Source organism: Alteromonas ponticola (genome assembly GCF_012911815.1).
Taxonomy (GTDB): domain Bacteria; phylum Pseudomonadota; class Gammaproteobacteria; order Enterobacterales; family Alteromonadaceae; genus Alteromonas; species Alteromonas ponticola.
Genome location: NZ_JAATNW010000004.1, coordinates 115,344 through 346,029 on the forward strand (window position 1 = coordinate 115,344; position 230,686 = coordinate 346,029).

Here is a 230,686-nt window from a genome sequence, read left to right on the forward strand (position 1 = left end):
CGGGCCATAGCGCCGAATCCCGATGGCCTGCTGATGCCTGGCATGTTTGTCAAAGCGGATGTGCAAATGTCTTCGGACAGCGCGCTGTTACTTCCGCAGCGGGCTACGACACGTAACCCTGACGGCTCGCTGGTGGTGTTTATCGTCAATGAAGAAAATAAAGTGGAAGCGCGACCTGTTTCAATCTCAGGTAACTATCGTGATCAATATATAGTGAATCAGGGTGTAACCGAGGGTGAAACAATTATTATAACGGGCTATCAGAAAGTGCAGCCCGGCATGGCGGTAACGCCGCAACCGTGGAATTCAGAATCTGCAAGCGCAACCGGGGAGTAAGGATACTGTATGGCTAACTTTTTTATCGAACGGCCGGTATTCGCGTGGGTTCTGGCAATAATTACCATGATGGCCGGGGTATTGGCTATTCGGGCACTGCCCATTGAACAGTACCCCAAAGTCGCGCCGCCCTCTGTGAGTGTCAGCGCATTTTATCCAGGTGCGTCAGCAGAAACTGTTGAAAACTCGGTCACCCAAATAATCGAACAAAACCTTTCTGGTATCGACAATCTGCGTTACTTCTCTGCTACCAGCGCAAATAATTCGATGAATATATCGTTAACCTTCGCACCGGGTACTGACCCTGATATTGCTCAGGTACAAACACAAAACAAAGTACAGGGAGCCATTCCGCTTCTGCCACAACAAGTGCAACAACAGGGCGTAACCGTAACCAAAGCGAATAACTCGTTTGCGTTAGTGGTCGGCGTTTATTCTGATGATGAAACTTTCTCACAGTATGACTTAAGTGACATGCTGGTCACGGTATTCCGTGATCCGATTTCCCGGGTGAACGGGGTGGGTAACGTGCAGGTTTTTGGTGCACAGCGTTCGATGCGCATCTGGCTGGACCCGGCCAAGCTTTACAGTTTCAACATGACGCCTGTTGACGTGCAAAATGCAGTGCGCACCCAAAACACCGATATTTCTGCGGGCCAGCTAGGTGGTATGCCGGCATTGAAAGGTCAGCAAATTACCGCGACCATTCAGGCGCAATCACTACTTCACAGCGTCAATGATTTCGAAAATATTGTGCTGCGGGTTAACACCGATGGCTCCCAGGTGCGTTTGCGTGATGTGGCAAGGGTAGAGCTGGGCGCCCAGTCCTATGATGCGATCGTGCGCTATAAGCGGCATCCTGCATCAGGTATGGCGGTGAGTCTGGCGTCAGGGGCCAACGCACTTGATACCATCGAACGGGTTAAGCAACGGGTTGATCAGCTGCAGGCAACCTTACCTGAAGGCGTAACAGTGGTATATCCGCTGGATTCTTCGCCGTTTATCGAGCTTTCTATTAAATCGGTTGTGCAGACATTGATTGAAGCGGTAGTACTGGTATTTCTGGTAATGTTGTTGTTCTTACAGAACTGGCGTGCCACGTTGATCCCAACAATCGCAGTGCCGGTGGTGCTGTTGGGAACCTTTGCGGTACTTTACTCATTCGGTTTCAGCATTAATGTGTTAACCATGTTTGCCATGGTACTGGCAATCGGTCTGCTGGTGGACGATGCCATTGTGGTGGTCGAAAACGTCGAACGTATCATGGAAGAAGAGGGGCTGGAGCCCAAAGAAGCGACCAAAAAGTCCATGGGACAAATCAGTAGCGCACTGGTAGGGATTGCTGCCGTGCTTTCGACCGTATTTATCCCCATGGCGTTCTTCAGTGGCTCTGCAGGTGTTATTTATCGTCAGTTTTCGATAACCCTGGTGTCAGCGATGATTTTCTCCGTGTTAGTGGCGATTATTTTATCACCCTCACTGTGTGCAACGTTTTTAAAGAAACACCCTCCGCATGATGAAAAAAGCAAAGGGTTATTGGGTGCGTTCAATCGTATGTTCAATGGCGGTCGCCACAAATATCAGCGCTCTGCCTCTTTCATGGCGGGGCGCTTCAAACGCTTCTTCGTGGTTTACGGTTTACTCGTTGCGGGCATGATCGTGATTTTCATGCGCTTACCCGGTTCATTTTTACCCAACGAAGATCAGGGCAGCGTGTTGATGATACTTACTACACCGCCAGGCTCTACTGCCGAACGCACACTTGAATCAGTTAAAAAAGCCGAAGATTTTTTCCTCAATCAGCACGAAGATGTGGTGAAAGATATGTTTTCGGTGGTGGGATTTAGCTTTGCCGGCAGTGCACAAAACGCGGCCATGGGCTTTGTGCATCTGGTCGACTGGGATGAGCGCGACGAATCACAAAGTGCGTTTGCCATTACCAATCAGGCTTATGGCGCGTTTTCTCAATTTCAGGATGCGATGGCATTTCCAATCATGATGCCCCCAATTATGGAGTTGGGCAGCGCGACCGGTTTCAGTATGCAATTGGTTGACCGCGGCGGTTTAGGACATAAAGCGCTGATGGATGCGCGCAATCAGCTGTTAGGCATGGCGTCGCAAAATCCGAAGCTAATGGGGGTGCGACCCAACGGACTTAGCGATGTACCTCAGTTCAAGATCAACATTGATAACGAGAAAGCTTCCGCATTGGGTATCCCTCTAAACGAAATAAACGCGACATTACAGATTGCCTGGGGCTCAAGTTACGTTAATGATTTCATTGACCAAGGGCGCATCAAGCGGGTCTATCTGCAAGCCGATGCACCCTATCGGATGAATCCAGATGATTTGGATAAATGGTATGTGCGTAACGCGCAAGGCGAGATGGTGGCGTTCAGTGCGTTTGCCACTTACGAGTGGACCTATGGTTCGCCCCGTCTGGAACGTTTCAACGGCATCGGTTCGCTGAATATACAGGGCGGCCCAGCACCGGGTGTTTCTACTGGCGAAGCCATGCAGGAAATGCAAAAGATTGTCGATCAGTTACCCCAGGGATTCGGTATTGAATGGACAGGCTTGTCGTATGAGGAGCAGGAGGCAGGTGCTCAGGCCCCCATGCTTTATGTGATCTCAGTGCTGGTGGTATTTTTATGTCTGGCAGCTCTGTACGAAAGCTGGGCGGTACCGGTGGCGGTTATTCTGGTGGTACCCCTGGGCATTTTAGGCGCGGTAACGGCCGCTTTCCTGTTTGGTTTACCCAATGATATTTACCTGCAGGTGGCATTTTTAACCACCGTAGGCTTGGCGGCGAAGAACGCCATATTGATTGTTGAATTTGCGCGCGAGCAAGTGTCGCACGGTGAGGACTTAATGGTTGCAGTGGCCAACGCCGCCAAACAACGTTTTCGCCCGATTATTATGACCTCGATGGCATTTATTCTGGGCGTATCACCGCTGGCATTAGCCAGCGGAGCGGGCGCAGCGGCGCAAAATGCCATTGGTCTGGCCGTTATTGGAGGTATGCTGGCTGCAACCTTCCTGGCCATTTTCTTCGTACCAATGTTTTATGTGGCGGTAGAAAGGGTATTGAGAAGACGCTAGCGTAGCGTGGGTTAAGTTACCTAGCTTTCCAGTGGCTGGGTAACCCTGTTATAGCAGTGTGACTAGCCCACAACCATTATATCAGTTTACTGAGCATCCACAGGCCTGCACCTAACATAAACAGGTTTTCTGATAAGCTGATAAAGCCCAGTGGTACATCGCTATCGCCCCCTACACAGGCGCATTTAAGCTCGCGTTTATCGATGTAGACCGCCTTGATTACTGACGCCGCACCGATCCCACCAATAAAAATGGACACTGGAGCCACCGCTAATACAGGTAGCTGCGCCAGCATACCTATGCCAGCGTAGGCTTCTGCAAATGGATAAAAATAAGCGTAACGTAAATGCTTCATTGCCAGCAGATCATATGTTATGAACATGGTGGCAAAAGAACGCACATCCTGCAGCTTCTGCAACGCAAGTAACACCATGGCAAAGGCGACAAAATGCAAAATGACGGGCTCGGGGGCGAGTGGTAGTCGTGATGAAAAGAGCAAGGCAATCACGAAGAGTGCCGCAATAGCAAAAATGGCTATAACAGGGGTATAGCGTGAGCCCTTTTGGCTTTCCTCAGCTTTGCCGAAAAATTCTCGCAAGTCGTCATAACCGCCAACGCGCTTGCCATCGATAAATGTCTGCGGCGTTGTCTCTACACCATGTTTTTCTTTAAATGCGTCGGTTTCCTCGCGGGATGTAAGCTTGTGATCTTCCACCGCAAAACCTTTGCGTTCAAGCAAATCTTTTGATTTCAACCCATACGGACAAATATGCTGATCGGTGACCATACGGTATAACGTGGCTTCTCTACTCATAAGATACCCCCTATACAGTTTGCTGGTTATTAGGTAGGTAGGACGTCTAAGTAGATTAAGATCACCTGACGCGGGAACTCAGCTAACGAGCTGCAAATAAGCTAACGAGCTGAAAATAAGCCTCTGTTTTAAGTTGGTTCATCAACAGTGTCTATAACCAGCGTTTCCACAACATTGCAATTAACATAACAATGGCTAAGCCGCCCATGCCAGCCATTAACAGGGTAAACGCTTCAGGGGTTTCGGTGCCGGGCAAACCCGCTACATTCATACCAAAAACGCCGGTTAGAAATGAAAGAGGTAAAAATATGGCAGTAACCAAAGATAGCACGTACATGCGCATCCCCTGACGATCGGCAATTGAATTGCGTAATTCGTCTTGTAACACGATGGCGCGTTCCCGGGCTAAATCGAGATCTTCAATGTATCGGGTGACACGTTCCGTTTGCTCTCTTAGCGCAAACATTTGTTCATTGGAGAGATGCGGCAATCTGAACATGGCATCTAAGGCGTCCCGTTGGGGGGCCAGATAGCGTCTAATCGACGCTGCGCGCCGACGTAGATCGCTGAGCGCCAAACGGGCTTTTTTATCCAGCTGCTCGCTTAATTCAAAATCCACTAACGTATCGTCGAACTGATCCACGGTTTCGTGAATTTTGTCAGCTACATTTTCGATGATATGAATAAGCATATGCGTAGAGGAGGCAGGAGCCTGGTCGTTGGTTACCTGGTCTCGACTTTCATTAATCGACATTAAACCGCGATCTGCTCTCCTGGCGGTGACAATTAATTTCTCTTCTAACCACACTCGTAGTGAAACCATGTCATCAGGGGCAGCGCCGGGGTTTTTGTTAATTCCGCGCAGATAAATCAAGGTACCTTTGTCGACTGTCATGGTTCGGGGGCGCGTGACCAGTGTAGAGAGTTTATCAGCAACCGTTTCCGACAGCCCGATTGCTTTCATTACGCTGTCGACCTCGTCCACGTCAGAGCAAAGGTGGATCCACAAATACTCATCGTGAGCGCAGGAATAGGGAAAATCATCTAAATTTAGAGAACGGCTGCTGCCATTCGCGTTAATTACATAAGCCCATAAAAAGGCTTCAGTAGTCGCAGCTTTATTCATGCATCAACTTCTTTTTTGGGACGCACCAGACTCAGCGAGCCATCTATGTGAACATCACGCTGCGGGAAAGCAATTACAATGTTGGCGTCGTTAAATAACTCATCTATGGCAAACCTGACGGCACTGCGTATCTTACGTAAGTCTCGTTCAACTGTAGCGTTAACCCAGAAATACACTTCAAAGACCAGCGCGTTATCGCCAAAGTCTTCAAAAATCACTACTGGTTTGGGTTCGGTTAAGATATCTTCCTGCATCGTCACCGCTTGCTCTATAAGCTCTGCGACTTTTTTACATGGAGAACCATAGGCAACACCTACTTTAACCGTGGTGCGGGTAAGGCGATCAATCAATGTCCAGTTGATCACAGTATTTTCTAACAGTTTACTATTGGGAATAAGCATATGTACGCCATCTATCCGCCGAATGCGGGTAGAGCGGGTATTGATGGCTTCTACAGAGCCGCGAGCGTTATCGACTTCCAGAAAATCGCCAATTCGAATGGGCCTTTCCCACATTAAAATCCAACCGCTGATAAAGTTATTAATAATATTTTGCGCACCAAAACCGACACCTATGGCGATTGCTCCGGAAAGAAAGGCAAAGGCGGTCAACGGTACACTAAGCATCTCCAGCGTGGTGACAATGAGAATGGCAAAAGCAATAATATAAAAAATGCGTTTAAACAGATGAACGGTGTCAGCGCTTGCACCAGTTTTGCGTAGTCGATAGGTCGAAAGGTGAGCCAGTTTGCGAATGACCCACGAACCAATCAGGAAAACAATAGGGATAAACAGCAACTCACCAAGAGTGAACGTATGCTTGAACAGGGTAAACAATTCGAAGGATAAATATTGTCTGATTTCGGCTAACAATTCTTGCACACTAAATTCTCTTGGTCGCGAAATATGTTGATTTGTCATCTATTTTGGCATGATAGACTGTCAACGAACTGCTTGCCAAGTTAAACGCTATTGATTTGAACCGACAACCAGCAAAGCAAAGTAACTATTAGGGCGCTAACTAAAGGACACCGATAAATGATTAAAATCCTACAGAATTCAATTTGCCGCGTTGTAAAACTTGCTGCGCTTTTAGGGCTTTGCCTTTTCACTGTTTCTTCCTACGCGTTGACGTTCAAGCTCTCAGAAAAAGACGTAGATATGATGGCTAAAGCGTCGTTCCCGCAAACGCAGTTGCATGAGGGAATGATTTTAACCTTTTCCGATCCAGAGGTTGATTTAGGCGTGGCTAATAATGATGTCAGCATGGTCGTAACGATGAAAGCGGAAAAAACCGAAGGGGTGATTATCGCGCGCGGGAAAATCAGCGGACAACTGGCCTGGCGCAGAGCAAAAAAAGAATTACAGATTGAAAAGCCAGTGCTGTCAGATTTAAAAATTCTGGAAAATAAGATGTCGGATGCCACTGGCATGATAGAAGGTGTGAAAGCCATTCAGGGCAAAGTGTTGCCCGTGATTCTATTGCTCGATATGAATGAAATGGAATTGGGTATTTTCGCCAACCAGTTGCCAAGAAGTATGGCAGTTCGCGATGAACAGTTAATAATTGAGATGTAAATGAAGAAACTGGCATTCTTGTCAACAGACAATCTGGAAGATTTTTTTGTTTATGATGATCTGCTGGTAGTGCCGTTTGCACAAGCCGGTTGGCATGTGGATACGATTTCCTGGCATCGCAGTGATGTGAACTGGGATGACTATGAAGCTGTTATCGTGCGAAGCACATGGGATTATCAACAACATGCCAACGCATTTTTAAATGCGTTAACGATTATCGAGCAATCTACGGCGCGGCTGGAAAATCCATTTCAGCTGCAACGCTGGAACATGCATAAAACGTATTTGAATGATCTGCAAAAGCAGGGGATAACCACGGTGCCTACTTTATGGTTACCAGGGTTTGACAAGCACCTGATAGCGGCTCAGTTCGATTTATGGGACACCAGGCATCTGATAATTAAACCTACCTTAAGTGCGAATGCGGATGATACCTTTAAACTCACCCCTGCTGAGCTTGAGGAAAAGTCTGAGCAGTTAAGCTCGCTATTTACTCGCCGGGAGATGATGGTCCAGCCTTTTTTGGATACCATCGTTGAAGAAGGCGAGTATTCGCTGTTTTATTTTGGTGGCGAATACAGTCATGCGATTTTAAAACGTCCGGCAGCGGGTGATTTTCGTGTACAGGAAGAGCATGGCGGGCAGCTTTCTCCACATCATGCAGATGCTACAATGCGTCAGGTCGCAGAACAAGCTCTCGCCGCTATGCCTGATTCTGCTCTATATGCAAGGGTGGATTTAATTCGCTGCAACAATGAATGGGCAGTAATGGAACTGGAACTGATAGAGCCCTCATTGTACTTCACGCTCGACGCTAAATCGCCTCAACGTTTTGTGGATGCGTTTATTGCCAGATTGGATAGATGATCGCGAAAAGTGGCGTGGGTAATGTTATCCCCCCGCTTCCGTGCGGGGATGATAACGCGGTGGTAAATCGTTTATCTATCGCGGTCCAGATCTCGACTGCGATGCACATCCCGAGGTTGCCTGGTGGGTACTGTCTGCTGACGTGACATATCGCGAACTGGGGCCATGTCCCGTGAGATAGCGCCTCTGGAGATTTCTCGCGAAACATCCTGTTGTCTGCGCTCTATCACCTCGCGCTGAATTTCTCGACGCTCAACCTGAGGGCGAGGGGTAACCTGCCGTTCACGCTGCATATACTCTTTTTTGTCGATGACCGGGCGTTCCGGTTGCGCCAGTTCACCCCTGCGAATAGGCGTGACATCGCGTTTTTCCCGATTAAGTTCGCGTGATTGCGTCTTCACCACATCACGCTGTTGGATGACTTTTTCCCGGGGCATACTGCGTACGTGACGCAACTGGTCGTTAAGCTCGCGATGTTCAATTTTGCGTTGCTGGTAGCTGGCTTTGCTTTGAATATGCTTACCTTCACGCAGTGATTGGACCCGGTTAATGACTCTTGGGGAATAACGGGTGCGACGATGGTCAGCGTTATGATCCCAGCGCTGATAGCCTTTGCTGTACACATGCCGGGTATACCGAGGATGGTGGTAATAACGCACCGGTGCATGGCTAACCACCACATAGCGATCGTGCCAGTGAATACCACCAAAGTAAAAATGGGTACTTAAGCGGAAACTGGGGCTCCAGTAAAAACTCGCGTGAGAAACTGCATGCACAGGGTGATGCCAATATACCGGGGCAATTGGATGCCACCAGCTGCCATAAACGACGCGTGTATCGTAATAAGGAATATACACGATTTCACGTCGACGGGGCTCTATCACTATGACCTCTTCCTCTTTTTCGTAGGTTAAATAGTCAGAGTTTTTAAGGTTCCCAGTATTTAATGCATGTTGACGTAACACTTGCACCCGGGCCAGCACGCGACCCTGGTCAATTAATACGTTATCACCTAAATCCTGTAACCAATCCAAATCGTCACTCATGGTTTCCAGTACTTGCGTCAAGGGCGCAAGCGCACGCACACTGGGATCCCAGTCAAACACTTCCACTTCTTCCGCCACTTCTTCAGCAGTTAAATGCGAATTGTCTTTACGCCACCGATAGGCGTTTAACACCTCTAATGGATAGGTAGAGGCAATCAGTATGTGGGTGAGCACGGTGTCGGGGTATAACGCGATGGGCGCTAAAATGCTGTCCAGCTCCGCATCACTGAATTCATCCTGCTTCATCTGTGGCTCAGGTGGCGGAGTGGCGCTCACGGGAGTGCTCAGCACCACGCCGGCAAGCGGCAGTGTGGCTAATACGGCAATCAAAATTTTTTTCATCATCACTCCTTATTCGCAGGCATATATCCGATGAGGATTTATACGTGTTAATTGGAGTTATAGAGGGTTGAGGATTAACGGAAGCTGAATCAAACTTAAACTAGTTAAATCGAGATGCATAAAACTACACTTTAATACAGTCGCGTTTACATCGACTCTCCCATAGAGTTCACATTGTTCGAAGACGAACATTCATGTTTAGCAAATTCACCAAAAATTTTTAAAGGAATAAAATGAAAGAATTACATAACGATGAGTTAGAAGCTGTTTCTGGCGGATTGTACAATTTTTTTCCTGGCTATGGTGCAAGTAAGCTTCTTGATGGTTACTGGGATTGGGTAGCAGGTGGAGCAGTTGGTTAAAAAGTAGAAAATAATGGTCGTGGTTATGACGCTCCGCTACTTTAAATTTGTCTTGAAAAGCCGCATCTTTAGCGACTTTCCAGTTTGGGAGGGCTAAGCAGTGAAAAAGTTTTCCATAATATTTCTAAGTCTCATCATAATCTTCAGCGCTGATTATTTAACAGATGAACCCCTTATACATTCATGGAATGAGCTTACGCGATTCACTATTTTATACGAGGTGCTATATTTTGCTTGCGCCTACGTGCTGGCATCGATGATTGTTCATTTTACTGCGCAGACTTTAACTAAGTTCAACACCCAAAATTAAAGCTAATCTTTAAACAAATGCGGGTCAAAGGCATGACCAAGTTTTTCGGTTTTGGTTTTAATATAGTGCTTATTGTCTTTGGTGATACCATGGTCGATAGGTTTACGCGCGACAATTTCAACGCCTAGTTTTTCCAATGCCGCCACTTTACGCGGATTGTTAGTCATCAGTTCGACTTTATTCACATTCAGTTTTTCAAGCATGAGCTTACAGATGTCATAGCTGCGTAAATCGGCATCAAACCCTAAATGTTCGTTTGCCTCTACTGTATCCATGCCCGCATCTTGTAAGTTATAGGCACGAATTTTATTCAATAAGCCGATGCCACGGCCTTCCTGACGCAGGTACAGTAACACCCCAAATCCTTTTTCCACCATGTTTGCCATCGCTTTTTCGAGCTGAAAGCCGCAATCGCAACGGGTACTAAATAGGGCGTCACCGGTTAGACATTCTGAATGAATGCGAATGGGCACTACATCACTTTCTTTCCATTCACCGTAGGAAAGTGCGACGTGCTCCTGACCACTGGCTTCAACAAATCCGTGAATACGAAAATTACCTAAGCGGGTAGGTAGTTTTGCAGAGCTTACATATTCATATTTAGGTTGCTGGCTGGTCATAACACATCTTTATCGCTGTTGGAGAACCGTTAATGTTAGGGCAGTTTGGTGAAATACAATAATGCTGCAACGAATTATACCAGTGTTAGCTGGTGTTCGCATCGCTATCCAGTGAGACATACTCCTTAAGGCTGCGCGGTTTGGCAATACCGTACCCCTGTGCGTAATTGACACCCATTTTACCCAGCGCCACCATGGTTGCTTCATCTTCAACACATTCTCCCACGGTTTCCATTCCCATGGCTTTAGCGACATCTTTGATGGAAGAGACCATGGCGTGGTCCACCGGGTCGTTCAGCATATCTTTAATAAAACTGCCGTCAATTTTTACACTGTTTACCGGTAAATGCTTGAGGTAGGTGTAGGACGAGAAACCGCTACCAAAGTCGTCTAACGCAAACTGACAGCCCAGTTGTTGAAATGTCTTCATGAACTGTAAGGTATCTTCCATTTTTACGATAGCGACAGTTTCTGTAATCTCAAAACAGACTTTTTCATACGGCACACCCGATCGTTCAAACGCATTCAGAATGAGCAATTTCAAATCTTTATCCGCCAAAGACGGGCCGCTTAGGTTAATGCAGCAACGCTTTACGCGGTTCAATACGACAGGGTTCTGAGCAAACCACTTAAAGGTATTTTCAACCACCCAGCGGTCAATTCTGGCGCTAAGATCGTAGCGTTCTGCTGAAGGGAAGAAAGCAGAGGGAGGAATAAGCTCCCCTGTTTCAGAAATCATACGCACTAAAATTTCAAAATAATCACCTTGCTGCTGGGCATTTAACACGCGGTAATGCTGGTAATAAAGTTCGAAATTGTTCTGTTCGAGCGCCTGGTTGATATCAGCAAGCCAGGCCAGCTCCTGTTCGTAGCGTTGAAGACTCTCATCATCGTCACTGTAACGATGAATCTGGTTGCGCCCCTGCTCCTTGGCAATATAGCAGGCAGCATCAGCCATGCTTAATAGTTGTTCAGGATTGGCCGGGTATTCGGTGCAATTGAGTAAGCCAATGCTGACGCCGAGGGTGAATACGCGATTTTCCCAGATAAAGCGATACGCTTGTATTGCGTTTAAAATCTTTACCGCCTGCAAGTACGCAACGTCTTCACTATGTCGTTCAAACAGCACAGCAAATTCATCGCCACCGAGTCGGGCAACAATACCTTTGCCCGCCAGAGTGCTCTGGATTAAACGGGCAATTTCTTTAATCAGTGTATCACCGGCTTTATGTCCGCAGGTGTCATTAACGGTTTTGAATCTGTCTAAATCCAAATAGAGTAAAACCACATCGGCTTTGGATTGCTCCACCAGATTAGCCGCGCTATGTAAGCGCAGCTCAAATTCGCGACGATTAAACACGCCGGTGAGACTGTCATGACTGGCCAGGTACTCCAGGCTGATATCTGATTGCTTTCTCTCGGTGATATCGAAAATTGAGCCATACAAAAAGCGATCTTCATCTTCGTTTTGTAACTGGCAGGAGATACAGAACCAGAACTCGTTGCCGTCTGCTTTGCGCCCCTTGATCTCTTTGCCCATTACCGAGCCTTTCTCCAATAACTCACCGACCAGCAGCTTGCGGTCTTCCGGGTTTGCGTAAAACTGTTTGGTATTTTTTATTGCTTTAAGCATGCTGTCTTCATCTTCGTAACCAAACACCGCACACATGGCAGGGTTTACACTCTTGAGTGCGCCATCTACCGTTGAGGTGTATAAGCCTTCGGCAGAGTTACGAAACAAATTATAAAAGTAGTTTAAGCTGCTAATAGTTTGTTCTTTTGCACTAATTTCCTGTTGAGTAAAGCTGCGCTCTTTTAATTCAACGCAGACACCATAACTTAAACAGGCCAATGACAGCATCAGCACACTCAACGCAGTATGATAAGAAGTCAGGCTGTAACTATTGGCAAGAATATCAATTTGCAACGCAAATAACGCGACCAGAAATAACCAGCTTATTAAATAAATTCGAGATAAAGACTTATTGCGACGGTCGCGAAAAATCAGCGCGGAGAAAACCTGGACCAGGCTGGCTATCGGCAGCGTCAGCAAAATAGTGATTGATAAGTAGTAAGTATTTTGCGTTGCCACTGCCACTAACAGATATAAAGGGCCAATGTAATTTAAAAAATGAAAGCCAACGGGCAAGCGCACAAACAAATTATGGGTAACATTCGCCAACGAAAACAAGATAAATGCCAATAAGACGGCTAGGATTGGCTCAGCGTACTCTGAAACCGGAAAAACCGTGTCCAGTAAACCCTGCATCGCGATGACAAGCGTCAGGAAAAACAGGTTGGTCATCGCCAACCAGAATCGCGCCGGTGTGCGCTGATAAAGATAAGACAAGAAGAAATAGATAAAAAGAATCGCTAACTTACCGACTAATATGCCCAAAAATAATAGATGTACTTTGCTATGCGCGGTCAGTGCGTTGTGCTGCCATAAAAAAATTGGCAGACTGGTTAAGCCGTTATCCTCAATACTCAGCAGAACCGTGACCGTCTGATTTTTGGGTAATTTAAAATCGTAGGTTATCGCTGGAAGCGTTTGCTCGAACCAGGAAGTGGGATTTTCAGCAGTAGTTTTATGCGAGTGAATAATTCGTTGGCGTTCATCAACGATCCAGATGGTAACTTCATCTAATCCAAGCCGTTCTACCGTCAGCGCCATTTTCAAGGGTTTATTTGCAATATTTTGCACGTGACTCATCATCCACACCCGGGTGTCGTCATCCAGGGGGTGTAAGAAATGCGGATTGAGTTTGCCCGTGGTCGAGTTAATTACTTCTGAGAATGAAACGTGTTTTTCAGCGAGTCGACTTAAACTATGGTGCTGCAAGTTAGCTTTGCTGAATTCTTCATCTATCAGCAGCGTTTCTGCTACAGCATGATGAACCTGGAAGACGAAAAGGACACAGGTTAACAACACCGTAATAATGCTGCTAAACGCAACACGTCTGTTTTTTACCCTGTACTGTTTACTCTGTAGCACTCAATCCGTCCATCGGAAAATTCCGTTTCTATTTTATCTAACAACTGCAGAACTGGCGAATATGTTAATACGGTGTTAGGTATGGATGCACGAACTAAAGCTTCGGCAATGTTGTATTTCGACCGGCATTTTTTGCCTTGTACAAGTAGCCATCAGCCTCACTGATTGCCTGATCAACCTGATTTTTCCCGGATGCATCAGCGATACCAAAACTGACTGTGACCGAAAGTGTTTGCTCGTTGTAGGTAAACTCGGCATTCTCGATTTGCGTACGGATCTTTTCTGCCACGATAAACGCTTGTTGCGTATTAGTTTCCGGCAACAAAATCAGGAATTCTTCGCCGCCCCAGCGCGCCAGAATATCCTGCTTACGAAGTTGCTCAGACATCAGCGTGGCTACCTCTTTTAAAATAAAATCGCCACCATCATGACCAAGGGTATCGTTGACCTTTTTATAGTGATCGATGTCGCAAACTAACACGGTCATATTCAGTCGATAACGCTGGGAACGCTCATATTCGTAGGTCAGATGCTCCCACATACCTCTGCGATTAGGCAATCCTGTCAAAGGATCGTGGCGGGCCTGTTTTTCAAATTTCTGACTTAATTCAGAGATCGTTTTGAACGAGATTTCGCGAGTGTATTCGTAATACGCGGATAAGAATGTGACGGTTAAGAAAGAATAGAGCAACCGCGTTTTAAATTCGTAACCGTAATCAATCAGCAACCACTGGCCGCCGTTAAAAAACAACAGCGCGCTGATGACACAAAAGTAAACAGCCAGGATGGTTAGTCCACGCCGTAATCCGGCCATGAACAGCGTGACTGAAGGCACAAGGTAGCTCCATAAAGGGCCAGTGCCACGTGCCCCGCCTGAATGCACCAGGTACGCGGTCAGTGCCATCAAACAGATAAGCAGGATCGTGGAAGAATATTTATGGGTATCGGCCGAACGGCGCCAGCGCATTAGCAGATGCGAACTGAAAAAAATCAGGCTTGCGGTGTATAACGACAGAGCGAGTGGTAAATCATCTGTCAACAGAGCGCGGGTGGCGAGAACAAAAGTTAGCGATGTTCCGACTGCCGAAAATAAATTAATTACCGCAATCAGCCGACTCTTCTCAGAGTCATAGTCTGGACGATCACCAGTATGAATGTACGCTAAAGCCAGATTTTTCAATACAACACCTGAAAACAGTAAACGTGGTTCGTATATTAGTAGTGTGTCCGAGTTTACTATCAATGTGGATGAAAATTCTACTGCGTCAGCAAATCGAGTAACTGCGCAATATTTTCATTCCCTTGCTGACACTCTAACCACATTGCCTCACAGTTCCACTCTATGTGCAGATAAAAGCGGTGTGAGACGTGCTCGAATTCTGCCTGAAAACGATCCGCTCCCCAGTTGCTATTGATGACGTGTGAACGGGTGGCTTGGGCTAACTGGTCGATAAATTGATTTGTTTCACGCTCATCAACCGGCAGGTCCAAAGTAATAAGGATTATATTGCCCGCGAGCCGGAGGTTGTCAGCTAAACGTGGTCGGGTTAACGGTTGCATCAGTTCCTTCTTACTTTGGTGAGCTGCCAATAAATTTGATGAAAATTAAATCAGAGAATAGTCATGGTGTAGAAGAGATGGTAATGGAGCGAAAATGAAAGTTAAACACCCAACAGACAGTTTTCCCCTTATCAGCTTTAGTTATTGATCAGGCTGTGAAGCTGCTGCGTGGTTTAAGTTTAATTTGCATTTTAGCATGAAGCAGTGTGTGATCGATTGATAACACACTGATAATCAGCGTGTTGGAAAAACCACACCATCTTCACAGACTCACTGACCGCAGTGTCTATCTGTTATTTACCAAATTGAGGGACCTATGCTTACACTGCACCACCTAAACGATTCTCGCTCACAACGCATTCTGTGGTTACTGGAGGAGCTCGGCGCAGAATATCAACTTGAGGTTTACCAGCGGGATCAAAAAACTGGCCTTGCGCCCACCGAATTAAAAGCAATACATCAGTTGGGCAGGGCACCTGTTTTAACTACGGAAAATGGCACGCTGGCTGAATCTGGTGCCATCATAGAGTACTTGGTAAAACACTACGCGGACGCAACATTTGCGGCGCCATCTGACGAAAAAAACTATCAATCATATTTATTTTGGATGCACTTTGCAGAGGGGTCATTAATGCCACCGCTGGTTGCGATGAAAGTGCTTTTTAAAGCGCGTGAGAAAACGCCCCTGTTGTTTAAGCCCGTGGTAAACAAAATGGTGGAGGGGATAATCCGTGCTTATTACGGTCCGAATCTTGAGCAAAGCCTGAAATATATTGAATCCTGGCTATCATCTCATGAATGGTTTGCAGGTAATCAGCCAACCGGCGCTGACGTGCAAATGAGCTTTCCACTGGAGTCGTTGGTAGCAACCGGTAGAGCAAAATCTTACCCAGCTATTACCGAGTTTGTGCAACGTATTCACGCCCGTCCAGCTTATCAGGCAGCCCTTAAAAAGGGAGGGGAGTACTCTTACGCTTAATGTTCGTCGTTTCTGTGTTGGTAGTCGTGAATCAGTTGTAAAAACGCACTGCCATAGCGTTCAAGCTTAGTCTGACCAACCCCACTAACAGCTAAAAATTCAGTCGCATTAGTGGGGAGCTTATTGGCCATGTCGACCAGGGTTGCGTCACTGAAAATAACAAATGGCGGAACTTCATGTTCGTCTGCAAGGGTCTTTCGAAGATGTTTAAAGCGTTTGAATAGCGCTTTGTCATAATCTCCCAACACCACCTTTCTGTCTTTTTCGGGTTTAAATTCAAGCCTTGGCGCCGCCAGTTTCAATTCGCTTTGCCCTCTCAATACTGGCCTGGCAGCTTCGGTAAGTCTTAGCGCGGCGTGAGCAGTTATATCTACCCGAATCAAACCTTTGTGAATAAGCTGATTGATTATATTGTGCCAGTAGCTGTCAGATTGTTCTTTGCCAATGCCGTAGGTGCTGAGCTGGTCATGACCCGCTTCCTGAATTCGTCTAAGCGCTTTGCCCCTGAGAATATCGATAACGTACTGACTCGACGCCTGTTGTTCCAGGCGCAAAACGCATGAGAGTACTTTTTGCGCCAGCACCATACCCTCGATCATCTTTGGCGGGTCCAGGCAAATATCACAGTTACCACATGCGGTATCACTGTATTGCGAGAAATAATTTAACAGAATTTGCCGACGACAGGTTTGTGCTTCGGAAAACGATTCCATCGCGCTAAACTTCTGCACTTCTATCAGTGTCTGATTAGGGTTCTCACCCTGCTCAATCCATTGGCGCACCCTGGCTGCATCGTTTTCGTTAAATAACAACATGGCCTCGGCGGGCAGACCGTCGCGACCAGCACGCCCGGTTTCCTGATAGTAGCTTTCAATACTGCGTGGTACATCATGATGGACCACATAGCGCACGTTCGACTTGTTGATGCCCATGCCAAAGGCCACAGTGGCAACAACAATATCGATTTTTTCGCGTAGAAACTGCTGAAGCACCAATTCCCGTTCATCTGCATCCATACCTGCATGATAAGCGGCGCACTTAAACCCTTGCCGGTAAAGGCGGGCATATAAATCATCCACCTTTGCACGACTGTTGCAGTAGATGATACCGCTGCCTTCCGCATTTTTGACGTACTTTGAAACCTGCTCAAAGGCTTTGTATTTAGACATGACCCGATAGCGAATATTGGGTCGGTCAAAGCTGCCCTTAAAGATAAAAGGTGAAGCAAGGTCTAACTGTGAGACGATATCGGCTTGCGTGGCGGTGTCCGCCGTAGCAGTAAGCGCGATAATCGGGGTAGCGGGGAATTGTCGTTTTAGCGCACTCAGTCCGCGGTAGTCCTGTCTGAAATCATGCCCCCAGTGGGAAACACAGTGGGCTTCGTCAATGGCAAACAGGGCTAACGGTAACTGTTTGATCAGTTGCAAAAAAGAAAACTGTAATAACCTCTCAGGCGACACGTAGAGCAGGTCGAGATTACCCGCTCTTAACGACTCAATGATTTTATGTTGTTGGTCAGTAGAAAGACTGGAATTTAAGAATGCGGCGCGTACACCAGACTCTTTCAATTGCTGAACCTGATCCTGCATTAACGATATTAAGGGTGAGACAACGATTGCGGTGCCTTCTCTCACTAATGCGGGAACCTGATAGCAAAGCGATTTTCCGCCGCCCGTTGGCAATAATACCAGCACATCCTGCCCCTCAATCAGGTTATCGATAACCTCTTGTTGCCCCGGACGGAAGCTGGCATAACCAAACACCTGCTCCAAAATGGTAGCAGCGTTTCTCTGTTCTTGTACGGTGGAGGTGGCGATGGCGCAGGAATCGTTCATGGGGCTTAGTTTACGCGTTTTTTAATGTGGCTTCATCAGTAAAGCCACGCATTTTTTAAAAACCGTTCATTTGTACAGCAAGTATGCAGCTAAGGCCTGCGTAATAGCCTACAATGCAGAGCGTACAACATTTTAAAAAGAATGGGAGATAGTTTGTCGGAGTCTACACTTACACAATCTGAGGTGATTAACCGCGTGGTCAACCTGTTTGAAGAAAATATGCCATTTAATCAACTTCTTGGGGTACGCTTTGTGACAGAAGATGATAGTATCCGGCTCGAAGTTCCGTGGGATGATAAGCTGACAGGAAATCCTTTACAGAAAATTCTGCACGGCGGGGTAACCGCCTCGTTGTTAGATACTATTGGCGGCTTGACCGCTATTTTAAGTGCAGTTAAACAGACGCAGGACAGACATCTTGCTGCGTTAGTTGAAAGACTCCCCACCATGGGCACTGTCGACATGCGGGTGGACTATTTACGTCCTGGTCGAGGCAAGCGTTTTATCGCCACCGCACAAGTTATTCGTAAAGGCAGCAGGGTGGCCGTGTGTCGGATGGAGCTACACAATGAACGAGGCGACCATATCGCCTTTGGTACCGGCACCTATATGTTGGGCTAGCTAAAAACGTTCGGGAGAGCTAAATGGCAGAACCATTACCAGAATTAATTGAAGAGTTTGTCTCGAACCCTCAAGCCGATGATCCAGCCGCGATTTTGACTACCCTCGCCGGGCAGGACGACATCTATATCGCAACCTTGCTGGAGTCGTTACCGGTAGAGCCCCGGGTCAGTGTTTGGGAGGGGATCCCGCGTGATCGCAAACTCGATATTCTGGTAGAGATGCGAAGTGACCCGCGGGAAATTCTGATTGATGCCACCCCTGACGGCGAATGGACCGCTATTTTTGCCGATATTGAAGCAGAAGATTTACTCGAACTGCTCGATTCACTGCCGAATAAATTGATAGAGCTGGCATTTACCGCATTAGACGAACAGCAACAAAAACATTTTAAAGCAGCATCTCAATTCAAAGATGACGAGATTGGTCACTGGATCAATTACGGCATGTTGGTACTGCCGCTGAACGCCAAAGTACGTGATGGGCTACGCCTGATTCGCCGCAATGTTCCATCACATTGTGACACCATCTTTTTAATTAACCGTTCAGGGCAGTTCTCAGCCGCGGTGCGCCTGACTCGAATCTTTGGCTCGCCGGAACATGTGCCATTGGTTGAGCTGACCGAGGAGACAATTCCTGCTTTAAAAGGCAAAGATGACAGCACAACCGCTTCACTGCAATTACAGCGATCAGGCTTTGCATCTTTGCCGGTTATTGATGACAACAATCAATTGCTCGGGCGTCTTGACATTACCGCAGCCAGTGAGCTGGTCAACGAGTTTTATGAACGCCAGGTGATGGCCTCGGCGGGTATGGATGAAGACGAGGATTTATTTGCCCCGGTGGCTAAAAGCGCCAGAAATCGCGCCTTGTGGTTAGGTATCAACCTGTTAACCGCTTTTTTAGCGTCCTGGTTTATCGGTTTGTTTGAAGCCACGCTACAGGAAGTGGTGGCCCTGGCGGTATTAATGCCAGTAGTGGCCAGCATGGGCGGTATCGCAGGCAGTCAAACCCTGACCCTGATCGTGCGCGGCCTGGCTTTGGGGCAGGTAACCAATTCCAACATCAAAGCGTTGATGATAAAGGAGCTTAAAGTCGGCGGAGTGAACGGCATCATCTGGGCGATCATTATCGGTATCGTGGCATACTTCTGGTTTACCAACGCAGCACTTGGGTTGGTCATTTGTTTTGCGATTCTATTCAATATTGTGGCAGCCGCCATCGCAGGGGTGTTCGTGCCCGTGATTCTGGATAAGCTAAAAATAGACCCGGCTTTATCCGGTTCGGTGATTCTCACCACAGTAACTGATGTAGTGGGCTTCGTCGCATTCCTCGGGCTGGGCACGCTTATATTATTGTAATTGGCGTTATATCAATAAATAACGCGCATTCGTCTGCTAGTGCTTGTATGGCGCTGTTATTTTTCAGACAATGCGCGTTCATTTTCGCCTTTAACGATTAAGTCTTTTAATCTCTGGAATTTCGTTTGACCCAGTCTACTATTTCGAACGACGCTGAAAAGCGTTCTCGTGCAGGGGTACTGTTCGCTATTGCGGCATACAGCATGTGGGGCCTGGCGCCCATGTACTTCAAGTTACTTCAGTCTATGCCGGCTATAGAAATACTGATGCACCGGGTCGTTTGGTCGGCCGTCATCCTGGCGGGCCTCATTGTAGGCTTTAAGCAAAAAGCGAAAGTAATTAAAGCTCTGCGTTCGCGTAAAGTGATGACTATTTTATTGATTGCCGGTCTGTTACTAGGCGCGAATTGGTTACTGTTTATCTGGGCTATCAACAGTAATCAATTATTGGATGCCAGCCTGGGCTATTACATTAATCCACTTATCAATATTCTGCTTGGCCGCCTCTTCTTAGGCGAAAAGCTCAGGCCCTTACAGCAGGTTGCGGTCGTACTGGCGATCCTGGGTGTATCTGTACTGGTATTTTCTTATGGTGAACTGCCCTGGATTGCGCTTGTGCTTGCAGGCACGTTTGGCGTATACGGATTGCTGCGCAAGCAGGTTGACGTTGATTCGCTACCGGGGCTATTTATTGAAACCATGATGATGCTGCCGTTTGCGGTGATCTTCTGGGTATGGTTCGCATCGCCGCAAAGTAACATGGCGGAAAACTCGCTTGAGTTTAATGCTATCTTAATTGCGGCGGGGGTTGTGACCACCGCGCCTTTGTTGTGCTTCACCGCAGCGGCAAGACGCATCATGTATTCGACACTGGGTTTTTTCCAATACATCGGACCTACCATGATGTTTATTCTGGCGGTATTTTTATACGGTGAGCCACTGGAAGAAGCCAGATTAATCACCTTTGCCTTTGTATGGACGGGGCTCTTGTTGTTCAGTTTCGATTCGCTCAGGTTCTACCATCGGCAGAAAAAGTTGCGTTTGAATAACGCAACTTCAACACGTTAACATCACGTAGTAAGGGCTCCGCATACCATTGCGGGGCAACTTGCCCGGTCCTCACACGCGTCAGCATGTTTAAATTACATTACGCTACGCACTAAAGTATTATGTCAGAAAACCGTTCCATGGCCTATTTTGTTAACACTTGATTAACAAAAGTGGGCTTTATGAAATTACTTTTTCTTGTAATGGGTTTGCTAACACTTGTCACAGGCCAGGCGTTGGCGCAATGTAGAGATAATGTCGTGCTGGTGCATGGCAATACCGCCACCCCTTCGAGCTGGTCCAATACGCTGGCTGAACTCAAATCACGCGGTTACGCGGATGCCAATATTTTCAATCCTGACTGGGGTTCAAAAAGTTGCGCAGCCTGTAACAACCATAGCGGAGCCGAAGAAACACCGGTCAGAAATGCCATCGTCTCAGCTATCAATAGTTCCTGTACAGGCAAGATTGATGTAATTGGTCACTCTATGGGCGTTACTCTAGCTGCGCAGCAAATTGATAAGCTTGCAGCATCGTCCTACGTTGACACCTTTGTCGGTGTGGCAGGCGCTTTACGCGGACTGCACAGTTGTGGCGTCTATCCCTACAACGTCTGGAACAGTACCTGTGGGTATTATGGTTTATCCATTAGCAGCCCTTTCCTGGATGGACTCTACGGCGCTCCATTGGGTGACAAAGTGTATTCGCTGAAAAGCTACATGGATCAGATAGTGTGTTCAACGGGCACCTGTTATGTCTACGGGGTACACAGCAGCCGCATCTGGTATGAAGATGCCACGTACACCTACTCACTTGGCCACTTTGGTTTGCAGACAGATACGGCAGCTGATCAGGTGGATTTAATCAACTGACGCGAGGGGACGGATTATTGCGTTATGCATGTCTGGTTACGGCCATTAGCCTTCGCTTCGTAGAGCAATTTATCTGCATCTGAAAGCAAAGCTTCAATATTATGTGATGGGCGTGTGCTCAAGCCGATGCTGGTGGTGACGGAAATTTCTGTGTTGTCATATACAATAACAGACCCCTCCACCAGGGTTCGAAATTGCTCCAGCCGTGCAAACGCGTTTTCAGGCGAAAACAACGGTAGATAAATGCAAAACTCTTCGCCACCGAAACGCGCAACATAGACGTCGTCAAATGCCTGCGCGATCAGTTTTGCCACATGTTTTAGTACATGATCGCCAGCATCATGACCGAACGTATCGTTAATTACTTTAAAGTAGTCTAAGTCTAACAACGCCAGCGCCTGATTGGATGGCAGGTTTTTGAAGCTGTGGTTAACCGAATAGAAAAAATGACGACGATTGGGCAAGCCAGTAAGAAAGTCTTTGTTCGCCGCTTCGCGAATCGTGTTTACGTTATCAATCAATTCCAGATTTTGCATAATGCGACATAAAAACTCTTCGTAACAGAAGGGTTTGCGTAACACATCATTAGCGCCACTTTTGATGTAATGGGCAGACAGCAAAGCGCTTTCAATATTTGAAACGCCGATGATGGCTAGTTCCTCTTTAGAAAACTCTTTGCGCAGCGTGGCAATGAAGTCAGTTGAGGAACTTTCGTCGATTCGATCACTGAGAATTACAAGTTGAATATGGGAGTGAAAGTCCAGCGCGTCGATTGCTTCGCTGACACTGCCGGCTTCATAAATAATGAAATGATGACGCTTAAGCAAGGAAACCATCGTCTGGCGACTATGTCGTGACGCATCGACGACTAACACACCGACATGTTTATTCTTTTCCAGTCTCGCCAGCAAGCGACTTAAATAATCATAAAGTTGGCCGTTTTCTTTAGGAATGTAATCGACAACCTGTCTGGCAAGAACGGCAGTACGGGTACTGGCATCATTATTGTTGGTTACTGCGATCGTAGGAAGAAACGCATCAATCGTAAAATCCAGCGCTTCTCCGTGCGGTGCGTCGGGTAAATGATAGTCGACGATGGCACACAAAAACTCTTCTGGGAGCGCTTGGCCGAATTTGAATTTGGCTTCTGACAGGGAATGTGCGCCCACCGGCTGCAGACCCGCTTTTCTGACCAGTTTGGACATCAATGACAAACTGTATGTGCTTTGCTCAACTACCAGCACTTTTTTTTGCATGAACCATTTATCCTGCGTGATATGGTCTATTGCTTTTTCCAATTGTAAGGTGCACTTAAACGCACTTAGTGCATCAGGTGAAATGTCCCTGTCGCCCAATCTTTAACCAATTATGCCTCTTCCAGCTTGGCATATGCAAGCACCAACCATTTACTGCCAAATTCGGCAAAATTGACTTGTACCCGAGCATGTTCACCGGAGCCCTCATAATTGAGTACGACACCTTCGCCAAATTTTCGATGCCTGACACGCTGCCCCAGTGAGAAACCACTATTTTCAAATGCTTCGTGAGAAGTGGCACGGCTGAAGCGGTTGTGCACCGGCCGTGAAATGGTCGATCGTAACCTCACTTCTTCCACGTATTCGGAAGGGATTTCCTGAATAAAACGCGAGATGGTATGGAATTTATCTTGTCCATATAAGCGCCGGCTTTCAGCATAAGTCATAAACAACTTTTGCATCGCACGTGTCATACCTACGTAGGCAAGGCGTCTCTCCTCTTCCATGCGACCTGGCTCGTCATTGGTCATCTGACTTGGGAACATGCCTTCTTCAACCCCGGCTAAAAAGACCAGTGGAAACTCCAGCCCTTTAGCAGTATGAATGGTCATCAGCTGCACCGCATCCTGATCGCTGTCTGCCTGTGCTTCTCCGGCTTCCAACGAAGCATGTGCTAAAAAGGCTGCCAACGGGGTCATTTCTTCGGCTTCTTCGGGCACAACAAACTGCTTACAAGCAGTGACCAGCTCTTCCAGGTTTTCCAGACGAGCCTGTGCTTTTTCCCCTTTTTCCGCCTGATACATGGCATATAAACCCGACCGTTGAATCGCCTTATCTGCCTGCTCCTCAAGGGGAAGTTGGTTAAGCTCCTGTTCCAGATCAGTAATCAGCCCTATGAACGTTTGCAGCGCATTGGCCGCCCGGCCTTTCATACCGCCTTCATGGATCAGTAAATGACTGGCCTGCCACATTGAGCAGTTTTGGCTACGCGCGGTTTGTCTGATTTGTCCCAGCGTCTTCTCGCCCATGCCACGACTGGGGGTGTTCACTACCCGTTCAAAGGCGGCATCGTCATGCGGATGACTGACCAAACGCAGATAACCCAGCGCATCTTTAATTTCCTGGCGTTCGAAAAAGCGCAGGCCGCCGTAGATCCGATAGGCTAAGTTCTCATGCAAGAGTGCTTCTTCCAGTACCCGCGACTGCGCATTGTTGCGATACAAGATGGCACATTCTTGTAAAGAGTTACCCTTGTCAAACCAGCTTTTAATCTGCGAAACGATAAACCGGGCTTCATCCAGCTCGTTAAAGCCCGCATACACGGACACCGGCTCACCTTCGCTACCCTGGGTCCACAACTCTTTACCTAACCGCCCCTCATTATTGGCGATGACCGCATTGGCCGCGTTAAGGATGGTGGCGGTAGAACGGTAATTCTGTTCGAGTCTGATAGTCGAAGGCGAGTGAAAATCTTTTAGAAAATGTTGAATATTATCGATGTTGGCACCACGCCAGCCGTAAATTGACTGATCATCATCGCCTACGATCATTATGGTATTGTTATCGCCACATAGCATGCGTAGCCAGGCATACTGAATATTGTTGGTGTCCTGAAATTCGTCGACCAGCACAGCCTGGAAGCGATTTTGGTAGTGCGCTAGCACGTCAGGATTATTGGCCCACAATTCATGGGCGCGCAGCAACAGTTCGGCAAAATCAACCAGACCTGCGCGGTCACAGGCATCCTGGTAGGCCGCATAAATCTCCTGCATTTTTTTCTGCGTATGGTCATGGTGGGTGTCGATATGATGCGGGCGTAAACCTTCATCTTTATTGCCGTTGATATACCATTGGATCTGACGTGGTGCCCAATGCTTCTCGTCCAGATTCATGGCTTTCAACACGCGGCGAATAAGGCGATATTGATCATCAGAATCGATAATTTGAAAGTTTTCCGGTAGCTTAGCTTCAGCATAATGACTGCGAAGTAAGCGGTGTGCTAAGCCATGGAAGGTGCCAATCCACATGGTATGCATACTGCGATGCATTAGTTTTTCCACGCGTCCGCGCATCTCACGGGCCGCTTTATTGGTAAAGGTTACCGCCAGGATAGAAAAGGGTGCAATGTTCTCTACTTCCATCAGCCAGGCCATTCGGTGCACCAGGACGCGGGTTTTCCCGCTACCTGCACCGGCAAGAACCAGCATATTGGAAAGGGGAGCGGCTACCGCTTCGCGTTGTTTGTCATTTAAATCATCTAGTAGCCGTGACACATCCATAACTTTACCTGTCTTAACGTATTTGAGGTGCATTATGCCAGTAAGCTGGTAATTTATACAGTGAGAATTGCATTTGCGGTTGTGCTGGGTAATGCCCGAGTTCGTAGATCAGTTAGCCCTAGATTATTCTGTTCTTAGATAATCCAAAATGCCATTAAGCAGACGTAGGCCATTATTTTCAGCTTGCGTATGATGCACTACAATCTAGTGTCCTGAGACAATTTGACGGAGTATGACGATGCAGGCAGTCAACAATACCATTGATTTTTGGCGCAAGCTGAAAAATGAAGCGGCCGCTGTAGCGGAAAACGAACCGTTGTTGGCCAGTTACGTTCATGCCTGTGTTTTAACGCACCACAACTTTGAAACCTCATTGAGCTTTATCCTGTCTAATAAAATGGCCGATGACGTAATGCCTGCACTGGCCATACGCGAGGTAATCGACCAGGCCTACCTGTTGCAACCGGCCATTGCAGAAGCGGCCATTGCTGATATCACCGCAGTGTACAAACGGGATGCCGCAACCTCGGACTACCTTACACCCCTGCTGTATTACAAAGGTTTTCAGGCCGTCCAGGTGCATCGTCTAGCGCATTATTTGTGGCAACAGGGCCGCAAGCAACTGGCGTTATTTCTGCAAAGTCGCAATTCACAAACGTTTGGGGTAGACATTCATCCCGCAGCAAGCGTGGGGCAGGGCGTCATGTTTGACCATGCCACGGGCATTGTGGTGGGCGAAACCGCTGTCATTGAGGACAACGTATCAATTCTGCAAAATGTTACGCTAGGCGGAACAGGCCATGAGTCGGGAGATCGTCATCCGAAAATCCGACAGGGTGTGTTGATCGGCGCAGGAGCAAAGATTCTCGGCAATATCGAAATTGGTGAGGGTTCAAAAGTGGGCGCGGGCAGCGTCGTGTTGTCTGATGTCCCTGAACACGTAACTGTGGTAGGTGTACCCGCAAAAGTGGTTGGCCGTCCCTGCTGTCAGCGCCCTTGTGAATCGATGAACCAGAATGTGCTGGAAGATAATTACTCCAACCAACAGTAACGTCAGGCCCGATTTCACTCGCAATGTTTTAACAAGAGCATGGGCTGCTCCCAGTGCCCCTCACTTTGCGAGTGACCGATGGTTTACCTGATTAACTACAGATAAAGCATCTCTTTTCGGGTCGGTGCCAGTTTCGCCAGCAGCTGATTCTGTAATCGATGCGGTACGTCTGCCTTATTCATTGCATTAATCAGCAGGTCAACGGTTCGATTAAAATGCGCTTCGGTGATATTCATGCCGGTGTGTACCTGCGCCATTGAGTCGCCTGTATATTCACACGGGCCCCCTGACAAAGAACATATTTGTTCGCTGAGTTTCTCTTTAAACCGATCAATATTGCTACCTTCAAAATAAGGCAAAATTTGCGTATCGTATTCAATTTCATAAACAAAATTATCAACAATCTCAGCCACTTTTTGCTTGCCACCGAGTTGCTGATAAAGTGAGGAGTGAGTCGCAGTGCACGCACTCACAGTGAGCAGCAGTAACAGTACCAATAATTTCATGTTAATCACCAAAGTTGTCCATTTAACGAAAGATAGAGGCCTGATTGACTTTGTGCGCCGGCAATCGTACCCAGTTCAGCCCATGCGAGGGTCAGGCTAAAATTTTTACTGGGTATATAGGTGACAAAATAGTCTACCCAGTCATCTTCCTGCAAACCGAGATTGTCCGGCTTCTGACGATATTCCATCCCTACCGCCAGGTGGCGAGACAGCAGGATCCCTGCACTGGCTTCGAGCATAATCTCATAATCGTCATTGTTGATACCGCCAAAACCCAGTAAACCCATTTCGTTGGCTTTGGTCGCGCGTGCAGTGACATTCCAAATCGCGTTAAAGCCGCCAATTGCACCTAAGTGTACTTTGGTGGCCGCGATATAAAAGTCGTTGCCGCTGGAGGCTGACTTTGCGCCTAATGCATTGGCGATGGCTTTATCCTCAAGTTGTTTGTGCTGCATACCCACACTGATCTGTGGCCAGTCTGAAAACACCACATCGCCGTACAACCGATACTTTGCGCCAAAAATGTTTTGCTTAATATCTCCACCCAGGCTTTTTAAATCAAAGCGCTGATGAGCCACACTTAATTCCAGCCGGTCGTATACAGAGACACTGGCACTTAACATGGTCAGTCGGTAGTCATCCACGTCGACCTGAGTCGCCGACGAGGTAGCCGAGATTTGCTCGCGGCTGTCGTAACCTGCCAGCGTGGCCCAGGGCACAATACCGCCGCCGCCACTGCCTTCTACCTGTACCAGCCCTGCCGTGCCAATTAACTTGCCTTCTGCGGCAAATACGTTGTGCGTGCTTATGCTAACAAGTGCCACACATGCTAATCGAAAAAATGTGTTCATAATTTTTACTTCTCACGTCGTCCAGTCTGTCGCTAAATTATCGGTGTACCAGCTTATCAGTTGTGATAGTGGTGCTGGTTTGCAGATATAGTAACCTTGGCCCCATTTGCATCCCCATTCACGCAGGAGTGTCAATGATGCTTTGTCTTCCACACCTTCGGCCACCACGTCCAGATTAAAACTCTTAGCCAGATGCAAAATAGTCTGCACAATTTGCTGGTCGCTACGTTGTGTATTCAGTTTAAGTACAAAGCTTTTATCAATTTTCAGCTCTGTCACTGGTAAGCTTTTCAAATACGTCAATGACGAATAACCCGTACCAAAGTCATCTATGGCAAGTGAAAATCCGGCATCCCTGAAACGTTGCAGCTCCGCCACCGCTTTTTTGGGGTCAGACACAATATCACTTTCAGTGATCTCAAATGACAAACAATCATGAGGAAGGTCAAACTCTTTTAATTTGTCAGTGACATTTGAGAGCAAGTGAGGATCTACAATGTCTTTGGCCGATAGATTAATTGCAATACTAAGCCGTACATCATGCTCGCGCAGTGTCACCACATCATCGATGACGGCATTAATAACCCATTGGGTTACCTGATTTATTAAACCGGCTTGTTCTGCAATTGCGATAAACTCATCGGGCGGTACAAAGCCTAGCTGTGAACTGTTCCAGCGGATCAAAGCTTCTGCATGGTCCACCTTATTAGTATTCAGATTAAGTTTCGGTTGATAACAGAGGCTAAGTTCAGATTGCTGAGTGACCAACGCCTTTTTAAGTTCAGAGATAATGGCCAGCCGTCTGACGTAATTACGTTCAAATTCTTCTGCGTACGAGACGATTAGCCCCTGGGTAACACGCGCTTCATCCAAACAAATATTGACCCGCTTAAACACACTCTCACTATCACTGCAATCCTGCGGGCATTGCAGAACACCCAATGCAATCTTTATATTCATGACTACGTCATCAACAATAATCGGCATTTCTATTTTACGTTGAACAATGCTGAGCACTTCGTCGTTGATTTCACGATCGGGAAGCCACAAAAATTCGCCCCCACTCAATCGTGCACATTCGCCATCTAACTGCTCGAATCGGGCAGCGATAGCTTGTAAACAGCGGTCACCACTTTGATAACCGAAAATATCATTGACCCCCCTGAAACCATGAATATTGGCGCCTACCACGACAAACTGGCGGTCCTGTTTAAATCTGGCATCAAGGATTTTGGCGATTTTATAGCGATTATAAATACCGGTGAGCAAATCATGGGTGGCCTGGAACTCAATTTCCGACTGGCGCTCTTTAATATTGGCCTGCATGGCAACAAAAGCGGTGGAAAGCGCATCGATTTCGGTAGTCTTTGAGTCAACCTCAATTACCTGTTCATAATCCCCACCAGAAATCCTGCGTGCATACCGGGACAATCCATACAGGGGTGTAGAAAGTTTTTTTGCAAACATGGCGCCGAACATCAAGGTTAATATCAGTAAAATTGCGGCTATAGCCGTTATTTTTAACTGTAACCGATTAAATTCGCCGTATAGGCGCGTCACATTTTCTGACAGCGTCACCCAGATCTGGTTGTCACCGTTATCAACGTATAAAAAACGTTTTGAGATATACAGTGCATCACTGAATAACAATACGTCTAACCACGACAAATCAGCCGTGGTCAATTGCAATGCCTGCTCCTGGATAGCTGCTTGCAGCGTACTCACTGAGTAAGTGACATTACCTTGCTGTTCAACGCTGATAGTGACATCCAGTTGCGTGATACTCTTTAGCCTTTCCAGCAGGGTGTTATCCACGTCGAAACCAATTAAGGTTATGCCGTGAGGACGCGGGGTTTCTACCACCAGTAAAATAGCCTGGTACAACTGGTCATTCAGCATCATGATAGTGTTGGCACCACCACGTTGATTGGTTTGTTCGATCAAGGTCTGATAAGGAAACTGGCCACCCACCTCCAGGCTGGGATTGGTAGTACTGATGACGGTGCCTTGCAGCGATAATTGGGCCATCAAATCAGCTTCAACCCGCTGACCATGGTTGAGTAATGCGCTTTCTATAGTGGCTTCATCGTCACTGGCGACCGCAGCTTTAAACCCGAAATCCGAAGTGAGGATGTCGACTGAATTGTAAAGTTGCTCTTCTCGATTACTGAAAGTTTGTTTAAAAACAGACTCGGCAATTTGAAGATTGCCTCGCAGTTGCTTTTCGGCATGCTCAACGGTTGAAAACCAGACATTCACCAAAATGGCAATGGCCGATAAAAGTACCAGTCCACCAGTGAGTCTGAATATTTGCTGATTGAGTGATTTTGCCGCCAACTTCAGTCCTTATTGACCAAACTTTCTGGATTTAAAGGTGTTTTTCTTATCCTGTTCTGTGACTTTATTCAATTTCACCTGTCCTACCATGGCCCCGCCGACCTGACTTAATTGCAGCCGTTGCTTCTGCGCGGAGCCGACACCCAAATCAGGATGCCAGATCATAACTTCCGTTATATCGGGTGCACTCAATTGTACGCTACCACCACTGTCAGTTACCTGAGCAAGTTCTTGGTCAGCCACGTAGATATAGCCCACCATGTTGTCGTGAATGTTACAACCCAGTACGGCCAGACCGGGTTTATCGAATAATACCGGCGCCTCATTGGAGCCTTTGTATAGTCGAATCTCAAACGGTTTAATGGCAGAAAAGCTGTACACGTGATGGCGGATGTTATCACTATTGGGAAAGCTCACCTTCTGTCCCTTATTAACCACCAGAACGTTTGGAGAGAATTGTTTATCGATCTGATCCATTATCGCGATGTCATTTGGGTCTGCTGTTACCGATTCGGCTGGCACAGAAACCACTGCATTAATTACCGGCTGATTGTCCTGATCAACAATAGTGATACGTGTGTCCTGGCCAGCATATCCGTTGAAGCTGATAAGCAAACTGCTTATCAGCAAAACCGCTATTTTCATTTATCTCTCTGTAACGATGTAAAAAGTAAGCCTAAGTGCTTACGTTAACAGATTATTTCACTAATAAATAATCCCGTGTAGTTAATCTTGCGATGAGGGGATGAAAACGAAGGTTGAGCTTAAAGCTTTGATGTCGTGAGGTTACCTTTTTTAGGCTGGAATATTCAGTATTGATTCTTTGGTGTGGGTACTTACTACCAATGTTAAACGAGCAGGAGCAGTTCATCTAATGAGTGGAGTTCGATACTTGGTAACACAGTGGCCTTTTCCTGTCGCATGATCATACCACGGTCGTGTGCGTACCACGCAGTTTGCATTCCTGCGTTGATAGCCCCCTGCACATCTTTTATTAAATTGTCACCAATATGAAGAATATGCTCCGGTGAACAGGTTAATTTTTCCATGGCCGCTTCAAATAAAGCCGGCGCTGGCTTCATGGGTAAGTCCACGCTGGCGTGAAAAAAATGTGTAAAATAGTCTGCGATTCCAACTTTGTCTGGATCCACATTGCCATTGGTAATCGCAATTAGTGGTATTTTTTGCGCTAATTCAGCCAGCAGTGCATGAATGTTCTGTTCAATTTCAAAATCGCTGCGCTTATCATAAAAATAGTCAAAGCAAGCTTTTGCTGCAGTCTCCAGATCATGCTCGGCAAGTTCGTCAGACAACGCGGTGAGTAAACTTTGCATGCGCAGTTGTCCCATATCTGACGCCAGCGCCGGGTTTGCTTTAATGAGATCGGCTTTTATTTTTTTCCAGTCGGCCGGAGCGAGATTTGCGGCAGCCGGATGATGTTTTTTCAGGTGCACATTTAGTGCTGCTTCTGCCGCCCGAATAATAGGGCCGTTATCATACAAGGTGTCATCTAAATCGAAGGTCATTGCTTTGATAGGCTTAAGCGGGCGATAAATTTTCATTATTTTTTCTGCGAACGTCGTTTGGCTCGAGGGTGGGCACTATCGTAAACCTTGGCCAGATGTTGGAAGTCTAAATGGGTGTAAACCTGCGTGGTAGACAGATTTGCGTGTCCCAACAATTCCTGTACTGCTCTGAGATCTCCGCTTGATTCCAATACGTGAGTGGCAAAAGAATGGCGCAATTTATGTGGATTAACCCGCTGGTTAATTCCCTGTGAGTTGGCCAATTCGTTAAGTCGGTTGCCTACCTGGCGATTAGAGATGCGCGTACCACGTTTGCTGACAAAAAGGGCACTTTCATACATGGAGGCGTAATTTCCGCGAACTTTCAGCCAGGCATGAATGGCTTTCGCGGCTGCTCGACCCAAAGGTAATACACGCTGCTTATTACCTTTACCGGTTACCCAGACAGTACCATCGGATTTGATATCAGCCAGATTGAGCGAGGTCAGTTCGTTTAGCCGTAAACCGCACCCGTACATAACCTCAAACATTGCCATATCACGACAGGCGATATCGGCGTCCTGGTCATTGGCAAGCAATTGCTGCATTTCATCACCGTTAAGTTGTTTGGGCAGGGGGCGGCCGGTTTTTGGCGCCCGAATACCTTCAACCGGGTTCGTATCCAGATAGCCCTGCTCAATCAGATACTGACAGAAAGAGCGAAGTGCCGAAAGGCGCAACGCAATGCTTCTTGGTTGCTGATTGGCCCGCTTAGATGCCGCGAGCACCCGCTTTATATCCACCTGCGTCAGTGAGCGCCAATCGGTAATGGCCAGTATGTCAGCAATAACAATTAACTGGCGACGGTAGTTGCTGATTGTGTGCTTGGAGAGGCCACGAACGACCTGCATGTGAATGAGGAACTTTTCCAGCCAGACCCGGCAGTCATCCGTTAATGCTTCAATGGATGGAGTGGCCATCAATAACCGAGCAGATCCGGAACCACTATATTCAATACTTGCTGTAATTGCTTAAGCAACAAGGTATCCATGTCCGGCGTAAAGTGGGTGGCGTCCGCACTACCTACGCCCACTAAACCCATATCGTTTTTTTCACCCAGTGAAATCAGCGCCACTGAATCTGCGGCCTGGTCACCGAACAATAGCTGTTTTTCGTGCTGGCTTAAACGGCCGAAGAAAAATGAGCTCTGCTTAAAGCGCTTTTCGGTAATAAGTTTTCGTTGTAATTCAGGCAGCGCAAGCGGGCCTTTGAACATTCTTATCACCACGGCAGACAGAGAAAGCTGTTCCTGCAATACTTCTTCAAGCTTAAGCTGAATTTCTGCTACAGATTTGCAGGTGAGTAACTGCACGTTCAAATCAGTATAAACGCGGTAAATTTTCTCGTTTTGTTTGGCCACGCCAATTAACTGATTCAGCTTGTAATTCAATTGACGCAGTTTTTTACGATACTGTTCGCTTTGCAGCTCAACCAACGACACGCTGCCTTTTTGCTGATGCGGAATGTGCATACGTTCTAAAAGGTCGGGATGATGATTAAAGAATTCAGGGTGCTTCAGCAAATAACTGCGCACATCTTCTGCTTTAACCGTATCAGCTTCTTCATACCGGGGCTCTAACGGTACAGTTGCCTTTGGCTGTCCTGAAAAATCATTCATACAGTAAAATGTCCATCATAGATATGCTCAGCGGGACCCGTCATTTTTAGCATACTGTCTCCGCCCTGCCAGCGAATTCTTAGTGTTCCACCTGGCAAGTCAACTTGCACATCTTTATCCAATTTCCCCTGAATCTGGCCAATCGCAACGGCTGCACACGCGCCGCTCCCACATGCCAGAGTTTCGCCACTTCCGCGCTCAAACACACGCAGACGAATATGTCTGGAAGATAATACCTGCATAAAGCCAACATTAACAGCCTCGGGAAAGCGCTCACTGCTTTCCAGTAGCGGACCGATAGTGGCGACATCAGCAGTGTCAATATCTTCGACTTCCATCACACAATGGGGATTGCCCATGGACACTGCGCCACAAAAGAATGTTTGCTCGTTTTCACGAATAACGTAGGTTTTTTCCTGCTTGTTCGCCTTCAGCGGTATGTTGGCCGGTTCGAAGTCTGGTTTACCCATATTCACCGTGACCTGGCCATCTTTTTCAAGATACAGCACCATTTTGCCATTGGTGGTACTGACCACGATACGATTACGATTGATCAGGCCTTTGTGTTTGACAAACCGGGCAAAGCAGCGCGCACCATTACCGCACTGAGCCACCTCACTGCCATCTGCATTAAAAATGCGATAATGAAAATCCTGCTCCGGATCGTAGGGCGGCTCGACCATCAGCAACTGGTCGAAGCCAATTCCAAAATGACGGTCGGCCAGTTGTACAATACGATCTTTTGAAAAGAAAACGTTCTGAGTGACATTATCCACAACAACAAAATCGTTGCCGAGTCCGTGCATTTTAGAAAAATTCACCTGCATATAGAACGGTTCTTATTCTTATAAAAATTAATATCAGTTGCCTCTAGTTTACGTAAGTTTGTACTCACCTTTCCAGAGTTCTTTTTGTTTTTCTCGTTCACGCACCAGATGAACGTTTGCGCCATCCACCATCACTTCAGCAGGACGACAACGACTATTATAATTTGAGGCCATCACAAAGCCATAGGCACCGGCGCTTCGCACCGCCAGATAGTCGCCTTCCGCAACGGCCAGCTCGCGGTCCTTGCCAAGGAAATCTCCGGTTTCGCATACCGGACCGACCACGTCGTACAACCGCTTAACTGCGGTGATTTGCTGGTCTACACGAATAATTTCCTGCCACGCAGCATATAGAGAAGGGCGGATCAGGTCGTTCATGGCTGCATCAACAATGGCGAAATGCTTTTCATCGCCTTCTTTAACAAACTCCACCTGAGTAACCAAAATACCGGCATTTGCTGCAATGGCTCTGCCCGGTTCCAGAATAAGTTTCAGTTCCTCGCGCCCCGCCATTCTCTCAGCCATAGCCGCAGCATATTCTTTGGGATGGGGAGGGGTTTCGTGCATATATCTGACACCTAAACCGCCACCTACATCTAGATGACATATTTTGATGCCCAACTCCGCAAGCTCATCGACAAGTAACAGTAATCTGTCCAGGGCATCAACAAAAGGCTTAACCTGAGTCAACTGTGAACCGATGTGACAGTCCATGCCGACCACCTCAAGATGAGGTAATGAGTGGGCAAGCTTATACGCGGCAACAGCGCGTTCACGCGGAATGCCAAACTTATTTGCCTTCAGGCCTGTTGAAATATAGGGATGGGTACCGGCATCTACATCAGGGTTTATGCGCAGAGAGATAGGCGCGGTTTTTCCCATGCTTTCTGCTACTTTATTGATTCGCTGTAGCTCGGGCTCAGATTCCACATTAAAGCACATAATACCCTGCTCTAATGCGTAACGAATTTCATCCGGTTTTTTGGCAACGCCAGAAAACACCACTTTAGCGGGATCGCCGCCAGCTTCTATAACGCGGGCTAATTCGCCGCCAGAGACAATATCAAATCCGGAGCCTAATTTAGCTAACACGCTCAGTACACCTAAATTAGAATTGGCCTTTACCGCGTAGCAAATTAAATGTGGGTGCTGACCAACCGCATCGTCGAATGCATGCCAGTGGCGTTCCAGGGTCGCTCGTGAGTAAATATACAGCGGCGTCCCATACTCTTTCGCAATACTGGCAACCGACACCTCTTCGGCAAACAATTGATCGTGTTTAAATTGAAAATGGTCCATCTATTGAACCTCTTGCTGGCTGGGTTCAACTTGCTGTGGCTGCTGGTTGTTATCTTCCTGCTCTGGAAGATAAAGGGCACCACGATAACCACAGGCGCTAATGAACAAAAGACTGATAAGAACACTGACAAAGGAAAGCTTTTTAAACACGGTAATGTCGTAATTGAAAATGCGATAGTCGTATCATCTCATCGCATCGTTAAAATGCAAGCGAAGATAGCTTCTCCCGGGTTCGGTATCCGTATTTTACTTCCTCCCAGAGCGACTTACACAGGGGCAGAGTTTCTTTCCAATCTCCTTTCACCAGCCAGTCGAGCAAAATATGGGGATTATCGGGAAAACGGATGGCTTCGTTTGCTGGCGCGAGTAACCACTCTTCAACCGTATCGGTGTTTAACTGGAACAGCGTCTGACAAAGACCCAGCTTATGCAGGGTCAATACGTTCGACAATTGTTCAAACTGTCCCTGTAGCGGTTTTACCAGCAGCTTTTTACCTAATTGCAGGGCCTCACTGGATAACTCAAAACCGCCATTGGCGATGACGCCATCGGCATACTGCAGGGCATACTGAAAGCCATTTTTGGAAGGAGGATACCAGCGCACATGGCCACAATTCATTTCAGCGGAAATAGCCGGGTGATAGCATTTGAAGCGGCATTCTGCCAATGGCTCCAGCATTTGCTGAATTTCATTAATATCTTCAAATGGCAGATAAACCAGAATATGGGAGCGGCAATCATAGTGAACTGGCTTCTCCAGCACAAACGGCGGAATAATAGGCTGATTAAAATGATACCAATGCACGCCAATTTGAATATCAGCGGGGGCAAAATAGTTGAGTACCAGTTTATCGACCAGACCTGCACCAGATTGAGGTACCGGGTAGGTAAACGCAGCCTGGTGGCTAATCGAAATCGACGGTAAGCTCTGTTGTCTGGCCGCCCATGCAGTCACGGGTTCGAAGTCATTGATAAGCAGGTCGTATGCGGACACATCCAGTGCACGAACATCGTCTAAAAATCGTAAAAGTCGGCTTTGATGCAGGGTTTGTAAACGGCTTACCCGACCTTTTTTGCAGCTAAAAGTTAGCCCTGTGAAAGTACGGTAGTGAGCAAACACGTCCATATCGAAATAGCCATTAGCAGGGCGTCCGCTGAACACAAAGTCCACGTCAATATCTTTTCGTTTCTGCATCGCTACAGCAAGTATGCGCGCACGCGCGATGTGTCCGTTGCCAGTGCCCTGAACACCGTAAAGAATCTTCATTGTTATCCCAGTGCCGTTAAACTGACTGACGCAATGAATAGTCCTAACAGGGCGCCTGCAACAACGTCAGTAGGGAAGTGAACACCCAGTAAAATGCGCGATAAACCAATGAGTGCGGCCCATGAGTAGGCGAGCAGGGCAAATGGCGGATAGTAGTAGCTCACTATACTTGCCATTAACCATGCGGCAGCGGTATGACCGGAAGGTAAACTAAACTTATCTGAAGGCACAATGTGAGAGTGAAAATGAGTCAATAGATCACACGGCCGCTGACGTTTAATCAGCTTTTTCAACACGACATAAACAGGCAGTTCAAGCGCGTATGCCATTAACGCGGTATACAAAAACAACTCTCCGTGTTGAGGTTCAAACGCCCACAACAGCATTGCCAGAACAAAATACAGATAGCCGTCGCCGGTTTTTGACAGCCAGATTATGCTGCGGCAATTACCCTGAGAGGTGATGCTGAATAGCCGATGAAATAGATCAGTATCGTATTCGGTCAAAGATTTCAGCTTCATTGGCTTCGCCTCATTCGCTTTACTGCTGGTAAGGCTAGACATGGTTTATGAACAGTGGGTGACAGTCGTGCGAAACCTTTGTGACAATAATAAATAACCAAAATGTTTGATTTGACTTAAATGATGCTATGCTAGGACAAGCAGTTATTGAGCGCCCGAAAGGAAAAACCGATGGATTACAATACTTCCGAATTATGCGATTTGTTTGCTGACAGTGTTGATGTCGTAGACCCAATCTTTGTCAGTTACGGTGGACGGTATTCGTTCGGCGGGGAGATCACCACAGTTAAATGTTATGAAGACCGTGGGTTAGTCGACCGTGTACTTGCGCAAAACGGCGCCGGTAAGGTGTTGCTGATTGACGGCGGCGGTTCAACCCGACGCGCGCTGATCGATGCTACTTCAGCACAGGTTGCCATCGACAATGAATGGGAAGGAATCGTTTGTTACGGCAGTGTGCGAGAAGTCGATAGCCTGGCCGATTTGGACATCGGCGTGCTCGCAGTCGCCTCAATACCGGTTAACGCAGAAGGCGAAAGCATCGGCGATGTGGACGTGCCGGTGAATTTCGGTGGCGTGACTTTCTTGCCTGAAGACCATCTCTACGCGGACTCCACTGGTGTCATCCTGTCGCCAGAGCCGCTTGATATAGATTAAAATTGACACACACTGCCCGGTAACCCCAATATCAGTTCCGGGCAACAAAAAATAGTTACTTTAGAGTAATCCAATGTAGCTATATTTGACTATAGCTACTATTAAGTCGTCTTAATTCCGTGCTCTCCTAAAATGTCAGCTCAGCGCTGAGACAGTTACACTAAAGTGGACTTCGTCAGAATTTACTCAACCATGATAAGTTAATGCGAAAATGAATGGTGAAAGCAATACGAATCAACATGCAGCCCTGCATTCAGAGGTAAAAAATCGATTTGGTGTGGTGCCTAACTTTTTCAAACTGGCTTCAGAGTCACCTGATATCACCGAAAATCTCTGGGGTTTCGCAAAATTTGCCTATTTAAATAACCCGTTCCCTTCGTTATTTAAAGAGCGGATGTTTGTCTATACCTCACGCTTTTGCGAAGTGCGATATTGTATCGCCAGGCATGTTGGCTTTCTGGCCGGCCTTGGCCACCCTTCCGGAGACGCCGAGAGTAAAACATCGCCTGTGGAATTAATCATTCCGCTGTTAGCAAATCCATTACCCAGAGATGAAGCGCTGGGACCTTACCTGGAACTGGTCAAATCGTTACAATTATCAAAAAGTTCTGCACCAGAACAAGGTTCGCAGGAAGAATACGCCATATTTGTGTGTGTAGCGCATCTTTTACTTTTTACCGATCGCACTCATGATTGCCTGGACGCCTTGAAAGAGGCTTATTCTTCGGAAGATTTAGAGTACCTGTTAGTATTTTTAACCTTTATTCGCACCGCGCACTATTGGACAAAGATTCATCCTGATCTGGAGATGGAGGATGATTTACGCCAACTATTCGACGTACAGGAAAAGCTGGCAGAAAAAATTTTCAACGATCCGGAAGCTGGCTCGTGTGAGCTATCAACGCAGTTACAAACTGAACTTTATACTCTTCGCCGCGAAACGCAGTTGATGGCGCAGGTCAAAGCCACAAACACTGCGCTGGAGGAAGCCAGTATAAGGAAAGATGAATTTTTAGCTACGCTTGCTCATGAGCTGCGTAATCCACTCGCCCCTATTACCAGTGGCCTGGAAGCAATGAAGATTGCTATAAAAAATAAGGACTTGAAGGCGCTGGAAGCATTACGCACCACAATGGAAAGGCAAAGTCAGCAGTTAACACATCTGGTCAACGATTTGATGGATGTCTCACGAATTAGCCGGGGTAAAATGTCGCTGAAGCTTGGCCCGGTTGAACTGACTGATATTATCGCAAGTGCAATAGATTCCGTGGCTACGAAACTGGAACAAGCCGGGCATAAATTTGTCAACGATTCTGCTAAGTACAAGTCCATCGTGGTGAAGGGAGACCCGGTTCGCTTGATTCAGATTTTCTCCAATCTGCTAGACAATGCCATCAAATACACCCCGTACGGGGGAGAAATTTCGTTGTCCGTTACAATGGATGCTACAAACGTCGTAGTTTCAGTGAAGGATAACGGGATCGGTATTCCAGCCCATCATCATGAAAAAATATTCGAGCTTTTTTCACAGTCTGCAGACGAGTTGGAAGCGGGGGAGCAAGGTCTGGGTGTGGGCTTGTCTCTGGTCAAAAAACTGGTGCAGATGCACGATGGCAATATTGAAGTCGTTTCAGATAGTCCCGGGGACGGCAGCCAATTTGTTGTTCGTTTACCGACAGTAGAATTTGAGGAGCAAGCTCTTACTTCCAAATCGGAAGTTGAGGTTAATAATGGAAATTCCTGTCGGGTACTCCTGGTTGATGACAATAAGTCAGCTGCTGATATTCTGGGGATGCTCGTGCTGATGCTAGGGTATTCAGTGGATACTGTGTATAACGGCAGGGCTGCTTTGGAAATGGCACCTGAAATTTGCCCAGACATTATTTTCATGGATATCGGCATGCCCGAACTGAATGGTTATGAAACGGCGCAACTGATGAATCAGGAGGCATGGCGACGCAATACTGTGTTGGTCGCGTTAACTGGTTGGGGGCGTGAAGAGGATATTCAGCGCACGAAAGAAGCGGGGTTTGACCATCACCTGGTTAAGCCGATAGACGCTGAGCAATTGAAGAATATTCTCCATTACATCAGTAATAAAGACCATGCCGGACTTGAGCGGTATTTGTCCTAGTTGTCAGTTGGGGCGAGCACTTTCTTTTCATTAAGTAAGCTTGCAACATTTTCGGGAAAGTCGAGCAGGGGCAACTCAACCCTGCTGACAATTCTCAATTGTGTTCGGTTCTCTCACAGAGTGAGCAGACTAAAACAGGCAGTAAATATTTCTTCGCGATGCTTAATCTGCATGAAACCTAATTACCCCAGATATCGTTAACGAATTCAGGGTAATCCACAAACGGGTTGCGGTTATTCTGAAATTGGAAGGCCGCTTCATTGCGATCAATTTCTTTCTGGCTTACCGGATCCTGCAGGTGCCACGCAATCAACATATCAACCAGCCAGGTCTCGAAGACCTGATTGCTGGTGCCGTTTAATGCCGCATTTGCATAGGTGCTATTGCCGTCCCACGCAGCTATTACGTTTTCATAGCGGGTTGCCATATAGAAATAGGCTCTGGCGATATCACCTTTGAATTCATCGATAGGTTCAAACACCGTACCGCTATAGCCTAATCCGTTTTGCGCTGCGCCTAATGTTGAGCCGTTTGCGGACGTATAACTGGCGCTGCCAACATCTCCGTACGGGTAACTGCTGCGTTTTGAATTAACATAGCCATCGGTGGCAAAAATGTGGTGGACGTCAGTATTCATCGGTGCGATGGCGCCGCCAAACCAGCTGCGTGGGAATGCGTGTTCGCGGTTATAACAATCACTTTCGCCACGGTAAGTCCCACATTGGTCTGTGCCGGCAGCAAATACATAGCTGTCTCCTGCTGCCGGATTTTCAGAGTAAATATCTAAAATGGTGCCGTCATTTTCATAGTAGGTATCGCGTTCGTGCGACAGATAAAATGTCCATAAATCGCCATAACTTTGGGTAGAGTGATTTTTGATAATGTTATGAAGTTCTGTCTTAAGCGAGTAGCCGGTGAGTCCAGATGCGCTTTGATAATAGGCCGATAAATCGGGGTTGCCGCCACCGCCGGAACCGCTACCCAGCGTAAAGTTGGTGTTTTCCTGCAAGCCGAATGAACCGCCACTGGCAATGGTAGTGTTTTCTACGGCTAACTTATAGCTGCCGTTTCCGTGACTACAGCAGATACCATCACCATAGGAATCCAATACGGTTAACGTATAATCACCATCAGCCAGGCAAACCGCTTCATCATAGCTGGCGTTGCTGGCATAACTGTCACCTGAAAAGATCACCTGACTAGTTGCGTCGGTGATTTGCCAGGAAGTTTCTGCGCCATAGTTGTCTGTGGTCAGTGAAAATTGTCCGCTGTTTTCATTGCAGCCTGAACCCAAGCCACCGCCAGACGATGGCGTGAAGTTGTCTATGTAAACCACCTCAGAACCATCAAAACCTGACTGATCGTAAAAACGCAAACCGATTTCTATCGTGCCCGTCGCTGCTGCGGTGTATAGATAAGAAAGTTGTTGCCACTGACCTGTTAAAGCGGGGTTGGAATAGTTGTGATAGCCGTCCGCATACATGCGTGCCGCGACACTGCCTTCAGTATGATATACCCATACACTGAAGTTATAACTCTGACCACTTTCAACACTGATACTTTGCCTGAAATCGGTGGAGCTCTGGGTGCCGGTACTCACAGTCACTGCCGCAGCAGCGTTACCGGTATAAGTGGGACTAGCGGATTCAGCTAGGCTTATACCACTGTCGATAGTTGTCCAGTTATCCGGCGATGAGCCGGACCAGTTTTCAAAATCTCCATTAACTACCTGGGCTTGGGCGATGGCAGTGCTTAACAGCAGAATTGACGCCAGCAAACCGGTTTTGCTTATTCTCATAGTTTTTTCCTGTTTCTTAGGTGCTTATTCTAGATAGCAGGATCTAAGGTACAGGATCTGTTTGTGAATTAAATTACCGATTTATTACATATTTTTTATATAGAACAAAATTATACCATTGATGATTTAATATGTTCTAAATGTGCTTTGCGCTGACAGAAAGGGAAGAGGAAAACGAATGGGATACGTTTTCCATAGTTGAGGTAAATAGAGCCAACTTTTTCAGTTGGATTTGGACAGCTCACTGTGCAATTTCAACACACGATCACCATCATCCTGTTCAATCAAATAAGCCGGATCATCATCTGATCCTTTGCGGGTGGTTTCACTACCTTGCAGCGTTCGCGTAACCTCTTCCCGTAAGACTCCCAAATATTAACCTGTTATAATGAACGTTCGCTAAACACGGGACTGTATTGTTTCAATATTCCGAATACGAAATTAAGTGACATAAACTCTCATAGAGTGAATGAGTCTACGTAGTAAGATTTTGTCGAAGCAAACTGATCTCTATAAATCGCGAAAAAATAAACGAAAATCTGAATTTGTAGATCCGGATAAATGAGCATCTAAGTCAGAAATAGTTGAATTGCATCTATAGTGATGGTTAGATCCAAATAAAGATACTAATTTTTTATCTGTTTTTTTAATGACGACATTTCTTATTTCGTTATGCATCCTTACAATTTCGATTGACTCAATTTCGCTCTTTTTAAACTTGAAATTTTTGGAAGTGAATGTGTCGATATCTTGAATAATTGTTACTTCGTCATTTTTTAAAAAAAGTATATCTGCGTAATAAATAATTGAGTATGCAAGAAGAAGAATAGTAAAAATAATACCGCCATAATGCTTTAGGTACACCGAACTATTAATATCAGGTATGAACCATAGTAAAAATGCTAACACTAATAATTCGATAGAAAAAGCGATTGTGGCAGTTGTGTAAATTTCGATTTTTCTTTTTTTAAAAATAAACTTTTTATTATGACTTTCTTGATTATATTTCAATCAGTTCACCAATAAATTTATAATACTTATAAAGTATCAATTGAATTTGGTTTTTAGCGCAACGCCAAATCCAGTTCCCACTTTGGGTGTATCTTCACCTATTAATTTATTTGTAAAAGTAAAGCTAAAAGTGTCTTGAATTTTATTCCCAAAAATCAATTTGTCACTATTATTTTTTGTTCCATTTAAATTTATCGACAAATCGATGGTTTTTACGTTAATAATCTCACCTTTGTCTACCCTTCCATTACTGTCCTTATCGTCCCATAAACGTAATTTGGCGTACACTGGGTCAAGAATGTCTATGACTTTATCGCCATTATAATCAAAACTTTTTAATCCATCAAAATCTGTTGCTTTTTTATAAACTGAGAACAATGATAGTACAAACTCGTGTTCGCTTGTAATTGAGCCAGAAAAGTCTGCATCAATAAAAAGAACAGGGTTTCCTGGAGTAGACCAACTGAAGTATTCTGGAGCACCGTTACCTGAAATGTCGAACTTAAAGCTACTGTCTTTAAGTTTGGTGAATTGAATGCCGTCTCCATCCAGGTCAAGGAAAATAGGAAGAGTTTCGCAGCCTAATTGTATTTGCTTATAGGGTGGTAAATCTTCGCAAAAAGATGGTGGAGCCGGCTGAGTTGAATTGAAAAAGTCAATTGCCCAACGGTCCATTAGCCTTTCAAGCAACCCGCTTTCAATCTCAGCTTGCATTCTAAGCTCAGTCCAATCAACATTATCAAGATAATCCTCTGTTACTGATGCGACCCCTATACCTGCAGCAGTAACTAGGCCTACAGTGACAACACTCGGCAACGCTAACACTGTACCGCTAACGAATGCGACAAGCTCACCCGCCGCAAGAGAAGCAATAAACCCCGCCAATTCACTTCCAGCTAATCCTCGCTCATCGTTTAAATAGTGATTAGTAATTTGACTACCTGATTGAAGAGCGTCAATTAAGAGTAGTCTTTGATCTAGTACTTTATTAAGCTTAGTTACAGCCTCCTGAGTCAGATTGAAATTATCTGAGTTTTTAAGAAAGTTAACAATTAATCTTACCTTGGCTAGAAGGTTGACGACATCGCTTTTCTGTTCTGCTGTCCAAGGAGTTTTATCTAAATTTGACTCTTCAGCAATTTCTAAATCCTTCCAAGTAGTTTCCTCGCCAGGGGGATTACCACGAAAGTTATATGCGTTTGCGCGATATGAGCTGTAATAAAAGGCATTGAAACTATATGAAGATCTGAAGCCTCCACCGTCGTTTGAGTATGTAGTTGAGCAATGGTAGTAGCCATTGTTATGGTTGCAATTTGTAATTTGCTGCATTGCATTGGACGTACTCGGTATGAAGCAAAGTGATGCTAATGCATTGATAAATATTATCTTTTTCATTTTTAAAGTCCTTTTTTTGTAGAGCTTTCCTTATTTGCGTTAAACCTATCATCGAAATAGCATAATTACAAGTTATGGATTTTTATTTTTTTATGGGGATAAGGAATGAGGCCTTTTTAAAGCGCTTTCCGATAATGTATAGGTATGTTGCGACTTGCTAATATAAGCCGTGCATTTCTTTCATGTGTGAATTTTATTAGTTGAATTTTAGCCTAAAAGTTTTGGAGTGAATTCTTTAAGTAGCTTTACACACAATTTCTTAAAGAGTTCTGAGTTGAAGTTTCCCTAGTTATTTATATAAGAGTTTGATTGAAATATGAATTCTAAAAATAAAAAAATTGATTTTTTATTTTGACTTAAAAAACTTTATTACCCTTTTTTAAACAGCTCGCTATGCAATTTCAACACACGATCACCATCATCCTGTTCAATCAAATAGGCTGGATCATCGTCAGAGCCTTTGCGGGTGGTTTCACTTCCTTGCAGCGTTCGCGTAACTTTTTCCCGGAAAACTTCTCTGACGTACCCGGTGCCTTTGCCATTACCCCATTCCCATTCTACTTTTGTATTGGTCTGATACGATTTGCTCATACACTGTCTCTGCCGATTGAATTAGGATAGATACCCCGCGAGGCTAAAGATAGTGCAGTTAAATTTTCGTAATCAACGTGATAGGGAAGGAGTCTCAGTGGACTCCTATAATGGGCTTATTGCTGGTAAATTTCATTCAGGTAGTCGGCGATTCTGACGCCCGCCTGTTGCAGACGTTTTTTCACCGTGGGCATATGTTGATAGAGATAGTCATAATTCATATTATTAGCGTCTTCAGGATAAACGCCTTTTCTCAGCGCGACACTTTCGGCTATCCAGGTTTGTGGATTGGTATCATGCCACTGTTTGCGCTCATCGGCAGAGATTTTTGCTGATAGCCATTGTGTCCATTCGCTGTAGGACAATTCACGTTGCTGAATTAATTGTGAATCCCAGACGCGATGTAAATTGGAATCTTCCCAGAAAAAACGCACTTTGACATCATTACCACCGCGATCGGTGCCATCCCCTGCGTGAAGGGGCTGATGAAGATCGCCAATAATATGCACGATAAAGCGCAAGGCTCTTTGTTTTTCGGCTCGGCTGCTATCGGGGCTTTGCAATATTGTTTTGAAGTTGTTAAGTGCCGTATAGGCATCCCCCTGTTTTGGCGCGCCAGCTTGAGGGTAATTTTTGTCGCCAGGTACAGTGACATAGTGCCAGGGCGAAGCGGTTTTCTGCCAGAATTCATCTGGATTAGAGCGCATTTCATCCGCCCAGGTAGAGGCTTCAGCTAACGATTCATTGGGTAATAGCGCGGTGATCGCTGCTTTGGCTTCAGCGGACAGATAGTGCTCTGCGATGGCACCTGTCACCCGGTGTCCGGTTTGCCCCCATGCGGCTGCCAGGGTCGAAGTAAACAAGCAAACAGAAGTGAATGAGGCGATTAAAACGCCCTGTACTAATTTCGTCATTCGTATTCCTTTCATCGTTGATAGCCCCAGCGAGGCATGAGTGTTTGGTCAAGTCCGATATGGTCTAATATTCTGGCCACCACAAAATCCACCAGATCGCGGATTGACTGAGGCTGATGATAAAATCCCGGTGCCGCAGGCATGATGGTGGCGCCCAATTGCGAGAGTTTAAGCATATTTTCTAAATGGATCGAGGAAAGTGGCATTTCCCGTGGAACCAGTATTAACTGGCCGCGTTCTTTTATTACCACGTCGGCAGCGCGTTCTATTAAGTTGTCACTGGCCCCCGTCGCTATTGAAGACAGCGTGCCTGTTGAACAGGGACACACAATCATAGTTTTGGGGGCGGCGGAGCCCGACGCCACGGGTGAAAACCATTCTTCCTTACCGTAGACGTGGAGTTGGTCCTCATTGCAGCCAAAGGTTTCAACGAAAAACGCTTTGATCTGGTCAGGTCGTCCAGGCAGTTGCATGTCCTCTTCAGTAGCGAATACTACTTTGGCTGCAGAAGAGATAAGCAAGTGCACCGTACAGTTGGCGGCGAGTAACGACTCAAGCAGACGTAATGCGTAGGGTGCTCCTGATGCGCCTGTGATGGCTAAGGTGATGGCTTGATTAGTCATCATTGTGTGCTGCCTTTTCAGTTAATGCGTCAAGTAGGCGCTGATGGATGTTATCGAATCCGCCATTACTCATTATCAGAATCTTGTCACCACTTGCGGCGTGTTGCTTTAAATAATTAACTATCTGGCTGACATCATCAAAACACGTGGCTGGGCTTGCGCTGGTAGCCGCGAGTTTTGACAGCGACCAGCTGAGACCTTTTGGCTCAAGTAATAAAGTGTGATCGGCCTGTTGCCATGAGGCCACCAACTCTTGCTGGTGGTGGCCCATTTTCATGGTGTTAGAGCGCGGTTCGAGTACAGCGAAAATACGTTGTTTGCCCACCTTTTCCCGTAACCCTTGCAAGGTTAAGGTGATGGCGGTTGGATGATGGGCAAAATCGTCATACACGGTAATATCATTGACGCTGCCACGCACCTCTAATCTGCGCTTCACGTTTTTAAACTGTGCCAGACCGCTTATCGCATCATTAATGGTAACGCCAGCGTGATGCGCTGCGGCAATGGCCATCAAGCCATTTTCGACATTGTGCAAGCCGAGTAAATCCCAGTTCACTTCACCGACAACCTGGTTGTTATGCAGCACCTTAAATGCGCTGCCATCCGATTTAATCAGCTCAAATTGCCAATTGCGGCCGGAAAACTGCTGCTCACTCCAGCAACCCTTCGCCAGAGTGTCATTAATCGCCTGATTGGAGTACGGTGACAAGATTAAACCCGTGCCCGGTACAGTGCGCACCAGATGATGAAATTGGGTTTGAATTGCCGCTAAATCAGCGAAGATGTCTGCATGGTCGAATTCTAAGTTGTTGATGACCAAAGTGCGGGGGTGGTAGTGCACAAATTTGGAGCGTTTATCAAAAAACGCGCTGTCGTACTCATCAGCTTCAATTACAAAAAATGGGCTTTCACCTAAACGCGCGGACATGCCAAAATTTTGCGGAACACCGCCAATCAGAAATCCAGGCTGCAGCCCGGCGTATTCCAGTAGCCAGGCCACCATGCTGCTGGTGGTCGTTTTGCCATGTGTACCCGAAATGCCGATGACCCAGCGGTCCTGCAGGACATTTTCCAGTAACCATTGTGGACCACTAATATAAGGTATATTGCGGTTTAACACGTATTCGACGGCTGCGTTACCCCGTGACATGGCATTACCGATTATCACAACGTCGGGTACAGGATCAAATTGGGCCTCGTCAAAACCTTCGGTCAGGATAATGCCTATACTTTCCAACTGCGTGCTCATCGGCGGGTAAACGTTCTGATCAGAACCGGTCACAGTGTGCCCCTGAGACTTTGCAATGGCGGCAATGCCCCCCATGAAACTTCCACAAATGCCTAAAATATGTACATGCATAGGATAATCAGTCAACTATTTGGTTAATATACTCTATCAGATGCGAATCAATGTGTTGATATGCAACTCAGATTTCCTTTCGAACTTTTTCGAGGGTACAATTAGTGTGCAATTAATCAGCGCCCCTTCAAGCAATTTAGCTTGCTTAGAATGACAGATTAATCGAAATTCAGTGTAAATACGTTATCTAACAAAAATTATATTACGCAACGTAATCGCTGATTGACCCTACGAAAACTGATAAAGGCTGTAGCACACTATGAAACGACTTAATTCACAGTTACAAAAAGACGGTGCCCCACTTGAACTTATTCTTCTTATACGTACGCTTTTAGCAGGTTGTAAAGAGATTTCCTTCCGCGTAAGTCAGGGTGCCCTGGCGGGTGTTCTGGGTTCAACTTTGAGTGAGAACGTGCAAGGGGAAACCCAGAAAAAGCTGGATGTTATCTCCAATCAGATTTTAAAAGATACATTGCGCGAGTCAGGTTACGTTAAAGCCATTTCTTCTGAAGAAGAAGATGATGTTGTACCGTGTAATCCGGAAGGAAAATATCTGGTCAGTTTTGATCCGCTCGATGGCTCATCTAACACTGAGATTAACAGCCTGATCGGTACCATTTTTTCAATTACTCACGCGCCACAGTGGATGGATGCGGATGATCCTTCTGCCTTTTTGCAGCCAGGCACACAAATGGTGGCAGCCGGTTACGTACTTTACGGTCCCTCGACCATGTTGGCAATGACTACCGGTCGAGGGACACACATTTACACGTTAGACAAAACCCATGGCGGTTTTTTGCTAACTCACCCCAATATTCAGGTGCCCGAACAAACCAAAGAATTTGCCATCAATGCTTCAAACCAGCGTCATTGGGAAGCGCCGATTCAGGATTACATTGGCGACCTGCTGGCGGGCACTGAGGGCCCTCGCGGCAAAGACTACAATATGCGCTGGGTTGCAGCGATGGTGGGCGATATTCATCGCGTATTATGTCGTGGTGGTATTTTTATGTATCCATTTGATAAGCGTAACCCTTCAATTCCTGGCAAGCTGCGCTTACTGTATGAAGCCAACCCGATGGCGTTTTTGATGGAACAGGCTGGCGGCTTAGCCAATACAGGTCATGGTCGTATTATGGAAGTTATGCCCAGTGAAATTCATCAGCGCGTACCGACCTTGTTAGGCTCGAAAGAGGAAGTGGAAGCTTGCCTGAGTTATTACGCCAGACACGAGTCTTAACGGGGCACGCCGTGTGAACGCGGCTTTGTAATTTGTGCTAATGGCCTTATACTGTGCGGTTAGTTATTTTGTCAATTGTAAAGGAAACTTGTAAATGAGCTTAAGCAACGTTCCAGCAGGTAAAAAACTACCTGATGAAGTGAATGTTATCATCGAAATTCCAGCTCAGGCTGACCCGGTAAAATATGAAGTCGATAAAGACACTGGCGCGATGTACGTTGACCGTTTTATGGCCACCTGCATGCACTATCCTACCAATTATGGTTATGTGCCAAATACGTTGTCTGAAGACGGCGACCCGGTTGATGTGCTGGTTGTTACACCGTTCCCTCTGATTTCTGGTTCGGTGATTAAGTGTCGCCCGGTCGGTGTACTGAACATGACAGATGAGTCAGGTAAAGATGCGAAGGTAATTGCAGTACCGATTGACAAGTTGTCAACTATCTACCGCAATGTGCATGATGTGAACGATTTACCAGAATTACTGCTGAAGCAGATTGAGCACTTCTTCTCTCATTACAAGGATTTGGAGCCTGGTAAGTGGGTTAAGATCGACGGCTGGGATGGCGCTGAAGCGGCGAAAGCGGAGATTACCTCGAGTGTTGAGCGCGAGCAACAAAACGGCTAAATGCCTGCTCGCACTTTTCACGTTTTAGTGTGCTAAATTTTAAAGGGTTCGTTTGATACGAACCCTTTTTGTTTTTGGAGAAAATATGAAAGCATTTGTCTACTCATGTTTGCTAACGGTTTTGTTGTTCAGCAGTAACGTCGTCTTAGCCGCTGAGCCGGTGGAAGTGTATTGGGAAGACCTGGTGCCTGAGGGGTTTAATCCGCTGCAAGCGCCATCGGTCAATCATGACGGCAGTATGACTCAACTGCAACCTAACGCGCCTGTGGTATCTCGCTATGACGGGCAGGTGGTCAAAATCCCCGGCTTTGTAGTGCCGCTTGAGGGTACCGCTGAACTTACCACCGAATTTTTACTTGTGCCTTACTTCGGTGCCTGTATTCATGTTCCACCGCCGCCATCCAACCAGATTGTTTATGTTAAGTTTGAGCAAGGTGTGCCGATAGAAAACTTATCGGATGCAATTTGGGTAACGGGTGTGCTTACTACGGACGGCTGGTCTGGAGAAATAGCCTCGGTAGGATATCGACTTCAGGGACAAACGGTTGCCCCGTTTTAAATCAACTTTTTTGCGAATATGCAGATTTGCTGTAAATTTAAACATTAAGGTTTTCAGAAATTTAACCTCAAAGGTAGCCAATGAATTTTCTTAATCGCCTATCTATAGCGCAAAAACTCTATCTTGTTCCCATCATCAGCACGATAGCGTTCGTTTTATATTTGGCGATGACCTCCTATACTGCATTGGATAATGTTCGATTACTGGAGAATGCCCGTGGGGTGCAGTTTCCTGCGTTAAATTTTTCCCGAGAAGCATTGTTCAATATGAAGAACGTGCGGGACACTCTCAGCAGCGCTGTGACTACCGGTGATGAAGAAGCCCTGGAGCGAGCTAATCAGCTGGCTGTCACAACCCGTGATCAACTGCAGAAAATAGTACAGGTTAATCCAGCGTTAAGTTCTGAAGCCAACAGCATTCTTAGCAACTTCAACGAGTATTTCGCGCTGGCTTATTCTGTCAGCGAATCGATGGTCAATGGCACGGCTGACTTTAGTCGTCTGGCAGAACAAAGTGCCAGCATGAATCAATTGTTCGACTCAACGACAGCCCGCTTAGATGCATTCAGTCAGGCAAGAAAGACCACCTTTGAAGAGGCCATCGACTTATCTAACAACGCTGCCCGTGCCTTGATCACCGTGGGTATTGTGATGGGCGTTATCACCACCATTATTTTATTTGCGACCGCCATACCCATTGTGTTGAATCTACGCGGCGGTGTCACGGATGTAGTCAAGTCATTGCGCGACATTGCGCAGGAAGATGGTGATCTGACCGTGCGCATTCAAACGAAAAGTAAAGACGAAATTGGTGAGCTGGTGCACTGGTTTAATCAGTTTGTGGCCAAACTGCAAAACGTGGTTAAAGATATTGGTCAGTCAGCCAAACCACTTTCTGATTTGGCGCACAACCTGAATCAGGTGTCGGATCATACCCGCAACACAATTAATGCCCAGCAACAATCGGCTGAAGAAGCGAGGCATGCGGTTGAGCATCTTACCAGTAGTGTCAATGAGGTTGCTGGTAGTGCAGCTGATGCAGCCGATGCTGCTGCAGCTGCCTCGTCGGCGTCTACTGATGGTCAGCGGGTGGTTAATGCTACAGTCAGTAGTATTCAGAATCTGGCCAATTCGGTACAGGAAACCGCTGAGGTTATTCGCAAACTCGAAGCTGACTCTAACCAGGTCGGGGTAGTGCTTGACGTGATTAAGGGCATTGCTGAACAAACTAACTTGTTAGCGCTAAATGCCGCGATTGAAGCCGCCCGTGCTGGCGAGCAGGGGCGGGGATTCGCAGTGGTCGCCGATGAAGTCAGAACTCTGGCCTCGCGGACTCAAAAATCAACCGAAGAAATTCAACATACAATCGAACAGCTTCAGAACGCGGCGAGGTCCGCCGTTAAAGTGATGGGGCGTGGTACAGAGTTAGCGGGTTCCAGCGTTGAAGAAGCGAATAAAGCGGGTAGTAGCCTGACTTTGATAAACGATACGATTTCCCGCATTACCAAAATGAACGAACAAATTGCCAGCGCAACAGGTGATCAGAAACATGTTGCGCAAAGCATATCGGCTAATGTCGATGATATGAATCGTCGTGCCGATGACACGGCGGAAAGCGCTGAAAAACTTGCCAGTGTCAGCATGTCGCTGGAAAAACTGGCGAAAGATTTCGCCCGCATCATGCAGCAGTTTAAGTATTAACAGGGCATCTTACCTAATTGCCCGACACACTGGTTATTGCTGCGGCGTATAAATGGCCTCAGCCCGGTTAAACAGCATCCATGAGGTCAGAATATATTTATCCCTATCTTTGGGGATCTGGCCGCGATGCGTGTGCGTGAACCCGGCCGGTGCAATAACCATTCTGCCCGCTTTCGGCTTAACCGAGCGTTGCTGATAATAAAAGTCCGTTTCGCCCCCGTCTTCCACATCATTTAAATAAAACATGAATAGCAAGGTGCGATGCAAAGCATCGTTGTGCGGAAGTTGCGGATAGACCTCAGAGTGCCAGTAGGGATAGCCCCCTTCATTCGCACGGTAACGCTGCGCATTAATTTCGCCAACGCGAAACAAATAATTTAGCAGGTTAGGCAGATTCGGTTTACCGACTTCTGCAAAGTTTTCGCCGGTCAATTTAACCGCCTCGCCGGTGGTGGGGTGACGCACGGTCAGTCCGATAGGGCCCACCAGCGCAAAATAGTACTTCTCCATGTAGCGCAGTAGTTGCTCACCGGTTTTTTGCATCACCTGGGGAAAAAACGCTTTAAATTCGGGCTTCTCACTAAAAGAAACGTCTGAACTTTTCTTTTTGTCGGTATCGACCCCGCCGCCAGTGCGACCAGCGGTGAGATTAGGGCTGTCTTCAAATGCTGAAATAATATCCCTACACAACTCGGGTGAAAGTACATCATCGATAACTTCAATAAAATCGCACGGCTTATCACTCATCCGTTTTTCTCCCGCAAATGTACATCCATCGCGCTGCGTACTTCTTCCGGAATGGCGCAGGCTTGTTGATTTTTATAATCAAAGTGCACCATTGTGGTGGTACCCGATGCGCACTTGCTTTCGTTTTGCCACAGCTCCTGGAATACATCGAATGAGCTGTTGCCAATGCGGCTTATATAGGTTTTAACGGTAACTGGCTGACCATAAAAAATTTGCGCATGAAAATCCACGTGGTAACTGGCAAGAATAAGCGGCCAGTTTTTCAGATCAAGACTGGGTGTAAACATTCTAAATACGGGTTCACGGGCGGCTTCGAACCAGCCCACAATAACAGTATTGCTCACATGTGCCAGAGCATCGGTTTCATAAAAGCGAACATCAAATGATGTTTCCATAGGGTGATTGGTCATACTAATACTCTTTTATTATCGCGTTAACAGCGGTTTTAAGAAGTGGCCCGTATGTGAAACGTCAGACTCTGCCACTTCCTCTGGCGTACCACTTGCAATGATATTACCACCGCCTGAACCGCCCTCGGGGCCCAGGTCAACAATCCAGTCTGCGGTTTTAATTACATCGAGGTTATGTTCGATCACCACCACGGTATTACCATGGTCACGTAAACGGTGCAGTACTGCAAGTAGCTGCTTGATATCATGGAAATGTAAGCCGGTGGTGGGCTCATCCAAAATATACAGCGTTTGACCGGTATCTCGCTTGGACAATTCCCTCGCTAGTTTAACCCGCTGCGCTTCACCGCCTGACAAGGTGGTCGCCGCCTGACCCAGTTTAATATAGGACAAACCGACATCCATCAGGGTCTGCAATTTACGCGCTATAGAAGGGATGGCGTCGAAGAAGGTTCTGGCATCTTCTACTGTCATTTCCAGCACTTCGTGAATGTTTTTGCTTTTATATTGAATCTCAAGCGTTTCACGGTTGTAGCGTTTACCTTTACACACATCGCACGGCACATAAACGTCAGGTAAAAAATGCATTTCAACCTTGATCACACCGTCGCCCTGACAGGCCTCGCAGCGTCCGCCCTTTACGTTAAAGCTGAAGCGCCCCACTTTGTAGCCACGCGAGCGCGCTTCCTGGGTACCGGCAAACAGCTCACGAATAGGGGTAAAAATACCCGCGTAAGTAGCAGGGTTAGAGCGCGGGGTGCGACCGATCGGACTCTGGTCAATATCAACCACTTTGTCCAGTTGCTCAAGGCCATCAATGGCTTTATGTGGCGCAGGCTCTGACGTGGTCGCTTTATTCAGTTCACGATGTGCTATCTTGTAAAAAGTATCGTTTATCAGGGTCGATTTTCCTGAGCCTGATACCCCGGTCACACATGTCATCAGCCCCACCGGAATAGTCAGCTCGACATCATTCAGGTTATTACCGGTGGCGCCGGTTAAGGTAATCACTTTCTTCTTATCGTATTTAGTCCGTTTTGCCGGAATATCAATCTTTTCTCTTCCTGAAAGGTACTTTCCGGTAAGTGAATGTTCACTATTTAGGATGTCTTCAAGCTGGCCCTGGGCGATAATTTCGCCGCCGTGAACCCCGGCTCCCGGACCAATATCGACAATATAATCGGCTTCGCGTATGGCGTCTTCGTCATGTTCAACCACCAGCACCGTATTGCCCAGATCTCTAAGGTGAGTTAGCGTCTTCAGCAAACGCTCGTTATCTCGCTGGTGCAATCCAATCGACGGCTCATCCAGCACATACATGACCCCCACCAGACCTGCGCCAATCTGGCTGGCAAGTCTGATGCGCTGCGCTTCGCCACCTGAAAGGGTATCGGCACTGCGGGACATCGACAGATAGTTTAAACCGACGTTTATCAAAAAGCGTAAACGGTCTTGAATTTCCTTCAGAATTTTCTCGGCTATTTGTGCTTTTTGCCCGCTCAAACTGAGCTGCTCAAAAAAATCGTACGCCCCGGCTATCGACATATCGGCAATTTTAGGCAAATTGGTCTCATTCAAAAAGACGTTACGGGCTTCCAGACGCAGACGTGATCCATCACAGGCATTACACGGTTGCTGACTTAAATATTTAGCCAGCTCCTCGCGCACAGCGTTTGATTCGGTTTCGCGGTAGCGACGTTCCATATTGGGGATCACGCCTTCAAACGGGTGCTTACGCTCCATGACATCGCCACGGTCATTAATGTATTTAAACTTCAGCGACTTGCCCTTGGAACCATACAGCACGACATCGCGTGCTTTTTCTGGCAGCGACTGAAATGGCTTGGTCAGATCAAAGCCGTACTGTTCTGCCACCGCCTGTAGCATTTGATAATAATAATAGCTGCGCTTATCCCAGCCACGAATTGCGCCGCCTGTTAAACTTAGCTCATCGTTAGTGATCACGCGGGCCGGGTCAAAAAACTGCCGTGTGCCCAAACCATCACAGGTAGGGCAAGCGCCCGCTGGGTTATTAAACGAAAATAGGCGAGGCTCTAACTCACTAATACTGTACCCACAGTGTGGACAGGCAAAATTGGCTGAAAATACGATTTCTTCCGCGTCCGGGTCATCCATATTGGCGATTTTGGCATTGCCGTGGGCGAGCTCCAGCGCTGTCTCAAATGATTCCGCTAAGCGCAGTTGTAAATCGTCACGCACTTTGAAGCGATCGACCACCACCTCAATAGTGTGTTTTTTATGTAAATCCAGGGTTGGAGGGTCGGATAAGTCACATACCTCACCATCTATTCGTGCGCGAATGTAACCTTGTGCGGCCAGATTTTGTAACACTTTAACATGTTCACCCTTGCGGTCCTGAATAACCGGCGCCAGCAGCATGAGTTTACTACCTTCTGGCATCGCCAGCACTTTGTCTACCATCTGGCTGACCGTTTGGGCGTCCAGCGGCGTGTCGTGGTCAGGGCATCGGGGCGTGCCGACTCTGGCAAACATCAAGCGCAGATAATCGTAAATTTCGGTAATGGTGCCGACAGTTGAGCGTGGATTATGCGAGGTGGATTTCTGCTCAATAGAAATCGCTGGCGATAAGCCTTCTATATGATCTACATCCGGCTTCTCCATCATAGATAAGAACTGTCTGGCATAAGCCGACAGCGATTCAACATACCGGCGCTGACCTTCCGCATACAAGGTATCGAATGCCAGTGAAGATTTGCCAGAACCCGACAAGCCGGTGATGACCACCAACTTATCTCTTGGTAGGGTTAAATCGATATTTTTAAGATTGTGGGTACGAGCCCCGCGAACGTCGATTTTATCCATAGATGCGCTAATTTTGCCAAAAAGATCAGTATGCCATAGCCGGGCATGAAAGATATACCGGCTGCTCAGAATAGATTCAGAATTGAATCAGAAATGTTTACGGAGCAGGCAAGGGGCAGATCAGATCACACTACCTGGGTTTTAAATGTACACCGCTTACACCACCTGAATATTCGTCATTGCCGCTCGGCATTTATTTTGTGATAAACTGCGCCGCATTAGCGAATAGTAAGCATAAAACAGGTGAAGTTTGAACGCACTTGAAGTGCGTGCGGCGATTGCGTTAGCGCTGGTCTACGTATTGCGCATGCTCGGACTCTTTATGGTCATGCCGGTACTGGCAGTGGCTGCCATGGATTATCCGGATTACTCCCCGATGATGGTGGGTCTGGCTATCGGTGGGTATGGCTTGACGCAAGCTGCGCTGCAGATCCCTATGGGCATGATGTCAGACCGCTGGGGGCGGAAACCGGTTATCTTGCTGGGGTTGGCCGTATTTGCGCTAGGGAGTTTTATCGCCGCCAGCGCTGATACCATGGTCTGGATGATTGTGGGGCGGATATTGCAGGGAGCCGGTGCAATCGCCGGCGCCATCATGGCACTGGCTGCTGATGTCAGTAGAGAATCACAACGGGCAAAGGTGATGGCCATTATTGGTATTGCCATTGGCATGTCCTTTTATCTAGCGGTACTGGTTGGTCCCGTGCTGGCTGAAAAATTCGGTCTTGCGGGTATCTTTTGGATCACCGGCATTCTAGCTATCGCGTGCCTGCCCCTGATCCAGTGGGGTATTCCTAAGGTCACTCTGCTTGCCAGCGGGGATACGCTACCGCAGGCCGGCCAGCTCAAGCGGCTTTGCTTTTCTTCGCAGTTGTGGCGACTCAATGTGAGCGTGATGTTCTTGCATATGTTAATTACCTTGCTGTTTGTACAACTGCCCGTCACCCTGTTGCATTTTGACATGTCGCTGGAAAGTCACTGGATGCTATATGCACCGGTTTTGCTGGCATCCATAGTGGGCTTGATTGTAATGATGGGCGTTGCAAGGGGACGTATGCCCAAACGTTTATTGCAGACGGCGCTGATTTTGATGGGAGCAGGCTTCAGCTTGTTGGCATTGCACGATCACAATCAATGGGTGGTTCTGGTTGCGGTAGTGTTTTTCTTTACGGGCTTTAATTATCTTGAAGCCAACTTTCCGGCACTGGTATCCAGTATTGCACCAGCTGGTGAGAAAGGTACTGCAATGGGGATCTACGCGAGCTTTCAGTTCTTTGGCGCATTTTTAGGAGGCGTCATTTCGGGCTGGACAGTCAATCACTGGCAGGCAGAAACAGCTTATACTGTAGGCACGGTAGCGGTCGTTATCTGGTTTGTTCTGCTATTGGGGCTACGGGAGGTATCGCGGGTAAAACGGATTCAATTAAAAGGTCTTACGTCGAAGGATGCAGCCGCTCAATTACAGGCATTGCCTGGTGTAGTAGAAGTCACCCAAAACGTGAAAGCCAACGCAATTTACTTAAAAGTAACCGGCGATTTTGACTTACAACAAGCACAAATAATTGTCGCAAAAGAATAATCGACAGCTTGTTCTTCAGTGCATCATCCGCTTTAATAGAATTAGGTTTATCAAGGAAGTATCGATGCACGTGTTAAAACTCTTTTCTTCATTGTGCTTGTTGGCACTGGTCACCGGTTGTGCCATTGATGTGAGCCCAAAAGCGTTTATCCATCAAGACAAACAACCCCTCCAGCTTGACACGTCCTCATTGCAAAAAGCCATTCAGAGAGATGAAGCGCAGGTGTCGATTACCACAGTTCAATTGACTAATGCACAAGGGCTGGAGTTAGTCGGTGTGGCTGTGTCATATCCGCAGGCGAAAGCGAATATTGTGTTTTTTGGCGGTGATGGCCAAACCATCAATAAAGGCTCCGGATTGATCCACCGTTTGGGCCAGATTCCGGCTAACATTCTTTGGGTTGATTATCAGGGGATGGGCGCGAGTAGCAAAGCTGACAAACTTAAAGTGGCAAATTTAAAGTCTGATGCTCTGCAGGTTTATGACTATGCCAAGCAGGTTTTTCCTCAACGATTGCCGACTCTGGTGCACGGTTTGTCGATGGGAAGTCTGATGGCCACATTTATCGCTTCTGAACGCCCGGTGGACGCTATTGTGCTTGATGGTGCACTAAATGACTTACCCAGCGTTGTCACCAATATGATGCCAAGCTGGTCGCGCCTGTTTACCACATTGGATATCCATCCTGACTTGGCCAATATGAGTAACGTTGAAGCGATTAAAGATTACAAGGGGCCCGTGTTGTTTCTGGTTGGCGAGAACGACAGAATTACACCCGTTGCGTTTGTGGAGCAGGTGTATCGCGCGACACCCAGTGACAATAAAGCACTGTACGTGATCCCGGGTCAAACGCATTTTCATGATATGAAACAGGAAGCAACGATTCAACGTTATCGTGAATTTGTTGAGACGCTAAAATAGAACAAGGGGCAACACAGGCCCCTTATTTTTGTTACATCTCGGCAGTTACTTGCGGAAATCTACGCCGCTGTTAGCCGCGTACCAGGCAAACGTCGTATAAATTGCCGTATTGATTTTAAGTGCTTCCTGATTGACCTTGTCCAGGGTGTCGTTTTCTGTGTGATGGTAATCAAAGTAATCTGAACCGTCAGGGTAGAAATTGACTGCTGGTTGACCTGCTTCACCCAGTAAACTCATATCAGACTGACCTTTGGCATTATTAGTAGAGGCCATTTCCACTCCCATCGGGGCCAGATACTCGGCAAATTTTCGGATTTCCACCAGTGCGTTTTCGCCCATGCCAGGCGCAAGCTTGTAAATGGTGCCGTTGCCAAAGTCCCACTCAGCGCCGATGATGTGGTTGTCCATGTTGTTTTTGTGCCTGGCGACATAATCCTTTGCGCCCAACAAACCAATTTCTTCAGCTGCGAATAAGATGACACGGATGGTACGTTTGGGTCGTTGTGCCATTGTCGAAATATGATTAACTGCGGCCAATGTAATACCTACGCCGATACCGTCATCAATGGCTCCAGTGCCCACATCCCAACTATCAAGGTGCGCTCCTAAGGTGACCACTTGGTCAGGCTGCTCGCTACCAGTAAACTCGCCGATAACATTGGCAATGGTCACGGTTTCCTTTAGTGTGCCACTGGCAGTGGACGTGATTCCCATCGTTACCGGCTGGTTACGTTTGAGTGCATTTTCAAGTAAATCTGCATCGGGATTGGACAGTGCCAGAGCCGGTATTTGCTTACTATCATCTTTGTACCGCATCACGCCGGTATGGGCAAAGCGGTGAGAGTCAGTGCCTACCGAGCGCATCACAAAAGCAACGGCGCCTTTTTCAGCCGCGACCGCGGCACCACTGACACGCGCACCTACGGCCTCACCGTAACCACTACCGTCCTTTCTGCGCTCCATGGCAAAAGCAACATAGGCAATCTTTCCTTTCAGTGTCTGTGCGTCGGCCGCTTTGAGTGCGTCCAGGTCACGAAAGTGTGCAATTTGCGCTTCGATGGGCGCAGTGTCAGTGCCGACGCTGTTGCCCAGCGATAGCGCGACCAGGTTATGATTAAACGGAGCTAGCAAGCTCACTTTAAGCTCGCCACGTTGCCAATCAGGAGCCTGACTTTCCTCGGTCCACACCTTATCAAAGCCTAACGACTTCATTTTGGCCACGGCCCACTCGACTGACTTTTTCTCAGCGGGTGTGCCCACCATACGCGGTCCCACTTCGGTGGTCAGTGATTCGATAATGTCGTACGACAAATTCGAATGAATAGCAGCACTTTTTAATTCGTCCAACTGGGCATGCATTTTTTCATCTAAAGCAGAAACGCTGGTGGCAAAAACCAAACACGATATGATGCCGGTAGAAAAAATTGCATTGGTAAATCGTTTCATTAAATATCCTTGGTTAAGAGTCAGTTATCGAAGGTAGAGCGTGGTTCAAACGAACATCTGTGATGATGCCAGTAAACGGTCGATAAAAGGAATGAAAACCGCTGCTATTGTTCAGTGGTGATCACCTGAATTTAACGGTATGCTCTTTGGCCTGAATAAATACATCAACTGGCCGGTGAATTAAGGTATACTACGCGTAATTCATCCGCTTGAAAACTCCCTATCCCTTTATTATTCATACGGATAGGTGCGGTAAGTTAAATATAAGTTGCAGGAGATAACGATGGCAAACAGAGGTGTTAACAAAGTCATCCTGGTGGGACATTTAGGTAATGATCCCGAAGTTCGCTATATGCCTAACGGTAATGCGGTGGCAAATCTGAGTCTGGCTACCAGTGAAAGTTGGAAAGATCAGCAAGGGCAGGTACAGGAAAGAACTGAATGGCACCGTTTGACCATGTATCGTCGCCTGGCCGAAATCGCCGGTGAATACCTTAAAAAAGGGGCGCAAATCTACGTTGAAGGCAAACTGCAAACGCGTAAATGGCAAGATCAGCAAGGACAAGACAGATATACTACTGAAATTATTGTCGACCAGATGCAGATGCTAGGCGGTCGCCAGGAAGGTGGCAATGCCGGTAATGCCGGTGGTGGCTATCAGCAACGTCCACAGGGTGGTAGTAATCAGGGTTATAATCAGCAGGGTGGTTACCCTCAGCAGGGCAATCAGGGCGGCGGTCGTCCACCCCAGTCAGGTAATCAGGGCAATGCAAAACCAGCCATGCCTGAACCAGATTTTGACTTTGACGATGATATTCCGTTCTAAGGAATACCGCAGACCAGCGAACGTTTTCGCACGCGAGAAAACCCTGCAAGAGCAGGGTTTTTTTACAAGTGAAGGCGTACATTTCTGAATAGCTTATAGGACCAAGAATAATGAGCGAAGATTCGGGTAAGCGACTAAATAAATTTATCAGTGATACGGGCCTGTGCTCACGCCGCGAGGCTGATAAATTGATTGAGCAGAATCGCGTGTTGGTCAACGGCAAAGCCCCCGAGCTTGGCACTAAGATTTTTGCGCATGATAAGGTGTCGGTGGACGGCAAAAGAATCGGCGCGGTTGCAAAAGATAAGTCAGACCGAACCTACCTCGTTTATAACAAGCCGATTGGCATTACCTGTACCACTGAGCGGCATGTCAAAGGCAACATCATTGACGCTATTGGCCACAAAGAACGAATTTTCCCGATTGGTCGCTTAGACAAGCCTTCGGAAGGGTTGATCCTGCTGACCAGCGATGGCGATATAGTGAACAAGATTCTGCGCGCGGAAAATGCCCACGAAAAAGAATATGAAGTTACAGTGAATCAGCCCATAAGCGAACGATTCTTACAAAAAATGGCGAAAGGGGTGCCGATCCTGGGCACGGTGACAAAACCCTGTGTAGCGAAACCCGTTGGTAAATACAAATTTACTATTATTCTTACGCAGGGCTTGAACCGGCAAATACGTCGTATGTGTGAGTTTTTAGGTTACGAGGTAACTAAATTAAAGCGCACCCGCATTATGCATTTTGAACTGGGTAGACTCAGGCCGGGTCAGTGGCGAAATGTCACTGAGCAGGAACTGAAAACGCTGAATACCGCACTGAAGTATTCGAGCAAGGATGCAAAACAAGCGTAGATAGCTATGGCGAACTTCTCGCTCGGTTATGTTATCAGTTCTCCGATTGTGGCGGCAATTCGGCGCTGTTCTTTTGAGCGACTTTAATTATTGCATTCTCGCTAACCGACCTATTTATTTTGCAGTTGGCGCCAATAATCGCGTTGTCACCAATCTCTACACCGCCCTGAATGATGACATTAGCCCCAACCCACACATTATTTCCAATTTTGATTGGGGCGCAGGTGATTTCATTGCCTGTTCTTTCTAAGGTTGTATCTAAAAAGCAATTAGGGCCGATTAATACATTTTGACCGATATAAACCGGTGCGCTGTCATTAATCGTCACATTATGATTGAGAAAAGTTTGCCTGCCGACATGAAGGTTGTGCCCATACTCGCAATTAAAATCAGCTTCGATAAAGATCGGCATGTCTGCGTTTAGCAACTCAGCCAGCAGCGCTTTCTTTTCCTGCATGGCATAGGGTGCAGATAAGTTGAACTGTCGACAGAGCTGCTTACAACGCGCGCGGGCTGCACTGAATGATTCGTGCTGGGGGTTAAACGTAAGCTTTCGTAACGGGTTTTCAGCTTGAATAGACACGACCAACCTTTGACATTTGTTCATTTTTGTTGAAGATTGCCATTATACCGTTGTTGTTCACCAGTTAAGTCATTAAGTGAAAGAAATCATTCTTATTCGTCATGGAAAACCCGCCAGCGTCGACAATATACGGGTATCAGCAGCAGGGTTTGCACCGTGGATCAAAGACTATGAGCGTGCAGAACTGGATGTAAACAGCTACCCAGGATCAGCGATGGATTTGTCATCTCATTACGTTATTGCAAGTAATTTAAAGCGCGCGCAGTTATCTGTTGAAATGTATAGTAGCGCTCAAGTTGATGAAGTGAATGGCCTTTTCAGGGAAATGGACATCCCGCATTACAGATTACCTTTTAAATTGAAAACGTGGACCTGGGTCTATTTGTGTCAGCGGGGTTGGTCGCTTGTTCAGCGACAGGAAGATTTCTGGGGCGTAAGCAAACTGGTTCGAGAATAGGTAGATGGTAAAAAAAGAGTGAACAGAGAAAATAACACTAGTCCTAAAAAGATGTCTTTAAACGTGATCATTATTATCGTCTTCGCAGTAGTTTTGATGACGCTTATCATAATATTAAATCGCCCCGAGCCTGATCTTAAAGCCAACGTTTTACAACAGCTAGCAGTAAAATTTGAGCGCAGCGCGGTGAGTTCTTACTATCAGTGGGAAGCAGAGAATCGCCCGGAAATGATCATGTTTGTTCACTACAACGCCGAAGGAAAGGAAACCGACAGACGGCCGGTGAGGATTGCTCGCAATGGCTGGCCCAAGGTGATTCCCAGTAGCGAAGGGTGCGAAGATTTGTGGCGAATGCTCATAAATGTGCCTATGATCATTGATGGTTTCAAGGTGTTTGGCGAGTTTTTTCCAGGCAAGCTGGAAGACGATAAAATAATCAGTGCCCGGTGTCGCTTCAGGTTAAGTAGTGGCCCGTATTTTGATTATCACATTGATAATGGTTCGGTGAACTTCGAAAACCACTAGGTGGGCAATTGGCTGAAATGTGGTGTTACCAGTCAGCTACAGAAAAAATTACTTATTTTTATGCAGTTAAACCACCTGATTACTTGCCCAAGAAGGCCCCCGTTGGTAAAGTGTGGGGATAACAATTTTCTATGCTGATTCGTGTCCTTGTTTTCGCAACGAGACGAACTGGCTCTGTTACAGGAAAGTGCATTTCATGTTTAAGAAGCTTCGGGGCATGTTTTCCAACGATTTGTCAATCGACCTTGGAACGGCCAATACCCTGATTTATGTAAAAGATCAGGGCATTGTTCTGAACGAGCCATCGGTAGTGGCGATCAGACAAGAGCGCGCAGCGGGCCCGAAAAGCGTAGCCGCAGTGGGTGCAGAAGCCAAGCGTATGTTAGGTAGAACGCCTGGCAATATCCGCGCTATCCGCCCTATGAAAGACGGTGTGATCGCCGATTTCTACGTAACTGAAAAAATGTTACAGCACTTTATTAAACAGGTTCACGACAATAATTTCTTGCGCCCGAGTCCGCGTGTATTGGTTTGTGTGCCCTGTGGTTCAACTCAGGTTGAACGCCGCGCCATTAAAGAGTCTGCATTGGGGGCTGGAGCGCGAGAAGTGTATCTGATTGATGAGCCAATGGCGGCGGCTATTGGTGCGGGTTTACCCGTATCAGAAGCAACCGGCTCGATGGTGGTAGATATCGGTGGTGGTACTACTGAAGTGGCAATTATCTCCCTCAACGGCATTGTATATTCTTCTTCAGTGCGTATTGGTGGGGATAAATTTGATGAAGCCATTATCAACTATATTCGCCGTAACTTTGGTTCACTTATTGGTGAAGCCACTGCTGAACGTATCAAGCATGAAATTGGTGCCGCTTATCCTGGCGAAGAGGTACGCGAGATTGAAGTGCGCGGACGTAATTTGGCAGAAGGGGTACCACGGGGATTCACACTGAATTCTAATGAGATCCTGGAAGCCCTGCAGGAACCGCTCACTGGCATCGTCTCAGCAGTAATGGTGGCGTTGGAACAATCTCCACCAGAATTGGCGTCGGATATCTCTGAACGTGGCATGGTACTAACTGGCGGTGGTGCATTGCTCAAAGATTTAGACCGTTTGTTGATGGAAGAAACAGGCATTCCGGTAGTGGTAGCGGACGATCCGCTCACCTGCGTGGCCCGCGGTGGAGGTAAAGCATTCGACATGATTGACCTGCATGGCGGCGATTTGTTCAGCTACGAATAATGAAAAAGGCAACCTTCAGGTTGCCTTCGTTTTTTCATGGATACTATATTTACGCGTGGCCCCTCAATTAATAGCAGATTAGCGCTGGCATTGGCGCTGTCTGTTATGCTGATCGTTGTCGATCACAAATTTGATGGTTTCAGTTCAACTCGGGTGTACCTGAACTCGCTTATCAGCCCAATTCAGTACATCGCAAATTTGCCCAGCGTAATGCTAAGCGAAAGTGCGCAACGGCTTACCTCACACCAGCAACTGTTATCTGAAAATGAACGTTTGACCAACCGCTTACTGATGATGAGTGAACGTTTACAGCGATTTGAGATACTGCAAACCGAAAATGTCCAACTACGCAAACTGCTCGATGCACCGGTTAAACCGGAAATGCGTAAAATGGTGGCGGAGTTGATGGCGGTGGATAACAATCCGTTCAGTCAGCAGATAGTGATTAACAAAGGTGCAATCGACGGCGTATTTCCACTGCAGTCAGTGCTGGACGATCGCGGTATTGTGGGCCAGGTCATGGAAGTGGGCACAACCAACAGCCGTGTATTACTTATCTCCGATGTGACCCACGCAATTCCAGTGCGCTCAGTACGTAACAATATTCGTTTTATTGCCAGTGGCAGTGGTTCACTGGACGAGTTGATACTCGAACATGTGCCCCACAGTGTTGATGTAAAAGAAGATGATTTGTTATTGTCATCCGGTCTTGGTCAGGTATTTCCAGAAGGGTATCCGGTTGCCCGGGTCAGCAGTGTCGTGCGCGACGAAAGTCTTCCATTTGCAACCGTGATGGCAGAGCCATTAGCCCGCCTGGATCGGTTAAAGTACCTGCTGTTAATTTGGCCTGAACTGGTACAAGAAAAGCCAGAGGAAGTGTTACCGCCGTATAAATTTCTGCCGCAGGACACCGCTCAGCAAGAGGAAAATGGTCAGTGAGAGTGCAGTCACGCTTTTTTATAATCCCTGCCAGTTTACTTATCGCGCTCGTATTGCAAATTATGCCATTACCGTTGGAAGCCGATGTGTACCGCCCCGACTGGGTGTTAATTGTTTTAGCCTACTGGTCCATGGCACTACCTAATCGGGTAAACGTAGGTATAGCATTCATTACGGGCCTGGCGATGGACGTTCTGCTGGGCACCGCGCTGGGGATCCACAGTTTTGCGCTAAGCATTTCGGTATGGGTACTGGTCGCTAACTATCAGCGTCTGCGTAATTATTCGGTATGGCAACAAGCAATTGTCATCGGCTTGTTGAGTGCGTTATATCATTTGGTGGTGTTCTGGTTACAGCACCTACTTACCGACATCTATTTTTTATTCGATTATTTATGGCCAACGTTTACCTCTATGCTGTTATGGCCATGGATATTCTGGTTACTACGCAAGTCTCGCCGCCAGTTTAGTGTTACTTAACCGGAGTGCTCTGTCATGCAGCCTGAATTATTATTGGCCTCTGCTTCGCCTCGTCGCACCGCTTTACTCTCGCAAATAGGTATTGCTCATCAAGTAAAGGCGGTGGATATTGACGAGTCTGCACTGCCAGATGAATCGCCCCGGCAACAAGTGATTCGTCTGGCGCAGCAAAAGGCCCGTACTGCTTTTGATGCCCTGCCAGAGTCGCAGCGGGCGGTTACGGTGGTGCTGGCATCGGACACCTTGATCGCACTGGATGGTAACAGCTTAGGTAAGCCCGCTGATGAAAACGCGTGCGTTGAAATGCTGACTGCTATGTCAGGACGGGAACACGAAGTGCTCACGGCGATTACTGTCTGTTCAGCTTCTGTTATAAAAAGTCAGTGTATTAATACTAAAGTACTTTTCGCTGACTTGACCCGTGCAGAAATGCTCGCATACTGGCAATCTGGTGAGCCAGCAGATAAAGCTGGCAGCTATGCCATTCAAGGTATTGGTGGTCAGTTTGTTAAAGCTATAAACGGCAGTGTCAGTGCGGTGATCGGTTTACCTTTGTACGAAACCAAACAATTACTTAAAGAATTTGGAGTGACGCCGTGAGTGCGGAGCTATTAATCAATGTAACCCCGTCTGAATCACGGGTCGCGTTAATTGAAAACGGTATCTTGCAGGAAGTGCATGTGGAGCGCCATACCAAACGTGGTCTGGTCGGTAATATTTATCGCGGCAAAGTCAGCCGCGTGTTACCGGGCATGCAGGCTGCCTTCGTGGATATCGGGCTTGAAAAAGCGGCTTTCCTGCACGCTTCTGACATCGTTATTCATAACGAAGTTGTCGGTGAGGTAAATACCAGCGATATCACCAAACAGGACATTCGTGATTTAGTTAAAGACGGCCAGGACATTGTCGTGCAGGTAGTAAAAGACCCTATCGGAACCAAGGGCGCCAGACTTACTACGGATATCACGATTCCCTCGCGCTATCTGGTGTTCATGCCCAGTGTCACTCACGTTGGCGTCTCGCAGCGAATTGAGGATGAAAGCGAGCGTGAAAGACTGAAATTGCTGGTGCAGGAGTTTTGTGACGATCAGGGCGGATTTATTCTGCGAACTGCTGCAGAAGGAGTGAACCACGAAGAATTATCTCAGGATGCTGCGTTTTTAAGGCGCCTGTGGAACAAAATTCAGCAACGTATGCAGCGCAGAAAATCGAATGTGCTGTACGAAGATTTACCGCTGGCACGTCGTGTACTCAGAGACTTTGTCGGTACTGAGTTAGACCGTATTCGAAATGATTCAAAACTGTCTCATCAGGAGCTGGTGCAATTTACCAAAGAGTATGTACCTGAACTCAGCTGTAAGCTTGAATACTATCCGGGTGAACGTCCAATTTTTGATTTGTACGACGTCGAAAATGAAGTGCAACGTGCACTGGAACGTCGTGTGGATCTTAAATCTGGTGGTTATCTGATCATCGATCAGACTGAAGCGATGACCACCATCGACATTAATACCGGTGCGTTTGTCGGGCATAGAAACTTAGAAGAAACGATTTTCAATACTAATATCGAGGCTACTCAGGCCATCGCCCGCCAGTTACGCTTGCGCAATTTGGGCGGCATGATTTTGATCGACTTTATAGACATGATTGATGAGGACCATAAAAGAAGGGTGCTGCACAGTCTTGAGGTAGCAACCAGTAAAGATCGCGCCAAAATCAATATTCATGGTTTTACCGCACTGGGTTTAATTGAGATGACCCGCAAGCGTACCCGTGAAAGTTTAGAGCATGTTTTATGTGGTGAATGCCCTGTGTGTAAAGGGCGGGGGTCGGTCAAAACGATTGAAACCATTTGTTTTGAAATAATGCGTGAAATCGTCAGGGTAAATCGCGCCTATGACGCAGACAAGTTCGTGGTGTATGCGTCACCCAAGGTTGCCGATGCATTGTTGGGAGAGGAGTCCCACATGCTGGCTGAACTTGAAGTGTTTGTAACCAAACAGATTAAAGTTCAGACCGAGCCATTGTATAACCAGGACAAATATGACGTTGTCATGATGTAGGTGCCTGTGTGAGTAAAATTACGCAAATGGCAACGCTGGTACTCAGAAAGCTCTGGGTATCATTAGCGGTGTTATTGATTTTATTGGCCGTTATTTTAAGTGTATTGCGCTACACTCTGCCGCACATTGAGCACAAGAAATACATCCTCGAGGATTACGCCCGCAAAATATACGGAGTTGATTTATCCATCGAAAGCGTTCATGCCGTGTGGGAAGGTAATGGCCCGAGTATTGTTCTGACTGATGTGGTCCTGCAACAGAACGAATCCTCGCCTGTCGCCCTAAACATCGAAAATGTTTTCGTTCAGCTAAATCTGTGGCAGACCCTGTTTTCAGGCAAAATAAGTTCAGAACAATTCGACTTATCCGGGCTACAACTAATTATCGATACCGACCGCGGGCAGCAATCAGACTCAGATTTTCCTATCATCAGCGCATTGAAAAGCCTGTTCCTGGAACAGCTCAAAAGTTTTTCTCTGCGTGACGGCCACATTATGCTTGCCAGTAATGAGAGGTCTCAGACATTTAATATCGAGCGTTTATCCTGGCTAAACAATGACGGTGTGCATCGGGGTGAAGGGCTGGTAAGTGTGGCAGCATTGACCCGAAATTCGGCTACCTTTCTCATCGATTTAAAGGGAAGTAAGGATGCATTGTCTGGAACGCTTTACGCAAAAGGCGTCGATCTGGATATTTCACCGTGGGTTGCCCCCCGTCTTGCCGCTACTCGGCCGCTCACACAAAGCAAAGCCAATCTTGAGGCTTGGGTTCAGATTCAGCAGAGTAAGATTGAGCATATCGCCATTGATTTTCACGAAAGTTTACTGGAGTGGGAGGGAGACAACGCACAGCCCTTTTATTCCGGCATTATGGGAGGAAGCTTTCAGGCCTTACCGGATAAGTCCGGTTGGAACTTTCGCCTCGATCGTCTGATTTTCAACGCTAATAACGAGAGCATTGTCACCGATCTGGTAGGACACTATCGTGACGGGGATGTGGTGATCAATACGATTAAACCAGTGGCAGTGAATCCCTTCCTGAATATGTTGCCGTTATTGACGAGTAATACAGAAGACGACAATTACTCAAATCTTAATCCTCAGGGGCAACTTGCCACCCTGCAGTTTCAGTGGAAGGATCGAAAACCTTATCTTGCCGCCAAACTATTAGGCGTTGGCTGGAACCAGCAAGGACAGCTACCTGGAGTTGATTCACTGGATCTTGATATCAACTGGCATGGTGATAATGGCGTGGTAGGGTTACGCATGGACAACGCCACTTTATTTGCGGATGACAACTTTGCACACAATCTGCCTGTAAACCGGCTGCGTGGTAAGGTGCATTTTTACCAACGGGACAATAGCTGGTTTGTCGCTAGCGACAGGCTTTCAGTTGTCAGCGAACCATTGACCATCGATCAGTCGTTTAAATTACGTCTGGACAATCTACACTTAGCCTATCAGGCCAATTTAAGTGGCGTACCATTAAATAGGGTGGCGTCCTATTTTCCGGCTACGACCATGGGCAAGCAAACGGCGCGTTATCTCACCGACGCTTTTGTTGGTCCGGGAGAAGTTAAATCAGCGCAGGTTATTTGGCACGGCCGTCTCAACCAATTTCCTTACCAGGACAACAGTGGCATTTTTCAAGCGGCAGTTGAGCTGGAAGATAGTCACTTTTTGTTTTCTGATAGCTGGCCGGCGCTGACTGATCTCAATCTCGCGCTGTTGTTTGAAAATGCCGGCCTCAGCATGCAAGCTCCGGCAGCAACCTTACAATCTGTTTCCGTCGGTGCAATGCAGGCGAGCATTCCGGACATGCTCAGCAGCAATCCGATGCTGACCATTCAAACGACTGGGCAGGGCTCTGGTGACGCATTAGCTTCACTGATGAGCGACAGTCAGCTTAAGGCATCGCTGGGCGTTTTGTTTAGCGATGAATTAATTCTGGACGGCTTACTAAAAGCAACGCTCGATCTATCCATACCGTTGAGTGACAACGGCGAAGTGGTTGCTGCAGGAAAGGTGGTGTTAGCAGACAACACGCTCAGAGTCGATGCGTTAGGCTTAACGCTCGAACATGCTAACGGAGAAGTTTCGTTTAGAAACGATGTGGTGACAGCCACTAATCTGACCGCCTCTCTTTTTGCGCAACCGTTCAGTTTTGACTTTAAAGGCAAAAACGAAAGTGACATTTACCAGGTGGCTATTCAGGCAACGGGTGAAGTCAACATTGGCGAAGTGCTTTTGGCCGTTGAGTCGCCATTGGTAAACTACTTTGAGGGGGCAGCACCGGTGACAGCCATAGTCGATCTTGGGTTGCCCGAAGCCGGGTTTACCTACAAAGCCAGAGTGGACGCTGATCTGTTAGCAGTTGCATCGCAGTTACCCGTGCCTTTGAATAAGAAGCAAAATATTACGCTGCCGCTGCAAATTATCAGTGAAGGTAACCAGCAATCTTCGCTGGTTTCGGCGAAGGCCGGAGATGATTTACAGTTCGATGGGGTTCTGAGTCACCCATTGATGCAATTCACCCGAGCTCATGTAGCGGTCGGCCAAAGTGACTTTGTCAGTCAGGGGATGGGGTTGAGTATCTTTGCTAATGTGAATGAAGTCAATGTGGATGAGTGGTATGACTTCATTACTGCGATGAGCAGTCCGCCCAGCACGGCTACTACGCCGCTGTTCACTTTGCCTGACCGTATTTTCCTGGACGCCAGAAAAGTTAACCTGGGCGGTGTTACGCTGACGAATGTCACCGCGGTCAGCAAGCAACACAACAATGATTGGTCAATTGATCTGCGCTCTAATCAAGCTCGCACTCAAATTAACGTCTACGATGAATGGCTGACAAAAGGCATTAATATAAACGCTGATTACATTCAAATTGACGAATGGGCGTTGCCTGAATCGGAGACAGATAAAAAGTGGCAAGCGGCTTCCTTACCACCACTGTATTTTTACTGTAAGCAGTGTAGTTACGCCGATAAACAGTTTGGTGAGGTTACCCTGGACATGGTGAAAACGGACCAGGGCATGTCTATACGCACTCTTCGGGCGCAAGGCGAGCACGGCACTATAGCCGCCACAGGGAATTGGTTTGATGGCCAGCAACGCAGTGAAACTCAGCTTAGCGGCCAGGTAATTAGCGACGAAATCGGCCTGATGCTGAGTAATTTCGGATTGGATACCGGGATCAAGGATTCTGAGGCAGAGATGACATTTGCACTTAACTGGAATGACTCGCCAATGGACTTTTCTGTCGCCAGTTTAGGTGGTGAGCTGCAATGGGAACTATCTGATGGCTACCTGAGTGAATTAAGCGATAAAGGCTCACGACTGTTCACCTTGTTTAGTTTCAATTCTCTGATCAGAAAACTAAGCCTGGATTTTAGAGATGTATTTGCCAAAGGATTCTTTTATGATGAGATCCAAGGCAGTATGCAAATTACTGATGGGAAAGCAGTTACTCAGGACACGGAAGTTGATGGCGGTGCTGGCGAGATAACGATTAAAGGTTACACTGACTTAGTGCAGGAGCAGCTTAATTATCGTGTTTCGTTCGCGCCCAACGTGACCGGAAACTTACCGTTCTTAGTGTACTTTTTAGCCACCCCGCCAACCGCTCTTGCTGCGCTTGCACTTGATCAGGTGCTTACATCAGCGAAAGTGATATCTAATGTTAATTATCGGGTTACGGGAACCATCAGCAACCCGGTGTTTGAAGAGGTCGGCCGAGACAGCAAAGATGTGCCATTACCAGCGATGAATGAACCGACTGGTGAAAATGACACTATTAAGCAGGATTTGGAGCCGGTCAAACTGGAGGTAAATAATGGTTAATCTTTGTGCAGTGCAAATGACGTCTAGCCCGGATGTTGAAGCGAATTTTGCGTGGCTGGAGGAGGAACTCTCGGCTTCCGTTGGCTTAGAAAACGCACTGGTGGTGTTGCCTGAATGCTTCGCTTTTTTTGGTGCCAGTGACAAGGCAATGTTAGAACAGGCCGAAGCTTTTGCTGAAGGGCCTATACAACAGCGAATGGCTGAGTTGGCGCGAAAATACCAGTGCTATCTGGTGGGCGGTACAATTCCGATTAAAACGGCTAACCCCGATAAATTTGCCGCTACTTCCTTACTGTACTCACCCACCGGTGAAAGACTGGCCGATTATCAAAAAATACATCTATTCGATGTAGCCGTGGTCGACAATACCGGCAGTTATGAAGAATCAAAACATACGGAAGCGGGTAATCAAATCGTCACCGTCGACACAGAAATTGGGCGTATAGGCATGGCAGTATGTTATGATGTGCGCTTTCCTGGCCTGTTTTCTGCCATGGGCGATATCGATATTTTAGTTTTGCCTGCGGCGTTCACCCGGGCGACGGGCAAAGCGCACTGGCACACGTTATTACGTGCCAGGGCAATTGAAAGCCAGTGTTTCGTGGTTGGCGCCAACCAGTGCGGTACCCACGCAAACGATCGTAAAACCTATGGTCACAGTCTGGTATATTCTCCTTGGGGAGACCTGCTGGTTGAACGGCCAGACGAACCGGGTTTAGCCATTGCAGAATGCGATCTGCGTGAACGCGACACGTTGAAACAGCGCATGCCGCTGGCCCAACATAACCGATTTAGGAGCCACATCGTCGAATGACGCTAGCAAATAACGTAAAACAACATCTACTGGATGACTCAGGGCTTGATTTGCAAGACCTTGAGCACGCCCTGGCAAAAATTTATCAACACGATAATGACTTTGCCGATCTGTATTTTCAATCCAGCCAACATGAAAGCTGGGTGCTTGAAGATGGCATTATCAAAGACGGCAGCTATAGCCTGGAAAGAGGCGTTGGCGTACGGGCTGTCAGTGGTGAAAAGACCGGTTTTGCGTATTCAGACGAAATTAGCAGCGAAGCGTTAATGAAAGCGTGCGGCGCAGCGCGCACCATTTCAGCGCATGGCGGCAAACATAAGGTGACAGGCCTTAAATCAACGGACTTTAGCGCACGGTATGCGGCTGACAATCCTATTCTAGGAATGGAAGACGCTGAAAAGATTGCCCTACTGCGGGCTGTTGACAACTATATCCGTAAACAGGAACCCGGCATCAGCCAGGTTGTGGTCAGTCTGAGTGGGGTTTATGAAGAAGTGCTGGTGGCGGCAACGGATGGCACGCTGGCAACCGATATTCGGCCATTGGTGCGGCTGAACTGTTCGGTACTGATAGAAAAAAATGATCGTCGTGAACGCGGTAGTGCGGGAGCAGGAGGAAGACATACCTATGCTTTCTTTCAAGCCGATGATGATGGCCAGCCGCTCTACGAGAAACTGGCCGAAGAAGCGTTGCACATGGCACGCATCAATATGCAGGCGGTCGCTTCGCCCGCCGGCACTATGCCTGTCGTATTAGGCAATGGATGGCCAGGCGTATTATTGCATGAAGCCGTAGGTCACGGGCTGGAAGGTGATTTTAATCGTAAAGGTGCATCCACCTTTAGCGGTCGTATTGGTGAGCGGGTTGCAGCAAAAGGCGTGACGGTAGTTGATGATGGCACGCTGGCCGACCGTCGTGGTTCACTTTCCGTTGATGATGAAGGCACACCCACCCAATACAATGTGTTGATTGAAGATGGCATCCTGAAAGGCTATATGCAGGATAAATTAAATGCCCGCCTGATGAAGGTTAAACCTACGGGTAATGGTAGACGGGAGTCTTTCGCGCATTTGCCTATGCCGCGTATGACCAACACCTATATGCTGGGTGGTCAATATAGCCAGGAAGAAATCATCGCTTCAATTGAACGGGGGATTTACGCACCCAATTTTGCCGGTGGTCAGGTCGACATTACTTCTGGGAAGTTTGTCTTCTCCAGCGCCGAAGCATACCTGATTGAAAATGGTAAAATTACCGCACCCATCAAAGGGGCAACTTTAATTGGTAATGGGCCGGACGTAATGCAAAAAATTTCGATGATAGGAAATGACGTTGCGCTGGACCGAGGTGTAGGGGTGTGTGGAAAAGATGGTCAAAGCGTACCCGTAGGCGTGGGGCAGCCAACACTGAAAATTGATGAACTTACCGTAGGCGGGACAGCATAACTGCTGCCCCGTTCGCCATTTATTTGCTTATTTCGCTTTTTAGATACTGAAAAAGTTCACGGTACGCCTTCGGAGGCGCTGAGGTTTCCCGTTCCTTTTTAATCTGACGGTGGAACTGGCGTAACTTCTGACGATCAAGTTGAGGATGTGTATCCAGAATTTCCTGAATGGCTGAATCACCTTTATTCGCAATGTCATCCCGCGTTTTTTCCAGCGCATGAAATGCCGCATTTTGTTGGGCGTGCTGTTGGTTTAACATTGCCATCGCGTTTTCAATATCAGCGGTTTCCCGTTGCCTTAACAATTTACCGATAAATTGAAGTTGGCGTCGATAGCCATCTTTTTTACGATTAATTTTTTGCGCAGTTGCTATAGCTGCCGCCAGTTCGTCGTCCAATGGAAACGTTGCCAGTTGCGCAGAAGTCAGGTTGACCATTTCTTCGCCCAGTTTTTGCAGCGCTGCCGACTGCCGCTTAAGCTCAGACTTGCTTAACGGTTCTAACTCATCATCGTGTGACTGAGAGGGTTCATCTTCCCAGTCAGAATATTCATTCTGGTGACTCATTTGTCGCTCATAAGTGTTACACTTCTTAGCAATATTGTGACACATACCATTTGATAGCGAAACAAAGTATGCAAATAGAACAGCAGATTGCTGAGATTCAGGAAGTGGTTGCTGATGTATTGAAGATGGCTCAGCAAAAAGGAGCCACACAAGCCGAAGCCAGTATGTCGAAGGTAGAGGGAATAGCCGTGTCGACCCGCCTGCGGGAAGTCGAAAATGTGGAGTTCACCAATGATGGTGGCCTGGGAATTACTGTTTATGTGGGTAAGCATAAGGGCAGCGCCTCCACCGCTGATTTAAGCCGCAGTGCGTTGGCGTTAACGGTTGAAAAAGCCGTTGATATTGCCCGTTATACTAACGAAGACCCCTGTGCAGGCCTGGCCGATAAAGAACTGATAGCCACAGACTTTCCTGATCTTGACCTCTATCATCCTCAGGAACTGGATACCGAAAAGGCTATCGAGATTGCTTTGGCGACTGAAGCGGCCGCCCTGGATTTTGACAAGCGTATCGTTAATTCAGATGGTGCTTCATACAATGCCAATATGGGCATGCGCGTTTATGGTAATACCCATGGTATCAATACGGGCTACCCAAGTAGTCGCTACAGCATCAGTTGTATGATGATTGCCGCAGACAATAACGAAATGCAGCGGGATTATGCCTACTCAGTCGATCGCATGGCAACGCGCTTGTATTCCCCACAGCAGGTTGGTGAAGAAGCGGCCAGAACAACAGTAGAGCGTCTGGGTGCGCGAAAAATTAACACCGCGAATGTGCCGGTTATCCTGCATCGGGACTTAGCGTCCAGTTTATTCGGCCATCTGGTTAGTGCGATCAGTGGTGGCAGCTTATTCCGTCGCTCCAGCTTTTTACTGGATAAACTGGGGCAACAACTGTTTCCTGAATGGCTGACCATTGAAGAAAGACCCCACCTGAAAACCGCGTTAGCCAGTTCCAGTTTTGACCACGAAGGGGTTGCTACCCGCGACATGACCATTATTGACAGTGGTAAATTGGCAACCTATCTGTATACCACCTATTCGGGACGCAAACTCAATACTCAAAGCAATGGCCATGCCGGCGGCATTCACAATTGGATTGTCGGCGACTCAGGGCACAGTGACGAAGCGTTGTTGAAAGAGATGGGCACTGGGCTTCTGGTTACTGAGTTGATGGGGCAGGGGGTAAACATTGTCACCGGCGATTACTCTAGAGGTGCGGCCGGGTTTTGGGTCGAAAACGGTGTGATCCAGTATCCGGTTCACGAAGTGACCATTGCCGGTAGTTTGATGGAGATGTTTGCGAACATAAAGGCAATTGGCTCCACCAAAGATGCGCGGGGAAGCGTACATACCGGGTCGGTGTTAATCGACAATATGCGTATAGCTGGGAATTAAGTTAAGGCGGAGAGGGACGTTGCCTAAGAGCGTTTTTTACTGACTTAGATAAGGCCATGTTGGCAGTGTATTTCACCCCACCAACATGGCAGGATGCGCTTAACTGTCTACTGAACCACAAAAGCGATAACCTTCACCGTGAATGGTGACAATCAGCTCCAGGTCACCCGGGTCCGATTCAAAATGTTTACGGATACGGCGAATGGTAACATCAACAGTGCGGTCGTTTGGACGCAGCTCACGTCCAGTCATTTCCATAATCAATTGTTCGCGCGTAAGAATTTTACCTGGGTTATTCAGGAACAAATGCAGCGCACGAAATTCACTTCGCGGTAATCTGAATTCTTTGCCATTAGGCGAAATTAGCGAGCGACTGTCGCCATCCAGTGTCCAGCCATTGAAACTTACGCGACTGGGCAAATCGTCATCTTCAGCTGAATTGGTCGTTCTGGCTAACAGGTTACGTGCGCGGATAGTCAATTCACGGGGATTGAACGGTTTGGTGAGGTAGTCATCTGCGCCAATTTCTAAGCCTAAGATTCTGTCGACATCGTTATCACGACCGGTTAAAAATATCAGGCCAACATTTTTTCGATCGCGAACTTCACGCGCCAGGATCAGGCCATTTTTGCCGGGGAGGTTAATATCCATGATCACCAGGTTGATAGTGTTATTTTCGAAAAAGTCATGCATCTGATCACCGTTTTCGGCTTCAAAAACATTATAGCCTTCAGCCTCAAACAGGCTTTTTAGAGTGGTACGGGTAACCACCTCGTCTTCAACAATTAATATATTCGGCGTCTGCATGCTGTTTCACACTCTTTTACAATGATTTAAGTCGGTGATGGATCAAATTTTAATCGCCGTGCGCTGGTTTGCAAGTCTCTTCGGCAACTAAAAGAAAGTAATTGGGGCCTGTAGTAAAAATACAAGGGTTATTGGTGCAAATTCAGAGTCTCCCGCGACTTCGAACCGGCAACGGGAAATACGATGACAAATTCTACGCCATGTCCTTCCTCGCTGGAAAGCGAAATTGTCCCGTTCAATGCCTGGGTAACCAGATTATAAACCAGATGCATTCCTAGCCCGGAACCGCCTTGTCCGCGCTTGGTGGTAACGAAGGGGTCAAAAATTCGTTTGCGAATATCATCTGGAATACCCTTACCGTTATCACGGTAAATCATCTTTAACTTGTTCGCTGACATCATTTGCGCACTAATCTCAATTTGGCCGGACTCAATATCCTCAAATCCATGGATTATCGAGTTCATGATCAAATTGATTATAATTTGATTGATGGGTCCTGCCTTGGTGTTGACCGTAAGCGTTGGATCAATGTCGACATCAATCTGATGATGCACTTTTTTCAGGCGAGGACGCAGTGAGAGTAAAATTTCATTGATCAGCTGGGACATACAAACAGCGCGGCTGTTTTCGCTGGTTTGATCCACGGCAACCTGTTTAAAACTGGAGATTAGCTCTGCGGCGCGATTGAGGTTGCGATAAATAATGTTCAGGTTTTCCTGACTCTCACTTAGAAACTTAGCCATGGTGCTGGCTTTAAGCGTTTTGTTTTCAAACTGCTCTTGAATGGTGTCTATGCGATCTAGCATCATGGTTGACGCAGTAACGCCAAGTCCGATTGGGGTGTTTACCTCGTGCGCAACCCCTGCGACCATATCTCCCAGTGAGGCCATTTTTTCGTTCTGTACAATTTGCCGTTGAAATTGATGCAGCTTCTCCAATGTCTGAATCAATTCCTGATTCGCATCTTTGAGTGCCAAAGTACGTTGATTAACCATCTCTTCCAGACGCGTATTAAGTTCGCGGTGCTGTTCTTCAGCTATTTCCTGTTTTTGGATGGTCTCCTGAATACGCCCCAAAGTGATATTGACCGCTTTAGAAAGGATATTCAGTTCTTTAATTCTAGTGTTCTCTGCACGCGCGGAGTAGTCCCGTTTGCGCGAGGTCGATTGCAAAAAGTCGGCTAAATTTTCAATTGGCTCAGTAATAAAGCGCTGCAGTCGCAGGGTCAATATTAAACCCACCACTAACATCACCAGCATCACTGAAAGGTTTAGGAAAATCGCATTTCCTACCATTTCGTTAAAACTTGCCGCAGACGCTTTCACATACACGTAGCCTACGGTTCCGCCACTTTCGCGAATTGGCAGAGTGACGTCAATTGAGTCTTCGTCAAATCGGGCCTGACGGATATTATTGAAAATGCTAGGCGGAGGAATAATAGGAACGTTCCCTGACGGCGTAAACTCGGCGAAACGTATGGGCTGGCTGCCATCGGGTGAAGGCGTGCCCTCGTATACCACCACATTCTGAATAATTTCTGCAGCCTCTAACGTTTTTAACCGCATATTGGCTTCGTCGGATTTCATTGTTTTAAGATAAAAACCGGCATTGTGACTGATAAGTTCAGCCAGCATAATCACCTGGTTTGCCAATTCCTGACGGTAATTTTTAATTTGCGAATACATCGACAGGCTAGAGGAAAAAACCAGTGTGAAGGTGATGATGAGCATCACAACCCAAAGGAACAAGCTGCGAATGGAAAACTTAACGTTTGAATCGGTCATTAATCTATTACGTTAATCAACACGTTGAATGCAGTATTTTCACTTATAGTGGCCTAATACTGAGGAAAAGTAAAAAAAGACAAAACGCATATACTATTCGCTGTCACCATCGATTTTTTTGTCGCTGTCTACTTTCGACACCATTTCATATAGCTCTGCATAACGCTTGGCTGCAGCCTGCCAGGTAAAGCGTGTGTGCATGCCCCTTATCTGCATCTCTTTGAATTCATCAGGATGTTCGTAAAAATACAGTAATGCGCGTCGAATACATCCCAGTAGCGCCTGTGGGGTGGGCTCGTCAAAAACAAAGCCGGTTGCGGTTTGCTTATTCTGGGTGACATCAACAACGGTGTCTTTTAAGCCGCCCACTGCTCTGACGATAGGCACTGTGCCGTAGGCCAGGCTATACATCTGATTCAAACCGCAAGGTTCAAACTGCGAAGGCATCAGGAAAAAATCCGCGCCTGCTTCAACTAAATGGGCATGCTTGGTACTGAAACCATTAATAAATTCAAACTTATCCGGGTGTTGCTGGGCAAATTCGCCTAAATCCATACACACTTCCGGGTCACCGGTACCCACGATCACCATCTGAATTTGATGATGCATCAGTTCATTGAGGATCGGCAACAGGAAGCCGAATCCTTTTTGTTCGGTCAAGCGGCACACCATTCCAAACAAAGGGATATTCTGCTTTTCAGGAAACGTTGCCAGCTTTTGTAATGCCAGTTTGCTGGCAGACTTTGCATGCAGACTATCGGCGGAATAGTTCTCGGGCAGGTAATGGTCGTGTTGCGGGTTCCATTGAGTGTAGTCGCACCCGTTCAGTATCCCAACCAAATCTTCCTGCCGCGACACCAGGCGATCGTGCAAACCATGGCTACCCAAATTAGTTAACAGTTCCTGCGCATAGGTTGGGCTGACCGTAGTTATTTTATTCGCAAATTCAATCCCTGATTGGAGCATATTAATATAGCCCCCATGCACCTGAGATAAAATGCCAGGGTGGTGGCGTAAAAAGGGAATGTTTTCCAGTCGGTGCACCCCTTGAAACGCGGCATTGTGAATGGTGAATACCGTTGCTGTGTCAGCAAAGTAGCCACTATGCTCGTATTTGAGTAAAAACGGTAGCATGGCTGTGTGCCAATCATGACAATGGATTATATCAGGCTGAAATCCAATAGCCTGTAACGCATTTAATACCGCCCCAGAAAAGAAACTGAAACGCTCTCCATTGTCGCTATATACGTCATAACCGTTGCTGTAGAGGCCTTCGCGTGCAAAATAGTCTGGATAATCGATAAAGTAAACGTCGATATCGTTCCAGTGAAGCTGCTTAACATCAAAATGATAAACCTGGCTTTGAGTAAACAAGGTTTGCTGTGGGCAGGCGGAAACGAGTTTCTCTGGTGCCATCTCAAATTGAGTGGCTATGGTCTGATAATAAGGCATGACAATAATTACGTTATGTCCGGCCTCTTTCAAGGCAATAGGAAGTGCCTTACCAACATCGGCCAGGCCTCCCGTTTTAACCAGATCTTCCACTTCAGAGATGGCAAATACAATGTTCACGAACAATCCTCAATCTGTGTATTTGATTCGGCGTGCACGCCAGCATTTCGCTCAGTGTATCCAAGGCCAGCAGATCCCGCTACGGATAATTTATCGCGGTTATACCTTTATAGCCTGATAAACGGAAAATCGATTGGTTTGCGCGAGTGTCTGCACACGTTCAAACGTTTCTGCTAATAAGCCAGGGTAAGGCAGAAATCGGTTTGCAACCATATGCAGATTACCACCAGAGGTAATAAGACGCGCGGCATCAGCAATGAACCGTTTGGTCACGGTGTAATCGGTTTTTATGCCTGTGTGGAAAGGCGGATTAGTCACGATATGATTAAATTGCTCGTCGACACCGTGCAGTCCATTTGCCGCCATTAAGGTACCGGTCAAGCCGCTTTCTGCAAGTGTATGCGCGGTGCTGTACAAGGCCAGCGCGCTCACATCAAGATAAGAAATATTTAAATGAGGAAACTGTCGCTTTAATAAACAACCAATTATCCCCGCGCCACAAGCAAAATCGAGAATACCGCCGCGCAACGAGGAGGGAAGCTTCTCCAGCAGTAAATGTGTGCCTTCGTCCAGCTCTTCGTGGCTGAAAACCCCGGGAAGACTGGCAATGGTAGCTTCTTGTCCATTTACCGCGATATCGAAGTAACTGAGTGATTGCTGGATATCAAAGTCCGGTTGCGGCTGGGCAACTTCGCACCTTAGCAGACTGCAATGACGGGCAGAGTCCACTTTGTCAACGTGGCCTAGGTTTGATAGAAGTTTACTGGCGCTTTTGATGCCGCCTTTGTTTTCACCAACAACATAGATACTACCTCCTTGTTGAACCAGAGACGCCGCCATTTTGATCAGCATGGCATAATGCGCTTTAGCTTTGGGCAGGTAGATAACAATATTGCTATAACGTTGCGGAGTGCTCAAGAAGGGAGCGAAAAAATGCTGATGTTTACCCACTTTCTGATCGCTGAAAATACCCGTCTGCGTAGTAAGAATGTCTCTGCTATCTAAAATAGTGCAGGGAATGACACGAACACTTTCTGCATAGATATCAAAATACTGGTGTAAAACGTCCAGCGATAGATCTGTTAAACGGTCAGTAAAATACGCATCGGCAGGGTTAATTATTAACCAACCCTCATCATTAAACAGTTCAATGTTTCTTTCTAACAGTTGACTGGGGGCGCTAAGCATTATTCTGTTCTCTCAAAGACCAAATCCCAAACGCCGTGCCCCAGCTTTTGACCGCGCACCTCGAATTTGGTGATAGGGCGATATTCAGGGCGTTCAACATAGTCATCTGATGCTGAAGTATTGGTAAAACCTGCTGCCTGTTGCATTACACTGAGCATATGTTCGGCGTAGTTTTGCCAATCTGTCGCCATATGAAATACACCACCGATGGCGAGCTTTTGTTTTATCATGGCAACAAATTCGGGTTGCACGATCCGACGCTTATGGTGACGCTTTTTATGCCACGGGTCGGGGAAATACAATTGCACACGCTGCAGGCTGGCATCGGGCAGCATCTGTTTAAACACCTCAACCGCATCATGCTCCATCACGCGCAAATTTGTCAGGCCCAGTTCGGCCGCATCGTTCAGACATGAGCCTACCCCCGGGCGGTGCACCTCGATTCCTATAAAATTTGTTTCAGGTGATTCAGCGGCCATCTGCACCAACGATTTACCCATGCCAAAACCTATTTCCAACACCACAGGCCCGGATTGCTGAAATAACTGGTCGAAATTGAGCAATTCAGGTTGATAGTTGATACCCATAGTTGCCCAGTTCTCATCAATCGCGCGGGCCTGGGCATTGGTTAATCTGCCTTCGCGCTTGACAAAACTTTTAACTTTGCTGACATACACGCCGGCTGCTTCAGCTTCGGCCTGATTCTTAAATTGCCTCATTGTTCAATTCACCACCTTCTACAATCTCGCTGCGGCATTATCCAGCCCTAACCACGCTTTGCAATAACAACCTGACAAATATAGCAACAATCATAGCATCAAAGCCGCCGATTAGGGGTTTGAGCTGATACACTGCAGCAGTAGTTGCGCCAAATGCTGTGGATATTCCAGTGGCATCATATGCCCGGCGTTTGCCAGTGTGTGCAAAGTACTGCCATTAATAGTCGCTTGCTCGGTTTGCAGTTGTTTAATGGGCGCAATGTTGTCCTGGTCGGCACCGACGAAGGTTAACTTTGCGCGTAACTGTGCAATGCCGTTGAGCAGATTTTCTCGCGGCGTTGTTGCCGTTGTATGCGCGATAAGGGTTGCTTTCCCCAAATCATTTGCCATTGCAAGAACGGGCTGTACCACTGCATCATCCTCACTTCTGTCAGGGTGGACTAAGCGGGATACAAACGCAGAATTGGGTTTAAACGCATTGTGCTTAAGGTGCTTGAGCATATCGCCACGACGCTGAACTTCTTCCTGAGTCAAGCCGCTCAGGCTATAGCCTATCAGGGTTAGCGAGGCGACTTGCGCTGGGTTCTGTATCGCCCATTTGGCAGCAATATAGCCGCCCATCGAGAAACCGATCAGGTGCACCTTCTCATCGGGTAATACCCGATCTGAGGTTAGCTGCAGCATATCGGTTAACGAGTTTGCCCACTGCAAGGGCACGTACCGGCGATTAATGTCTGGCATGTGCTGCCACACAGGTAGCCAAAGGCGCTCATCACAAAGCGTGCCGGGCAAAAACAACACGGGATCAGACATAGGTCTTTTGTGCTCCTGAAAAATTCGTCAAACATGGTATCATGCGCACCCCATTTAGTTGTAGCTGCACTCATTAACGCTATGTCAGACACGTTCACACAAAAAGTTCTTAACTGGTTTCACCAGCATGGGCGAAAACACTTACCCTGGCAGCAGAATATCAACGCTTATCGGGTCTGGGTGTCTGAAATAATGCTGCAACAAACTCAGGTTGCTACTGTCATTCCGTATTTTGAGCGTTTTATGCAAAGCTTTCCTGATGTACGTAGTCTGGCCGAAGCTGAGCAGGATGATGTGCTTCACCACTGGACGGGATTGGGCTATTACGCGCGGGCACGCAATTTACACAAAGCCGCAAAGATCGTAGTTGATCAATATAACGGAGAGTTTCCTAAGGAAATCGAAAAGGTCATCGCCTTACCTGGTATTGGCCGCTCCACCGCAGGGGCTATTTTGTCCATTGCTGGGGGGCAGGCGCATCCTATACTAGATGGTAATGTTAAACGGGTGCTTGCCCGCTGTTATGCTGTTGAAGGCTGGCCCGGAACCAAAAGAGTAGAGCAGGCATTGTGGCAGGTGGCCGCGCAGCACACTCCAACGCATCAGTGTGCTCAGTACACTCAGGCTATGATGGATTTAGGTGCCATGGTTTGCACACGTACAAGGCCAGACTGTGACCATTGCCCGTTACAGAACGAATGTCTGGCTTATGCGCAGGGCACGCAAACGGCTTATCCGGGCAAAAAGCCTAAAAAGGCGATACCGCAGCGTGAAACAGTTATGGTGGCAGTGAGTGTTCGCAATCAGCTACTGCTGATTAAACGTCCAGCGATGGGGTTATGGGGCGGATTGTATGGCTTTATTGAAGCCGCATCGCTGGACGCTGTGGTGAAAAGATATGAGCTGGATGAGTTTTCAGCAACCTCATTGACTCCGTTTGTGCATACTTTTAGCCACTTTCAGCTACACATTACCCCCGTTCTGGTAGAGCTGAATGAATTTTTGCAACCGGGCATTGCTGAAGACAATGCGCGCTGGTTTGATATACTAGAACCCATTGAAGTGGGGCTGGCTGCGCCGACCCAAAAAATCGTAAATGAAATTAGGTCGTTACGATAAATCAGATAACAAAGGCACGTAAAATGAGCAGAACTGTTTTTTGTCAGCATTTCAACAAAGAAGCCGAAGGTCTGGACTTTCAGCTATATCCAGGCGAGCTGGGCAAACGTATTTTCGACAATATCTCCAAACCGGCCTGGGCCGATTGGCAGAAAAAGCAAACCATGTTAATAAATGAAAATAAACTTAATATGATGGATCCGCAGGCACGCAAATTTTTAGAAGAAAAGATGGAAGCATTTTTGTTTGAAGGTAAAGAGCCGACTATTGAAGGCTACGTCCCCCCTAAAAGCTAACAATCAGTCAAAAAATAAGCGATCAGTTCGCCTTTAGTGAAAATATGTAGAAAAACGGTTGACTTGTGCCACGGAAATCCGTTTAATACGCACCCACGACGCAGCAGGCATAAGCCTAAAGCGCAACCAGATTTGCCCAGATAGCTCAGTCGGTAGAGCAGCGGATTGAAAATCCGCGTGTCGGTGGTTCGATCCCGCCTCTGGGCACCATTCTTAGAAGCCTCGCACTAGCGGGGCTTTTTTTAATCCAGCAAACCGACACGTGTCGGTGCCGTTGCACGGCGCGTTACAATCCCGCCTCTGGGGTGTAGGTGAACCGTTGCGCAATAGCATAACGCAGTTACCGGAACGACGCGACAGGACGTCGCGGCTGGTGCTCTTCACCATGGATGGGATGTTTCGCCCAAGTTTTGAAATGAAGCCTCGCACTAGCGGGGCTTTTTTGATCCAGCAAACCGACACGCTCCGCAGAACGGTGCCGATTTATAATCTGAATGACTCGCCTTCGTCGTCAAGATGACACCTTTCTTCTAGCAACAGCCGGACGATTTGAACACTCACTTTGAGCGCAGCGATTTCTTTTTGAATTTGCTCTTCAACGTAGTAACCAGCAGCACTAAGCCGCTGCACCACATGATGAAAAGGGCGATACCGGCGGGTAGGAAAATCCATAACTTGGCGCTATCTGCGAACCAGCTACCATCGTGAATAGATTCGATAATATCTGAGCGACGGTAGGCCACTTGCAATATATCGCCGGTCTTTGCATCGATTTGTGCTTCCCAGTTATTGGTTGCCAAAACTTTCATCATGCCTTTTGCCGGTTGCACATCGACACGCTCAATCTGCTCCCAGCTGGTCACTTCGAGCTGGGGAATTTGACTGCTGATTGCAAGCACTTCGGCAAAGGAAAGTGTGGGGATGTCGGCTGCGCCTTTCTGTGTGGGGGGCTGGATCCAGTCAGATTGCTTTTTAATTTGCAGCACAATGCCACTGCCAATCACAATAAGTGAGGGGATCACGATAGCCAGGGCAAACCACAAATGCAGTTTTCGGCTGAATTGTCTTATTCTTGGGTGCAAAGGATTATCTCTTGTTGCTGATGAGTTAATGTGACGCGAAGACACGCATGATATATAACAAGGTAACAGTAATCTTAAAAGCTATATTGCGTACTGATTACAAATTCTCGCCCCCGCGCAAAGGGAGCCAGATCATCGCGGGATGTCACGTATTGCTCGTCAGTAAGATTAAGCGCATGCAGAGCCAGCGTCCATTCATCAGTGAATGCATGGTTATAGCCTGCCTCGAGTAGATTGACTGGGTTTGTGGGTAATTCACCGGTTACTTCTTCACTTGATGAGGCCCGGTGGGTGAATGCGAAAAATGCGTGACTATCGGCGGTAAAAAGCGTCACGGAAAAACGATGTTGATCTGGCGTAATATCTGCAATGGGTAAGTCATTGTCGCGCTCGCCCTGTAACCATTGTCCGCCAAGTTTTGTTTCAGCTTCAAGACCAAAGATACCAAATCTATACGCATACTGATAATTGACCCCATTAATTCTGGCGTTATCAATATTTTGATATTGTTGCAGTGTATCAGAGAGGTTAATTCTCTCGATGTAATTACTAATCCGTTGGTGAAAAACCGAAACATAAAATGTCGAAGAATCAGTCGAACGTTGCAGCGAAATTTCTGCATTGAGCGCTTGCTCGGTGGCGAGCTCTGTAGAACCGAATATTTCGCCGCGGGGTGTAGAGCCAAAGTAAAAGCGCTCGGTGAGACTGGGCACCCGATAACCGCGGCTAAGGTAGCCAGATACTACCCATTGAGCAGGCAGATAATGTTGATAGCCTGCAAAAGCACTGATGTTGATATCGCGCTTTGTGATATCCGATATAAAATCGTCCTGAGTCATGTGGGCGAGTCGTGCGCCTGTCGCCCAGCGCCCGGTTGATACGTTAACGGTGGCATCAACCGCCGAATACACTTCCCATTGTTGGGCATCGACGTTTTGTTGCTGCAAAACTGGCTGGTCCAAGGAATCAAACTCCTGTTCCGCAACCGATACATCCAGGCGGCTATCTAATCCAGCGCGCCAGTGGATATCCCAGTCCGACCATTGCTGTTGATTACTGAGATAAAACCCTGCGGTCAGAGCGTCACTGACCAGACTGTTAAAACGTTTTTCAGGTCGGTCAATATGGGTCGTCAGTGAACTTTTATGGGCATACACGGTTGCATTGTGCCAATCGAACACCGCCTTCGCCAACCAATGTTGGTTAGTGGGGTAAAGAGTAAAACGCTCAGAAGGCGAATCAGCACTGGCTTTGGCCACGTTATTTGCGTCTGAATATAAAAACAGACCATCACGCAACACTCCTTCATCGGATTGACTGCGCAACACCACACTGTGTTTTTCAAAGCGGTCGAGAATTGAATTGCCGTTACCGTCGTGACTATTATTGGCATGCCGATGATTAACCATCCAGCTGAATTGCTGGTCATCACTGCTGCCTTTAACCAGCGCTTCGCGGTAGTCGTTGTTGGGTCCATAGCTCAGTGATAGCGCGTTTTGTGAGGGTGTTTGCAGCGAAAAATCGATGCCTCCACCTATCGCACCCGAACCCAGCTGAGTAGAAGCTGCTCCCGGGATGACGTAAGCATTTTCAATCATTGAGGGAGAGACAAATTCAACTCCTGTACCTGCCCTGCGTTCAGTGTAAATAGGCACGCCTTCGACGAGCATTTGTATACGCCAGCGCGCGAAACCGCGTATGTTAATAGTTTGAAAGAGTCCGCCCTGGCCATTCAAATTCAGAGAGGGCGAATCCTTGAGTAACGATGCCAGACTGTCAGAACTAAACTGTGTCTGGTCAATAATATTTTCTGACGGCACGATACCCACTATAGCGGATGCATAGTCAGGCGCCTCACCCACTATTTCAATTCTAATTTCGTTCTCCCACACATCTGCAAAAACAGGGCATGATGTTATTGCACAGGTAAGGAAGAAAAAACGCGAACTCGAGGCATGCAACATAGCAGGTATAACATCAAATGAATTCTGTATTGTATTTTAATGAGTGAGAAATTATTCGCGTGTACGTTCAACGTATAATTTTGTCTAATCAGCGAATGCAGATTGATGTCAGTTTCTTTTCAAACTAGCTTTTTGGGTTCGCATAAAAATAATCATAACCACCCCGGGGAATACATGAAAATTTTTAACAAAGCTACACTCGCTGCAGCCTTGCTAGTGTCCAGCGCTTCGGTCGTTGCGGCTGATAAATCTGAAAATGAGGCTGTGTTTAGCAGTAAAACTTTTGAAGCGATGGAGTTTCGCAGTATCGGCCCAGCGTATATGTCTGGGCGCATTGCAGATATCGCAGTGGATCAGAACAACCCATCGACCTGGTATACTGCCGTTGGCTCAGGCGGTATTTGGAAAACCGTTAACGCGGGAACAACCTGGACCCCGATTTTTGATGAACAAGCGGTGTATTCCACCGGTGATGTCACCATCGACCCCAGCAATACAAATATAATATGGGTTGGCACTGGCGAGAACAATGGTGGCCGTCATATTAGTTTCGGTGACGGTATCTATAAATCACTGGATGGCGGCAAAACCTGGAAAAACATGGGATTGAAAAATTCCGAACGGATTTCTGACATCATCATTCATCCCGAAAATTCTGACATTGTATGGGCATCAGTGCAGGGTGCGCTGTGGTCGAAAGGGGGAGAGCGGGGCTTATATAAAACGGTCGATGGCGGCAAAAGCTGGGATTTGGTCCTTAAACCCGCAGATGAGTGGACCGGTGTCACCTCGCTACTGATTGACCCGCGTAACCCAGATAAATTGTATGCGGCGACCTGGTCTCGTCAACGCACCGTAGCCACTTACGTGGGTACAGGCCCGGCTTCTGGCATCCACACGTCTGACGATGGCGGCGAAACCTGGACAGAGCTCAAAACGGGTTTACCTGAAGGCAATATGGGAAAAATCGGTATGGCGATTTCGCCCGTTAAACCCGATGTGATCTACGCCACCATCGAGACGGACAACCGTAAGGGTGGCTTCTATCGTTCAGAAAATCGCGGCGCCAGCTGGCAGCGCATGTCTGATGAAGTTGGCGCAGGAACTGGCCCTCACTATTATCAGGAAATCTTTGCTGATCAGCATCAATTCGACCGCGTGTATATTGCCAGTAATAACAGCAAAGTGTCTGATGATGGTGGAAAAACGTGGGAAAAAATCAGCACCGAGCGTAAGCACGTAGATGACCATGCCATGGCATTTCATCCTACCGACCCTGACTTCGTGCTGATTGGCTCTGATGGTGGTATCTACATGTCACATGACCGTATGGCAACCTGGCGATATATGGCCAACCTGCCGCTGACGCAGTTTTACAAAATTGCAGTAGACGACTCGAAACCGTTTTACACCGTTTACGGGGGTACCCAGGATAACACGACTCAGGGCGGCCCATCACGTACCGACCGAGCTGAAGGCATCAAAAACAAAGACTGGTTTTTGACCCTGGGTGGTGATGGTCATCAACCTGCAATTGAACCAGGCAACCCGGACATCATGTATTCGCAATGGCAACAGGGTAACCTGACCCGCCGTGATATGAACACCAAAGAAAATGTGTACATCAGGCCACAGCCAAGACCAGGCGAGCCTGCTGAGCGTTATAACTGGGATGCACCGATTAATGTCTCGGCGCATGACCCCAAGCGTATTTACTTTGCCTCTCAGCGGGTATGGCGCTCTGACAATCGCGGCGACAGCTGGACTCCGGTGTCTGGTGATCTGACTAAAAATGGCAACCGCATGCATCAACCGGTTATGGGCCGCACTTGGTCGGTTGAAGCAGGCTGGGATCTTTACGCCATGTCTGAGTTTCACACCATCGCTAACTTTGCCGAAAGTCCGGTGGATGAAAACATCCTTTGGGCCGGTACGGATGACGGCATTATTCAGGTTACCACTGACGGTGGTAAGAACTGGAGAAAGATTGAGCTGGATGATATCAAAGGTATTCCGGCGGCCGCTTATGTAAACGATATTCGTGCTGATTTATTCGACAAGAACACGGTTTATGTGGCACTGGATAATCACAAGAACGGTGATTTTAAACCCTACCTGATCAAATCTACCAACCTTGGAAAAAGCTGGACGTCTCTGGCTGATTCACTCCCCGAAAAGCATCTGGTCTGGCGTATCGTTCAGGATCATGAAAATAAAGACCTGATGTTTCTTGGCACTGAGTTCGGCGTTTTCTTCACCGTTGACGGCGGTAATAAGTGGGTTGAACTAAATGGTGGTATACCTACCATTTCAACCCGCGATGTGCAGATACAGCGTCGTGAAAACGATCTGGTCGCAGGCACCTTTGGCCGTGGTATCTATATTCTGGACGACTATGCACCGTTGCGTGAACTTGATCGAAGTGCATTGGAGCAAAATGCCTTGTTGTTTGCCCCCAGCCGTCCGGTTAAATGGTTCAGTCTGGATGGGAATCATACTGAAACCGATGGCAACGATCGCTACGTAGCGGACAACCCGGACCATGGTGCAACCTTGACCTATTACCTTAAAGACAGCCTGCTGACGGATAAAGAGAAGCGTCAGGAAGCTGAGAAGAAAATGGTTAAGGATAAAAAATACCCGAAATACCCCGCCTGGCAAGAAGTGGAAGCAGAAAATCAGCAGGCTAATCCCGCTGTCTATGTGGAAATCACTGATGCACAAAACAATGTGGTTAACCGGGTTAACGGCAATACCAAAAAAGGTCTGCACCGGATAACCTGGGATATGACCTACGCTTCTCAGCGAGCCATTGCAACCGCGCGTGTTGCTGAAGAAGGTGAGGAACGCAGCGGCCCAACCGGGCCAATGGCCCAACCAGGAATCTATACTGCAACCCTGTATCAACGTGTTGGCGACCAGGTTAGCCAATTAGCCAAACCCGTTAATTTTGAGCTGACAGCTATTTATGAACCCGCTCTTGAAGGTCCGGATGCCGAAGTAACCTCAGCATTTAGCAAACGGATTGTTGCTGCGGATAGACGTTTTTCTGCGCTCGAAGCTGTGTTTGAAAACCTTCAGGCAACCATGCCGTTAATTCGCACGGCTATCGAAAATACGCCAGGACAGATTAGTGAGTTCGAAACCCGGTTCGCGCAGTTGTCCAGCTCGCTAAACGACATCAAGCAAACGATGTATGGATTAGACTCACGCGAAAGAATGGGCATTAAGCCGGCGAACATTGCCAGCCGGATGCAATATGCTAAATCCGCTGCTTGGTCATCTTATGGGCCTACCCAGCAACATCGCGAGCAGTTAGGTTTCGCATTAGGGGAACTGGATAAGGTCAGTGCAGAAATTAAGGCGTTACAAGATACCCAGGTCCCAGCGCTACAACAGGCTATTATAGACGCCGGTGGGCCATGGACCGCGGGGGCAAAATTAATCTCTGAATAATTGATAATCAGCGAGTTGTTCCACCACCCTCAGTTATCATAACGAGTGTTAATTGAGGGCCAACCGGACGACATCAACATTAAGGCTCTGTTTTTCTTCGGATGACAGAGCCTTTTTGCAGGCGTTACAACCACGAGGATTAGCATAAAGTGTGGCAAGAATTTAGCTTTGGCCTACACTTTTACTGACGTTTTACCGAAATATAGTTAAACCACGTCGGCTTATCTAGAGAGTGGTGATTGGCAGAGGTATGAACGTGTGGAATCTGGGGCACAGAAATTAACTTCACTAAATAAAAAAGTACTAAATGGATTACATCACTGCTTTTCATGACATTATCTATGATCAGAAGCTGACCTTTCACAATAAGGTCTCATCGCTGTTACAGCTGGGACAGGAAGTGTTTAGTGTCGATGTCGGCTTCATTGCCCATGTCAGAAACAGAGATCTGTCGGTTTTATTTCTGGAAAGTCACTTATCCTTCCAAAAAATTGAAAGCATTAGAGTACCTTTAAATGCGTTCGGAAAGGAAGTTATCGCTGAAGGTGCAACAACAACGGGAAAGCATGATGATGGTGCGAGCCGATGCCTGTTCATTGGTACGCCCCTATTTTACCGATTGGAAACCCTGGGGGTGATTGCATTTGCATCAACCAGACGCTCGCGTAAATTTTCAGAACGACATGTGCGCTATCTGGAGATGTTCGCCAAATGGTATGGCAATGAGCTGGCCTATCAACATACTCTGGACCGTTACGAACAGCGGGTTGAGATGTTTAATCAGCTGGAAAGTGTTGCCCGGATTGGTACCTGGGAAGTTGATTTAATCGCAAATAAGCTCAGCTGGAGCGATCAAACCAAGCTTATTCACCAAGTGCCAATGGACTATGAACCTAATCTTGAAACCGCGATCAAATTCTATAAAGAAGGATACAGCCGCGAAGCCATTTCTAAAGCGATAGAGGATGCTATCACTACAGGAAAACCCTGGCAGCTGGAATTGGAGCTGCTGACCGGAAACAATAAATCGATATGGGTTAAAGCCAATGGTATTGCAGAGTTCGTCGCTAACGAATGTGTACGCTTATATGGCACGTTTCACGATATTTCGCACGAAGTGATTATTCGTGAGGAATTGAAAGCAGAACTGCAGGAATTCAGACATACGGTAGATTAGCATACGGCTATATTGGCGATTGCGTGAAAACCTGCTTTCGACCCTGAACCGCAGCAGGCTCGTTTTTCATGTCCGAGCCCGTTATTTGTGAGCCATTAATCCGCACGAAAGTTAAATATCACCAGTTTGTTTTCGGATAATAAATCAGCGTCAAACAGTAACTCAGCTTCAGCATTATCGTTGACGACGATGTTGTGCAGGCTGTGCCCATTATCAATCACCAGACTGAAACCTTCGGGCAGTTTAGCTGCAGGCGTATCAAGCATGATAAACAGAATGTTGTCACCAAGCGAGTAGCGAACTTTCACCGATTCTCTTGCTGCCCAGAAATCACCGAACTCACGCATGCCAGGTAAGGCGACATTTTCAGGTAATGCCTGTTCAAATGCCTTGAGCTCTTCTAATTTGCTTTTTCTGTTGGGATGAATGAGCAACACAGTAGGAGATGCATTAGCGTAATTTAAATGGAAAACCTCCAGCCATTGATCAACAGTGTTCTGATTAAAGCTATCTCCACTGATACTGTCTGAAATGGTGATCGGAAATGTATAAATTGATGAAAGCTCGGCAGACAGCTTTTTATCGTAGGGCAGGCGGAAAGGAAAGCTGGTTAATGAGTGTTGTCCATTGAATGAGCTATCATACTTGTAGCCCAGGCTTTCAAGCACTTCCGCCTGATGCCTGTTCCATGCTAAATGACCTGCTCTGAACACATCAACGGTGGTATTCAGATCTGTTTCAAGCAATGCTTTCGACACCTCCAGTTCTGCAAATACCGTAGCGCCAGTGGTGGTTTCACCGTCATTATAGGGATAATACGTTGCCGCTGAATTACCCGCAGAACCCTTAGGTATTATTGAGTCGTCAGCAAAGTCTCTGAAGTGCCCCACACTGTGGCTGGCAACTTCATGTCCGCGTACGAGGAGTGAGCGGTACGTGTCGATGTTCATACTGTAATAGTCACCATCGGAAACATCATCAATATAGTGTGTTGTAATATTGAAAGTAGCGGTAATGCCGGCTTCTTCCTCAACAACAGCGAATTGTTCGGCTAATTCAGCGCCTGTCTGTGAGTCGATGTCGTGAGTAACCATCAGTGTGGATTTTGAGTTGCCGGGACTGGTGTGTTTCCACACAAGGCTGGGCAAGTGTTCCTGCAATATCGCGCGTAAGAATAGAATGAAGGTATCAGTCGAATTCTCCAGTTCATTTATACCGCCACGTTGCGCAGAGTAGTCTAAATCATAAAAATTGCGTTGAATCAGATCGTTAAACGCGACCCCTAACAGGTATGCAGTTCCGTTTCCCACGGTATTGCGCACAAACGCGGGGTTGCCATCGTCATATTTCGCCAGCGTATCAGCACTGGCAAGGGTGTAGGCGAATGAATTAATTGTTTGGGAAAGGCCGGGTTTACCTACGCTCAAGCTATACTCAATCTCAGAATCCATGTACTGGAAAACAGCAAAATCGTCTGCGCGGTCAAAATTGATGCTGGTATGTTGAGAACTGGTTGTGTAGCCGTTCACACCGAAAAGTGGAAATAGTGATTCATCCTTTACGGTTCGGGCAATCAGGACCCCTCCGGCCTGCACAAATGCGTTCAGCTCATCACGCTCTCTGTCACTAAGCGTGTTTTCGTTCAAATATGAGGTTACGAACAAAACGTTCGGTTGACCTATATCATCAATATCTACCGCGGTACTGAAGGTTACCCCCGCAATACTCAATGCCTGTGCCAGAGAATTATAATCCGAGTTTGATTCACCATTACGTGTGGTCAGGTCAAGGATGACGATGCCGATCTCTCCGGCTGTCGATCTTTCAGGGTCAAGCTGGCCCTGAGTGGTGAAACTGAACGAAACTGGCGCAACAAGTTTGCCACCACTTTCACTTGCTAAACTGGTGTCGATAGATACAGAATAATTCTTGCCCGCCTTCAAAGGAGCACTGGGAGTAAAAGTTATTTGATTTTTGGATGACTGGTAAGTCAGCTCGCCATCGGTAGCGGGTTCAATTGAAAAAGCCTTTTCCATGGTCGATGCGTTTACATCTGCGTCGAACGATATACGTATGTTGGTGTCAGTAGCGACGAAAAAAGCTTTATTGTCAGGGGCTACCTGTTTTAAACTTAATGCCACCGGCTCCTTGGTAGCCGGTTGCTTTGCTGTTTTTGTCGCTGACGGACCCTCACCCGAACCGCCGCACCCAACCATTGCCCAGCACAGCACAAAAAGAGAAAATGACTTAAGCATCATGCTATTACTACTTCCTGAAATTAAAAAATTTGCTATCGATACGCAAAAAAGCGAGAACGATTTTTAATCAATTTTAGAGGTGTGTCAAACGTCGGCGTGCTTTAACGGCTAAGCGAACGGGAATTTAGCCCCCACACAACTTCTCACCCCACCATGAACCATCTTCAATATATTTGATCACGTGATCGTTTTTAATGATAAACGCGTCACGTCTGAAGCCAGAATACGCACCTAAACGATTTTTTGAATCGATGGTGACGCAAACCAAATAACCATACCAGGCATCACCAAGTTTATTGGCCAACCAATAACGTTTAGGTTTGGTGATGTAATTAATAAACATAGATGTTGGGTGAGACTCAGTTTTGTTATACCAGGCTTTGATGATGAGTTCATAATCCTGCGGGAATGTCCCATAGTCTTCTTTCGCCAGCTGACTATCATCAGGCAATGAGTTACAGGCAGTAAGAAAAGTAACGATAAAAAGGGAGAAGACAAATTTATACATAGTGCTTAGGCGCATTGAATGTGTTGATGGAGTTAGATTTAACCACATTCAAGATAATTTTTTTACCCTTATTTTGTTGAGATAATAAAAAAGGGCTGCGTATGCAGCCCTTCCAATAAACGATCGCTGTTAACTGAGTTGGTCAATGAAATTACCTAGCCGCGCAGAGGCGGGTTGGAAATTTTGACGGCGACGAGCATTCTCTTCCGTTTCTTGTAACAAATCGGTTTGCACATTCGCTAACTGACTGTTTAAATCAGAAATATCCGTTTCTGCTACTTGCCGTTCGAGAATAGTCTGAATCACCAAAGCCTCTTCACGCAATATTTCCAATAACTCATCAGAGGTTTGTGCTTCAAGCTGCTCTTCCTCAGTGAACTCTTCTAACCGCGACTCTTCAAGCAGTGCTTCATCTAACGCTTCCTGTTGTAATCTGGAAGCGCGACGTTGTGCCTCAATAATCTGCTCAATCTGCGTTTGATCCTGTTGCAATTGCTGCTGTGCATTTTGCGCTTGCAAGTCTTCCGTTACACGCTGTTCTTCCTCACGCTGTTCAGCTAGCAACTGTTCCTGCACTCGCTCTTCTTCAAGACGTTGCTCTTGTAGGCGCCGCTCCTGACGTTCCTCGTCCTGTCGAACTTCTTCACGACGCTCACGTTGTTGCTGTTCACGCGCTTCTATGCGTTCCTGTGACTCTTCACGGCGCAATCTATCGCGTTCCACACGTTCTTCAACGCGCTGTTCACGCAATTCAGCCTGTTGCTGTCTTTCAGCCTGTTGTTGTTCTCTACGTTCTACCGCTTCTTCAATTCGGTCGTTGCGCTGTTGTTGCAGCCTTTCCGACTGCTCGGTCTGACGTTGTTGAAATGCTTCTCGTAATGCAACTTGTTCGTCAACGCGCTCACTTAACCGACGGTTATTTTCGACCGACTGTTGCGTTTGTCCCAGCGGTAACTGGCTTTGTTGTGTCTGTAGCTCATTGCGCTGGTCACGGCGCAATGACTCCAGCTCGCTTTGGCGCTGCAACTGGCGCTCACGCAGGTTATCTAACCTTTCGCGCAGTGCAATATTGACCGCTTCCGCATCGTCCTCTGTGAACGCTGGCTGCGCAGCCACTTGTCGTGGTCGTGTTTCATTGGCGATTGCACGTACTTCCTCAATCGCATTAGAAGGCAGACGATTGATTGTCATGATCACTTCCTCTCTCGCAATAGCGAGTTAATTGCTAAGCCTCATACCTGTCTCATACAAAATAATGCATATTTTGTACCAAGACCCTTCGCTTTGTTCCCCTAACAATTAATGATCTGTCTCAGGTAGCGTAACCCCGACAGACAGATATACAGCAATATATTTTGCTTTTATTATGATATGAAATGTTGGTGTGTCGCGTAGTAGATAGTAAGTAGTACGATTTACTGCACGCGATATTGTGTAATTTTTACGCACCTCGGTTTAAATCGTTCTAACAAACAATTTAACCCTGTACAACTGTTATCGGAAGAATTTTGAGAAACTTTACACCTTTTTTGGTATTTATTTTTTTACCTATGTATGTCAATGCACTAGGTAATCAATACGCGATAACGCCAGTTAATATTGATGGTGTTGCGGATGATAGCGTGTGGCAATCAGGCTATTGGCATGCAATGGATCATCACATCATCGGCGACATACCCACAAAAGATGATTTTTCGGGGCGCTACAAACTGGCCTGGAACGAGGACGCTCTGTTTTTATTGGCGGAAATCATTGATGATGTTATCTATGACAGACACCCTGATCCATTGGTCAATTACTGGGACGACGATTGTCTTGAGATTTTTGTAGATGAGGATGCATCAGGTGGTAATCATCTGAGTAATTATAATGCCTTCGCTTACCATCTCGCTTTGGACGGTAACGTAGTTGATATCGGCGACAATGCTCAACCTGTTTTGCTTAATGAGCATGTTGAGTCAGCTTGGCGAAGAAGCACCGAACCACCATATCAGCTCATATGGGAAGCAAAAATATATTTATTTCCCGATACCTTCAGGGTGGAAAAGCCCGGTGAGCCGGTAAAACTTTCGGGCGGTAAAGAACTGGGCTTTATGCTGGCTTATTGCGATAACGATGGCAGTGAAACCCGTGAACATTTCATGGGTTCGCATGCTATTAAGGCGGTGAACGGCGATAAAAACCTGGGTTACAAAAATGCCTCAGTGTTTGGCAAGGTAACGCTGATGAAAGGCGGCGCTGGCTTTTAGTCGCCACCGCCGACAATTTGTACCTGGGCTAAATCGGTATCGCCTTTAATTACTTTATAGATAGCATCCTGCACCAACGTACGCATGCCATCGTTCATTGCCTGCTTTTTCATTTCTGAAACACTGGCTTCTTTATACACCAGTGAACGCAATTCAGGGGTCATGCCGAGCAATTCATGCACGCCGGTTCGTCCTTTATAGCCGGTATCGCCGCAATCGTCACAGCCCTTAGCGCGGTAAATCTCAAGCGGCCCGTCCAGCTGCAGTTCGTCAAGGTAGGCCTTACCATACTGGCGCTCGATGAACGCGATATCATCATCGGTGGCCTGGTATTTTTCTTTACACTTGCCGCACAGAGTGCGGATAAGGCGCTGCGCCAAAATGCCCACACAGGCATCTGAAAAGTTAACCGGGTCGAGGCCCAGGTCAAGTAGACGGGTGATCGTTTCAGGTGCAGAGTTAGTGTGCAGGGTGGACAACACCAGGTGGCCGGTAAGCGAGGCTTCAATGCCCGCGTGTGCTGTTTCCTTATCCCGCATCTCACCAATTAGAATGATATCCGGATCGGCACGAAGAAAGGCGCGTAATGCATTCGCGAAGGTGAAGCCTATTTTAGGACTAACCTGCACCTGTTGCAGGCCAGCCTGCGTTATTTCCACCGGATCTTCCGCGGTCCAGATTTTTTTCTCAGGTGTATTCAAATAGCCCAGCACCGCATGCAGAGTCGTTGTTTTACCGGAGCCAGTAGGCCCCACTACCAATAAAATGCCATGAGGTTTTTGAATCATGGTTTTCAGGCGCACCATGTTACTATCCGCCAGGTTCATCTTGTCGATTGGCATTGCACCGCCTGATGCCAGAATACGCATGACCACGCCTTCGCCGGCAACCGTTGGAATGGTGGCTACCCGCACCTCAACCAACTGACCACCCATCCTGAATGCGAGCTTGCCGTCCTGAGGGACACGTTTTTCGGCAATATTCAGGTTTGACATTATTTTAATACGGGCAATAACTGCACTGTGGTGCGAGTTAGGTACCTGGTTCATATCGCGACACACGCCATCAATTCTCATCCGAACCCGGGTGGGTCCGTTTTTCTCTGGATCAATGTGGATATCTGAGGCGTTGAGGCGCTTGGCATCATGTAGTATACGGCTGACCAACCGGACCACCGCCGGCGCATCATCAGACAGCTCATCGTGAGAGTCGTCAGCTTCTTCCGTTGAAGTACCAATCTCATCCAGAATTTCACTCATCTCGCCCGGCGCGCCGCCGCCAGCGTTCTCACCCAGGTACTGCATGATATGGTTAGGAAGGCCCACTGCAATATCGTAGCTATCAATACCCATGGCGCTTTCAATTTCCATGATGAGTGCAGCGTTATTGGGTTCGGCCATCAATACGATAGGCTTGTCTTTCACATCCGCTATCACAGCAACAAAATTGCGCTTTAAATAAGAAGGGTTGAGCTTGCTGTTACTTTCATAAAGGTGAAACTTTTCGGGCAGAAAGGAAACGAAGGGCACCTGGTAATGAATAGAAAGTGAGTTGCCGATTTTTTCTTCTGGTATTCTATATTCGGAGATTAAACGCTGAATGACGTGGCGGTAATCCTGCGATGACTCCAATACATCTTTGAGGGCTTTATCGGTAATTGCCTGCTGGTGGAGCAGTAAATCGAATGGATGATTGGTGCCGCCCAGTTCATAGCGAAACTTATTACCAATTATTTCGGCAACCTGTTTAGCCAATTCAAGATCAGCATCATTAAACGAACCCGACTGTTTATTGATGATTTGCATTACCCCCATCATAACGCCAGCATTTAATATGGGTACACACAAAATATTGGATGTTTTGAAATCACTGGATTTGTCGAATTTGTCAGCAAAGCGAAGACGTGGATGTATTTGAGCCAGCTCGTTAGTATCGTAGGGGTCGGCAATCATTAGCGGTAGTTGAGCCAATGCCACGTAGCCAGCAATGGAAAGCGGACTGATAGGCACCTTGATTTCGAGCGTTTCTTTACCCGTTTTAAAACGCGCAACTAAATCCTGATGCTGACGACGGCGTTGAAAGATACTCATTCGCTGCGCGCCAAATAACTTGAGTATCACTGGCTCAAGTTGTTGATATGCATCCATCAGAGATGAGTGGCTTGCCAATATCGAATGGATTGTTTCAAGGCTTTGCTGATGGCCTGTGGTTTCTAACATAGGGACAGTTCTTCACTCAGATCAAAAGGTTAAAACGAATATTAAGTTAACTTAGTTTTCCCAGTTAATAGCCAGTTCTTTACAAATAGCATATTGATGTTCATCGTACTTTCTAATTGATACGCGCGTCTACATGTAATAACAATAACGTTAAAATTGACTTCTTCCACCGAACAATTGAACTGATCAGAAAAGAAACAATTTATTTGTCGTAAACGCTTGCAAATACCGAGTTAATCAGTATAATTCGCGCCCACTTGCCCTATTAGGGCATGATTTTTAGCCGCGACCTCACTGCTTTTAGGGTGGTTGCCAGTGTGAAAGGTAAGCCTTCCAGCGAATCTCTCACGGCGTGCTAGAAAAAGAACAGGGTTCCAATTGGGAACCATCGGTTTACGCACATCCTTTCTTCCAAATACAAAAGGGAGAGAAAGGGTGAATTTTTTTGTTCTTTCGATTGGAGCTTAATCGATGCCAAATCAAAGAATTCGTATTCGTTTAAAAGCGTTCGATCATAAATTGATCGATCAGTCTACGGCTGAAATCGTGGAAACGGCGAAACGTACTGGTGCTCAGGTAAGTGGTCCAATTCCTCTACCTACTCGCAAAGAACGCTACACAGTTCTGATTTCTCCGCACGTTAACAAAGACGCGCGTGACCAATATGAAATCCGCACTCACAAGCGTTTGGTAGACATCATCGAGCCAACTGATAAAACAGTTGACGCGTTGATGCGTTTGGACTTGGCTGCCGGCGTTGATGTTCAAATCAGCCTGGGCTAACAAGAGAGGGTTATAACAATGGCGATTGGTCTAGTCGGTCGTAAAGTGGGTATGACTCGCATCTTCACTGAAGATGGCACGTCTATCCCTGTGACTGTTATTGAAGCGACCCCAAACCGTGTGACTCAGTTACGTACTGAGGAATCTGACGGTTATCGCGCTCTTCAGGTTACTGCTGGAACCAAGAAAGCGAACCGTGTTAACAAATCTGCTGCTGGTCATTTCAGCAAAGCAGGTGTTGACGCTGGTCGTGGTCTGTGGGAATTCCGCCTTGAAGGCAACGAAGGTGACGATATTAAAGTAGGCAGTGAAATTACTGTTGAAATTTTTAACGACACTAAAAAGATTGACGTAACTGGTACGTCAAAAGGTAAAGGTTTTGCTGGTGCAATCAAACGTTGGAATTTCTCTTCTCAGCGTATGACTCACGGTAACTCTCTTTCTCACCGTGCACCGGGTTCAATTGGCCAAAACCAATCACCTGGTAAAGTTTTCAAAGGTAAGAAAATGGCTGGTCAGCTTGGTAACAAGCAAGTGACTACGCAATCTTTGGAAGTGGTACGTGTTGACGTAGAGAACAGCCTGATCCTGGTTAAAGGTGCCATACCTGGCGCTACAGGCGGCGACGTAATCGTTAAGCCAGCTGTAAAAGCCTAACGTCTGGGGAGTGAACTGATGGAATTAACATTGAAAGATGCGCAAAGCGCTCTTGAAGTATCCGAAGCGACCTTTGGACGTGAATTCAACGAAGCCCTGGTACACCAGGTAGTCGTTGCTTACGGTGCAGGTTCTCGCCAAGGTACTAAAGCGCAAAAAACGCGCGCAGAAGTTAACGGCGGTGGTAAGAAGCCATGGCGTCAAAAAGGTACTGGCCGTGCACGTGCTGGTACAATCCGCAGCCCGATCTGGGTTGGTGGTGGCCGTGCATTCGCTGCTAAGCCTCGTAACTTCGAACAAAAAGTTAACAAGAAAATGTATCGTGGTGCGATCAAAAGCATCCTGTCTGAACTAGTTCGTCAGGAGCGTTTGGTTGTTGTTGAGAAGTTTGCTGTAGATGCACCAAAGACTAAAGATTTGGTTGCTAAGCTAAACGACCTTGAGTTAAACGATGTGTTAATCGTAACTGCAGATGTTGATGAGAACTTGTTCTTATCTGCACGCAACCTTTATAAAGTTGACGTGCGCGACGTGGCAGGCATCGATCCGGTTAGCTTGATTGCATTTGAAAAAGTGCTTATCACTGCCGACGCAGTGAAACAACTTGAGGAGGCGTTAGCATGAGAGAAGAACGTCTACTGACGGTGCTTAAAGCACCTCACGTTTCTGAAAAGACAACTCTTACTGCAGAAACGAACAACACAGTTGTATTCAAAGTAGCTAAAGACGCGAACAAAGCAGAAATCAAAGCAGCAGTTGAAAAACTGTTTGAAGTTGAAGTTGCAGGTGTTCGTACTGTGAACGTAAAAGGTAAAACTAAGCGTCACGGCATGTCTTTCGGTAAACGCAGCGACTGGAAAAAAGCCTACGTAGTGCTTAAAGAAGGTCAGGACATCGACTTTGTCGGTGGCGCTGAGTAAGAAGGGGATTAGAAATGCCATTAATGAAAGCTAAGCCAACTTCTGCCGGTCGTCGTCATGTAGTTCAGGTTGTTAACCCTGACCTGCACAAAGGCGCGCCTCATGCACCTTTGCTGGAGAAAAACAGCAAATCTGGCGGTCGTAACAACAATGGTCGTATTACTACACGTCATATCGGTGGTGGTCATAAGCAACATTACCGTGTAATTGATTTTAAACGCAACAAAGACGGCATTCCTGCTAAAGTTGAGCGTTTAGAATACGATCCAAACCGTTCTGCAAACATTGCACTTGTGCTGTATGCAGATGGTGAGCGTCGTTACATTTTGGCTCCTAAAGGTATTCAGGCTGGCGATGCAGTTCAGTCAGGTGCAGATTCGGCAATTAAAGCGGGTAACGCTATGCCGATGCGCAATATGCCTGTAGGTACCACTGTACACGCGATTGAAATGAAGCCTGGTAAGGGCGCGCAAATTGCTCGTTCTGCTGGTGCATACGCACAGATCCTGGCACGTGAAGGTAACTATGTTACGTTGCGTCTACGTTCTGGCGAAATGCGTAAAGTGTTGTCTGATTGCCGTGCCACTATTGGTGAAGTCGGTAATGCAGAACATATGCTACGTTCATTGGGTAAAGCGGGTGCAACCCGTTGGCGCGGTGTTCGTCCTACTGTTCGTGGTGTTGCCATGAACCCGGTAGACCACCCACACGGTGGTGGTGAAGGACGTACTTCCGGTGGCCGTCACCCAGTATCACCTTGGGGTACTCCTACTAAAGGTAAGAAGACCCGAAGCAACAAGCGTACTGATAAGCTTATCGTACGTCGTCGTAACAAGTAATAGCGAGGATTCACCATGCCACGTTCTCTCAAGAAGGGTCCATTTATTGACCTTCACTTGCTGAAGAAGGTAGAGGCTGCAGTGGAAAAGAACGATCGTAAACCAATTAAAACCTGGTCTCGTCGTTCCATGATCATCCCAGATATGATTGGGTTGACCATTGCGGTCCATAACGGTCGCCAGCACGTTCCTGTATTAGTCAGTGACGAAATGGTAGGCCATAAGTTGGGCGAATTTGCGCCAACGCGCACTTACCGCGGCCATGTCGCGGATAAGAAAGCTAAACGTTAAGGGGTAGGAAAATGGAAGCATTAGCTAAACATCGTTTCGCCCGTACGTCAGCTCAAAAAGCACGTTTGGTTGCGGATCAGGTTCGCGGAATGCACGTAGAAAAAGCACTTGAGCTTTTAACGTACAGCCCGAAGAAAAGCGCAGCATTAGTTAAGAAAGTACTTGAGTCTGCTATTGCTAACGCAGAGCATAACGAAGGTGCTGACATCGACGAGCTTCGCGTTGCCAAAATCTTTGTAGATGAAGGCCCAACAATGAAGCGAATCAAGCCACGTGCCAAAGGCCGTGCTGATCGTATCTTTAAGCGTAGCAGTCACATCACTGTGGTTGTAGCGGATAACTAGGAGTAGATAATGGGACAGAAGGTACATCCTACAGGTATACGCCTGGGTATCAGCAAACCATGGATTTCTACCTGGTACGCTAATACCGAAGATTATGCAGACAACCTGTATAACGATCATCAGGTGCGTCAGTATCTGACTAAACAATTGAAGAACGCTTCACTTTCTAAAATCGTGATCGAGCGTCCTGCCAAGAGTATTCGTGTGACTATTCACACTGCTCGTCCAGGCGTTGTTATCGGTAAGAAAGGTGAAGACGTAGAAAAGCTGCGTAACCATGTATCTAAGTTGGCCGGTGTGCCTGCTCAGATCAACATTGCTGAAGTACGCAAGCCAGAGCTTGATGGTCAGCTAGTTGCTGACAGCATTTCAAGCCAGCTAGAGCGTCGTGTCATGTTCCGTCGTGCGATGAAGCGTGCGGTACAGAACGCAATGCGTCTTGGTGCCAAAGGTATCAAAGTTGAAGTTAGCGGTCGTTTAGGCGGTGCAGAGATTGCCCGTACTGAATGGTACCGTGAAGGTCGCGTACCACTGCACACTTTCCGTGCAGACATTGATTACGCAACTTCTGAAGCGTCAACTACCTACGGTATCATCGGCGTTAAAGTATGGATCTTCAAAGGTGAAGTATTGGGCGGCTTGCCTACTACTCAAGAACAGGCTCCACCTGCTCAACCTAAGAAGAAAGGCCGCAGCGCTAAGCGAGAGGGCTAATCATGTTACAACCAAAGCGTACGAAATTTCGTAAACAGCATAAAGGTCGTAACCGTGGTCTTGCCGTTGCGGGCAGCAAGGTAAGCTTCGGTACATATGGCCTTAAAGCAACTGGTCGTGGTCGTATGACTGCACGCCAGATCGAAGCAGCGCGTCGTGCTATGACTCGTCACGTTAAGCGTCAGGGTAAAATTTGGATTCGAGTTTTCCCTGACAAGCCAATTACTGAGAAGCCTCTTGAAGTGCGTCAAGGTAAAGGTAAAGGTAACGTTGAGTACTGGGTATGCCAGATTCAACCTGGACGTGTTCTTTATGAGATGGAAGGTGTTCCTGAGTCTCTGGCACGCGAAGCGTTTGAATTGGCAGCGGCAAAACTGCCATTTAAGACAACCTTTGTAACTCGGACGGTGATGTAATGAAAGCGACTGAACTGAAAGACAAAAGCGTAGAAGAGCTGAATGCAGAGTTGTTAAACCTGCTACGCGAGCAGTTCAATTTGCGCATGCAGCACACAACCGGTCAGCTTGAAAAAACCGACCAGTTGAGGAAAGTGCGTCGTACCATCGCGCGTGTTAAAACCATTCTGACTCAAAAGGCTGATGCGTAATGACTGATCAAAAAATTCGTACAGTACAAGGTCGTGTGGTTAGCAACAAAATGGATAAAACCATTACTGTTGTAGTAGAACGTTTCGTAAAACACCCTATTTATGGGAAGTTCATCAAGCGTTCAACTAAACTGCACGCTCATGACGAAAACAACGTTTGTAATGAAGGCGATACCGTAACAGTACGTGAGTGTCGTCCTCTATCCAAGAACAAAACTTGGACGTTGGTAGACGTTGTAGCTAAAGCAGGCGTTTAATTCGCTTGGTTTTAGTAGCAAATCAAAAAAGGTCGCATCTGCGGCCTTTTTTATTTGCCTGTGCCTCACATTTCCAACGCTAAACAGGTATTATCGAAGAAAAGTCTCAATGGGTCAGTTCACTGATTTTGTCTCTGTTTCGCCGTGACATGGTCAGCTTGTCACCTGAATCAAGAATAACCGCATAATCTCCTTTATCGTTTGGACGCAACTCGGCAATACAATCCCTTCTGACAATCGAAGAGCGGTGTATGCGTACAAATTCACGGGGATTAAGTTGCAGTTCTAAATTTGCTAACGTTTCCCGATGAAGAATGTGACTACCATCCATCATGTGAACCTCGACATAATTACCCGCACCAGTAATAAAAGAAACTTGCCCGACATCAACAAAGCGAATGCGACCGGGATCTTTTACGATCAAACGTCTTATATAGCAATCTTTGTGTTGCTCCATAAACTCAACCATAGCAGACGTGAGTGCAATGCTTTGTGCTTCAAGCTGAGTGGAAAGACGGGACTTCGCGCGTTTCATCGCGTCTTTAAAGCGTTCGTCGCTGAATGGTTTGAGCAAATAATCGATAGCATTGACTTCAAATGCAGGCAGTGCGAATTCGCTGAACGCGGATGCAAATATAATTACGCAATCGTGAGGTAGTTGCTTTGCCAGTTCAATGCCGGATAATCCAGGCATTTCGATATCGAGAATAACAATGTCAGGGGATTTACTTTGCGCAATAGTCAACGCCCGGGGGGCGTCTTCAGCCTCCCAGATTGTGTTCACTTCACTATCGCAGGCTAGTAATATTTTGACTGTTTCCCGCGCGAGTATTTCGTCATCTACAACCAGTACATCATACATTGCTCCCTCCTATTGGAATCGATAGCACCGTTTCAACGGTACCTTTGTACTTCTGTTTAATTTCTAATTGAAAATGTGTGTACAGTCTCTCCAGTATTTCACGTGTATTACCCAGGCCTATTCCAAATCCTTTGGCTTCATCCTTGTCGCCAACGTTATTAGTCATTCTCACTTCCAGCATCCCGTTGTCCCTGGTGATTGCCATATGAAAGTTATTAACTGTCCGCTGTAATTGTGAACCGTGCTGGATCGCGTTTTCTACCAGCGGGTGCAATAACATGTTGGGAATAACGATATCCAGGCAATTCTCTTCAACCTCTACCGTGGTATTTAACTTATCCGAAAAGCGCATTTTTTGAATGGCGAGGTAACTATTAATAAAAATCATTTCATCTTTAATACTGGCCTCTGAAGTATTTTTATTTTCTAAGATTTTGCGCAACATCTGGCTTAATTCGGTTAAGGCCAATACCGCTTCCGCGTCCCGTTTCAGGCGCACCAGGCTTACGATGGTATTGAGGGTGTTGAAAATAAAATGCGGATTAAGCTGCGAACGCAGTGTCTTTAACTGTTCCTTGATCAGAAGCTCATTGACATGATTCAGTTCAACTTGTTTAGTCATTGCGTTTTGATAAAAGCGAATGCCAAATGCCAGTCCCAATACTGCGAAGTAGATACAGGCGTCCAATAAGGCAGAATTACTTATTACGCGAAGCAAAGTTTCGGCAATGGATGACAAAGGCTTGTCGTTGGCAAGCGTACGCATAGTGACACACGTAAACCAATACAACGGCAGTAAAACGATCAATCCAATTAGGTGACAGGCCAGTCGTTTGTAGAATGAGGGGGAGTCGTTGTTTCTGACAATCAGGAAGATAATCGCCGTCATCCATATCCAATTGCCAAACCAGGGCGCCAGTTTCCACCAAACTGCCGCGAAATTAACCGGGTTAGAGGTATAGGTCAACGCATTGTGCTGAATCAACGAAATGATTAAATGAATGGATAGCCAGACAAATACTGTTACAACCCAAAAATAGCGTGAAAGATGTACGTTCATCGAATCAGACATTTCGTCACTGTACTTATATTAACCATATCCGAAAGGGATAAATTAGCAAAATTATAGGACAGTTGGCTGAAAAAATGGGGTTAATGGACAGCAACACTGAACCCGTTTTTACCGCTTTAGCGTAGTGACTCACCGCTTGCAATAAACACAACCAGCAATAAACTTTCCAGCTCTTAGAACTTTTACCGGCAAACTGTGGTCGTAAAAATAGAGCGGGTGTATTTGGTATCTGCGATCACCTTCTGTCAATCCTTTCATCAAGCAAAAACAGCCATCTGTCACACGGTTTGCGCCATTCAGGTAACGTCACTGGTTAACTTTTCCCCAGCTACTTAGCTTAGCATTAGATAGCCCTGTGCTATCTATCCGCTAATACAGTGTATTGGCACATTTGGACACTAATAAAAGCAAAAAACTTCTGCCCATATGATTGGGTTAAGAAGGGGGAACCTATGTTTACACGTAACAAACTCAGTACGTCGGTACGTCGTACTTTGCTTTTCAGTGCGGCGATTCATGTCGCCATACCCTCTTTGGCATTAGCACAGCAAACCACCGATGAAAATCAAGCGACAACGGATACCAGTGATGTTGAAGTAATAGCGATCACTGGTAGTCGGATCCGATCACCAGGCGTTGAATCAACCAGCCCGATATTTTCAATTGGCGCTGAGGAAGTAGGGTATTTGCAGCAACCCGAGTTCGAAAGAATTGTGCGTTCTCTGCCATCGACGATCCCCGCTGATGGTGGCAACGTTAACAATGGTACAGCCGGCGCGGCAACCGTCGATTTACGAGGATTGGGAGCCGAACGAACGCTGGTGTTATTAAATGGCAGGCGCATGGTGCCATTTAACTTCAATGGTCAGGTCGACACTGCAAATATTCCCACCGCCTTGATTGACAGAGTCGATGTTGTCACAGGGGGCGCGTCGGCGGTATACGGCTCAGATGCAATTGCCGGTGCAGTCAACGTCGTCCTTAAAAATAATTTCGAGGGCGTTCAGGTTGATGTCAACCATCAGCGCAGTGATGAGGATGATGGTGAGCAGAGCAATATCGCGCTGACCGTTGGTTCAGATCTGGCTGACGGCCGCGGTAATGCTGTTGCATCGGTGTCGTGGATGGAACGTAAGCCGGTGTTGCTAGGTGATAGACCACTTGGCCAGTTTGGTATCAATTCAAATACAGGCTCAGGATTAGCTGAATATCGTGCGGGCGAAGAGGCGACTTTGCCACCACAAGGTTGTCAGGGCCCAAATGTGGTTGACCTTTCAGGCTCAGGTTCAACTACGGCAATACCCACACGGTTCGAATTAATAGGTACTGGAGTGGCGGGTCAATTCAGAGAAGATGGTACCCTGGGTGATAACTGTAGTCTGTTTAACTTTAATCCATTTAATTACTATCAAACACCATCTCAACGTTACAGTGCGACGGCACTCGCCCACTATGAAGTTAATGACTATGCAGAAGTTTATACGTCATTCAACTATACAAATACAACGGTAATTCAACAGGTGGCTCCTTCTGGTACCTTCGGTGAGGAATTCACGCTGCCACTGTATAACCCACTCATTTCCAATCAGGCATTAGGCTTTATTATTGATGGCGCCAACGCAGCTGTTGCTGATGGATCTTTGATCAATGGTGGCAGTTGGAATGATGTGAATGCCAATGGTGTGGTGGATGAAGAAGATTCACTGCAGGTGAGGCTGCGTCGTCGTACGTTAGAGTTGGGAACACGTTCAGAGCGCTATGATTCTGATATCTGGCAATTGGTGACAGGAGTCAGAGGAGCTATCACTGATGAATGGATGTACGACTTTTCGTATCAGTACGGTGAAGCTAACCGTACTACTGTCAGAGATGGCTATACCAACCTAACTAATATTCAGGAAGCGCTGGATACAAGGGACGGTGTTACCTGCGCAGTGGGTGGGAATTGTGTGCCCATCGACCTGTTTGGTGGATTTGGCACCATTACCGATGATATGGCCGGTTACGCTAGAGCCATTGCCCTTCAGCAGCAAAAATACGAACAGGAAATCATTCAGTTTATTGTTGATGGTCCGATTGAGTTTATAGAAATTCCCACGGCCGGGTTTCCATTAACCGTGAGTGTTGGCTATGAGCATCGGATAGAATCAGGCTTACTTGAACCTGATGAGTGTTTAAAACTCGCGCCAGCAAGCTGTCAAGGTGGGGCAGGGGGGAACCTCCTACCTGTAAATGGTAGCTACAAAGTTGATGAGTTCTTCTTCGAAGGCGTTCTCCCTGTATTTGATGGTCAGCCCTTCGCTTACTCAATGGACATTGAGTTTGGGTTCCGTACATCAGATTACGACACGGTTGGCAGCACTGATTCGTGGAAACTTGGCTTTAACTGGCGGCCTATCGATTCACTGCTGTTAAGGGTGATGGAGCAAAGAGCCAACCGCGCTCCTAATATTGGTGAGCTGTTTTCTCCTGTTACCACAGGTCTTGATAATGCCATTCAAGACCCCTGCTCTGTAGCAAATGCCGGTAACATTGATGCTAACCTGCGGGCCTTATGCATATCGACTGGTATGCGTGACGCACAGGTAGGTGTGGTGCCGGATATCATTTCAGGTCAAATAAATACGTTTCAGGGAAGTAATCCCAATGCATTGCCAGGGCCCGAAGAAGCGGAAACATTTACTGCGGGTATTGTGTGGACACCCGAAGTATCATTTGCTAATGATTTTACTGTTTCGGTTGATTACTACGATATCTTCATAGAAGACATAATCGGTGAGTTTTCTGCTCAGGAGATTCTTGATCAATGTTACATCGAGGGTAATACCAATGAGTGCGCTAAAATCATCCGTGTGGGAGGTGATCTGACGGGGTCAGCTGCTGGCGTGCAGTTGTTTACAACCAACCTAAAAAGTTTGCAGGCTGAGGGAATTGAAGTCACCATCGATAGCAGTTTCGATTTGGGTGACATGGGTAATTTAAAACTGTCGGCAACCATCAATAAATATCTCACGCAAGAGTCACAAAGCGCAGATGCAATACCGGTGCTTGACTGTAAAGGTTATTACGGTACCAGCTGTGATCCGCTGTCGGATCTTCGCTGGATACAACGAACCACCTGGAGCTACGATGACTTCACCGTCTCACTGTTGTGGCGCCACATTGATTCTGTTGACGTAGAGCCACCAGAAGCCAGTCTGCGATTTGCCGAATTCAGAGAGATTGACAGTTATGATTACTTTGATTTGTATGCCAGTTATCAGGTTACTGACAATGTGAAGTTTACCTTTGGTGTGGACAACCTGTTTGATAAAGAACCACCTGTATTGGGTAACGATATTGGTGACACCAGTTCAAATTCAGGTAATACCTTCCCTAGCAACTACGACCCGCTTGGTCGTTTCTATAAAGCTGGGCTTCAACTCACCTTCTAATCAGAGCACGCTAAACGCAAACGGGATACATCAGTATCCCGTTTTTTTTAGCAGATTCGTAAAAGGCCGGTTGCGTAGGTTAGTGACAACACATAGATAATTTAAAAAGAATTGCAGGTTAGTTTTGCAAGCTGCGCGCATCGATTTACAATGTAGGGCTTAACGCTGTTGAAACGACCCAGGGAAAATCAGGTGAACGATCGTTATTCCCCATACTGGCACGAAGAGCTCGCTCGCTGGTTATACACTTTACTGCTTTTTTTACTGCTTCCGGTGTTCTGGCTGAAATTCAGAAAGTGGGGAGTCAACCAACTGGATGCTTTTCAATCAAACTTTATGCAGAGGTTGGGATGTGTACCCGTTCCAGAGCGGAAACAGGGGTATTTATTTCACTGCGTTTCGGTGGGTGAAGTGATGGCCGCCTCCTGCGTAATTAAAAAACTTAAACAAGCACATCCGCAAATCCCCATTACTATCACCACAACCACTGAAACCGGGTCTGCCAGGGTCAATACCCTGTTTGGCGACAGCGTTCACCACTTTTATCTACCGCTGGATTTACCCTTTGCCATGCACGCCATGCTTAATCGACTTAAGCCCAAGCTGGTGGTAATCACTGAAGTGGAATTGTGGCCGAACCTGATTCATAGTTGCTGGAAAAAGCAGATCCCGGCAGTTGTCATCAATGCGCGTATGACAGAGCGTTCGGCTAAACGATACGCAAAAGTCAGTGCACTCTTTGAGCCGATGATGTTTAAACTTGCCCATGTTTGTGCGCAAGGTACGCGCGATTTTGAGCAGTATGCGAAATTAGGCATACCTGAAAGCAAACTTTCGCTGACAAATAATATTAAATTTGATCAAGCGATAAGTGATGAAGACGGCGCAGCCGACTTTTTGCAGATGTTGCACAGCCCGCGCCCCATTATTGTAGCGGGCAGTACACACGATCCAGAAGAGCAGTTACTATTGACCGCTTTCAAGCTGATTATCGCGTCGCATCCTGACACGTTGTTGGTCATAGTGCCACGCCACCCCCAACGCTTCGAGCTGGTGGAAAGGTTATTAGCGGATTCGGCTTTTGAGTACACGTTGTCCAGCGAGGCCAGCCAAATCAAAGATGAGATACAAGTGGTGCTGGTTGATGAAATGGGCAAACTCAACCAGCTGTATCAGGTTGCCAATATGGCCTTTGTGGGTGGCAGCATTGCCAATAAGGGAGGGCACAATGCACTGGAACCCGCCTCCGCTGCAATTCCTATACTGATGGGACCACATCAATACAACAATCCTGTCATCTGTGAGTATTTGCGAGAACAGGGCGCGCTGATTGAAGTAAACAGTGCGGAGGATATTTCACACCATTGTATTGCCTGGTTAAAAGACCCGCCGCGGGCACAAATGCTTGGTAAGGCCGGCTATGAAGTTATTTTGCAAAATCAGGGCGCAGTAGATGCGACGATTGCGTGCCTCGAGGCGGCTAAGTAACATAATTTTGGATACGCTCAGGGAGAGGGTGTTACTCATCCATTCCAACCAGTTGCGACGATGAGCTAACTTCCCCCTCTACTATCTGTAGTTTAAACAGTTCGCCGAAATCTTCTTCAGCCATTGCTTTCGACTTTCCGCCAAGCAATGAAATGAGTGGAGGGATGGTGTTACTGTGTCCAACTACCAGAACGTTCAGCTGTTTTGTCTTAATCTGATCGGCCAGTGCCTGCAAATTGTCGGCCGGATAAATTTCAACCTCAAGATTAAGCTGCTTTGCAATTGGTGCAACACTTTGTTGGGTGCGTAAATATTGCGTGCTATAGATGCGCGCAATCTCCGCGTCTTCCAGCAAATTTATCAACTGTTTGGCTCGCCAATGCCCCTTTGCAGTCAGCTCAGGATCTGCTGATTGCGACTGTTTCTCAAAATGTCGGGTCAAATACACATCGTATGCCATAGCATGATTTCCTGCGCCAGATAACAAAAGCAAAAGCAGTACATTACGAAATAGGTTAGTTGTAATCATGTTCACTATCCACCTTTGTTACTCTGATTTTCTTGTCCTTGTTCTGGCTCGATTAAACTTATCACTTTCCAGCCTGATTTAGGGATTTTTTCCTCGCCGCTCAAAAACGTATGAAAGTGTTGTTCGTCATCGATGGCTACAAGTGGTGTGACCCGTGCGCCATAAGTTTCAATATAATCTGTGAACGAAAATTCATCAGTAATCCGAGTTGTCTTGATGGACGCCCCCCGGGCAACCGCTGACGCCAGATAGCCGTAGGTCACGCCTTCATCGAACAATGACAGCTTTCTCGCATAATGTTCGCTTACCTGATGGCTCGGCCGAGCGGCCTGCTCGTTGTTTGAAAGACCAAACACCTCCATTTTGCCCATAGTGTATTCGAAATGGTAAGCCACCATCGGATTCAACTGTTTGTAAGGCGACATGATTAACACTGTGCCAATCGTTTCCATTTGGAGGTTACGCGACGCGTGTTCGGACATAGGGTTACCAAAATACACCGGAATATCCATCATTCTGGCTTCGCGTATTGCATCCCAGTTGGTATCGGCAATACACACGCCAATTTCCTGGTTCATCATTTCTTTGGCTAGCAGGCGGCTGAATTTGCTACCACCAAAAATTAAGAAACCCGTCGGTGGTGCCGCCTGCACTTTCAGCCATTTGGCTACATAACCCGCTGTCAGACTCTGAATAATAACCGTCGCTATGATCACCATAAACACCATCGGTACTATCATGCTGGCGCCTTCATAGCCTATTTCTTCAAGTTTAAGCGAAAATAATGCGCTCACCGCGGCAGCAACAATACCCCGTGGTGCAATCCAGCTGATAAGTGCCATTTCGCGCCAATTAAGGCCGGTGCCTACTGCTGAAGCGATAACAGACAAGGGTCTGGCGATAAACATTACCGCGATCAGTACCAACACAATACCCACACCGACGTCGGCAATAGCATCCAGATTAAGTCGGGTCGCCAGTAAGATAAACAGACCGGAAATCAGCAACGTACTTAAGGTTTCTTTAAATTCGAGTATGTCCTCAACATTCACATTTTTCATGTTGGCCAAAACCATGCCTGTCACTGTAACTGCAAGCAATCCGGATTCATGCGCTACCACGTTGGACGCTGCGAACACGCCTAAGATGATGGTGAGTACAGCGGTGTTTTGCAGGTAATGGGGTATCCAGCTTTTGCGCAGGCACAAACCAAGAAAATAGCCTCCGGCCCAACCCAGCGCCAAACCGATCCCAATCGTTTTGCCGAAAATGAGAAAGGTATGTGATATTGCTGATCCCTGTGCAGCTACGATAAATTCAAATACCAGTACTGCGAGCAAGGCCCCGATGGGGTCGATGATAATGCCTTCCCAGCGCAAAATGTTGGCCAGGTTCGTGTTCGGTCTCACAGTACGTATCATCGGAACAATTACTGTTGGTCCGGTAACGGTAACAATAGCACCAAATAAGAATGCCAGTTGCCATGACATGCCCAAAGTAAAATGTGCTGCCAGCGCAGCCACAATCCAGGTGACGACCACGCCCACCGAACACAAATTGCGCACCATATTGCCATGTCCGGCGATGTCTTTGAATTTGAGGGTTAATGCCCCTTCAAACAGGATGATGGCGACAGAAAGGGAAACCACCGGAAACAACAAGTCACCAAACAGCCGATCCGCATTGATCACATCGAAGACCGGTCCAACGACAATGCCGATGATCAATAATGGTAAAATTGCAGGCAATTTCACTCGATATGCAAAGTACTGGCAACCGATAGACAGTAAACCTACGAGAACTAAAGTTATCATTGGATCAAACAAGGTGCGTTCCTGCTATTTTTTTAAAAATCGTTGAACAACGTAAAGTGCTTATGATACATACTTTTATTGTCTTTAGTTGGATGACTGTCAGGTTTAATAGATGAAATTTAAGTTTCTTCCGACAAATTTAGCGATCGCGGTCGCGATTGCTCTTACCGCAAGGGTAAGTGCGCATAGCAACTCACTTTCGATAACGGAGAAACTTCACTTAACCGAGGAATTACACGAAACCTCCGGCCTGGTCTGTCATGCGGACCAAATTTTTACAATTAATGATTCAGGTAATGCGCCAGCCGTTTTCAGTTTGAACGAAACGGGGAAAATCGTAGACAAAATTCAATTAGCGGTACCGAATATCGATTGGGAAGCAATTGATGCTGACGACGCTTATCTTTACATTGCTGATACCGGCAACAATCATGGCAATCGTCAGCGGGTGCAAGTGCATAAGTGGAATCGTCAAAGCGGCGAAGTTTCATCAGTTTCGATCGCGTATAAAGACAATCGTTTCGATAGAAATATTCCATATCAGCATGATTATGATGTGGAAGCGATGGTTGTTCACAATGGCCAGTTATTGTTGTTTACTAAAAGCTGGCGAAGCGGGGTGGCGAACGTCTACCAGGTTGATGTGGAGGAAAAACAACAAGTAGTGACTCCTATAGCAAACATTGATGGACTCCCCGGCGTCGTGACAGGTGCCGCTTGGGATTCCCAAAGAAATGTTTTTCTGCTAGTGGGATACAGTGGCAATGCTTTAACCGGATACACCCCCTACCTGGCTCAAATCTCCGAACAGTATAAGGTGCAATACACAAGTGCGTTGTCAGGATTATCGCAGGTCGAAGCCATTTGTATCAGAGCGGATGGCGAAATATGGATAACGCAAGAGGGTTCAAGAACGCAGCCGTCTAAGTTAATCAAACTTTCTTTACCCTCACTTTAGCGTTTTTTTTGCGCGCCGCTTATTCTTAAGCATTTTTTTTCATACCCAACAGATTACAAAAGCTGTTTATAATTTGTTCATCTCTTGAGAGCAAGACCGTTTCAATAGATACCCGTTATAGAGTGAAACATGAAAAGTGAAAGTACCTGGGTACGAGTAAGTGGGAGTTAGTGATGAAATCTATCAGTCGAGCAATCTGTCGCGCTACGTTAGCACTGGCTGGTGCATCATGTTTTGTGACCAGCTCATGGTCGTCAGAGCTGGGTGACATTGTCGCTGACTACTTAAATCGTGCCGACGACTTCGCGGTGACGTTTTCTAACAAAAAACTCAAGTTTAATGGGTGTAAACAACGGGAATACGAGCTTACTATGGCTCAGCATCTTTCTCCGCGAATGACGATTGAAGCAACCTTGCATTATGAAAAAGGCAGACTTGACTATGGTGTGCTTAATCAAAAGGTGTCTGCCAGAGGTTATCAACTTGCTTCCTGGTATCAGCTGGATGGTTACGCCCTGGGTGTCAGTAATAGAGTGGTTTCTGAGCACGAGATCAATCTTCCGCTTGCGGATACTATCGAACTACCTACCAGTCAGGCGCTTGCATTAAACATGCGCACCAAGGGGTTGCGCGAAACCCATGAATTGTCGTTGTCAGCCGTGAGAGAAACCTGGAGTGCTAAAAACGCTGCGCTGGGACTATCCTGGGATAAAGCGTATGACAACCAGTTGCGAATGAACTACTCAATTATATTCTGATTTTTTTGCCAATACAGTGTGTTTCCCAACCACTCTTTACAGCCCTGACGGGCTGTTTTTTTAGATTGAAATCGCACATTGCAGGCTGTTTTTAACGCACCTTAAAGTTTAAAGCGGTTAACCTGCGCTGCCAACTCGCTTGCCAATTTATCTAATTTGTCACTGACAATAACCAATGACGACGCTGTCTTTAAGGTATCTTCACTGGTATCACTTATTTCGTGAATGTTCACATTGATGTCTTCCACTACCACCGTCTGTTCTTCCGTCGCAGCTGCTACCTGTGTGTTGATCTCATTAATGCCGTCTATTTCGAGTGCAATTTTTTGTAGAATCTCATCCAGTGCCTTGGCCGATTGCACCACCAGCGATGACTGCTCTCGACTTGACTTCATTTGCACAACCGCTTCGCGAGAGTCCTGCTGAAACATGTCAATTTTCACCTGTATCTCATCGGTGGCACTGGCTGCCCGCTGCGCGAGGGTTCTTACTTCATCTGCTACTACCGAGAAGCCTCTGCCATGTTCGCCTGCGCGGGCTGACTCGATTGCCGCGTTTAGCGCCAGCAAATTAGTTTGTTCTGATATTCCTCTGATGGTATCCAGGATGCCGCCAATAGCCGACGTATGATCGTCCAGAGATTGGATAACTTTGGCCACCCCTTCAATTTGTGCAGAAAGGCGATTGATTGACTTCACCGCTTCCTGAGTTAACTGGCGGCCCTGCTCAGATGTTGTATTGGCCACGGTAGCTTTTTCAGCAGCAGAGGACGCCGACTGTGCTACTTCAGTTACTGTTGAACCCATTTGCGTTAGTGCAGTGGCAACCTGGATAGTGTGGTCGCGCTGAAGTTTACTGTTGTCTTGCGTTTGATGGGACTTTTGCGCCACTTCCTGAGCGGAGCCCCGCAACTGGGTACTGGTTTTGGCAACAGTGCTGATAGTCGCGTGCAAGCTGGCAATAAATTTATTAAACCCTTCTACCAGTCTGGCCGTTTCTTTTTGTTCTGGTATTGCCAGGCGAGTAGATAAATCACCTTCGCCGCGCCCCAGTTCCTGAAAAGCGTCAGCCAGTTTTTCCAAAGGACGTGAGATATTGTTGGCCAGTAAACGGCCAACAAAGGCAAAAATGATTGCGATAACGATGGCCCAAATGAACACCATAAGGTTAGCGTCATTCAGATCACTATACAGCTCAGCTTCTGGTACCTGAGCGATGACGTACCAGTTAGCCTCAGGAATGTAGGCGCTGGCCATTAACAGGTTCTGACCTTCCACTTCGATATTAGCTAAATTAAAGTCTGCTTTGGTCAGCAGTGTGGTCTGGGTGGCACTGTCACTTACGTCGGCAAGTTTACGTTTACCCAGCAAGCTGGTGTCGGGATGTGCAATGATGTTGCCCTGAGCGTCGACCAGATACATAAATCCAGACTTAGCCAATTTAACCCGGTTAATTATAGTCAGCAGCTCATCAACGGCTTTTGCCACCCCGGACATACCCCGTCCATTGGTTTGCTGGTAATTAGCGAACAGTCGGTAGCCCACACCGGGTTCGTTATACAAACTTAATGAGGTCGGATTGCCACTTTCTTTATAGGCAAAAAACCAGCCATCAAATTCATCATTTTTCAGTTTTCTAAGAAAGCCGTCCTGATTCCAGTAATTATATGTTTGACGATCCACAAATGACGCAGCTGCAAGCTCATTTTGTTCGGCCAGCTGATGCAAGTAATTAACTAATTTTTGCTCTTCAGCCTTATTCGCGCCTGCCGCCGACCATTCGATCATATAGGGGTTGGTGGCAATGCTGTGGGCGACGGTAAGCATGACACCCACTTCCTTTTCAACGCGGTTAGCAATTTGTTTCACCTTACTGGGCAGGAGCTGTTGCTCAACATCCTGTTTGACTAAATCACGGGCAATCCATTGACTGACAACACTGACCAGCAGACAGGAGAGTAATACGGCGATAAGAAGGGTGAAGAGAAACTTTTGTTTGATGCTCAATGAAATTAATGCTTTGGCCACTGACAATCCTCGATATTGCTCGTTTACACAGGCGTGGTATTGCTATTCGGCCAGATAAGGTAAGCCGCATTAGTAGCTTAGCCAAAAACAAAGAAATAAAAAAGGCCGCTAGTGCGGCCTTAGAACTGTTACGTTTATTTATCGCCTTCCTCAGGTACCGGGAAGCCGCGGTCGCGCATTAATGCTTCAACATTCGCATCGCGCCCACGGAATTTACGATAGGCTTCTGCCGGGTCCATCGCGTTTCGGACTGAGAACAGATACTTCACCAGTCTGTCACTCAACTCTTCATCGTAGAATCCACCAGGCGCCTGCGCGAACGCTTCTGACGCATCCGCAGTTAACACTTCTGCCCACATGTAACCATAATATGCAGCAGCATAACCTTCGCCTGAGAACACGTGGCCGAAATGCGGGCTGCGGTGACGCATCACAATCTCTTCTGGCATGTTCAACTTATTCAACTCTTCACGCTCGAAAGCATCAGGGTCGATGTTGGCTGGGTCAGTAGTATGGAATTTCAGATCCATGATCGCAGACGCCAGATATTCAGTGGTTTTAAAACCTTCATTAAAAGTAGCCGCTTTCTTGATTTTATTTACCAGTGACTCCGGGATCGGCTCACCCGTTTCGTAATGGACCAGATATTGGTTGATCACTTCATCGGTGGTTAACCAGCGCTCAAGCAGTTGCGACTGAAATTCCGTGTAATCGCGCACGCCCGAGTGCGACGTGGGGTATTTCACATCAGATGACAGGAAATGCAAGGCATGACCAAATTCATGGAAGTAGGTCTCGGCGTCATCCCAGGAAATCAGCGTAGGCTCACCCTCAGCGCCTTTAACAAAGTTTGAATTGTTAGAGGATAACACTGTTTCTTTGCCATCAAAGGTGGTGTAACTGCGGTAAGTGGTTGCCCAGGCACCAGAACGCTTGCCCTGACGCGCGAACGGGTCAAGGTACCACAGACCAATATGTTCTTTGCTGTCCTTGTCCACCACTTCCCATACTTTTACGTCTTCATTCCAAACCGGCACTTCGCCTTCCGGCACCGCCTTAAACTCAAAGTTGAACAGGCGACCGGCTACATAGAACATAGCATCGCGCAACTTGTCCAGTTGCAGGTATTGTTTGACTTCGTTTGAATCAAGGTCGTATTTTGCCTGGCGAACTTTTTCTGCGTAGAAGCGATAATCCCATGGTTTTATAGTAATATTCGCGCCTTCTTCATCGGCAATTTTCTGCATGTCGACAACTTCTTCTTCAACACGCGCAATCGCTGCTGGCCAGACTTTCATCATGAGCTCCATGGCATTGTCAGGGTTCTTGGCCATGCGATCTTCTAAACGCCACTCGGCATAATTGTCGTAACCCTGTAACTGCACGCGTTCGTGGCGAAGCTTCAGAATTTGCTTAATGATGTCGTTGTTATCGTTCTCGTCTGCGTTGTCACCACGGTTGTAGTACGTGCGCCAGACTTTTTCACGTAACTCGCGGTTGGTCGAGTAGGTTAAAAACGGGTCCATCGACGAACGAGTGTTAGTGATCGCATACTTACCTTCTTCGCCTCGCGATTTAGCAGCTGCAGCCGCACCTTTAATAAAGGTCTCGGGTAAGCCATCTAACTGATCTTCAGTGATATAGGTAACATATCCTTCTTCATCAGCCAGCACGTTGCTGGAGAACTTGGTGTAAAGTGACGCCAGCTCTTTATTAATTTCGGCGTAACGTTCTTTTTTCTCACCTTCCAGCGCTGCACCATTGTGGGCGAAACCGTTGTACGTTAACCAGGTGATACGCTGCTCTTCAGTGCCCAGTTTTTTGTATTCTTCACCTTCATATACCGCTTTTACCCGCTCAAACAACTTTTTGTTCTGGGTGATTTCGGTAAAAAACGAAGAAAGTACCGGTGACATTTCTGCCTGAATTTCGCGGAATTCAGGGCTGGACATGTTCGCACTCCAGATACCGTAATAGGTGAAAACATTGCCCAGTTCACTGCCTGCGCGTTCCATCTCTACAATGGTATTTTCAAACGTAGGGGGTTCCGGATTATTGGCAATCTTTTCAATTTCTTTGCGTTGAAGTGCCATCCCTTTTTCCAGGGCAGGCTTTAAGTCTTCCAGTTTCATCTTATCGAACGCAGGAACACCACCGTAGGGGCCTTTATATTCATTCAATAAAACATTGTCGTATGTTTTCGTCTGGTCGTTCATTGTTTTATCCACAGCCGCTGTCTGCTCAGTTTGTTCAGGTTTTTGTTCCGAGCACGCGCCTAAGGCTAAAAGAACCGCTGCTGCGGTTAACGTTGTTTTAAGTTTTCCCATGAAGTTTTCCATTTTAGTCATTTCAACCGAACCCATACTAAGGGATGCCACGCAGAAGTTAAACGCCTTCTACCGCGCAAAGGCGCTGAATAGCTCAAATTTAACCGAAAATTAAGCGTTGGATGCTGATTGCTAAGCGAACACGACAGTTTTATTGCGGTGGATAATCACTCGGTCCTGCAAGTGATAGCGCACCCCGTGGGCCAACGCGGTGACTTCACAATCTTTGCCCTTTCTCACCATATCAGCAGGATTATCGCTATGGCTGATACGTTTAACGCTTTGCTCAATGATCGGTCCCTCATCAAGATCGGCAGTAACGTAGTGACAGGTCGCGCCAATCAGTTTGACTCCACGATCATAGGCTTGCTGATAGGGACGGGCGCCAGCGAAAGATGGTAAAAAACTGTGATGAATATTGATGATATGACCAGCCAGCTTTTCGCATAAGTGGTTAGGCAGTATTTGCATGAACCGGGCAAGCACCGTTAAATCCACCTTATGGCTATCGATAAGCTGCTCTATTTCTGCGAACGCGCTTACCTTACCCTGCTGTTGAAAATCAATGTGATAGAAGGGGACTTCATACCAGTCGGCAAACTGCCGCATTTGCGGGTGATTGGCAATAACACAGGCAATGTCGCAGTGTAATTCACCGGTGTGCCAGCGATGCAGTAAATCTACCAGACAGTGGCTCTCTTTGGAGGCAAGTAACGCAATACGCGGTTTATGCTGAGAATCAGATAATTTCCATCTCATCTGATACTGTTTCGCCATGTCATCAAACGCATGGCTAAACGTTTGGTGATCCAGATTGACCGAATCGGCGCAAATCTCATGGCGCATAAAAAATCGTTGGGTCGCAATATCGGTGTGATGGCTGGCTTCGACAATGGCCGCATTATGTTGCGCCAGAAACTGTGATACCGCCGCCACCAGGCCTACCTGATCAGGACAGTCGATTAATAATCTATATGTTGTTTGCATGATAATGGCCGTCTCACTTTTAATTATGTTGTACCTGTTTAGTGGCCGAAAAGTAAAGCGATGTAAAAGTCTAAGTTATATCAGACCCCGCCGTAACTGTTCCCGCGTACTTAAATTCGGTGTCAGCTTCCAGCTGTGGCGGATGGGGTAGGTTACACCGGAGGCTGTAGACACCGATTCGAACAAGTGAAACGCAGTAAATTCACACTGGATGTCCGGCAGAAAAAGTGGTGGCGGCAGGGTAGGCGGTGCTTTCCTTAACACTGTTACATGCGGCTGGTAGTCTCTACTTTCCGTTTCAATACTAGCTGCTCTGGCCGCTTTTCTTACCTGGGTATGCAATGCGGCTAATGATTGCGGAAGTGACGAGGGGGCAACAAATACGATTTTAGGTTTTTGCCAATAGCCAGACTGGGTGAGTTGCAAAGAAATTGGATGCGCATGAATCTGGTCAAGATGGGTTATCAAGGATTCTTGTTGTGACGCTGATATGTCACCTAAAAATGCCAGCGTTATATGAAAATTTGCAGCGGGTACGGCAACGGGTGCGGCGTGCACATTACGAATATTTTCTTTACGCTGACGTTTTGCCGGTGGCGTCTGCTCGCGACTGCGAATTTCTGGCAGCGCTTTTTGCTGCCAGCTTTGCAAGGCCAGTTTCTGTTGAGCATTTAGGTCTAAGCCGATAAAGCATCGCATAACATATCCAGGATGATCATGACCACTTAAGGATACCTAATGAAACACTAGCCTTTCAATTTTTTCCACGCTTTCATTGACCCCTCCATTACATCCACATTTTCTATACCCTGCTGAGCGAGAAAACTGGCTGCCGTGGTTGCCCTAACGCCAGAACCACAATAACAGGTGTAGTGTCGCTCTTTGTCTAACTCAGATAGCTTGTCGGGTAAGTAGCCCAGATAGATGTAGTCAGAACCCTCGATAGCGGCTTTATCCCTTTCATCTTGTTTGCGTACATCCAATAAACTCCATTTTTGCTGGGATTGTGTAGCCCGTTCATCCACTTGCTTAGCGGTAACTATCTCAATGGCGTTCAGGCCTTCGTCAACAGTACTGTCACCGGTGCGAACGGGCAGCTCGACTAGGTAGCCTTTAATTTTCTCATAGCCCATACACTTTAACTGGATAGCGTTTTGTTTAGCGGTGTTAGCATCAGGTGAGACAATTACAATGTCGACATCGTCCTTTAGAAACCAGCCGCCATAAGCTGAGGTTAAGCCTGCCCCAAAGAACAAGCTGCCACGAATATGTGACTGGCAAAATGCGTCTTTGTTTCTGACATCGACAATCTGTAACTGGCCGCTATCTGCTTGTCTGGCAATTTCTGTAACATCGCGTGCACTTAGGGCGGGAATATCGCGATGGACAATACAGTCATAATGTCCCTGCGAATTAAGCCGCTCCATTTTTTCAAAATAAGGCGCGTAATAGTGGGTCTCGTTTAGCTTTTCTTTAACGAACTGTTCTTTAGACGAGAGCGACCATTTGGGATTATGGCGCTTTTCGTAGCCTAACGTTGAAAACTCCCTGTCGGCCATGCCTCCACCACATACTGAGCCGGCCCCATGCGCAGGATACACCACCGTTTCCTCGGGTAACGCATTCAATTTCTGTAAACTTTCGTAAAGCGTGGCGGTGATTTGCTCCTTTTCATCCGGATAAAAATCGGTGCGACCTACATCATTTACAAACAGTGTATCGCCTGTGAAGATGGCGATCACTTCATCGCTGATGCTGGTGTCGGCGACAGTGATACAAATACTGTCTTTTGTATGCCCGGGGGTTTCCAGAATGGCCACCTTTAGTTCACCCACTTTAAACGTGTCACCCTCTTCGACTGACTCAGCATATTCAATAGGTGCATCGCTATGTTGGCCATGGTAGACAGGAATATTCAACTGTTTGCCCAGCACGGCGGCACCTGAAATAAAATCTTCGTTACGGTGGGTCTCTATCACAAATTTGATAGTGACATTATTCTCGGCCGCTGCACTCAAATACTGCTCACAATCCAGTTGAGGATCGACAACAAAGGCTTCGTTTTTACTGGAAACTAAATAGGATAGTTGGGCTAACCCTTTGGCTTTGAATCGTTGAATTTCCATTTTATTCTCCTCATCACATTACTGAAACCTTATATGTGTAGTGAGAAAATGTTGATCATGACTTAATTTCTAATTCATAAATTTTTTTGTGCGAGTGGTGGGTTCAGCATTGGCGGGATCATCAGGCCAGAAGTGTTTCGGATAGCGTCCTTTCATTTCCTTTTGAATTTCACGATAACTGCCTTGCCAGAAGCTTCCGAGATCTTGCGTGGTCTGCAGAGGGCGACCAGCAGGGGATAATAAGGAAAATGTGATGCATAACTTGCCGCCGGCTACGTGGACGCGCTTTGTCTCACCGTACATCTCCTGCATCTTTACCGCTACAATGGCACTACCGTTTGCATCGTACTCTATCGTTACATTGCGCTTCGACGGAATCGTTAAGGATTCAGGTAGATACGTGTCGAGGGCATGTTGTTGAGGCCACTCCAGCGCCTGATTAAGCAGGGTTTTCCACGGCAGTTTTTCTACCTGTTCCCATTTTTTGCAGGACGCTAGTTTATCCCGCCAAAACTCGGCGGGCAGGTCTGTAAACGGTTGGGTTAATACCGGCCAAGCGCAGCGACCATCATAGCTCTGCGGTTGCGGTAACATGAGCTTTTCAGCTATTTGCAGCCGATACCACCATTGCCAGGCCTTTTCATCAAAAGGCAGCTGTTGCAAAGGTAACGTTTGCAGGTGCGCCATCCAGGCTTCTGCAAACTGCGCTTTGGGCACTTCAGATAATGGCCTACTATCCAGAACGATCTTGTCGAATCGGGCGACTTGCCGTGCCTGCATCTGTTTGCTGGCACTGTCGTAATGCACTCGCTTTTCTCTGATAAATGAATCAGGGTAGAGGGCGCTGAGTTGCGCCTGAGCAATTGGCTGATATTGGCGGATAATGAGTTCATTACCCAGAGACTGCGCATGCAATATGGCTATCCATTCCGCCGTTTCGATAACACCAGGTGGCATCGTTGCCCCTTTGCCATTGGCTAATTTAAATGTCCCTTGCGCACTTTTAAACGCAAGGTGCCGGGGAAATGCCAGCGCGATCGCAGTCGCGAATTCTTCGTCGGTCAAGCTGCCGGGCGTGGGCAAACTGCGTTCGCTGATAAGACTCAGGTATCGATTTGCCTGCCTGGTTACCCGTTTGTTACTGAACGTGTCCAGCTGGCGAAGAATATCTGTCACCAGCACGGACTGTGTATGAGCCATGTTTTCTTCGTAAAGGGCTGCGACCAGCGCTGCAGCTGCCATTTGCGTGTCACCCAGCTTACTTGACTTAAGTAACATATGCGCGATGACCGGATGGCAAGGGAAAGTGGCCAACTGTCTGCCATAAGGGGTGAGCTGTTGGTCACGCAGGGCGCCAATTCGAACAAGGGTATCAAACGCGGCTGACTGTTGCGCGGAACTGGGCAAATCCAGCAGCGCCAAGTCGTTTAGGGGACTGCCCCAGGCCAGTGATTCAAGTAGCAGGGGCGCGATATCTTCCTGTAAAATTTGCGCCTGGGCCTGTTTCGCCAGTCGGTCGTGCTGTTCTTTCGCCCACAGCCGATAACATTTACCGGGCCGCAGGCGTCCCGCTCGTCCTTTGCGCTGGGTTGCTGAGGCTTGCGAAATCATTTGCTGATTTAATTGCTTAAAGCCCCCCTCCAGTTGGTAGCTGGCCACATTCTCCAGGCCAGAATCGACCACCGCCTCAATATTGGCAATAGTTAAGCTGGTCTCGGCAATATTTGTCGCCAGAATAACTTTCTGTTTACCTGAAGGGTCTGGTTGTAATGCCGCCAGTTGCGCTGACTTTTCGAGCGCACCATACAGTTCGTGTATTACAATATCACTGCTGTTAATTTTTGCCTCAAGCAATTGCCTGACTTTACGAATTGCACCAATGCCTGCAAGAAATGCCAGCACGTCACCGTCAACCTCACCACAGGCGTGCTCGATGGTCGCCGCCATGGTCGAGTTAACGCTTTCGGCTTTAACCTGGCCGAGGTAATGTTCTTCCACCGGATACATCTTACCTTCAGACTGTAAGTTGATGGCATCGGGTAATAGCGTTTGAATTCTCTGCACATCCAGCGTGGCCGACATGATCACTAACCGCAGGTCGTCTCTCAACCCTTGTTGCACTTCAAGTGCCAGCGCCAAACCAAAATCAGTGTGAATACTGCGCTCATGAAATTCGTCGAAAATAACCACGCTGATGCCACTGAGTTCAGGGTCGCTTTGGATGCGGCGGGAAAGAATACCTTCGGTAATGATTTCCAATTTTGTTTCGTGGCTGACCTGACTTTCACCGCGCACGCGATAACCGATTGTTTTGCCGACGGGCTCATTGAGTAAAGATGCCAGATAATGTGCCAGACTCCGCACCACCACGCGCCGTGGTTGCATCAGCAAAATACGGCCCGGTAGTTTCTGTTGTAACAGGGCCAGCGGTAAAACGGTAGATTTGCCTGCACCGGGGGGCGCAGACACGATAACATTGTTGGTTTGCACTGCCTCACATAGTGAGGCGGCAATAGCATAAGCCGGAAAGGCTTCCTGATTCTTTAGCAAAACGGGATTAACTCAGGTTGACCTAGGATTCCGCTTTGCTGCTTAGCGCGACACCAGCTTTGCTCATGACATCGAGACTGGGAAAGCCATCGGCAATCAAATTATGCTGTCGTTGAAACGCACGAATGCCCTTGCGTGTAGTCGGTCCGATGATGCCATCGGGTTTACCTACATCAAAACCTGCGTTATTCAATGCGGTCTGTAATGCAATAATATCATCACGGGAGTAGGTGGGTAAGTCGGGTAACGCCGTGGCCAGCTTTTCACCCTGTATTATCCGGTCCGCCAGATGTCCAACCGCGATGGCATAAAATTCAGAATTATTCCAACGCATGATGACGCGAAAATTAGGATAGGCGATAAATGCGGGCCCCTGATAACCTGCAGGCACTACCACGTAAGCCTGTACATCGTCTTCTCCCAACGGCTTTCCGTTAGCTTTAGTTACGCCAAGCTCATGCCATTCGGTTAGCGTGCGGCGGTTGCTATAACCGGCCAGATCGTAGTCAAAGTTTTGTGGTAATTGAATTTCGCGACCCCAACGAAAACCCGGTTGCCAACCCAGTTCAGCCAGAAAGTTAGCGGCTGATGTTAATGCATCCTGCTCGCTTTCCCATAAATCTACCCGGCCGTCATTGTCACCGTCAATGGCATAACGAGCGTACGCTGATGGCATAAACTGAGTATGGCCCATGGCACCTGCCCACGAGCCGACCATTTTTTCCTGATCCAGCGATTCCCGCTCAAGCAGCTTTACCGCAGTAATCAGTTCCTGGGTAAAAAATTCGCTGCGGCGGGGATCACAAGCCAGTGTCGCCAGCGAGTCCAGCACTGGCATTTTGCCTTTGTACGAACCAAAGTTGGTCTCCAGACCCCAAAATGCAATGAGGTAGTGAGGAGGAATACCATACTTGCTGTTCAGGCTGTCTAACAGAGTTTTGTGCTCAGCGTACATTTGCTGGCCCTTTTCCACCCGCCAATCAGTCACACGTTTGCCAAAGTAGTTGGGAAAGGTTTGCACAAATTCGGGCTGGCTGCGATCAAGCTCGATCACCCGTGGTTGATAAACAAGTTTATCAAATACGTTATCTGCCACCTGAGGGCTGACACCAGATTGCTTGGCCTGATCACGTAATTTAAGTTTGCACTCATTGAATTCAGGCGTCGCCAGAGAAGAAAAAGAGAAAGCAACTGTAGTCATCGCGACAACTTTGATTGCCAGTAGCATGCGATTCATATAATCCACCTGTTATTAGCTGACCTTCATGCTAACGCAACTTTGCTGGGTGTGGCGATAAATATTTGTAATAATCGATTAAATTGAGTCAGCGGTGCTGCGGTGAGTGGTTCAGAGCGCTGTGAATAGCGTTTTCCAAAGCATTTACATCCATCTCATCAGAGTCTTTAAAATTAATACAGCCTTTACCGGTCTTCACGCTGGGATACTGCTTTTTAAAATCGGCGATATGTTCAGCAGAGCAGGTATAAAAAGAGATGTAATTTTTCTGGTTAGCCACTGCCACCCAGCCATTTTCGGTTCTAAATGTTGGCATCTTATACTCTAACGAAGCTACCACGTCGGGATACAGCGCGGTTATCTTTTTGATAACAGCATTTAAACGCTGTGCTCGCACAGGGTCTGCGCGGTTAAGGTAATTTTCAATACTCATCACAGTTCCTCAAATCGTATCCTGGGAAACCCGTTATGTAAAAGTCAGTCAAATGGGACAATCGGTGAAACCGATTGCAGCCGAATGTTGGGTTTCCAACTATAATTATAGCGTCTAGCAAACGGATGCGAACAATGGATCTCAATGAAACAAAGATGATGCTGGTTATTTCAAGACGACTCATCATATTCGCCATTCTGTCGCTGATTCTGACGACTATCTTATTTGCGCTTTCTTTTGTTTTTCATCAGCGTCTAATGCTTTCGTGGTTAGTGTTTGAATGTGGAATTATTGGTGGTTTTGTCAGTATCCAACAGCGTTTAAAACACATTGATATTGAAGAGATGCAGCTGTTGTCGCAGTCGTGGTTCAGTATCCTGATGATCCCGGTCTATGGTGGGATATTTGCGCTGGTGCTGTACATATTGTTTCTTGCGGGCCTGGTACAGGGGCATCTGTTTCCTGCTTTTTACGTCCCTGAGTTTGACACCCCCCCGACCACGCAGAATGTGGTGGCGTTCCTTACGACTACCTATCCTGCGCAAGGGGCTGATATTGCCAAACTTATCTTCTGGTCTTTCGTGGCGGGCTTTTCTGAGCGCTTTGTGCCACAAATTATTAATGACGTCACAAAGCGCGATGCGAAATAATGGACAGGTTTTATTTTCTTTTTACCTGAACTACTTCATGTTCGCGTTCAATTACTTTCACGGTATCGTTCCCTAACGCGAAGGCTATTTCAACCAGCACATCGCTTTGCGGTGCACCTTTTTGATATTGCCATTGGCTGACCGCATCGATCGCGGCTTGATCAAAAAGCCCCTTAGGTTGCGCGGCAACAACGTTGACATTACTGACAGCACCACTTTGCTCGATATTAAATTGCAGTGTGACAGCGCCTTCAATATTCTGCTCAACCGCGGCTGCGGGGTAAACCGGGTCGGCGCGATAAACCGGTGCAGTGTGGACGCTGTGATCCTTACTTAATTCAAGCGCCTGTAAAGCTCCGGTAATAGAAAGTAAGGTAATGGCCACAACAGTCACAATACCGGGGCGGTTAATAGAGGTTGTTAAATTCATAATACGTTCCTTAAGTTGCTCCTTACTGCTGTAAGGTAAGCTGGTTAACATAGAGTGGGTCGGTGTTGCGGCAAACGTTAGCAGCGCGTTTGCATAGGGTATTTGCTGAGATCGGCGATGCGACTTTAGCACCACGGCGTCACAGGAGAGCTCTTGTGCATGCCGAAACTCACGGTAGCCTATCCAGCTAAGCGGGTTAAACCAGAAGGCAAGCGTAAAACTGATGGCGACCAGGTTCCACCATAAGTCGCCTCTGGCCATATGCACCATTTCATGGCGAATTATCAGGCTACGTGCCGTTCGATCTAATTGAGTAAACTGAGTCGGTACGATAATCGTGTAAGCAGGTGTGCGGGTGATAAATGGCGCAGAAACATTCTCACAGGCCATGACAGCGACCATCGTGCTTTTATAATTAAGACGCGAAATGCACGACTGCTGCTGCAGATCAAGCAGGCGTGTCATTCGCCAATGTGAAATACCTATCCACATGGCAAACGCAATCACCCCGGTCAGCCAGAACAGCAATAATGAAGATGCGTGTGGGGCCAGCGAATTAAAAATCAGTTGTTGCTGCGACTGGGCGGTCACCAGATAGGAAGTCAATTGTGTGGATTGGAACGAAAACAGGGTTGGCATTAACAGATCTGAAAGCAGATAAACAGGCACAATAGCCCACGTTACGTAATAGCTGACCGCACCCATTTGCTTAATCACCAAAGGCTTAAGCAACATAATGGCACTGATGATCAATGAACAAATAAGCGTTTGTTGCCAGAGCCATTCAATCATTATTTTTCTCCCAATCCTGGATAATTTGCTTCAAATCTTCGATATCATCTTTAGACAGCTTCGATTGCTTGGCAAATCCCGCCACCAATGGAGAGACACGACCATTGAACAGGCGGGATATGATTGAGCGGCTTTCTTTTAGCTGATAATCCTGTTGCGAAATGGCAGGGCTATAAAGATATGACCTACCCTCTTTTTCAAACGTGAGCGCGCCTTTTTTAACCAGTCTGCTTAAGAAGGTTTTTACTGTTTTTTCATGCCATCGTTTGTTATCGAGGCGAGCTACGATCTCGGCGGACGACGCTGGGTGATCACGCCAGATCACCTGCATAACGTCTAATTCTGCATTACTTATTTCCATCATCGACCCTCAAAAGATTACGCTTGTAATTCTAAAGATTACGCCTGTAATCAAATTTGTCAAATTATTTTATTCGGCGGGACTGGAAATTCTTTTGTATAGGTAGCAGAATCAACCCCTCTTTAGAGGTCAGGAAGAGTGCGTGGCTAAAAAGCAAAAGAAACAGGATTTACCCAAAACCCGTCGTTGGCGAGGTTTGTTCTTCAAATTAATGTTCATCGGGCTGGTGGTGTTTACCGCATACCTGGTTTATTTGGATGCCCAGATAAAACACACTTTTTCAGGCAACAAGTGGGAAGTACCGGCACAAATTTTTGCTCGTCCGCTGGTGCTGGAAAAAGAGTTGGAAATCACCCCTAAAGAGGTGCTTGAGGAACTGAGCCTGTTAGGTTACCGCAGTGTCAGTTCACCAGATTCCAGCGGCGAATATCGTTTTACCGGCAATTCGTTGGTGATTCAGCGACGTGCCTTTCATTTTGCTGACACCTTCGAAGATTTACGCCATTTGCAAATCACCTGGCGTAATGGGCGTATCGAAACCATTCGCGACCATACGGCAGGGCGTGATGTAGGCAGTGTCCGGCTTGAGCCTTGGCTGGTTACGCGGCTGGTCAGCAGTAGTCAGGAAGACCGCATGCTGGTAACGCTGGATACGGTGCCAGACCTATTACCCACAGCACTTACGCTGGTTGAGGACAAAGACTTTTACCAGCATCATGGTATTGCGCCACTGTCGATTGTGCGTGCTTTAATCGCTAACATTAAAGCGGGGCGCACGGTTCAGGGGGGCAGTACGCTTACCCAACAGCTGGTAAAAAATCTGTTTCTCACCCGTGAGCGCTCCCTGGTGCGTAAAGCCAAAGAAGCATTAATGGCAGTGCTGATCGACGCGCGTTACAGCAAAGATGACATTTTGCAGGCGTACCTTAACGAGGTGTTTCTTGCGCAAAATGGCGAAATGGCAGTACATGGCGTCGGCCTGGCCAGTTATTACTATTTTGACCGACCGGCGAACGAATTAAACCCGGCTGAGATCGCCACATTGGTGGCGATGGTAAAAGGGCCGTCTTATTATAATCCGCGTCGTTATCCTGAGCGTGTTATTGAGCGTCGAAACTTAGTGTTACGTATTCTGTTTGAGGCGAACAAGCTCAATCGTGGCGATTACAAACGCTATATTAATGCTCCCATTGGGCTGGCCACAGGCGATAGCCTGGCAAAAGGCAAGCACCCGGCTTTCATGGACAAAGTCAGGCGTGAACTGACAGAAATTCTGGCCGATCCGAGCTTACGTGATTCCGGCGTCAAGGTGTTTACTACACTGGATATTTACGCTCAGCGGCGGGCGGAGAAAGCGGTCAAACAAACACTTGAAGGCTTGCAACGAGATCGCAAGGCGTCATTACAATCAGCCATGCTGGTAACTGATATCAGCAGTGGTGAAGTGCGTGCGATTGTAGGTGGAAAGAACACTGAGTTTAAGGGATTCAACCGAGCATTAGACGCGCGCAGACAGGTTGGGTCGTTGATTAAACCTGCGGTTTATCTGACCGCATTAGAAGACCCGGTGGCGTTTAATCTTGCTTCACCGCTAGAGGACAAACCGATTACCCTGAAAAGTACCGGGGGTAAAATGTGGTCACCGCAAAACGAGGATAAGCAGTTCCGCGGCCAGGTTTCGTTGATTCAGGCGTTAACCCAATCGTTAAACGTACCTACCGTAAATTTAGGCATGCAAGTGGGGCTAAATAACATTGCCCAAACGGTAGCGCAACTGGGGGTGGAATCGTCGTTTCGTAAAGTGCCGTCGATGACCTTAGGTGCAATGGCTCTGACGCCATTTGAGACTAATCAGATGTATCAGACATTATCTAACACTGGACGCTACATACCCTTGCACACTGTCAGTGCTGTGGTCAGTGCAAACAACCGCATGCTATGGCAAAAAGCTGAATTCTATTCACAGCGCGTTGATGAAGGGGCCACCTATTTATTGAACTACGCCTTATATAAGGTGACCCAGGAAGGTACAGCTAAACGCGTAGCGCAACACTTTCCCGATGTTAATATGGCCGGCAAAACGGGTACCACTGATGACTTTCGCGACAGTTGGTTTTCAGGATTTGATCGAAACAATGTGGTGACCGTGTGGGTAGGGAATGATGACAATCAGCCTATCAACCTTACCGGAGCGGGGGGAGCGCTACCCGTCTTTATCAACTACCAGAAATTGCAGCAGCCAAAATCGCTGTCCAGACGTTTTCCCAAGGGTCTCGGCATCGCTCATTTCAATGCAAACTCAGGCGCAGTGACTATTGCAGGTTGCCCGAACAGCATGAGCGTACCCGCCATCCTTGATGTACTGCCACCGCCAGCGCAAGACTGTGCGGGTAATCCGGTTAAACAAAAGGACAACAAAAGCTGGTGGGAAAAAGTATTCGGTGAGTAAAAATGATGAAAAAAACCTCAGGAAAATGAGCTAATTTCCAATCAAAGGAGGTACAGATTACGCGTCTTGTCTTCCTGAAAATTAACTCATTGACCTGAGGTAAAGGCCCTACGGGATAGAGATTCACTGTTGATACCAATGCGCATTAATATGAGACGTATTTGGGTCATACTAATGAGAATTGGCATTAACGCGGCGTACAATGGCTTGTACGCCGTTAAATAGGATCACGCTGGCCAAATAAGCAGCTACAGGCGCTAACACCAAACCTAGCATTGCAATTGCGCTGATCATGGTGACGATTACGCGTCGGTGTCTTTGCGTAAGTCAACTTGTTTAAGTTGACGTGCGGTATCTTCGCGCAAATCTACTTCTTTAAGCTGACGCACGGTAACTTTGGCTACCATCTGTTTTTCGCTCACTTTGGGCGAGAACTGATAACTGGTATTAAGGACATCATTGCGCGCAGCAGAGTTAAGTTCCTGGCTGGTCAAGGCAACATGCTGTTGCAGTTCTGCAGTGATTACCTGGTTAAGTACATCATTGCCTTGAGACTCGGCCATCGTTACGCCAGATGCAGATAAAACCAAAAGAGCAGTTAGGATACGAGGTACAGTTTTCATTGATTTCTCCTTTCATTGATAAGTTAACTGCTCATTACCTTCTACTACTAAGTTTACTTCGTGGCAGTTATTGATTAAGTCGCAATACCTATAGCGATAGTTGTGCCAGAGCAGAAAAAAACAATAAATAATTGATTTTAAATGTTTTTTATTTTGATGAAAAAATCAAACCAATAACTATTGTGTGAATGATGCTAAAAAATAGCCAAAAAGTTTTGGTGTAATAGTCTAATTGACCATTGTTGGTGGTAATGCGGGGAAAGCTGGCGGATTGAGCTAAAAGCGGCTTTTTCCAGGGACGAAAAAGCCGCTTTTATATTGGTTATTTACCCAGTATTTTTTTTACCAACCCGAACAGAAGCATGACAGCACAACCTGCGATGAAGCCGGTTATCCCGTCGAACACAATTGAGCTAAGCAAGCTGAATTGTGGGGCTACCTGAATGATGGCCGTGGCTGCATGATGAATGAACCCGATATTGTGGGTTAGTATGCCCCCGCCCACCAGAAACATGGCGAGCGTGCCGACAACGGCAAGAAACTTCATTAACATGGGTGCCGTGATTAATAGTGCGCGACCGATAAAGCGCTTGATGCGGCTCCAACTACTGTTAATTGATTGACGCAGCAAATACAGTCCGGCATCGTCCATTTTAACAATACCGGCAACCAGCCCGTATACGCCAATGGTAATAGCAATACTCAATGCGCTCAACACGCCTACCTGGGTGATAAAATCAGCCTGTTGAACTGTGCCTAAAGCAATAACAATAATTTCCGCAGAAAGAATAAAATCGGTGCGAATGGCACCTTTTATTTTTTCCTTTTCCATTGCAACTAAATCGATGTCGCTATCAGCGAGCGCTTTCAGACGCGACGCGCGCTCATCCGGTGTGTGTTGATAGAAAAAGCGATGAATAACTTTTTCTGCACCTTCGTAGCATAAGTAAAGACCGCCTATTATAAGCAGCACCGTAATAAGCATTGGAACGAATGCGCTTATCAGTAGCGCTGCCGGAACCAGGATCAGCTTGTTTAAAAATGAACCTTTCGCGACTGCCCAGACTACCGGGAGTTCTCGATCCGGTTTAACGCCGCTGACCTGGTTAGCGTTTAAAGCTAAATCGTCACCCAGTACTCCCGCGGTTTTTTTCGCAGCGACTTTAGACATCGCAGCAACGTCATCTAACAATGCAGCAATATCGTCAATTAAAGCGAGTAAGTTTGCAGCGGCCACGATAAAAATTCCTGTAAATTTTGGTTTAGCATAAACAGCTTACGCCCGCTTTTAAAGTGGGTGTCATTACTTTTTATGTTTATCTATAAAACGGTCTATGTCGCTGTCGCGTTCCGAGCAGGCCAAGGACCCCCCGGTGATGCCACTGACAAAACCAATCGCCCGGTTGATGCCTTTGTCACAGTTTATTTTGTGGGACCGATTGAGCGGTATAGGTTCATCTGCGCCTTTGCGTGGGTCTATCAGCTGCGGTGAGGTAAGCAAACGTCTGCGTTGTTGATTAGCGCTGTCTGCCAGGGCTTGCTGTGTGGCTGATTGAAGGCTTTTCAGCGCGCGGCCTGGCGATAAATTTAACCTGGCTCTGACGTTACTTTCAGTGGCACGGTCAGCTGGCGCAGACGCCACCGGCACTATTTCAGCCTGCGGTGTGATTGGCTGTGTGTCTGCAGTTTGTTGTTTGAGTTTGGCCGATTCAACTAAAGCAGGTTCAGGCGAAGTGCTAACGTCTTGTAGCGCGCTATCGATGTTGGTTTTTTCTACCATGATCGGAGGCAATACGAGCCTGGCGTTGATAGTTGCATCAGGTGGAACGGCGTCAGGCACCTGACTGACGTGGAACATCACCACCAGCGAAAATAGCACACCATGCATTAACAGCGAAACCAACCAAAAATAGTTCGTTTGCGCATGCTCTGCAGGCGGTTGTTGTTGAGCAATCCAACCTGGTGTGACTACTGCTGCGTCCATACCAACACCTTTACATTAACTGCAATTAAAGACGCAAAAATCACGCATTAGTTCCGTAAGTGTTTGCCTTATCCTGGTGCTTAAATGCTCAAATGCACCAAAATCGTGCATAAAAACTGCTGCTTTATGTAATAAAACTGAATAAGTATATGTAAATTATAAGGTTTGTTTTTTGGTACAGCTCTTGAAAAGACTCATTTACAAATAATTACAACATTCAGTTTTTCATTCATTGCGGAGCACATCATGAAATTAGTTACTGCGATCATAAAGCCATTCAAGCTTGATGACGTTCGCGAAGCCATTTCAGACATTGGTATAGACGGGTTGACCGTGACCGAAGTGAAAGGTTTCGGACGTCAGAAAGGTCACACAGAACTTTACCGTGGCGCAGAATATCAGGTTGATTTTCTACCCAAAGTAAAACTCGAGATTGCCATTCAAAACGAGCAGGTGGAACGTTTGGTTGAGGCTATCGTTGGCGCGGCAAAAACCGGCAAAATCGGCGATGGCAAAGTGTTTGTTTACGATCTTGAACACGCAGTACGCATTCGTACTGGTGAGTCAGACGGCGATGCAATTTAACGTTCAGCACAATATCAGTTGAGGAATAAATAATGGAAACAACATTTGAACTTGGATATGCGCTGGATACCTTTTACTTTTTGGTATGTGGTGCGTTAGTAATGTGGATGGCTGCCGGTTTCGCGATGCTGGAAGCCGGCTTGGTGAGAGCAAAAAATACCACTGAAATATTAACCAAAAATATCGCACTATTTGCGATTGCCTGCACCATGTATATGATTTGCGGCTATGGCATCATGTATGGCGGTGGCGACTGGGGATTGTTTTTAAATGGCATCGTGGGCGACGGTGCAACTGGCGTGACCGAAGAACCAGCAACGTATGCCCCTTCAGCAGACTTTTTCTTTCAGGTCGTGTTTGTAGCGACGGCGATGTCTATCGTCTCCGGCGCGGTCGCAGAGCGGATGAAGTTGTGGGCATTTTTAATTTTTGCGGTGGTCATGACAGGATTGATTTATCCGCTTGAAGGTTCCTGGACCTGGGGCGGAGAAGCAGTATTCGGTTTGTATACCCTGGGCGATTTAGGCTTCTCTGACTTCGCAGGATCAGGCATTGTGCACATGGCCGGTGCGGCCGCGGCACTGGCGGGCGTGCTTGTACTGGGACCACGCAAAGGCAAGTACACTGCAGATGGCAAAGCGGTGGCCATTCCAGGTGCTAATTTACCACTGGCTACGTTAGGTACATTCATTTTGTGGATGGGATGGTTTGGCTTCAATGGCGGGTCAGTGCTGGCTACGGCAACGGTTGAAAGCGCAAACTCAGTCGCGGTGGTCTTTATGAATACCAATGCTGCGGCAGCAGGTGGCACTATTGCAGCCTTAGTTCTGGCTCGCCTGATGTTTGGCAAAGCCGATTTAACCATGGCCTTAAACGGTGCCTTGGCGGGGCTGGTTGCTATAACCGCAGAGCCGTCAACACCAACACCATTACTGGCTACCGTGTTTGGTGCTGCAGGGGGCGTGCTGGTAGTTTTGAGTATTGTCGCTCTAGATAAGCTTAAGATCGACGATCCAGTGGGAGCTATTTCAGTGCATGGTACTGTTGGTTTACTAGGGCTGCTACTGGTACCAGTCACTAACGGCGAAGTGAGCTTTAGCGGGCAAATTATCGGCGCCCTGACAATCTTTGTGTGGGTCTTCTGTGCAAGCCTGCTCACCTGGCTGGCGATTAAGTCAGTACTGGGTGTGCGGGTAAGCGAAGAAGAGGAATACGACGGCGTGGATATGAGTGAGTGTGGTCTGGAGGCCTATCCCGATTTTACCGGCGGCCGGGCTGGTTAATTAACCAAAAAGCGCTTCAACTGAAGCGCTTTTTTTTAGTTCGGCAAACCGCTTATTTACGTTTCCAGAATCGTAAATTTTTAGCCTCATTAAGAAAATCCTTTCCATTAGCCGCGGTGATTTCAATACAGCCTTTGTCCATTTTTCCTTTGAGATTAGTCTCTTCAAACAATGGCATGGCCGACGATGTGTAGCCGATATACTTTTTATGCGCAAACGCATCCATCACGAAGTCTTTTGCTTCAGGAATATCTGACAGTTTCTTCGCCCCTTCTGCAGAGGTGATAATAGCAACCGCATCATAAAGAACGGACGGGCCACCATTAACCAACTGATCACCTTTAACATGCGTGCCCTTATCTGTTTTCACACCATTTACCGTTGGGGCCACTACTTCGTACATAGCTCCAGCATTTTTCAACGCATCAGTGAGGGCATTGAGAATGCCTTCATCCATGCCGTCGGTGGCGAGAATACCCAGTTTTCTTCCTTTAAATGTATTAGGAGCATTTTTAAGGATACTCAATGCATCAGATATTTTAAGCTTGGTATTGGTTTTCATCGCAGCTTCGGCCGCTTCTGGCATTTCCTGCAAGCCGAGGTTATCAGCTACGGTCTGTGCCAGTTCTTTATCAATATTAAGCAAATGAGAAACCATCCGTTCGCGAATCGCGAGCGTCTCAACTTTGGACAGCTCAAAGGTTAACGCATTCTGAATATGCATTTGCTCAATGTCAGTCTGGCTTCGATAAAATTGCGCAGCCTGACTGTAATGGTCAGCAAAGGTTTCTGAGCGATAACGCAATTTACTCCCCGAAACCGGTTCTGCCGTACTCTTGAAGCCGGTGTCTGGACAGGCTCTTGGGTTGTGTTCATCTCGCGGCCACGAATTTGGCTCGTAGTTCACCCTGCCTTTCGGGTTATGCATCGCCATATGCCCATCTTGTTGCAGATGCCTGAAAGGGCACTTAGGAGCATTAATAGGCAAATGAGTAAAGTTGGGGCTGCCTAAACGTTTTAATTGCGTATCCAGATAGGAGAAGTTTCTACCTTGTAACAGCGGATCTTCAGTGAAGTCTATACCGGGAACAATATTCTGGGTACAAAATGCGACCTGCTCGGTTTCTGCAAAAAAGTTATCCACCACTCTGTCCAGCACCATCTTGCCAATTAGCTTAACCGGCACCTCTTCTTCGGGAATAAGCTTAGTAGCGTCTAACACGTCAAACTCAAATTTATCGGCAAATTCACGGTCGAATACTTGTACGCCTAATTCCCATTCCGGGTAGTCACCCGCCTGTATTGCATCCCACAGATCTCTGCGATGAAAATCGGGATCCGCACCATTAATTTTAAGCGCCTCGTTCCATACCACTGACTGCATGCCTAATTTAGGCTTCCAGTGGAATTTAACAAATTTCTCGTCTCCCTTGTCATTCACGAATTTAAAGGTATGTACGCCAAATCCTTCCATAAAACGTAATGAGCGTGGAATGGCTCTATCTGACATGGCCCACATCACCATATGCATGGATTCAGGGGTCAAGCTGATAAAATCCCAGAAGTTATCGTGAGCGGTCTGCGCCTGGGGAAAGCCCCGATCGGGTTCTTGTTTGGCGGAGTGAATCAGGTCAGGAAACTTAATGGCATCCTGAATGAAAAAGACCGGGATGTTATTGCCCACCAGATCCCAGTTACCTTCGTTGGTATAAAATTTCACTGCAAATCCGCGCACGTCACGTGGTAAGTCAGGGGAACCTTTGTTCCCTGCAACCGTCGAGAAGCGGGTAAAAACCGGTGTTTTCTGTCCTTTTTTCTGAAACAAATCCGCGCTGGTGATATCTGACACATTTCCATAGCTTTCAAAATAGCCATGTGCTCCGTAGCCTCTGGCATGTACGACTCGTTCCGGAATGCGTTCGTGGTCGAAATGAAAAAGCTTTTCGCGTAGTACATGATCTTCGATAAGACCGGGGCCGCGTTCTCCGGCTTTAAGTGAATTTTGATCATCGCTGACCGGACATCCCTGTGCGGTAGTCATAACTTGATCCTGTGCCTCTGGCTTTTGATGGAGCTCCCCTCCTGAGCCTTTATTTCCTTTGTATTTGAAAGATTCTGCCATAAATTTTTTCCTTCGTAGATGATAGGCTGACGCACAAACTTCTAGAAGTGCTTAACGTTTTACACAGGGAAAACAGGAAAGGTTTAATGGTTAAACCTTATTAACCACATTGAAAATGCGATTGAAGGGGAGGGAGCCTGGCCCTCCCGATTAGAACGGTTTTATGGATAAGTGGGCGTGGATCTCTTCCTGACTGGGCATGCGCCTTACACGTAAGCCTGCTTCTTGATAATCAGGGTTAATCAGCCCCTCGTCGGCGAACTTTTTCAAACATTGTTCAAGTGGGTAACGGCCCCACTTTTGTTTGAATACAGAGGCGTTATTCACGATATCAAACAGGTGGTTAATCGGTGGATCGAATGTGGGGTGATATTGATGTAATACTTCTTCGGGGATCAGATGAAGGCGCAGCCCAGCGGCCTCGCAGCGACTGGCAAAATCAACATCGCCCACACCATAGCCATGAAAAGCTTCATCAAACCCATCCACCGTTTCAAAATCGGTCTTATTCATTGCAAAGGCCAACGTTTTGAATTTGCTGAAATCGACGTCAGCGTTGAGCGGCATCCACTCACTTGCAGGATCGCCGGTGGCTTGTGTAGCCAAGAGATGATAATCAGCGCATTCCGGAATGCTGCTTAGGTATCTTATTTGCGGAATAACCACACGCTTGTCGGAAAGACAGCTTAACATGCCTTCAAACAATTCTGGTGAACAGATACAGTCAACATCCATATATATGACACGGCTGGTTGAACATGCATGAAAACCTTTATTCCGCGCTTTGGCGATGGGCAAGGGTTCATTGGCGACAAATTTATGGTGAATGGCAAAATGATCGCTGGTCATCAACGACTCACTGCAAGGGGGGGCCATCCATACCACGATCAATTCTTTTGGGTGAAGTTTTGCATTTTCAATACTGCCGATAAGATTGGATAGCTGGCGTAAACGCCCCTTAACGATAGTGACGATACTAAATTCATTGCGCATGTGCAGTCCTCCTGAAATGTTACATGCGTCCTGTATCAGACGGAAAAATAAAAAAGAAAGCCCCGCATAACCTTATTCATAATGCAAAATCCTTCCCAATCCAAATTACGTTTACTTCGCTTGATTTTGCTAAGAAAAAAAGATGCCAGAATGCACTAAGGTGGCCGCTAAGCAGAAACTCAAGCAATTTTTACAAATCCACAAGGCAATAAGCGCGGTGCATGGGATACGTTTTGTGCTCAGGAACCACTTTTTACGTAATGAGCTACTACACTGTTCATTAAACTTTTTCCATTAATGTCGTTGCGTGTTAATAAAGCATGACTGCACCATTGTGGACGATAGATGGGCTGGAAAAAATTTGTTACTCGATGACATAATGGGTTGGAATAATAAAACAAAAGGTGTGCTATGCGTTTACTACTGATTCTTCTTACCGTATTCAGCACTGCTAGCGTGACGGCCTATGACAGGGTAACCGGCGAGATGCACGCAAGCCGCTCTGAAGTACTGGCGCAACATGGTATGGCGGCAACCAGTCAACCACTGGCAACCCAGGTGGCACTGGATATTCTGCAAAAAGGCGGGTCGGCTGTGGACGCTGCGATTGCGGCGAATGCGATGTTGGGGCTGGTAGAGCCTACGGGTAATGGTATTGGCGGTGATTTATTTGCCATCGTCTGGGATGCTGAAGAGAAAAAACTGATTGGATTGAATGCCTCAGGCCGTTCGCCTCAAAGTCTTACCAAAGCGCACTTTACCGAACAGGGACTGACAAAGATCCCCTCTTTTGGGCCACTGCCGGTATCGGTACCTGGCGCAGTAGACGGTTGGTTCATGCTACACAAAAAGTACGGCAAGCTGACCATGAGTAAGTTGCTAACGCCGGCCATTCGCTATGCTAAGAACGGGTTTCCGGTTTCGGAATTGATCGCCTACTACTGGAAGGTCAACGCAGAGCGCATTGGTGAATACGAAGGTTTTGCCGATATTTACCTACCTAATGGCAAAGCACCTCGCAAAGGTGACATTTTCAAAAATCCTGCGTTGGCGGCAACCTATGAAAAACTGGCCAGTGGTGGTCGTGATGCTTTTTACAAAGGCGATATCGCTCGTACTATTGCGGCATATATGAAAGAGCAGGGAGGCTTCTTAACGTATGAAGATTTGGCATCGCATAAATCGGAATGGGTGACGCCCGTTTCGACCAATTATCGCGGCTATGATGTGTGGGAGCTGCCACCCAATGGTCAGGGCATTGCTGCAATTCAGATCCTGAATATATTGGAACAATACGATATCGAAGGCATGGGGTTTGGCTCAGCAGAATATATTCATACCTTTGTTGAGGCGAAAAAGCTGGCATTTGAAGATCGTGCCAAATACTACGCGGATACCGCGTTTAACGACATACCTGTCGACTGGTTAATTTCAAAGGAATATGCACAACAGCGTCGCCAGTTAATCAAGCCCAAAAGAGCGGCCGAGCGGTATGATGCCGGCATCAACAACGGAGATACTATTTATCTCACGGTTGCTGATGCTAAGGGTAATATGGTGTCACTGATTCAAAGTAACTACCGTGGTATGGGCTCAGGTATGACCCCAACCGGATTGGGCTTTATTTTGCAAAATCGCGGTGAACTATTTACCTTGCAGGAAGGGCATTTCAATGAATACGAGCCAGGCAAACGTCCTTTTCACACCATCATTCCCGCGTTTGTCACCCGCAACAATCAACCCTGGTTGAGCTTTGGTGTGATGGGCGGCGGTGCACAACCGCAAATGCATGCGCAGGTACTGGTTAACATGATTGACTTCGGGATGAATGTGCAGGAAGCGGGCGATGCACCCAGAATTTTACATAGCGGTTCCAGCAGTCCTACAGGCGAGCTGATGACGGATGGTGGCGTAGTCAGTCTTGAGTCTGGTATCGACGAAGAAGTAAAGCGTACGCTGATGCGTTGGGGCCACACCTTGCAACCAGCGATAGGGGCGTACGGCGGATATCAGGCGATTGGTTACGATCCGCGCAAAAAGCTTTATATTGGTGCGTCAGAAAGTCGAAAAGATGGACAAGCAGCAGGGTTCTGAGCCACACTAGGTGTATTCGCGCTAACAATAATAGCCTAAAGGCAAGCGGACCTAGCATGACTCAACCTCAAAAGGGCGTGTGCGCTGAACCCAATCTGCATGCTCAATATTTGTTACTCAACGTGGTCGACGACGATAGTCAGGCCGTGCGGGCAAAGCTTTCGCGTGTGCTGGATATTTTCGACCACTATGAAAACGAGCATTATGAAGCTATGGTGACCGGCATGATCGCGGTCGGTACCAACTACTGGCCTGAACTTTACCCAGGCCTTATCCCAACAGAGTTAACCCCTTTCCCCGATATGCAATGTGATGATCGCAGCGCACCCGTTATGCCGTGCGATTTATTCATTCAAATCCGTGCCGACCGTCTGGACATATGTCACGCGATTGGTGTGGAAATTGTCGAATTGTTGCGTATCCATGTAGAAATGGTGGAGCAGGTGAGGGGCTTTCGTTATTTGGATGGACGGGATCTAAACGGCTTCATGTACGCGTATGAAAATCCGAGGGGTATGAAGCGCCGCGAAGTTGCCATCGTAGATGAGCGCGATCCTGATTTTACGGGTGGCAGTTATGTTCATGTTCAGCGTTACCGGCATGATTTGCGTCGCTGGTTTAGCTTGTCTGAGCGCCAGCAGGAGCAAATAATGGGGATGACCCGCGAGCACAATCTTGCCAGCTCAGAACAAAATGCTTCATCTCATTGCGTTCGCGCCAGCGCAAAAGATCCTGACTCGGAATCGCCTGGATTATTGAAGCAAGGTATGCCGTACGGTGACATGAGCCTACAGGGATTATTTTTCGTGAGCTGTTCTGCCAGCGCCAGATACTTTAAAACCATGCTGCACAGTCAGATTTTCGGCCTTGAAGAAGGTGAGTACGACAGGTGGCTCGACTTTACGAATGCTGAGACGGGCGCGGCTTTCTTCGCGCCCTCAGTGACCTTTATTCGACAGCAGGGCCAGCAATAAATTTGTTTAGTTCATCCGCGCTGAGTGAACACAACACAGTGCAGATGAACAGTCGCTGCAATGTACGCACTGACCACTACAGTTTGCTGAAGATATGCTCTGCCGCACTGACCGTTTCTGCAATGAGCGCGTCGGTATGTGCATAGGACATAAAGCCCGCTTCATAAGATGCCGGTGCCATGTAAACGCCCGCATCCAGCATGCCATGATAAAACTGCTTAAACTGTTCGTTATTGCAGTTAATCGCCTGTTGGTAATTGGTCACCTTGTCCAGATCAGTAAAGAAGATGCCAAACATGCTACCCGCATGATTAGTGGTCAAGGGGATGCCGTGCTTATCAGCTGCCGCCTGAAAACCATTAACCAGCGCCTCAGTTAGATGATAAATATGCGGATAGAGCGATTCGTTTTCCAGCTCAGCCAGCGCAGCCAGGCCCGCCGCCATCGCAACCGGATTGCCAGATAACGTACCTGCCTGATAAACCGGGCCGGTCGGCGCTATGTGCGTGAGGATATCCCGTTTACCACCAAATGCGCCCACCGGCATACCACCGCCAATCACTTTGCCTAAGCAGGTAAGGTCAGGAACTACCGCGTAACGCTCCTGAGCACCCCCGCGTGCGACGCGAAAGCCGGTCATGACTTCATCAAATATTAAAACACTACCATTGTTATCACATAATTTGCGCAGCCCTTGCAGAAAACCTTCTACAGGCGGAATGCAGTTCATATTGCCAGCTACAGGCTCAACGATGATACAGGCAATATCGTCTGGATACTCGGCAAACATCTGTTCGACGCTGGCTAAATTATTGAATTCGGCGGTGAGCGTGTGTTGCGCTACATCGGCAGGTACGCCTGGCGAACTTGGCACTCCAAGGGTTAACGCGCCTGAACCCGCTTTCACCAGCAGTGAATCAGCGTGGCCGTGATAGCAGCCCTCAAATTTGATCAATTTATTGCGGCCGGTGTAGCCCCGCGCCAGACGGATAGCTGACATGGTTGCTTCGGTGCCAGAATTTACCATGCGCACCATTTCCATCGACGGTACCAAAGCGCTGACTTTTTCTGCCATGATCACTTCAGCTTCCGTTGGCGCACCGAAACTCAGGCCATTTTCAGCCGCGGTTATTACGGCCTGACGAATGGCGCTGTGATTGTGGCCCAATACCATTGGGCCCCATGATTGCACATAATCTATGTAGCGCTTTCCGTCAACGTCCCAAATATAGGGGCCATCAGCTTTACTGATGAAGCGTGGGGTGCCACCTACAGCCTTAAATGCCCTGACGGGGGAATTGACGCCACCTGGAATCGTTTTTTGTGCACGGGAAAATAACTTTTCGGACTGTTGTATATCGTGTTGAAACATAAATTTTAGCTACTCTTGTTGCTGTGCCAGATGACATCACGTTCGTATTTGCTGACCAGGTTTTCTACCCCAAGAGTAAGCGCAAACAGTGCCATTCTTACCAGCACGCCATTATCGGTTTGTCGAAAAATCGCCAGCTTAGGGTTGAGGTTTAGATCATTGTCTAATTCATTCGCTTCCATGCGTGAATCGCGCGGTAGTGGATGCATAATGACCGTTTTGGACTGAAAATGTTTGGTATATATATCCTGATTCAAGCGAAATTTGCCACGAAACTTATTGGCTTCATCCTGTGAGGGAAAGCGCTCTTCCTGAATACGCGTCTGATAACAGATATCTGCATCCATATTACCTTCTAATTGCTCGGTAATGGTCAGTTTATGGCCCGCATTTGCCACCGTATCAATAATAGGTTGCGGCATGCCCAACTCTTTCGGCGAAATCAGTGTAAAATGAATGTTCTTATACAGACACAGCAACTTACACAATGAGTGGACCGTGCGTCCATAACGCAAGTCACCTATCATCGCGATATGCAAACCATCAATATGTTGACCATGATATTCAAGTTCGCGTTTAATCGTGAATAAATCTAGCAAAGCCTGAGTAGGATGTTCGTTCGCACCATCACCGCCATTGATAACCGGCACCCGGCTGCCCTCTGCAAATTCGGCCACAGATCCCGCGAACGGGTGACGCATGGCAATAATATCCGAATACCCACTGAGTACGCGCGCAGTGTCATATAACGATTCGCCCTTAGCCAAAGCAGAATTATCCATACCCGTGGTCTCGCGCACTTCGCCACCCAATAAATTGAAAGCAGTGCCAAAACTAACCCGGGTTCGCGTGCTGGGCTCGAAAAAGAGGTTGCCCAGAATGGCACCGTTTAGCACTTCAGTGCGTTTCTGACGTTTGGCGTAAGGCGCCATACTGTCGGCAACGGTGAACACTTTATCAATTGCATCACGATCAAATTGGTTAACGCTAAGAATATGGTTGCCCGTAAAATCGGCCATGAAGTACTCTCAATAAACGTTGTCGGTGAAAATCGCGCTAAGTGTAGCAAACTCAATGCGCGCTGTAGAGTATTCTGAATCGATCTAAAATTAATAAAACTTTCTATTAATCATTAACATTAAACCTTGTTAATGTGTGCGAATATGGCATTTAACCTGTTTAACGCTTACTATCCGTGCATAAATACATTGCGAACTTTGGGTTTTAATTGATGTCATCGAGCAACACAGACCAACATTACTTTTGGGTCGGAATAGGCGCATCCGCTGGTGGTCTGGAAGCTATACAATCTTTTTGCAGTGGATTGCCGCAAAATGCCAATATGTACTACATTGTTGCACAACATTTATCGCCGAAACATGAAAGTAAACTTACTGAACTCATTCAACGCAACACCAGCTTAAAAGTCGAAACCATCGTCGACAATCTGGAAGCGAAACCCAATGTTATTTATATCACACCACCAAAATATGATGTGTTTGTTGAGGGCGATAAAATTCGTCTGGCAGACGCTGATGATCCGGCCATACCTAAACCCTCAGTAAACAACCTGTTTGTGTCGCTGGCCGAGGAGAAGAAAGAAAGTGCTATCGGCGTTATCCTGTCAGGCACTGGTACTGACGGTGCCCACGGGATCAAAATGATACGTGCCACGGGCGGCATCACATATGCGCAAGACTGCGAAAGCGCAGCGTACGATGGTATGCCGCGAGCGGCCACTGATACAGATTGTGTTGATTTTGTTATGTCGGCCAACGAAATTGGGGCTCATTTATCCAATCTAAGTTCACAACTGCCCCAGAAATTACGCGCGGCCCTGCAAGACGAAGAGATTCAGGACAGACTACTGGAGCTGTTTACGCTGGTTCGCAAAACCTGCGGGGTGTCATTTAAACAATACAAGAAAGCCACCCTGCAACGGCGAATTGAAAGGCGCATGCTGGCCACGGGCATTGCTGAATTTGATGACTATGTGGATCTGCTTAACCAGGACGAAGATGAAGTCAGGTTGCTGTATAAAGACATTTTAATTTCGGTAACCAACTTTTTTCGAGACCCAGCCACGTTCAGGCAGCTCGAATCGGTACTGCAGGATATCGGTAAAGGCAAAGCCAAGGGCGATCCAATACGCCTGTGGGTAGTAGGTTGTGCCACAGGGGAAGAGGCCTATAGCCTTTCCATTATGCTGGCAGAAATGTTGGGCGGAACTGAAAAGCTGGCCGAAAGCGATCACCAGATCTTTGCCACCGATGTGGACACCGATGCGTTAACCGTTGCCCGGCGCGGGGTCTATAGCGAAGCGTCAATGGCAGATGTGCCACCCCAATACCGTGAAAAATATTTCACTAAAAAGAACGGCCAGTACGAAGTTATCAGTGAGTTAAAAAAGCTCATTCTATTCTCTGGTCACAACATTATCGATGACCCACCTTTCATGCGTGTGGATTTGATCACCTGTCGTAACCTGTTGATTTACTTCGAGCAGGAACTGCAAAAGAAAGTTTATCGAATATTTCACTATTCGCTGCGCGAGCGCGGTTACCTGTTTTTGGGAAAGTCAGAAAGTACAGCGCAGGTAACCGATATATTCAGGCCGGTAAAAGCACAGGATCGCATTTTTCAAAAACGTGCGGTGTCATCCTTTAATCCACAGCGATTCTTATTAAGCGGCAAGTCAGCGGTGACTGAGTTACAGGAAACAAGAAAATCACAGGATACCGTCAAAGTACCTTCGTTACCTGAAACCTTTGTCGAGCAGCTTGGCGATGCCAGTATACTGATTAATGATAATTTGGACGTTGAACATCTCTATGGTGCCACCTCACATTACCTTAAGTTACCCAAAGGTAAACCATCGCTCAATTTGTGTGAAATTGTCATCGAGACCTTTAAACATGAAGTCAGACCGCTGGTGTTTAAGGTTATTCGTTCAAAGGTAATGACCACCGGGCAGCCGCGTAAAATGACGTTAGACGGTAACATCGTTAAAGTGCGCATGAGTGTTTATCCGGTCCAGCTTGACGATAACAACGATAAGTATCTGCTGGTGTGTTTCAAGATAATACACCAGGAGCGAAGTGGGGCTGAGCCAAGCGAACATACGGAAAGCAATTATCGAATTAAAGAGTTGGAAGATGAACTATCGATGGCGCGGGAGCACATTCAAACCGTTATCGAAGAGTTGGAAACCTCGAACGAAGAACTGCAATCCATGAACGAGGAGCTGCAATCATCGAATGAAGAGTTGCAGTCTTCCAATGAAGAATTAGAAACCACGAACGAAGAGTTACAATCTACCAACGAAGAACTGGTTACCATGAATGATGAACTCAACGCAAAAACAACAGCGCTTGAGTATATGTCAAACCAATTAACAAACATTAAAAACTCGCTTGCTTTTCCGCTAGTTTATGTTGATAAAAACCTTACGGCGTTAAGAGCGAACAAAGCGGCCAGAGAGTTTTTTAGCTTATCTGACGAGCTGGATAATTTTCGCGATAACCTCGAGCATACGTTCAAGGCGCTTAACCTGCGCGAATTAATTGACAAAGTGACCCAAACCAATCGGGTGCAAACAGTGCAACTTAGAAAGGGTGAAGCGTACTACTGGTTGCATGTCACTCCCTACCTCATGGCCAACCAGTCAAACGACGGTGCAATTCTTAGTTTCATTGATAACACTGAATTGATGCAACAGAAAAAAGCCCTGGAACAGAGTCGAAAAGTTGCCCATCAGGCCAGTATGGCGAAAAGTGAGTTCTTAGCCAATGTCAGCCATGAAATTCGCACGCCACTGAACGCGATTGTCGGCGTCAATGAAGTGTTTAGTTTGCAGATTAACGATACTAAAAAGCGTGACCGTTTACTGGAAATATTATCCAGCGCTACTGCAAATCTGAAAAATCTGTTAAATGATTTGCTGGATTTTGCGAAGCTTGAAGCCGGCCAGTTGTCACTGGAGTTCACTCACTTCTCAGTACAGGAAGTGATTAGCAATCTGATGGATGTTTACGCCGGTGAAATTGCTCGAAAAAATTTAGATGTTAATACCCACATAGATAAGCATTTACCCGCCGAGTTTTTAGGTGATCCGCTGCGGGTACAGCAAATTATGGCAAACCTGTTATCCAACGCCATCAAATTTACTGAGCGGGGAAATATTGACATAAGGGTTACCGGGCAATGGCATCAGGATTTTTATGAAGTCAAACTTGAGGTAAGTGATAGCGGTATCGGAATGTCTGAGCAAAGCTTGTCTAAAGTGTTTGAAAAATTCACTCAGGCTGATTCTTCCATTTCACGACGTTTCGGCGGCTCTGGGTTGGGACTTTCAATTGTCAGAGAGTTGGTAAATTTAATGCAAGGCACGGTAAGTGTTGAGAGTGAGGAGGGACAGGGCACGCGTTTTATCGTTTCAATACCTCTTAAGACACCAAAACCGCGAAACGCCGGCAAATCAGCTGATGTTGCACAAAATTTAACGTTGGCGAACATCAATGATAAAAAAGTACTGATTGTTGAAGACAACGAGAGCAATATCTTTATCCTTGAATCGTATCTTGAACGAATGGGAGTCAATTTCGACGTAGTGCGCGAAGCCCAAGCCGGAATTGAACAGTTAAAATCTACGCCGTACGCACTGGTTTTGCTTGACTTACAAATGGACGGCATGGATGGTTTTGAGTTTTTCGAACAATTTAAGGCGCAATTTCCCCCGGAAAAAGCCAAAAATACGAAAGTTATCGCGGTTTCTGCGCATGTGCATAACGACGTGATTGAAAAATGTCGCAAGGCTGGCATGGATAATTTTCTGCCTAAGCCGGTAGAAATACTTGATTTACATCGATTGCTGAAAAACTATTTAAGTGATGAAAATGACTGAAGTCGAGGGAAGATACCCCGCAATTAATCCGGTATTTTTTATCGGGGCGTCAGCCGGTGGTGTTAAAGCCTTGACGTATCTGGCCAGTGCGTTGCCAGATGATTTTCCTGCTCCGTTATTTTTTTTATTGCATCGAAGACGTAAAAGCAATACGAAAAAAGAATTAATGCTGAAGATTCTACAAAATGCATCAGCGTTGCGTGTAGTCGTTCCGGAGGAGGGCGACGTAGTCAAATCAGGTGTTATCTATCTTCCCCGTGAAGATATGCATATCGGTATCGACGACAACCGCATCATGTACTCCGAACTCCCCGATGACGAAGAGTGGCGACCGTCCATCAATTACCTGTTTAAGTCAGGAGCGCGTGAATATCAAAATCGTGCGATCGCGGTGTTGCTCACAGGCAAACTTAACGATGGCGTAGAAGGACTTAAAGAAACCACGTATCAAGGTGGCATCACAATCGCCCAGTCTCCTGATGACGCTTACGAGCCATACCTGCCACTAAATGCATTACTCAATGACCACCCCGCCTTTGTATTACCCTTGAAAGATATGGCGAAGCTATTTTGTGAGTTGGCGCAGCATCCTTTTACTGAAGATCAAAAGCAGGTGTGGCAGGATTCGGCGTTAGCTGCCAATCAGATAAAGCAAAAATTACGCGAGTAAAAACATGCTTTGCTTTGCGGGTAGATGCGTTGCTCACCGTTCTACTCATCACCAAGAGTAAATATGTGCTGCTCCAGAAACTTACAATTATTCTGGCCTGCTCGCTTAATGGTGTGTATCCTCATGAAAACTAGACTATTGTATAAAGAACTGGTAGGTGGTTTCACCCTTTTCAATCGTTGTAAAACTGCACAACCAGCTAAATTAATATAATAAACAAGGCGACCAATGACGTTAGAGGAAGAAAATAAACAACTCAAACGTGAGCTTCAGAACACTCAGCAAGAAAGAGACAGGTATAAAAAACTGTTCGATATTTCTGCGGATCCACTGTCAATTTTAGACGCATCGACGGGCAAATTTATTGAGTGCAATCACGCAGCGACAACAATGCATGGTGTTGAGAGCAAAGCAGCCTTTCTTAGCTTATCACCCGCTGATATTTCGCCTGAAATACAACCATGTGGTCAATTCTCCAATGATCTGGCGTTAGAACACATCGGCAAGACCATAAACCAGGGTCCGCAAATTTTTCAATGGGAACATTCTCGCCTGGATGGCACCACGTTTCCGTGTCTGGTTTCATTAACCGCAATCCCGGTTGATGATAATTTTCATGTGCTTGCTACCTGGAGAGACATCAGTACATTAATTCATACACAGAATCAGTTGGAAAAAGCGCTTAGTGATGCGAAAAACTTTGAAATTGCTTACCAGAACGAAAAGGAGAAGTTTGAGCAATTCGTCAATCTGGCACCTGTAGGTATTGCAATCAACGATTTGCAAACCGGTGCATTTACTTACGTGAATAAAGAGTTTGGTCGATTTACCGGTTATAACATTGATGAATTAAATCGAATGGATTATTGGCAACTTACCCCTGATAAGTACAAGGAGCAGGAGTATCAACAGCTCGCTTTAATGAAAGAAGAGGGGCGATACGGTCCGTATCAAAAAGAGTATATTCACAGGGATGGACATATTTATCCGGTGCTATTGTCGGGCGTTCGCATTAAGGCAACGGACGGGAAAGACTGCATTTGGTCGGTAGTGCAGGATATCAGCGAACAACAAAACGTAGAAAAAGCATTAAAAGATGCAAAAGAACAAGCCGAAAGTGCCAATAAAGCCAAGAGCTTGTTTCTTTCTAACATGAGCCACGAAATACGTACGCCCATGAACAGTATCCTTGGTACATTGCAATTACTAAAACGCGACACCACAGAAACTAAACATGACCGGCTGATCACCAATGCGCTGTATTCAGCCAACGCCTTGTTGAAAATTATTAACGACATACTCGACTATTCGAAAATCGAATCCAACCAATTGGATTTGGAAAACGTCGACTTCTCCCTGGAAGCAGTCGCCGAATCAATTATGTCAGACATGTTACCTATCGCCAGTTCGAAGGGGATTAGTTTACGCGTCAATTTCAAAAATGCAGATTCAAAACTGTGGAAGGGTGACCCGGTTAGGATCAGACAGGTCATAATGAATCTGGTTTCTAACGCTGTTAAATTTACCGAATCCGGTGGCGTTAAAATTCAATTCAACGAAAAACGCCGTGAAAATGTCGAAGGCTTGCTGATCAAAGTTAGTGATACCGGCATTGGTATGTCAAAAGAAGCTGTGGGTACGCTATTTGAACGTTTCACGCAAGCTGATGCCTCGGTCACGCGCAAGTTCGGCGGTACTGGATTGGGTATGTCGATTACCAATAATCTCGTCAGTTTGATGAATGGCGATATTCGTGTAGCAAGCACAGAAGGTATTGGTACTACCTTTACCGTATTTATTCCGTTGCAAAGTGCAACGCAAGATCCAACCCTTGCCAACTCGAAACAAACCATGGGGCCGCCCAATCTTGCTGGCAAAGTCATTGTTATTGCCGAAGACAATGAGATCAACCGGGAGTTGGTCAAGTCAATGCTCGAGCCAACTGGGGCTCAACTTTATTTTGCCGAAAATGGAAAAGTGGCCGTTGATCTGGTTGAAGAGGTAAAGCCAGACATTGTGCTAATGGATATTCAGATGCCAGTGATGGACGGTAAAGATGCGTTCAGATTGATTCGTCAGCAGGATCTAAATATTCCTGTCTTGGCATTAACCGCAAACGTGATGTCGCAGGACATCGAAGAATACAAAGCCTTGGGCTTTACCGGACATTTGGGGAAACCGTTCGACATTCAGTGTCTCTACACCTGCTTGGCCGTGCATTTATTTTAACTAAGCGTGCAACATCAGTACGCGCTTATCTCAGTAAGCTAGCCAGGCTAACCATTCAGCTGCTTAACTGATTTTGTTTTGATAGAGGATCATGATGCTGTTGACTGATGCATCGACCTTTTTCTTGATTTGCATGCTGCTTAGCGTCTCATCCAGACCAAACAAGCTGCGTATATGGAAATCGCCCTTTAACAAATTTAGAAACTGAATAGCCAGAGAAATTGAATCATCCATTGTAAGTAAGCCTTTACTTGCTTTATGAAATAGATGGGCAATGTCCTCAACACTCTTTCTTGGGCCTGCCTGATAAAACAATTGGGCAACTTCGGGCGCATTTTTAGCTTCGCTGATAACGATACGAAACATGGATATAACCTGTGGATCACTTAACAGCCTGAGAAGTTGGACGCCCACCAGTTCGAGTGTGTGCTTTAAGCCGTCAGTTTCTCCGTCACAACAACCCAAATCCTCGGGTGCAAGCCAATATTCCTGACATTTGGATTCAATTGCTGCAGTATACAAATCGTCTTTGTTGGCAAAGTGTGAATACACCGTCTGCTTTGACACGCCTGATGCTTTGGCAACGGCATCCATTGAGGTAGCTGTAACGCCGTGACTTAAAAACAGGTCGACCGCAGCATCCAGTATTTGCTGACGCTTCTCTTCACTTTTTGGGCGTCCAACATTTTTTGTAACCGATTTAGGCAAAGTACATCCTTAAATTTAATTATCAAACTAGACGGTCTAGTATTTATAATATAGCATTAACCTATCACGAGTAAATACGCGCACGCATTTACTTTTCGGAACCATCTTGAGCGAAAGCGAAGGACACGTATGTCAGATAATTCATCCGCGGCTAATATTTCTTCAGATTCTGGCAAACTGCAATTATGGCTAACCATTGCTTTGAGCACGGCGATTCTAATGACATTGCTTTTTTCAGCCGGTGCCAGTCGCGCGGATAAACATAAAACTGAACAGTCTACTGCCCGTGCCGATGTATCCCTCATCAACATGCAGTCGTTCTATCACCGTCAGCAACGCGTGTTTGGGTTAGTGGAGTCTGCCAGTGCCTCAAACCTTGGCTTCGAACAGGCGGGCAAACTGGTGTCTATTGCTGTCGAAGAGGGCGATGCCACCGTTACTGGGCAGGTGCTGGCCAGCCTCGACACTTCCCGGCTTCGCAGCCAATTGAAGGAGTTGCAGGCATCTTTGTTACGTGCCAACGCTGATGTCAGTCTGGCGAAATCGACTTTACAACGAATGCAAACCCTTCAGAAACAGGGGGGGGCCTCACAACAGCAAGTGGATGAGGCCGTTGCTAGATATGACGTGGTTTCTGCACAAGTGAAAGAGATTGAGGCTGCAATGTCATCGCTCAGCGTCGAGATGGATAAGTCGACACTGACCGCACCTTTTGACGGCGTAGTTGCTGCAAGGCTGGTTGATGAAGGTACCGTGGTTCAGCCCGCTACCCCAATCATAACATTAGGTGCAACAGACCATTTACAGGCGCGCCTGGCTTTACCGCAGGCACTGGCAACGCAGTTAGCCAACACGAAAACGGTTATGGTAAATACTGGAAATGATGACATTGAGGCCCGCCTGATAAGTATACAGCCTACCCGAAACCGCCAAACACGCACGGTAGACGCGCTAATAGCAATTGCCAATGATCGCAGCAACCTGATCATTGGCGATATGGTCTCAACCACCCTGCAAACCCGGGTGGACGAGCCGGGAGCATGGGTGCCGTTGACTGCGTTAACGCAGGGAGTACGTGGCTTATGGTCACTGCTGGTCGTAGCGGGTGAGGAAAAATCACGTGTGCAAAGCCGGTTGGTGGAAGTTGTTTACGCGACGGGAAAAGAGGCTTACGTGCGCGGAGCGATAAGTGACGGTGACAAGTATGTCAGTCAGGGGGGGCAACGTCTGGTACCGGGACAGCTGGTAAGGGCCACGCTAGTTGAGTCCCATACCGACGGAGCAAGCCTGTGAGCCTGCCCGCCAAGCCATGGTATAGCGTATTCTATCAACGTCCGCATCTTCTCGTTCTGAGTCTGGTGATTTTACTGGTTGCCGGCCTCTCAGCATTGACCAATTTGCCCCGTCTGGAAGATCCTCGTATTGATACGCGCAATACGCTGGTAATCACTGCATATCCCGGTGCTTCTGCCGAACAGGTGGAGGCATTGATCAGCGACGTGTTGGAAGATCAGCTTCGCGAAATTTACGAAATCAAAGAAATACAGTCTACATCCAGAGCCGGTATTTCGGTTATTCAGTTAGAGCTGCAGGATTGGGTTAATAATACTAACAACGAACAAATTTTTAGCGAAATTCGTGACAGTCTGGCTACCGCGTCGACACGCTTTCCGCAAGGTGCGAGCGCACCGATATTTGATGAGAAGCGCGGTGCTACTGCATTCACCTTGTTGTTATCCATAGAAGCCGCTCATCAGGCAACACCTTTGTCGATGACCGCCCGGTTGGCAGATGAGATGGCTGACAGGTTGCGTAATGTCAACGGTACAGAGATTGTGCGTGTGTACGGAGCCCCCGAAGAAGAGATTGTGGTCGATGTTGACCCCATGAAGCTGGCACCAACCGGGCTTACCCTTGCTCAAGTCAGCCAACAAATTGAGTTGGCTGACGCGAAGTTACCTGCCGGCATTGTGCAAACCAATTTAACCAATTATCGCCTCAAGGTCGCCCAGCCGCTTGCCAATCTGGATGTGATAAAAGAGATTGTGTTACACAATCACGACGGTCGCTATCTGCGCTTAGCCGATATTGCTACCATCAGTCGCGGCATTAAAACCCCGGTGCGCGATATGGCGTTTGTTGATGGCAGACAGACAGTGTTTGTCGCCGCGCGAATGCAGACCACTTTGCGCTCAGGGGTATGGACTGAGCAGGCCATTAAAGCAGTCGATGCATTTAATCATGACTTTGCCGGTAGTTTCTCTGCCAAGGTGACCTTTGAGCAAAATCAATACACATCGGCGCGCTTAGTTGAGTTATCGGGAAATCTGTTGCTGGGCTGTCTGGTGGTGGTGCTGGTAATATTTCTGTTTATGGGTTATCGCGCTGCCTGGATTGTTAGTCTGGCATTGCCTCTGACCGCTGCCTTCACGCTCTTTGCGCTAAGTTTGTTTAATGTGCAGCTTCATCAAATGTCTATTTTCGGCATGATTATCGCGATTGGCCTGCTAATTGACAATGCCATCGTTATCACCGATGAAATACGGATTAATTTGCGTGACATGGCGTTAACCAGGCTGCAGGCAATGATTAAAAGCGTTAATCACTTGTTCACCCCGCTGCTGGCTTCGACGTTGACCACCATTCTCGGTTTTATGCCCATTTTTTTATTAAGCGGTAATATTGGTGATTTCATTAGCTCAATAGCCATAAGTGTTGTGATGGCGCTCATCGGTTCATTGTTTATTTCTCTGACTGTCATCGCTGCGCTTGCTGCACGGTTCCTGCCACGCACGGTAAGCAATAATCGCTGGTGGACAACGGGGTTGAATACGCCAGTTTTGTCGCAAACATTCAATCGTTATCTGGGCAGCTGGATCAAACGGCCATTCCCCGTCATCACTCTGATAGTAGCAATATGTGTTAGCGGATTTGCCTTAACGTCTCGCCTGGACAATGTCTTCTTTCCCAGTGCTGATCGCAACCAGTTTGAAATTTACCTGTGGACTCCAGAGGGAACTGCGATAAAGCATACGGCTTCCCGAGCTCAGGCAGTAGACCGCGTACTCCAGCAAAAAGCGAATATTGAGCAGGTGACCTGGCTGGTAGGCGGTTCAGCTCCGTCGGTCTATTACAATCAGGTAATGACGCGCGATAATACGCCATACTTTGCTAACGCGGTGGTCACAACTGCATCTGCTGACCAGGCTAGTCATTTAATTGGTGCACTGCAACAGGAGTTGCAACAGCAATTCTCTGATCTGAAAATCGTCGTACGGGCATTTGGACAGGGCCCGCCCATCGCTGCACCCATTGAAGTGGATATTATCGGCCAGGATATCGCAAAATTGGACGCACTGGGTAAACAGATTCGATTGCTGATGAGTGGCCTTGATGGCATTACACAATCGATCGCATCAATTGGTTACGGTGAGCCAGAACTAACTTTGCAAACCACCGAAACCGTTACCTCAAGTGCCGGTCTGGGGTTAAGTGAAATTGCCGTGCAATTACAGCATCAGCTCACTGGTGTCACCGGCGGAAGTGTTCTTGAGGGCACTGAAGAAATTCCGGTGCGGGTGAAGATAGCCGCTTCCGAAGTGGATTCAATCAGCAAAATGATGGGAGTGCCCATACCTAACTCGCTGGATAATGCCGCTTGGCTGACGTTGGCATCATTAAGTGAAGTGACGTTGCTGCCTGCTTTAAATAGTATCACCCGAAAGCAGGGCGAAAGGATTAATAAAGTGCAGGCGTTTCTGTTACCCGGGGTTCCTGCAGTAGATGTCAGCAACCAGCTGAAAGCGCTGATCGATGAAACGATTTCACTACCGCCTGGCTATCGCATCAAAATGGCGGGTGACGCCGACGAACAGCAGCAAGCAATGGGACAGTTAGGTACCTACGCGCCCGTGTTACTGGTATTGATGCTGACTACTCTGATTTTAAGTTTTAACAGCGTGCGCAAGGCTGCCCTTATCGGGGTAGTGGCCATACTTTCTGTTGGCCTGGGAATGTTCAGCTTGTGGCTGTCTGGTCTGCCTCTGGGATTCAATCCCCTGCTGGGTAGTGCAGGCTTAATCGGTGTAGCAATAAACGGCTCGATTGTCGTCATTGCGGCCATCAACGGCAACGCTAAGGCACGCAGTGGTGATACCCGCGCCATCGTCGAAGAAACCATGGGGTGCAGTCGGCATATTTTATCAACTACCTTTACCACCGTGGGCGGGCTGATCCCGCTGTTACTTTTCAGTAATGGCACGTTCTGGCCTCCCCTGGCGGTGGTGTTGGCAGGCGGTGTCGGGTTTTCGGTGATCCTGTCGCTGGTTTTTACGCCAACGGTGTTAGGTGTTATCAATCGTCGCGCACAGAAATCTTTGCAACCTGAACTCGCTTAAGCGATCATCTGTAAAAGAAATTAGTAACGCTGAGTATTTCGTGAAACCAGACTCATCCCGCTGGTGGCAAACCGACTGTAAGGTGTGTCAACGTATCAGGTTGTATGTCATTTGGGCGATCATAATGATGGTGGTGTATTTTTATGTCTTTAAATGAGCAGGATGTGATCAATATTAAAGCCAGCTCTAAACGTAATGGTCTGGTTACTGTTTTTCTGGGTATTGCTGGCCTGGGTTTGTCCATACTCTGGCTTTCCTTCATGCCGGATGCCCTGTTTCTGGCTGGAATTTTTCTGACCAGCGCCGCTATTGTAACCCTGTTAATTGGCTGGTTTAAACTACGTGAACCTGAATTCAGTCTGGCGATTACCCCCTTCGAAGTTCGCTATTTTCATCGTTTAGGTCAGTGGCAACTCAACTGGGAAAATGTGCAGCGCGTTGACTGTCCCCGGATAAGGCGTGGCATCGAGCACCAGGAACTCGAAGCGGTGGGGTTTAAATTGAAAGATTACTCGCCATTTTTGCGTGATATCTCTCCCCGCTTAGCGACGCATATTTTAATGGAACAGCGTCCATTACTCATGCAACAGGATGAAGATAATTGTCAAACCGGTATGTGTTACGCAAATGACATGTTTGATGATAAACCGTTCAATCTGGAAAGTGGGGAGCAATTAACTGGCGTTAAGGCGATGTTGGCCAATAGAATGTCACAATTGCGCCAACGGCTGGGATTCGATGTTTACATATCAACCGCTGATTTGGACCGCTCTGCGGTTGAGTTCGCCGCACTACTCAAACAATGTCAGCAGTCGCGCGCTTCGCGAACCTGACCATCGATATGCTTATATCTGATAAAAAATATGCTCACTCTTTAGCTTCTCAAGCTTATTTGCTCCGTCAATTTGCACGCAGGCCGCTTCATTTATGAAATCTGTCATCAGGGCGTCGACTACCCGGTACTGCTTTAACTTTAATGCGCTTTCAATTTGCTTGGTTAAATCCTGCAATTTTGGTGTGCCGGTATAACAGCACGCACCATGAAGGCGATGTATTTCAGCGCCCAGGTCAGCAAACTCGTTGTTATCCCAGGTGTCGTTGATGATACGCAGAGACTCAGGCAGCATCTTAATAAAATCATCCAGCAACTCCATTGAAACGGCAGGATTTTGATTGGAACGTTTTAACGCAAGCTGCCAATCAATCGAAGGCAACTGCGGCGTGGGCGTTTCAATATTACGACACCAACGCTGGATCAGGTCCACCAAACTGTCTATTTCAATGGGCTTTGGTAAATAATCATCCATGCCCGATGCCAGCAAGCGCTCCTGTTCTTCCTTAAAGGCGTGGGCAGTTACCGCGATGATAGGGGTGCCCAGATTCAAAGCCGACTTGCGAATTAGCTTAGTAGCTTGTAAGCCATCCATGCCAGGCATTTGAACGTCCATAAGAATCAAGTCAAACTCATGCGTCTGACAGCGGTTGACCGCATCCTGCCCACTCATGGTGGTGGTCAGCACCACGGGTGAATTGTTTAGCCAAGTGTGCAGAAGCTTTAAGTTCATATCCATATCATCAACCGCAAGAATACGGGCACCGGGTAAATTGGCTATTTTGTTTTGTTTGGGATCCCGGTAGGGATCGGTTTTTTGGTACAGTAAACTATCCAGTTTGGTGAGTGTCAGTGGCATTTGAAGCTGAGTATGGAAATATTGCGTCAAGCCTGGGTAGTGATTAAAGGGTTCGGCGCCTGAATACCAGAGTATTCTTTTTTGTGCAGGATATTGAATAATTTCGCTTAGATAACTATCGCGCTTGCTGGATTTACTTATCGGTAACACGGCAAATAAATAGTCCGGATTGGTTCGTGGCAGGCGTTTTAAATAGTTCACCGATTCCACCGAAGTAACCTGCGCCCCCAGATAACGTAATATTGAAGCACTGGCATGGCGAGTTTCAGGTACCGGATCGATCAGAACTATGTTTTTACCGGTCCATTCAGATGAGTGGGTCAGGGAAAACTTCTGGCTCAACTGGTTCATCCGTAAGGTGACGGCAAATTTGCTGCCTTGACCCGGGGAGCTTTTTAAGTGCAAGGTTCCACGCATTAGTCTGACCAGCTCCCGGCAGATAACCAGACCAAGCCCGGTACCCTGATAATTGCGATTGAGTGAGTCATCGACCTGCGAGAACGCGGTAAACAGCTTTTTCTTATCATGACGGCTGATACCAATACCCGTATCTTCAACGCCTATCTCTATTTCATAGATACCATGGGGAAGTGAGCGACCCCGTGCCGATAACGTAATTGTGCCATGGTTGGTAAATTTGAGCGCATTGCTCAGTAAATTGTTTAACACCTGCTTGATGCGGAACATATCGCCGATAAGTTTTTCCGGGAGTGGGGCGAGTTCGTATACAAATTCCAACTGTTTGGCATGCGCGGACTTGGCCATCAGAGTAACCATTTCCTCCAGCAACAGGTTTGGCGAAAAGGGCTGGCTATTAATTGACAGCTTTCCAGCTTCTATTTTTGAAAAGTCGAGCACATCATTAACTATCGTCAGCAAGCTCTCAGCAGCAGTGCTGACGATTCTTGCCTGCTCTTGCTGTTCATTGGGTAAGGGCGAGTGATGCAATTCGCGACTGAAGCCCAGAATTGCGTTTAACGGGGTGCGAATTTCGTGACTCATATTAGCCAGAAACTGCGATTTCACGTTACTTGCTTTAATCGCATCTTTACGCGCAATATCTAACCTGGCGTTTTGCTCTTCGATTAACTCCATGTTGTTGCGCAAATCGTCAGTGGCTTGTTCAACTTCAGCTTCCAGCTGGCTACGACTTTTTTCCATTAATGCAATCGAAAACAAGCCTGCTTCCAGAAACACCCCAACTTGAAAGCAGTAGGTGGTAAAAGTATTAGACGGTAACACACCAATCAGGCTTACCATGCCAATAACGGCTCCCGTAGCCAGCATTCCCCAGGCAAAGATGAAATAACGGGCCGGTTTGAAATGATTCATGAACGCTTCGAAGCCTGCATATATGTAGCAGAGAATCGCAACGATACCGACACCATAAACCGTATTGTTTTTCCACACGTGGGGCAGCACATCGATGGCACACACCACGCCCAGTAAACCTTGTATAACGATTAGCGACAGTACAGCGGGGTGTGCGGTGGGGGCGTGTTTTTTTGTTTCCAAAAAGAACAAGGCAAACAGCCCGGAACTGATGCCAATTATGATAAAAATCAATTCAGTATGCGAAACTATCCAGGGTGAGATCCCATCACTGGCAAGCAGTTGGATATGGCCGCCCCATACAAACTGCCAGAGCAATACAGCGGTAATATAGCCCACATAAGCCAGTAACGCAGGCTCGCGCGCACCAAAATAAAGCACCAGATTGTAAACGGCAAGTATCACCAGACCACCATAGAACAAGCCCCATAATAAGCTGTCTAGCTGCATATTGAAGCTGTGAATCGGCTCAGGTGTCACCACCAGGGGCACAATCAGGCTGGAAGAGTGACTCTCCACTCGGATATAAAGTTCGGTTGGCGTCGCATCCGGCAGTGAGCTTCTCAAGGTGGGAATGCGAAAGCGTTGTGCATTCTGCAGTTTCCCTTGAAAGCTTTGTTGTACCACTTGACCATTGATGACCAGATAAAAATCGACTTTATCTAACTGACTGAAATTAATTGAGAAAACCCAGCGAGTTTCATCACTGACATTGGAAAAGCGGCTGACCAGCCACAGCCCATTATTATGAAAACCAAAGTTAGGATTTTTTTCAGTGTGCCATTGAAAACTTTGACGGCGTTCAAGCGCGTCAGAAATGGTGAGTTGCTGCTCTCCTTCGAAATAAAAAGCAAAATTATTGGCTAAGTTGGTTTGTGAATTTGCATCAAACAATTGAATGGTTGACTGCGATTGTACGGTCATTGACCAGAAGGTGACCAGTACCAGCAAAATAAGCTTAACCATTACGAGTGGAGACATTATTTTTATTCTGATTAATTGTTGTGATAGCAAACGTGAGGTCTCTATTAAAACACTGTGCCAGAGTTTTGACAAAAATTTAAGCAATTGAATCAGGCATACGGCCAATATTGCGTTACTTCCCAGTTTGACTCACAATGGCTGCATCGATGTGAAAGGTAGTCCAGCAGAATAATAACACCATGAATGACGAAATTATTGTAAACCGGGACGGCGTAGAGCAGCTGCCACTGCGGCGATTTACCGAAGACGCTTACTTAAATTATTCCATGTACGTGATCATGGACCGCGCCTTACCGAATATAGGTGACGGCTTAAAGCCAGTACAAAGACGCATCATCTATGCAATGTCTGATTTAGGCTTAAGTGCGACGGCGAAATATAAAAAGTCCGCGCGTACTGTCGGTGATGTACTAGGTAAATTTCACCCCCATGGCGACTCGGCTTGTTACGAAGCCATGGTGCTAATGGCACAGCCATTCTCTTACCGCTACCCGCTGGTGGATGGGCAGGGGAACTGGGGGGCACCCGACGATCCCAAGTCTTTCGCTGCCATGCGTTATACCGAAGCGCGACTATCCCGCTTCAGTGAAGTGTTATTGAGTGAGTTGGGCCAGGGCACGGTTGACTGGATGCCCAACTTTGATGGCACCTTGAAGGAACCCAAGGTACTGCCCTCGCGCTTGCCGCATATTTTACTCAATGGCGTAACCGGGATCGCGGTCGGTATGGCGACGGATATTCCGCCCCATAATGTGCGCGAGGTGGCTAATGCCTGTGCAATGTTGCTAGATAACAACAAAGCTGAGCTGAGTGAGCTGATGCAGCATGTGCAAGCGCCGGATTATCCCACCGAAGCAGAAATCATCACGCCCAGAGATGATATTACCAAATTGTACGAAACCGGACGCGGTTCGATAAAAATGCGAGCGGTATACATGCAGGAAAGTGGTGATATTGTCATTACCGCGCTTCCACATCAGGTATCAGGGGCCAAAATTCTTGAACAAATCGCCGCCCAGATGCAAGCGAAGAAGCTTCCTATGGTCAGTGACTTGCGAGACGAATCTGATCATGAAAATCCGACCCGTCTGGTGATTACACCGCGCTCAAACCGGGTTGATACCGCTCAGTTAATGCAGCACCTGTTCGCCACTACAGATTTGGAAAAAAGCTATCGGGTTAACCTGAATATGATTGGTCTGGATGGCCGACCGCAGGTCAAAGATCTGCGGTCAATCCTGACCGAGTGGCTGACATTCCGTCGTGATACCGTTACCCGTCGCTTACAATACCGATTAGATAAAGTGTTGGCGCGCCTGCACATTCTTGAAGGTTTGATGATAGCCTTCCTGAATATCGATGAAGTGATTGAAATTATTCGTCATCACGAGGAACCTAAAGCTGAGTTGATGCGTCGGTTTTCACTCTCTGACCGTCAGGCCGAAGCCATTCTTGAATTGAAGTTGCGCCATTTGGCCAAACTGGAAGAAATGAAAATTCGTGGTGAGCAGGACGAGTTAGAAGAAGAACGCAAGCAACTCGAAACCATTCTGGGCTCTGATCGCCGCCTAAAAACGTTAATTAAGAAAGAAATTCTGAGTGACGCGGAAAAGTACGGCGATGATCGTCGTTCGCCAATCGTTGAGCGCCTAGAAGCCAAAGCCCTGTCTGAAAAAGAGCTGATCCCGTCTGAAGCCGTCACCGTGGTGGTATCTGAAAAAGGATGGGCCCGCTGCGCTAAGGGGCACGACGTTGATCCGGCAGCATTAAGCTATAAAGCCGGCGACGGGTATCTGGCCAGTGCAATCGGTCGAAGTAATCAACCTGCAGTATTTTTAGATAGCTCCGGCAGGGCTTTCTCATGTGATGCACACAGTCTGCCATCGGCCAGAAGTCAGGGTGAACCACTCACTGGCCGCTTTAATATCGTGGGGGGCGAACAATTCTCGCACGTATTAATGGGCAAAGATGACCAGCGCTATTTAATCGCATCTGATGCAGGCTATGGTTTCGTAGGCACATTCAGCGATATGTTGAGTAAAAATAAAGCAGGTAAAGCCTACCTGTCACTTCCTGCTGCGGCGAAAGTTATGACGCCACAACCCGTATTTGACCCAAGTTCTGACTGGTGTTTAACCATTTCTAACGAGGGCCGTATGTTGCTGTTCCCGCTACGAGACCTTCCTAGTTTAGGCAAAGGAAAAGGGAATAAACTGATCAACATTCCCGGTGCAAAAGCACAAAGCCGCGAAGAGTACGTCAAAGTTGCTGCCGTGGTGCCGCAGGGGGCTTCAGTAAAAATAGTGGCAGGTAAACGAAATATGACCTTAACTGCAGCTGATCTGGAACATTACAAAGGCGAACGCGGAAGACGAGGAAACAAGCTTCCCAGAGGTTTACAACGTGTTGATGAGATCGAGGTGGAACGTACCACACAGCATGACCCGTTACCTGAGGAACAAAATTTGGAGGCAAATTCCACAGATAGGCAGGAATAGGCTAACCTGTTAAGAGTGTTACGTTTTTAAATAACTTAAAACTACCTGTCGGGGGAGCCATGCTTGGCATTGTATTCACATCGCTGATTGAGATGCTTGAGGATAACGTTTCCCCTGATTTTGCTGATGAAGTGCTCGAGCAGGCCAACCTGGCGAACGATGGCGCTTTCACTGCGGTGGGTTACTACCCGTTTTCTGAGATGCAAAAATTGCTCTTGGTGCTGGAGCAAAAAACGGGTACGCCGGTAGAACAGCTGCTATATGATTTTGGCTACTATTTATTCGGCAAGCTCGCCGCCAAGCACGGGCAGGTGTTATCTGGCAAAAAAAATATCCTGGATGTATTAAATTGTCTCGACAATGATATTCATGTGCAGGTGCGCAAACTCTATCCCGATGCAGATTTACCCAAATTTTCTGTGTTGTCACGCACAGCGACCGAAATGAAGTTAAGGTACTATTCGACCCGCGAACTGTATACCCTGGCAGAAGGGCTGATGGATGGCGCAGCCAATCATTTTGGCAACAAGATTCAGCGCCAGGTTGTCAAGCTGGATGAAGCCCATACCTATCAGTTCACCATTTTTATGGAGGCCTAGTGTCAGAGCGACCTGATCTGATTAACAAGCTGGCAAGATTAGAAAAGCGCGCCAGCCGTGAGCGTCAGGCGCGTAGCGAAGCAGAAACCTTGCTTACCGATAAAAGTCTGGAGTTATACAACGCATTGCAGTCATCCAGACAGCTGCAGAAAAAGCTGGAATTAGCGCTTTGGGCATCGCAGGAATCGTTTTGGGAGTGGCATGCGCAAAGTGATGAATTTGAACTTAAAAGTTTTGGCTTAGAGCAGGGACAGGAATACCAATGGAAGGGAAGTGCGCTTTCGTTACTACGCTTTGTCCATAAAGATGATATCAGCAGTCTTGAATTTCACTGGACCCTGGCATCGCTTAGCGGCAGTGACAGAATTGAAGTGGCATTTCGCTTCAAGCGCAAAGGTAAATATCAGTGGATGCGTCTGCGGGGGCGCGTATTGGAAAGAAACGAAGAAGGTACTGCGTTGCATATAGTGGGAACTACCCGCGACATCACGCAAGAAAGAAAGGCGGAGCAATCTTTCCAGTTAATGGCGTCGGCATTCTCCAGTTCACGGGAACCCATGCTGGTGCTTTCTGCCGATCTGATGATCAATGAATGTAATACTGCGTTCACACGTTTGATGCGCTTACCTGACAAAAACACTTGTCTTGGTCAGTCGTTGGATACACTTCTGCCTAAGGCCGGCGAACAACTTAAGCAGTTGCAGAATCGCCGTCAGAGCCGATTTGAATGTACATTGAAAACCTTTGACGATCACCTTGTACCCGTTGACTTTTCGATTGCATTGTTTGAGACCCAGTACCAGACCTCCTCCTACTTTATCGCCACCTTGCGCGATATCAGCGAACGCAAATTAAATGAAGACCGATTGCGTCAGATGGCGATGCATGATGACTTAACCGGTCTTAAAAATCGCAACGGGCTGCGGGAGTCCTTAACCCGCTTTGCCACCACCAAACGCAGTTTCATTATGATGTTTATCGATCTTGATGGTTTTAAGCAAATTAATGACGCCGCAGGTCACGAGCAAGGAGACGCCTGCTTAAGGCGAGTCGCTCGCGTGTTGAACACGCGCTTTGGTGACAACAGCATTATTTCACGCTGGGGGGGAGACGAATTTGTGGTGGTGCTCACTGAAATGAGTTTGGATCAGGCAAAAAACGCCGGTGAAGTGCTAATTAAAGATATTGAAGCAGATAAGATTGCCACCACAGACGCTGAACTGAATCTTTCGGCCAGCATCGGCCTGGCAAACTTTCCTTTACACGGCGGCAGCATTGAAAACGTGCTGCAGAATGCCGATGCGGCGATGTATCAGGCTAAAACAACGGGTAAAGGCAAAGTCTATATTTATCAGCAAGGGTTGCTTGAAAGTATGAAAGAACGGGTCAGCATGCTTGCCGACCTGCGTCGTGCCATTGACCATGGCGGTCTAGAATTTCATATTCAGGGGCGCTACAATTTAGACGGCATAGTGCGTGGCGGGGAACTACTGTGCCGTTGGCGTTCTTCAATTTTGGGCACCGTTGCACCCTCGGTATTTATTCCACTGGCAGAATCTCATCAACTGGATAAAGATATTGGTGTGCTCGCATTAGAAGCCGCATGCGATTATATTTCGATGATGGATACGCAGGGAATGATGTTACCCTTATCAGTCAATGTCAGCGCCAATCAGTTGTTAGACAAACAGTTTGCACAGCAGGCGAAGGCGATCTGTGATGAAAACGATGTATCGCCAAATTTGATTGAAATGGAGCTGACCGAATCTATATTTATACGCGACCATCAAAGTGCTATTCGTTCACTGAATGCGCTAAGAGAAGCCGGATTCCGGCTCGCGCTGGATGATTTTGGTTCGGGTTTCTCTTCGTTAAGTTATTTACGCAGCTTCACCTTTGAAGTGGTAAAACTGGATCGCAGCCTGGTGAATGATATTCACAATGACAACAAAGCATTATCATTGCTGCAGGGGATTATCGCCATGCTGCACTCGCTGCAGTTGGATGTGGTGGCGGAGGGGGTTGAATTTGCCGAATACCTGCCGTTACTCAAAGAAGCCAATTGTAATCAGGTTCAAGGATATTACTTCGAAAAACCCATGCCGTACGACCAATTCATTCGCAAACACTATCGCCATTAACAACAAGGGAAAATGGTACCAATGATTGTGGTACTTTTGGCTTTACCACTGTGTGGAAAAAGTCTGCCTCTGGGTGGCAAATGCACCGTGTGACCAGCTACGGTCACTGAATGATGGTTGCAGCCGATGGCGCGCTTCGCATTACGCTTCTGCAAATCCAGCTAGCGCCAAATTTACCGCAGCCTCTGCATGAAGGTAAGCCGTATCATACAAGGGGATAGCGGTGTCGTGTTGAGAAATTAGCAGTCCAATCTCTGTGCAGCCAAGGATAATGCCCTGGGCCCCCTGGCGATGTAATTGCTCAATAACGCGCAAAAATGTCTGTTTGGATTCGTCGACGCATTTACCCACACACAGCTCTTCAAAGATCACTCGATGAACGCGCTTTTGATCTTCTTCTGTCGGTACCAGTACACTCAGACCGAATGTCTGTTCAAGCCGCTTTTTATAAAAGGGTTGTTGCATGGTAAAAGCGGTACCTAACAACCCTGCTGAAGTAATATTGTGCTTTTGTAATTCGGTGCCGGTAGCATCAGCAATATGTAACACGGGAATTGAGATAGCTTGTTGTATCGCAGGTAACACACAATGCATAGTGTTGGTGGCGATCACCAGAAAATCAGCACCAGCGGCTTCTATCTGTTGGGCAGCCTGGGCTAACAATTTCCCGGCCTCATCCCAGTCACCGCGTTGTTGACAGGCAGCAATGGAAGCGAAGTCTACGCTGACCATTACGAGCCGGGCGGAGTGCAAGCCGCCTAACTTTTCCTTTATCAACGAATTGATCAAACGATAATAACTTGCCGTGCTTTCCCAACTCATACCGCCAAGCAAACCAATCGTTCTCATTTTTCGCTTCCTGTACCAATGTTGCGTCTAGCCATATAGGCAGCTAAAACTGTAGCATCATTACGTTGACTTTGCTTCAGGGCGCTAAATACGCCAGCTTGATCGGCCTGGTGTTTATGCTGGCCGAGCTTCTCCCGGGCATCGATATGATCAATCGTAATCGTGAAGCCGATAATACCGTTGAGCAGTTGCTGTTGGTATCCCTCGGGCATGCGCTCACGATCATCCACCAGCTCAGGCTCGTATTGCGTAATCAACTGCTTTACCTGAGATAGAGTGTCCGCTCTGTTTAACGTTCTGATGACACCGTAGCAATGCACTGCACAATAGTTCCAGGTTGGTACCGCGATAGGCGTTGCGTACCAGGTTGGAGAAATGTAGCTGTGCGGACCGGAGAAAATTGCCAGTACCCGCTCACCATCAACGAAGTTACTGTGTGGATTGTCGCGCGCGATATGGCCATACAATACGCCTTTATCGCCTTGGTCAGGTTTTAACAAAAGCGGCAGGTGGGTTGCTTGTAACGACGGCGAAACAAGTGTGGCAAAGCCATATTGCTGAATAAACTGATGAATGGCGTGAGCATCAGCCATTTTCTCCCTGATGGGCACATGCATTTAATTTTATCTCCATCGCTGCGAGTGGGTATAACCGTTCGCCAGTGTCAGCAATTTTGACCTAAGTAGCAATAAAAAAGGCTCCGTCAGGAGCCTCTTAAATTATTTCGAATTGGTGCTTTCGAAGATTTTATCCGCCGATTCGGCGACAAAGCCTTGATACAATTTGCCATTCGGCATCGCGTAGCGCTGGGCAAATTCGTAAAAACAGCTGGGGATCTCCTTCTCTTCATTACCGAACGTCACTACCTGACGGTCCGCCATTATCGACGATTGCGCAAGGTGTACTGCTTCACCGCCCTTAATTTCGCCACCTGCAGTGTTCAATGGAAAGCCAGCATCTTTAAGCAGCGTATTCACCTCTGCCAGGGTATCAATATGTTGCAAGTGATTGACGCTGACGGTGAAGTGATTGGCGCGAAAGCCCCATGCGGCCAGCCAACTTGCGTATTCAGACTCGGCAAGAAGGATTTCGTATTCTTCTTTGCTGAGTTCCCAGTGGCGACCTGAATAAAGGAAGTCTTCGTGTTTTACTGCATCTGCGTCCATTTGGGCCACTAGCTTGTTGATAATCGCCTGTGACTGTTCCGTTAGTTCAGCAACACGAAGCTGACTAATAAATACTTTAGGCTGAGTGCTGTCCGGATGTTCAAAATGACGGGCATCTAACTTCTTCGCTTCGAAGTTGTACGTGCCTTTTTCTTCGTAACCCAAAGCAAGGAAATGGGCAGCTAACTTATCCAGCGACGTTTTGTCCAGGTTAAAAGTACGAAACGCAACGTGGTCATTCACGATTTCACTGCTGTTTTCCTCATCCTTTAACAACGCATGTACTTTATGCGCAGAGGGAGTAATGGCAACGTAATCCTGCCACATGTTGTCGAATAAGGTATTAATATCTTTATGCATTAATAGTGGATCCTGCTGTTGCGTTAGAGTGAAAGGCCAGGGCTGAGCTGACCAGGAAGCGTCACTTTGTCCAATTCAACAGAGGCGACAGGGTAAGCACAGTAGTCAGCAGCATAATAAGCGCTGGCGCGGTGGTTGCCACTCTCGCCGACGCCTCCAAAAGGAGCAGCGCTGCTCGCACCAGTGATAGGGCGATTCCAGTTTACAATCCCTGCACGAATACGGGCAAAGAAGTAACGATAGTCTTCTTCACTGTCGCCAATGAAACCGGCTGACAAGCCAAATCGGGTATCATTTGCCTGGGCGATAGCGGTATCAAAATCGGTATAGCGAATTACCTTCAGCAACGGACCAAAGTGTTCTTCATCAGGCAGTTTATTTACCATACCTGTTACATCGATAATGCCAGGGGTAACAAAACCTTTTGCCGAGTCTTGCTGTGTCATGCGCACCAGCACTTCACCACCCAGTCCTTCAAGCTCATTCTGCGCGCTGACCATCATGCTGGCAGCATTCGCTGAGATCATTGCACCCATGAACGGTTGTTCTTCCGCGTCATAGTCACCCACTTTGATGTTTTTGGTGACCTCAACCAGACGAGACAATAATGCATCACCTTTTTCGCCCGCAGGCACAAACAATTTTCTTGCGCAGGTGCAGCGCTGACCTGAAGTCACGAATGCAGATTGGACAATATCGTGCACCGCCGCGTCGGTATCAGCGACCTCCTTAACAATAAGCGGGTTGTTTCCACCCATTTCAAGGGCGAGAATTTTACCGGGATGGCCAGCAAACTGTTCATGCAGTAATTTACCTGTGCGTGAACTGCCGGTGAAAAACAGACCATCTAGCCCATCGTGACTTGCAAGGGCCTTACCTGTTTCTACTTCGCCCTGCACCAGATTAAGCACACCCGCGGGTAGGCCCGCTTCGTCCCATAGTTTTACCGTTTCCTGCGCCACCATCGGGGTTAAATCGGAAGGTTTGAACACCACCGTGTTGCCCGCTAATAATGCCGGTACAATGTGACCATTAGGCAAGTGGCCAGGGAAGTTATAAGGGCCGAATACCGCGACCACACCATGTGGCTTATGACGAATGAACGCCTGCCCGACTGGCATAGGGTTTTCGACGGTGCCTGTACGCTCATTATAGGCACGTTCTGAAATGCCAATTTTGCCCATCATCGCGCCCACCTCGGTGGCTGTTTCCCACTCTGGTTTGCCCGTTTCTTTCGCAATCACTTTACTTAAATGCGCTTTATTTTTTTCTAACAATTCGCCAAAGCGCTTGATGATGGCAAGGCGGTCCGCCGGGGTTTTCATCGCCCAGGCGACCGACGCTTCGCGAGCGGCTTCGATAGCGGTATTCACCTGACTGGCAGAAGCAGACTTGCCTTCCCAGATAACTTGGTTTTTAGCCGGGTCAATGGATTTAATGTCGTGGCCTTCGCCAGCTAACCACTCACCATTAATATAGTGTGTTGTTTGCATGTAAATTCCTGTATTTAGTCTCTGAATTGCACCGGGGAAAATCGTATAGTGTCCCCTTCCGAGATGTTTAGCATCGCCGCTGTATGCCGCGAAATAGCTACCACCTGTTGCTCATCACTTACCGCGATTTCAGTTGCAACAGCGCGAAAATTCTGTACCGACGTATTTATAATATAGTGCGTTTGGCCTTGAGCTGCCGTCTGATCATCAATGACAACCGGCATTTTCCGGCTGGCCATTGCGGTACGTATGCAGCTTAAATTTGCTTCTACTGTCGGGCCGGCATCAAAAATGTCCACATAACCGCGGCAGCTAAAGCCTTCTTCCTCCAGCATGCGCAACGCTGGGCGCGTTTTCTCATGCACTTTACCGATAACCGCCTGCGCCTTTTCACTTAGTAAATTGACGTAAATGGGGTACTTGGGCATCAACTCTGCAATGAACTCTTTATTGCCAATACCCGACAGGTAGTCGGCAGTGGGGAAGTCTATGGAAAAGAAGTGTTCTTCAAGCCATTCCCAAAAAGGTGAGGCGCCATCTTCGTCGCATACACCGCGCATTTCCGCAATCACGTTTTCGGCAAAGCGTTCACGATGCTCCATCATGAACAAGAAACGCATCTTAGATAACAGGCGACCACTGATTCCACCGCGCGCTCTTTCACGTAAAAACAACGTACAGATTTCAGTGACACCGGTGTAGTCATTACAAAGTGTAAGGAGATCCACGGTATTATGGATTTTCAGCTCACGGGAGGAGTGCACGACCTTTCCCATGTGGTAATGATAAAATGCATCATCAAGACCCACAGCCGATTCAATGCCACTGGTGCCAACAACTTCACCGGTTGCCGTGTCTTCCATTACAAACAGGTAGGACTCGCCACCTGGCTTGTCAGGGGTAGCAGAAAATGCTGTTTCAGCCCTTTTTATTTTGTTTTCCAACAGCTCTTGATTGACAGGTAACGACGTAAAGCCGATACCTGACTCTTCAGCAATCTCGTACAGCGCATCATAATCAGCTGAGGTGATTGGGCGAATAATTTTCATGTCCGCTTACTCGACTTCATTGTGATTAATCAGCATTAACAACAGCAGCTACAGCACGTTCAAAGCGAGCCATACCTTCTCTGATGTCTGCTTCGCTGATAACAAGTGAAGGCGCAAAACGCACTACATTGGCACCCGCTACCAGACACATTAACTTTTCTTTCGTTGCAGCATTTAAGAAGTCACGGGCTTTACCGTGGAATTTTTCATTTAACGCACAACCTAACAGCAATCCTTTACCGCGCACTTCTTCAAAGAAGGGGTATTTTGCGTTGATGTCGTTAAGCAGCGAACGGAACAATGCTTCTTTTTCCAGTACACCCTTAAGCACGGCTTCGTCATTAACAATATCAAGTGCCTTTTCTGCCACTGCACACGCCAGCGGGTTACCCCCATACGTACTACCGTGGGTGCCAGGCTTGAGGGATTCTGCAATTTCAGCGGTTGTTAGCATGGCGCCAATAGGAAAGCCGCCACCCAGCGCTTTCGCTGAGGTTAAGATATCAGGTGTTACGCCCAGACCCATATAGGCATAGAGATGCCCGGTTCTGCCCACACCCGATTGCACTTCATCAAAAATTAACAGGGCATTATGTTTGTCACATAGTGCGCGAACCCCTTTCACGAACTCAGGGTCAGGAGAAATGATACCGCCTTCACCTTGCAGAGGTTCCATCATTACCGCACAGGTTTTATCGGAAATTAGGGCTTCAAATGCTGCCAGGTCGTTATAGTCGCAATGATCAATTGCGCCGGGTTTGGGTCCAAATCCGTCAGAATATGCGGCTTGACCACCCACCGTTACAGTGAAGAAGGTACGACCGTGAAAACCTTTATTAAACGCAATAATCTGGTTTTTATCTTCTCCGAATTTATCCAATGCATAACGACGTGCCAGTTTCAGGGCGGCTTCGTTAGACTCTGCACCTGAGTTAGCGAAATAGACTCGATCAGCGAAGGTCGCGTCGGTCAGCTTTTTCGCTAAACGCATCGCTGGCTCATTTGTAAACACATTACTTAAATGCCAGAGCTTACGACCTTGCTCTTCTAGCGCTTTCACCAGTTCAGGGTGACAGTGACCCAGTACGTTAACAGCAATTCCACCAGAAAAGTCGACGTACTCAGCGCCATCCTGATCCCATACCCGTGATCCTTCGCCACGAACAGGCACCATGCTAGCGGGGTTATAGTTAGGTACCATGACCTCGTCAAAAGTTGCGCGAGTAACGTTCATTTAAATTACCTCTGAGTCTGGCATTCAGGCTTGATTTAAGTGCAAGAAAGAATGCGGAGTTGTTCAAATTGATTGCGCATTATGCCATCAAATTGAATGAAAGTCTTCCTTGGAATATACCTGAACCCCTTTATATTCAAGGGGTTTGATGAAACTTGCAAAATATTTGCATAACTATCTATTTACGTTGTGATGCGTTTTTCAGCTCAGCCTGTGCTGTTGATTTTATGCTGAAAATAACGCTGAAAATGCCAAAAACGATGCTTGCTGAGGGAGGGGCTGAGGGTACTCATCTCCCTGGTAAGCGAAATCTACTTAAAATAACCGCAAAAGTAATCTGCGACAGCGCGCTGAATGATTATCCATAAAATTTTTAGTTCTTTCGCGAAGTGGAAGCATAAGGTGGTGCGGCGACGGCAGTATGGTTGAGAATATCGATAGCGTCAGCGGGAAAGCCAATGCTGAGCAAATGTATTTTTACCATTTTTCTATTGATACAGCGATGCTGCAACAACATTCTTACTTTGGCATATTCTCTGGCCCATTCCAGTACACGGCCCATTGCGGAAGGTTTAGCGTCCGCCAGCGACCGCATATCTTGACTTAATTCCAGTTTGCGCGGTGACAGGTGGCTCAACAGATCAGCGGCAATGCCGTCAGCAAACTCCTGTTGCAAGGCGATTAGGTAATTTGCTGACGGTTGCATATCGCGCAGGATATGGTGCACATCGACGCGCTTTTTTTTCGCCGCTTGCTCCATGAATTCGCCACGGGTCAAATCGAAAAGTCTAAAATACAACTTAATCAGGATACACCGGCCGATCGCATGAATAGCACCCAGCGTATATGCGTTTTCGGCACTTAATTGTTTCAGCGGAGCGATGAGCGAAGCCGATACCGCGGTGGAGACGCCAAAACTGAACAAATGCTCTTTGATTTCCGGGAAGGGATCCGTGGTTTGCGGCAGTGAGCGCTTTAGGATCATATAGGGTACCACCCGCTTCAGGTTTTCCAGACCGAGGTAACTCAGCGCGGTGCGGATTGATTCAACCTGAATACTGTTTCCCAGCGCATCTTTTTTGCGAAACTGCGGCAGATTGACCACCTTCATGAGTTCATAACTTAACCATGGATGGGCAATAATCTGCTCCTCTACCTGACGAAGTGAGGAGCTGTCGAGGTTAAGGATTTCCAGCAGGAATTTGAGGTCGGTGGAAAATCCCAGATTCTGACTGCAGACTTTTTTTAGACTGGTCGCTTTTTTGCGAATTGCAGTAAACAGAAAATTATGGAAATCGTGCAGGACAACACTTTTTAGCGACGCGTCGCTAAGATTTTGCAAAGTTTGATTTTTGATTGCGACTTTTTCAATTGACAGCAATTGGCGTCTGGCATCAGCCTGCTCTGATTCAGCAAAATCGACCTCGCCGGGCTTAGCCTTTCCCGCCATACTTTGCGCACGTTCCAACGAGATCAGCAAATTATCGAAACGATCTTCGACTCCCGTATGTGATAACACATTTTGAATAACTGACTTTTTGCCTAAATCACTATGCATCGTCGCGTGTTCTACTACAACCCTATTGCTATCAGCGGTTTAACGCTCTGATAAAGTTTAGCTTATTTAACCATTTTCGCTTAAGGCGTTGTCTGACGCTGAAGCGTGATCAGCTGGCCAACTGCAGAAAATTGTTCAGCAAGGCATGCCCATGTTCAGTTAAGAGTGATTCTGGATGGAATTGCACTCCCCACACAGGCAGCGAGGTATGAGAAATCGCCATTATTTCATGAATCCCGTCGCTGTTTTCACTCCAGGCATCGACCCGAAGACTGGCTGATAAACTGTCAGGTTGCAACACCAGTGAATGATAGCGCGTTGCGTTAAAGGGTGAAGGTAAGTCTGACATGATACCACTCCCACAATGATGAATCGCCGATACCTTGCCATGCAATATATGTTGAGCGCGCACGACTTTGGCACCAAACACCTGTCCAATTGCCTGGTGTCCCAGGCAGACACCTAGCAGAGGTAGGCGACCCGCAAAATGTTCAATTGCGGCGAGACTGATGCCCGCCTCATTGGGTGTGCATGGGCCGGGTGAAATTACCAGGTGACTGGGTTGAAGTGCTTCTATCTGTGAAAGGGAAAGTTCGTTGTTTCGTACCACTTTCACCGCAACATCAAGCTCTAAGAAATAACGCGCCAGGTTATGAGTAAATGAATCAAAATTATCAATCAACAACAACACGATTGTATTCCTGGCACTTAAAATTAGCGGGTAACGGAGATGAATCCCAATGCTTTATAAACCTTTTCGAGTGTCGTGGTTGCGCGGGCACTGGCTTTTTGTGCGCCTTGCTGCATAACTTCGTCAAGATAAGCCCGGTCATTACGAATTTCGTGGTAACGTTGTTGGATGGGGGTTAACAAACTCACCACGGCTTCAGCAACGTCGCCTTTTAAATGACCGTACATTTTGTCTTCGTATTGCGGGACCAGATCCGAAATTGACTGGCCTGTCGCACATGATAGCAATGACAGTAAATTGGATACCCCAGGCTTTTCTTTGACATCAAAGTAAATTCGCGCCTGTTCATCAGAGTCGGTTACAGCACGTTTAATTTTCTTCGCCAGTTTTTTCGGATCTTCTAATAAGCCAACAAAATTATTGGGGTTGCTGTCAGATTTAGACATCTTCTTTTCCGGTTCTTGCAGGCTCATTACGCGAGCGCCAAATTCAGGAATAAACGGCTCAGGCAATGTGAAGATTTCACCGTATAAGTTATTCATGCGGGTCGCAATATCACGTGTTAGTTCCAGGTGCTGTTTCTGATCTTCACCCACTGGGACCTGATTGGCCTGATACAAAAGGATGTCCGCGGCTTGCAAAACGGGGTAGCTGTATAAGCCAACATTAATATTATTGACGTTGCGCGCCGACTTGTCTTTGAACTGAGTCATGCGGTTAAGCTCACCCATTTGAGCATAACAGTTTAGCACCCAGGCTAATTGTGCGTGCTCTGGCACTTGCGATTGAATGAACAGGGTGCTTTTCTGTGGATTGATACCACACGCCAGGTACAGTGCGAGTCCGTCCAGACAGGCAGAATTGAGCGCTGCGGGCTCCTGGCGAACAGTAATGGCGTGTAAATCGACCAGCATATACAGACAATCATGGTCATCCTGCATAGCAACCCACTGCTTAAGCGCGCCCATATAATTACCGATGGTAAGTTGACCTGAAGGCTGGCAGCCGCTAAGTACAATTGGTTTTTGAGTCATGATGTTTACCTGAAATTCTGCTCGGGGTGGTTAATTCAGTTAGCACGCTTTACTAGCGGCAAGTTCTTTACGCATTTGGTCGATGACGTGTTTGTAATCAGGCTGATTGAAAATGGCTGAACCTGCCACAAACATGTCGGCTCCTGCGTCAGCAATGGCGCGAATATTATCGACTTTTACGCCGCCGTCAATCTCAATTCGGATGTCGCGTCCGCTTTCCCGTACGCGCTGTCGCACTAAACGCAACTTATCCAACGTGGAGTGAATGAAAGACTGGCCGCCAAAACCGGGGTTTACCGACATCACCAGGATGTGATGCAGCCTGTCCATTACGTGATCAAGGTAATGTAGGGGCGTTGCCGGGTTAAATACCAGCCCAGCCTTGCAGCCCTTATCAGCAATAAGTTGTAAGGAGCGGTCAATATGCTCAGACGCTTCCGGATGAAAGCTGATATAAGTTGCCCCGGCATCGGCAAATTGCTCGATTAAATCATTGACCGGCTTCACCATCAGATGAACATCAATTGGCGCAGTAATGCCGTAATCTCTGAGCGCCTGACAAATCATTGGGCCGAACGTAAGATTTGGCACATAATGGTTATCCATGACATCAAAATGAATAATGTCGGCACCGGCAGCCAATACTTTTTCGACATCCTCACCAAGACGGGCGAAATCCGCAGATAATATTGATGGAGCGATGGTAAATGTGGTCACGATTACACCCTTAAAATTTGAAAGGTCAATATGCGATGAGTTTATGCGTAGTGGGAAGTGTAGCGAAAAGCCTTGCCTGAAAAAAGCTTTGCAGACGCCCCATGTTGGTGAAAACGCATTTAATTAGTGCATTTGCGTTGCCAAAAGGGATGGTAAAGTAAACAATGACGCTGAGCGTAATTTGAATAAAACAAATTAAATTCAATTAGTTAGGTTATGAGCTGGGCTGTGGGAAAAAGGGGTGATTTTTAGGCACTGGTTTTGCGTTGTTCAACAATATAATAATAAGCGGCAGTATCCAAAATATTCAATTCCAAGGAGAACACACATGAAATTGGTAAAAAAGACAACTTTGCTGTTGGGCGCGTCAGCCATGCTCGCTGGCAGCCCGTTGGCGTCGGCAGCAGTTGAGGCTAATTTTGGAGTTACCAGTAACTATTTGTGGCGCGGCGTTACGCAAAGCGGCGATGACCCGTCCGTTTCAGGTGGATTAGATTATACGCATGACAGCGGGTTTTATGCCGGTGCCTGGGTAGGTACCATTGATTGGGGGATGGGGGGTTCAACCGAAACCGATTTATACCTTGGGTACAGTGGCGAGTCGAATGGCTTCGATTATGACGTCGGTTACATTTATTACGCGTATCTTGACGACGATTATAAAGATTCTGATTTCGGCGAGCTTTACTTTAACGGCGGCTATCTGGGATTCGGGTTTGGCGTTGCGTACACCGTTAACAGTCAGGTTGATGACGGCATGCTGTTTGATACCGGCGACATCTATTACAACGTTTCTTATGGTTGGGACCTTGCCAATAATTATTCACTCAGCCTGCTGTATGGCTATTATGATTTTGATGCTGGCAGTGATGGCGACTATGGGCATGTGCAACTGGATCTCGCCAAGGGTGATTTCACTTTTTCGGTGTCGAAAGCCGAAGAAGAAGCGGGCGATGATGATGTCAAATTGGTAGTAAGCTGGGGCACAACCTTTTAAAAGTACCTTTGCACTTCTGGGAGCCTACGCCAAGTAAGGATTGGCGTAGCCCAGATCGACCAAATAATACTTTAGAACAGGTTGTTCATTGTTGGCAAACGCGTATAATGGGTGAAAATTTAAGCGGTGATGTGAAATGTTCAAGAAAGGACGGACAAAAACTTTACTCACGCTCGGCGGCCTAACCGCGGTGCTATGGATGGGTTTATCTGTTGATTCATTACACACAGACTCCTTGTGTGAATACCAGCCTTCAACTGAGTTCAACCCTAACCTGCCGGCCAGTCACATTCACAATCAATGTGCACTTGAACATGCCGCACACGTAAGCTGGTTTTCCTGGTTTTTCAGTAAGCCAGATACTTATCAGTTTCATTTTCTTGACCTTCTAGAGCTACTCAACCGTGACACTAATTCGGATCTCTCAAACGGACGAGAGTAAGAAGAAAACGGCCGTAAAACCCAGATTGCTGCAGATTATTGGCAGTGTTTTCGCTAGCGCATTTGGCGTGCAGACGCATAAAAATTATTCGCGCGATTTCGAACAAGGCTCACTGGTAGTTTACATTGTAGTTGGCATCATCTTTGTGGCAGCTTTTGTCACCGGACTCGTTACGCTGGTGGCGTTTATTACCACCTAATTAAAGTGAGTCCAATTCGGTGGGTGAAAACAGCGCTAATAACTCTGCCGCAGGCTTGCGAAGGGCACCGTTTTGACTGATTGAGCGCTTAACCGACATCTGACTCAGGCAAGCAGGTTGATAAAGTTTTCGCGTTAAAGGCACATCGTGGTTGGAAATTAACACCGGGATACCCCGTGAAGAAGCTTTCAATGCCAGCAGGGCAAGCTTATCCTGTGCAGCTTCACCAAAGCTGTTGGCCGCATAACTGGTAAAAGATGCCGTTTTACTGAGTGGCGCGTAAGGAGGATCGCAATAAATGACATTACCAGCGCGCGCTTTACTAAATACCTTCTCAAAGGGTAAACAGGTAAAAATCGCCTGTTGCGCTTTTTCTGCAAACACGTTCATTTCTTTCTCTGGAAAATAGGGCCGTTTATAGCGCCCAAATGGCACATTAAATTTGCCACTCAGATTATATCGACACAAGCCATTGTAACCATGACGATTAAAATAGAGGAATAAAATGGAGCGGTAATACACATCGCTGCTCTGATTAAATTCATCGCGCAATGCATAGTAAATCTCGGCACTGTTATGTTTGGTACTGAAAAACGCCTGCGCGTCTCTGATAAGTCTGTCAGGCTGCGCTTTTAATAAATTATAAAGGTTGATGAGATCCGGATTAATATCATTAAGAAGGTAACGTTTGTAGTGCGTGTTTAAAAACACCGAGCCCGCACCAACAAAAGGTTCGATAAGCCTATCCGCATCAGGCAAGCGCGATGCTATCTGTTCAACCAGCCCGTATTTTCCTCCCGCCCATTTTAAGAATGCACGGTTTTTTTGTTTTGCCATGTGTAATACGAAATCTACATGAGTGTTAACTATAAAAACCACGAATTCGGATGATAGAGCTTACTCTGCTCGGCCGGCGGTTGTTACATACCTGAATGAAGATTGTAACGGGCAAGCTGATCGGCTACAACTATCAATTCGCGGTAAGACTAAACTTATTGATTTAATTCGGCTTTAATTTGGCTGCCAGATTTTACAAATGCTTTTTCGCGACCTGGGTATTGCGGCAAATTCGCCACTGCGCTTCTGGCTGTATCCAGTGAAGCGAAAGGTTGGTGAAATAATAAGACATACCAGTCACCGCCATAACGCTGCGTTTGGTACATTTTAACCACTGCTTCCAAGTCGTGATCTTTCACAAACTGCTCCAACAGCTGACCATCTTTCAACCCTGCTAATTGAATATAAAAGTTATCGGACTGAATATCCTCAACGCTGACTTGTTCCACGGTTGGTGCAGGCTCTGCGACAATCTCAGTCGTTTCTTTGGCTGGTGTGGTCGTGGACGTATTTTCCGCTGCGCTTTTTTCAAACCGGGGTTGCTGACGCTCGGAAAGCTCTGACTGAGCTAAGTTGTCTGTTGGCAGAGAATTGTCATTGCTATTGCTGGTCTGAGCCAGCGCCTCAGGCCAGTCAGCTACTAAAGCTGACGCATCCGCGGCAGATGAAGCATCGTTTGAAGGACGCTCATCGATGCTGACGACATCCACTGTTTCCGCAACTTTGGTAGTTGAGTCTTGTGACTGGTTATCAACCAAAGTTTCGTACGCGGTTCCGACTTCGACAGGTTCTGTTTGCGCTATTTCAGAAGGTGTGTCCAATGGACGAAAAAGTGCGGTTATCTTATTGCCGTACAACCATGCTACAAGCGCGCCAAATATCAATAGAAATACCCCGACTATCAGGCTCCAGAACAGTGCAGGGTTACGACGAGTGGTTTGAGTTACCATACCGGACGAAGAACGTGCCGCGAGATGCTTTTCAAACTCTTGTCTGCGCTTAGAAATCAGCTTGTCGACGGTAAGCTCTTTAGAAGACGGCACCACCGATTGACTGCTAATTAACAACGGTGTGGTCGTATTTTTTGCTGGTAGCCATTGTTTAGCGCGTTCTGCCCACGTTGATTCACCAAACAGGAGCACATTCAAATGTTGTCGATTAGCAGCAAAACGACTCTGCAAAACCAAATCCCACAACTCCTGGAGTAACAGATCTGGCATATGCTGCGCTTGAGTTATCGTTATCAGAATTGGACCGTCGTGATTGTTTAATGCAGCCAGTAATTCACTAAGTGGGCGGACATAGCCACCTACAGTTTGCCCTAACAGTTGACGGCACAGCTGACAGCGATAATCGGCTATTTCCATCTGCTGACTGGCCGTAATGAAGGCGATGTCTGTTTCGTTGGGCTGTTTGAAAACGAAGGCTTCCAACGTTTTCTGTTGTTGCGCCACAGAATCACTGCTCACAAAAATGAGTTGCGAGGAATAGTTAACCAGATACTCCAATCGGTCATGCAATTCTGAATGCACTTCGAATACCTTACGATGCCAGTTGGCGAGTTAATAATGCAAAGTTTATGTGTATAGTGTAATGAGTAGACAGCCTAGCCAAGAATCTGACGAAGTATAGTATCTGATACGTCTTTCGTGACCACTGCGCGACCAATTCCTTTGGGGATAACGAAACGGATTTTACCCGCTTCCACCTTTTTGTCTCTTACCATATGCCTGACGTAGGCATGATAGTCCATCGACTCTGGTCCGCAGACCGGCAGCCCAAATGCTGCAAGTAAGCTTTCAATACGTCGACATTCTGACGCTGAAAGCCAGCCCATACACTGTGCAACCTGACTTGCAATTACAGTACCAGCCGCAACCGCTTCGCCATGTAACCACTTACCATAGCCTTGCTCGGCTTCTATCGCGTGGCCAAACGTGTGGCCAAGATTAAGAATCGCACGTAGTCCGCCTTCTTTTTCATCCTGGGCGACAACGTCGGCTTTGATTTGGCAACAGCGACTGATGGCTTCAATAAGTACACTGGCCTGATGACTTCGCAAGGATTGTTGGTTAGTTTCAAGCCAGTCAAAAAACGCGCCGTCGTAAATGATACCGTATTTGATGACTTCAGCCATGCCCGCGGCAAATTCGCGTTCCGGTAACGTATTAATCACATTGACATCGATGGCAACATATTTGGGCTGATAAAAAGCGCCTATCATGTTTTTACCCAATGGGTGATTAACCGCCGTTTTGCCGCCCACTGATGAATCCACCTGGGCCAACAGGGTGGTCGGGATTTGAATGAATGGCACACCCCGTTGATACGTTGCGGCAACAAATCCGCATAAATCGCCAATTACGCCGCCTCCTAGGGCAATCAACGTGGTATCACGCGCAGCGTTCATTTCCAGCAGGCGGGTCATGACAATTTCAAACTGCGCCAGCGATTTGAATTGTTCACCATCAGGCAATTCAATCACCTCAACCTGTTTATTGCCACAAGCTCTGACTGCATTGCTTAAGTAAAGAGGTGCTACGGTTGTATTGGTGATAATTACGGCCTGTGGGCCATTAATGTACGGCACTAAAAAACCGGGCTGCTGTAACAGCCCGGTTTCAATTGTGATGGGATAACTACGTTCATCAAGTTCGACATTAATTGATGACATAGTCAGCTATATCCGTTATAAGCCGATCTGGCTTATGATTTGACTCGCTACCGCGCGCGCTGACTGGTCGTCTGTTTCGACGATGTAGTCTGCTACTTCTTCATAAAGCGGATTACGTTCGCCCGCTAGATCTCTTAACACCTGTTCAGCATTACCGTTTTGTAACAATGGACGACGCTTATCACGTTGCGTGCGTGCTACTTGCTTATCGATAGTAGTTTGCAGATAAACCACGATGCCACGCGCTGATAAACGGTTACGAACGGCTTTGCTCACTACTGAGCCGCCACCTGTCGCCAGCACGATACCTTGCTTGTCAGTCAGGTCGTTAATGATGTCCTCTTCACGCTTGCGGAAACCGTCTTCGCCTTCAAGATCAAATATCCAGGCGATATCCGCACCAGTGCGGCGCTCAATTTCCTGATCAGAATCAAAAAACTCAAGATGAAGTTCGTCAGCCAGATGTCTTCCGATGGTGCTTTTGCCTGCACCCATTGGGCCAACCAAAAAGATATTACGTTTTTCAGCCATATTTGCTTGTTTCACAACTTTTTTGATGTTGAGGGTAGTGCCATATGCCTTTCTTGACCACCCATAAACTTGTGCCTATTCATTGCCCAATAAGCACACTCCTTAAACCTCGCTTAAATTTCGAGGGCGTGATTATCTCAGTTTCTCTGCGACTGATGCAAGTTTTGTTGGCAGCAATTTAAAAATAACTTAAAAAAACAACAGTTTTTGTCAACTTGGAGAGGGGGAACTGGGGTGTTTAAGGAGGGCATTTAGCCCTCCTGACCCTATTTATAGATTCTCGGTTACAATTTTCGGTGTAACAAAGATGAGGAGTTCGCGTTTTTGGTAAAGCGTAGATTTGTTTCTAAACAGTGAGCCTACGACTGGTAAGTCACCAAATAATGGTACCTTGGATACATCGTCGGTATTGATTTGTTGGAAAATCCCACCTAATACTACGGTCTCGCCATTTTCAATCAGTACCTGCGTCTTAATTTCCTGAGTATCAATCGCCACAGCCGGCCCGGTTGATGTCGACACAGTCTCGCCGCGGGTGTCCTGGGTAACCACGAGATCCAGAATGATGCGGTTGTCCGGCGTTATGTGGGGAGTGACCTTTAAACTTAATACCGCTTTTTTGAATTCAACGGAAGTCGCACCACTGGACGTTGCCTGCACGTAAGGAATTTCAGTTCCTTGTTCAATGTACGCTTCCTGCTGGTTAGCCACCGTGATGCGCGGACTGGCAATAATTTCACCTTTATTTTCCGATTCCAGCGCAGAAAGCTCCAGATCCAGGATGGTTCCGTCTACCAGGCTGGCAACCTGAAATCCAATACGTCCTGCCGGGTTAATTACCGGTAAGTTGACATTTAAACGGTCGGCAATTTGCGGAACAACGCCACCGGCTATGGTGTCAGCGCCTTCCAGTGAGCCAGATACACCGTCATCATCCTGTCTGTCTGAAAAACCCCAGCGCACACCTAACTCTTCACCAACGTTATCTCTTACAGTGACCATTCGGCTTTCTATCAATACCTGCTTAACCGGGATATCCAGTGTTTCGATCATGAAGCGCGCTTCGTCGATGGACTCCTGCGTGTCACGGATCAAAATGGTATTGGTGCGCTCATCCACCGTTGCAGTGCCTCGGGGAGACAGAATGCCGCCGTCCTGGTTTTTCAAAATCGTCGCCAGTACTTCAGCTTTGGCATAGTTAACCACGATGCTGGTAGATTTAAGCGGTGCTAAATCCGCAACCTGCTTTTGCGATTGTAGTTGCTGGGTTTCGCGCGCGGTGAGTTCTTCCGCTGGCGCGATGAGAAGAATATTACCTTCAAGTCGTTTATCCAGACCTTTAATTTTCAGGATCATCTCCAATGCCTGATCCCAAGGTACACCCGATAAACGAATCGTCACGTTGCCCGAAACGGTATCGGTAGTGACCAGGTTAAAGCCATTTACCTGCGCAATGATTTGTAAAACTTCACGTACCGGCACATCCTGAAAATCCAGTGATATTGGGTCGCCGGTGTATTGCGTGTCCTGATTTAATTTGGCTTGTTCTTCTTTACTCATGGGTTTGATTTCAATGCGCAACACTTTTCCTTCCTGCGTGTGTTGAGCAAATACCAGTCCGTCGTAACGAATAACAACCCGCGCGCCGTCTTTATCCTGAAACGTTTCGATAGCCGACACCGTAGTGCCAAACTGTTCGACATTTAATTCAACCAGTTGGTCATCAGCCAGTTCTGTGCCAGGTAGCGTAATGGTCAACTCGCCTTGAGACTCAATCAATTGAGGGTCAAACGTTTTATTGTTGAACGACAGTGTGGTCAGTGCCAGATTGCCGGCCTGACGCGTAAATTGAACGTCTTTCAAACGTGATGAAAACGCATTCTGTTCCGCCTTGTATGGGTCCAGTAATGGCGTTTCCGCTTCCTGTGCATTGGCCTTGGACTGCACTAAAAAATTTAAGATGACAAAAAAGGCGGCCATGCTGGCAACCCAGTACCAGGCGCTGTTGCTTCGATTAAGCCGTTTGTTAAAAATGTATCGCTCAGACATTCTCATTTTCTCCTGCTGCCGAGGCCATGGTCAGCGTAACTTCTTTGCGTTGCCAGCATCCTGCTCCGTCAGGTAATAATTGTTCGATTCTAACTGATTTGTTGTTGATTTCTTTAATTTTTCCGTAAAACAAACCAATCCTGCTGCCAATTTGTGCTTTATGCAAGCTTCCATCATTTGATTTAAACAATGCCCACTGTGTACCCTGGGTAGTAAAACTGCCGGAAAGTGCCAGTGCATCTAACCCATACTCTTCCAGACGTGCTTTTTTGCGATTGAAATCCGGTTGTAAACAATTGGCCTGTTTTGCAACAGCTACCGGTGTGGTGACTTCTCTAGGCCGAGTAAACGGGCTTCGCATATTCTGCGCGGTGTATTGTGCAGAAGGCGGTTTGGTAAATTCAGGATAAGGTTCAATGTTAACCTGAGTGGTTGACTTTACTTGTGCCGTATACGCAGTCAAGTCATTCAGGGTAGGCGAGCAGCCGCTCATCACGACAGCACACATTATCATAAGGGCAGAATAATACTTCATCATTCTTTCTCCCCACTTCGTTGGGCCAGCGCGGTTCGATACGTTTTCGCTTGCAGTTGAAGCCGAAGTCCGCTTTGTTCTTGCGTCAATGTAAAGTCATGAATCGTGACGATACGCGGCAAATCCGCAACTTTAGCTACAAATTCACCGAAATTATGGTAGCCACCCATTACTTCCATTTCGATGGGGAGCTCGGTGTAAAACTCTTTAGGCACTTCTTGTTGCCAGTTTAAAATTCTAAAATTAAGCCCGGATGTGGTGCCAACAAATGTAATGTCGTCTAGCAACCCCGGTGTTTCATTACTGGTGGGTAGCGAACGCAACATCGAAGAAAAGTCGGCTTCAATACGGGTCAATTGTTTTTTGTAGGCGTCAAGGTTGACCGCGATACGGTATTTCGCTTCAAATTGTAACTTCAGTTCTTGCTCTTTAGCTTCAACGCTATCCAGAACAGGTAGCTTGGGACTGATTAAAAAATAGTAGCTCAACGCGGCAACAATAATGCCGACAAAAATGCTGACCACAATTTTGACTTCTTTAGGCCAGATGGCGATCTGTTCAAAATCAAGCTCATTAAGCGTTTTTAGCTGGGCAAAATCAAACTTCATTTTTTGCCTCCTTGTGCAGTCTCATTTTCACCAGGCTGCGGTGCGATTGCCGGGCTGATAATAAACTTCAGAGTGAAATCACTTACGGCACCGGAGGTTGCATCATCGGCAACAATCGAAGAAAGGTCACCACCAGTAAACACATCCGAACGTTCCAGTTGACGCATAAATTCGGATAATCTGTTGTTAGAATCACTAATGCCTTCGATTTCAATGACATTGTTCATTCTGCGCATAGACTTAAAGGACACCCCTGGCGGTACAATTTTGGCCAATTCATCAAAAAGCAGCGGGGCGACGTTTCTGCTGGTTTGCAGTTGTTCAATTAATGCCATACGCTGCTCGATTGCATTTTTGCTCTTTTTGATATCCTGAATGGCTGAAATTTGCGAGTCTAATGCGCTGATTTCATTCTGTAAGTAAGCGTTACGCGCGTTTTGATTTGAAATCTGTTGATCAATTGCCTGACCTACAAACCAAAACACCAGGCCGACCAGCGCTGCGACTGCAACCAGGCCCATCAAATATTGTTTCTTTTGCTCCTGACGCTGCTTTTCACGCCAGGGCAACAGGTTTATATGTGCCATTCAGAGAAACTCCTGCTGGCTAAGCCGGCGGCAATCGCAAGTTGTGGGGCGACGGCTGCCAGTTTTTCTTTATCTAACTTGGGATTGATTTTCATGCCCGAAAAAGGATTAAAAATATCAATGTTGATACCTAAATCCTGCTGCAGACTATCTACCAGCGGTGATAACGTGGCTCCACCCCCACACAACAGAATATTCGCCGGGCGATCCGTGTGAAAGCTAGACATGTACATTTGTAACGCACGATTAATCTGCTGCTGTAGATTGGCAGAGAAAATAGGCAACGTATCGTCGACCCAATTGGCTGGAAGCGTGTTCGTCAATAGTTGTTTTTCAGCATCTTCGCGCTCAATCATATGGATTGCAGCCAGATCCTGAATTAACATATTCATACCAAACGCGTGCTCTTTGCTGTAAATCACTTCGCCTTTTTCCCACACACAAACCTGAAGTAGTGATGCCCCAATATTAATGCAACATACCCGCGTGTCTGTATTTTCTTTGGCGTAAAAGTATTTTATTGCATTACCTAATGCATAACCTTCGATATCAACGATTTTGGGCTCAAATGGCACTTCACGAACTAATGTGATGCGGCTGTCGACCATGTCTTTGTGCGCAGCAGTTAACAACACGTTGACCTTGCCTTCATGAGTTTTACTGGGGCCCATTTCCTCAAAATCTAAATAAACTTCTTCCAATGGGTAAGGAATCAAACTGTCCGCTTCGATTTCAATCTGGCTTTCCATCTCAAAATCATTCTGCTCAGGATCCATATACACCATTTTATTAATCACCGACGTGCCTGCCACGGCCAGGGCGACGGTTTTGTCTTTAACCTTCAAAGCGTTTTTAACTTTTTTCAGGGTTAAACTTACCGCTTCATAATCTTTTATTTCGCGCTCAGCAAAAGCTATCTTGCTTATGGGTTCGCACGCGAAGCTTTGCAGGGTATATCCCGCTTCGGTTTGCTCCAAAAGCACTGCTTTTATTTGACGTGTGCCTATATCTAGGCCCACAATAGACGGCAGTTTTGGTTTGAACAGCTTTTTCATCTGCTGGGTTCCGGCCTGAAAGGTTAAAATTCCGATGTTAGGATATTACGCAAGTTTTCTGCGTAGTAGGGTTCTAATAAAAACACGTACGTATAAAATATAAGTCATTTTGGCGAAATTGCCTTGGTATCATATCTTCGTGAAGTACATCAAATATCTAATTTTATTCATTATAGTTTCCACACTGGTTGGCAGTATTGCGCTGGTTGGTATTTATTTTTATATCAAACCTGACCTGCCTAGTGTCACTGTTCTAAAGGACGTTCGTCTGCAAACTCCCATGCGCATTTACACGCATGACGGAAAATTGATATCTCAATATGGAGTTAAACGGCGGATCCCGGTAAAACTTGAGGAAGTTCCGCAAGAACTTATCAATGCGGTGATCGCGACAGAAGACAGCCGTTTTTACGACCATTATGGTATCGATCCAATTGGTATCATGCGCGCCGCGTTTAATCTGGCGATCACGGGTGAGAAACAGCAAGGCGCCAGCACCTTGAGCATGCAGTTGGCCAGGGGGTTCTTCTTAACCCGCGAAAAAACCTACATCCGCAAGATTAAAGAGATTTTCATTGCACTGCACATGGAGCAGGAATTAAGCAAACAGGAAATTCTCGAGCTATATTTAAACAAAGTTGAACTGGGACATCGTGCTTTCGGCTTCGGAGCGGCTGCACAGGTGTATTACGGTAAACCTCTTTCCAAGCTAAACCTGGCCCAGTTAGCCACATTGGCTGGCCTGCCTCAGGCGCCGTCAGTACTAAATCCGATCAGTCGTCCAGAGCGGTCCATCGAGCGTCGCCGAATCGTTCTGCTGCGTATGTTAGATGAAAAACTCATCACCAGAGCGCAATTTGACGAAGCTGCCAATCAGCCGGTCTCATCGCGCAAACATGGTGCTGAAATCGCCTTGGATGCCCCCTATCTGGCCGATCTGATTTACAACGAAATGATTGAAATTTATGGCAAAGAAGAAGCTGAAACCGGCGGCTATCAGGTTTACGCAACAGCGTCGTCTCATTTGCAGGCAGCGGCGCAGGATGCAGTAGTCAGAAATGTTCATGACTACGACGAACGCCATGGTTATCGTGGACCAGTCCAGTACCTTTGGAACGCACCGCTGACAAAAGAAGATGGGACACCCGACAGCGAAACGCAAGCTCAGCAAAAGTCATCGGCCAAAACTCGTGATGCGTGGGATACAGACAGCATTATCAGCGCACTGAAACAGGTAACAAGTTACACCCCATTGATTCCGGCTGTGGTGTTAGAAGTGCACGAACAGGCAATTACCGTGTTGGACAGAGACGAGCAGAAAAGAGTCATAGAGTGGGCTGGTATGGACTGGGCTCGCGAGTACATTACTGATAGCAGACAGGGTAACGAACCTGAAAAGGCAGCTGATATCGTGTCAGAAGGAGCGGTCATTCATATTCGCGAACAGGACGGACAATGGCGCTTGTCGCAAATTCCTGATGTCAGCGGCGCATTGATTGCCATCGATCCCAAGAACGGTGCCGTACAGGCGGTAGTAGGGGGCTATAGTTTCTATCAAAGTCAGTTTAATCGTGCAACGCAGGCCAAACGTCAGGTCGGTTCAAACATTAAACCCTTCGTTTACTCGGCCGCACTGGAGCACGGCTATACTCTGGCCTCGGTAATTAATGATGCGCCTATAAACCAATGGAATGCTGCCACTGGCGTTGCCTGGCGGCCCGAAAACTCTCCAGCCGAATATGATGGCCCAATTCGTATGCGTAAGGCGCTGGGCAAATCAAAAAACGTGGTCTCAGTGCGCTTGTTACGTGGAGTAGGGCTGGATGCCACTGTAAAGCATCTGGCTCGTTTCGGCTTCAATGAGCGTGAAATTCCCAGAGATGAAACGGTTTCGTTGGGGTCGGGTTCACATTCTCCGCTGGAAATGGTGCGCGCCATGAGCGTTATTGCCAATGGTGGTTTTCTTGTTAAGCCGTATTTTATCGACAATATTCAGGATGAGTTTGGCGAAGTATTATGGCAGGCTAAACCGGTATGGGCATGCAATCCGTGTAATGATGCGGTAGCCGACGCTGAAGAAAAAGATATTGAAACTCTGCTTGCTGAGCAGCTAAATCAGGATCAGGCGCTTGCCATGCCGGATGACGAAGACGCAAAACAGCCGGCACCACAGGTGATTAGTGCGCAAAATGCGTTCCTGGTCAGCGAAATGATGCGTACCGGGGTGCGCGCTAATGGAAGTTGGAATAATAAAACCTACTGGCTGGGTACCGGCTGGCGGGCCAGAAATATTTTACAGCGTGAGGATATTGCAGGTAAAACGGGAACCACCAATGATTCACGCGATACCTGGTTCAGCGGCTTCCATCACACCTTAGTGGCCACGGCCTGGTTAGGCTTCGATGATATGAACCGAAAGCTGGGGCGGGCTACACGCAATCAGAATCTGATCAATCGCGATCCTGAACGGTTCAACTGGATCGGAAACGCTATGATTGGCTCTGAAGATGGCGCCAAAGCGGCGGGTCCGGCGTGGATACGTTTTATGCAGGTGGCATTGAATGAGGTGCCCTATTCACCTATGCCGATTCCGGAAAATATTGTCAGGGTGCGAATAGATCGTACCACTGGAAAGTTGACCAGACGCACAGACCATACGACACTATTCGAATACTTTCTGCAAGGTACTGAACCAACAAGCTATATTCGGGAAGATGAAATCATCGACCCTGCAGAATTGGATTCACCTAATGAGCCAGAGCCTGAAGAAGTTTTTTAATACCGATTCAGGCACTAACGGCTAACTAATAGATTTAACAATGCGGACAAACCATGTCAGAAGATTCTAACAAGTATCTTTATATTCCTCATTCCGGCCCTTCGTTGCTGGAAACGCCACTACTCAACAAAGGCAGTGCTTTTACTGCCCGCGAACGCGCGCAGTTCAACCTGACAGGTCTGTTGCCACCTCGCTACGAGACGATTGAGGAGCAGGTTGAGCGTGCTTATATGCAGTACAACACTTTTGATGATGCGCTCAATAAGCACATTTATTTGCGTGCTATCCACGATAACAATGAAACGCTGTTTTACAAGCTGATTCAAAATCATATTGAAGAGATGATGCCGATCATCTATACCCCGACCGTGGGCGACGCCTGTGAGCAATTCTCGGATATTTATCGCAGCTCGCGTGGCCTGTTTTTGTCATGGGAAGAGCGTAACCAACTGGACGATATCGTGCGCAATGCGACCAAGCGTAAGGTGAAAGTCATTGTGGTAACCGATGGTGAACGTATTCTGGGGCTGGGTGATCAGGGCATTGGCGGCATGGGCATTCCGATTGGGAAGTTATCGTTGTATACCGCATGTGGCGGTATCAGCCCTGCGTATACTCTGCCTGTTATGCTGGATGTGGGGACCAATAACGAAAAACTGTTAAACGACCCTATGTATATGGGCGCACGTCATCCACGTATTGAGCAGGACAAATATGATGAGTTCGTCGATATGTTTATCAAGGCGGTGACGAAACGTTGGCCAGATGTAATGATTCAGTTCGAAGATTTTGCTCAGCCCAATGCGATGCCAATACTAAATCGATATCGTGAACAGATCTGCTGCTTTAATGATGACATTCAAGGTACAGCAGCAGTGACACTCGGTACTATTCTCGCTGCGTGTAAAGCGAAAGATAAAGCGCTGTCGAAAATGAAAGTGGTTTTCGTGGGAGCTGGCTCTGCTGGCTGCGGAATTGCAGAGATGCTGATCCAGCAAATGTGTCAGGAAGGGCTGAGCGACGAGCAGGCGCGCCGTCAGGTCTTTATGGTTGACCGCTTCGGTCTGTTGACCGAAGGCATGGAAGGCTTACGCGATTTTCAGCAAAAGCTTCAGCAGCAGCAACAGGACATCAAAGCGTGGACGTTTAGTGGCGAATACGCCTCGCTACTTGATGTAGTGCACTGCGCGCAACCCGATATATTGATTGGGGTATCCGGACAGCCAGGCCTGTTTACTGAACAGGTTGTGCGGGCGATGAAACAGTATCACGACAAGCCTATTATCTTTCCCCTCAGCAACCCTTCAAGACAGGTAGAAGCGCGTCCGGAGCAGGTGATTGAGTGGACTGACGGTAATGTGGTTATCGCTACTGGCAGTCCGTTTACGCCAGTGCTATACAAAGATACGCTGTATCCTATTGCACAATGCAACAACAGTTACATTTTCCCCGGCATTGGTTTAGGGGTGATTGCATCTAAAGCCCGCCTGGTAAGTGACGAAATGCTGATGGCCGCCAGCACGGCATTAGCCGACGCCTCACCGTTGGTGACGCATGGTGAAGGCTCACTGCTACCACCACTGACGCAAATTGCAGACTTAAGTAAACAGATTGCGTTCGCAGTGGCTAAGGTGGCAATGGAACAACATCTTGCCCTGGAAATGACCGATGAAGCGCTTACTGCTTCAATTGAGCGTAATTTCTGGAAAGCCGAGTATCGTCCGTACAAACGGGTAAGTATTTAACATCTTCGCATAGCAGGGTTTATAACCCTGCTAATTACCATCAAATACCCTTCTTTTCTTGCATTTTCATGACCAGTGTCTGCGAAAGGTTACATTCATGCCTGCCACATTCCGGCATCGGTTCAGCAAATAGATATAAGTTGATGAATTAAAAGTTAAAAAACTTTCTGGCACAGAACATGAAGTAGCCTTATACAGGTAAGTCAAATCAACGGGCTTACTAACCTTCTTTGCGGACAATGGAGTGTCCGCTTTTTCTTATTATTCCCCCTCTTCTCGCTCCGCATACTGCATTATAGCGCCGAACTAATCCTAATCGATTGAACTGCGTAGTGATCTAAGGATCTAAATTGGAGCTACCATGAGCAAGAAAAAAGAATACCAGCCACCGAAAGTATGGACGTGGGAGAAAGAAGACGGCAGTAAGTTTTCTAATATCAATCGTCCCTATTCTGGACCTCGTCACCAAAAGGCTTTGCCGGTAGGCGAACATCCGTTTCAACTTTACTCGTTAGCTACGCCGAATGGACAGAAAGTCGGCATTATGTTTGAAGAACTGCTCGCGGCGGGGGTTAAAGAAGCGGAATATGATGCCTGGACCATCGACATTGGTGAGGGTGATCAATTCTCATCAGGCTTTGTTAACGTCAATCCCAATTCAAAAATACCCGCTATTATGGATCGCAGCAGTAATCCGCCGGTACGGGTATTTGAGTCCGGAGCTATTCTGCAATATCTGGCAGAAAAATTTGGCAAATTTATTCCGGAAGAAATCACTGCGAAAACAGAATGTCGAAACTGGCTGTTTTGGCAAATGGGATCCGCTCCTTATCTAGGCGGTGGGTTCGGGCATTTTTATAATTATGCGCCCTTTAAAATGGAATATCCGATCAATCGCTTTACCATGGAAACCAAGCGCCAGTTAGATGTGCTGGATAAGCATTTAAGCTTTAACGAATATCTGGCAGGCGATGAATATTCAATTGCAGACATTGCAGTCTGGCCTTGGTATGGCGGGGTAGTACTGGGCAAGCTGTATGATGCCGGCGACTTTCTACAAGTTGAAGATTACACCCACCTGTTGCGCTGGGCGAAGCAAATTGGTGAGCGTGAAGCGGTCAAGCGCGGCAAAATTGTCAACAAGGCGTGGGGTGATGGAATACAACTGCTAGAGCGCCACAGTCGCAAAGATATCGATAAGGCATTGAAGAAAAAGTAACCCGCATGCGCAGCTGAGAACAACGGGTCAATGCGGTCTGCTGAGGAAGGGGATTTCCCTTTTTCAGCGGACTACAGGTACTGCCTAAAGAACGTCAGAGGCAGATGCCATAACGCCGACGATTGACGCGAGAAAAATTTCATATGGCCGATTTGCTTAAGTTGCCATAGCGAAGGATTAAGAATTTCCAATGAATGGTCAGCGTTAGTGTAAACGCTCATCATTTCTTTGACGTTTTTTTCACACGCGATATCATCGTCCGTGGCCACTACCCACTTTGCCGGTATCTTAAGTGCGTCATACTGATGATTCTGAACGTCTTTACCGAAGCTTGTTTTGACATAACCCTGACCATTACACCACTGCCGCCACTGTCGCCCTACACCGGCAGGCAAAGGTTCGCCCATGCCAAGCCACTGTGATTTGGTGTGACCAAATAGCCAGTTTGAGAGCGGAATAAAACAATTCATAAAGAAATGCGCTTTTAGCTGATACAACAAACGCATATTGCGTAAACTGCCCGACGAACTACCCACATTAAACATGGCGGTTAATTGCTGTGCATTTCGCATTAAGCCGGCAAGCTGACCCCCAGCACTATGCCCGAGCAGAAAAAGTGGCTTATCGTCAGTGCGGGCTTTTAGGTGATGTAATGCGGCGGTCATGTCAGACTCCCCCCAGCTTATTAAAGTGGCGCGACTGTCACTCACAGGCTGACTGAGAGAATCACCGATACCACGATAATCGAAGGTTAAAGCGGTAAAACCGTTTTCTGCCAAAAACCGTGCGAAGGGTTGATAGAATTGTTGTTTGATCCCTGTGGCGGAGCCAATCAGCACTGCGCCCAGGCATTCATCAGCATGAAACAGATTGCCGGTAAGTATTGCGCCATCATCGCAGTGAATTTTTTCGCTCAACATATCGTCTCTTAGGTTATCTGGTCTTACCAGTAAACCGCAAATAGCTACTTTTTGCAATGGGACAAATTTAACTGATGCTATTTTGCATCCAATGCGCTGCTTTATTCGTTATTCCATTGAATGATTAAATCTGGGCCAAATGATTTGCCGAGGCTATACACTGATAATAAAAGTCGTCATGATGAGGGTCCTAAATAATCAGAATGACGCGGCGATGTCATCGTAAACATGTTTTCTACGAGTGAGATTTGCCAATAAAAACCAGGTGTTCAGATGGATTCAACCGAGCTACTTGCGCTGTTGCAAGACACAGCTATAGGGGATAGGGCCTCGTTTGCCCGTCTATACCAGCAGACCAGTCCCAATATTTATGCAGTGTGTTTAAAGTTGTTACAACGTCGTGAACTGGCGGAAGAAGCCATGCAGGATACGTTTATACGGGTTTGGCATAATGCGGCTGATTACCAAAGTGGCAGAGGCACAGTATTGGCATGGATGACCACCATTGCCCGCTATCGCTCATTAGATATGATCAGACGCAAGAATATTCGCAAAGAACAAGGGTTGTTAGATAAAGATGTTATCGAAGGCGCCCAACCTGTCGCTGACTCAGATAACGAATTAAGTGAACGCCTGGAACATTGCATGAACGCACTGACTGATGAGCAGCGACAAGCCATTCAGTTAGTCTATTTTAATGGACTCTCGCACAACGAAGCAGTCACCCATATACGCTCGCCATTGGGTACAATCAAAAGCTGGATAAGAAGAGGGTTGCAAAGTTTGAAGCAGTGTTTATCGATATGAATTATGTAAATGATGAAAACCTGTATAAATTGCTAGCGGCTGAATATGTGTTAGGAACGCTGGTGGGCAAGGCGCGTGCACGCTTTCAGAAACTGATGATGGAATATCCTCAGGTTACCAAGGCGGTGTGGGACTGGGAGCGTTATTTCAGTACGATGAACGCGAAGCTGTTACCCATCGAGCCGCCGCCGGCACTTTACAAGAAAATCGAAGCAAAGTTATTTGCCGAGACCGGTGGGGACACAGACAATATCGTGCCAATTACTCCCCAGCCGCGACAAGTGAAATCGAGTTCATCCCGCTTGACGATATACAGCGGACTTGCTGCCGTTGTTGCAGTGCTGATTGCCACATTTTTGATTTACCAGCGCCCGCCGGTGTCACCTGTCGAAGATAAAACGGTTGCCATTGTGCAAAATAGCGAAGCTAAATCTCTTTGGTTGATTGATATTCAGGACCAGGGCATCGTTGTTACCGCAACGGCGAATGTAACCCAGTACAGCGATAAGGATTATGAGCTGTGGATGGTACCTAAGCAGGGCGACGCGCCAATTTCGCTGGGGGTCATACCAAAGTCAGGGAAACGAAGTCTGACTATTGTTGATGGATTTGACATAACCAATCTGGCCGCACTAGCGGTAAGTTTGGAGCCTTTGGGAGGATCACCCAGTGGCACCCCTACAGAGGTGCTGTTTACAACTGATACCGTCTTGTTACCAACAAGCTAGTTCCTTTCCTCGTGACGCCAGTGAGTGGAGCCCTGCTTCGCTGGCGTAGCGAACCTGTTTAATCAGTCTCACCCGTTTGATACAGCAACTATTTCTGTGCACACCACGTTAACTCACCCCTGAGAAACACCTTCTACCTGAGATTTAATGCCGAACCAGGTAACTATACCGAACATAATGTTAAAAATTTTTGACATTATGTTTGGTTTGGATTACTTTTTGTGCATAATTCACTCAGGGAGAAAAAAATGAGCTTATCGTATCGTGAAAAAACAGTGTGGGTGTCCTTGCTGGTTTCTTTAATTCTTGCCAGCTACTTTGGCAGTCAGTTACAGGCACTCTTCAGTGTCGGTCCAGCCGTTGACGCCACTGCGGTTTCTGCTTTGCTGCTAAAAATTGTGATTGCGTTTATCGTGGTGGAAGTGGTTATGCACGCACTATTGGCGATGGAAGAGCAAGAAGGCGCGGATGAACCTGAAGATGAGCGAGAGGCGACCTTCCGCTTCCGTGCTAATGAATGGGGTTACTGGTGTTTGTCTATTGGGGTCATCATTTGCATTATAAATGAATTAATGAATAAGCAATTAGCGGAAGGTGCCGCCATTTCGGATAACCCATTCTTCCAGTCGTTCGGCTTAGCGCCGCTCGAATTAAAATTGGTGATCGTCTTCTGGCTTTCAGAAATCGTGCGTTTCAGTGCGCATCTGTATTATTACCGCAAGGGTGAATAAACATGGCGCATTTTGTTATTACCAACAAGATTCGCGAATTACGTTTTTTTGCTGATGAAATGACCCAAAGTGCACTGGCAGAACAGGTTGGGGTAACCCGCCAAACCATAATGGCAATTGAAAAAGGAAAGTATTCTCCTTCGTTGGAAGTTGCTTTTAAGATAGCCCAGGCATTTGGAAAACCGTTACAAGACGTATTCTTTTATGAAAAGCAGTAGTCAGCAGGTGAGTTCAGCAAAGCGCGCATTGAGTTGCGCGCGCAGTGCTTCAGGATTCATTTCAATTTCTACGCCGCGGCGGCCTGCGCTGATGTAAATTGTTTTAAACGGATGTGCAGAAGTATCAATAAATGTGCGTAATCGCTTTTTCTGACCCAGCGGGCTGACCCCTCCTAACACATAGCCAGTGGCGCGCTCGACGAGCGTCGCTGCTGCCATTGACGCTTTCTTTGCTCCCGCTGCTTTGGCAATTTGTTTCATGTTCAATTTGCACGTCACCGGCAATAAGCCCACTACCAGTTCGTTCGTGTCCAGGCTTACCACCAGGGTTTTAAAGACCTGAACTGCGGGCACGCCTAGTTTTTCAGCAGCTTCCAGGCCGTAAGACTCTCTATCAGGTGCATGCTTGTAAGTGTGAATATGATGAGCGATGTTCGCCTGGCAAAGTATCTTAATAGCGGGTGTCATTATTTACTCAAACACAAAAATCAGTAGATAAACTTGGTGGATATAACGTTGTTACGTTGAGATTACTTTAGACAGTCGATTGCAAGCGGACAATTAAATAATAAACAAATTTAGTTTTTTTCCATATGCGGAATAGTTTATATTAAGCGTGAAGCTTCGATATACCTTATCAAGATTGACTATGCATGGATTAACAATGATGAATTGGACAGTAACAACCTTTGACCCCTGGGCGGGTCTGGCCGGTGGCGTTTTCATCGGGACAGCCGTAGTACTCCTGTTATTCAGTATCGGAAAAATTGCAGGTATTTCAGGGATCGTCGCCGGCATATTTAATCAAAAATCCATTGAGCTACATTGGCGGTTGGCGTTTCTGGCCGGCTTGATACTTTCTCCTATTCTATATCGCGCATTTATTGGCGAGTTTGCGGTCATTGTGCAAACTGAAACCCTGTGGATGGTTATAGCAGGGCTGCTTGTCGGATTCGGCACCAGACTGGGTAGTGGCTGCACCTCGGGACACGGTGTGGCCGGCCTGGCCCGCCTTTCCCCGCGCTCGCTCGTGGCGACCTTAATCTTTATGGTCACTGCGGTCGCTACTGTGAGTGTGATTAGATATCTTTAAACAACAGGTGAAAAATTGAAAACATTACTCGCTGCGCTATTTTGCGGTTTTTTATTTGGTTTTGGTCTGATCATTTCTGGCATGACCAATCCGGCCAGAGTGCTCAATTTTTTAGATTGGAGCGCCAGGTGGGACCCGACGCTTGCATTTGTGATGGGTGGGGCTATCGCGGTGGCACTGCCAGGATTTCACTGGCTTAGGAAACGAGAGAAACCTCTTTATTCCAGCCATTTTGAACTCCCCGCTAAGCGTAAAATTGACGCTAAACTGGTTTTTGGTGCAGGTCTGTTTGGCATAGGGTGGGGTATAGCCGGATTGTGTCCCGGTCCGGCGGTAGTTGCTGCTGCCACCCTTGATAGCGACTTGCTGCTGTTCTTCGCTGCCATGGTAAGCGGTATGGTGGCTCAACATTGGTTCTTCAATCAAAAGCTTAATAAAAACGCGCGTTAAGGTAACCGCTCGTTGAGTTGCTCTGAGGAAGATGAATCAAATATTTTGTCGAGGGGGATTAGGTCACGATTACCACTGGGAATGTCATCTATGTAGTTTACATGCTGATGCTGCTTGTCTGCATTAAGCTCTATACCCCATAACGGCTTTACCTTCTCTACCTGTGCTGAATAGCGTAAATCACTGATCCTCTCTGCGTGCTTCGGGTCCACCACCAACCAGTTATCAGTAAACCAGCGAAATCGCTCCACATCGTCAGCATGTACCGAGCCAGGCTCAATTGAGGGAAAGTCACGCATCATATTTAGCTTTTCTATCACGGTGCCCGGATAAATTCTCGGCTCGCCCATAATGGGAAGGGCGATTGCATTAACATAATAGCGTTGGTTGGCCTCATACAAGGTTCGCCACACGATAAGATTACCAATGGTCGGCATCGCTTTGATGCGTGTAGCCTGATGGCTGTTTTGCCTGACCAGCTGATCGACTGTGTTTATCGCGCGATGGTGCTGCAATACACCTAATCCCATGTAAGCAGCAAAGAAAGCAACTGACAAATAGAGCCAGTGCTTTCGTTTGACCAAACAGGTTGCAGCAATTCCTATCAGCAGGGGCAATGTCACAAACAAATCTATGATGCCTATAGTATCCCAGGCTATGCGCAAGTGGGTGAACGGCCACAGCAGTTGTGTTCCGTAAGAGGTGCAGGAATCGAGCAGACCGTGGGTGGCGTACCCTGCTGTGGCACACCAATAAATAGATTTAAATGGGTGTGCCCGGTAGAACAGTAACCACAGTAACGATGCGACAATGAATCCACCGATGGGAATGAAAAAAAGGGCATGGGTAAATTGTCGATGTAATTCCAGTGCCAGCAAAGGATCCTGACTGGATTGAAGCAAAATATCCAAATCGGGTGCCATACCCGCCGCTGCACCGATAAATGCAGCGTGTTTCAGTCGGGTTTTGTCTTTACTTATTACTAAGGCGGCTGTGGCGCCGATAACACCTTGGGTAACAGGATCCATAATTCCTTAGCTTGAAATAAATCGACAGTGAATGTGCTGCAGCAAGGTATTGTTTAAACGACGATTTAACAGCACTTGTAAATTGCTTATCACTTTTTACTTTTTTACTTTTTTACTTTTTGTATTTAACTTAGTACTGGTAACGGGTTTATATAGATTGCTCCATAAAGTAAAAGCGCTCATCTTCGTGAGAAACGCCAAATCCGGTTCTGTAATATAAATTAATTGCAGGGCTGATTTTCATCACCCGTAGTCTTAATTTTATCGCACCTTTATCTTTGGCTATGCGTTTGGCAAGCTGCAGTGATTCTGCACCCCAGCCCTGATTCTGAAAGGCAGCATCAATCTGCAGATCACGCAAATAGCAGCCATCTGCATCGAAAGCTAAGCGAACTGCACCGATAACCTGACCCAGATGCACTATATCCCAATTTTCAAGTTCCTGAATATGCTGCCACACTGTATGCTCATCCCATTCGACACCGTAATGTTGGTAATAAGGGCGCATATTGCGATAGGTCATTGCCGCGGATTTAATCAGATCTGAGCATGGTGTAACGGTGATCACATGGTGGTTATTTGTATATGTGCCTGCCACTGCGGTAAGTCCAATTGTCTGTGTATGTGAGCAAAACCTAAATTGGCATAGACGTTACCTATTTGTCCAGTGAGTTCGACATTGCCGGTGCCAACATTATTGCAACATTCAATTGCAGACAAACTAATTTTTAGCTCATCTGACCACATCTATTTTCAACCATTCAATCCGTCGAAACTAGCCGTAAGTATAGGTTTCGCGTATAAATTTCAATTACATAATCATCCAGCTTAATAATTTAAATTTATCTGAATACGTATGCAAAATTTTGTTATATAAATGTTAATGACCTAGGATGGTGAATGAAATTTCCTCAGCGCTGAATATTGTAAACCTTAATAAAAGAGCGAAAAAATGAAACGTAATCAATCGCTTGGGTCATTACTCAAGCTCGCTGTCATTCCGGTGGCGGCATTAGCACTTAATATATCCGATGCACTAGCACAAAATAATTTAGGTCCGGTCACAGGTAAAGATGTGGTTTATCAGATTCTTACCGACCGTTTCTATGACGGTGATAGCAGTAATAATATTCCAAGCGGTTCGCCCAGCTCCATATTTGACGGTACTGGTGGCGATCTTAAGCTTTATCAGGGTGGAGATTTCCAGGGCATCATCGACAAAATTCCCTATCTGAAAAACATGGGGATCACGGCCGTTTGGATTTCCGCGCCGTATGCTAACCGCGACGAGCCTATCATTGATTATCAGGGTGGGGGCTCCCAATTAGTCTGGTCAAGTTACCATGGCTATCATGCGAAGAATTATTACCGCACTAATCGACATTTTGGTGATATGAGCAAGTTCGAAGCGATGGTCACGGCACTGCATAACGAAGGCATCAAAGTGGTGATCGATTTTGTGTCGAACCACACCAGTCGCTGGCAAAATCCGACCAATAATAATTCTCCGGAACACGGTCGTCTGTACGAGCCCGATAGAGACAGCAACGGCAATTTCGTGTTTGATGGCAACGGCAACCCGGTGGATCATAATAACGATGGCAGCGTGGACAACTTAATTGCGGACCCAAATGGTACCGTTAATCCTGGCTGGTTCCACCGCATTGGTGACCGAGGCTCCGACGGTTCCCGTTATGGTTATCGCTATAAGGATTTAGGTTCACTGGCGGACTTTACCCACGAGTTGCCAGAGGTTGCTGAATATCTGGAAGAGGCAGCGATATTCTGGAAGGCTAAAGGTATTGATGGCTATCGTCACGATGCCACGCTGCACATGAATCCGGCTTTCGCGAAAGGCTTCCGTGATGCCATCGATGCGGCGGCGGGTGGTGCGGTAACCCATTTTGGCGAATTCTTTATCGGCAAACCCGATCCAAAGTACGGCGAATATGAATCGTTTCCTGACCGCACCGGCATTAACAATCTGGATTTTGAGTTTTTCCGCACGGTAACCAATGTGATTGGTAACGGCAGTGAAAACATGAACGCGCTGGCTAACTTCTACCAATATACTGCGCAGGACTATGCCTACGAAAACCAGACGGTAACCTTTATAGATAACCACGATGTACCCCGTTTTTTACGGGTTAACAGTGATACCCGCAGTCTTGACGTGGCGTTAGCGCTAACCATGACCTCCAGAGGGATACCCAACATTTACTATGGTACTGAACAGTATGTGAATGGACAGGATGGCAGTGAAAATGGCGGACGTGTGTTTATGCAAACGGATACCACGTTCGACCAGAGCACCCGTGCGTATAACATCATCAGCGATCTTTCTGCACTTCGTCAGCAAAATGATGCGTTAGCGTATGGAATGACATCAATTTTGTATTCCAATAGCGATGTATTGGTGATGTCGCGTAAATTTTATGACAAAGAAGTTATCATTGCAGTAAACCGTAGTCCGTTTAACACCTACAACATTCCTGCACTGTCCACTTCACTTCCTAACGGTAACTATACCGACGTTCTGGGCAGCGCCCTGGATGGTAGCTCAATCGGTGTCAGCAATGGTCAGCTCAACGGGTTCAATCTGGGCTTGCAGGAAGTCAACGTTTGGAGTTACGACCCATCACTGGGAAGCAATCCAAAATTAGGCGATATGCAGTCTGTAATGGGTCATGCAGGCAATGATGTGACTCTGTTTGGTACTGGCCTGGATGGGGCAATTCAGGTGAAATTTGGCAGTACCACCGCGAACGTGGTCAGCAATGACTACAACAGTGCAACGGTCACTGTGCCTGGTGTGGCTTCAGGAAAACGTCAGGTCACCGTCACTAAAGGTGGCGTGACCAGTAACACTTTCGACTTTGAAGTATTGTCTGACAATCAGAATCAGATGATATTTAAAGTCGAAGCGGGCACCAGTGCCGGACAACAGGTGTACGTGGTGGGCAGCATTCCTGAATTAGGCAACTGGGATCCGACCAAAGCGCTGGATGCATTCCATAACCCTAATAACAATGACTGGTTCCTGCCGGTGAGCGTACCTAAAAACACATCTTTCGAGTTTAAATATATTCTTAAAGATGGTTCTGGTAACGTGACCTGGGAGTCAGGTTCAAACCGCTCGGCAACGTCTTCAACGGATGAAAACGGTGTGGTTGACCGCGCAGAGGATTTCTTCCGATACTAGTAATTAACCGCCGGGAGCGTTCATTCGCTCTCGGCATTTACCTAAAAAGCACACGAAGTTTACATGAAATCAAAACTAAGAGTTTTTACTACCGCCTCGTTATTTATTATGTCAGCCAACACCGCACACGCCGCCTGTACGCAGAGCGAACAAACACTTCCGGTTCGCGAGTTACAACTTAATGCCGAGGGTGAATTTGTCCCGCAGTGGGCGAAAAAAGCGGTGTGGTATCAGATTTTTCCTGAGCGTTTTCGTAATGGTGACCCCAGCAATGACCCGACCAAAGCCAGTATTGAGGGCGCTGATCCCAATGAACCGGTGGCACACTGGGAACTGCATCCGTGGGGAAGCGACTGGTATGAGTTACAACAATACGAACAAGCCAACGGCGATAAAGAGTTGTGGAAACACCTGTTGCGCAGACGTTATGGCGGGGATTTACAGGGTATCATCGATAAGCTTGATTACATTGAAGAGATGGGCTTTAACGCTATTTACTTGAACCCGGTCTTCCAGGCACCGTCGCTACACAAATATGACAGTGCCAGTTTACATCATATTGATCCGCATTTTGGGCCGGACCCAGAAGGCGATAAAGCGTTAATGGCTAAAGAAAAGCCCTGGGATCCGAACACCTGGGTATGGACAAAAGCCGATAAACTGGCATTGGAGCTGATTGAAAAAGCCCACAAGAAGGGAATTAGAATTATCTTTGATGGCGTATTTAACCACATGGGTATCAACAGTTTCGCCTTTCAGGATGTACAACAAAAACAACAGGCTTCACCCTTTGCTGACTGGTTTACAGTAAATAGCTGGCGCGATGAAGATAAGGGAACGGCGTTTGACTATCAGGGATGGTTTGGAGTTAAGTCACTACCCGAATTTAAAGAAAGCACCCATGACCTGGCACCTGGGCCTAAAGACTATATTTTTGCCATTACTGAGCGTTGGATGAACCCAATGGATAAAGGGCGTGAATACGGTATTGATGGCTGGCGTCTTGACGTAGCATTTTGCGTCGGCCACGGGTTCTGGAAAGATTGGCGAGAGCACGTAAAAAGTCTCAATGACGAGGCTTACCTGACCGCTGAAATTGTGGATAGCCCGGAAAAAGTGAAACCTTATTTGCAGGGCGATGAATTTGACGGCGAAATGAACTACAATTTTGCTTTTACCGCCGCAGAGTTTTTATTCAACCCTGGCGACGCTGCAATTTCTGCCAGTGAATTCGATGCAAAGCTACGCGAAATGCGCGAGTTTTACCCCAAAGGCGTGGCTTACGCCACCCAGAACCTATTTGGTAGCCATGATTCCAACCGCATTGCCTCACATATCGTCAATCGTGGGGTAGGTAACTTCCGTGACTGGGGAAATTACTTCCAGCTATCGCAAGTAGGCAATAATCCTGATTACAGCCCGCGCAAACCCACCGCCGAAGAGCTGCACTTGCAAAAGCTGTTTGTCATTCTGCAAATGACCTACGTGGGTGCACCGATGGTTTATTACGGTGATGAAGTGGGAATGTGGGGCGCGAATGATCCAGACAACCGCAAGCCGATGATTTGGCCTGATATTGAGTATGCAGACGAAAGCGTGATGCCGGATGGCAGTAAACGGAAGGCCGACGAAGTTGCGGTAAATACGCAGTTGCAACTGCATTACAAAACGTTGATCGATATCCGCAAACGCTACCCGGCGCTGCAGACCGGAAGCTTTAAAACGTTACTGGTCAACGATGACAAACACCTGTACGGCTTTGAACGAGCCTTGAAAGATCATCAGACCGTGCGCGTGGTGATTAACAACAGTGAACAGCCACGAACGGTAAATCTGGCAGCTGATGAGCAGCAATGGCGCGATGTACTAAACCAGGACACAGTTGAACACACAAATGGCAAGGTCACCCTGACCCTGCCAGCTAAATGGGCAACCGTGCTGGTTACACAATAAAGTTGCTGGCCCGCATTGGCGGGCCAGCTTTTTTCAGCCTTTAATTATGGTGTGGCTGGAGTTTGCGAGTTGGTGACTTCGCGTAAGCGAGGGTGATGTGACATCACCTCAGCCAGTTTGGCTTCCTGTTCGTCTTTAGTATCGACGAAGAACACATGGTTGCCTTTATCGAGAAATGTTTGAAAACGCTTAAACTGCTGGTTGGGCACTTGCAGGCCAATCAGTCCGCCCTCCCAGATGCAAAAGCCTAATACCACCGCAGCACCAAATAAAAAGGGCAGCCAACCCACTGCAGAGTTATGCAGTTCAAGTAAATACACCACCGCCAGTAAAACCGCGGCTACCGCAACACCTATAAACGCACCTAACTCAGAAGAGTGCACCACATCTTTCTTTAAAAATGGCGTAATGGCATGTAAGTGATGGTTTTCAACATCCGCATCTTTGTCACTGAGCACATGTATCTGGCTACGTGAAACGCCTTGTTGTTCCAACTCTTTTTCTACCACCTCTAAATCGTCAAGGTCATCACTGATGTAGTAATGTCGTGACATAGTCACCTCCCGCTCGCACAATTATTAACAATTAGGTCGAACCTGAAACGGCGCAGGAATCTAGACTAAGTATAGAACAGTTGTTTAAAAAGTGAGCTAAAAGTGTCAGTTGGAAATATCTATGCAGCTTTTTTTATGTGAAATGATTAAGCATCTGGAGCGAATTCATAATTTAGTTCAACGACTTCGAAAAGGTTACCCTCAGGGTCCTTATACGACGCCACCAGGCCAAACCCTTCATCGTGGGGTGAGGTAACCTGCACCGCATTTAGCTGCGCTAAACGAGAAGCGATGTCGCTGAGCGAATTAACATTGTAAGCGATGGAAATGGACGCATTGCCCACTTCGGTCTTGCCGAGATTTTTAGACGGATGAATACCCAAGTGAATTTGCCCGATATCGACCCCATAATGAATATCCAGGCCACCATGATCTTCTTCTTCAAAGTTGACCGCAAACACATGACTGTAAAACGCCGCTAATTCCTTTGGGTTATTCGCAGCGATAATAACGCCACACAGTGATTTGATTTTCACTTTCATACACTCCGGTTAGATGAATCTTGGGATTATATTCTGGCAAAAAGCCAATTTGGAACGTTAATTAGCGTCTTTTAGACTGGTTGATTCCTGAGCGTGTACGATTTGCCATTGGTTCTCGCGCTTATACCAGACTTTGGTTACCACTTGCACCCTCTCGCCTTGCTTCCCAGTAGAATAGGTGGATACGGTATATCCTGCCTCAGCATTAAGTGCATTTGCTTTGTGATTAATCACTTTACGCGGTGGCATCCCTTTCCTCTGCGAAATGAGGTGACAAAGTTTAATCAGTTCCGGTTTTGTTTTGGTTGCCCCTTCAACGTGCCAGCTTACGTTGTCTGCAAGAAATATGGCCGCTTCATCACAGTTATTGCCAAAAGCGGCTTGCTCTGCCAGCAGAGACGTATGAATCTGCTTATCAACCGGGTTTTTTGCAGATGCGCTAAAAGCGCAGAAGCCAATAACGAATAATGCAATTACTTTAATATTTTGATGTCCCATTACTTTATCCTGAGCTGGTGAGAATGATGCTCATGTTTTAGCTATCCTGCGAACAGTGCGATCGCAAGCCAAAATCTCCACTAGTGAACTGCAGAGTGTTCTGGCAGAGCCGCTTAAACATTAAATAAAGATAGTTGTTAGTGGGGTGTATTCAAATATTAGCGTTGCCCAATTAACCCACTAGCAATGGCTATTAAACATTGCCAGTGAGTGAACCGGGATATTCATTTCTATTGCTTAAAAGAAAGACGGGCTGTCGGTTTACGATGGGGGTATAACCCACGCATAGCTCCGGTCTATTAATTTTTTAGCTTACTTTTTCGTGTACTCGATGAGTTCTTCTACATATTTATAGTCATTCTGCGTCTGCGTTAGTTTGATGAACGTTTTTAACTTTGGCGCATACACATGAACATCCTGAGTATCAGCCCGGTAACCTTGAGAATTAGATATCTCACCATCGTACTTAATCGTATAGGCCATAAAGGTTCCGGCCTCTACTGTTTCTTCCTGGTACGACAGGACTTCGGCGTGTTGACTGGTCATGCCTTGCGTCCCGTCTTCGCTGGTCCAGCTTTGCTCGAATTTCCACTTGTTACCCACTTCTAAAGGCCACTTATATCGAGGTGTGGTACTGGTGTCGGCTTGTACAACCCGACTTAAAGGAATAACGGCATGGGCCGTTTTCATCGCCAACGCGCCATTCTCAAGAATGATCTCTTTAGTATCATTGCCGTCGGCGCGTACTTCCCCTTTTGATGTGACACCTTTGTACTTCCACACCCACTTTTCACCTTCACTGTAGTCTTCCAAAACGGGTTGGTTTGCCACACCGGGTTCGGTCGCAAAAACCTGAAAACTGAGTGCGATAAGTGCCAATAAGGGTAGGGAGTAACGTCTCATGAAAATGTCCTTTTTTATCAATTTAATATTTTGAAGGCTGACTACTATTTGCAGGCAGTGCCATTGCGGCACTATCACGAAGCGCCTTAATGTTAATGTACCAGTGTGACACGCACTCTTTTAAAAGTTAAGTCATTGTTATTCATGTAAATAACAAGAATCATCAGTTACCCACCGATGAACAATCGCCTGGATATGGGATGCAAGTGAAGCAGGCCCGTAATCTGACATATCATTGTGTCTGGAGCGTGGAATTTCTAATATGCAGCTTCCGTATTCGGCCTGCTCTGACTTCGTAGGCAAAACACCCTCGTCTGCTTCAAAATCACTTGCTCGAATAGATAGAATGTCCACAGAATTCGATCGTGGAAGAGGAACCCGGCGATGATCTAAGGTAATCAGCTTTGTGACAAAGGGGGAGGATTCCAGAGCGAGCCAGGCAGAAATATCACCCCCATTCGAATGCCCTGCAAGGGTTAAATTATCGAAATTGAATTCCGGATATTTCTGACCAAGTTCCCGGCGAACGACCCTTAATGTATCTGCGCCTCGTTGCCAATTTTCTGCTCGTGCTTCAAATAAATTGCCCGAAACAGCTAGCGGAGGATCACCCGCCAACTCGTGGCCAATCGCTACCACCAAATAGCCCAGCTGTGAAAAGGTCTGCGCTAAAAATTGATACTTTGTGTGCGGCACACCATACCCGGCACTTAAAAATGCAACGGGGCACCTGGATGTTTCTGAACAAGTATACTTATCAGAAGGGAGTGACAGCTGAATGGGAATGAGGCGATTCCTCTCAGTATCCACAACACTTTCACTGGCAACAACAGCTACAGTAAAAAATAGAACGCAGGCGGCCAACACTCTTAACATGATTTTCCTTTTTTTGTTTTAATATGTTAGCGAGTAAGTACGCAGTGGGATGTTTGAAAAACATTACAGTGTATTATCTAATTCAAGCGCCTTTTGGAAACCGAAAAATAGTAGTCGCCAATTTGGCACTTCGTTAACTCAGTATGCCACGAGATTAATTTGTAAAAAGGATAAAATTCGCTTTCTTATTCGCGCCATTCGCATTCTTCAATCTATTTAAAGCGTTAACTTAAACACCTTGGAATTACGCTGAAAATTGTACAGTTCTTTCTTGCTTGCGGGCAGGGAGTCGATGTCGGCTTGCACGAACCCTTGTTCTAAAAACCAGTGGGCGGTGAGGGTGGTGAGCACGAACAGGTTCTGGAGCCCTAGTTCCAATGCCGAAGTTTTAATGGCGTCAAGCAGGCGTTCGCCGCGGTTTTTGCCACGGTATTCCTGATGGGTGGCGACGCAGGCAATTTCGCCACTGCGTTCTTCTGAAAACAAATACAATGCTGCACAGGCGATGATCATGCCGTCGCGGACAATCACAAAGAAATGTTCAATTTCCTGCTCCAAACGTTCTCTGGAGCGGGTCACCAATGCGCCGCTTTCTTCCAGCGGTTTGATTAAGGCCAGAATGCCGCCCACGTCATCGATGGTGGCTTTGCGTAATTGTTCGTAGTGGTGTTCAAGCACCAGCGAACCGCAGCCATCGCGGGTAAACAGTTCCTGTAACAGCGCACCGTCGATTTCGTAGCTGATGCAGTGGGCGCGCGGAATACCTGCGGCCACGCTACTGATAAGCGCATGCAATACGGTGGGTTCAGCATCTATCTGGTTGTCAGCGTAAAGCTGCTCAAGCTGGTGGCGTTCAATCGTGCGCAGCAATTTACCGCTTTGATTAAAAATGCCTTCGTGGCTGGAAAACGCGATGAGTTTATCTGCCTTTAATGCGATGGCAGCTTTTGTAGCCACATCTTCATGGGACAGGTTAAATACTTCGCCGGTAGTGGAATAGCCCATAGGGGAAAGCAGCACGATAGAGCCATCATTTAAGTGGTCGTTAATACCATGCACATCGATGCGTCTGACTTCACCGGTATGGTCAAAATCAACACCGTCGAGCACCCCCACCGGTTTGGCCACCACCAGATTGCCAGAGCACACCCGAATTTGCGCCCCGTGCATGGGCGAGTTGGGCAGGCCGGTGGTCAGTAGCGCCTCGATATGCGCACGTGCTGAGCCTGCAGCATCTTTCACACAGGCCAGCGTGGCGCTATCGGTTATGCGCTTGTCATGAGAAAAACGCGCTGGAATGTTGCGTAAGGCGATGCGCTCATCAATTTGCGGGCGCGCCCCATGCACCAGTACCAGCCGGACGCCCAGGCTATTAAGCAGCGCAATATCGTGAATGATGTGAGGAAAGTTGTCATGCTCCAGCGCTTCACCGCCAAACATCAGCACAAAAGTTTTGCCTCTGTGTGCATTGATGTAGGGAGCTGAGCTGCGAAACAGTGCAATACCATCCTGATGTGACAGTACCATTTGACTAGGCTTCCTCGCTGTCCATACGCTCCATCTCACGATAAAGGGCTTCGGTGACGGTGGTAAAGGCGGTGCCGCCCAGATTATTGCGCTTGTTAATGCCGTATTCCACTTCCAGCACCGTAAATACATCTTCATCAATGTCGGCGCAGAGGGCTTTGAGGGTGTTAAGCGGCAGGGCTTCGATGGGTTTATCTTCAGTAATCGCGGCCATTACGATCTGCCCCGAAATATCGTGCGCAGTACGAAATGGAATGCCTTTACCCACCAGATAATCAGCCAGCTCAGTGGCATTAGCATACCCCTTCATGGCGGCCTGACGGCAACGGTCTTCGTTGAGTTGGATTGACTGCAACACTTCGCTGGCGATACACAAGCAGCTGTGCCATTGATTAACCGTATCAATAGCGCCTTCTTTGTCTTCCTGCATATCTTTGTTGTAGGCCAGCGGCAAGCCTTTCATGGTAACCAGTAGCGCCTGCAAAGCGCCAAATACGCGCCCACATTTGCCACGCATTAATTCCAGTGCGTCAGGGTTTTTCTTTTGCGGCATTAATGACGAGCCCGAAGTCACGCTGTCACCCAGTTGAATAAAGCCGGCTTCGCCGGAGTTATAAAAGATCAGATCTTCGGCCATGCGGGATAGATGCATCATGCTGGTACTGGCGGTGAACAACAGCTCCAATACAAAGTCCCGATCGGAAACCGCATCCAGACTGTTAAGGGTAGGCGAGGCAAAACCCAGCTCACTGGCCAGCTTTGCGCGATCCACCGCATACGTGGTGCCTGCCAGCGCACCAGAGCCCAACGGACATTGATCCATTCTGGTCAATAAATCATCCAGACGACTGCTGTCGCGTTTAAACATCTCCACATAGGCTAAACACCAGTGACCAAATACAATCGGTTGTGCCCGCTGTAAATGGGTGTACCCCGGAAGTATTGCATGCTGATAGCGTGACGCTGTATTCAGCAGGGTACGTCTTAACTGCACTAAATCCTGTTTCAGTGACAGAACGTGCGTTTTGACCCACAATCTGAAATCGGTGGCCACCTGATCATTACGGCTGCGTCCGGTGTGCAGCTTTCTGCCCACATCGCCAAGCTGCTCAATCAGCGCCGCTTCAACAAAACTGTGAATATCTTCTTCCTGGCTGGCAGCGAAATTGAGCTCACCTGCTTGCGCTTTAGTCAGCATGTCGTTCAGCGCGTTATGCAATTGCTGGTGCTCTTGTTCGCTCAGCACACCCGCCTGACGCAACGCACCGGCCCAGGCTATTGACCCCTGAATATCTTGCGCAGCCATTGCCTGATCAAACGGCAACGAGTCGTTAACCTGTTTAAACATGCTGCTGGCATCTGCGGTAAACCGTCCTCCCCATAATGCCATAATTAACGCTCCTGCTTTTGCAGTGCTGCGATGCGCGAAGGTAAACTGTAAAGGCGAATAAACCCTTCAGCATGCTTTTGGTTGTAAACATCGTCTGCGCCAAACGTAGCGAAGTCTTCTGAATACAAGCTATTTGGTGATTGCCGCTGCACCACGGTGGCCTGGCCTTTGTAAAGTTTCACCACCACGTCACCGGTTATCTGCTGGGCGAAGACCGATGCGCCAGCCAGAATGGCATGACATAACGGGGTAAACCAGCGACCGTCGTAGACCAGGTGGGAAAACTCCAGTGCAAGCTGTTCACGGTGCTTCAGCGACATCTTGTCTAACACCATGGTCTCCAGCGCTTTGTACGCTTTAAGTAGTACTGTGCCCCCCGGCGTTTCATAGCAGCCACGGGATTTCATGCCAACCAGGCGGTTTTCAACGATATCGCTGCGGCCCACACCATGCTGGGCTGCCACCTGATTAAGCTGAGTTAACGCCTGATAGGGGCTTAGTAAAGTGTCATCTACTTTGACTAACTTACCTTGCTCGAATGACAGGGTAACGGTTTGTGCCTTATCCGGTGCCTGCTCCGGTGAACAGGTGAGCGTCCACACCTGATCTGAAGGAGCTTGCCAGGGATCTTCCAGCTCGCCGCCCTCGTGTGAAATATGCCAGGCGTTGGCATCCCGACTGTATATCTTTGTCGCAGAAGCCGTGGTGGGGATGTTGCGGGTGGCCAGGTAATCAAGTAAGTCTTCTCTGGATACCATATCCCATTCACGCCAGGGTGCAATGACCTGTAAGTCAGGGGCAAGGGCGGCAAACGCGCTTTCAAAACGCACCTGATCATTACCTTTCCCTGTGCAACCATGACACAACGCATCCGCGCCAACTTTACGCGCGATGGCGACCTGGGCTTTGGCTATTACCGGACGCGCCATTGAGGTGCCCAGCAGGTATTCGCCCTCATATACAGCGCCAGTCATCACGGTGGGATAAATATACTCGGCGACAAATTCTTCTTTCAAATCCACAATGTGACAGTCGCTGGCACCTGAGGCCAATGCTTTTTCGTACAGTCCTTCCAGCTCTTCATCGCCCTGACCCACATCGGCCGCAAACGCAATCACTTCACAGTCGTAGTTTTCTTTTAACCACGGGATAATGGCAGAGGTGTCTAAGCCCCCAGAATACGCCAGTACCACTTTATTAATATTTTTCATAACCGAGTCCTGTTAATTTACCCTGCTAAAAGGTGGGTCAAAATGGCATTTTGGCCGTGCATGCGGTTTTCTGCCTGTTGCATTAATAACGATGCTTCACTGTCAATTAATCTGTTGGTAATTTCAAGCTCGCGATGAGCAGGTTGGCAGTGCATCACAAAGCGCGCGCCACTGTTGGCAAACAAAGTTTCGTTGACCTGATAGGGCATAAACTTTTCTTTTATGGCAGCCAGCGGTGTTTTGTCTCCCATCGACAACCAGGTATCAGTGTAGAGTACGTCGACCCCTTTTATCGCCTCAATAGCATGAGATTTTTCAATTCGTGCGCCTGTTTGTTTGGCAATATCTTGCGCCAGCGCGAAAATCGCTGTGTCTGCTTCGTGCCCTTGCGGGGTGACACTGATGACATTGCAGCCAAGCAGGGCGCCGACAATCAGGAGTGAATGAGTGACATTATTCCCGTCGCCTACGTAGGCCAGGGTGCGCCCCTTAACCTCGCCAAACTGTTCATACAACGTAAGATAATCAGCCAGCGCCTGACAGGGATGAAACTTATCGCATAATGCATTAACTACCGGTACCTTCGCTGCCGCAGCCATTGTGGTCAGCGTGTTGTGGGCAAATACCCGGGCGATAATGGCGTCCGCCCAACAGGCTAGGTTAGCCGCGGTGTCGCGTATGTCTTCGCGCCCCACCAGGCTATTGGCCTGCGCGTCCAGATAAACCAGATGTCCACCCAATTTATGAATGCCGATTTCAAAACTTACGCGGGTTCGCAGCGAAGGTTTCTCAAACAAGGCCACAATCGAGCGACCGCCTAATACGTTGGAATAATCTGCCGGATGCTGTTTTAGGGAGACAGCCAGTTCAAGCAGGGTTTGCATTTGTGTGGGCGTCCAATCGCTGAACGTTAATAAATCGTGTTTCATGCGTGTTCCAATCGTGATGATGAGATAATCTGCGTGCCGCAATGCGCTGCGAGAATATCGCTTAGCCGGTCATTCCAACTGGCGATAGCGACCGGTTGAGCCAGTGTGTTTGCCGCCTGAAACGCGGCATCGACTTTGACCTGCATACCGCCGCCAATAACACCCTTTTGCTGTAGTTCCTGACTGTGATTAGCATCAAGTTGTTTAATCAGCACATCATCGTGCCCCAGCACACCAGCCACATCAGATAACATAATTAGCTGCGCATTGAGCAGTTTGGCGATGGCGGTGGCTGCATGGTCAGCATTGACATTTAATAACTGACCCGCGTGATCACAGCCAATAGAGCTGACAACCGGCAAAAAACGGTTGGTCATTAAGACTTCAAACAAACTGCTCTGATTGGCTTGAGGCACGCCCACGGCACCGTAGTCGGCATCAAGCTGAGTACAGCTAATGATATTACCGTCAATAAGCGATAGTCCCACAGGGGCCAGCCCTGCAGTATGAGCCTGCGCACAAAGCACTTTATTTGCGGTACCAGCTAGCGTACCCGCAATAATGGGCATGTGCTCAACCGGGGTGACCCTTAAACCGTTTTTCTTTTCGCTGGTTAAACCCAATTGCGTTAACAGTTTTTCGGTGAGCGTGCCGCCGCCATGCACCAGAACAATTTGCGCCTGAGATTGCAGCTGTTTGATTTGCGCAAACAGTGAGGTGATGGTGCTTGGCTGGTCGAGCAATGCACCACCCACTTTTATTACCACACGTTTCATGGCAGTAACCCCTGTGTAGGGGGCAGATTAAAAGCCAGGTTTGCACACTGCATTGCCTGGGAAGCCGCGCCCTTAAGTAAGTTGTCTATAGCACAACCGATAACCACATAATGACTTTGTTCATCCACCTGCCAGTGCACGTCCACAAACGGTGTGTTGACCACATCATCTACCTTTGGAAAGGCGGAAGTTAAACGCACCAGTGGCTGGTGGTGGTAGTGCTGAATAAATGCCTGCTCAACATCATTGGCGGTCACACCGGGTTTCACCTTAGCGGTAATAGTGGCAAGAATACCCCGTTTAAAATTACCCAGATGCGGGGTGAAGATGACTTGCTGGTCAAGATAGCTTTCGATTTCAGGTGTATGCCGGTGTGATAATACACCGTAGGCCTGTAAGCTCACTTCACAAAAACTGGTGGTCAGGCTGGCTTTGCGTCCTGCACCGGTGACGCCGGATACGGCATTGATCACCGGACGAAATGTTGTGTCCAGCAGCCCTGTACGCTGTAAGGGTAAAAGCCCGGTGAGTGACGCGGTGGGGTAGCAACCGGGCACGGCGACCAGTGACGCGTTAGCGATATCATCGGCAAACCACTCTGCCAGTCCATACACCGCTTGTTGTTGAATTGACGCATGCTGGTTGGCAAATCCATAGAATGCGGCGAAGGTATCAAGGTCTGGCAACCTGAATGCGCCTGAGAGATCAAATATTTTTGCGCGCTTGTTAATCAGCTGCGGCATTACATCGTGACTGAACTCATGGGGCGTGCATAAAAATACCGCATCCACTGATTCGGCCACCTTCGCACATTCGTTTAAGACGAGTGGGGTGAGAGGCCGCGCAGCCAGATGGGCATATTGCCCGCTTACCGCTGAAAAAAGTTTGTGTGCATCTGCACTGTCAGCTGAGACATATAAATCAGCAATCTGCATGGCAGGATGCTGATGAACTAATGCAGTAAGCTGTGCTCCGGCATAGCCGCTGGCACCAATTATCGATACTTTGAACATGATGATTTAAAAGTTGAATAAATGAAAAATTCACTTTTTACCTTTGCTTCCGAGAGTGTTGACGTGCAGGCCCCGAGTACGCCAGCAAAGGTAAAAAGAGTGCTACATGAAACTAAACTGCACCTAACGGTTATCTTCGTCGGGCAACAGCGCGTTGGTAGCAAGTCATGGGAGAAATATCGAAACGCAATAATGCTACGACATTATGACGAGCAAAAATGATACTCAAAACGCAATTCTCCTGGTTGGGTTAATCAACAACAAGTGTTACACCCTGATAATACTTGTTATGAATCATTATGCAATAAAAATGTATAATTATTTTACATAGACGAGGATTCTACCATAATAATTCAGCCTTAAATGCTACATGTCACGCTTTACAACTTCGGCATAACTACCTATCAATAGCTATTGCTGGGGTGAAAGATTTACGGTATTAATCAAACTGAACAGATAATGAGGAATTAGCATGCAGGAATACACCATTGCGCTGGTCGCACATGATCACAAGAAATCTGAGCTTATTCAGTGGATCAATACGCACATCGATGTGATGAAAAAATGTAAAATTGTGGCCACCGGTACCACGGGTAAGCTGATCGCGACTGAAACCGGTCTTGAGGTTAAACGTTATCAAAGCGGACCTTTAGGCGGCGATCAGCAGATTGGTGCTCTCATCGCTGAAGGGGGGTTAACCGCGTTGTTCTTTTTCTGGGATCCCCTCAATCCGGCGCCTCACGATCCTGATGTGAAAGCGCTACTGCGATTGTGCTCCGTGTGGAACGTCCCAGTAGCGTGTAATGCGGCGAGTGCGGATCTAATGGTCACTTCACCCTTATTTCTATCGTCAGATTATCACCCTGTTAAACCTAAGTACGAACGATCACTATAGTCGACGAGACTCCTCTCTTTTTTTGTCGTTACGAGAAAAGAGTGCGGTGCGTTGCTCGTCGGACAGTATTGCTAAAAGCTGGTGACGATGTTTTGCATTTTGCAAAGCAACGTCTAGTTTCACATCCTGATACTTTGTTTCCAACGCCAACCATTGATTGTCATCAAACACTGTCTGCTGAATAATATCTCTGCGTTGCTGGTAGTAGTCTTCCATCTGTGAACTCATTACTTTTCGATGTTGATCATGCTCATCTCGCATTGCAGAAATCTGTTCTCGCTGGCCTGGATCTAAGTTCAATGTATCCAACGTACGCTCTATCTTCTTCGTGCGCCAAAAGTGCATTTTTGCTTTTCGTTTGTTTTGTAATTGAACGAACTTCAACTGTTGTGCGTCGGTGAATACGTGAAAAATAGCATGTTGCAACTGGGCATGTTCAAGGTGTTGGTGGGCCTTGTCCGGGTTACGCTGTAGAAAATGGGATGTAAATGCTTCTTCATCAAAAGGCTGCTGTAAGGAAGGCATCTTACTAGGTCGGCTTTCACGCGTCACAGGGGGATGGGCTTGCCGAAAGGAGGCAGTGAGTTCTTTAATGGTGTTCTTCTGGTCGTCAGATAAATTCAACTTTTGGTAAACTCTGAATGATTTATCTTCACTAACCATTTTTCCACCGTGAGCAAAAACCTCTATTGCTGTGCCGCTTAATGCAGTTGTGAATAATGTGACTAAAATAAGTTTTTTCATAACGGTATTCCTGTGGTAACCATAAGTAAGCAAACTCAGTTTAATCTGCCTAATTGCAAAGTTGGGTGAGGAAAGTGTAAAGCTTGTGTAAAGATTAAAACGCGATCTATTTTGAGCCTACAATAGCTCAAACGTCTGTTCATGGAGCGGTTATGACACCACGACAATCGTCTGGCAATGGTAGTAACAAACATTTCTCACGCCATTATTCTATTTTGATAGTCGATGATGATGAAGAGTTAACAGAAATGTTGCACAGTTATCTGGAAGCAGAAAATTTTGTGATAACAGTCGCTAATGAGAGTGTTGCGGGATTGGCTTTGGCAACGTCAAACGCAAATTTCGATTTGATTTTGCTTGATGTAATGATGCCCTATTTAACGGGCTTTGAGTTTTTAAAACAGTTGCGACTTTCAAATACTATCCCGGTTATTATGCTCACTGCGCGGGGAGATGATTATGACCGAATTTTAGGGCTCGAATTGGGCGCTGATGACTATCTGCCAAAACCCTTTAACCATCGCGAATTACTCGCACGAATAAACGCTATTTTTCGTCGTCAGGAAATTGCTGTTACACCCATAAAATCTCAGGAGATTCAGGTTAATGGAGTCATTCTACACAGCGGTAGGCAAACGGTTGAATGTAATGAACAACTTGTCACGTTAACGAGTACGGAATTTTCAATTTTACACGTGTTGATGGAAAACGCAGGCGAACTGATCACAAAGGAGTTGATTAGCGAAAAAGTGTTAGGGCGCAAGTTGATGGCGTATGATCGGAGCATTGATATGCACGTGAGTAACTTACGTAAAAAACTGGCAGCTTGTGACAACAGCGATAAAATCAAAACTGTGAGGGGAGCAGGTTACCTATTGCGAACTCACTCATGATTTTTAATCGCATTAATCCATTACAACGTTTAGTGGGCAGATTATTCCTATTTTTCTGGCTGACGCTGACTCTCGCCGCGGTTATCGCCCTATTTGTCGGTCGGGCAGCTCAACCTGAGCCTGAATTTGGCAGTCCTACTGAAGAAGAAATTGCCCAACTCAATGTGCTAGCTGTTCGACTAACTGAACGTCCACTCCGGCCGGTCCCGTTACAAGACCGTATTGACGTGTTAAGTCGAGAAACGCAAATCTCAATTTGGTTATTTGATGTTGAGAAAAATCGCGTCATCACTCCCCCTGGGCCTGCACGCAGAAGTGCAAAGGTGGAAGAGATACGTCGCCTTTCTGGACAGCTTACGCCAATTTCATACACCACCGCTCGACATCGTCTGATTGGTCCTCTTACACTTACTCATCGCCAGCGTACGCTAAAGTTATTTGTCAGTAAGCCCACTTTAGGACAGCGTATACGGCCCTTTTTCTGGCTCATACCACTGGTTTTGTTTATTAGTATGGGTGTGTCCTATATCTTTGCTCGTTCGCTAGCGCGTCCTATTGAGCTACTGCGTGCCGGAACTAAAACGCTGGCAAGAGGCAACTGGTCAGCCAGAGTTGATGTAGGCACTAGGAGGGATGAAATAGCAGAATTAGCCAGTGATTTTAATCAAATGGCAGAGCAGCTGGCTCGACTTTGGTCATCACAACAACGCTTACTTGCTGATATTTCCCACGAATTGCGTTCACCTTTAACTCGCTTACAAATGGCTTTAGGGCTGATTCAGCAGCAAAAAATGGATCATCCTGCTGTTAGTCGAATTGAAAAAGAAGTCCAGCGTATGGAATTATTGATAAGCCAATTGCTTATGTTAACGAAAACAGAAACCCATTCAGCCAGTAAACAAACTCTTATATTATCCAGCATATTGTCACCCGTTTTTAGCGATGCTGAATTTGAAGCGGCGGCACAGGGAAAACGATGTAATTTTTCTGCTGTGCCAGAAATATGGGTGACCGTTAACCTTGAATTGATCCAGCGAGCCGTCGAAAACGTGCTGCGCAATGCCATAAAATATTGTCACTCTACGATTTCAGTGCTCGTCGAATGCACTGAGAGTAGCTGGTCAGTTTCTATTTCGGACGACGGACCTGGGCTTGTACCAGCCGAATGCGAGCAGATTTTCGCTCCTTTTTACCGGGTTTCAACGAGTCGTGAAAGATCTTCCGGGGGCACGGGCTTAGGCTTAGCAATTGCAAAAACTGCTGTAGAGCTTCATCATGGAACTATTCAAGCCACAACACATCAGCCCAATGGGCTGAAGGTAACTATTGCAGTACCGCTCGAAGGATAAGAAATGAGTTGGACATTGACATCCGAAAATCATCTCGGGGAAACCTATGCGAACCACATTAACCCGTTTTGGAAGGAGGCGGTGGAAACCGGTGAATTTAAAGGAAAACATGACGTCAGCGTACACTATGCCTGGTGTCAGCCACCAAAGACTCATACCCACGTGGTGATCAGTTCAGGGCGGATAGAGTCGTTATTAAAGTACAAAGAACTGATGTACGATTTTTATAATAACGGTTTTGCCGTCTATATCCTTGACCACAGAGGGCAGGGTTTATCCGGCAGGATGACCTCGGATCCCCAGCACGGCTACGTGGCAGATTTTGACGATTATGTCGATGACCTGCTTTACTTTTGTGATGTTATCGTTGCCGATAAGACTACTGAACCGCTTCACCTGCTGTGTCATTCCATGGGGGGCGCCATCGGCACGCTGGCCTTGTTAAAAGCACCCAACCGCTTTGCTTCAGCGGTGCTATGCTCACCCATGTTTGGCGTTCGTCCGGCATTGCCTGGCTGGTTGGCAAAATGCCTGATTTATTTAAGTCTGAAACTCCAAAAAATCGGTCAGCGTGAAAGTGGTTATTTTTTTGGACAAACCCCCTATTTGGCTTATCCCTATGCCATCAATACGCTTACCCACAGCGAAAGTCGCTATCGGTTATTCCGCGATCTGTACGATGATTTTCGCGAAATTCAGTTAGGGGGCGTTACGACTCACTGGCTGCGTGCAGCAATAGAGGCCATGAATGAAATAGAACGGCGTGCTCACGAAGTCAAAACGCCAATATTACTGTTCAGTGCGAGTGGCGATAAGATCATTGATAACCGTCGCCAACTTGCCGTCGCACGTCAGTTTGCGCACGCTGATGTGAGAAAAATAGCTGATGCGTACCACGAATTATTCGCTGAAGCGGATGAGTTTCGTGTGCCTGTTTTGCAACAAATCATGTCGTTTTTACAGAAGCAGGGGGCGAACCGAAAATCTGTTTAATTTAATTTCGTCCTTCCATCGCAATGAACTCCGCGGGGTCAGCGTGTCTTTGTTCAGCAGATGCGACTGAGGCATAAATCCTGCAGCACCTGTTCAGGTATTTTTTAAGTAAGTTTTATTGCTTCATCAGACAGATAGCCATATTAAGTACATGGCAGTTTTGGTGTGGCAATTTAAAAAGGATGCAGCATGGACAGTCGCAATGAGAATTATCGTAACAGTTTTGCAGTTGTAACGAGACCTTCTTTAAATGACGTTTACGGTTTTTCGCGCAACCCAGTCAGTGGCGAGTTTATCGACACTGTACAGTTAGCTGATTGTGAAGATTGTTTTGAGACAATTTTACACCATAACCGGATAGTTCGACGGATGTTGCCAGGCTAAGCGATTCACAATCGGTATCAGGAGACAGGCATGGTTGGTACGCTTAATCTAACAGGCGTGATGGACGAATTATTGGATAGTGCGTCCGATAACAAACCGTCCATTAAGGATATGGTTGAAGCGTTTGAAAATCGTGGATACGGCCCTTTGCTCCTGGTGCCATCACTGCTTGCGATACTACCGACAGGTGCCATACCGGGTATACCCTCCGCCTGCGGTATCACTATTTTTCTTATTACCATTCAGCTGGTAATTGGCAAAGATCACCCCTGGCTTCCGGCGAAGCTCAAAAATATTGAGTTTGAACGAGAGACTTTAAAAAAAGGGGTGGAGAAGGTTAAGCCTTACACGCAGAAAATTGACAAAATTTTCAAACCCCGTCTGGAATTTTTTATCCACCCCGTTGCGAAGCGATTTATCGCCCTTATTTGCGGCCTTACGGCACTGCTTTTTATCCCGCTCGAACTGCTACCTTTCGCTGCAGCATTGCCTGCTTCTGCGGTGGGCTTTATGGGGATTGGTCTAAGTACCAAAGATGGGGTGATGACGTCTATTGGGCTAACCCTGGCACTTGTCAGCCTGTGGCTGGTATTAACTCAACTACCCATGCCGGGCAATTAATCGGTTTACTGACAGCCACCGAAACTTTGCTGTCGCCACGCTTCATAAGTGACAATTGCCACCGTGTTCGACAGGTTCAAACTACGCGCATTCGGCTGCATGGGCACGCGAATGCGATAATCGCTGCTGAGACTGTTTAAAATTGTATCTGGCAAACCAGCGGTCTCAGAACCAAATAACAATACATCCCCTGCCTCATATGCCGGAGCAGTGTAACAACGGCTGCCCTTAGTGGTTAGCGCAAATATACGATGACCAGCGAACGTGGTTAAAAAGGTATTGTAACTGGGGTGAACTGTTACGTTGGCTAAATCACGATAATCCAGTGAAGCACGTCTAAGTTTTTTTTCATCTAACTCGAAACCTAGCGGTTCGATTAGGTGAAGATGACAGCCGTTATTACTTGCCAGACGAATAATATTACCGGTGTTTTGCGGCATTTTGGGTTCGTGCAAAGCGATGTGAAACATAATGTGAGCCTGGAATAATTGCCAGAGCATGCCTCTGGCGAGTTACGTTTTACTCTTGTTTGAGTTCACGACCAAGCAGTGCCAACGCGGCATCCTTGGGCGCTTTGCCTTCATATAAAACAGCGTAAATTTGCTCACAAATTGGCATTTCCACGCCTAGGCGCTTAGACAGAATGCGGACTTCCTCGGTATTACGGTAGCCTTCTACCACCTGGCCAATCTCCTGTTGAGCCTGATCAACAGATTTACCTGAGCCCAATGCCAGACCAAACCGTCTGTTACGTGATTGATTGTCAGTGCAGGTAAGCACCAGATCACCGAGGCCCGCCATACCCATAAACGTTTCAGGTTTCGCGCCTATCTTTGTACCTAAACGGCACAATTCAGCCAGACCACGCGTGATCAATGCGGTCCGCGCATTAGCGCCAAAGCCGAGACCGTCTGCCAACCCTGCACCTATCGCGATGACGTTTTTAACCGCACCACCAAGCTGCACGCCGATGAAATCGGGATTTTTATAAACACGAAATGATTTAGCACAGTGCAACTTTGCTGCAAATACATCAACCAGGTTTTCATCCGTTGATGATAGTGAAATGGCAGTAGGTAGGCCGGCGGCCATTTCTTTTGCAAACGTTGGCCCGGAAAGTACCGCAAGAGGATAGTGATCGCCCAGTATTTCCAGCGCCACTTCTCGTAACAACCTGCCAGTGCCTGGTTCAAGACCTTTGGTGGCCCAGATAACACTTTGCTCTGGTTGTAAAAATGGCTTAATCGCTTTTAGCATGCCGCTAAATGCGTGGCTTGGTACTACGACCAGCACAAACTTACTTTGCTTAACCGCAGTGGCCAGATCGGCTTCAATCTGTAAAGTATCCGGCAGCCTGAACCCGGGTAGGTAGCGCCGGTTTTCGCGGGTTACCGCCATGTCTGCCATATGCTCTTTATCCCGCCCCCAGAGCACAGTAGACGTGCTATTGCGGGCCAGACAAAAGGCAAGGGCGGTGCCATAAGAGCCCGCCCCTAAAACCGTTACTGAACTGTTACTCATGCGATTTACGCGTCGAGTTTCTGCGCGGGTTGTTCGCCCTGAGCTTGCTGAGCACGTTTTTGCATATATGCAGCAAAGATCGCATCAAAATTAACGGGGGCAAGGTTTAATGGTGGGAACGTGCCGCGGTTAACCATATTTGATACTGCCTCACGCGCGTAAGGGAACAACAGATTTGGACAGAATGAACCCAGTGTATGTGCTTTATTTTGGTCAGGCATATCGATAATCGTAAACAAACCAGCTTGCTGTACTTCGCAAAGAAACGCGGTTTCCTCACCGATAGTTGCCGTTACCGTCACTGAAAGCACTACTTCAAATAACGTGTCGTTAACCTTGTCGGTTTTGGTATCAATGTCCAGTTTGATTTCAGGTTTCCATTCTTTGTTAAACATTGCCACTGGATTTGGAGATTCAAACGAAATGTCTTTTACATAGATTCGTTGAACTTGGAACTGCGCGTTTGGAGCTTGTTTTTCGTCTGCGCCTGCTGCTTGATTTTCTTCAGCCATGATACTTCCTATATGTGTTGTTGCCTGCATAGTTGCCTTATACAGCGAGCAAGGCATCCAGTTTATTTTGCATATCAAGAGCAACTAAATCGTCACATCCGCCAATATGCTGCTCGTTAATAAATATCTGAGGTACTGTCCATCCACCCTGAGCGCGGGTAATCATTTCATCCCGCAATTCAGGTTGTACGTCAATGGCGTACTCTTTAAATTCTACGCCTTTCTCTGCGAATAATGCTTTGGCGCGATGACAGTACGGGCAATAGCCCTTGGTATAAATTTCTATATTGGCCATTCAAGCCTCTTATCTGCTGATTGGCAAGCCTGCGCTTTGCCACGCATTCATGCCGCCTTTAAGTACAAACACTTTTGAAAAGCCGTTCTGTGCTAATGATGAAGCAACACTTCGGGAGCTATTCCCCATTGCACACACCACAATAATGGGCGTGTCTTTAAATTTTTCAAGCTTACTGAAATTTTTCTCGCGAATTTCTTCAGGTTTCATCTGACGGGCATTGATAATACGTCCAGCCTTAAACTCTTTCGCCTGGCGAGTATCCAGAACAACCGCATCTTCTTTGTTGATAAGCTGCGTCATTTCATGCGTGTTGACTTCTTTTATTTTTGACGTCCACGAACTGACAAAGCTGTAAACCAGCATGGCGACTAAGGCTAGCCAGATCCCACTCAGAAAAAAGTGATTACCTGCAAATTCTATTAGCTGTTCCATTTTGAACCTATGTACTTCTACCCACAAAAATCGAGTGCAAAGTATATAGAAAATTAGCGCAGAAACCAGATCGTGCAGCTAATTAACCGCATCGCACTTGTTACGGGTCTGAAAACCTGTTGAAATGGCAGGCGGTTTTTCTGAGTTAGTCGATGTAATGCCTTCAACATTTAACGTCAATCAAGATCAAGTAGTACGCGCATTAGTTATGTGCTGCGCAATGCTGTTGTCTTTCCCTCTGATGGCGCAAGATTCTCAGCAAGAACAGCTGGCAGAGTTGCAAGCTGAACTGAAGGAACGACAACAACGCCTTGCTGCCGACCAGGCATCGGCAGAAGAACTGCAGCAAGCGTTGCAACAATCAGAAGAAGAAATTGGCCGTGCCGCGTCGCAGCTGCAAAAAACAAAAAGCAATCTTGCAACCAATCAGCAGGAACAGGCCGAGCTGCACGCACAACAGCAAACCCTTACTCAGGCGATTATTCAACAGCAAGCCGCTTTAGCCAGCCAGTTAAAAAGTGCTTTTATGTCTGGTAATTACGATTATGCGAAATTGTTCTTCTATCAGGAAGAGGCGAGTAAGTTTGAGCGTATCCTCACCTATTATCAATATATCAACAAAGCGCGCCAGGCTGAAATCAGCAAGTTCCGTAGCAACGTAGAATCACTAAAAGCAGTTAATCACGAATTGGAATTAAAAGGGCAGGAGCTGGCCAGCTTATTGCGTCAGCAGGAGTCGCAACAGGCCCAGTTACTGGCACGTCAAACCGATCGCAAACAAACCCTAGCCAAACTCAATAACAGTATCGCCAGTGAACAAGAGCAGGTAGCATCGTTGCAAGCCAGCGAAAAAGCGCTGATGCAAGCGATAGAAGAGGCTAACCGGAGGGCGGCAGCGCAACAACAGGTAGAGCTTAAAGGACTGGCTTCTTTGAAGGGCAAGCTTATGCAACCGGCCGCAGGTACGGTTCGCCGATTGTTCGGGGCCCGTCGCCAAGGACAAGTTCGCTGGAAAGGAATTGTGATTGAAGGCTCAGAAGGCAGTTCGGTTAAAGCCGTTTCGCACGGACGGGTGTTATATGCTGACTGGCTACGAGGGTTTGGGCTGGTAACCATCGTCGACCATGGCGACGGTTACATGAGCGTATATGGGCATAATCAGGCATTGTTAAAGCAGGCGGGTGATGACGTGCGCCAGGGCGACTCTATCGCGCTGGTCGGGCAAAGCGGCGGACAAAGTTACCCCAATCTTTATTTTGAAATTCGTCATAAAGGCAAAGCGTTAAATCCAACCAGCTGGCTGGATTTGTAGCATTAATGGCGTAGTGCAGCGTTCGCATACTGTCGTAATTTTTCACCACCAGATCTCATCGGCATTGCCTTCTACATAAACATTGAGGCAAGGTAGCTGTTAAGAATAATTAACGTACTTTACTAAAACGATAATAAACCAGAGAAAACATGATGAAAAAAACCTTACTTGCATCAAGCGTTTTGCTTGCTTTTGCACTTAGTGGCTGTAGTGAAAAAGCGGAGCAGACTTCTACCAAGGCAGATACAGAAACTGTAAGCAGTCCACAGACTAAAAACGAAGCCGAGTTAGGCAGCTTTGGGGTTGACCTGACGGCCAGAAACGAATCAGTCAAGCCTGGCGATGACTTTTTCATGTATGCAAGTGGCACTTGGTATGACAATTACGAGTTACCAGCAGATAAAACCCGCTTTGGTGCTTTCAATGCCCTGGCCGACCGCAGTGAAGAAAACGTAAAAACAATCATTGATGACCTCATGCAAAAAGAGGATTTGTCGGAAGAAGAGAAGCTGGTTAAAGATTTCTATACCGCATATATGGATGTTGAAGCCATCAATGCAAAAGGCATTGAACCAATCAAGCCAACTTTAAGTGACATTGCTGCGATAGGTAATGTAGAAGAACTGACCTATGCGTTTGGTGAATCCTGGCTGAAAAATACCAATACACCGATAGCGGCCGGGCTTTGGTATAACCGTTTGGATCCGGACCAGTATCAACTTAGTGTCGGAGTAGCCGGCCTGGGCCTGCCAGACCGGGATTATTATCTGAGTGACGACCAACGCTTTGTGGATATTCGTGCGGCCTACCTTGCCCATATTGAGCAAATGCTGGCATTTACAGAAGCGGACGACCCGGCAAAAGACGCTAAAGCGATACTTGCACTGGAAACTAAAATTGCGGAAGTGCAATGGCCAAGAGAGAAGCGCAGAGATCGTGACCTGACCCTGAATCAATTTGAGCGGGATGAATTAGCCAAGCAGTACCCGGATTTCGACTGGGATGCATTTTTTTCCTCAAGCGGCCTTTCAGTGCCTCACTTGAACATTGCGCAACCAGAACCAGTTAATGACGTGATTGCGCTGGTCAACGGTGAGCCATTATCAAGCTGGAAAGCCTACATGCGCTACCATGCCGTGAGCAATAACGCGTCCTTGCTGGCAGAAGATATCTATAACGCTAATTTCGACTTTTATGGACGTACGTTAAGCGGTCAACAAGAGCCACGCCCGCGTTGGAAGCGTGCGGTTGAACAGATGTCAGGCACCGAATCACTGGGTTTTGCGATCGGTAAAATATACGTAGAACGCTATTTTCCGGAAAGCTCTAAACAGCAGATGGCGGAATTAGTAGAGAACTTGCGTACTGCACTAGGGGAACGTATCGACAACCTTGACTGGATGGGCGAAGAAACTAAAAAAAGTGCACAAGAAAAACTCGCCGCGTTTAATCCTAAAATTGGCTATCCTGATGAATGGATTAGCTTTGATGGTCTAAGCATTTCGGACAGCGATCTGGTTGGCAATGTGAAGAATATTCGTCAGTTTTTCCAGGACAAAGACGTTGAAAAAGAACTGAAGAAAACCGATCGCAATCGTTGGGGAATGACACCGCAACGGGTTAATGCCTATTACAATTCGTCATTCAACGAAATCGTATTCCCTGCCGCGATTCTGCAACCCCCATTTTTCGACCCTAATGCTGATGCAGCGGTAAATTACGGCGCAATCGGTGCGGTGATCGGTCACGAAATGGGGCACGGTTTTGATGACCAGGGTTCCAAGTCTGATGCTTCAGGTGTACAACGCAATTGGTGGACAGATGAAGACCGCGCTGCGTTCGACGCTAAGGCCAATGAACTAGCGGCACAGTACAGCCAATATTCACCCATCGAAGGTAACTTTGTGAATGGTCAGAACAGTCTGGGCGAAAACATTGGTGATGTGGGTGGTCTGGCAATGGCATATCATGCATATCAGCTCAGTTTAGATGGCAAAGAGGCGCCGGTCATTGACGGGTTAACTGGCGATCAACGTTTCTTCCTGGCATGGGCACAGGTGTGGAAGGAAAAACGTACCGAACAAAGTATGCTGAATCAGCTGCGAGCCGGCACCCATGCTCCCGGGCGTTTCAGGGCACTGGCACCACGAAATCATGATGCCTGGTACAAAGCATTTGATGTACAGCCTGATGACGAGTTGTATCTCGCGCCGGAAGACCGGGTACGGATCTGGTAATCATCCAGCAACGCAATTGCTCGCCCGTTTTGGGCGAGCAATCTAAACAATTCACTCACATCTAGCCTGCCTCTTCGTAGGCCTCCTTCACCAGCCTTTTGATTTCATCATCGAACTCTTTTACGTGGGTGAGTTCCACACGGTAGGTACACATGGTGCCAAATGCGCCGGAATCCAGCAGTCGTCCTTGTGGCTGTTTGTCATTCAATTTGAGTCCTACATCCATACGGGTTTTGGTGGCGGGTTTTATCAACAAAAACTGGCGCTTGCGTCGAACGCTGACCGTTGACTTCTTAGGCGCAATCTCAACATCCGCGCCTAAACTCCGACAGTACGTAATGAGGGTATCGTAAACTGGCATTAACAACGGTTTTTTCTCGTATTGGCTGCTGACAAGGTCCGAATCGTCAAATGAAGCCGCATCAGCTTCACGAAATTTAAGTGAAATAAAATTGGCAAAACCATGGGTGACGCCATGTTCAGACTTAAGCCAGGTAACAATTTCACCATGTTTGGAAAGCTTTGTATTGGTCAGTGTGTCTTTCCATTCAGCTAAGTTTTTGCCGGTTTTTTCTTTTAAGTTTTCTTCCACAATATTGTCCGCTTTAACTATTAATTAAACCTGGAGGAATGTCAGTCCAAGTGCAAAACTGCATTTACCCAATAACTCTGGCTCGCCCTGACACCTTAACCGGCTGTCCTTTGCCTTGCGTTATTGTCACCTTAATGAGTGAAGGCTGGCCCATATCGTCACCTTGTCGGATAGTAATACGATGCTGATGGGGCCATTCAATATCTCTTAAATAACCAGCGAAAGCTGCCGCCGCAGCACCCGTGGCTGGGTCTTCCAGTACGCCGCCGGAGGCAAACGCGTTGCGTGCCACAAAGGTTTGATTATTTTCCACATAAACCAACATTACCGTGACTAATTCATGTTGTCGCATCAGCCGTCGACCCTCATCCAGCTGGTAATGCATGTCTGCCAGTATCTGTCTTGAATGCAAAGGCAGCACAATGTGATCGGCACCACCGTGAATGCGGGCAGGGGGGATGGTCGGATGCAGGTCAGCTTGCTGCAGACTGAACAGGTGCAACATATCGACAAGCTCGGTCTCTGTTAATGGTTGACTTCGGGTCGGCGGTGATACCAGGGTCGCGATAATTTCGCCATTATCCTGCTCGGCATCCACGGTGATAGTGGCGTGATTAAGGTCTAGCGTGTAACTGCCGCTACCGATAGTTTTACCCAGCACAACCCCTAATGCAATGGTGGCATGGCCACAGAAAGGGACCTCGGATTCAGGCGAAAAATAACGTACGCGCCAGCTCAGCTGTTGGCTATCCTGTGCAACAGCAAATGCGGTTTCTGAATAGCCCACGTCGGCGGCAATACGCGCCATTTCGCTGTCGTCTATCCAGTTATCTAACAACATTACGCCAGCAGGGTTGCCGCCAGAGCCATTAACACTAAATGCGGCAATTCGTTGTATTTCCATTGCTTACCTTTCGTGAGTGAAGGGCGCCTCACAATCAGCGCATTAACCAGGTTATTTTGTCAATACACATTATAGATTAAAAGCCATCGTTAAACGCAATTTACGCTTTTAGGTTAAAAGGGATGTGAGCGTCTCATGGGCTATGTTTCTTCCACATAAAATAATCGCCACCTTTTTGCCTTTTAACTTTGGTGCGTACTGCACCGCAGCAGCAATGGCAACACCGGCAGCCCCTTCAACAATGAGTTGTTCATTGCTTACCAATGCATTTAACTGTGCGCGGATCTCATCTTCAGAAACCAATACTTTGTCATCGATAACCTGTTGACATATATCGAAGGTAATTGCGCCGTCCTCTACATTACCCGCGGTACCATCAGAAAGCGTTGGCGATTCCTCTACCTCAATAATACGGCCTGCATCAAGGCATTTTGCCATAGCGGGCGAGTTGGCCGGCCAGCAGCCAATAACTTCTATCTCAGGCCGTGCGGCTTTTAAATACGCACCGACGCCGCCAATTAAGCCGCCGCCGCCAACCGCTATAAATACGGCATCAATGTCGGGCAAATCTCTTAGCAATTCAGCAGCGATAGTTCCCTGACCCGCCATTACCGTGCTGTCGTTATAGGGTGAAATATAGCGCTTGCTTAACCGGGTGGCTTCATTGCGCGCTTGCATTTCAGCGACCAGACAATCACCTTCTACTTGTTTAATGGTAGCGCCGAGGTTGTGAATTTTTGATAACTTTAACGTCGAGGCATTCTCAGGCACATAAACTGTTAAGGGCACCGCTGCGGCTTTTGCAGCCATCGCGCAGGCCATGCCGTGATTGCCAGAACTGGCGGTTAACACCCCCGCTTGGCGTTCCTCTTCTGTGAGTGACAAAATACAGTTCAGTGCCCCTCGGTATTTAAACGATCCTGTTCTTTGCATTTGTTCATGCTTAAGGTAGATCTGCATACCGGTGGCATCAGACAACCTGTTGTTGTGCTCAAGCAATGTTTGATGAGGCGGTGTCTGGCATTGCGTAAAACGTGTCAGCGCTGCTTCGACTTGGCGACCGATGGACGCGGGTGAATTCATGTTTGCTTATCCTTTTTTGCTTTGTCGCCAAACGGTAAGTCTAGATACGTTTTTTCCAAAAATTTGCTCGACCGATAGATTGGCGTAAGTAAGTGTTTACTTATTATGCTTTCCAATTTACTTTTGCTGTTGCTTTGCTTCGATGCGCTGGTATGCTTGGGGCATAATAACCAAAGACAATAAAAAATAAAACGAATCCCAGTGCGCACCATAGGAAACTTAATAAAATTTAGCAAGCAACTGTTTTCACGAGGAAAATGCAGTTCAGTTTTACTCGCTTGGCTACTTTGCTGCATAAGCTCAATGGGCATGGCTGCGCCGAGAATTATGTTGATTATGGATGATATAGGCTACCGGCATACTGACCGCGCGGCACTTGCGCTGCCGAAAGAAGTAATATTTTCTATACTGCCAGCAACGCCACTTGCCGAAGAACTGGCCGTTGAGGCGAGTGCTCAGGGGCGGGATGTAATGCTACACCTTCCGATGGAAGCATTGAACGGTCAGAAGTTAGGTCCACAGGCTTTGCAGGCGGGCATGTTTCCCAATGCGATAAGCGAGACCTTTGCCAGGGCCATGGATACTGTCCCGTTTGCCATTGGCGTAAATAACCATATGGGCAGTATGTTGACTCAACAGACCGAGCCAATGCTGGCGCTGATGCAGGAAATAAAGGCACGAGATCTGTTCTTTGTTGACAGCCGAACGACGGTAAATAGCGTAGCAGAGCAGGTTGCCAGAAATATTGGGTTGCCGGTGGTGTCACGTAATGTATTTATTGATCACACCATGACCGTTGAATCAATGGAAAAATCGCTGCAACGTTTAGTCTCGCTGGCAAAGCGCAGAGGCTTCGCGGTAGGTATCGCTCATCCTCATCCGATGACTGTACGCTTTTTGCTGGAGTCGTTACCTTCGCTTGAGCAGCAGGGCATTTATCTGGTCTCTGCAAATCAATATTTCAAACCCGCGTCCCGTATGCTGGCAGCAGAACCGCAGCCGGCTGAAAGCATTTCTGCACCACAATAAAACCTGCTAAAAATTAAAACCTACCAAAATTTAATTAAACAGGATTTTGCAATCGCGGCACAATGTTATATTATAACGTAGTCAAATCGGCGAGAGATAGGTAATTCATAGTGAAAACGGTGACAACAACACAGACAACGTTAGATAAACTAGGCATCTGGGTGTCTGGTCTGTGCGCGGTGCATTGTCTTTCATTACCGGTGCTGGTCCCGCTGATGCCTTTAGTTGCATCAAGTTTTTTTGCTCAGGCCTGGTTTGAGCGTACTATTTTGTCCATTTCTATTTTGGTTGGTTTAGCGGCTTTGTTCACCGGCGCTATTCGTCAACATGGACAGTTTTATCCGATCGTTTTGTTGATCACAGGCGGTACTATCTACTGGTTTAAGAACATGTTCGGCGAGAGTTTTGAGCCTTTCACGATTGCGTTTGGTGCATTATTGATTGCCATGGCGCACGTGAGCAATCTGCGCATGTGCAGACAGTTTAGAAAATTGAATGCCAGCTATGCGACAAGTCAGCTGGCTACCGTTTCTAAGTAGATAAAAAAAGGTTTATTCCTACCTAACGCGCATCCGCGAACTGATACATTTCACATTTCCCCAGCGCTTCGCGGGCCTTATCCGGGACGTTGGTAAAGATGCCATCCACACCCCAGCCGCTCAACATGCGCATATCTTCCACCTTGTCGACGGTGAATATCATGACCTTGGCGTTCAGGGTTTTCAGTTCCTCAATATATTCTTTGCTGACAACTTCCAAATCTACATGAAACGAGTAGGCGTTCATTGTGTCTACCAGATCGTGACAATTTTCCAACACGGCGGCGGTCAGAATACCTAATTTTAAATCTGGCCGTTTACGACTGAGTTGCTTTAGCCAATGGTGATTAAACGATGAGACAATTATGTTTTCCAATGGAAAACCACTTGATTCAATCGCGTGATCAAAGTGTTTCAGCCAGTTATCTATGTTTGAGATATGCTTTATCTCAACATTACACACGCAATTGTGTGGAAGCATTTTCATCACTTCAATTAAGAAAGGAATAGGTTCACCATTGCCTGCGTCTAACGAACGCAGGTACTCGATAGATTTGTCAGCAACCAGGCCTTCACCATCGGTCGTGCGTTCCAACCAGCGGTCGTGAAACACGATGAGATGGTTGTCCACCTCCATAGTATCAAACTCAACCCCGTCAGCGCCTTGATGAATTGCCAAATCAAACGCACTTAAGGTATTTTCCGGAGCAGCTTTACTTGCCCCTCGATGACCTAGAATAAGCATTAGCCAACCTCCTGTT

Annotated in this window: 207 protein-coding genes and 1 tRNA gene (2 of these 208 only partly in view); 91 read left to right on the forward strand and 117 right to left on the reverse strand. The window is 47.1% G+C overall.

Annotated features, from left to right (window positions below):
* Both HCJ96_RS07665 and HCJ96_RS07670 read left to right on the forward strand, forming a co-directional pair.
* On the forward strand, nt 1–336 hold the 3' portion of the coding sequence (locus HCJ96_RS07665; RefSeq protein ID WP_169210463.1) for an efflux RND transporter periplasmic adaptor subunit. It extends 810 nt beyond the left edge of the window; 336 of the gene's 1,146 nt are visible here — the last part of the coding sequence; its start codon lies off the left edge, out of view; its stop codon occupies nt 334–336.
* 9 nt (nt 337–345) lie between these two features.
* Nucleotides 346–3,438: an efflux RND transporter permease subunit gene (locus HCJ96_RS07670; RefSeq protein WP_169210464.1), complete on the forward strand. Its 3,093-nt coding sequence runs from the start codon at nt 346–348 to the stop codon at nt 3,436–3,438.
* A 76-nt stretch (nt 3,439–3,514) separates the two neighbouring features.
* Here HCJ96_RS07670 and HCJ96_RS07675 read toward each other — a convergent pair whose 3' ends face one another.
* The 3 genes from HCJ96_RS07675 to HCJ96_RS07685 all read right to left on the reverse strand — a co-directional run bounded on the left by HCJ96_RS07675 (nt 3,515) and on the right by HCJ96_RS07685 (nt 6,250).
* Nucleotides 3,515–4,252: a MauE/DoxX family redox-associated membrane protein gene (locus HCJ96_RS07675; RefSeq protein WP_169210465.1), complete on the reverse strand. Its 738-nt coding sequence runs from the start codon at nt 4,250–4,252 to the stop codon at nt 3,515–3,517.
* A 151-nt stretch (nt 4,253–4,403) separates the two neighbouring features.
* On the reverse strand, nt 4,404–5,378 hold the full coding sequence (locus tag HCJ96_RS07680) for a zinc transporter ZntB (RefSeq protein ID WP_169210466.1): 975 nt from the start codon (nt 5,376–5,378) through the stop codon (nt 4,404–4,406).
* On the reverse strand, nt 5,375–6,250 hold the full coding sequence (locus HCJ96_RS07685; protein ID WP_246261248.1) for a mechanosensitive ion channel family protein: 876 nt from the start codon (nt 6,248–6,250) through the stop codon (nt 5,375–5,377). Before HCJ96_RS07685 ends, HCJ96_RS07680 begins: the two co-directional genes overlap by 4 nt.
* Nucleotides 6,251–6,415: 165 nt before the next feature.
* On the opposite strand from HCJ96_RS07685, the gene HCJ96_RS07690 reads away from it, so the two are divergent.
* Both HCJ96_RS07690 and HCJ96_RS07695 read left to right on the forward strand, forming a co-directional pair.
* Nucleotides 6,416–6,955, forward strand: coding sequence for a hypothetical protein (locus HCJ96_RS07690; protein WP_169210468.1), 540 nt, complete (start codon nt 6,416–6,418; stop codon nt 6,953–6,955).
* Entirely contained in the window at nt 6,956–7,822 is an 867-nt protein-coding gene (locus HCJ96_RS07695; protein ID WP_169210469.1) for an ATP-grasp domain-containing protein, read from the forward strand.
* Nucleotides 7,823–7,893: 71 nt separating this feature from the next.
* Here HCJ96_RS07695 and HCJ96_RS07700 read toward each other — a convergent pair whose 3' ends face one another.
* Nucleotides 7,894–9,213 (reverse strand): DUF3300 domain-containing protein, encoded by a 1,320-nt coding sequence (locus HCJ96_RS07700; protein ID WP_246261226.1) that lies wholly within the window; start codon nt 9,211–9,213, stop codon nt 7,894–7,896.
* A 230-nt stretch (nt 9,214–9,443) separates the two neighbouring features.
* Here HCJ96_RS07700 and HCJ96_RS07705 point away from each other — a divergent pair, with 230 nt between their 5' ends.
* Nucleotides 9,444–9,572: a bacteriocin gene (locus HCJ96_RS07705; protein WP_169210470.1), complete on the forward strand. Its 129-nt coding sequence runs from the start codon at nt 9,444–9,446 to the stop codon at nt 9,570–9,572.
* Nucleotides 9,573–9,884: 312 nt separating this feature from the next.
* Here the strand turns inward: HCJ96_RS07705 and ribA are convergent, their stop codons facing one another.
* The 4 genes from ribA to HCJ96_RS07725 all read right to left on the reverse strand — a co-directional run bounded on the left by ribA (nt 9,885) and on the right by HCJ96_RS07725 (nt 15,057).
* A complete protein-coding gene (ribA, locus tag HCJ96_RS07710; RefSeq protein WP_169210471.1) occupies nt 9,885–10,502 on the reverse strand; it encodes a GTP cyclohydrolase II in 618 nt (205 codons plus the stop codon).
* Nucleotides 10,503–10,587: 85 nt separating this feature from the next.
* Complete coding sequence (locus tag HCJ96_RS07715) at nt 10,588–13,434, reverse strand: EAL domain-containing protein (RefSeq protein WP_169210472.1); 2,847 nt, start codon at nt 13,432–13,434, stop codon at nt 10,588–10,590.
* A 157-nt stretch (nt 13,435–13,591) separates the two neighbouring features.
* Nucleotides 13,592–14,677, reverse strand: coding sequence for a GGDEF domain-containing protein (locus tag HCJ96_RS07720; RefSeq protein ID WP_169210473.1), 1,086 nt, complete (start codon nt 14,675–14,677; stop codon nt 13,592–13,594).
* A gap of 77 nt (nt 14,678–14,754) precedes the next feature.
* Nucleotides 14,755–15,057: a DUF3630 family protein gene (locus tag HCJ96_RS07725; protein ID WP_169210474.1), complete on the reverse strand. Its 303-nt coding sequence runs from the start codon at nt 15,055–15,057 to the stop codon at nt 14,755–14,757.
* A gap of 316 nt (nt 15,058–15,373) precedes the next feature.
* Here HCJ96_RS07725 and HCJ96_RS07730 point away from each other — a divergent pair, with 316 nt between their 5' ends.
* A complete protein-coding gene (locus HCJ96_RS07730) occupies nt 15,374–16,036 on the forward strand; it encodes a glutathione S-transferase (protein WP_169210475.1) in 663 nt (220 codons plus the stop codon).
* Here the strand turns inward: HCJ96_RS07730 and recQ are convergent.
* Entirely contained in the window at nt 16,033–17,871 is a 1,839-nt protein-coding gene (gene recQ / locus HCJ96_RS07735; protein WP_169210476.1) for a DNA helicase RecQ, read from the reverse strand. The two genes, HCJ96_RS07730 and recQ, sit on opposite strands and share 4 nt — an antisense overlap.
* 141 nt (nt 17,872–18,012) lie before the next feature.
* Here recQ and HCJ96_RS07740 point away from each other — a divergent pair, with 141 nt between their 5' ends.
* The 4 genes from HCJ96_RS07740 to HCJ96_RS07755 all read left to right on the forward strand — a co-directional run bounded on the left by HCJ96_RS07740 (nt 18,013) and on the right by HCJ96_RS07755 (nt 21,771).
* A complete protein-coding gene (locus HCJ96_RS07740; RefSeq protein WP_169210477.1) occupies nt 18,013–18,492 on the forward strand; it encodes a thioesterase family protein in 480 nt (159 codons plus the stop codon).
* 23 nt (nt 18,493–18,515) lie between these two features.
* Nucleotides 18,516–19,853, forward strand: coding sequence for a magnesium transporter (locus tag HCJ96_RS07745; RefSeq protein ID WP_169210478.1), 1,338 nt, complete (start codon nt 18,516–18,518; stop codon nt 19,851–19,853).
* A gap of 125 nt (nt 19,854–19,978) precedes the next feature.
* Nucleotides 19,979–20,920, forward strand: coding sequence for an EamA family transporter RarD (gene rarD, locus HCJ96_RS07750; RefSeq protein ID WP_281358571.1), 942 nt, complete (start codon nt 19,979–19,981; stop codon nt 20,918–20,920).
* Between the two features lie 161 nt (nt 20,921–21,081).
* On the forward strand, nt 21,082–21,771 hold the full coding sequence (locus HCJ96_RS07755; protein ID WP_169210479.1) for an alpha/beta fold hydrolase: 690 nt from the start codon (nt 21,082–21,084) through the stop codon (nt 21,769–21,771).
* Nucleotides 21,772–21,785: 14 nt separating this feature from the next.
* Here the strand turns inward: HCJ96_RS07755 and HCJ96_RS07760 are convergent, their stop codons facing one another.
* Nucleotides 21,786–23,027: a diguanylate cyclase gene (locus HCJ96_RS07760; protein ID WP_169210480.1), complete on the reverse strand. Its 1,242-nt coding sequence runs from the start codon at nt 23,025–23,027 to the stop codon at nt 21,786–21,788.
* 110 nt (nt 23,028–23,137) lie between these two features.
* Nucleotides 23,138–25,306 carry a DNA helicase II gene (gene uvrD, locus HCJ96_RS07765; RefSeq protein WP_169210481.1) on the reverse strand — a complete coding sequence of 723 codons (2,169 nt, stop codon included), beginning with the start codon at nt 25,304–25,306 and terminating at the stop codon, nt 23,138–23,140.
* 238 nt (nt 25,307–25,544) lie between these two features.
* On the opposite strand from uvrD, the gene cysE reads away from it, so the two are divergent.
* Entirely contained in the window at nt 25,545–26,357 is an 813-nt protein-coding gene (cysE, locus tag HCJ96_RS07770; protein WP_169210482.1) for a serine O-acetyltransferase, read from the forward strand.
* 95 nt (nt 26,358–26,452) lie between these two features.
* On the opposite strand, the gene HCJ96_RS07775 is transcribed toward cysE, so the two are convergent.
* From HCJ96_RS07775 to HCJ96_RS07830, 12 genes are all read right to left on the reverse strand, one after another.
* Nucleotides 26,453–26,863, reverse strand: a complete 411-nt coding sequence (locus HCJ96_RS07775; protein ID WP_169210483.1) for a group I truncated hemoglobin — start codon at nt 26,861–26,863, stop codon at nt 26,453–26,455.
* Nucleotides 26,864–26,868: 5 nt separating this feature from the next.
* Nucleotides 26,869–27,714, reverse strand: a complete 846-nt coding sequence (locus tag HCJ96_RS07780; RefSeq protein WP_169210484.1) for a DUF3034 family protein — start codon at nt 27,712–27,714, stop codon at nt 26,869–26,871.
* A gap of 12 nt (nt 27,715–27,726) precedes the next feature.
* Nucleotides 27,727–30,051 carry a putative bifunctional diguanylate cyclase/phosphodiesterase gene (locus tag HCJ96_RS07785; RefSeq protein WP_169210485.1) on the reverse strand — a complete coding sequence of 775 codons (2,325 nt, stop codon included), beginning with the start codon at nt 30,049–30,051 and terminating at the stop codon, nt 27,727–27,729.
* Nucleotides 30,052–30,060: 9 nt separating this feature from the next.
* Entirely contained in the window at nt 30,061–30,696 is a 636-nt protein-coding gene (locus HCJ96_RS07790) for a methylamine utilization protein (RefSeq protein WP_169210486.1), read from the reverse strand.
* 203 nt (nt 30,697–30,899) lie between these two features.
* The gene (locus tag HCJ96_RS07795) at nt 30,900–31,613 is read right to left on the reverse strand and encodes an HAD-IA family hydrolase (RefSeq protein ID WP_169210487.1); all 714 of its coding nucleotides are present in this window, start codon (nt 31,611–31,613) and stop codon (nt 30,900–30,902) included.
* Nucleotides 31,613–32,536, reverse strand: coding sequence for a tyrosine recombinase XerC (gene xerC / locus HCJ96_RS07800; protein WP_169210488.1), 924 nt, complete (start codon nt 32,534–32,536; stop codon nt 31,613–31,615). Before xerC ends, HCJ96_RS07795 begins: the two co-directional genes overlap by 1 nt.
* Nucleotides 32,536–33,234 carry a DUF484 family protein gene (locus tag HCJ96_RS07805; protein WP_169210489.1) on the reverse strand — a complete coding sequence of 233 codons (699 nt, stop codon included), beginning with the start codon at nt 33,232–33,234 and terminating at the stop codon, nt 32,536–32,538. Before HCJ96_RS07805 ends, xerC begins: the two co-directional genes overlap by 1 nt.
* Nucleotides 33,231–34,061 carry a diaminopimelate epimerase gene (gene dapF, locus HCJ96_RS07810; RefSeq protein ID WP_169210490.1) on the reverse strand — a complete coding sequence of 277 codons (831 nt, stop codon included), beginning with the start codon at nt 34,059–34,061 and terminating at the stop codon, nt 33,231–33,233. Before dapF ends, HCJ96_RS07805 begins: the two co-directional genes overlap by 4 nt.
* A gap of 48 nt (nt 34,062–34,109) precedes the next feature.
* The gene (gene lysA / locus HCJ96_RS07815; RefSeq protein ID WP_169210491.1) at nt 34,110–35,360 is read right to left on the reverse strand and encodes a diaminopimelate decarboxylase; all 1,251 of its coding nucleotides are present in this window, start codon (nt 35,358–35,360) and stop codon (nt 34,110–34,112) included.
* Nucleotides 35,361–35,510 carry an LPS translocon maturation chaperone LptM gene (gene lptM / locus HCJ96_RS07820; RefSeq protein WP_169210492.1) on the reverse strand — a complete coding sequence of 50 codons (150 nt, stop codon included), beginning with the start codon at nt 35,508–35,510 and terminating at the stop codon, nt 35,361–35,363.
* Nucleotides 35,511–35,559: 49 nt separating this feature from the next.
* On the reverse strand, nt 35,560–36,627 hold the full coding sequence (locus tag HCJ96_RS07825; RefSeq protein WP_169210493.1) for an MJ1255/VC2487 family glycosyltransferase: 1,068 nt from the start codon (nt 36,625–36,627) through the stop codon (nt 35,560–35,562).
* 2 nt (nt 36,628–36,629) lie between these two features.
* Nucleotides 36,630–37,148, reverse strand: coding sequence for a phosphatase PAP2 family protein (locus HCJ96_RS07830; RefSeq protein ID WP_211162741.1), 519 nt, complete (start codon nt 37,146–37,148; stop codon nt 36,630–36,632).
* 171 nt (nt 37,149–37,319) lie between these two features.
* Here HCJ96_RS07830 and rraA point away from each other — a divergent pair, with 171 nt between their 5' ends.
* Entirely contained in the window at nt 37,320–37,805 is a 486-nt protein-coding gene (gene rraA / locus HCJ96_RS07835; RefSeq protein ID WP_169210494.1) for a ribonuclease E activity regulator RraA, read from the forward strand.
* 211 nt (nt 37,806–38,016) lie between these two features.
* Entirely contained in the window at nt 38,017–39,939 is a 1,923-nt protein-coding gene (locus HCJ96_RS07840) for a hybrid sensor histidine kinase/response regulator (protein ID WP_169210495.1), read from the forward strand.
* A 178-nt stretch (nt 39,940–40,117) separates the two neighbouring features.
* On the opposite strand, the gene HCJ96_RS07845 is transcribed toward HCJ96_RS07840, so the two are convergent.
* The 8 genes from HCJ96_RS07845 to mpl all read right to left on the reverse strand — a co-directional run bounded on the left by HCJ96_RS07845 (nt 40,118) and on the right by mpl (nt 47,631).
* Nucleotides 40,118–41,737 (reverse strand): endonuclease, encoded by a 1,620-nt coding sequence (locus tag HCJ96_RS07845; RefSeq protein WP_169210496.1) that lies wholly within the window; start codon nt 41,735–41,737, stop codon nt 40,118–40,120.
* Nucleotides 41,738–41,959: 222 nt separating this feature from the next.
* On the reverse strand, nt 41,960–42,109 hold the full coding sequence (locus HCJ96_RS07850; RefSeq protein WP_169210497.1) for a hypervirulence associated TUDOR domain-containing protein: 150 nt from the start codon (nt 42,107–42,109) through the stop codon (nt 41,960–41,962).
* Between the two features lie 138 nt (nt 42,110–42,247).
* Nucleotides 42,248–42,748 carry a hypothetical protein gene (locus HCJ96_RS07855; RefSeq protein WP_169210498.1) on the reverse strand — a complete coding sequence of 167 codons (501 nt, stop codon included), beginning with the start codon at nt 42,746–42,748 and terminating at the stop codon, nt 42,248–42,250.
* Nucleotides 42,749–42,784: 36 nt separating this feature from the next.
* The gene (locus HCJ96_RS07860) at nt 42,785–44,143 is read right to left on the reverse strand and encodes a hypothetical protein (RefSeq protein WP_169210499.1); all 1,359 of its coding nucleotides are present in this window, start codon (nt 44,141–44,143) and stop codon (nt 42,785–42,787) included.
* A 369-nt stretch (nt 44,144–44,512) separates the two neighbouring features.
* Nucleotides 44,513–44,734: a hypervirulence associated TUDOR domain-containing protein gene (locus HCJ96_RS07865; RefSeq protein ID WP_169210500.1), complete on the reverse strand. Its 222-nt coding sequence runs from the start codon at nt 44,732–44,734 to the stop codon at nt 44,513–44,515.
* A gap of 116 nt (nt 44,735–44,850) precedes the next feature.
* The gene (locus tag HCJ96_RS07870; protein ID WP_169210501.1) at nt 44,851–45,648 is read right to left on the reverse strand and encodes a S1/P1 nuclease; all 798 of its coding nucleotides are present in this window, start codon (nt 45,646–45,648) and stop codon (nt 44,851–44,853) included.
* A gap of 11 nt (nt 45,649–45,659) precedes the next feature.
* The gene (locus HCJ96_RS07875; protein ID WP_169210502.1) at nt 45,660–46,274 is read right to left on the reverse strand and encodes a flavin prenyltransferase UbiX; all 615 of its coding nucleotides are present in this window, start codon (nt 46,272–46,274) and stop codon (nt 45,660–45,662) included.
* The gene (gene mpl / locus HCJ96_RS07880; RefSeq protein ID WP_169210503.1) at nt 46,264–47,631 is read right to left on the reverse strand and encodes a UDP-N-acetylmuramate:L-alanyl-gamma-D-glutamyl-meso-diaminopimelate ligase; all 1,368 of its coding nucleotides are present in this window, start codon (nt 47,629–47,631) and stop codon (nt 46,264–46,266) included. The genes HCJ96_RS07875 and mpl overlap by 11 nt, the downstream gene beginning before the upstream one ends.
* A gap of 259 nt (nt 47,632–47,890) precedes the next feature.
* On the opposite strand from mpl, the gene HCJ96_RS07885 reads away from it, so the two are divergent.
* The 4 genes from HCJ96_RS07885 to HCJ96_RS07900 all read left to right on the forward strand — a co-directional run bounded on the left by HCJ96_RS07885 (nt 47,891) and on the right by HCJ96_RS07900 (nt 51,758).
* Entirely contained in the window at nt 47,891–48,871 is a 981-nt protein-coding gene (locus HCJ96_RS07885) for a class 1 fructose-bisphosphatase (RefSeq protein ID WP_169210504.1), read from the forward strand.
* 94 nt (nt 48,872–48,965) lie between these two features.
* Nucleotides 48,966–49,499: an inorganic diphosphatase gene (gene ppa, locus HCJ96_RS07890; RefSeq protein ID WP_169210505.1), complete on the forward strand. Its 534-nt coding sequence runs from the start codon at nt 48,966–48,968 to the stop codon at nt 49,497–49,499.
* Between the two features lie 85 nt (nt 49,500–49,584).
* Nucleotides 49,585–50,058: a DUF3299 domain-containing protein gene (locus tag HCJ96_RS07895; RefSeq protein ID WP_169210506.1), complete on the forward strand. Its 474-nt coding sequence runs from the start codon at nt 49,585–49,587 to the stop codon at nt 50,056–50,058.
* An 80-nt stretch (nt 50,059–50,138) separates the two neighbouring features.
* The gene (locus HCJ96_RS07900) at nt 50,139–51,758 is read left to right on the forward strand and encodes a methyl-accepting chemotaxis protein (RefSeq protein ID WP_169210507.1); all 1,620 of its coding nucleotides are present in this window, start codon (nt 50,139–50,141) and stop codon (nt 51,756–51,758) included.
* Between the two features lie 33 nt (nt 51,759–51,791).
* On the opposite strand, the gene HCJ96_RS07905 is transcribed toward HCJ96_RS07900, so the two are convergent.
* The 3 genes from HCJ96_RS07905 to uvrA are packed head-to-tail and all read right to left on the reverse strand — an operon-like array spanning nt 51,792 to nt 55,759.
* Nucleotides 51,792–52,505: a 2OG-Fe(II) oxygenase gene (locus tag HCJ96_RS07905; RefSeq protein WP_169210508.1), complete on the reverse strand. Its 714-nt coding sequence runs from the start codon at nt 52,503–52,505 to the stop codon at nt 51,792–51,794.
* Nucleotides 52,502–52,915 (reverse strand): acyl-CoA thioesterase, encoded by a 414-nt coding sequence (locus HCJ96_RS07910; protein ID WP_169210509.1) that lies wholly within the window; start codon nt 52,913–52,915, stop codon nt 52,502–52,504. Before HCJ96_RS07910 ends, HCJ96_RS07905 begins: the two co-directional genes overlap by 4 nt.
* A gap of 15 nt (nt 52,916–52,930) precedes the next feature.
* Entirely contained in the window at nt 52,931–55,759 is a 2,829-nt protein-coding gene (gene uvrA / locus HCJ96_RS07915; RefSeq protein ID WP_169210510.1) for an excinuclease ABC subunit UvrA, read from the reverse strand.
* Between the two features lie 250 nt (nt 55,760–56,009).
* On the opposite strand from uvrA, the gene HCJ96_RS07920 reads away from it, so the two are divergent.
* The gene (locus HCJ96_RS07920; protein WP_169210511.1) at nt 56,010–57,338 is read left to right on the forward strand and encodes an MFS transporter; all 1,329 of its coding nucleotides are present in this window, start codon (nt 56,010–56,012) and stop codon (nt 57,336–57,338) included.
* A gap of 64 nt (nt 57,339–57,402) precedes the next feature.
* Nucleotides 57,403–58,260 (forward strand): alpha/beta hydrolase, encoded by an 858-nt coding sequence (locus HCJ96_RS07925; protein WP_169210512.1) that lies wholly within the window; start codon nt 57,403–57,405, stop codon nt 58,258–58,260.
* A 45-nt stretch (nt 58,261–58,305) separates the two neighbouring features.
* Here HCJ96_RS07925 and HCJ96_RS07930 read toward each other — a convergent pair whose 3' ends face one another.
* Nucleotides 58,306–59,706 (reverse strand): M20/M25/M40 family metallo-hydrolase, encoded by a 1,401-nt coding sequence (locus HCJ96_RS07930; RefSeq protein WP_169210513.1) that lies wholly within the window; start codon nt 59,704–59,706, stop codon nt 58,306–58,308.
* Between the two features lie 283 nt (nt 59,707–59,989).
* Between HCJ96_RS07930 and HCJ96_RS07935 the strand changes: the two genes are divergently transcribed.
* Nucleotides 59,990–60,532 carry a single-stranded DNA-binding protein gene (locus tag HCJ96_RS07935; RefSeq protein ID WP_169210514.1) on the forward strand — a complete coding sequence of 181 codons (543 nt, stop codon included), beginning with the start codon at nt 59,990–59,992 and terminating at the stop codon, nt 60,530–60,532.
* Between the two features lie 110 nt (nt 60,533–60,642).
* Nucleotides 60,643–61,389 (forward strand): 23S rRNA pseudouridine(2604) synthase RluF, encoded by a 747-nt coding sequence (gene rluF / locus HCJ96_RS07940; protein ID WP_169210515.1) that lies wholly within the window; start codon nt 60,643–60,645, stop codon nt 61,387–61,389.
* Between the two features lie 34 nt (nt 61,390–61,423).
* On the opposite strand, the gene HCJ96_RS07945 is transcribed toward rluF, so the two are convergent.
* Nucleotides 61,424–61,996, reverse strand: coding sequence for a DapH/DapD/GlmU-related protein (locus HCJ96_RS07945; protein WP_281358575.1), 573 nt, complete (start codon nt 61,994–61,996; stop codon nt 61,424–61,426).
* A gap of 52 nt (nt 61,997–62,048) precedes the next feature.
* On the opposite strand from HCJ96_RS07945, the gene HCJ96_RS07950 reads away from it, so the two are divergent.
* The 10 genes from HCJ96_RS07950 to tldD all read left to right on the forward strand — a co-directional run bounded on the left by HCJ96_RS07950 (nt 62,049) and on the right by tldD (nt 73,776).
* A complete protein-coding gene (locus tag HCJ96_RS07950; RefSeq protein WP_169210517.1) occupies nt 62,049–62,429 on the forward strand; it encodes a hypothetical protein in 381 nt (126 codons plus the stop codon).
* A 96-nt stretch (nt 62,430–62,525) separates the two neighbouring features.
* A complete protein-coding gene (locus HCJ96_RS07955) occupies nt 62,526–62,954 on the forward strand; it encodes a hypothetical protein (RefSeq protein WP_169210518.1) in 429 nt (142 codons plus the stop codon).
* A gap of 196 nt (nt 62,955–63,150) precedes the next feature.
* Complete coding sequence (locus HCJ96_RS07960) at nt 63,151–64,194, forward strand: rod shape-determining protein (protein WP_169210519.1); 1,044 nt, start codon at nt 63,151–63,153, stop codon at nt 64,192–64,194.
* 36 nt (nt 64,195–64,230) lie between these two features.
* On the forward strand, nt 64,231–65,133 hold the full coding sequence (gene mreC / locus HCJ96_RS07965) for a rod shape-determining protein MreC (protein WP_169210520.1): 903 nt from the start codon (nt 64,231–64,233) through the stop codon (nt 65,131–65,133).
* 2 nt (nt 65,134–65,135) lie between these two features.
* The gene (gene mreD / locus HCJ96_RS07970; protein ID WP_169210762.1) at nt 65,136–65,612 is read left to right on the forward strand and encodes a rod shape-determining protein MreD; all 477 of its coding nucleotides are present in this window, start codon (nt 65,136–65,138) and stop codon (nt 65,610–65,612) included.
* 15 nt (nt 65,613–65,627) lie between these two features.
* Nucleotides 65,628–66,212, forward strand: a complete 585-nt coding sequence (locus HCJ96_RS07975; protein WP_169210521.1) for a Maf family protein — start codon at nt 65,628–65,630, stop codon at nt 66,210–66,212.
* Complete coding sequence (gene rng / locus HCJ96_RS07980) at nt 66,209–67,675, forward strand: ribonuclease G (RefSeq protein ID WP_169210522.1); 1,467 nt, start codon at nt 66,209–66,211, stop codon at nt 67,673–67,675. Before HCJ96_RS07975 ends, rng begins: the two co-directional genes overlap by 4 nt.
* Before the next feature lie 8 nt (nt 67,676–67,683).
* Nucleotides 67,684–71,517 (forward strand): YhdP family protein, encoded by a 3,834-nt coding sequence (locus tag HCJ96_RS07985; RefSeq protein ID WP_169210523.1) that lies wholly within the window; start codon nt 67,684–67,686, stop codon nt 71,515–71,517.
* Nucleotides 71,510–72,331, forward strand: coding sequence for a carbon-nitrogen hydrolase family protein (locus HCJ96_RS07990; RefSeq protein ID WP_169210524.1), 822 nt, complete (start codon nt 71,510–71,512; stop codon nt 72,329–72,331). Before HCJ96_RS07985 ends, HCJ96_RS07990 begins: the two co-directional genes overlap by 8 nt.
* Nucleotides 72,328–73,776, forward strand: a complete 1,449-nt coding sequence (gene tldD, locus HCJ96_RS07995) for a metalloprotease TldD (protein WP_169210525.1) — start codon at nt 72,328–72,330, stop codon at nt 73,774–73,776. Before HCJ96_RS07990 ends, tldD begins: the two co-directional genes overlap by 4 nt.
* 19 nt (nt 73,777–73,795) lie before the next feature.
* On the opposite strand, the gene yjgA is transcribed toward tldD, so the two are convergent.
* Nucleotides 73,796–74,341, reverse strand: coding sequence for a ribosome biogenesis factor YjgA (yjgA, locus tag HCJ96_RS08000; protein WP_169210526.1), 546 nt, complete (start codon nt 74,339–74,341; stop codon nt 73,796–73,798).
* Nucleotides 74,342–74,409: 68 nt separating this feature from the next.
* Between yjgA and pmbA the strand changes: the two genes are divergently transcribed.
* Complete coding sequence (gene pmbA / locus HCJ96_RS08005) at nt 74,410–75,741, forward strand: metalloprotease PmbA (protein ID WP_169210527.1); 1,332 nt, start codon at nt 74,410–74,412, stop codon at nt 75,739–75,741.
* 99 nt (nt 75,742–75,840) lie between these two features.
* On the opposite strand, the gene arcA is transcribed toward pmbA, so the two are convergent.
* From arcA to HCJ96_RS08035, 6 genes are all read right to left on the reverse strand, one after another.
* Complete coding sequence (gene arcA, locus HCJ96_RS08010) at nt 75,841–76,548, reverse strand: two-component system response regulator ArcA (protein WP_169210528.1); 708 nt, start codon at nt 76,546–76,548, stop codon at nt 75,841–75,843.
* A 128-nt stretch (nt 76,549–76,676) separates the two neighbouring features.
* The gene (locus tag HCJ96_RS08015) at nt 76,677–78,332 is read right to left on the reverse strand and encodes a sensor histidine kinase (RefSeq protein ID WP_211162742.1); all 1,656 of its coding nucleotides are present in this window, start codon (nt 78,330–78,332) and stop codon (nt 76,677–76,679) included.
* Between the two features lie 93 nt (nt 78,333–78,425).
* Nucleotides 78,426–79,904: a glycogen synthase GlgA gene (gene glgA, locus HCJ96_RS08020; protein WP_169210529.1), complete on the reverse strand. Its 1,479-nt coding sequence runs from the start codon at nt 79,902–79,904 to the stop codon at nt 78,426–78,428.
* 99 nt (nt 79,905–80,003) lie between these two features.
* Nucleotides 80,004–81,092: a methyltransferase gene (locus HCJ96_RS08025; RefSeq protein WP_211162744.1), complete on the reverse strand. Its 1,089-nt coding sequence runs from the start codon at nt 81,090–81,092 to the stop codon at nt 80,004–80,006.
* A complete protein-coding gene (gene trmB / locus HCJ96_RS08030) occupies nt 81,092–81,811 on the reverse strand; it encodes a tRNA (guanosine(46)-N7)-methyltransferase TrmB (RefSeq protein WP_169210530.1) in 720 nt (239 codons plus the stop codon). The genes HCJ96_RS08025 and trmB overlap by 1 nt, the downstream gene beginning before the upstream one ends.
* A gap of 111 nt (nt 81,812–81,922) precedes the next feature.
* On the reverse strand, nt 81,923–82,624 hold the full coding sequence (locus HCJ96_RS08035) for an alpha/beta fold hydrolase (protein ID WP_169210531.1): 702 nt from the start codon (nt 82,622–82,624) through the stop codon (nt 81,923–81,925).
* Between the two features lie 81 nt (nt 82,625–82,705).
* Here HCJ96_RS08035 and mutY point away from each other — a divergent pair, with 81 nt between their 5' ends.
* The 3 genes from mutY (at nt 82,706) to HCJ96_RS08050 (ending at nt 84,249) form a co-directional block, all read left to right on the forward strand.
* A complete protein-coding gene (gene mutY, locus HCJ96_RS08040; RefSeq protein WP_169210532.1) occupies nt 82,706–83,743 on the forward strand; it encodes an A/G-specific adenine glycosylase in 1,038 nt (345 codons plus the stop codon).
* Between the two features lie 23 nt (nt 83,744–83,766).
* Nucleotides 83,767–84,039 (forward strand): oxidative damage protection protein, encoded by a 273-nt coding sequence (locus tag HCJ96_RS08045; protein ID WP_169210533.1) that lies wholly within the window; start codon nt 83,767–83,769, stop codon nt 84,037–84,039.
* A gap of 134 nt (nt 84,040–84,173) precedes the next feature.
* Nucleotides 84,174–84,249: transfer RNA gene (locus HCJ96_RS08050), tRNA-Phe, on the forward strand.
* A gap of 347 nt (nt 84,250–84,596) precedes the next feature.
* Here HCJ96_RS08050 and HCJ96_RS08055 read toward each other — a convergent pair.
* Nucleotides 84,597–85,121 (reverse strand): PepSY domain-containing protein, encoded by a 525-nt coding sequence (locus HCJ96_RS08055; protein ID WP_169210534.1) that lies wholly within the window; start codon nt 85,119–85,121, stop codon nt 84,597–84,599.
* A 74-nt stretch (nt 85,122–85,195) separates the two neighbouring features.
* A complete protein-coding gene (locus HCJ96_RS08060) occupies nt 85,196–87,085 on the reverse strand; it encodes a TonB-dependent receptor (protein ID WP_169210535.1) in 1,890 nt (629 codons plus the stop codon).
* A 174-nt stretch (nt 87,086–87,259) separates the two neighbouring features.
* Here HCJ96_RS08060 and HCJ96_RS08065 point away from each other — a divergent pair, with 174 nt between their 5' ends.
* Nucleotides 87,260–90,541 (forward strand): WD40/YVTN/BNR-like repeat-containing protein, encoded by a 3,282-nt coding sequence (locus HCJ96_RS08065; RefSeq protein ID WP_169210536.1) that lies wholly within the window; start codon nt 87,260–87,262, stop codon nt 90,539–90,541.
* 307 nt (nt 90,542–90,848) lie between these two features.
* Entirely contained in the window at nt 90,849–91,718 is an 870-nt protein-coding gene (locus HCJ96_RS08070; protein ID WP_169210537.1) for a GAF domain-containing protein, read from the forward strand.
* 95 nt (nt 91,719–91,813) lie between these two features.
* Here the strand turns inward: HCJ96_RS08070 and HCJ96_RS08075 are convergent, their stop codons facing one another.
* The 3 genes from HCJ96_RS08075 to HCJ96_RS08085 all read right to left on the reverse strand — a co-directional run bounded on the left by HCJ96_RS08075 (nt 91,814) and on the right by HCJ96_RS08085 (nt 95,675).
* A complete protein-coding gene (locus HCJ96_RS08075; protein ID WP_169210538.1) occupies nt 91,814–93,976 on the reverse strand; it encodes an Ig-like domain-containing protein in 2,163 nt (720 codons plus the stop codon).
* A 124-nt stretch (nt 93,977–94,100) separates the two neighbouring features.
* A complete protein-coding gene (locus HCJ96_RS08080) occupies nt 94,101–94,484 on the reverse strand; it encodes a hypothetical protein (RefSeq protein WP_169210539.1) in 384 nt (127 codons plus the stop codon).
* Nucleotides 94,485–94,613: 129 nt separating this feature from the next.
* Nucleotides 94,614–95,675 carry a coiled-coil domain-containing protein gene (locus HCJ96_RS08085; protein WP_169210540.1) on the reverse strand — a complete coding sequence of 354 codons (1,062 nt, stop codon included), beginning with the start codon at nt 95,673–95,675 and terminating at the stop codon, nt 94,614–94,616.
* Nucleotides 95,676–96,034: 359 nt separating this feature from the next.
* Between HCJ96_RS08085 and HCJ96_RS08090 the strand changes: the two genes are divergently transcribed.
* Nucleotides 96,035–96,733: a sugar-binding protein gene (locus HCJ96_RS08090; protein ID WP_169210765.1), complete on the forward strand. Its 699-nt coding sequence runs from the start codon at nt 96,035–96,037 to the stop codon at nt 96,731–96,733.
* On the opposite strand, the gene HCJ96_RS08095 is transcribed toward HCJ96_RS08090, so the two are convergent.
* Nucleotides 96,730–98,952 (reverse strand): GspE/PulE family protein, encoded by a 2,223-nt coding sequence (locus HCJ96_RS08095; RefSeq protein WP_169210541.1) that lies wholly within the window; start codon nt 98,950–98,952, stop codon nt 96,730–96,732. The two genes, HCJ96_RS08090 and HCJ96_RS08095, sit on opposite strands and share 4 nt — an antisense overlap.
* A 471-nt stretch (nt 98,953–99,423) precedes the next feature.
* Here HCJ96_RS08095 and rpsJ point away from each other — a divergent pair, with 471 nt between their 5' ends.
* From rpsJ to rpsQ, 11 genes are read left to right on the forward strand one after another with little or no spacing between them, the layout of a single operon-like run.
* The gene (gene rpsJ / locus HCJ96_RS08100; protein ID WP_010179497.1) at nt 99,424–99,735 is read left to right on the forward strand and encodes a 30S ribosomal protein S10; all 312 of its coding nucleotides are present in this window, start codon (nt 99,424–99,426) and stop codon (nt 99,733–99,735) included.
* Nucleotides 99,736–99,753: 18 nt separating this feature from the next.
* On the forward strand, nt 99,754–100,392 hold the full coding sequence (gene rplC, locus HCJ96_RS08105; RefSeq protein WP_169210542.1) for a 50S ribosomal protein L3: 639 nt from the start codon (nt 99,754–99,756) through the stop codon (nt 100,390–100,392).
* 18 nt (nt 100,393–100,410) lie between these two features.
* Nucleotides 100,411–101,016: a 50S ribosomal protein L4 gene (gene rplD, locus HCJ96_RS08110; RefSeq protein WP_169210543.1), complete on the forward strand. Its 606-nt coding sequence runs from the start codon at nt 100,411–100,413 to the stop codon at nt 101,014–101,016.
* Nucleotides 101,013–101,312, forward strand: a complete 300-nt coding sequence (gene rplW / locus HCJ96_RS08115) for a 50S ribosomal protein L23 (RefSeq protein ID WP_169210544.1) — start codon at nt 101,013–101,015, stop codon at nt 101,310–101,312. The genes rplD and rplW overlap by 4 nt, the downstream gene beginning before the upstream one ends.
* Nucleotides 101,313–101,326: 14 nt before the next feature.
* The gene (gene rplB / locus HCJ96_RS08120; protein WP_169210545.1) at nt 101,327–102,151 is read left to right on the forward strand and encodes a 50S ribosomal protein L2; all 825 of its coding nucleotides are present in this window, start codon (nt 101,327–101,329) and stop codon (nt 102,149–102,151) included.
* 15 nt (nt 102,152–102,166) lie between these two features.
* Nucleotides 102,167–102,442: a 30S ribosomal protein S19 gene (gene rpsS / locus HCJ96_RS08125; protein ID WP_169210546.1), complete on the forward strand. Its 276-nt coding sequence runs from the start codon at nt 102,167–102,169 to the stop codon at nt 102,440–102,442.
* A gap of 11 nt (nt 102,443–102,453) precedes the next feature.
* Complete coding sequence (rplV, locus tag HCJ96_RS08130; protein WP_137168352.1) at nt 102,454–102,786, forward strand: 50S ribosomal protein L22; 333 nt, start codon at nt 102,454–102,456, stop codon at nt 102,784–102,786.
* Nucleotides 102,787–102,795: 9 nt separating this feature from the next.
* Nucleotides 102,796–103,500 carry a 30S ribosomal protein S3 gene (rpsC, locus tag HCJ96_RS08135; protein ID WP_169210547.1) on the forward strand — a complete coding sequence of 235 codons (705 nt, stop codon included), beginning with the start codon at nt 102,796–102,798 and terminating at the stop codon, nt 103,498–103,500.
* A 2-nt stretch (nt 103,501–103,502) separates the two neighbouring features.
* A complete protein-coding gene (rplP, locus tag HCJ96_RS08140; RefSeq protein ID WP_018982450.1) occupies nt 103,503–103,916 on the forward strand; it encodes a 50S ribosomal protein L16 in 414 nt (137 codons plus the stop codon).
* A complete protein-coding gene (gene rpmC / locus HCJ96_RS08145) occupies nt 103,916–104,107 on the forward strand; it encodes a 50S ribosomal protein L29 (protein WP_169210548.1) in 192 nt (63 codons plus the stop codon). Before rplP ends, rpmC begins: the two co-directional genes overlap by 1 nt.
* Nucleotides 104,107–104,364: a 30S ribosomal protein S17 gene (gene rpsQ / locus HCJ96_RS08150; protein WP_169210549.1), complete on the forward strand. Its 258-nt coding sequence runs from the start codon at nt 104,107–104,109 to the stop codon at nt 104,362–104,364. Before rpmC ends, rpsQ begins: the two co-directional genes overlap by 1 nt.
* Before the next feature lie 106 nt (nt 104,365–104,470).
* Here rpsQ and HCJ96_RS08155 read toward each other — a convergent pair whose 3' ends face one another.
* Nucleotides 104,471–105,226: a LytR/AlgR family response regulator transcription factor gene (locus tag HCJ96_RS08155; RefSeq protein ID WP_169210550.1), complete on the reverse strand. Its 756-nt coding sequence runs from the start codon at nt 105,224–105,226 to the stop codon at nt 104,471–104,473.
* A complete protein-coding gene (locus HCJ96_RS08160; protein WP_169210551.1) occupies nt 105,219–106,298 on the reverse strand; it encodes a sensor histidine kinase in 1,080 nt (359 codons plus the stop codon). Before HCJ96_RS08160 ends, HCJ96_RS08155 begins: the two co-directional genes overlap by 8 nt.
* A 452-nt stretch (nt 106,299–106,750) precedes the next feature.
* Between HCJ96_RS08160 and HCJ96_RS08165 the strand changes: the two genes are divergently transcribed.
* Together HCJ96_RS08165 and waaA are read left to right on the forward strand one after the other, a co-directional pair.
* On the forward strand, nt 106,751–109,732 hold the full coding sequence (locus HCJ96_RS08165; protein WP_169210552.1) for a TonB-dependent receptor domain-containing protein: 2,982 nt from the start codon (nt 106,751–106,753) through the stop codon (nt 109,730–109,732).
* A gap of 192 nt (nt 109,733–109,924) precedes the next feature.
* Complete coding sequence (gene waaA / locus HCJ96_RS08170) at nt 109,925–111,220, forward strand: lipid IV(A) 3-deoxy-D-manno-octulosonic acid transferase (protein ID WP_169210553.1); 1,296 nt, start codon at nt 109,925–109,927, stop codon at nt 111,218–111,220.
* 31 nt (nt 111,221–111,251) lie between these two features.
* Here the strand turns inward: waaA and HCJ96_RS08175 are convergent, their stop codons facing one another.
* Both HCJ96_RS08175 and HCJ96_RS08180 read right to left on the reverse strand, forming a co-directional pair.
* Entirely contained in the window at nt 111,252–111,749 is a 498-nt protein-coding gene (locus tag HCJ96_RS08175) for a histidine phosphatase family protein (RefSeq protein ID WP_169210554.1), read from the reverse strand.
* A 5-nt stretch (nt 111,750–111,754) separates the two neighbouring features.
* Nucleotides 111,755–113,563, reverse strand: coding sequence for a cation:proton antiporter (locus HCJ96_RS08180; RefSeq protein WP_425483737.1), 1,809 nt, complete (start codon nt 113,561–113,563; stop codon nt 111,755–111,757).
* Between the two features lie 112 nt (nt 113,564–113,675).
* Here HCJ96_RS08180 and HCJ96_RS08185 point away from each other — a divergent pair, with 112 nt between their 5' ends.
* Nucleotides 113,676–114,521, forward strand: a complete 846-nt coding sequence (locus HCJ96_RS08185) for a hypothetical protein (protein ID WP_169210556.1) — start codon at nt 113,676–113,678, stop codon at nt 114,519–114,521.
* 173 nt (nt 114,522–114,694) lie between these two features.
* Nucleotides 114,695–115,279 carry a hypothetical protein gene (locus HCJ96_RS08190; protein WP_169210557.1) on the forward strand — a complete coding sequence of 195 codons (585 nt, stop codon included), beginning with the start codon at nt 114,695–114,697 and terminating at the stop codon, nt 115,277–115,279.
* Between the two features lie 101 nt (nt 115,280–115,380).
* Here the strand turns inward: HCJ96_RS08190 and HCJ96_RS08195 are convergent, their stop codons facing one another.
* The 8 genes from HCJ96_RS08195 to HCJ96_RS08230 all read right to left on the reverse strand — a co-directional run bounded on the left by HCJ96_RS08195 (nt 115,381) and on the right by HCJ96_RS08230 (nt 126,966).
* The gene (locus tag HCJ96_RS08195) at nt 115,381–117,306 is read right to left on the reverse strand and encodes a methyl-accepting chemotaxis protein (protein WP_343034682.1); all 1,926 of its coding nucleotides are present in this window, start codon (nt 117,304–117,306) and stop codon (nt 115,381–115,383) included.
* Nucleotides 117,307–117,440: 134 nt separating this feature from the next.
* Nucleotides 117,441–119,633: a M3 family metallopeptidase gene (locus tag HCJ96_RS08200; protein ID WP_169210558.1), complete on the reverse strand. Its 2,193-nt coding sequence runs from the start codon at nt 119,631–119,633 to the stop codon at nt 117,441–117,443.
* 132 nt (nt 119,634–119,765) lie between these two features.
* Nucleotides 119,766–120,620 carry a formyltetrahydrofolate deformylase gene (gene purU, locus HCJ96_RS08205; RefSeq protein WP_169210559.1) on the reverse strand — a complete coding sequence of 285 codons (855 nt, stop codon included), beginning with the start codon at nt 120,618–120,620 and terminating at the stop codon, nt 119,766–119,768.
* Nucleotides 120,621–120,695: 75 nt separating this feature from the next.
* Nucleotides 120,696–121,319: an RNA 2',3'-cyclic phosphodiesterase gene (thpR, locus tag HCJ96_RS08210; RefSeq protein ID WP_169210560.1), complete on the reverse strand. Its 624-nt coding sequence runs from the start codon at nt 121,317–121,319 to the stop codon at nt 120,696–120,698.
* Nucleotides 121,320–121,366: 47 nt separating this feature from the next.
* Nucleotides 121,367–122,746, reverse strand: coding sequence for an MBL fold metallo-hydrolase (locus HCJ96_RS08215; RefSeq protein ID WP_169210561.1), 1,380 nt, complete (start codon nt 122,744–122,746; stop codon nt 121,367–121,369).
* Nucleotides 122,747–122,815: 69 nt separating this feature from the next.
* The gene (gene hrpB, locus HCJ96_RS08220; protein ID WP_169210562.1) at nt 122,816–125,296 is read right to left on the reverse strand and encodes an ATP-dependent helicase HrpB; all 2,481 of its coding nucleotides are present in this window, start codon (nt 125,294–125,296) and stop codon (nt 122,816–122,818) included.
* A 22-nt stretch (nt 125,297–125,318) separates the two neighbouring features.
* A complete protein-coding gene (locus HCJ96_RS08225) occupies nt 125,319–126,533 on the reverse strand; it encodes a lytic murein transglycosylase (protein WP_169210563.1) in 1,215 nt (404 codons plus the stop codon).
* 88 nt (nt 126,534–126,621) lie between these two features.
* Nucleotides 126,622–126,966, reverse strand: a complete 345-nt coding sequence (locus HCJ96_RS08230; protein WP_169210564.1) for an iron chaperone — start codon at nt 126,964–126,966, stop codon at nt 126,622–126,624.
* A gap of 134 nt (nt 126,967–127,100) precedes the next feature.
* Between HCJ96_RS08230 and HCJ96_RS08235 the strand changes: the two genes are divergently transcribed.
* Nucleotides 127,101–127,616 (forward strand): hypothetical protein, encoded by a 516-nt coding sequence (locus tag HCJ96_RS08235; RefSeq protein WP_169210565.1) that lies wholly within the window; start codon nt 127,101–127,103, stop codon nt 127,614–127,616.
* Nucleotides 127,617–127,626: 10 nt separating this feature from the next.
* Here the strand turns inward: HCJ96_RS08235 and HCJ96_RS08240 are convergent, their stop codons facing one another.
* Nucleotides 127,627–128,838: a M56 family metallopeptidase gene (locus HCJ96_RS08240; protein WP_169210566.1), complete on the reverse strand. Its 1,212-nt coding sequence runs from the start codon at nt 128,836–128,838 to the stop codon at nt 127,627–127,629.
* A complete protein-coding gene (locus tag HCJ96_RS08245; RefSeq protein ID WP_169210567.1) occupies nt 128,831–129,202 on the reverse strand; it encodes a BlaI/MecI/CopY family transcriptional regulator in 372 nt (123 codons plus the stop codon). Before HCJ96_RS08245 ends, HCJ96_RS08240 begins: the two co-directional genes overlap by 8 nt.
* 208 nt (nt 129,203–129,410) lie before the next feature.
* Between HCJ96_RS08245 and mrcB the strand changes: the two genes are divergently transcribed.
* Nucleotides 129,411–131,648, forward strand: coding sequence for a penicillin-binding protein 1B (mrcB, locus tag HCJ96_RS08250; protein WP_169210767.1), 2,238 nt, complete (start codon nt 129,411–129,413; stop codon nt 131,646–131,648).
* Between the two features lie 302 nt (nt 131,649–131,950).
* On the opposite strand, the gene HCJ96_RS08255 is transcribed toward mrcB, so the two are convergent.
* The 3 genes from HCJ96_RS08255 to HCJ96_RS08265 all read right to left on the reverse strand — a co-directional run bounded on the left by HCJ96_RS08255 (nt 131,951) and on the right by HCJ96_RS08265 (nt 134,255).
* Entirely contained in the window at nt 131,951–132,271 is a 321-nt protein-coding gene (locus HCJ96_RS08255; protein WP_169210568.1) for a hypothetical protein, read from the reverse strand.
* 322 nt (nt 132,272–132,593) lie between these two features.
* On the reverse strand, nt 132,594–133,508 hold the full coding sequence (locus tag HCJ96_RS08260) for a DUF808 family protein (protein WP_169210569.1): 915 nt from the start codon (nt 133,506–133,508) through the stop codon (nt 132,594–132,596).
* A 66-nt stretch (nt 133,509–133,574) separates the two neighbouring features.
* Nucleotides 133,575–134,255: a hypothetical protein gene (locus HCJ96_RS08265; RefSeq protein WP_169210570.1), complete on the reverse strand. Its 681-nt coding sequence runs from the start codon at nt 134,253–134,255 to the stop codon at nt 133,575–133,577.
* Nucleotides 134,256–134,501: 246 nt separating this feature from the next.
* Between HCJ96_RS08265 and HCJ96_RS08270 the strand changes: the two genes are divergently transcribed.
* A complete protein-coding gene (locus tag HCJ96_RS08270; RefSeq protein WP_169210571.1) occupies nt 134,502–134,840 on the forward strand; it encodes a P-II family nitrogen regulator in 339 nt (112 codons plus the stop codon).
* A 32-nt stretch (nt 134,841–134,872) separates the two neighbouring features.
* Nucleotides 134,873–136,123 (forward strand): ammonium transporter, encoded by a 1,251-nt coding sequence (locus HCJ96_RS08275; RefSeq protein ID WP_169210572.1) that lies wholly within the window; start codon nt 134,873–134,875, stop codon nt 136,121–136,123.
* Between the two features lie 52 nt (nt 136,124–136,175).
* On the opposite strand, the gene HCJ96_RS08280 is transcribed toward HCJ96_RS08275, so the two are convergent.
* On the reverse strand, nt 136,176–138,245 hold the full coding sequence (locus HCJ96_RS08280; protein WP_169210573.1) for a catalase: 2,070 nt from the start codon (nt 138,243–138,245) through the stop codon (nt 136,176–136,178).
* Between the two features lie 150 nt (nt 138,246–138,395).
* Nucleotides 138,396–139,238, reverse strand: coding sequence for a glycosyltransferase family 2 protein (locus tag HCJ96_RS08285; RefSeq protein WP_169210574.1), 843 nt, complete (start codon nt 139,236–139,238; stop codon nt 138,396–138,398).
* Nucleotides 139,239–139,649: 411 nt separating this feature from the next.
* Between HCJ96_RS08285 and ggt the strand changes: the two genes are divergently transcribed.
* Both ggt and HCJ96_RS08295 read left to right on the forward strand, forming a co-directional pair.
* On the forward strand, nt 139,650–141,332 hold the full coding sequence (gene ggt, locus HCJ96_RS08290) for a gamma-glutamyltransferase (protein WP_169210575.1): 1,683 nt from the start codon (nt 139,650–139,652) through the stop codon (nt 141,330–141,332).
* A 56-nt stretch (nt 141,333–141,388) separates the two neighbouring features.
* Nucleotides 141,389–142,306, forward strand: a complete 918-nt coding sequence (locus tag HCJ96_RS08295; protein ID WP_169210576.1) for a Dyp-type peroxidase — start codon at nt 141,389–141,391, stop codon at nt 142,304–142,306.
* A gap of 76 nt (nt 142,307–142,382) precedes the next feature.
* On the opposite strand, the gene hemL is transcribed toward HCJ96_RS08295, so the two are convergent.
* Together hemL and HCJ96_RS08305 are read right to left on the reverse strand one after the other, a co-directional pair.
* Nucleotides 142,383–143,663 (reverse strand): glutamate-1-semialdehyde 2,1-aminomutase, encoded by a 1,281-nt coding sequence (gene hemL, locus HCJ96_RS08300; protein ID WP_169210768.1) that lies wholly within the window; start codon nt 143,661–143,663, stop codon nt 142,383–142,385.
* Nucleotides 143,664–143,683: 20 nt separating this feature from the next.
* Nucleotides 143,684–144,697 (reverse strand): aspartate carbamoyltransferase, encoded by a 1,014-nt coding sequence (locus HCJ96_RS08305; protein ID WP_169210577.1) that lies wholly within the window; start codon nt 144,695–144,697, stop codon nt 143,684–143,686.
* 212 nt (nt 144,698–144,909) lie between these two features.
* Between HCJ96_RS08305 and HCJ96_RS08310 the strand changes: the two genes are divergently transcribed.
* From HCJ96_RS08310 to HCJ96_RS08320, 3 genes are all read left to right on the forward strand, one after another.
* Complete coding sequence (locus HCJ96_RS08310) at nt 144,910–148,581, forward strand: CheR family methyltransferase (protein WP_169210578.1); 3,672 nt, start codon at nt 144,910–144,912, stop codon at nt 148,579–148,581.
* Complete coding sequence (locus HCJ96_RS08315; RefSeq protein ID WP_169210579.1) at nt 148,574–149,251, forward strand: chemotaxis protein CheB; 678 nt, start codon at nt 148,574–148,576, stop codon at nt 149,249–149,251. The genes HCJ96_RS08310 and HCJ96_RS08315 overlap by 8 nt, the downstream gene beginning before the upstream one ends.
* A 228-nt stretch (nt 149,252–149,479) precedes the next feature.
* Nucleotides 149,480–151,480: an ATP-binding protein gene (locus HCJ96_RS08320; protein WP_169210580.1), complete on the forward strand. Its 2,001-nt coding sequence runs from the start codon at nt 149,480–149,482 to the stop codon at nt 151,478–151,480.
* Nucleotides 151,481–151,543: 63 nt separating this feature from the next.
* Here HCJ96_RS08320 and HCJ96_RS08325 read toward each other — a convergent pair whose 3' ends face one another.
* A complete protein-coding gene (locus HCJ96_RS08325) occupies nt 151,544–152,188 on the reverse strand; it encodes a TetR/AcrR family transcriptional regulator (protein ID WP_169210581.1) in 645 nt (214 codons plus the stop codon).
* Between the two features lie 129 nt (nt 152,189–152,317).
* Between HCJ96_RS08325 and HCJ96_RS08330 the strand changes: the two genes are divergently transcribed.
* The 3 genes from HCJ96_RS08330 to HCJ96_RS08340 all read left to right on the forward strand — a co-directional run bounded on the left by HCJ96_RS08330 (nt 152,318) and on the right by HCJ96_RS08340 (nt 157,418).
* Nucleotides 152,318–153,481, forward strand: a complete 1,164-nt coding sequence (locus HCJ96_RS08330) for an efflux RND transporter periplasmic adaptor subunit (RefSeq protein WP_169210582.1) — start codon at nt 152,318–152,320, stop codon at nt 153,479–153,481.
* The gene (locus HCJ96_RS08335) at nt 153,478–156,585 is read left to right on the forward strand and encodes an efflux RND transporter permease subunit (RefSeq protein WP_169210583.1); all 3,108 of its coding nucleotides are present in this window, start codon (nt 153,478–153,480) and stop codon (nt 156,583–156,585) included. The genes HCJ96_RS08330 and HCJ96_RS08335 overlap by 4 nt, the downstream gene beginning before the upstream one ends.
* A 143-nt stretch (nt 156,586–156,728) precedes the next feature.
* A complete protein-coding gene (locus tag HCJ96_RS08340; RefSeq protein ID WP_169210584.1) occupies nt 156,729–157,418 on the forward strand; it encodes a DUF2982 domain-containing protein in 690 nt (229 codons plus the stop codon).
* Nucleotides 157,419–157,430: 12 nt separating this feature from the next.
* Here the strand turns inward: HCJ96_RS08340 and HCJ96_RS08345 are convergent, their stop codons facing one another.
* A complete protein-coding gene (locus HCJ96_RS08345) occupies nt 157,431–160,589 on the reverse strand; it encodes a hybrid sensor histidine kinase/response regulator (protein WP_169210585.1) in 3,159 nt (1,052 codons plus the stop codon).
* A gap of 182 nt (nt 160,590–160,771) precedes the next feature.
* Here HCJ96_RS08345 and parC point away from each other — a divergent pair, with 182 nt between their 5' ends.
* From parC to HCJ96_RS08360, 3 genes are read left to right on the forward strand one after another with little or no spacing between them, the layout of a single operon-like run.
* Nucleotides 160,772–163,090 (forward strand): DNA topoisomerase IV subunit A, encoded by a 2,319-nt coding sequence (gene parC, locus HCJ96_RS08350; RefSeq protein ID WP_169210586.1) that lies wholly within the window; start codon nt 160,772–160,774, stop codon nt 163,088–163,090.
* 59 nt (nt 163,091–163,149) lie between these two features.
* Nucleotides 163,150–163,689, forward strand: coding sequence for a heme NO-binding domain-containing protein (locus HCJ96_RS08355; protein WP_169210587.1), 540 nt, complete (start codon nt 163,150–163,152; stop codon nt 163,687–163,689).
* Nucleotides 163,689–165,830, forward strand: coding sequence for an EAL domain-containing protein (locus HCJ96_RS08360; protein WP_169210588.1), 2,142 nt, complete (start codon nt 163,689–163,691; stop codon nt 165,828–165,830). Before HCJ96_RS08355 ends, HCJ96_RS08360 begins: the two co-directional genes overlap by 1 nt.
* A gap of 141 nt (nt 165,831–165,971) precedes the next feature.
* Here HCJ96_RS08360 and HCJ96_RS08365 read toward each other — a convergent pair whose 3' ends face one another.
* The 10 genes from HCJ96_RS08365 to rpe all read right to left on the reverse strand — a co-directional run bounded on the left by HCJ96_RS08365 (nt 165,972) and on the right by rpe (nt 175,981).
* Nucleotides 165,972–166,679, reverse strand: a complete 708-nt coding sequence (locus HCJ96_RS08365; RefSeq protein ID WP_169210589.1) for an aspartate/glutamate racemase family protein — start codon at nt 166,677–166,679, stop codon at nt 165,972–165,974.
* A complete protein-coding gene (locus tag HCJ96_RS08370) occupies nt 166,676–167,296 on the reverse strand; it encodes an FMN-binding negative transcriptional regulator (protein WP_169210590.1) in 621 nt (206 codons plus the stop codon). The genes HCJ96_RS08365 and HCJ96_RS08370 overlap by 4 nt, the downstream gene beginning before the upstream one ends.
* 102 nt (nt 167,297–167,398) lie before the next feature.
* Nucleotides 167,399–168,205 carry a DUF1338 domain-containing protein gene (locus HCJ96_RS08375; protein ID WP_169210591.1) on the reverse strand — a complete coding sequence of 269 codons (807 nt, stop codon included), beginning with the start codon at nt 168,203–168,205 and terminating at the stop codon, nt 167,399–167,401.
* Between the two features lie 23 nt (nt 168,206–168,228).
* Nucleotides 168,229–169,698 carry a succinylglutamate-semialdehyde dehydrogenase gene (astD, locus tag HCJ96_RS08380; protein WP_169210592.1) on the reverse strand — a complete coding sequence of 490 codons (1,470 nt, stop codon included), beginning with the start codon at nt 169,696–169,698 and terminating at the stop codon, nt 168,229–168,231.
* 14 nt (nt 169,699–169,712) lie between these two features.
* The gene (gene astA / locus HCJ96_RS08385) at nt 169,713–170,747 is read right to left on the reverse strand and encodes an arginine N-succinyltransferase (RefSeq protein ID WP_169210593.1); all 1,035 of its coding nucleotides are present in this window, start codon (nt 170,745–170,747) and stop codon (nt 169,713–169,715) included.
* 25 nt (nt 170,748–170,772) lie between these two features.
* Nucleotides 170,773–171,981, reverse strand: a complete 1,209-nt coding sequence (locus tag HCJ96_RS08390; RefSeq protein ID WP_169210594.1) for an aspartate aminotransferase family protein — start codon at nt 171,979–171,981, stop codon at nt 170,773–170,775.
* Nucleotides 171,982–172,354: 373 nt separating this feature from the next.
* Nucleotides 172,355–173,539 carry an HDOD domain-containing protein gene (locus HCJ96_RS08395; RefSeq protein ID WP_169210595.1) on the reverse strand — a complete coding sequence of 395 codons (1,185 nt, stop codon included), beginning with the start codon at nt 173,537–173,539 and terminating at the stop codon, nt 172,355–172,357.
* A 109-nt stretch (nt 173,540–173,648) separates the two neighbouring features.
* Entirely contained in the window at nt 173,649–174,230 is a 582-nt protein-coding gene (locus HCJ96_RS08400) for a glutamine amidotransferase-related protein (protein ID WP_169210596.1), read from the reverse strand.
* Between the two features lie 23 nt (nt 174,231–174,253).
* The gene (gene trpS / locus HCJ96_RS08405) at nt 174,254–175,264 is read right to left on the reverse strand and encodes a tryptophan--tRNA ligase (protein ID WP_169210597.1); all 1,011 of its coding nucleotides are present in this window, start codon (nt 175,262–175,264) and stop codon (nt 174,254–174,256) included.
* Nucleotides 175,265–175,303: 39 nt separating this feature from the next.
* Complete coding sequence (gene rpe / locus HCJ96_RS08410) at nt 175,304–175,981, reverse strand: ribulose-phosphate 3-epimerase (RefSeq protein ID WP_169210598.1); 678 nt, start codon at nt 175,979–175,981, stop codon at nt 175,304–175,306.
* Between the two features lie 328 nt (nt 175,982–176,309).
* Between rpe and HCJ96_RS08415 the strand changes: the two genes are divergently transcribed.
* Together HCJ96_RS08415 and HCJ96_RS08420 are read left to right on the forward strand one after the other, a co-directional pair.
* Entirely contained in the window at nt 176,310–176,978 is a 669-nt protein-coding gene (locus HCJ96_RS08415; protein ID WP_169210599.1) for a TorF family putative porin, read from the forward strand.
* Nucleotides 176,979–177,382: 404 nt separating this feature from the next.
* Nucleotides 177,383–177,619: a DUF2970 domain-containing protein gene (locus tag HCJ96_RS08420; RefSeq protein WP_343034687.1), complete on the forward strand. Its 237-nt coding sequence runs from the start codon at nt 177,383–177,385 to the stop codon at nt 177,617–177,619.
* Here the strand turns inward: HCJ96_RS08420 and HCJ96_RS08425 are convergent, their stop codons facing one another.
* From HCJ96_RS08425 to pilM, 9 genes are all read right to left on the reverse strand, one after another.
* A complete protein-coding gene (locus HCJ96_RS08425) occupies nt 177,620–178,456 on the reverse strand; it encodes a Dam family site-specific DNA-(adenine-N6)-methyltransferase (RefSeq protein WP_169210600.1) in 837 nt (278 codons plus the stop codon). It lies immediately after the preceding gene.
* Nucleotides 178,457–178,611: 155 nt separating this feature from the next.
* Nucleotides 178,612–179,988, reverse strand: a complete 1,377-nt coding sequence (locus tag HCJ96_RS16530; RefSeq protein ID WP_169210601.1) for an SPOR domain-containing protein — start codon at nt 179,986–179,988, stop codon at nt 178,612–178,614.
* Between the two features lie 74 nt (nt 179,989–180,062).
* Entirely contained in the window at nt 180,063–181,130 is a 1,068-nt protein-coding gene (gene aroB, locus HCJ96_RS08435; protein WP_169210602.1) for a 3-dehydroquinate synthase, read from the reverse strand.
* 15 nt (nt 181,131–181,145) lie between these two features.
* Nucleotides 181,146–181,661 carry a shikimate kinase AroK gene (aroK, locus tag HCJ96_RS08440; RefSeq protein WP_169210603.1) on the reverse strand — a complete coding sequence of 172 codons (516 nt, stop codon included), beginning with the start codon at nt 181,659–181,661 and terminating at the stop codon, nt 181,146–181,148.
* A gap of 270 nt (nt 181,662–181,931) precedes the next feature.
* On the reverse strand, nt 181,932–183,710 hold the full coding sequence (locus HCJ96_RS08445) for a type IV pilus secretin PilQ (RefSeq protein ID WP_169210604.1): 1,779 nt from the start codon (nt 183,708–183,710) through the stop codon (nt 181,932–181,934).
* Complete coding sequence (locus HCJ96_RS08450) at nt 183,703–184,245, reverse strand: pilus assembly protein PilP (RefSeq protein ID WP_169210770.1); 543 nt, start codon at nt 184,243–184,245, stop codon at nt 183,703–183,705. Before HCJ96_RS08450 ends, HCJ96_RS08445 begins: the two co-directional genes overlap by 8 nt.
* Nucleotides 184,245–184,853, reverse strand: coding sequence for a type IV pilus inner membrane component PilO (locus HCJ96_RS08455; RefSeq protein WP_169210605.1), 609 nt, complete (start codon nt 184,851–184,853; stop codon nt 184,245–184,247). The genes HCJ96_RS08450 and HCJ96_RS08455 overlap by 1 nt, the downstream gene beginning before the upstream one ends.
* Nucleotides 184,850–185,440: a PilN domain-containing protein gene (locus HCJ96_RS08460; protein ID WP_169210606.1), complete on the reverse strand. Its 591-nt coding sequence runs from the start codon at nt 185,438–185,440 to the stop codon at nt 184,850–184,852. The genes HCJ96_RS08455 and HCJ96_RS08460 overlap by 4 nt, the downstream gene beginning before the upstream one ends.
* Nucleotides 185,428–186,495 (reverse strand): type IV pilus assembly protein PilM, encoded by a 1,068-nt coding sequence (gene pilM / locus HCJ96_RS08465; protein WP_169210607.1) that lies wholly within the window; start codon nt 186,493–186,495, stop codon nt 185,428–185,430. Before pilM ends, HCJ96_RS08460 begins: the two co-directional genes overlap by 13 nt.
* A 139-nt stretch (nt 186,496–186,634) precedes the next feature.
* Here pilM and HCJ96_RS08470 point away from each other — a divergent pair, with 139 nt between their 5' ends.
* The 3 genes from HCJ96_RS08470 to yghU all read left to right on the forward strand — a co-directional run bounded on the left by HCJ96_RS08470 (nt 186,635) and on the right by yghU (nt 192,238).
* On the forward strand, nt 186,635–189,274 hold the full coding sequence (locus HCJ96_RS08470) for a PBP1A family penicillin-binding protein (protein ID WP_169210608.1): 2,640 nt from the start codon (nt 186,635–186,637) through the stop codon (nt 189,272–189,274).
* Nucleotides 189,275–189,327: 53 nt separating this feature from the next.
* Nucleotides 189,328–191,019, forward strand: a complete 1,692-nt coding sequence (locus HCJ96_RS08475) for an NAD-dependent malic enzyme (RefSeq protein WP_169210609.1) — start codon at nt 189,328–189,330, stop codon at nt 191,017–191,019.
* Nucleotides 191,020–191,380: 361 nt separating this feature from the next.
* Nucleotides 191,381–192,238 carry a glutathione-dependent disulfide-bond oxidoreductase gene (gene yghU / locus HCJ96_RS08480; RefSeq protein WP_169210610.1) on the forward strand — a complete coding sequence of 286 codons (858 nt, stop codon included), beginning with the start codon at nt 191,381–191,383 and terminating at the stop codon, nt 192,236–192,238.
* Between the two features lie 71 nt (nt 192,239–192,309).
* Here the strand turns inward: yghU and HCJ96_RS08485 are convergent, their stop codons facing one another.
* Nucleotides 192,310–193,158, reverse strand: coding sequence for an alpha/beta hydrolase family protein (locus HCJ96_RS08485; protein ID WP_169210611.1), 849 nt, complete (start codon nt 193,156–193,158; stop codon nt 192,310–192,312).
* Between the two features lie 273 nt (nt 193,159–193,431).
* Here HCJ96_RS08485 and HCJ96_RS08490 point away from each other — a divergent pair, with 273 nt between their 5' ends.
* From HCJ96_RS08490 to HCJ96_RS08505, 4 genes are all read left to right on the forward strand, one after another.
* Nucleotides 193,432–193,965: a sigma-70 family RNA polymerase sigma factor gene (locus tag HCJ96_RS08490; RefSeq protein ID WP_169210612.1), complete on the forward strand. Its 534-nt coding sequence runs from the start codon at nt 193,432–193,434 to the stop codon at nt 193,963–193,965.
* Nucleotides 193,962–194,693 carry an anti-sigma factor gene (locus tag HCJ96_RS08495; protein ID WP_169210613.1) on the forward strand — a complete coding sequence of 244 codons (732 nt, stop codon included), beginning with the start codon at nt 193,962–193,964 and terminating at the stop codon, nt 194,691–194,693. The genes HCJ96_RS08490 and HCJ96_RS08495 overlap by 4 nt, the downstream gene beginning before the upstream one ends.
* A gap of 248 nt (nt 194,694–194,941) precedes the next feature.
* Complete coding sequence (locus HCJ96_RS08500; RefSeq protein WP_169210614.1) at nt 194,942–195,424, forward strand: hypothetical protein; 483 nt, start codon at nt 194,942–194,944, stop codon at nt 195,422–195,424.
* 2 nt (nt 195,425–195,426) lie between these two features.
* Nucleotides 195,427–195,642, forward strand: coding sequence for a helix-turn-helix transcriptional regulator (locus HCJ96_RS08505; RefSeq protein ID WP_169210615.1), 216 nt, complete (start codon nt 195,427–195,429; stop codon nt 195,640–195,642).
* On the opposite strand, the gene ybaK is transcribed toward HCJ96_RS08505, so the two are convergent.
* Nucleotides 195,643–196,110, reverse strand: coding sequence for a Cys-tRNA(Pro) deacylase (gene ybaK / locus HCJ96_RS08510; RefSeq protein WP_169210616.1), 468 nt, complete (start codon nt 196,108–196,110; stop codon nt 195,643–195,645). It lies immediately after the preceding gene.
* A gap of 196 nt (nt 196,111–196,306) precedes the next feature.
* Between ybaK and HCJ96_RS08515 the strand changes: the two genes are divergently transcribed.
* Nucleotides 196,307–196,735, forward strand: coding sequence for a YeeE/YedE family protein (locus HCJ96_RS08515; protein WP_211162749.1), 429 nt, complete (start codon nt 196,307–196,309; stop codon nt 196,733–196,735).
* Between the two features lie 15 nt (nt 196,736–196,750).
* Nucleotides 196,751–197,185 carry a YeeE/YedE family protein gene (locus HCJ96_RS08520; RefSeq protein WP_169210617.1) on the forward strand — a complete coding sequence of 145 codons (435 nt, stop codon included), beginning with the start codon at nt 196,751–196,753 and terminating at the stop codon, nt 197,183–197,185.
* Here HCJ96_RS08520 and HCJ96_RS08525 read toward each other — a convergent pair.
* Nucleotides 197,182–198,213, reverse strand: coding sequence for a metal-dependent hydrolase (locus HCJ96_RS08525; protein ID WP_169210618.1), 1,032 nt, complete (start codon nt 198,211–198,213; stop codon nt 197,182–197,184). The two genes, HCJ96_RS08520 and HCJ96_RS08525, sit on opposite strands and share 4 nt — an antisense overlap.
* A gap of 148 nt (nt 198,214–198,361) precedes the next feature.
* Nucleotides 198,362–198,811, reverse strand: coding sequence for a GNAT family N-acetyltransferase (locus tag HCJ96_RS08530; protein WP_343034690.1), 450 nt, complete (start codon nt 198,809–198,811; stop codon nt 198,362–198,364).
* Nucleotides 198,812–199,165: 354 nt separating this feature from the next.
* On the opposite strand from HCJ96_RS08530, the gene HCJ96_RS08535 reads away from it, so the two are divergent.
* Entirely contained in the window at nt 199,166–201,415 is a 2,250-nt protein-coding gene (locus tag HCJ96_RS08535) for an alpha-amylase family glycosyl hydrolase (RefSeq protein ID WP_169210619.1), read from the forward strand.
* Between the two features lie 63 nt (nt 201,416–201,478).
* Nucleotides 201,479–203,368: a glycoside hydrolase family 13 protein gene (locus HCJ96_RS08540; RefSeq protein ID WP_169210620.1), complete on the forward strand. Its 1,890-nt coding sequence runs from the start codon at nt 201,479–201,481 to the stop codon at nt 203,366–203,368.
* A 44-nt stretch (nt 203,369–203,412) separates the two neighbouring features.
* Here HCJ96_RS08540 and HCJ96_RS08545 read toward each other — a convergent pair whose 3' ends face one another.
* The 11 genes from HCJ96_RS08545 to argC all read right to left on the reverse strand — a co-directional run bounded on the left by HCJ96_RS08545 (nt 203,413) and on the right by argC (nt 213,587).
* Entirely contained in the window at nt 203,413–203,922 is a 510-nt protein-coding gene (locus HCJ96_RS08545) for an NAD/FAD-utilizing enzyme (RefSeq protein ID WP_169210621.1), read from the reverse strand.
* Between the two features lie 146 nt (nt 203,923–204,068).
* Nucleotides 204,069–204,464 (reverse strand): VOC family protein, encoded by a 396-nt coding sequence (locus tag HCJ96_RS08550; RefSeq protein ID WP_169210622.1) that lies wholly within the window; start codon nt 204,462–204,464, stop codon nt 204,069–204,071.
* 57 nt (nt 204,465–204,521) lie between these two features.
* Nucleotides 204,522–204,962 carry a nuclear transport factor 2 family protein gene (locus tag HCJ96_RS08555; RefSeq protein ID WP_169210623.1) on the reverse strand — a complete coding sequence of 147 codons (441 nt, stop codon included), beginning with the start codon at nt 204,960–204,962 and terminating at the stop codon, nt 204,522–204,524.
* A 312-nt stretch (nt 204,963–205,274) separates the two neighbouring features.
* Nucleotides 205,275–205,865, reverse strand: a complete 591-nt coding sequence (locus HCJ96_RS08560) for a hypothetical protein (protein ID WP_169210624.1) — start codon at nt 205,863–205,865, stop codon at nt 205,275–205,277.
* A 138-nt stretch (nt 205,866–206,003) separates the two neighbouring features.
* A complete protein-coding gene (locus HCJ96_RS08565) occupies nt 206,004–206,741 on the reverse strand; it encodes an alpha/beta hydrolase (protein WP_169210625.1) in 738 nt (245 codons plus the stop codon).
* A 216-nt stretch (nt 206,742–206,957) separates the two neighbouring features.
* Nucleotides 206,958–208,268, reverse strand: a complete 1,311-nt coding sequence (argA, locus tag HCJ96_RS08570; protein ID WP_169210626.1) for an amino-acid N-acetyltransferase — start codon at nt 208,266–208,268, stop codon at nt 206,958–206,960.
* A 4-nt stretch (nt 208,269–208,272) separates the two neighbouring features.
* A complete protein-coding gene (gene argH / locus HCJ96_RS08575) occupies nt 208,273–209,658 on the reverse strand; it encodes an argininosuccinate lyase (RefSeq protein ID WP_169210627.1) in 1,386 nt (461 codons plus the stop codon).
* Between the two features lie 2 nt (nt 209,659–209,660).
* Nucleotides 209,661–210,869 carry an argininosuccinate synthase gene (locus tag HCJ96_RS08580; protein WP_169210628.1) on the reverse strand — a complete coding sequence of 403 codons (1,209 nt, stop codon included), beginning with the start codon at nt 210,867–210,869 and terminating at the stop codon, nt 209,661–209,663.
* A 17-nt stretch (nt 210,870–210,886) separates the two neighbouring features.
* On the reverse strand, nt 210,887–211,798 hold the full coding sequence (locus tag HCJ96_RS08585; protein WP_169210629.1) for an ornithine carbamoyltransferase: 912 nt from the start codon (nt 211,796–211,798) through the stop codon (nt 210,887–210,889).
* Complete coding sequence (gene argB, locus HCJ96_RS08590) at nt 211,795–212,574, reverse strand: acetylglutamate kinase (protein ID WP_169210630.1); 780 nt, start codon at nt 212,572–212,574, stop codon at nt 211,795–211,797. Before argB ends, HCJ96_RS08585 begins: the two co-directional genes overlap by 4 nt.
* Nucleotides 212,571–213,587 (reverse strand): N-acetyl-gamma-glutamyl-phosphate reductase, encoded by a 1,017-nt coding sequence (argC, locus tag HCJ96_RS08595; protein ID WP_169210631.1) that lies wholly within the window; start codon nt 213,585–213,587, stop codon nt 212,571–212,573. Before argC ends, argB begins: the two co-directional genes overlap by 4 nt.
* Nucleotides 213,588–213,608: 21 nt before the next feature.
* Between argC and HCJ96_RS08600 the strand changes: the two genes are divergently transcribed.
* Both HCJ96_RS08600 and HCJ96_RS08605 read left to right on the forward strand, forming a co-directional pair.
* Complete coding sequence (locus HCJ96_RS08600) at nt 213,609–213,809, forward strand: hypothetical protein (protein ID WP_169210632.1); 201 nt, start codon at nt 213,609–213,611, stop codon at nt 213,807–213,809.
* A gap of 250 nt (nt 213,810–214,059) precedes the next feature.
* Nucleotides 214,060–214,482, forward strand: coding sequence for a methylglyoxal synthase (locus HCJ96_RS08605; protein WP_169210633.1), 423 nt, complete (start codon nt 214,060–214,062; stop codon nt 214,480–214,482).
* Here the strand turns inward: HCJ96_RS08605 and HCJ96_RS08610 are convergent.
* Nucleotides 214,477–215,226: a Spy/CpxP family protein refolding chaperone gene (locus HCJ96_RS08610; protein ID WP_169210634.1), complete on the reverse strand. Its 750-nt coding sequence runs from the start codon at nt 215,224–215,226 to the stop codon at nt 214,477–214,479. The genes HCJ96_RS08605 and HCJ96_RS08610 overlap by 6 nt on opposite strands.
* Before the next feature lie 152 nt (nt 215,227–215,378).
* On the opposite strand from HCJ96_RS08610, the gene HCJ96_RS08615 reads away from it, so the two are divergent.
* The 4 genes from HCJ96_RS08615 to HCJ96_RS08630 all read left to right on the forward strand — a co-directional run bounded on the left by HCJ96_RS08615 (nt 215,379) and on the right by HCJ96_RS08630 (nt 219,466).
* The gene (locus HCJ96_RS08615; protein ID WP_169210635.1) at nt 215,379–216,119 is read left to right on the forward strand and encodes a response regulator transcription factor; all 741 of its coding nucleotides are present in this window, start codon (nt 215,379–215,381) and stop codon (nt 216,117–216,119) included.
* Nucleotides 216,116–217,468: an ATP-binding protein gene (locus HCJ96_RS08620; RefSeq protein ID WP_169210636.1), complete on the forward strand. Its 1,353-nt coding sequence runs from the start codon at nt 216,116–216,118 to the stop codon at nt 217,466–217,468. The genes HCJ96_RS08615 and HCJ96_RS08620 overlap by 4 nt, the downstream gene beginning before the upstream one ends.
* A 3-nt stretch (nt 217,469–217,471) precedes the next feature.
* Nucleotides 217,472–218,461, forward strand: a complete 990-nt coding sequence (locus tag HCJ96_RS08625) for an alpha/beta fold hydrolase (RefSeq protein WP_169210637.1) — start codon at nt 217,472–217,474, stop codon at nt 218,459–218,461.
* A gap of 414 nt (nt 218,462–218,875) precedes the next feature.
* Nucleotides 218,876–219,466: an exopolysaccharide biosynthesis protein gene (locus HCJ96_RS08630; RefSeq protein WP_169210638.1), complete on the forward strand. Its 591-nt coding sequence runs from the start codon at nt 218,876–218,878 to the stop codon at nt 219,464–219,466.
* Nucleotides 219,467–219,471: 5 nt separating this feature from the next.
* On the opposite strand, the gene HCJ96_RS08635 is transcribed toward HCJ96_RS08630, so the two are convergent.
* Genes HCJ96_RS08635 through HCJ96_RS08655 form a run of 5 tightly spaced genes read right to left on the reverse strand, consistent with a single transcriptional unit; the run spans nt 219,472 to nt 222,229 of the window.
* Nucleotides 219,472–219,936, reverse strand: coding sequence for a tRNA (cytidine(34)-2'-O)-methyltransferase (locus HCJ96_RS08635; RefSeq protein ID WP_169210639.1), 465 nt, complete (start codon nt 219,934–219,936; stop codon nt 219,472–219,474).
* A gap of 49 nt (nt 219,937–219,985) precedes the next feature.
* On the reverse strand, nt 219,986–220,987 hold the full coding sequence (gene gpsA / locus HCJ96_RS08640) for an NAD(P)H-dependent glycerol-3-phosphate dehydrogenase (RefSeq protein WP_169210640.1): 1,002 nt from the start codon (nt 220,985–220,987) through the stop codon (nt 219,986–219,988).
* 5 nt (nt 220,988–220,992) lie between these two features.
* A complete protein-coding gene (secB, locus tag HCJ96_RS08645; protein WP_169210641.1) occupies nt 220,993–221,499 on the reverse strand; it encodes a protein-export chaperone SecB in 507 nt (168 codons plus the stop codon).
* A 37-nt stretch (nt 221,500–221,536) separates the two neighbouring features.
* Nucleotides 221,537–221,794 carry a glutaredoxin 3 gene (gene grxC / locus HCJ96_RS08650; protein ID WP_169210642.1) on the reverse strand — a complete coding sequence of 86 codons (258 nt, stop codon included), beginning with the start codon at nt 221,792–221,794 and terminating at the stop codon, nt 221,537–221,539.
* A gap of 9 nt (nt 221,795–221,803) precedes the next feature.
* Nucleotides 221,804–222,229: a rhodanese-like domain-containing protein gene (locus tag HCJ96_RS08655; protein ID WP_169210643.1), complete on the reverse strand. Its 426-nt coding sequence runs from the start codon at nt 222,227–222,229 to the stop codon at nt 221,804–221,806.
* Between the two features lie 208 nt (nt 222,230–222,437).
* Here HCJ96_RS08655 and HCJ96_RS08660 point away from each other — a divergent pair, with 208 nt between their 5' ends.
* Together HCJ96_RS08660 and HCJ96_RS08665 are read left to right on the forward strand one after the other, a co-directional pair.
* A complete protein-coding gene (locus tag HCJ96_RS08660; RefSeq protein WP_425483738.1) occupies nt 222,438–223,541 on the forward strand; it encodes a murein hydrolase activator EnvC family protein in 1,104 nt (367 codons plus the stop codon).
* Nucleotides 223,542–223,693: 152 nt separating this feature from the next.
* Complete coding sequence (locus HCJ96_RS08665) at nt 223,694–225,778, forward strand: M13 family metallopeptidase (protein WP_169210774.1); 2,085 nt, start codon at nt 223,694–223,696, stop codon at nt 225,776–225,778.
* 61 nt (nt 225,779–225,839) lie between these two features.
* On the opposite strand, the gene HCJ96_RS08670 is transcribed toward HCJ96_RS08665, so the two are convergent.
* From HCJ96_RS08670 to HCJ96_RS08680, 3 genes are all read right to left on the reverse strand, one after another.
* On the reverse strand, nt 225,840–226,370 hold the full coding sequence (locus tag HCJ96_RS08670; protein WP_169210644.1) for a DUF5655 domain-containing protein: 531 nt from the start codon (nt 226,368–226,370) through the stop codon (nt 225,840–225,842).
* A 64-nt stretch (nt 226,371–226,434) separates the two neighbouring features.
* Nucleotides 226,435–227,274, reverse strand: coding sequence for a PhzF family phenazine biosynthesis protein (locus HCJ96_RS08675; RefSeq protein WP_169210645.1), 840 nt, complete (start codon nt 227,272–227,274; stop codon nt 226,435–226,437).
* A 108-nt stretch (nt 227,275–227,382) separates the two neighbouring features.
* Nucleotides 227,383–228,357 carry a threonine/serine dehydratase gene (locus tag HCJ96_RS08680; protein WP_169210646.1) on the reverse strand — a complete coding sequence of 325 codons (975 nt, stop codon included), beginning with the start codon at nt 228,355–228,357 and terminating at the stop codon, nt 227,383–227,385.
* A 309-nt stretch (nt 228,358–228,666) separates the two neighbouring features.
* Here HCJ96_RS08680 and HCJ96_RS08685 point away from each other — a divergent pair, with 309 nt between their 5' ends.
* Entirely contained in the window at nt 228,667–229,386 is a 720-nt protein-coding gene (locus HCJ96_RS08685; RefSeq protein WP_169210647.1) for a divergent polysaccharide deacetylase family protein, read from the forward strand.
* 110 nt (nt 229,387–229,496) lie between these two features.
* Nucleotides 229,497–229,925: a MerC domain-containing protein gene (locus HCJ96_RS08690; protein WP_343034695.1), complete on the forward strand. Its 429-nt coding sequence runs from the start codon at nt 229,497–229,499 to the stop codon at nt 229,923–229,925.
* Nucleotides 229,926–229,947: 22 nt separating this feature from the next.
* Here HCJ96_RS08690 and HCJ96_RS08695 read toward each other — a convergent pair whose 3' ends face one another.
* Nucleotides 229,948–230,670: a glycerophosphodiester phosphodiesterase gene (locus HCJ96_RS08695; protein WP_169210648.1), complete on the reverse strand. Its 723-nt coding sequence runs from the start codon at nt 230,668–230,670 to the stop codon at nt 229,948–229,950.
* Nucleotides 230,670–230,686, reverse strand: partial view of a DMT family transporter gene (locus HCJ96_RS08700; protein WP_169210649.1) — the end only. It continues 859 nt past the right edge of the window; only the last 17 of its 876 coding nucleotides appear in the window; the start codon falls outside the window, past its right edge; it ends in the stop codon at nt 230,670–230,672. Before HCJ96_RS08700 ends, HCJ96_RS08695 begins: the two co-directional genes overlap by 1 nt.

What these genes read in the sequence shown, in the direction of transcription:
- trpS (WP_169210597.1), bottom strand. Translation starts at nt 175,264, where the DNA reads ATGACTCAAAAACCAATTGTACTTAGCGGCTGCCAGCCTTCAGGTCAA.
- cysE (WP_169210482.1), top strand. Translation starts at nt 25,545, where the DNA reads ATGCAGGCAGTCAACAATACCATTGATTTTTGGCGCAAGCTGAAAAAT.
- HCJ96_RS07680 (WP_169210466.1), bottom strand. Translation starts at nt 5,378, where the DNA reads ATGAATAAAGCTGCGACTACTGAAGCCTTTTTATGGGCTTATGTAATT.
- HCJ96_RS07875 (WP_169210502.1), bottom strand. Translation starts at nt 46,274, where the DNA reads ATGATGACTAATCAAGCCATCACCTTAGCCATCACAGGCGCATCAGGA.
- HCJ96_RS07690 (WP_169210468.1), top strand. Translation starts at nt 6,416, where the DNA reads ATGATTAAAATCCTACAGAATTCAATTTGCCGCGTTGTAAAACTTGCT.
- ybaK (WP_169210616.1), bottom strand. Translation starts at nt 196,110, where the DNA reads ATGACACCCGCTATTAAGATACTTTGCCAGGCGAACATCGCTCATCAT.
- HCJ96_RS08630 (WP_169210638.1), top strand. Translation starts at nt 218,876, where the DNA reads ATGGTTGGTACGCTTAATCTAACAGGCGTGATGGACGAATTATTGGAT.
- HCJ96_RS07830 (WP_211162741.1), bottom strand. Translation starts at nt 37,148, where the DNA reads ATGAAGCTGAAATCTTTGACCGAATACGATACTGATCTATTTCATCGG.
- HCJ96_RS07775 (WP_169210483.1), bottom strand. Translation starts at nt 26,863, where the DNA reads ATGAAATTATTGGTACTGTTACTGCTGCTCACTGTGAGTGCGTGCACT.
- recQ (WP_169210476.1), bottom strand. Translation starts at nt 17,871, where the DNA reads ATGAACGATTCCTGCGCCATCGCCACCTCCACCGTACAAGAACAGAGA.
- HCJ96_RS08555 (WP_169210623.1), bottom strand. Translation starts at nt 204,962, where the DNA reads ATGGGACATCAAAATATTAAAGTAATTGCATTATTCGTTATTGGCTTC.
- HCJ96_RS08080 (WP_169210539.1), bottom strand. Translation starts at nt 94,484, where the DNA reads ATGTATAAATTTGTCTTCTCCCTTTTTATCGTTACTTTTCTTACTGCC.
- HCJ96_RS07740 (WP_169210477.1), top strand. Translation starts at nt 18,013, where the DNA reads ATGGGAGATAGTTTGTCGGAGTCTACACTTACACAATCTGAGGTGATT.
- HCJ96_RS07905 (WP_169210508.1), bottom strand. Translation starts at nt 52,505, where the DNA reads ATGAGTGATAAGCCGTGCGATTTTATTGAAGTTATCGATGATGTACTT.
- HCJ96_RS08660 (WP_425483738.1), top strand. Translation starts at nt 222,438, where the DNA reads ATGTGCTGCGCAATGCTGTTGTCTTTCCCTCTGATGGCGCAAGATTCT.
- HCJ96_RS08635 (WP_169210639.1), bottom strand. Translation starts at nt 219,936, where the DNA reads ATGTTTCACATCGCTTTGCACGAACCCAAAATGCCGCAAAACACCGGT.
- pmbA (WP_169210527.1), top strand. Translation starts at nt 74,410, where the DNA reads ATGCAAATAGAACAGCAGATTGCTGAGATTCAGGAAGTGGTTGCTGAT.
- HCJ96_RS08090 (WP_169210765.1), top strand. Translation starts at nt 96,035, where the DNA reads ATGTATGTCAATGCACTAGGTAATCAATACGCGATAACGCCAGTTAAT.
- HCJ96_RS08305 (WP_169210577.1), bottom strand. Translation starts at nt 144,697, where the DNA reads ATGGCCGATTTTACGGGCAACCATATTCTTAGCGTTAACCAATTTGAT.
- HCJ96_RS07845 (WP_169210496.1), bottom strand. Translation starts at nt 41,737, where the DNA reads ATGAGAATAAGCAAAACCGGTTTGCTGGCGTCAATTCTGCTGTTAAGC.
- HCJ96_RS08310 (WP_169210578.1), top strand. Translation starts at nt 144,910, where the DNA reads ATGTCATCGAGCAACACAGACCAACATTACTTTTGGGTCGGAATAGGC.
- uvrA (WP_169210510.1), bottom strand. Translation starts at nt 55,759, where the DNA reads ATGGATAAAATCGACGTTCGCGGGGCTCGTACCCACAATCTTAAAAAT.
- HCJ96_RS07885 (WP_169210504.1), top strand. Translation starts at nt 47,891, where the DNA reads ATGAAACGACTTAATTCACAGTTACAAAAAGACGGTGCCCCACTTGAA.
- HCJ96_RS07780 (WP_169210484.1), bottom strand. Translation starts at nt 27,714, where the DNA reads ATGAACACATTTTTTCGATTAGCATGTGTGGCACTTGTTAGCATAAGC.
- HCJ96_RS08275 (WP_169210572.1), top strand. Translation starts at nt 134,873, where the DNA reads ATGGAAACAACATTTGAACTTGGATATGCGCTGGATACCTTTTACTTT.
- rplB (WP_169210545.1), top strand. Translation starts at nt 101,327, where the DNA reads ATGCCATTAATGAAAGCTAAGCCAACTTCTGCCGGTCGTCGTCATGTA.
- HCJ96_RS07945 (WP_281358575.1), bottom strand. Translation starts at nt 61,996, where the DNA reads ATGAACAAATGTCAAAGGTTGGTCGTGTCTATTCAAGCTGAAAACCCG.
- HCJ96_RS08680 (WP_169210646.1), bottom strand. Translation starts at nt 228,357, where the DNA reads ATGAATTCACCCGCGTCCATCGGTCGCCAAGTCGAAGCAGCGCTGACA.
- tldD (WP_169210525.1), top strand. Translation starts at nt 72,328, where the DNA reads ATGACGCTAGCAAATAACGTAAAACAACATCTACTGGATGACTCAGGG.
- HCJ96_RS08395 (WP_169210595.1), bottom strand. Translation starts at nt 173,539, where the DNA reads ATGCATAGTGATTTAGGCAAAAAGTCAGTTATTCAAAATGTGTTATCA.
- dapF (WP_169210490.1), bottom strand. Translation starts at nt 34,061, where the DNA reads ATGCAGGTGAATTTTTCTAAAATGCACGGACTCGGCAACGATTTTGTT.
- HCJ96_RS08605 (WP_169210633.1), top strand. Translation starts at nt 214,060, where the DNA reads ATGCAGGAATACACCATTGCGCTGGTCGCACATGATCACAAGAAATCT.
- HCJ96_RS08245 (WP_169210567.1), bottom strand. Translation starts at nt 129,202, where the DNA reads ATGATGGAAATAAGTAATGCAGAATTAGACGTTATGCAGGTGATCTGG.
- rplD (WP_169210543.1), top strand. Translation starts at nt 100,411, where the DNA reads ATGGAATTAACATTGAAAGATGCGCAAAGCGCTCTTGAAGTATCCGAA.
- HCJ96_RS08560 (WP_169210624.1), bottom strand. Translation starts at nt 205,865, where the DNA reads ATGAGACGTTACTCCCTACCCTTATTGGCACTTATCGCACTCAGTTTT.
- HCJ96_RS08620 (WP_169210636.1), top strand. Translation starts at nt 216,116, where the DNA reads ATGATTTTTAATCGCATTAATCCATTACAACGTTTAGTGGGCAGATTA.
- HCJ96_RS07935 (WP_169210514.1), top strand. Translation starts at nt 59,990, where the DNA reads ATGGCAAACAGAGGTGTTAACAAAGTCATCCTGGTGGGACATTTAGGT.
- HCJ96_RS08515 (WP_211162749.1), top strand. Translation starts at nt 196,307, where the DNA reads ATGATGAATTGGACAGTAACAACCTTTGACCCCTGGGCGGGTCTGGCC.
- HCJ96_RS08045 (WP_169210533.1), top strand. Translation starts at nt 83,767, where the DNA reads ATGAGCAGAACTGTTTTTTGTCAGCATTTCAACAAAGAAGCCGAAGGT.
- HCJ96_RS07975 (WP_169210521.1), top strand. Translation starts at nt 65,628, where the DNA reads ATGCAGCCTGAATTATTATTGGCCTCTGCTTCGCCTCGTCGCACCGCT.
- HCJ96_RS07705 (WP_169210470.1), top strand. Translation starts at nt 9,444, where the DNA reads ATGAAAGAATTACATAACGATGAGTTAGAAGCTGTTTCTGGCGGATTG.
- HCJ96_RS08165 (WP_169210552.1), top strand. Translation starts at nt 106,751, where the DNA reads ATGTTTACACGTAACAAACTCAGTACGTCGGTACGTCGTACTTTGCTT.
- HCJ96_RS07700 (WP_246261226.1), bottom strand. Translation starts at nt 9,213, where the DNA reads ATGATGAAAAAAATTTTGATTGCCGTATTAGCCACACTGCCGCTTGCC.
- HCJ96_RS08535 (WP_169210619.1), top strand. Translation starts at nt 199,166, where the DNA reads ATGAAACGTAATCAATCGCTTGGGTCATTACTCAAGCTCGCTGTCATT.
- HCJ96_RS08505 (WP_169210615.1), top strand. Translation starts at nt 195,427, where the DNA reads ATGGCGCATTTTGTTATTACCAACAAGATTCGCGAATTACGTTTTTTT.
- gpsA (WP_169210640.1), bottom strand. Translation starts at nt 220,987, where the DNA reads ATGAGTAACAGTTCAGTAACGGTTTTAGGGGCGGGCTCTTATGGCACC.
- HCJ96_RS08180 (WP_425483737.1), bottom strand. Translation starts at nt 113,563, where the DNA reads ATGATAACTTTAGTTCTCGTAGGTTTACTGTCTATCGGTTGCCAGTAC.
- HCJ96_RS08490 (WP_169210612.1), top strand. Translation starts at nt 193,432, where the DNA reads ATGGATTCAACCGAGCTACTTGCGCTGTTGCAAGACACAGCTATAGGG.
- HCJ96_RS08415 (WP_169210599.1), top strand. Translation starts at nt 176,310, where the DNA reads ATGAAATTGGTAAAAAAGACAACTTTGCTGTTGGGCGCGTCAGCCATG.
- HCJ96_RS08060 (WP_169210535.1), bottom strand. Translation starts at nt 87,085, where the DNA reads ATGTTGCATGCCTCGAGTTCGCGTTTTTTCTTCCTTACCTGTGCAATA.
- argC (WP_169210631.1), bottom strand. Translation starts at nt 213,587, where the DNA reads ATGTTCAAAGTATCGATAATTGGTGCCAGCGGCTATGCCGGAGCACAG.
- lysA (WP_169210491.1), bottom strand. Translation starts at nt 35,360, where the DNA reads ATGGACCATTTTCAATTTAAACACGATCAATTGTTTGCCGAAGAGGTG.
- HCJ96_RS08200 (WP_169210558.1), bottom strand. Translation starts at nt 119,633, where the DNA reads ATGGGAAAACTTAAAACAACGTTAACCGCAGCAGCGGTTCTTTTAGCC.
- mreC (WP_169210520.1), top strand. Translation starts at nt 64,231, where the DNA reads ATGGATACTATATTTACGCGTGGCCCCTCAATTAATAGCAGATTAGCG.
- HCJ96_RS07865 (WP_169210500.1), bottom strand. Translation starts at nt 44,734, where the DNA reads ATGAGCAAATCGTATCAGACCAATACAAAAGTAGAATGGGAATGGGGT.
- HCJ96_RS08095 (WP_169210541.1), bottom strand. Translation starts at nt 98,952, where the DNA reads ATGTTAGAAACCACAGGCCATCAGCAAAGCCTTGAAACAATCCATTCG.
- HCJ96_RS08075 (WP_169210538.1), bottom strand. Translation starts at nt 93,976, where the DNA reads ATGATGCTTAAGTCATTTTCTCTTTTTGTGCTGTGCTGGGCAATGGTT.
- HCJ96_RS07695 (WP_169210469.1), top strand. Translation starts at nt 6,956, where the DNA reads ATGAAGAAACTGGCATTCTTGTCAACAGACAATCTGGAAGATTTTTTT.
- HCJ96_RS07795 (WP_169210487.1), bottom strand. Translation starts at nt 31,613, where the DNA reads ATGAAAATTTATCGCCCGCTTAAGCCTATCAAAGCAATGACCTTCGAT.
- HCJ96_RS07900 (WP_169210507.1), top strand. Translation starts at nt 50,139, where the DNA reads ATGAATTTTCTTAATCGCCTATCTATAGCGCAAAAACTCTATCTTGTT.
- HCJ96_RS08425 (WP_169210600.1), bottom strand. Translation starts at nt 178,456, where the DNA reads ATGGCAAAACAAAAAAACCGTGCATTCTTAAAATGGGCGGGAGGAAAA.
- HCJ96_RS08070 (WP_169210537.1), top strand. Translation starts at nt 90,849, where the DNA reads ATGGATTACATCACTGCTTTTCATGACATTATCTATGATCAGAAGCTG.
- HCJ96_RS08450 (WP_169210770.1), bottom strand. Translation starts at nt 184,245, where the DNA reads ATGAAGTATTATTCTGCCCTTATGATAATGTGTGCTGTCGTGATGAGC.
- HCJ96_RS08035 (WP_169210531.1), bottom strand. Translation starts at nt 82,624, where the DNA reads ATGTCTGATCCCGTGTTGTTTTTGCCCGGCACGCTTTGTGATGAGCGC.
- HCJ96_RS07860 (WP_169210499.1), bottom strand. Translation starts at nt 44,143, where the DNA reads ATGAAAAAGATAATATTTATCAATGCATTAGCATCACTTTGCTTCATA.
- HCJ96_RS08695 (WP_169210648.1), bottom strand. Translation starts at nt 230,670, where the DNA reads ATGCTTATTCTAGGTCATCGAGGGGCAAGTAAAGCTGCTCCGGAAAAT.
- mutY (WP_169210532.1), top strand. Translation starts at nt 82,706, where the DNA reads ATGTCAGACACGTTCACACAAAAAGTTCTTAACTGGTTTCACCAGCAT.
- yghU (WP_169210610.1), top strand. Translation starts at nt 191,381, where the DNA reads ATGAGCAAGAAAAAAGAATACCAGCCACCGAAAGTATGGACGTGGGAG.
- HCJ96_RS08370 (WP_169210590.1), bottom strand. Translation starts at nt 167,296, where the DNA reads ATGCATGTGCCCATCAGGGAGAAAATGGCTGATGCTCACGCCATTCAT.
- HCJ96_RS08330 (WP_169210582.1), top strand. Translation starts at nt 152,318, where the DNA reads ATGTCAGATAATTCATCCGCGGCTAATATTTCTTCAGATTCTGGCAAA.
- rplP (WP_018982450.1), top strand. Translation starts at nt 103,503, where the DNA reads ATGTTACAACCAAAGCGTACGAAATTTCGTAAACAGCATAAAGGTCGT.
- HCJ96_RS07760 (WP_169210480.1), bottom strand. Translation starts at nt 23,027, where the DNA reads ATGCAAAAAAAAGTGCTGGTAGTTGAGCAAAGCACATACAGTTTGTCA.
- HCJ96_RS08240 (WP_169210566.1), bottom strand. Translation starts at nt 128,838, where the DNA reads ATGATTGAATGGCTCTGGCAACAAACGCTTATTTGTTCATTGATCATC.
- rpmC (WP_169210548.1), top strand. Translation starts at nt 103,916, where the DNA reads ATGAAAGCGACTGAACTGAAAGACAAAAGCGTAGAAGAGCTGAATGCA.
- HCJ96_RS08550 (WP_169210622.1), bottom strand. Translation starts at nt 204,464, where the DNA reads ATGAAAGTGAAAATCAAATCACTGTGTGGCGTTATTATCGCTGCGAAT.
- HCJ96_RS08295 (WP_169210576.1), top strand. Translation starts at nt 141,389, where the DNA reads ATGACTCAACCTCAAAAGGGCGTGTGCGCTGAACCCAATCTGCATGCT.
- aroB (WP_169210602.1), bottom strand. Translation starts at nt 181,130, where the DNA reads ATGTCATCAATTAATGTCGAACTTGATGAACGTAGTTATCCCATCACA.
- rpsS (WP_169210546.1), top strand. Translation starts at nt 102,167, where the DNA reads ATGCCACGTTCTCTCAAGAAGGGTCCATTTATTGACCTTCACTTGCTG.
- HCJ96_RS08355 (WP_169210587.1), top strand. Translation starts at nt 163,150, where the DNA reads ATGCTTGGCATTGTATTCACATCGCTGATTGAGATGCTTGAGGATAAC.
- HCJ96_RS08665 (WP_169210774.1), top strand. Translation starts at nt 223,694, where the DNA reads ATGAAAAAAACCTTACTTGCATCAAGCGTTTTGCTTGCTTTTGCACTT.
- HCJ96_RS07895 (WP_169210506.1), top strand. Translation starts at nt 49,585, where the DNA reads ATGAAAGCATTTGTCTACTCATGTTTGCTAACGGTTTTGTTGTTCAGC.
- rplV (WP_137168352.1), top strand. Translation starts at nt 102,454, where the DNA reads ATGGAAGCATTAGCTAAACATCGTTTCGCCCGTACGTCAGCTCAAAAA.
- HCJ96_RS08025 (WP_211162744.1), bottom strand. Translation starts at nt 81,092, where the DNA reads ATGCTTAGCGCCCCCAGTCAACTGTTAGAAAGAAACATTGAACTGTTT.
- HCJ96_RS08390 (WP_169210594.1), bottom strand. Translation starts at nt 171,981, where the DNA reads ATGAACGTTACTCGCGCAACTTTTGACGAGGTCATGGTACCTAACTAT.
- HCJ96_RS08375 (WP_169210591.1), bottom strand. Translation starts at nt 168,205, where the DNA reads ATGCATAAAGATATTAATACCTTATTCGACAACATGTGGCAGGATTAC.
- HCJ96_RS08460 (WP_169210606.1), bottom strand. Translation starts at nt 185,440, where the DNA reads ATGGCACATATAAACCTGTTGCCCTGGCGTGAAAAGCAGCGTCAGGAG.
- HCJ96_RS07790 (WP_169210486.1), bottom strand. Translation starts at nt 30,696, where the DNA reads ATGAAAATAGCGGTTTTGCTGATAAGCAGTTTGCTTATCAGCTTCAAC.
- HCJ96_RS08600 (WP_169210632.1), top strand. Translation starts at nt 213,609, where the DNA reads ATGAAAAATTCACTTTTTACCTTTGCTTCCGAGAGTGTTGACGTGCAG.
- HCJ96_RS08315 (WP_169210579.1), top strand. Translation starts at nt 148,574, where the DNA reads ATGACTGAAGTCGAGGGAAGATACCCCGCAATTAATCCGGTATTTTTT.
- ribA (WP_169210471.1), bottom strand. Translation starts at nt 10,502, where the DNA reads ATGACCAGCCAGCAACCTAAATATGAATATGTAAGCTCTGCAAAACTA.
- HCJ96_RS07930 (WP_169210513.1), bottom strand. Translation starts at nt 59,706, where the DNA reads ATGAAACGATTTACCAATGCAATTTTTTCTACCGGCATCATATCGTGT.
- pilM (WP_169210607.1), bottom strand. Translation starts at nt 186,495, where the DNA reads ATGAAAAAGCTGTTCAAACCAAAACTGCCGTCTATTGTGGGCCTAGAT.
- HCJ96_RS08320 (WP_169210580.1), top strand. Translation starts at nt 149,480, where the DNA reads ATGACGTTAGAGGAAGAAAATAAACAACTCAAACGTGAGCTTCAGAAC.
- HCJ96_RS08675 (WP_169210645.1), bottom strand. Translation starts at nt 227,274, where the DNA reads ATGGAAATACAACGAATTGCCGCATTTAGTGTTAATGGCTCTGGCGGC.
- HCJ96_RS08445 (WP_169210604.1), bottom strand. Translation starts at nt 183,710, where the DNA reads ATGTCTGAGCGATACATTTTTAACAAACGGCTTAATCGAAGCAACAGC.
- HCJ96_RS07925 (WP_169210512.1), top strand. Translation starts at nt 57,403, where the DNA reads ATGCACGTGTTAAAACTCTTTTCTTCATTGTGCTTGTTGGCACTGGTC.
- mrcB (WP_169210767.1), top strand. Translation starts at nt 129,411, where the DNA reads ATGTTCATCGGGCTGGTGGTGTTTACCGCATACCTGGTTTATTTGGAT.
- HCJ96_RS07870 (WP_169210501.1), bottom strand. Translation starts at nt 45,648, where the DNA reads ATGACGAAATTAGTACAGGGCGTTTTAATCGCCTCATTCACTTCTGTT.
- xerC (WP_169210488.1), bottom strand. Translation starts at nt 32,536, where the DNA reads ATGGCCACTCCATCCATTGAAGCATTAACGGATGACTGCCGGGTCTGG.
- HCJ96_RS08065 (WP_169210536.1), top strand. Translation starts at nt 87,260, where the DNA reads ATGAAAATTTTTAACAAAGCTACACTCGCTGCAGCCTTGCTAGTGTCC.
- HCJ96_RS08585 (WP_169210629.1), bottom strand. Translation starts at nt 211,798, where the DNA reads ATGAAACACGATTTATTAACGTTCAGCGATTGGACGCCCACACAAATG.
- HCJ96_RS07755 (WP_169210479.1), top strand. Translation starts at nt 21,082, where the DNA reads ATGAAATTACTTTTTCTTGTAATGGGTTTGCTAACACTTGTCACAGGC.
- HCJ96_RS07675 (WP_169210465.1), bottom strand. Translation starts at nt 4,252, where the DNA reads ATGAGTAGAGAAGCCACGTTATACCGTATGGTCACCGATCAGCATATT.
- HCJ96_RS08655 (WP_169210643.1), bottom strand. Translation starts at nt 222,229, where the DNA reads ATGGAACAGCTAATAGAATTTGCAGGTAATCACTTTTTTCTGAGTGGG.
- HCJ96_RS08190 (WP_169210557.1), top strand. Translation starts at nt 114,695, where the DNA reads ATGAAATCTATCAGTCGAGCAATCTGTCGCGCTACGTTAGCACTGGCT.
- HCJ96_RS08270 (WP_169210571.1), top strand. Translation starts at nt 134,502, where the DNA reads ATGAAATTAGTTACTGCGATCATAAAGCCATTCAAGCTTGATGACGTT.
- secB (WP_169210641.1), bottom strand. Translation starts at nt 221,499, where the DNA reads ATGGCTGAAGAAAATCAAGCAGCAGGCGCAGACGAAAAACAAGCTCCA.
- HCJ96_RS08500 (WP_169210614.1), top strand. Translation starts at nt 194,942, where the DNA reads ATGAGCTTATCGTATCGTGAAAAAACAGTGTGGGTGTCCTTGCTGGTT.
- HCJ96_RS07725 (WP_169210474.1), bottom strand. Translation starts at nt 15,057, where the DNA reads ATGCAACCGTTAACCCGACCACGTTTAGCTGACAACCTCCGGCTCGCG.
- HCJ96_RS07955 (WP_169210518.1), top strand. Translation starts at nt 62,526, where the DNA reads ATGACGCTTATCATAATATTAAATCGCCCCGAGCCTGATCTTAAAGCC.
- HCJ96_RS08285 (WP_169210574.1), bottom strand. Translation starts at nt 139,238, where the DNA reads ATGCGCAATGAATTTAGTATCGTCACTATCGTTAAGGGGCGTTTACGC.
- HCJ96_RS08215 (WP_169210561.1), bottom strand. Translation starts at nt 122,746, where the DNA reads ATGGAAATTCAACGATTCAAAGCCAAAGGGTTAGCCCAACTATCCTAT.
- rpsJ (WP_010179497.1), top strand. Translation starts at nt 99,424, where the DNA reads ATGCCAAATCAAAGAATTCGTATTCGTTTAAAAGCGTTCGATCATAAA.
- HCJ96_RS08545 (WP_169210621.1), bottom strand. Translation starts at nt 203,922, where the DNA reads ATGTCACGACATTACTACATCAGTGATGACCTTGACGATTTAGAGGTG.
- astD (WP_169210592.1), bottom strand. Translation starts at nt 169,698, where the DNA reads ATGCAAACAACACACTATATTAATGGTGAGTGGTTAGCTGGCGAAGGC.
- trmB (WP_169210530.1), bottom strand. Translation starts at nt 81,811, where the DNA reads ATGAGGCAATTTAAGAATCAGGCCGAAGCTGAAGCAGCCGGCGTGTAT.
- HCJ96_RS08580 (WP_169210628.1), bottom strand. Translation starts at nt 210,869, where the DNA reads ATGAAAAATATTAATAAAGTGGTACTGGCGTATTCTGGGGGCTTAGAC.
- HCJ96_RS07960 (WP_169210519.1), top strand. Translation starts at nt 63,151, where the DNA reads ATGTTTAAGAAGCTTCGGGGCATGTTTTCCAACGATTTGTCAATCGAC.
- HCJ96_RS08495 (WP_169210613.1), top strand. Translation starts at nt 193,962, where the DNA reads ATGAATTATGTAAATGATGAAAACCTGTATAAATTGCTAGCGGCTGAA.
- argB (WP_169210630.1), bottom strand. Translation starts at nt 212,574, where the DNA reads ATGAAACGTGTGGTAATAAAAGTGGGTGGTGCATTGCTCGACCAGCCA.
- HCJ96_RS08160 (WP_169210551.1), bottom strand. Translation starts at nt 106,298, where the DNA reads ATGTCTGATTCGATGAACGTACATCTTTCACGCTATTTTTGGGTTGTA.
- rraA (WP_169210494.1), top strand. Translation starts at nt 37,320, where the DNA reads ATGGATTACAATACTTCCGAATTATGCGATTTGTTTGCTGACAGTGTT.
- HCJ96_RS07805 (WP_169210489.1), bottom strand. Translation starts at nt 33,234, where the DNA reads ATGAATGATTTTTCAGGACAGCCAAAGGCAACTGTACCGTTAGAGCCC.
- HCJ96_RS08540 (WP_169210620.1), top strand. Translation starts at nt 201,479, where the DNA reads ATGAAATCAAAACTAAGAGTTTTTACTACCGCCTCGTTATTTATTATG.
- aroK (WP_169210603.1), bottom strand. Translation starts at nt 181,661, where the DNA reads ATGGCTGAAAAACGTAATATCTTTTTGGTTGGCCCAATGGGTGCAGGC.
- argH (WP_169210627.1), bottom strand. Translation starts at nt 209,658, where the DNA reads ATGGCATTATGGGGAGGACGGTTTACCGCAGATGCCAGCAGCATGTTT.
- HCJ96_RS08485 (WP_169210611.1), bottom strand. Translation starts at nt 193,158, where the DNA reads ATGTTGAGCGAAAAAATTCACTGCGATGATGGCGCAATACTTACCGGC.
- HCJ96_RS08280 (WP_169210573.1), bottom strand. Translation starts at nt 138,245, where the DNA reads ATGGCAGAATCTTTCAAATACAAAGGAAATAAAGGCTCAGGAGGGGAG.
- thpR (WP_169210560.1), bottom strand. Translation starts at nt 121,319, where the DNA reads ATGCGATGCTTTATCGGCTTAGACCTAAATGCTCAACAGAAACTGGCC.
- HCJ96_RS08340 (WP_169210584.1), top strand. Translation starts at nt 156,729, where the DNA reads ATGTCTTTAAATGAGCAGGATGTGATCAATATTAAAGCCAGCTCTAAA.
- HCJ96_RS08625 (WP_169210637.1), top strand. Translation starts at nt 217,472, where the DNA reads ATGAGTTGGACATTGACATCCGAAAATCATCTCGGGGAAACCTATGCG.
- HCJ96_RS08525 (WP_169210618.1), bottom strand. Translation starts at nt 198,213, where the DNA reads ATGGATCCTGTTACCCAAGGTGTTATCGGCGCCACAGCCGCCTTAGTA.
- astA (WP_169210593.1), bottom strand. Translation starts at nt 170,747, where the DNA reads ATGAAAATTATTCGCCCAATCACCTCAGCTGATTATGATGCGCTGTAC.
- HCJ96_RS08155 (WP_169210550.1), bottom strand. Translation starts at nt 105,226, where the DNA reads ATGTATGATGTACTGGTTGTAGATGACGAAATACTCGCGCGGGAAACA.
- rpsQ (WP_169210549.1), top strand. Translation starts at nt 104,107, where the DNA reads ATGACTGATCAAAAAATTCGTACAGTACAAGGTCGTGTGGTTAGCAAC.
- HCJ96_RS08475 (WP_169210609.1), top strand. Translation starts at nt 189,328, where the DNA reads ATGTCAGAAGATTCTAACAAGTATCTTTATATTCCTCATTCCGGCCCT.
- rpsC (WP_169210547.1), top strand. Translation starts at nt 102,796, where the DNA reads ATGGGACAGAAGGTACATCCTACAGGTATACGCCTGGGTATCAGCAAA.
- HCJ96_RS07825 (WP_169210493.1), bottom strand. Translation starts at nt 36,627, where the DNA reads ATGAAGATTCTTTACGGTGTTCAGGGCACTGGCAACGGACACATCGCG.
- rplC (WP_169210542.1), top strand. Translation starts at nt 99,754, where the DNA reads ATGGCGATTGGTCTAGTCGGTCGTAAAGTGGGTATGACTCGCATCTTC.
- rplW (WP_169210544.1), top strand. Translation starts at nt 101,013, where the DNA reads ATGAGAGAAGAACGTCTACTGACGGTGCTTAAAGCACCTCACGTTTCT.
- arcA (WP_169210528.1), bottom strand. Translation starts at nt 76,548, where the DNA reads ATGCAGACGCCGAATATATTAATTGTTGAAGACGAGGTGGTTACCCGT.
- HCJ96_RS08015 (WP_211162742.1), bottom strand. Translation starts at nt 78,332, where the DNA reads ATGACCGATTCAAACGTTAAGTTTTCCATTCGCAGCTTGTTCCTTTGG.
- rluF (WP_169210515.1), top strand. Translation starts at nt 60,643, where the DNA reads ATGAGCGAAGATTCGGGTAAGCGACTAAATAAATTTATCAGTGATACG.
- HCJ96_RS08230 (WP_169210564.1), bottom strand. Translation starts at nt 126,966, where the DNA reads ATGAGTATTGAAAATTACCTTAACCGCGCAGACCCTGTGCGAGCACAG.
- HCJ96_RS08610 (WP_169210634.1), bottom strand. Translation starts at nt 215,226, where the DNA reads ATGAAAAAACTTATTTTAGTCACATTATTCACAACTGCATTAAGCGGC.
- ppa (WP_169210505.1), top strand. Translation starts at nt 48,966, where the DNA reads ATGAGCTTAAGCAACGTTCCAGCAGGTAAAAAACTACCTGATGAAGTG.
- HCJ96_RS08235 (WP_169210565.1), top strand. Translation starts at nt 127,101, where the DNA reads ATGGATCTCAATGAAACAAAGATGATGCTGGTTATTTCAAGACGACTC.
- yjgA (WP_169210526.1), bottom strand. Translation starts at nt 74,341, where the DNA reads ATGAGTCACCAGAATGAATATTCTGACTGGGAAGATGAACCCTCTCAG.
- HCJ96_RS07745 (WP_169210478.1), top strand. Translation starts at nt 18,516, where the DNA reads ATGGCAGAACCATTACCAGAATTAATTGAAGAGTTTGTCTCGAACCCT.
- HCJ96_RS08255 (WP_169210568.1), bottom strand. Translation starts at nt 132,271, where the DNA reads ATGAAAACTGTACCTCGTATCCTAACTGCTCTTTTGGTTTTATCTGCA.
- HCJ96_RS08455 (WP_169210605.1), bottom strand. Translation starts at nt 184,853, where the DNA reads ATGAAGTTTGATTTTGCCCAGCTAAAAACGCTTAATGAGCTTGATTTT.
- mpl (WP_169210503.1), bottom strand. Translation starts at nt 47,631, where the DNA reads ATGCATGTACATATTTTAGGCATTTGTGGAAGTTTCATGGGGGGCATT.
- HCJ96_RS08615 (WP_169210635.1), top strand. Translation starts at nt 215,379, where the DNA reads ATGACACCACGACAATCGTCTGGCAATGGTAGTAACAAACATTTCTCA.
- HCJ96_RS07730 (WP_169210475.1), top strand. Translation starts at nt 15,374, where the DNA reads ATGCTTACACTGCACCACCTAAACGATTCTCGCTCACAACGCATTCTG.
- purU (WP_169210559.1), bottom strand. Translation starts at nt 120,620, where the DNA reads ATGCAAACAACATATAGATTATTAATCGACTGTCCTGATCAGGTAGGC.
- uvrD (WP_169210481.1), bottom strand. Translation starts at nt 25,306, where the DNA reads ATGGATGTGTCACGGCTACTAGATGATTTAAATGACAAACAACGCGAA.
- HCJ96_RS08085 (WP_169210540.1), bottom strand. Translation starts at nt 95,675, where the DNA reads ATGACAATCAATCGTCTGCCTTCTAATGCGATTGAGGAAGTACGTGCA.
- HCJ96_RS08565 (WP_169210625.1), bottom strand. Translation starts at nt 206,741, where the DNA reads ATGTTAAGAGTGTTGGCCGCCTGCGTTCTATTTTTTACTGTAGCTGTT.
- argA (WP_169210626.1), bottom strand. Translation starts at nt 208,268, where the DNA reads ATGGTACTGTCACATCAGGATGGTATTGCACTGTTTCGCAGCTCAGCT.
- HCJ96_RS08685 (WP_169210647.1), top strand. Translation starts at nt 228,667, where the DNA reads ATGGCTGCGCCGAGAATTATGTTGATTATGGATGATATAGGCTACCGG.
- HCJ96_RS07910 (WP_169210509.1), bottom strand. Translation starts at nt 52,915, where the DNA reads ATGACCAATCACCCTATGGAAACATCATTTGATGTTCGCTTTTATGAA.
- HCJ96_RS08175 (WP_169210554.1), bottom strand. Translation starts at nt 111,749, where the DNA reads ATGATTACAACTAACCTATTTCGTAATGTACTGCTTTTGCTTTTGTTA.
- HCJ96_RS07670 (WP_169210464.1), top strand. Translation starts at nt 346, where the DNA reads ATGGCTAACTTTTTTATCGAACGGCCGGTATTCGCGTGGGTTCTGGCA.
- parC (WP_169210586.1), top strand. Translation starts at nt 160,772, where the DNA reads ATGAATGACGAAATTATTGTAAACCGGGACGGCGTAGAGCAGCTGCCA.
- HCJ96_RS08225 (WP_169210563.1), bottom strand. Translation starts at nt 126,533, where the DNA reads ATGAATCGCATGCTACTGGCAATCAAAGTTGTCGCGATGACTACAGTT.
- HCJ96_RS08345 (WP_169210585.1), bottom strand. Translation starts at nt 160,589, where the DNA reads ATGTCTCCACTCGTAATGGTTAAGCTTATTTTGCTGGTACTGGTCACC.
- HCJ96_RS07990 (WP_169210524.1), top strand. Translation starts at nt 71,510, where the DNA reads ATGGTTAATCTTTGTGCAGTGCAAATGACGTCTAGCCCGGATGTTGAA.
- HCJ96_RS08185 (WP_169210556.1), top strand. Translation starts at nt 113,676, where the DNA reads ATGAAATTTAAGTTTCTTCCGACAAATTTAGCGATCGCGGTCGCGATT.
- HCJ96_RS08365 (WP_169210589.1), bottom strand. Translation starts at nt 166,679, where the DNA reads ATGAGAACGATTGGTTTGCTTGGCGGTATGAGTTGGGAAAGCACGGCA.
- ggt (WP_169210575.1), top strand. Translation starts at nt 139,650, where the DNA reads ATGCGTTTACTACTGATTCTTCTTACCGTATTCAGCACTGCTAGCGTG.
- HCJ96_RS07840 (WP_169210495.1), top strand. Translation starts at nt 38,017, where the DNA reads ATGAATGGTGAAAGCAATACGAATCAACATGCAGCCCTGCATTCAGAG.
- HCJ96_RS08265 (WP_169210570.1), bottom strand. Translation starts at nt 134,255, where the DNA reads ATGGACGCAGCAGTAGTCACACCAGGTTGGATTGCTCAACAACAACCG.
- grxC (WP_169210642.1), bottom strand. Translation starts at nt 221,794, where the DNA reads ATGGCCAATATAGAAATTTATACCAAGGGCTATTGCCCGTACTGTCAT.